This window comes from Kitasatospora sp. NPDC023385 (assembly GCF_055664045.1).
In genome coordinates this window covers 397573-628258 of the sequence record NZ_JBVOOL010000001.1, presented here as the reverse complement: position 1 = coordinate 628258, position 230686 = coordinate 397573, and the positions used below count along the sequence as shown (strand labels likewise).

Genomic DNA, 230686 nt, shown 5'->3' with positions numbered 1-230686 from the left:
GCCATCGGCCGCCGCGATGTCGCCGACATCAAGGGGCGGTCGGTGCTCGCGCTCGACCTGGCAGAGGTCCGGCTCAGGCAGGGCGACCTGCACGAGGCGTGCTCCATCGCGCGCGGCGCTCTCGACCTGGCGAGCGCCACCGTGGTGCAGCCCCTCGTCCTGAGGGCCGAGGGGCTGCAGAAGGCCCTCGCACCGTGGGCCCACGAGCGGCCCGTGCTGGAGCTGACCGCGCGCGTGAGAGAGTCGGAAGCGCAACTGGCGCGAGCGTGAGGAGGCCGGCCGTGGAGTGGGAGACGTTCGGACGTCGGCAGGTGTACGGCAGCCCCTGGGTGGAGATTTGGCTGGACGACGTCGAGGTGCCCGGGCTCGGCCGGATCGACCACCACGTGGTCCGCTACCCGAAGGCGTCGACCACCTCCGTCGTGACCAACCACCGTGGAGAGTTCCTCCTCCTCTACCGGCACCGGTTCATCACCGGCCGCTGGGGCTGGGAGGTCCCGGCGGGATGGACCGAGCCCGGCGAAGACCCGGCCGTTGCGATCGCCCGCGAGGTCGAGGAGGAGACCGGGTGGCGCCCCGGCCGCGTCGAGCTGCTGACCGAGTACGACGCCATGGCCGGCATCTCGGACGCGCATTTCCGCTGTTTCCACGTCACTGGGTGCACTCAGGTCGGTGCGCCGGAGGATGTCTCCGAGTCGACCCGCGTGGAGTGGCTGCCGGAGGCCGAGGTGGTCAAGCTCCTGGTGAGCGGGGAAGTTGCGGACGGCCCGTCGCACGCTGCCCTCAGCTTCTTCCTCGGCCCATACCGACTGGCTCAAAGCGATATGAAGTCCCGCGCTCCGAGGACGAGTTGAGCGATTTGACCCCGCTGCGGCGATTCACGGCATCCCGCTAAGCCGGCCACGGTCCGGCGGCGGTGGGATCCGTCGGACCGGGGCGACCGCAGCAGGAAGGGCGACCGTGCAGGCCACCGCAGCCAGTCTGGCCGGCACCGCCTGGTCCGGGATCCGCGCCGAGCACCGCGACCGGAGCTGCTGTCTGAAGTATCGGTCAGCCGCAGCGCGGGTGGCCCTGCCCCTGATCGGCGGTCGGTGGGGGTGATCAGGGGCAGGGCGCGGGCGGGGCCGGGGTACGCGGCGGGGAGTGGCCGTCAGGGCTTCCCGGGCTCGGACAGGTCGATGGCGTGGACCGGGATGTCCGGGGTGGCGGCGGCCGTGCGCAGTAGTCGCGTGAAGCGGGTGCAGAGGGCCTCGACGGTGGAGCGGTCGAACAGCTCGGTCCGGAATTCGACCACGCCGTCGAGGCCGTGGCAGGTGCCGTCGGCATCCCGCCGCTCGAACAGGCCGAAGGTCAGGTCGAACCCGGCGGAACCCGTGTCGACCAGGTCCACCGTCGCGGACGCGCCCGGTAGTTCCAGCCTCTCCGGGAGGGCGGGGGTGAGGACGAGCATCACCTGGAACAGGGCCCGGCCGAACACCGCCCGCCCGCTCGCCGCCCGCCGTGGCCCCTGCGCCTCCACGACCAGGTCGAAGGGCACGTCCTGGTGGGCGAAGGCCGCCAGGTCGGCCTGCGTGACCCGGCCGAGCAGCTCGCGGAACGTCGGCTCTCCGGACGTGTCGGTGCGCAGGACCAGCGTGTTCACGAAGAAGCCGACGAGGCCGTCGAGTTCCGCGTCCGCGCGGTCGGACACCGCGGTGCCGATCGGGAGGTCCGTACCGGCGCCGAGGCGGGTGAGCAGCGCGGCCAACCCGGCGTGCGTCACCAGGAAGAGGCTGGACTGCTCGTCCGCGGCCACCTTCAGGAGCTGCCGGTGGACGTCTGCGGGGACGGTGAAGGCCACCTTGTCGCCCGCGTTGTCGGTCGGGCGCCCGGGCCGCGGCTGCTCCGTGCGGTCGGCGGGTAGCGCGATGCGTTCCGGCAGGTCGGCCAGGGCCGCGTCCCAGTAGGCGAGTTGGCTGCTCCGCAGGGCGCTGGGCTGGTCCTCGGTGCCGAGCAGTCCGCGTTGCCACAGGGTGAAGTCGGCGTACTGGACGGGCAGCGGCGGCCAGTCCGGGGCGTCGCCGTCGAGGCGGGCCCGGTACGCGGTGCCGAGGTCGTCCAGCAGTCGCCGCAGCGAGGCGCGGTCGCAGGCGATGTGGTGGAGCAGCAGGAGCAGCGTCTGCCGGCGCGAGTTCTCGGCGGTCTCGGTGGTCGCGGTGGTGAAGAGGACCGCGCGCAGGGGGAGTTCGCTCTCCAGGTGGAAGGGGCGGCCGGCCGCGGCGCTCAGGGCGTCCGGTAGCCGGTCCGGGGTGACGGGTTCGACCGTGAGTGCCGGGCGCACGGCCGGGGCGGGCAGGATGTGCTGGACCGCCTGGCCGTCCACCTGCCGGACGAGGGTGCGCAGGGTTTCGTGCCGGGCCGTGAGGTCGGCCAGGGCGGCGCGGAGCGAATCCTGGTCCAGCTCGCCGTCCCAGTGCAGCACCAGGGGAACGTTGTAGGAGCTGTCGGGGCCGGCGAGCCGGTGCAGGAACCAGAAGCGCCGTTGGCCGAAGGAGAGCGGGACCGGTTCGGCGCCCCGGTCCGCGGCCAGGGGAAGCCGGGGGACGGGCCGGGGCCCCGATGCCGTCCCCGAGGGCGTGGAGGTGCCGCCCGGACGGTCCGGGTCGCCCAGGTGAGCTGCGAGCCCGGCGACGGTCGGGTGGTCGAAGACGTCCCGGACATCCAGCTCGGCCCGGGCGCCGAGGCCGGCCCGGCGCACCATGGCGACCAGCCGGGTCGCCCGCAGGCTGTCGCCCCCGAGCTCGAAGAAGTCGTCGTCGGCGCCGACGTGCTGCACGGCGAGCAGGGCGGCGTACAGCCCGGCCAGTTCGGCTTCCAGCGGAGTGCCCGGGGCGCGTGACGGCAGGTGCGCGTGGGCGTGGGGGGAAGGGAGCGCCGCCCGGTCCAGTTTCCCGTTGGGGGTGAGCGGCAGCCTTTCGATCGGGACGAACAGGGACGGGACCAGGTGGGCCGGAAGCCGCGCGCGCAGCCATTCCCGCAGTCGGGCGAGCGCCGGCCCGGGATCGTCCGCCGGCTCGGGATCGTCCGCCGTCCCGCAGGTGGGGACGACGTAGGCCACCAACCGTGCGGCCCCGTCGGCTTCCTGGCCGCCGTCGCCGCCGTCCGCCCCGGTGCGGGCCGGATCGTGCGGAACGCCCGGGCTCGCCAGCACGGCGCCGCCTGCCACGCCGGGGGCGGCCAGCAGCGCGGCCTCGACCTCGGCCGGTTCGATCCGGAAGCCGCGGATCTTGACCTGGTCGTCCGCCCTGCCGAGGTACTCCAGTGAGCCGTCCCGGCGGGCGCGGACGAGGTCGCCCGAGCGGTACAGCCGGGATCCCGGGGGGCCGAAGGGGTCGGCCACGAAGCGTTGCGCGGTCAGCGCGGAGCGGTGCAGGTAGCCCCTCGCCACGCCGGCGCCCGCGACGTACAGCTCGCCGGCCACCCCGGGGGGTGCCGGCCGCAGCTGGTTGTCCAGGACGTACAGCCGGGTGCCGGTGAGGGCCTTGCCGATCGGGACGTTCTGCGCCCTGTCGCGGTCGCGGTCGCGGTCGGGGTCGGGGTCGTGGCCCGGGTCGTGGTCCAGGTCGAGCCGGGTCGAGAGGACCGCGGTCTCGGTGATGCCGTACGTGTTGACCAGGACGGGCCCGGATCCCCGGTGCCGTCCGTACCAGGACCGCACGACGGCCGGGGAGAGCGCCTCGCCGCAGAAGATGATCCAGCGCAGGGCCAGTTCCCGCCCTCGCTCCGGCTCCTCGGCGTCGGCCTGGTCCAGCGACCGGAAGGCGGAGGGCGTCTGGTTGAGCACCGTCACCCGCTCCCGCGCCAGCAGGTCGAGGAAGGCGCGGGGGGAGCGGCTCACCTCGCGGGGGACGACCACCAGTCGGCCACCGTGGGCGAGGGCGCCCCACATCTCCCACACGGAGAAGTCGAAGGCGCAGGAGTGGAACATCGTCCAGGTGTCGTCGGGGCCGAAACCGAACTCGGCGGCGCCCTCCTGCAACAGGGCCACCGGCCCGCGGTGCGGGACCACCACGCCCTTGGGGCGGCCGGTGGATCCGGAAGTGTAGATGACGTACGCGGCGTGGTCGGGCGTCAGCGGCCTCGTCCGGTCCGCGTCGGTCGGGTTGGCGGCGCCGTCCGTCGAGCCCGTGGCGTTCGGCGCCGCAGCTTCCGCCAGGTCCGTCTCGGCGAGAACGCAGACCGGCTGGGCGTCGGCGAGGATCCGCTCCGTGTGCTCCGGCGGCCAACCGGTGTCGAGCGGGAGGTAGGCGGCGCCGGTCTTCGACACCGCCAGGATCGCGGTGACCACGTCCTCGGAGCGGGGGAGCAGGACGGCGACGGTGCTTTCGGGCCCTGCGCCGCGCCGGATCAGCGTCCTGGCCAGCCGATTGGCGCGCGCGTTGAGCTCCGCGTAGGTGAGCTGCCGGTCCCCGTGGGCGACCGCCGGGGCGTGCGGAGTACGGGCGGCCCAGTGTTCGAACAGCTCGGGGAGCGTACGGGTCGAGCGGGGTGCGGGGGTGCCGGCGCGCGGTACGAGCAGCCTGCGCTCCTCCGGTGCGAGCAGGTCCAACTCCCTGACGGGGCGGCCTGGTTCGTCGATCAGCTGGTCGAGCAGGCGGAGGCAGCGGTCGGCCTCGGCGGCGACCTCCTCGGGCTCGTACCGCCCGGCCTCGGCATGCACCTCCACCATCAGGCCGGCCCGGCCGCGTTCCGGCCGGATCACGACGGAGAGGTCCTCCACCGCGCCGGTGTTGAGCTGCCGGAGGGTCATCGGCCGCCCGGCGAAGGTGCGGCCGAAGCTGAACGGGACGATGTTCGCGGTCAGTTGGTACGGCGCGTGCGCGGATCCGGTGAAGCCGAGGTCACGGCGGATGTCCTCGTACCGGTAGCGCTGGTGGGCGAGGGCGAGGGTGGTCGCCTCGCCGACGGCGCGGATCAGTTCCGCGGCCGGCCGGCCCAGGTCGACCGGTACCCGCAGCGGGAGCACGTTCGACGCCGCACCGGTCACGGCGCCCGCCGTCTTGGGGGTGCGGCCGGAGACCGGGAAACCCACGACGACCTCGTCGCCTCCGCCGGCGCGGGCGTGGTCCAGCAGGACGGCGGAGGCGGTCGCCAGCACGGTCCACGGGACGTCGAGTGCGCGTGCGCGTGCGCGGAGGGCGGTCACCCGGTCGTCGGGCATCCGGGACGCGCCGCGCACCGGCGCCCCGGTCGTCCGGCCGGGTGCGTCCCGGCCGGGTGCGGCGGGCCGGGCCATGCCCGGCCGGACGGACCCCGGCCAGCCGGACATGTTCGCCGTCCAGAACGTGCGGTCGGCCTCGAAGTCGGGCGTGGCGCGGTAGGCCTGCTCGGCGTCGAACAGGGTCTCCAACGGCATGCTCCGGCCGGGATCAGGGGATTCGCCCCGCTCCAGCGCCGCGTAGACCTCGCCGAGCCGTCGGGCGAACAGCGCCAGGCCGAAGCCGTCCACCACCAGGTGGTGGACGAGCAGGTACCAGCAGACCCGGTCCTCGGCAAGGCGCAGGAACGCGGTCCGGAACGCCGGGCCGTTCGCCAGGTCGAGGGGGCGGGCGATGTCCGCCCGCATCCAGTCCAGTGCGGCGGTCATCGGCGCGGGTTCCCACTGGAGGTCGACGACCGGTACCTGCCAGGAGGGGAGGGAGCCGACCCACTGCCTCGGCTCCCCGGCGGCGGTGACGGCGAACCGGGTCCGGAACGGCTCGGTCTCCGCCACGGCGGCCCGGAAGGCCGTCTCGTACAGCTTCGGATCGAGGTCTCCGGCGATCTCGAACGCACTCGCCAATTGGTACCGGACCGGGGACGCCAGCTGCTGCTCCAACCAGATCCCGTGCTGCATCGTGGTGAGTGGCATCGACGGGTGATCCGACGACTGCCCGTGCTCCGGCGCATTGCTCACGGCGTGTTCACCGACCCTTCTGTGGCGTCTTGGCGGCCCACCGGTCGACGAGGACGCGGGCGACGTCGCCGAGCACGGCAGGGCTTCCCATCTCCTTGTGCGCGCAGTCGACCGGCAGGACGTCCAGCGAGCCCCTGATCAGCGGGCGCCACTGGTCGAGCGCGGTCTCGGGCGCGTGGTCGTGCGCGGTGAACATCACGGTGTTCCCGTCGAACGGGCGAGGCTCGTGCAGGACGGCGATCCGCACGTTGTTGGTGATGACCCGGGCCATCGCGGCGATCCGCCGGTCGTCGAACGAGGCGAGCATCCCGTCCTGCGCCCGGGCGATCTCCAGGAACCGCGGATACGTCAGCGACTCGCCCGCCCACCGGGAGGGGTCGTAGCCGAAGAACTCCAGGAGCAACGGGAGGACGTGCCGGTCGGCGATCGAACCCGGCGCAGCCCCGGCCCCGGCCCCGGCTCCGCCTCCGGCCCCGGCCCCGGCCTTGGCCCAGGCTTCGGCGTCGGCCGGGAGGTCGGCGAGGCCCGCGCCCGAGGGGTGGGCATCGAGGATCGCCAGCGTCTCCACCGACTCGCCGCTCCGCTCCAGCTGCACCGCCATCTCGTGGGCGACCACCCCGCCGAAGGACCAGCCGAGAAGGTGGTAGGGGCCCGTGGGCTGGACGGACCTGACCTGGTCCAGGTAGTCCGCCGCCATCTCCCGGACGGACGTCGGCATGACGCCGCCGCCGTCCAGGCCCCGGGCCTGCAGGCCGTACACCGGCCGATCGGTGCCGAGCGGCGAGGTGAGTGCCGCGTAGCCCCAGGAGAAGCCCGCCGCCGCGTGCACGCAGAACAGCGGCGCCTTGCCGCCCGACTCCCGCAGCGGCAGCAGGACTTCGTTGCCGGTTCCGCCGGACGTCTCCTGGCTGCTCCGCCGCCTGTTGCCCGCGCCGCCGTCGCCTGCCTCGGGCGCCACGGCGGCGGGGTACTTCGTACCGTTCGTCTCGCGCGCGACCCGGGCCAGCGCTGCGACCGTCTTGTGTTCGAGGACGTCCTGCGGCGTGAGGACCAGGCCCACCCGACGCAGTCGGCTCAGCAGCTGGATCGACATGATGCTGTCGCCGCCGAGATCGAAGAAGCCGGCGTCCGTCGCGACGTCGGGGAGCCGGAGCACCTCGCGGAACGCCCGCGCCACGTGCGCCTCCCGCGCTCCGTCGACGGTCGGGGTGTTGGCGGTCGGTGCGTCGGCGGTCGGTGCGTCGGCCTCCAGCGGCCGTAAGCCCGTCGGCCGCTTCGCGCGGTCGAGCTTGCCACTGCCCGTACGCGGCAGCGCGGAGGCGGTCCTCAGGTCGGCCGGGACCAGATGGGCCGGCAGCCGCTCGGCCGCCCAGTCCCGCAGCGCGTGGCGGCCGGGGACGCGGGCCCCCTCCGCGGGCACCAGGTAGGCCACGAGCCAGGGCTCGCCACCCGCCCCCTCCTGCACACCGGCCATGACTTCGGTGACGGCGGGGTGCCGGGCCAACACGGCCTCCACCTCGCCGAGTTCGATGCGGAAGCCGTTGACCTTGACCTGGTCGTCCGTGCGGCCGAGGAAGTCGAGCTGCCCGTCGGGGCGCCGACGGGCCAGGTCACCGGTCCGGTACATCCGCTCGCCGGGCGGCCCGAAGGGATCGGCGACGAAGCGCTCCGCGGTCAGCCCGGGCCGGCGCAGGTACCCCCGGGCGAGGCCGTCGCCCGCCAGGTACAACTCGCCCTGGCGGTCGGTCGCCACCGGGCGGAGGGAGCTGTCAAGCACGTAGGCGCGTACGTGGCGCAGCGGCCCTCCGATGGGCGGTGCGCCCTCCGGCGAAGCACCTTCGCCTGTCGGGGCAGTGGCATCGACGGTGGCCGCGGTGGCGAAGACGGTGGCTTCGGTGGGACCGTACGCGTTGAGCACCCGGGTGCCGGGCATGGTCTCCCGGATCCGCGCGGCGAGGGTCGCGGGGAGCGCCTCACCGGTCATCGAGAGCGTCGTGGCCGACACCTTGAGGCCGCCGGTCTCCATCAGCTTGGAGAACACCGAAGGGATGGCACACATGAGACCGCCCGACCAGCTGGGCGGGTCGCCGTCGAGCAGCGACAGGAGGCTGTCGACCAGCTCGACGCTGCCACCGCCCGCCAGCGCCGGGAAGATCTCGGCCACCGACACGTCGAAGCTGAAGGAGCACGCCGCGAGCACGTGCGCCAACGACTCGGCGCCGAACTCCGCGGCCGCCCAGTCGACCAGCGCGACCACGGCGCGGTGCGGCACCACGACACCTTTGGGCGTGCCGGTGGAGCCCGAGGTGTAGATGACGTACGCGGGATGCGAGGGCCGCAGCGGCTCGGGGCGGTCGGCGTCGGAGAGCGCCGTGGGTGACAGGTGCTCCAACTCCCCGGCGATCGCGGGGTCGTCGATCCGGATGGTGGTGGCCGACCGGCTCGCGAGGCCGGCGGCGTACGGGTCGGTGGCAGCGTCGGTCAGCACGCAGAGGGGTTCCGCGTCCTCGACCATGAAGCGCAGGCGCTCGGCCGGGTAAGCAGGGTCGAGCGGCAGGTACGCGGCGCCGGTCTTGAGCACGGCGAGCATCGCCACGAGTGCTCCGGCGGACCGGGGGAGCAGCAGTCCGATGACCGACTCCGGCCCGGCGCCCCGGTCGAGCAGGAGCCGGGCCAGCCGGTTGGCACGCGCGTGAAGTTCGGCGTACGTGAGCTTGTCGTCGGCGCTGACGGCGGCGACCGCGTCGGGGTGGCTGCGGGCGGCGCTCTCCAGCAGGTCGGTGAGCGTCCGGTGGGGTGCCCCGGAGGCCGTGCGGCTCGTCCGGGAGCGAACGGCCGTCGACTCGGCTGCCGACTCGCCCGCCGACACGTGCGCCGACCCGTCCGCCGCCGACGGGTCGAGGGTGCCCAGCGGGCGCCCCGGGTCGGCCACGGCCAGGGACAGCAGACGCCCGAAACGCCGGGCGTGTGCGTCGAGTTCGGTGGCGCGGTGGCGATCCGCCGCGCCGCTGAAGACGATCCGCAGCCGCTGGTCCGCGGGGTGGTCGTCGATGACGACGCGGATGTCGTGGACCGGTGCGTGGACCGGTTCGGGGACCAGGTCGTGGACCAGCACGGACAGTTCGCCGAACCGTACGTCGGCCCCGGGGGTGCGGATGTCGGCGATCGGCCCGAGCGGCCGGGGCGGGCCGTCCGGCGCCCCGGCCGCGCGGCCCGACTCGCGGTGGGCCGGCCGCTGGTGCCTGGTCGCCTCGCGCGACTCCCGGGCGACGGCCTGGCATAACTCGGCGAAGGTGACGGCGGACCGTACCGTCAGGGGGAGCGGCACGATGGCGTCGCTCGCGTCCGGGACGCGCCTGCTCACCCGGTCCGGCCGGCCGTCCACCGGCATGCCGATCACCACGTCCGTGGCGCCGCTCAGCCGGTGGGTGTAGGCCGCGACGGCGGCGCACAGCACCGCCCGGGCCGGCACGCCCCCGTCGCGGGCGGCGGCCCGGACGCGTTCGGTGTCGGTGGTGCCGAGCGTCACCGGTCGGGAGACCAGCGGTGCCCGCGACCCGTCGGCGCCCCGGGCGGCAGCGCCGGCGTGCCGGGCCGCCGCCGTGGCCGGCCGGGCCCGGGTGGCCAAGGCGCCGTCCGCGGCCGGGCGGCCCTCGGTGAGCGCCGTGTACACCTCGGAGACCCGACGGGTGATCAGCGCACAGCCGAAGCGGTCGACCAGGGCCCGGGGGTGCTGGTGGAACCAGTGGTGGCGGTCCGGGCCGAGCCGCAGCAACGCCTGGGCGGACCAGGGGTGCCCGGCGTCCTCGCCGCCCGGTGCGGGTTCCGCCCCGCGCGCGAGGGCGGCGCGGGTCCACGCGTCGGCCGCGCTCCGCGGGTCCGCCTCCGCGCTCAGGTCCACCACGGGCATCGGCGGGCCGTCCGAGGGCTGCGGGGCGGTGGGGGCGCCCGACTCCTCTCCGGTGCCGCGCACCCGAGGTGCGGTGCTCTCGGCCACGACCTGGGCGACCGCCTCGGCCAGCGCGGCGAGGTCCAGGTCGCCGTGGAGTTCCACGAGCTGGGCGGTGTGGCCGCCGCTGGGCGCGCCGGGTCCGGCGGCGGAGACGTCGGCGGCCGCGCCCTGGCGGTCAGCCATGGTCGGCGCCTCCCCGCGTGACGAGGTGCTGCTGCGGCGCGTACGCGTAGAAGCCGCGGCCCGACTTGCGTCCCACATGGCCTTCGGCGACGAGCCGGGCCAGCAGGGCGCAGGGCCGGAACCGGTCCTCGCCGGTGTGCCGGCGCAGCACCTCCAGCGAGTCGGCGATGGTGTCGAGACCGATGAGGTCGGCGGTGCGCAACGGCCCCATCGGGTGGCCGAAGCAGTCCTGGAATATCCGGTCCACGGTCTCGGCGTCGGCGGTTCCCTCGCCCAGCACGGCGGCCGCCTCGTTGAGCGTCAGCATCAGCACGCGGTTGGTGACGAAGCCGGGGGCGTCGCGCACCACGATGGCGTGCTTTCCCACCCGGGCGAGGAACGCCTCGGTGCGTTCCACGGTGAGACCGCTGGTCAGCGGCGCACAGATCACCTCCACCGCGTCCTTGAGCGGTGCCGGATTCATGAAGTGGGTGCCGATGACCCGGTCGGGCCGGGCAGTGAAGGACCCGAGGCGGCTGACCGGGATGCACGACGTGTTGGACGCGAGGATCGCCTCGGGGCCACAGATCCGGTCCAGCTCGCGCAGGATGCCCTCCTTGGTGTCCTCGTCCTCCCGGGCGCACTCCACCACCAGGAGGGCGGGGGCCAGGTCGGCGAGGTCGGCGGAGAAGGCCACCAGGGACTCGGTGCGGGCTGCGGGTGCGCCCGCCCGCGCCGGCCGGGGCCCCCGGCGCAGCAGCGTGGCCGTCCTGATCCCGGCGCGGAGCCGGGCCGGCCCCGACGCCAGCGCCCCGGGGTCGTTGTCGACGACGACCACGGGGTGGCCGGCCTCGGCGAAGCACTGCGCCACACCGATCCCCATCGTGCCCGCGCCGACGATGCCCACCACCGACCCGGCCGGAACGGTCTGCGCGGTCTGTTGAACGTCTGTCTGTTCGCCCACTGTGGCGGGTCTCCTTCGTCGGCCGGGACGGGTCAGTCGATGGTGGCGAGCCGTGCCGTGGCCGGCTCCGCGGGTGTGCTGGGGCTGGTCGTCGCGTGGAGGGGCCACAGCCTGGACAGCGGTGCGTCGGGGGCGCGGGTGGCCGCGCGCAGCATCGCGAGCAGTCCGTCGACCAGAGCCTGTGCGCTCGGCTGGTCGAAGAGCTCGGTGCGGTAGTCCAGCGAGACGGACAGTTCGTCCGGCCCCGGTCCTGCGACGACGGACCAGGAGAGGTCCAGCTCGCTGCGGTCGGGCGGCAGCGTGAGCCGCCTCGCGTCCGTGCCGGGCCACCGTACGGGCGCCGCCTCCACCCCGCCTTCCACGCCGCCTTCGACTCCGGCCACTACCCCGGCCTCCACCCCGGCCGCCGCGCCGAGTGTCGGCGGCAGCGCCTGGTAGGAGTACGCCACGTCGAACAGCGGCGCCCTGCCGGGTTCGTCGGGGAGTCCGGCCGCGCGCGCGATGTCGGCGAGCGGCACGTCCTGGTGCTGTTCCGCCCCGGTGGCGGCGCGCCGCACCCGGTCGGTGAGCTCCTCGAAGGACGGGTCGTCGGCAAGGTCCAGGCGCAGCGGCAGGCTCCGCGTGAAGGAGCCCAGCCGCCTGCGGGCCGCCGGGAGGGGAAGCGACGCGCCGGTCAGTCCGATGAGTGCCTCGTCCGCCTCCGTCCGCAGGGCGAGCAGGGCGGCGAGGGCCGCCAGCACGCCCTCCCTGGCCCCGGAACGGTTCACCGCGTGGGCGAGGTCGGCGGGAATCAGGGATCCGAGGGTGGCGGTGGCGCGGGTGCCGTGGGCGGGCCGGGCCCGGTCCAGTGGCGGCGCGCCGTCGGGCATGCCCCCCAACATCCTTTGCCAGTAGGAGAGTTGGTCCTCCCGTCGGGGGCGCGTCCAGGGCTCGGCGGGCTCGCCGGACAGCGCGGGCAGCTCAGGCAGCTCGGCCCGGTGTCCGTGCAGGCGGCCGCCGTACAGGGCGAGCAGGTCCCGGAAGAACACCTCCGGCTGGCCACCGTCGTAGGCCTGCCGGTGGGTGGTCACCAGCAGGACGTGCCGTGCGGGGCCCGTCGTCGCGAGGAGCGCGTGGAGCCGGCGGCCGGACGCCGGATCGAGGCTGAATGCGGCCTCGGCCTGCGCGATCTTCGTGGCCGCGAGGAGGGGATCGCTCGCGCCGGAGACGTCCACGGTGGTGAAGAAGCCGTCGCCGAGCAGCGAGCCGTGCCCCGCGGCTTCGGCGGTGCCGGCCCGCAACGCCTCGTGCCGCTCCGCCAGTTCCTCCAGCGCCGCGCGCAGCGCGGGGAGCCGCACCTCGCCGCGCAGCTCGATGCAGCTGACGACAGGGTCGGCGTCAGGGTCGGTGTCAGGGTCAGCGCCCGGCCGGTCCTCGGCCGGTCCGGCTGCCGCAGGCGGACCGCCGGGGAGGTCGCTGAAGCGACGGTCCGCGTCGTCCGCGACGGCGTGCAGCAGCTGCGTGAACGCCTCGGACATGGCAGCGATCGTGTCGGCGTCGAAGAGCTGCGTCGCGTACTCCATCATGACCACGATCTCGTCCTGGTCCACCAGCTCGCCGACGACCATCGAGAGGTCGAACTTGGCGGTGCCGGGAGGCAGTCCGGGGAAGTGCGGGATGAGCTCCGGGTCGTGCGCCGGTCCGGTGTCGACCTCGCCGAAGGAGGCGGCCGGCGGCAGCGTCTGGTGCACGTACATCACGTCGAAGAGCGGGTTGCGGCTCGGGTCGCGGTCGGCCGCGACCTCGCGCACGACCTGGTCGAACGGGATCTCCTGGTGGTCGAGGGCGTCGAGCAGCACCCCGCGCACCCGGTGCAGCAGTTCGCGGAAGCTCGGGTCGCCCGACAGGTCCGAGCGCAGCGCGATGGTGTTGTTGAAGAAGCCGAGCAGGCCCCACAGTTCGGGCCGGCTGCGGCCGACGGTCGAGGTGCCGACGACGATGTCCCGCTGGCCCGACCAGCGGGCGAGCAGCACGTTGAGCGCGGTGAGCAGCACCATGAAGAGCGTGGCCGTCTCCTGGGCGCCCACCTCGCGCAGCCGCCGCACCAGTGGGCCGGGGATGGTGAACCCGTGGGTGGCCCCCGCGAAGTCCATCCGGCCGGGGCGCGGCCGGTCGGTGGGCAGTGCCAGCGCGGGCGCGCCGCTCAGCTGCTCGCGCCAGTAGTCCAGTTCGCCGTCCAGGAGGGAGCCGGCCACCAGCTCGCGCTGCCAGCGCGCGTAGTCCGCGTACTGCACCGGCAGCGGTTCGACGGCGGGGGCACGGTTCTCCAGCCGGGCCGTGTAGAACTCCAGCAGCTCCTGCAGGTGGATCTGCGGGGCCCAGCCGTCGTTCACCGCATGGTGCATGCACCAGCAGACGATGTGGTCGCCGTCGCCGACCCGCACGACGGTCACCCGGACGAGCGGTTCGGCGGCGACGTCGAAGACCCAGCGCATGGCGGAGGTGACGACCGCACCCGCCGCGGTCTTCGGGTCGTCCTCGCCGGAGACGTCCAGGTACGTGAAGAAGTCGCCCAGTTCGGGCCGGATCACCAGCCCGGGCCTGCCGTCGACCTCGACGAGGTTGGACCGCAGCACCTCGTGGTGGCGTGCCAGGTCCTCCCAGGCGAGCCTGAAGGCCTCGACGTCGAGGGGGCCGCGGTACCGGGAGGCACCGGGGAGGTTGTAGAGCGTGGTCGTCGGGTCGAGCTGGTGGTGGAACCACATCCGCTCCTGCCCGTACGACAGCACCGGCTCCCCGCCCGGGACGACCGGCGGCAGTCCGGGGCCGGCCTCCGCGGGGACGACCGGGGCCGTCGGCGCGGCGCCGGTGCCGGTGCGGGTGCCGGTGCCCGGCGAACGCGGCGTGGGCGCGTGCTGCGCCCGGTCGTGAATGGCCTGGGCGAGCGAGCTGACGACGGGGTGGTCGTAGATGTCCGCCATCTTGAGCGGCACCCCGTGCCGCTCCCGGATCCGGTCCAGGAGCTGGAGGGCGATGACGGAGTGGCCGCCGATGGCGAAGTAGTCCGCGTCGGCCGGGACCTCGTCCGCGTGCAGCAGCTCGACGAGGGTGTCCCGCAGCCAGTCCAGTACGGCCGGGGGCTCCTCGGCGGCGGGTGTGGGCGCTGGTGTGGATGCGGGCACCGGAGCCGGAACGGCAGCCTGAGCCGTGGGCGGACGGAGAGCTTCGCTGACGGACGGCACCTCGTCCAACGGCGTGGCCCAGCAGGCGACGCCGGTGAACGGATGGCCCGGCAGCGGAATCCGACCGGCCGAGGGGTGGGCCCGCAGCAGCGGCCAGTCCAGGCTGACGCCCTCCTCGTACAACCGGCCCAGTAGCTCCAGGACGGCGGCGTCGGAGTCGGCGTCGGTGGCACCGGGCCGCAGCCGGAGCACGCGGGCGTCCGCGCGGTCGCGGAGGTGGACCGTCAGCCGGTCGCTGATCTCGCCACGGGACGCCAGCTCCACGAACACCACGGGACCGTCGGCGAGCTGCTCGTCCGCCGCCGCCTGGAGCTGCTCCGTCCGCAGCGGGTTGCCCGCCACCGCCGAATCCTGCCCGCTGGGTGCCTGCCGCAGGGCGGCGGTGTCCTCGGCGCTGAGGTCGCCCCGCAGGTAGCGGGCGGTGTAGCGGGAGATCCCCGAACTCATCAGCCCGTCCGGCGAGACGCCGGCCCCGACCAGCCGCTGGTACGTCGCGAGCTGTCCGCCGACCATCGCGGCGCGGTCGGCCGGTACGGGCAGCTCGTCGGGAAGCCCGTCCGGCAGCTGATCGCGCGGCTCGTCGGGCAGCTGGCCGGGTGTGGCATCCGCGGAGAGCAGGAAGACGACCCGGGGTGCGGCCGTCGGGCGAACAGCAGCGGTGTCCGCCGCCTCGTGCGCCCCGGGCGCGTCGAGCCGACGCCAGGTGACCTCGGCGGCCAGGCGTGCCGCGAGCTCGGAGGTGTCCCGGGCGACCACGGCCACCCGGTGGGCGTCGTGGTCCCGGCCCTCGTTCAGCGTGCGGGCGACGTCGGCCAGCGGGTGGGCGGTGTGGCGCAGTTCGAGTGACAGCCGCTCGCACTGGGAGAGCAGGTCCGCCCGGCTGCGGGCGGACACCGCGACCAGCTGCGGCGGGTTGGCGGCGGGGCGGACCGGGGCGGTCGCGGGGGGCTGTTCCACGACGCAGTGCGCGTTGACGCCGCCGAGGCTGAAGGAGCTCACGCCCGCCCGGCGGGTCTCGTCGTCCCACGGCTCGAGGGAGGTGACGACTTCGAGGCGGGCGCCTTCGAGGTCGACCTCGTCGGCGGGCTCCTCGAAGTGCAGCGAGGGGTACAGCTCGCCGTGGTGCACGCTGAGTACGGCCTTGACGAGTCCGGCGATCCCCGCGGCGTGGTCGAGGTGCCCGATGTTGGTCTTGACCGAGCCCACCTTCACCGTGCGGTCGCCGTCGGGACGGGCGAGGGCCAGGCCCTCGGCCTCGACGGCGTCGCCGAGCCGGGTGCCGGAACCGTGCGTCTCGATGTATCCGGCGTCCGCCGGGTCGAGCGAGGCACTGCGCCACGCCTTGGTGATGACCTCGGCCTGTGAGCGGGCGCTCGGCGTGCTGATGGTCGCGGCGTGCCGGCCGTTGTGCACGACGGCGCTGCCGCGGATCACGGCGTGGATGAACGCGCCTTCCGCCAGCGCCCGTTCGAGCGTGGTGAGGACCACGACCCCGCCGCCCTCGCCGGCGCCCGCGCCGTCCGCGGCCCGGTCGAACGCGCGGGAGCGGGCGGTGGGCGAGGCGATGCCGGGGAAGTCGGCCACCGCGGTCGCCGGCGGTACGACGTGCCGCAGGCTCACTCCGCCGACGACGGCGTAGTCCGCTTCGCCGTCGCCGAGTTCACGGCAGGCCTGGTGGACGGCGACGAGTGAGCCGTTGCAGCCGGTGTCGACGCCGTAGCAGGGGCCGGTGAATCCGAAGAGGTGGGAGATCCGGGCCGGCAGGGCGCAGGGGATGTTCCCGTTCATGGCGAGCGTGCCGTGCTCGCGCACCAGGGGCGCGTAGCCGTTGTTCGGCGAGCTGAAGATCACCGCTGTCCGGCTGTCCCGGACCCCGGCCGGGGCGTACCCGGCGTTCTCCCAGGCCTCGTGGGTGAGCTGGAGGGCCAGCCGGTGCTGCGGGTCGGTCACCTCCGCCTCGCGCCGGGACATCCCGAAGCGCTGGTGGTCGAAGAGGTCGATCCGTTCGAGGTAGCCCTGTTCCGGGTAGTCGTGCCGGGGATCGAGCCCGGTGCTCCGGATCCGCTCCGGCGGGATCGGGCGTACCGAGTCCCGTCCGGCCCGCAGGTTCGCCCGGAAGGCGGCGAGGGAGTCCGCCTGCGGGAATCTCGTGGCGATGCCGATCACCGCGATGGCCGGCCTGCCGCGTGTCACGCCCGTACCGCTCATGTCACCTTCTCCGTTCGCCTGTCAGAGCTCGTATGTGGCCGGTGGGGCGTGGCCCTCGCCTTCCGCGCTCTCGCCCAGGTGGTCGGCGATGCGCCGCGCCTGGTCGGCGATGGTGACGCAGTCGAACAGCTCGCCCACCCGCAGCGCCCCGGGCCATCGCTTGTCCAGCCCGTCGTGCAGGTCGATGACCTTGATCGAACTCCCGCCCACGGCGAAGAAGTTGTCGTCCGGGCCCGCGTCGGAGTGCCCGAGGACCTCCGACCAGATGCGGCCGACGGCGAGCCGGTGCCCGCGCCAGTCCCCGCCCGCGCCGCCGCCGGGTGCCGGCTGCCGTTCCGGGATCAGCGTGCGGAGTGCGGCCCGGTCCGCCTTGGTGCTGTGGTCGAGCGGGATGCGGTCGACCGGTACGAACAGGGTCGGTGTGGCCTGCTCCATCAGCCGGCCCCGACAGTGGTCGCGCAGCGTCGCGGCGTCCGGCGGCCCGCTGCCGGGTGCGGGCAGGACGAAGGCGATCAGCCGCGGCTCCTCCCGCCCGGCGGGTTCGCAGAGCACCACGGCCTGCTCCACGTCCGGGTGGCGTTCCAGCGCGCTCTCGATCTCGCCGAGTTCGATCCGGGTGCCGCGGACCTTGATCTGGTCGTCGGTCCTGCCGTGGTAGTGCAGCGCGCCCCGCTCGTCGACGCTGGCGATGTCCCCGGTGCGGTAGAGGCGCCCGCCCGGCGGCCCGTACGGGTCCGCGACGAACCGCTCGGCCGTCCGGGCCGGCTGGTTGGCGTAGCCGAGTGCCACGAGGGAGCCGCCGACGTAGAGCTCGCCCCGCTCCCCGGCCGGTACTTCGCGCAGCCGTTCGTCCAGGACCAGGGTGTGCGTTCCCGGCCAGGGCCGCCCGATGGCGACCCGGTCCCGGGTCGGGTCCGGATCGACCTCCACCGTGCAGGCGATGGTCGTCTCGGTGGGCCCGTACTCGTTGACGAGCCGGGCCCGCGGCAGCCGCTCGTGGTGCGTGCGGACCAGCTGGGGGGTGCAGGCCTCGCCCCCCATGACCACCATTCGCAGGGTGTCGGGCAGGCCGCCGGAGTCCTGGAGCACCGCCCGGTAGAAGGAAGGGATGTTGAACAGGTGCGTCACCCGGTGGTCCCTGGCCAGCCGGGTGAACTCCGCCACCCGCACGAGCTGTCGGGCGTCGGGGAGCACCAGCGTGTGGCCGCCGGTGAGCGACCAGAACATGCCGCCGAGGATCCCGTCGAAAGACAGCCGCAACGCGATCAGGAGGACGGAGCGTCCGGTGCCGTACACCGGCCCGCGGCAGCCGATGGACGCCGCGAACTGGCCCCGGCTGACCAGCACGCCTTTGGGCACACCGGTGGAGCCCGAGGTGTAGGCGACGTAGGCGGGGCTCTGCTCGGACACCGGCGGGTACGGGTCGGTGAGCGGTTCCCGGCCCGCCTCGACCAGCCGCGCCAGCGGGAGGTCCGCCACGTCCACGACCGCCGGCGGGGCGGGCATCGCCGAGAGCACGGCGGCCGGTACGGCGTCGTCGCCCTCGCTCAGCACCACCGCGCAGTCGACGTCCCGGCACAGCGCCTCGAACCTCCCGACCGGCAGGTCGGGTTCCAGGACCGCCCAGGTGGCACCGGTGCGCAGTGCGGCGAGCATGGCGATCACGGACAGGGCGCTCTGGTGCGCCCGGACGCAGACGACCCGCCCCGGCCGCAGCCCGTGCTGCCACAGCAGCCGGGCGAGACCGGCCGAGGCGTCGTCGAGCTCGCGGTACGTCAGCGCGGCCCCGCCGATGACGAGCGCGGTCGTCTCGGGCGCCTCGGCCACCCGGCTCCGGAAGGCGGCCCACACGGGCTGCGCCTGCGCCGGGGCGGTTTCGTCGGTACCACCGGGACGTCGGGTCATCGCGGTCTCGCTTCCGCCGGTCATGCCGCACCGGCGATCACGCGGGTGTGGCCGGGGGCCTTGGGCAGCGGGCGCGCCGGGTCCACGGCGAGCACCAGGCGGTCCTCGTCGGTGACCGTCGCCTCGTAACCGGCGAACCGCAGGGTGACCAGCATGTTCCGGTTGACCTCGGTCGGGACGAAGTGCGCGACGGGGCGCCGGCCGGCCGCCAGGGCCCGCTGGATCAGATGGTGCAGCAGCACGCTCCCCGCGCCGCGCGAGGCGACCCGGCAGGACATCAGCATCAGCCGCAGGACGGAGTCCCGCCCGACGAGTTCGGTGACGGCCAGGCCGATGATCCCGTAGTCGCCGAAGCGGTCGCGGAGCGTGGCCAGCAGCACCTGGTGGTCCGGTGCGGAGCTCAACCGGCGCAGTTCGTCGATCCCGTAGGTCAGGCCCGTGCTGTTGAGCTGATGCGTGCGGACGGTGAGCTCGCTGGCCCGGGCGAGGTCCTCCTCGGTGGCCGGGCGCAGCTCCATGACCAGGTCGAGCGAGTCGAGGAACGCCTGGCGTCCTTCGGTGAACTCCTCCTCGGCCTCCTGGCGTTGCCATTCGGCCTGGTAGAGCCGGCGTCGCCCGGCGGCCTCCGCGGTGATGTGCTCGGGCCGGAAGTCCCGCAGCAGTGGAAGCCGCCCGACCTCCGCCGCCGGGTAGCAGCGGACCATGGGGAGTTCGCTCTCGACCTCCGCCCGCTCCACCGGGTCGTTGTCGACGAACGCGATGGTGTCCAGGCCGATGTTGAGGGACTTCGCGATCCGGCGCACCGCGTCGGACTTGGAACCCCAGCCCACCCGCACCGCGCAGAACCAGTCGGCGAGCCGGCGCTGCGTCAGGTGCCGCCGGGTGACGCTGTGTTCGCCGCGGCTGGCGGCGGCGTGCAGGATGCCGCGACGGTCCAGTTCGGCCAGGGTCTCCAGCGCCGCGGGGAAGGGTGCGGGGTCGTCGCCCTCCAGCACCACGCCGTCCCACAGCGTGTCGTCCAGGTCCCAGACGAGGCACTTGACGGTGGGGGCGCCCGCCGCCGCCGTCACGACGCGCCGCCGGGGCGGCCGGGCGCGACGGGGCGGTCCGTGCCGCGCGCCGCAGCACCGTAGCGCCGTAACAACCGCTCGGCTATGTGAAGTTCCGACACCTGCTGCGCTCCTTCGATGATCTCCATGACCTTGGCGTCCCGGAAGTGACGGCCCGCCCTGCTGTCGGGCGCGCAGCCGGCCGAGCCGAGCACCTGGACGGCGTCGCGGCTCGCCGACGCCGCCGCGGCGGCCGCCGCGTACTTGGCCATGAGCGTCTCGGGCACCCCGTGCCCCGGGCCCGGGGCACGGGCCTCGGCGGCCCTGCGGGCGAGTGCGCGGGCCCCGGCGGCGTCCACCGCCGCCCGGGCCAGCAGCGAACGGACCAACTGGTGGTCGCCGAGGGGGAGGTCGCCCTGCCGGCGGACCGCCGCGTGGGTGGCGGCGTCCTCGACGCACGCCTCCGCCATGCCCACGCATCCCCAGGCGACCGTGAACCGGCCGTGGTCGAGCGCGGTCCCGACGACGTGGGAGAGCCCCAGACCGGCCGGGGCGACCAGCCGGCGCCGGGGCACCCGCACCCGGTCGAACGTCACATGGGCGATGCGGGCGGCCCGCATGCCGAGCTGGCCGTTCACCGGCTCCCGCTCGACACCGGTACGGTCCGCGTCCACGAGCACGGTGGCCGGCCGTCCCTCGTACGTGCCGAGCACCAGGAACACGTCGGCGACCGCACCGAAGGTGACCCACCTCTTGCGGCCGCTCACCACCAGTTCCCGGCTCTCCGGCCCGCCGGACGCCTCGATGAGGGTCTCCACCGAGCCCAGCGCGCTGCCGGCGGCCTGCTCCGTCGCCGCGAAGCCGGCGGTCAGCTCGCCGCCGGCCAGCCGGGGCAGCCAGTCGTCCCGCTGCTCCGCCGTCCCCCAGCGCAGCAGCGCCGCCGCGACCATGCCCTGGACGGTCAGCAGGCCGCGCAGGGCGCTGCACTCGGCGCCGATCCGGGCCGTGATCTCGCCGAGCGCGAGTGGGTCGAGGCCGGCGCCCCCGTACCGCCCGGGCAGGTCGGCGGCGAGCAGTCCCGACCGGGCGAACTCGGCCCGCACCGTGTCGGGCAGCCGGCCGTCCTGGTCCCAACGGGAGGCGTGGGCCCGGGCGTCGGCCGCCAGGTCGTCCGCCACCCGGAACAGATCCGGGGCCGTCGGCGGATCCGTCGTCACGGCGGCGGGGCCGCCGTCAGGAACGCTGTGCATGCGCCTCCCCCCGCTCGGGGGCGTCGATCTTGCGCCGGACGAGCTCGGTGATGCGGTTGGCCGTCCGGAAGCTGTCCAGATCCAGGTCCTCGACCTCGACGGTGAGGGCGAAGCGGTTCTCGACGAAGGTCACCAGCTCCAGCGCGAACAGGGAGTCGGCGAGGCCCTGGTCGAAGTAGTCGTCGTCCGGCTCGACCGGCCGGCGAAGCGCCGCGCTCAGGAAGTCGGTGATCTGCTCGGTGATGCCGTTCGTGCTGATGCCGTTCGTGCTGATGTCGTTCATGCCTCGCCCTTCCGCGGACCTGTCTCCACCAGCAGCAGACTCCACGCTGCCACCGGGCTGACGTTGATCATGACCGCGAGGTCGCCGGGGGCCAGCTCCCCACGGTCGAGTGCCGTGCTGAGATTGAGGAAGACGTCATTGGGGCCGAGGTGTCCGTACCTCCGCAGGTTCTGCCGGCACACCGGCAGCAGTTCGATGCCCAGCGAGTCCTCGAGGAAGGCGAAACCCCCGGCGGACAGGTTCTGGCTGACGAAGCCGGCGACGTCCCCGCGGCCGAGCCCGTTGCGCCGCAGCACGTCGTCCAGCATCGAGGAGAGGCGGTTGCGCGTCTCCATGGCCAGGCGGAAGGAGTAGGTGCGGGGGTCCGTGCACTCCTCGCGCCACTGGGCGGTGGGGCGGTCCCGGTAGTCGACGTGGAAGAGGTCCCAGTACCGCCCGTTGGTCAGCTGCGCGATGTCCCGCACCCGGATCCGCCCGCTGCGGGAGACCACCAGCGCCTGCCCGCCGTCGCCGTTCACCGTGACCGGGTGGCGGTAGCGCAGGGCGGCGGCCGGCTTGCTGCCGTGCACGACCAGGACGTCCTCCAGGGCGGGGTCCGCGGCCAGCAGCCCGCGGGCCGTCAGCAGGGCCGGGGTGATCGAGACGCAGCCGAGCCCGCCCACCGAGAAGGTGAGGGCGTGGTCGGCACCGAGCCGCTGCTGGAGCTGGGTCACCTCGGAGCTGAGGAAGGTCTCCTGGACCCGCGACTCCACCATCACCAGGGCGCCCAGCTCCCGGGCGTCGAGTCCCGCCTGTTCGAGGGCCCGGCGTGCGGCGCGTTCCGCGAGGGTGACGGCGTCCAGCCGGTCGTCCGCCCGGACGGTGTCGATGCCCAGGCCGTCGCGGGTGGCGCGCTCGGCCTCGTCGAGCGTCCGTACGTCGGTGATCGGCAGGATGTGCTCGGGCAGGTACCAGGCGGCGCTGCGGACGGCGACGGGTGCCGCGCCCTGCGGGAGGGCCTGCTGGGACACGGTCGTTCCCTCTCGTCTGAGGCAGGAGGCCGGGCCTGGCGCTGCGCAGCCGTCAGGTGGGCCGGAGTGTCGAATCACGAAGTCCGCGTACGACTCGTCGGAAACGTGAGTGCCGCGTTCCACTGCTCGGCGATCTCCTCCGGTTCGCTCAGGAACGAGTGGAATGGCCTCAGCCTGCCTTCGAGGCCGTAGGGCCGCCATGTCTTTAAGCGGGCGGCAAATAGGGCAGGTGGGCGGGGTGGTGTTCGGGGGGCGACCGGTCGCGCCGCCGCGGTGTCAGGAGATCTCCGCGAGGCGCAAGAGCAGGTTTCACCGGCGGTGCATTCCCTCCCGGGGGCCGGGCCGGGACCGGACGACAGGCGCTCGGACCGGTCAGCGGATACCTCCGTGAAGGAATGGCGAAAACCTCCCCGTGAGGGGGCCGGAACAAGGGTGCTCATCGGGGCTGCGCATGAATGCCGGCACCGGTAACGCGAGGCTGTCCGGACATTGGTGACGGTATGTCAGCGGCGTGTCAGTGCGGTTCGCCAGCATGGGGCGAAGGCATTTCCGAACAACACATTCTTCCGTCCATTCCTCCGTAGGTTGGCGATCACGTGTCGAAGACTTTGGACCGTTCGGTCGCGGCCGGGACGACGGACGAGCGCGCTTCGGAGGGCGTCGAGGCGACACCCGTACACGTTCCGCGGTGGACCGCGGGCGGGGCGGGCGCGCGGGCCGGGGTGGCCGCCGAACTCGCCCTGCCCCCCGGATCGGCCGCCGGGCTGCGCACGCTGGCCGCCGACAGCGCGGCCCCGCTGGACGCCGTGCTGCTGGCCGCGCACCTGAGGGTGGTCGCGGCGCTCACCTCCGAGCCGGACCCGGTCACCGGGTACGTGCCCGTCGACGGTGATCCGGGCGCGCCGCGCCCGCTGGGTGTGCGGGGCGTGCTGCGCCACACGTGGCGCGAACTGGTCGGGCAGGCCGCGCAGGGGTGCCGGCGCGCGCCGGCGCCGGATACGGCCTCCGGGCCGGACCGCGAGGCCGTCCTGGACCTGTCCGCGGCGGAGCCCGACCCGGACCCGGCGAACACGCCGCCGCTGTGGGTGCGCATCGCCGTGCACGGCGACCGCGTCACGGTGCACGCCCGGTCCCGTTCGGACGTCATGTCCGAGGAGCACCTGACCCGGATCGTCGGCTACCACGGACGGGCCCTGGAGCTGCTGGCCGCCTGCCCGGACGCACCGGCGGGCGAGCGGAGCCTGCTCGCCGAGGACGAGCGGCACACCCAGATCCACGGGCTGGCGGGCGCGGCGGAGCCCTTCGACGGGAGGCTGTTCGTCGAGCGGTTCGAGGAGCAGGCCCGGTCGGCCCCCGACGCGGTCGCGGTCTCGCACGGCAGCCGGTCCTGGACCTACGGCCGCCTCAACGCGAACGCGAACCGGATCGCTCACGCCCTGCTGGCGGACGGGCTCCGCGACGAGGACGTGGTGGCCGTCGTCATGGAGCGCGGCCTGGAAGCGGCGGCGGCCACGATCGGCGTGCTCAAGGCGGGCGGCTGCTACCTGCCGGTGCAGCCGGACCTCCCGGCCGCCCGGACCGCCGCGCAGCTCGACGACGCGGGGTGCCGGTTCGTCCTCGGCGCCGGCGCGGCCGCGCGGGCCGCCGTGCGGGACGGGGACACCCGCCGCCTGGTGGACGCCGCCGCCCTGTGCGCCGCGACCGGGAGCCCGGGGGCAGGAGACACCGGGGCGGCGGACACCAGGAACCCCGGCCGGGCGTGCGCGCCCGGCGGACTCGCCTACATCTACTTCACCTCCGGCTCCACCGGCACGCCGAAGGGCGTGATGTGCGAGCACGCCGGGCTGCTGAACCACCTGCTGATGAAGGTGGCGGACCTCGGACTCGGCCCCGGTGACGTGGTGGCGCAGACCGCGGCGCAGTCCCTGGACATCTCGCTGTGGCAGCTGATCGCCCCCCTGCTGACCGGCGGCAGCGCCCGCATCGTGGACACCGACGAGCTCCTCGACGTGGACCGCTTCATCGCGGGGCTGACCGCCTCGCGGGTCTCCGTCGCCCAGTTCGTCCCGTCCTACTTCGACGCGCTGATCACGGCCCTCGAGCGGCACCCCCGCGCTCTCGGCGTGCTGCGCACCGTCCTGGTGACGGGGGACGAGCTGAAACCGGCGCTGCTGCACCGGTGGTTCGCGGTCCGGCCGGGCATCCCGGTGGTCAACGCGTACGGCGCGACCGAGGTCTCCGACGACACGATGCACGAGTTCCTCGACCGGGCGCCGGAGCACGGGCCGGTCACGCTCGGCCGGATGCGACGCAACGTCCACGGCTACCTGGTGGACGAGCGGGGCGAGCTGGTGCCACTCGGCTCGACCGGGGAGATCGCCTTCTCGGGTGTCGCGGTCGGCCGCGGCTACGTCAACGATCCCGAGCGGACCCGGGCCGCGTTCGTGCCCGATCCGTTCCGGCCGGGACAGCGGATGTACCGGACCGGCGACTTCGGGCGCTGGCTGCCCGGCGGCCGGCTGCAGTTCCTCGGCCGCCGCGACCAGCAGGTCAGGATCCGCGGATTCCGGGTCGAGACCGGCGAGGTCGAGAACCGGCTGATGGCCCTGGACGAGGTGAAGGGCGCGGTGGTCGTCGCCTCGTCCGCGAGCGACCGGCACCGGGTCCTGGCGGCGTTCCTGGTGGGCACCGTCCGCCTGGAGGACGACCGGGTCCGGGCCGCGCTGGCCCGCCACCTCCCGGAGTACATGATCCCCGCGTACTGCCACTGGCTCGACGTCCTGCCGGTCAGCGCGAACGGCAAGGTGGACCGCAAGGCGCTCACCGAGCTGGCCGGCACGCTCGGGCACGCCGAGTCGCCCAGCACGGCGCCCAGCACGCCCACCGAGCAGCGCCTCGCGATGGCCTGGGCGGAGGCGCTCAACCTCCCCCTGCAGGGCATCGGGCGGGCCGACCACTTCTTCGCGCTCGGCGGGACGTCGCTCGCCGCGACCTGGCTCGTCGTGAAGCTGGACCGGCTGGTCTCGCTGACCCAGATCGTCGCCCATCCCGTGCTGTCCGACCTCGCCGCCGCCGTCGACGCGGGCCGGGACGCGGGCGAGGGCAAGGACGCGGGCGCGGGCGCGGCGCCGGACCGGCCGGGGCCCGGCCTGCTGCACGCGCTGACCGGCGCCCTCCCGGGCCGGACGGTGCCCGAGGGCCGCCTGGTCTGCTTCCCCGGCGCGGGCGGGAACGCCGTCAACTTCCTCGCCCTGGCCCGGGAACTCGCCCCCTGCGGCGTCGAGGTGTACGGCGTCGAACTGCCCGGACACGACTTCGTCCCCGGCGCGCAGGACCTGGCGGAGGTGGCGGAGGTGGCGCGCCGGGTCGCCGGCGAGCTGGCAGGGCTGGCCGCCGTCCCCCTGGTGCTGTGGGGCCAGCGGGAGGGCGCGGCGCCCGCGCTCGCCCTGGCCCGGCTGCTGGAGGACGGCCCTTCGGCGCCTCGCCGGGTCCTCGTCGGAGGGGTCGCCCCGGACTGGCCGGCGACGGTGCGGGCGGGCATGGACCGGACCAGGGCCCTGAGCGACCGGGAGGTCGCCGCCACCCTGCTGCGCCAGGGCGCGTACGTGGAGTTCGACGAGCTCAAGCCCGAGCGGGCCCGGCTGCTCGGGCCCGCCTACCGGCACGACGTGCAGTCGGCCGGGTCGTTCCTGCTGGCCGCCCGGCAGAGCCCGGCGGCCCACCGCGTCAAGGCGGGCATCGAACTCGTCGTCGCCGAGGACGGCCGGGACGGCCGGGACGGCCCGGTCGGGACGGCCGGAGACCGGGGCCCCGGTCACTGGGACTGGCGGCTGCTCTCCGACGAGGTGACGCAGCGCCGGCTGCTCGGCCCGGGGGAGTGCTCGCCGCGGACCCGGGCGGCCGACGCGAGAGACGCGGTGCTGGCCGCGCTGAACCGAACCGCCCCTTCGTCCCCGTGAGGAAACGCATGCCCAACGACCCTGCGACGACGGCCGGTTCCAGCGGAGCCGGCGCGTTGACCGGACGGATCGCGGCCGGCCCCGACGCGCTGCTGCGCGCCGAGGTGCTGGAGCCGCAGCTCCGCTTCGAGATCGACGCCCTGCTGCCCTGGTACGTCCAACTGGAGAAGGTCCTGCTGCTGGAGTACCGCCGGCTCGGCCTGCTGGACGGAGCCCAGGTCGGCGCCATCGCGGACGTGCTCGACAAGGTCACCCCCGAGGCCATCGCCCGGGAGGCCGAGGAGAGCATGAGCGACATCGCCTTCACCCTGGAGCGCCATGTGGTGCGCCGGCTGGCCGCGGTGCCGCCCGCGTGGCACGTCGACCGCAGCCGCAACGACCTGCAGGCCACCGCCCAGCTGATGTACGGGCGGGTGCGGCTGCTGGACTGCGCCGAGCAGCTGATCGCGTTCGGCCGCGCCGCACACCGGCTGGCCGGGCGCGGCGCCGCACTCGTCATGCCCGGTTACACCCACCTGCAGCCGGCTCAGGTGATCAGCCCGGGCTTCTACTTCGCGGCGCTCGGCGAACAGGTGCTGCACACCCTGGAGCGACTGGAGTCGGTGTACCGGACGGCTGCCGCCTCGCCGATGGGCGCGGGGGCGATGGCCGGGCAGGAACTGCTCTGGGACCGCGCCCGGATGGCCGCCCTGCTGGGCTTCCCCGACGTCCGCACGCACGCGCTGCGGGCGGTGGCGCAGCGCGACTGGGCGTTGGAGGCGTGCGCGGAGTTCTCCCTGCTGGGCGTCGCGTTGAGCCGCTTCGTCACCGACCTGATGACCTGGGGCAGTGCCGGATACGGCTTCATCGACCTGCCGGACCACTGGTCGGGCATCTCCTCCGCGATGCCGCAGAAGAAGAACTACCCGGTGCTGGAGCGGATCCGGGCCCGTACGGCGCATCTCGGCGCGGCCTACACGGCCATCTCCACCGGGCAGCGGTCCACCCCGTACAGCAACTCCGTCGAGATCTCCAAGGAGGCGGGGGCCGGGGTGCCCGCCGCCTTCGACGTCCTCGGGTCGGTCCTGCGGCTGTTCGGCGCGGTGCTGGAGAACCTGCGGTTCCGGGAGGACCGGATGCGCGAGGCCTGCGAGGCCGAGTACCTGGGCGGGTTCACCCTCGCCAACCTGCTGACCCTGCGCGCCGGGGTGCCCTGGCGTAGCGCCCAGGTCGTGGCCGGGCGCTACATCGTGCTGGCCGTCGAGCGCGGGCTGCCTCCCGCCGAGCCGGACGGCGCACTGCTCGACGAGGTCCTGGCCGCGCAGGGGTACACCGCCGAGAACGCCGCGGACCTGCTCACCGAGGCGATGGGCGTGTCGGGCGGACTCCTGGCGAAGCGCTCGGACGGCTCGACCCACCCGGACGCCGTACGGTCCCTGCTCGCCGAGCAGGAGACCGCGTTCGACGCACTGGAGAAGCGGTGGCAAGGGCGGCGGGCGGACGTCGACGCGGCGGCGGCCGAGGTCGACCGGCTGCTCGCCGGACCGGAGGGAAGGCAGGAGTGGTGAAGGCCCCCGGCACCGTCCTGCGGCAGGGCGCCGCGGGGAGCCACCCGGCGCCGAGCGCCGCGGTGACGGGCATGAGTACCGCGTCCGGCACGTTCGGCGAGCTGCTCCAGGGGGTGCTGCCCGAGGAGGACAGCGACTTCCTGGTCACCCTGCCGATCGCCCGCTGGGCCCGGGTGACGTTCCACGGCCTGCCCGGCACCGACGTGCTGGAGGTCCGGCCCGCGCACAAGCGGAAGGCGCTCCGGCTGGCCGGAATGATCATGGAGTCCGCGGCGACGCCGATGGGCGGGGTGCTGACCATCGAGAGCATGCTGACCGAGGGCAAGGGGCTGGCCAGCTCCTCCGCCGACCTGGTGGCGACGGCGCGCGCGGTCGCCAACGCGCTGGGCGAGCCGATGCCGCCCCGGCGGATCGAGTCGCTGCTGGCGCGGATCGAACCCACCGACGGCGTGCTGTACCCCGGCATCGTGGCGTTCTACCACCGCCGGGTGGAACTCCACACCGAGCTGGGCTCCCTGCCGTCGATGACCGTGGTCGGCGTGGACGAGGGCGGCGAGATCGACACGATCGCCTTCAACCGCATCCCGAAGCCGTTCTCCGCCGCGGACCGGGCGGAGTACGCGCGGCTGCTGGAGCGGATGGCCACGGCGGTGGCCGGCGCGGACCTCGCCGAGGTGGGCGCGGTGGCCACCCGCAGCGCCCTGATGAACCAGGTGCTGCGCCCCAAGAAGACGCTCGACGCCATGATCGGCATCAGCCGGCAGGTCGGCGGACTCGGCGTGGTGGTCGGCCACAGCGGGACGTGCCTGGGCGTGCTCCTCGACACGGCCGACCCCTCGTACCCGCAGCGGCTGGTGGACGCCGCGAGCGCCTGCTCCGAGCTCGTCGGCAACGTCACCGTGTACCGGACCTTGAGCTTCGACCGATGAACTCCGGTGCTGCGCAGGCCCGGTGCGAGATGGGAAGAGAGGGCACATGCTGAGCCAGAACGTGATCGACGCCATCGGCCGGACACCGCTGGTGCGTCTGCGGCTGGGGGCCGACCGGGACGTCCGGGTCTACGCGAAACTCGAGATGAACAACCTGTTCGCGATGAAGGACAGGGTGGCCAAGCAGATCATCACCGAGGCGCGCGCCACCGGTGTGCTGGCCGAGGGCGCCCCGATCGTGGAGAGTTCCTCGGGCACGATGGCCCTCGGGGTCGCCCTGGTGGGCACGGCCCTCGGCCACCCGGTGCACATCGTCACCGACCCGCGGATCGACCGCGTGACGCTGGCCAAGCTGGAGGCGCTGGGCTGCGAGGTGCACGTGGTGCCCGCGATGGACGCCCACGGCTGGCAGGGCGCCCGGCTGACCAGGCTGCGGGAGATCATGGACCGGAACCCGGGGGCGTTCTGGCCGAAGCAGTACGAGAACCCGCAGAATCCGGCCGCCTACCGGCACCTGGCCCAGGAGCTGCTCGCCGACCTCGACACGGTGGACGTCCTGGTCGGTGCGGTGGGCAGCGGCGGCTCGCTGTGCGGCACCTCGCGCGCGCTGCGCGAGCACCTGCCGGAGCTGTACGCGGTCGGGGTGGACTGCGTCGGCAGCGTGCTGTTCGGCCAGCCCGACCGGCCCGAACGGCTGCAGAGCGGGCTGGGCAACAGCCTGCACCCGAGGAACCTCGACCACGCCGTGATCGACGAGGTGCACTGGCTGAACGACCACGAGGCCTTCGGCGCGACCCGGGAACTGGCCCGCGAGGAGAAGCTGTTCGCGGGCAACACCTCCGGCTCGGTGTACCGGGTGCTGGGGGAGATGGCCCGGCGGGCCGTGCCGGGCACCACCGTGGTCGGGATCTTCCCGGACCGCGGGGACCGCTACGCCGACACCGTGCACAGTGACGCGCACTGGGCCGAGCAGGACCTCCGGCGCCTGCCCGTCGCCACGGTGGCGCGCCAGGTCCTGGACGGCACGGAGGTGGACAGCTGGTCGTTCCGCCGCAACCGCGCGGACGCGCCGCGGCCGGCGTTCGTCTTCGTGGAGTCCAACACCACCGGCACCGGCATGCTGGCGCTGCGGATCGCGGCGGAGGCCGGCTACCAGCCGGTGCTCGCGACCGGCGACTCCACCAGGTACGGCGGCCTCGCCGAGACCGGCGCCACGGTCGTGGACTGCGACACCAACGACACCGACGCGCTGGTCCGGGCGGTGACCAAGGCGTTCGAGCCCGGCTCGATCGCCGGAGTGTCCACGACCAGCGAGTTCTACCTGGTGGCGGCGTCCGCGCTGGCCACCGCGGTGGGGCTGCCCGCGGAGCGTCCCGAGGCGATCGCCGGCTGCCGGGACAAGGGGCGGTTGCGCGAGACCCTGCTGCGGGCCGGGATCGGGCAGCCGCGGTTCGAGGTGGTCGAGGACGGGCCGGCCGCGGCCGCCGCCGCGGACCGGATCGGCACCCCGTGCGTGGTGAAGCCGGTCGACGACTCCGGTTCGACGCGCGTGCGCCGGTGCGACTCCGCGCAGGAGGCCGCCGAGCTGGCCGAGGAGATCACGGGCCGGACCACCAACGGCCGCGGGCAGCCCATGGCGGGCCGGGCCCTGGTCGAGCAGTACCTGGACGCGCCCGAGTACAGCGTGGAGATGTTCGGCGTCGACGGCGAGCACCGGCTGATCGGCATCACCGAGAAGACCGTGGCCGGCGCACCCCACTTCGTGGAGTCCCGGCACCTGGTGCCCGCCGACCTGCCCGCCGAGGCGGCGCGGGAGATCGCCGGGACGGTGTCGGCCGCGCTGGCCGCGACCGGGCTCGGCCGCGGCCCGAGCCACACCGAGGTGAAGCGCACCGCGACCGGCGCCGCCGTCGTCGAGATCAACCCGAGGCTCGCGGGCGGCCTCATCCCCGAGCTCTACCGCCTCGCCACCGGGATCGACCTGCTCGCCGCCCAGGTGGCCTACGCCGGCGGCGGCGTACCCCTGCTGCCGGACGGGTTCGCGCGCCACGCGGGCATCCAGTTCATCCTGCCCGTCGAGGAAGGGGTCCTGGACCGCGTGGCCGGGCTGGACGAGGCCAGGGCGGTGCCGGGTGTGGAGCGCGTGACGGTCACCGCCGCGGCGGGCACCCGGGTCGCCCCGCCGACCGACGCCTACGGGCGGATCGGCCACATCGTCGCCGTCGGCGAGAGCCGCGCGGCGGTCGTCGAGGCGCTCGACCGGGCTTCGGCGCTGGTCGACGTCCACCTCATAGGAAAGTAGAGGAAACCGTGACAGTCAGTCGACGAAACGTTCTGCGCTCTGCCGCGGCCCTCGTGCCGGCGATGGTGATCGGCGGCACGCTGCCCGGTGTGGCCTCCGCCGCCGCCGCGGCCCCGTCGTGGCAGGTCTTCCCGGTCGATCCGGGGGTGAGCGCGTGGTACCGCTTCAGCCGGATCAGCGTGGCCGCGAACGGCGCCGTCAAGGCCCTCGGCACCACCAACTACTACCCGGACGGCCCCTTCGGGCCGATCCAGTCGGACCCGCTGGCCTGGGCCTTCGACGGCACGAAGTGGAGCGCGACCGGGTTCGCCGCGGACACCCGGCCGTTGGCCGGCATCACGGTCACCGGTGCCGCCGACGCCTGGGCGGTGGGCGAGAAGTGGGACCGGACCCAGATGCGGGACGTGCCCCGGCTGCTGCACTGGAACGGTTCCGCCTGGGCCGCCGACCTGACGGGAGCGGAGTCGTTCGCCCGGCCCGCCCAGGCCTCCGGCAGCGGGAGCGACGTCTGGGTCGTCGGCACGGCGAAGCAGTCGGTCGACGTGCCGGCCGTGGTGCGCCGCAACGGTGCGAGCTGGGCGCCGGTGAGCCTGCCGAGCACCCTCGGCACCGCCGGTCTGCTGACCGTGCGGGTCGTGGCGGCGGACGACGTCTGGGTCGCCGGCTTCGTCGGCGTCGGCGCGTCGCGCGTGTCCCTGGTGATGCGCTGGAACGGGTCCTCGTGGACCGTGCTGCCGGCCCCGTTCGGTACGGCGGTGGGCCAGGTGACCTCGCTGCTGGTCAAGGACGGCCAGTGCTGGGTCGGCGGGTCCGCCGCCAACCGGGGCGCCGTGGCGGTCTGGAACGGCAGCGCGTGGTCCGACCGGAGCCCGGTCTCCGGCAGCGTGTCCGAGGTCTCGCAGCTGGCGGCGTACGGCTCCACCGAGGTGTGGACCGCGGGGGCCGGGGTGACGTTGCAGCGCTGGAACGGCTCCGCCTGGTCCCAGGCGCAGGGCCCGCTGGCGGGTCCGCTGACGGTGGGGGCGCTGGCCACCGGGCCGGACGGCGCCCTGTGGATGGCGGGTTCCAGTGAGACCTCGTCGTCCACCAGTGCCTTTTTCGCCAAGCTCCCGGCAGTCGTCTGACCGGGTCCTCTCCGATGTCGACAAGGGCCTCGCCCCCCGGTTTCCGGGGGCGAGGCCCTTGTCGGTCGGCCGTCGACCGGCCGTCGGTCGGCTTGATCCCGCCCAACTTCCCTCCGGCGGGGCACAGATGACGCGGAAGGAGAGTTGACGCGCACACTGATACATGTAAGCTCGGTCTTACATGTAAAAGAAAGCATCGACGCGGGTAAGGGGCTGGAGACAGTGGAGAAACGCTCGGTCATCGTCAGGGTGGCGAGTTGGAGCGCGGCCCACCCCTGGCGCGCCATCGTCGGCTGGTTCGTCTTCGTCGCGCTGTGCCTCGGGGCCTCGGCCGCGGTCGGCACCAACAGTGCGACCACCGCGGACTACCGGGTCGGCAAGGCCGGGAAGGCGGAGGCGATCGCGACCGAGGGCGGCCTGCAGCGCCGGCCGGTCGAGCAGATCGTCATCGACTCCCCGTCCGGCACGCTGGACGTGTCCGCAGCCCGGACCGCCGCCGCGGACCTCACCACCCGGATGGGCAAGCTCCCGGAGGTCGACAAGGTCGAGCAGCCGGTCCTCTCCCGCGACGGCAAGGTCCTGATGGTCCAGGTCGTCATGACGGGCGAGGAGCTCGCCGCCCGCAAGAAGGTCGACCCGCTGGTCGAGCAGACCGCCGCCGTGCAGCAGGCCCACCCCGACGTACGGGTGCAGGAGACCGGCGGGCCCTCGATGAGCAAGGGCCTCGACAAGCAGCGCGGCGACGACCTCGCCTTCTCCGAGATGCTCACCCTGCCGGTCACCGTCATCACCCTGATGATCGCCTTCGGCTCGGTGGTCGCGGCGGGCGTGCCGGTGCTGCTGGCCCTCACCTCCATCGCCGCCGCCATGGGGCTGTCCGCGCTCGCCTCGCACGCGCTGCCCGACGCCGGCGTCGGCAACAACATCATCCTGCTGATCGGCCTGGCCGTCGGCGTCGACTACTCGCTCTTCTACCTGAAGCGGGACCGCGAGGAGCGGGCCAGGGCCGGCGGCCGGCTCGGCTCGCAGGCCGTCGTGGAGATCGCGGCCGCCACCGCCGGCCGGGCCATCGTGGTCTCCGGGTTCGCGGTGATCGTCTCGACCGCGACGCTGTACCTCGCGACGGACGTCATCTTCTCCTCGCTCGCCACCGGCGCCGTGATCGTCGTCGCGGTCGCCATGGCCAGCTCGCTGACGGTGCTGCCCGCGCTGCTCGCCAAGCTCGGCGCCCGCGCCGAGAAGCGTGCGGCCCGCCGCGCCACCCAGGGCAAGGCCACCCGGGCGCACGGCGGGACGAGCCGGGCGTGGAGCGCGCTGCTGCGGCCGGCCACCCAGCGCCCCGGGGTCACCCTGCTGGTCTCGGTGCTCGTCATGCTGGGGCTGGCCGCGCCCGCCCTCGGCCTGAAACTGAGCGTGCTGGGCAAGGACACCTTCTCCCGCGACATCCCCTCCGTGCAGACATACGACCGGCTGACCGCCGCCTTCCCGGAGATGCTCGTCCAGCACCAGGTGGTGGTGCGCGCCGCCGCGGACCGCGCGCCGCAGGTGCAGCAGGCGATGGAGGACCTGCGCCGGCAGGCCCAGGCGGACCCGTTGTTCGACAAGGACGTCGAGTTCAAGCTCAGCTCCTCCGCCGACCAGCGGATCACCAGCCTGATGCTCTCCGTGCCGGTCAAGCCCAGCTCGCCCCAGGCGACCGAGTCGCTCGACCACCTCCGTGACGACTACCTGCCCGCCACCGTCGGCAAGGTGTCCGGCGCCGAGGCCTACGTCACCGGCGACATCGCCCGCGACGTCGACTACCTGGACCACCAGAACTCCAAGCTGCCGCTCATCGTCGGCATCCTGCTGCTGGTGACGTTCGGCATGACGGTGCTGGCCTTCCGGTCCGTGGTGATCGGCGTGATCGGCACCCTGCTCAACCTGCTCTCCGCGGCGTCCGCCTTCGGCCTGCTGGTCGTGGTCTTCCAGGGCCACTGGGCGGAGGGCCTGCTCGACTTCCACTCCACCGGAGCGATCGGGTCGCGGGTGCCGCTGTTCCTGTTCGTCATCCTCTTCGGGCTGTCGATGGACTACCAGGTCTTCGTGGTCAGCCGGATCAGGGAGGCGGCCCAGCGCGGCCTGGACACCCGCGCGGCCGTACTGGAGGGGATCGGCAGCTCCGCGGGCGTGGTGACCAGCGCGGCGGTCGTGATGGTCACCGTGTTCGCCAGCTTCGCCTTCCTCACCCTGGTGGAGATGAAGCAGATGGGCTTCGTCCTCGCCGCGGCGGTCCTGCTCGATGCCTTCATCGTGCGGATCATGATCCTGCCGTCGGTCCTGACCCTGCTGGGCAAGGTGATCTGGTGGCCGTCCCGGACGATGCGGATGGTGCGGCCGCAGCAGCCCGGAGCGGTCGGTTCCGAGACGGTCACCCCGCTCCGGACGCGCGAGTCCGGGCGCCTCTGAACCGGGGCCGCCCTCGCCGGCGGCCCCCCTGAACGGCCTTCCAATCCCCCGGGAAGGCTCGGTGCCGGACCGCCCGCAAGGGCGGTCCGGCGTCATTTTTGGCTCAGGGGCCAGGCTGGAATGGCCGGTTCCGCAGGCATATCCGGCAGGTATGGCCAAGCCGGAAGTTTGATATTTCTCAGCGGCGGTGCGGCCGACGAGGATGTGGATCAAACGAACACGGGGGTGTCGAATCGTGCAGATCCACATACTCGGCTCACTTCTACTCACCCAGGGCACGCGGAGCTGGGGCGTCACGTCGAAGCGGGTGAGCTCGGTGCTCGCCCTGCTGGCCCTGGCCCCGGGCCGGGCCGTTCCGTTCGACCAGCTCGTGGACGAGCTGTGGGGCGACGAACGCATCGCCAACGCCAAGAACGCCTTGCAGGCCAATGTGACCAGGCTGCGCAAGCTCCTGGCGTCCGTGGCCGGTCGGGACGGCCGGGACCTGGTGCGCACCGTCGGCACCGGCTACCTGCTGGACGTCCGGCCCGAATCCGTCGACGCGCACCGCTTCGTGTCCCTCGCGGACGAGGGCGCGGCCATGATCGGCCGGGATCCCGCGGCGGCGGCGCTCGTGCTGTCGGAGGCGCTGGGCATGTGGCGGGGCGTGGCCCTGCTGGACGCCATCGAGGGGTTCCGCTGCCGGACGGCGTCGGTGCGCCTGGAGGAGCGGCGGCTCGCCGCGTACGAGGACTGGGTGACGGCGAGACTGGCGGTCGGCGGGGAGCGCGTGCCGGTCCCGGAGCTGCGTCAGCTGGCCACCGAACACCCCGGCCGTGAACGGCTCAGCGAGCTGCTGATGCTGGCCCTGTACCGCGACGGCCGGCAGACCGAGGCGCTCGACGTGTTCCACCAGGCCCGCAGGAGGCTGGCCGAGGACCTGGGCGTGGAGCCGGGGCGTTCCCTGCACTCGGTGTACCGGGCGATCCTCCACCAGGACGACGTCCTCGGATGTCCCCACGGCCCCCTGATGCCCACCGGCTGACCCCCCGTCATGCCGGGCGCGGGAGACCCGCCGTCGCCACCGGAGCCGAGGTGATTTCATCGCGGTGGTGTTACGGTGATTACTGCGTGTGCCCTCGTACCGGGGCGGATCGCGTGGTCACAGGTGTCTGGGCGAGCGGGGGCTGCGTCTGCAATGCACGTCGAATTACGACACGCCCGGCTCGTGGCCGCCATCGCCAGTGCCGGGAGCATATCCTCGGCCGCGATCCGGCTCAACCTTCCGCAGCCCTCCCTCTCCTCCCAACTGCGGCGCCTGGAGCGCGAGTTCGGCGGTGAGCTGTTCGTCCGGTCCTACAACGGCGTGGTGCCCACCCCGCTCGGCGAGCGGGTGATCCCGATGCTCGTCGACCTGGCGCGGCGCGGTGACGCCGTCATCGCCGAGGTGGCCGCGCAGAGCGTCACGACGCTGCGCGTCGGCAACGTGGAGTGGACGCCGCCGACCCTCAGGGACGCGATCGCCGCGTGCCTGCCCGCCGCCGAGGTGCAGACCGAGACGGTGGACCCGGCCGACGCGATGCACGCGGTCACCGAGGGGCGGCTCGCCCTGGCGCTGGTGCCCAGCCCGCCCGACCGCCAGCCCGCCGACGCCGGGGTACTGCCGCTCAGCACGGCCGTCGTGGTCCGCCAACCGGTCTGGCTGGCACTGCCGTTGGGCCACCCGCTGGCCGGGCGCGGGCCGGTCGGCCCGGCCCAGGTGCGGTCCCTGCAGTGGGTGCGCTACGCGCGCAGCCACTGGTTCCACGACCACGAGGACGCGGCCTTCGCCGACCTCGTCGAAGGCCGGCCGGTGCCGATCCACCGGGTCCGCGGGCACCACGAGGCGATGAGCTGGGTCCGCGAGGCCGGAGCGGCCGCGCTGACCGTACCGACCGGGGCGACCAAGGACATCGGTCTCGTCCCGATCGCCGACGCCCGCATCTGCGAGCTGCTGCTGGTGTGGCGCGCGGGATCGCTCCACCGGACGGCCGTGGCGGCCCTGGTGGAGAACGTGCGCCGCTACTACTGCGAGTACGCCCGCACCATCCCGAGCTTCTGGTCCTGGATGGTCGCCCACCCCGAGGACTTCCGCGAGATCCAGCACCTCCTGACGGAGCGTCCGCAGGACCCGCCGCCCGGCGCGGACTGAGCAGCCCCCGAACCCCCGGCCCAGCCATGTCAGTTGGCAGTCAGCGGGCTGTCAGTCGCGTGCTCCAGCATCGTCTGCATGACTACCGCAGCCACTGACGCCGAACGGCGTGCCCAGATCAAGGACATCATCTGCGACATCCTCGAGATCGAGCCGTCCGACATGACCGGCACCAGCCGGTTCAAGGAGGACCACGAGGCCGACTCGATGGGCGCGATCGAGATCCTCTCCACCCTCGAGCGGACCTACGGCATCGACCTCGACCAGAGCGTGCTCCCCCGGATGGTCAACCTGGACGCCGTGGTCGCCATCGTCGACCAGGCCGTGGCCGCCAAGTAGCCGGCGCCGCCCGGCCGGGGTCGCCCGGGCCGGGCACGAGGGACTGGAGCACAGGGTGTACGACAACGATCAGCGGCCGCGCCAGGTGGTGATCACCGGACTCGGCCTGGTCACCAGCATCGGCCTCGGGGTCCAGGAGTTCCTGGCCGGCCTGCGGGCCGGCCGCAGCGGGGCCAAGCCCATCACGGCCTTCGACACCACCGGGTTCGCCCACTCGTACGGGTGCGAGGTCGCCGACTTCGACCCCGCCCAATGGATCCGCGGCTTCGACCCGGAGGAACTGGGCCGGGCGACCCAGTTCTCGGTGGCGGCGGCCAACATGGCCGTCGCCGACGCCGGCATCGCCCTGGAGGAACTGCGCGCCCGCCGGACCATGGTGTCGGTGGGCACCACCGACGCGGAGTCCCGCGACCTGGACCTGCTGGTCGGCGAACAGCTCGACAAGGGCCCGGAACACCTCACCCCCGGGATCGTCCGGCGGGCCCACGCCGCCAGGCTGTCCTCCAGCATCGTCCGCGAACTCGGACTGACCGACGTCGAGGCCCTGACCATCCCCACCGCCTGCGCGGCCGGCAACTACGCGATCGGCAGCGGCTACGACGCCATCCAGGCCGGCGACGTCGACGTGGCGCTGTGCGGCGGAGCCGACGCCGTCTGCCGCAAGACCTTCGCCGGCTTCTACCGGCTGGGGACCATCGCCCCCGAGATGTGCCAGCCCTTCGACCGGAACCGCAAGGGCATCCTCACCGGCGAGGGCGCGGGCATCCTCATGATGGAGAGCCTGGAGTCCGCCCGGGCCCGCGGCGCCCGGATCTACGCCGAGATCCTCGGCTACGGGCTCACCTGCGACGCCCACCACCCGGTCGCGCCGGACCAGGACGGCCTGGCCCGCTGCATGGCACGGGCCCACCGCAACGCGGGGATCAGCGCGGCGGACGTCGACTTCATCTCGGCCCACGGCACCGGCACCAAGGCCAACGACGTGACCGAGGCGGGCGCCATCCGCCAGGTCTTCGACGTGCCGCCGCCCACCGTCTCCATCAAGTCGATGGTCGGGCACAGCATGGGCGCGGCCAGCGCCCTCGGCTCGGCCGCCTGCGCCCTGGCCATCGCGGAGGGTTTCATCCCGCCGACCATCAACCACCGGGAGACCGACCCGGACTGCGGGCTGGACTGCGTGCCCAACGAGGCGCGGCCCGCCGAACTGTCCGTGGTGCAGAACAACGCGCTCGCGTTCGCGGGCAACAACGCCGTGCTCATCCTGGGCCGGCACCGGGAGGCCGCCTGATGTCCGCACTGGTCTTCTCCACCTGGTCCGCGGTGTCCCCGTACGGTGTCGGCAGCGAGGCGTTCCGGGCCGGCGTCCGGGCCGGCCGCGGCGCGATCGGACCGCTCGACGCGGCGGCCTGGCCGGGGCCGTTCACCGAGGGCGCGCTGGTGCCGGACTTCGACGTCACCGAGCACATCGGCCGGAAGGGCACCCGCACCATGGACCGGGTCACCGCCATCGCGGTGACCGCGGTGGGCCTGCTGCTCGCCGACGGCGGACCGGAACTGGCCTCCCGGACCGAGGAGACCGGGCTGGTGCTGGGCACCGGCTCGGGCAGCGTGCAGAGCATCATGAACTTCACCCGCGACTCGCTCGAGGGCGAACGCCCCTACCACGTCGACCCGGCCCGCTTCCCGAACACGGTGATGAACCGGGCCGCCGGGCAGAGCGCCATCTGGCACGGCATCAAGGGGCCGAACACCACCATCGCCGGAGGCCGCCTGACCGGTCTGACGGCACTCAGCTACGCCATCCGGCTGCACCGGGGCGGGCACTGCGCCCGGGTGCTGTGCGGGGCGGCCGAGGAGTACTCCGAGCAGCGGGCCTGGCTGGAATGGCACGGCCGGGACGGCGACGACCGGACGTCCCCGCTGGGCGAGGGCGGCGCGGTGTTCCTGCTGGAGACCGCGCAGGACGCCCGGGCCGCCGGGCGGCGCGCGCGGGCCCACCTGCTGGCCACCCGGTTCCGCGCCTTCGCCGCGCCGTCCGACGCCCGCGCCGCCCTGGCGCAGTGCGTGCGCGAGGTCCTGGAGCGGGCCGGCGCGCGCGCCGAGGACGTCCACCTGGCGGCCCCCGCCGAAACCGGCGGGATCCTGGCCGGTGTCGAGGAGGCCGCGATCGGCGACGCCCTCGGCGCGACCGGGCCCCGGCTGCTCACCAACCGCGCACTGCTCGGTGACGCCTCGGCGGCGACCGCGAGCCTGAAGCTCGCGGCGGTGCTGTCGGTGCTCGACGACGACGAAACCCCGCCCGGCGCACTCGCCCTCGTGACGGCGGTCGACCGGGACGGCACGGCCGGCTGCGCGCTGCTCGCCGCAGCGACGAACGAGGAGAGCTGAGTGGAGACGAACGCCCGCAGGGTCGCGCTGGTGACCGGGGGCTCCCGGGGCATCGGGCGGCACGTGGTCACCGGGCTGGCCCGGGACGGCTTCGACGTCGCGTTCTGCTACCGGTCCGACGAGGAGGCGGCGCAGTCGGTCACCGAGGAGGCCGAGAAGGAGGGCGCGGGCGTGTTCGCCGCCCGCGTCGACGTCGCGGACGCCCGCGCGGTACGGGACTTCGTCAAGGCCGCGGAGAACGCGCTCGGCCCGCTGCACGCGGCGGTCTCCTGCGCCGGCATCGTCCGCGACAACCCGCTGGTGATGATGCCCGAGGAGGACTGGGACGCCGTTCTGCGCACCAACCTGGACGGCACCTACCACCTGTGCAAGGCCGCCGCCTTCGCCATGATGAAGCGCCGGGCGGGCAGCATCGTCACGATGTCCTCCGTGGCCGGCGTGTACGGCAACGCGACGCAGACGAACTACTCGGCGTCCAAGGCCGGGATCATCGGCTTCAGCAAGGCGCTGGCCAAGGAGTCCGGGCGCTACGGCGTGCGCGTCAACGCCGTGGCGCCGGGCTTCATCGACACCGACATGCTCTCCGGACTGGCGCCGGAGCACACGCGGACGATGACCGAGCGCATTCCGCTCGGCCGCCTCGGCCACCCCCGGGAGGTGGCCGACCTGGTGTCGTTCCTGGTGTCCGACCGCGCCGCCTACATCACCGCTCAGGTCTTCGGCGTCGACGGCGGCCTCGTCGTCTGACCCGGTAAGGAGCAGCATGCCCAAGAACAAGACCCCGCGCTTCTACTTCTCGCTGCGCAGCCCGTACTCCTGGCTCGCGTACCGCGAACTGACGGAGCACCACGGCGACCTGGTGGAACGGCTGGAGTGGCTGCCGTTCTTCGAGCCGGACGCGACCAGCGCCCGGATGCTGGAGGAGCGCGGCGGACGGTTCCCGTACTCGGAGATGTCGCGGGAGAAGAACCGGTACGTCCTCCAGGACGTCGGCCGGATCACGAAGGAGCGCGGCATCACCGTGCACTGGCCCGTGGACGTCGAGCCGGTCTGGGAGGTCCCGCACCTGGGCTACCTGGTGGCGGCCCGGGAGGGCCGGGGCTACGACTACATCGCCGCGGTCTACCGGGCCCGGTTCGGCGAGGGGCGCAACGTCTGCGACCCGGCGGTCATCGCGGACATCGGCCGCGACCTGGGGATCGACGCCGAGGCGCTGTCCCGCGCCGCGGCGGACCCCGGACTGCGCGAGCAGGGCGTGGACATCCTGATGGAGGTCTGCAAGGACGGCGTCTTCGGAGTGCCGTTCTTCGTGCGGGGGTTCACCCGCTTCTGGGGGCTCGACCGGCTCGACGCCTTCGTGGCGCACCTGCGCACCGGCGCGCCCTCCGCGACCGGCCTGGCCCCCGCCACCACCGGCGCGGTGGGCGTCGGCCGCTCGGCAGACGACGGACACGCGGGCGGCTGCGGCTGAGCCGCCGGCCACGGCTGCGACGTGGAGCCCCCGCCCGCGCGCGGGGGCTCCGCCGGGCGGCGGTGGACCGTCAGTTCCCGGTCAGTGCGCTGTCAGCGCGCTCGACCACCATCGAGGACGAAGTCGCGCTGCCGCTGTGGACGATCGGCACGAAGCGGCGCCTCACGCACGGCCCCGAACCCTTCAGCGGCGAGCGCCTGTCGCGCTGCGCCGCCGGGACGGCCGAAGCGACCTGGTGACCTTTCCGAGGGGATTGCAATGACTCGTGTGCCGACGGCCGGCCTGTCGCTCACCGCTGGCCAGAAGGACATCTGGTTCGACGAAAAGCTCACCGGCGGCGGTGCCACGTACAACACCGCGATCTACTGGGACATCAGGGGCCCGCTGGACCGCGAGCGGTTCACGGCGGCGCTGGCCCGGCTCGCCGAGGAGTCGCAGTGCCTGCGGGCCCGCTTCTTCGAGGTCGACGGCGAGCCGCGCCAGGTCGTCGAGGAGCTCGCCGAGCTGCCGCTGACCACTGTCGACGTCAGCGGCGCCGCCGACCCCGAGGCCGCCGCGAACGAGGCGATCCGGGCCGACCTGCGGGTGCCCTTCACGGTGGGTGGCGACGCGCCCCTGTTCCGGTTCAGCGTGTTCACGCTCGCCGCTGACCGCACGATCTTCTGCCTGCTCAACCACCACCTGGTGTCCGACGGATTCAGCTACGTCATCTACTGGCAGCGGCTGTCCGCCATCTACGAGGCGATGACCGCGGGCACCTCCCTCGACGAGGGGCGCTTCGCCCCGCTGGGCACGCTGATCGAGGCGGAGGCCGCCTACGTCGGCTCCCCCCGCCAGGAACGCGACCGCGCCTACTGGGAGAGCCACTTCGCCGACGCCCCCGAGCCGTTGACCCTGGCCCGCCGGGACGCCGAGCCGGCCCAGACGTTCCTGCGCGAGGGCACCGTCCTCGCCGACGACCTCGCCGACCGGCTGCGGGCCGTGGCCTGGGACGCCCGGGTGACCTGGCAGACCGTGCTGGTCGCCGCGCTGGGCGCCTACACCCAGCGGCTGACCGGGACGGACGACGTCATGCTGTCGCTGCCGGTCACCGCCCGGGTCGGCGGCACCCTGCAGGGCATCCCCGGCATGGTCGTCAACTACCTGCCGCTGCGGCTGCGGATCGAACCGCGCACCACCCGCGGCGAACTGCTCGCCGCCGCGCACAAGGAGATCACCGGGGCCCTCAAGCACCAGCGCTACCGGGTCAGCAAGGTGCGCCGCGGTATGGGGCTGGCCAGCGACGACCGGCGCCCGTTCGGCCCGTTCCTCAACATGATGCCGCAGATCGAGAAGCTGACCATCGGGCCCTGCGAGGCCGTCCTGCAGAGCCCGTCCACCGGCCTGGTCGACGACCTGGAGTTCACCGTCGCCGACAAGGGCGCGGCCGGCGTCGGCGTCGACCTGAGCGCGAACGAGAGCCGCTACGACCGCGACGAGGCCCGGGCCCACCTGGAGCGGTTCATCACCTGGCTCGACCGATTCGTCACCGCCGGCGCCGACGACCGGCTCGGCACGCTCGAACTGCTCACCCCCGACGAGCAGGCGCGGCTCACCGGGGTGCTCACCGGCCCCGACCGGCCCGAGCCGTACCTCGGCGTCGTCGAGCGGGTCCGCGCCCGGGCCGCCGAGCACCCGGACGCCGTGGCCGTGACCGACGACACGGGCGACCTGACGTACGCCCGGCTGGCCGGCCGGGCCGGCGCGCTCTCCCGCCGGCTCACCGGCGCCGGCCTGGTGGCCCTGCTGGTCGAGCCCGGACGGGACTTCGTGGTCGCCGAGCTCGGCGTGCTGGGCTCCGGCCGCGCCTTCCTGCCGCTCGACGCGGGCCTGCCGCACGCCCGGCTGACCGCGCTGCTCGCCGACAGCTCGGCGACCTGCCTGGTGGCCGACGAGACCAACCGGGACCTGGCGGCCCGGCTGGCGGGCGAGGCCGGGACGGCGCTCGCCCTGCTGGTCCTGGACGGTGCCGAGGACGCGCCGGACGGCCTGCCGCCGGTCGTCGGAGGCCCCGCCGACCTGGCCTACGTCATCTTCACCTCCGGCTCCACGGGCAAGCCCAAGGGCGCGATGGTGCAGCGCGGCGGCATGGTCAACCACCTGCTGGCCAAGGTCGAGGAACTCTCCCTGACCCGGGCGGACAGCCTGGTGCACAACGCGCCGGTGACCTTCGACATCACGGTGTGGCAGACGCTGACCACCCTGCTGGCCGGCGGGCGGGTCCGCGTGGTGAGCCGGGAGACCGCGGCCGACCCGGACGCGCTGTTCGGCGTCGTCGGCGACGAGGGCCTGACCGTCCTGGAGGTGGTCCCCTCCCTGCTGCGCGCCACCCTCGACGCCTGGGACACCGCCGACAACGCCCCGCCGCTGCCCGGCCTGCGCTGGATGATCTCCAACGGCGAGGCGCTCGCCCCCGAGCTGTGCGACCGCTGGTTCGCCCGCTACCCCGCGATCCCGCTGGTCAACATGTACGGCCCGACCGAGTGCTCGGACGACGTGACGCACGCCTACGTCCGCCCCGGCGACGTCCTGGACGGGGCGTACGTCCCGATCGGCCGGCCGCTGCGCAACACCCTGCTGTACGTCCTGGGCGACGAGCTGCGCCCGGTGCCGCAGGGCGTTCCGGGCGACCTCTACATCGGCGGCGCCGGCGTGGGCCGTGGCTACCTCGCCGACCCGCGTCGGACGGCCACCACGTTCGTGCCCGACCCGTTCGCGGGCGGGGGCGCGCGGATGTACCGCACCGGCGACCGGGTGGTGCTCCGCGCCGACGGACAGCTGGACTTCCTCGAGCGCCGCGACCACCAGGTCAAGATCCGCGGCCACCGGATCGAGCTGGGCGAGATCGAAGCGGCGCTGCGCGCCCTGCCCGGCGTCTCCGACGCGGTGGTGGCCGCGAGCGCCGACCAGGCCGGCCAGAAGCGGCTGACCGGCTACTACGTGCCCGAGCGGACCGCGGAGCACGCCGCGGAGCAGGACGGCGCGCAGCCGTCCCCGGACACCGAGGCGGTCCGCGACGGACTCGCCCGCGTCCTGCCCGGCTACATGGTGCCCGCCGCCCTCGTCGCCCTGGACCGGCTGCCGCTGACGGCGCACGGCAAGGTGGACCGCAAGGCCCTGCCGGCCCCCGACTTCGCCACGCCGGCCCCCGCCGGCACCCCGCCGACCGCCGCCGCCACGCCCGAGGGCGCCGGCAGCCCCCCGGAGCGGATCATCCGCCAGGTGCTGGCCGAGGTGCTCGGCCTGTCCTCGGTCGGCTCCGACGACAGCTTCTTCGCCCTCGGCGGCGACAGCATCAGCTCGATCCAGGTGGTCAGCCGGGCCCGTAAGGCCGGACTGGTCATCACGGCCCGCGACGTCTTCCTGCACCGCACGCCGGCGGCCATCGCGGCGGCCGCGCAGCCCGTCGACGACCGGGCCGCGCAGGCGGCCCAGGACGGCGTCGGCGAGATCGAGCCCACCCCGATCGTCGACCAGCTCCGCGAGGAACTCGCCGGACTCCCGTCCCCCACCCGGGAGTTCAGCCAGTTCGTGACGGTCGCCGTACCGGCCCGAACCGGCACCGAGGCGCTCACCACCGCGCTGCAGGCGCTGCTGGACACGCACGACACCCTGCGGATGCGGCTGTCCGTCCCGGCGCCCGGACTCTGGTCCCTGGAGACCCTGCCCGTCGGAGCCGTGTCCGCCGCGGACACCCTCACCCGGGTCGACGTCTCCGGTGCCGACGAGGACCCGCTGCCCGCCCAGCTGGCCGCCGCCCGCGGGCGGCTGCGCCCCGAGGACGGCCTGATGGTGCAGGCCGTGCTCCTCGACGCCGGCCCGGACCGGCCGGGACGCCTGCTGATCGTGATCCACCACCTCGCCGTGGACGGCGTCTCCTGGCGCATCCTGCTGCCCGACCTGGAGGCGGCGTGGAACCAGGCGGCGCAGGGCCGGCCGGTCCGGCTCGACCCGGTCGCCACCTCCTTCCGCGGCTGGGCCCAGGCCCTGTCGAAGGAGGCCCGCACCGCCCGGCGGGCCGGTGAACTGGCCTGGTGGACAGCGCAGTCGGCCGCCGACGAGCCGCCGCTCGGCACCCGGGCGCTCGACCCGGCCCTGGACACCCACGCGACCGCCGGCGCCGTCACGGTCGAGCTGTCCGCCGAGCAGACCGCCGAACTCCTCACCACCGTCCCGGCGGCCTTCCACGCCGAGACCGACGAGGTCCTGCTGACCGGCCTGGCCCTGGCCCTGGCCGACTGGCGCCGCCGGCGCGGCGCCCCCGCCGGCCGGACCGTCGTCGAGCTGGAAGGACACGGCCGCGAACCGATCCCCGGCGAGCCGGACCTCTCCCGTACCGTCGGCTGGTTCACCAGTGTGCACCCGGTCGTCCTGGACCTCGGCGACCTCGGCCCGGCCCAGGCCGCCGAAGGCGGCGCGGGCCACGGCAGGGCGCTCAAGCGCGTCAAGGAACAGCTGCGCGCCGTGCCGGACCACGGCCTCGGCCACGGTCTGCTGCGGCACGTCAACCCGCAGACCGCCCGCGTGCTCTCCCGGCAGCCCGTCCCGCAGATCGGCTTCAACTACCTGGGCCGGTTCACCGCCGGCACCGGGGCGGCCTGGCACCTGGAGTCCGGCGCCTCCGGGCAGAGCGCCCACCCGGACACCCCCCTGCGCCACCCCGTCGAGGTCGTCTCGGTCACCGAGGACCGCCCCGGGGGACCGGTGCTCTCGGCGACCTGGACGTACGCCGGCGGGCTGATCGCCGAGCCGGACGTCCGGGAGCTCGCGGAGGGCTGGTTCCGCGCCCTGCGCCTGCTGGCCGAACACGCCCGGCAGCCGGGCGCCGGCGGCCGCACGCCCTCCGAGTTCCCGCTGGTCGCCGTCGACCAGGACGAGATCGAGGCCTACGAGCGCGAGGTCGGGGAGCTGACGGACATCCTGCCGCTGTCCCCGCTGCAGCGCGGTCTGCTGTTCCAGGCCGAGTTCGACCGGCACGGGATGGACGCCTACACCCTGCAGGTCCTCATGGACATCGAGGGGCCGCTGGACAAGGCCGCGCTGCGCCGCGCGGTGGCGGCCCTGCTGGAGCGCAACGCCGCCCTCCGGGCCGGCTTCCGCGACCGGGACACCGGCGACCCCGTGCAGGTGGTCCCCGGCTCCGTCGAGGTGCCCTGGCACGAGGTCGACCTGACCGGCGTGGCGCAGGACGGCCGCGAGGCCGAGACGGTCCGGCTGACCGACGAGGAGTGGCTGCGCCGCTTCGACGTGTCCGAGCCCCCGCTGACCCGGTTCACCGTCTACACCCTCGGGCCGCAGCGCCACCGCGTGGTGTGGACCGCCCACCACATCCTGGTCGACGGCTGGTCCCTGTCCGCGGTCCTCGCCCACGAGCTGGTCACGCTCTGGTCCAACGGCGCGGACACCTCCGCGCTGCCGCCGGTCGCCTCGGTGCGGGGCTACCTGGAGTGGGCCGGGGCACAGGACAAGGAAGCCGCGCGGGCGGCCTGGCGGCAGGAGCTGGCCGGGGTGGCCGAGCCCACCCGGCTCGGCCCCGCCGACCGCGACCGGGTCGATGCGCTGCCCGAGACCTTCGTCGCGGAGCTGCCCGAGGACCTGACCCGCGCCCTGACCTCCTGGGCCCACGCGCGCGGCCTGACGATGAACACCGTCGCGCAGGGCGCCTGGGCGGTGGCCCTCGGCCGGCTGACCGGCCGCCGGGACGTCACCTTCGGCGCGGTCGTCTCCGGCCGCCCCGCCGAACTGCCGGGCGTCGAGCAGGTGGTGGGCTCCTTCATGCACACCCTGCCGGTGCGGGTGGCCCTGGACCCGCGGACCACGCTGGAGGACCTGCTGGTCGACCTGCAGTCCCGCCAGCTCGCCCTCCAAACGCACCAGCACCTGGGCCTGGCCGAGGTGCAGCAACTCGCCGGGGTGGGCGAACTCTTCGACACCGTGGTGAGCTTCCACAACTACCCCAGCGGCGTGCTCGACCGGATCGGCGAGAAGATCCCCGGGCTGTCGATGCTCGACTGGAAGGCCCGGGTGATCGCCGAGTACCCGCTGGCGCTCGGCGTGTTCCCCGGCGACGGCCTGCGACTGGAGGCCCAGTACCGCTCCGACGTCTTCGACGCCCGGGACGTCGAAGGGATCGTGAGCCGCTTCGTGCACGTCCTGGAGACGCTGGCCGCCACCCCCCGCGACCAGCTGAGCACCGTCGACGCACTCGGCGACGGCGAGCGGGGCCTCCTGCTCGGCGCCTGGGCCGGCCACGCCTCGCCGGCCGGGTCGCGCCCGGCGACCGCGCTCTTCGAGGAGCACGCCGCCCGCACGCCGCACGCCGTCGCGGTCGTCGACGGCGACCGGGAACTCACCTACGCCGAACTCAACGCCCGCGCCAACCGGCTGGCCCGGCTGCTGATCGGGCGCGGCGTCGGCCCCGAGGACCTGGTCGCGGTGGCGCTGCCGCGCTCGGCCGCGATGGTGGTGTCCGCGCTGGCGGTCCTCAAGTCGGGCGCGGGCTACCTGCCCGTCGACGCCGGCTACCCCGCGGACCGCATCGCGTACATGCTGGACGACGCCCGCCCGGTCGCCGTCCTGACCACGCGGGAGACCGCTGCCGTCCTCCCCGACACGCAGGTGCCCGTCGTCACGGTCACCGCCGACGGCACGCCCGACGACGGCACGCCCGACGACGGAGCCGCGCGGTACGGCGACCACGACGTCGCCGACGCCGAGCGCCGCGCCCCGCTGGACACCCGTCACCTCGCCTACGTCATCTACACCTCCGGCTCCACCGGGCGGCCCAAGGGCGTCGCCGTGGCGCACCGGGGCCTGCTGGCGATGGTCGCGAGCCTGGTCGAGCGCTTCTGGCTCGACAGCGACACCCGGGTGCTGCAGTTCGCCTCGTTCAGCTTCGACGCGTCGGTCTGGGAGATCATGCTGGCGCTGCTCAACGGCGGCACGCTGGTGATCGCCGACGAGGAGTGCCGCGCACCCGGCCAGGCGCTCGTCGACCTGATCAACAAGGCCCGGATCAACCTGGCGGGACTGCCGCCGGTCGTGGTGGGCGGACTGCCCGAGGGCAGCACCCTGCCCGCCGACCTGCGCCTCGCCGTCGCCGGTGAGGCCGTGCCCGCCGAGGTCGTCGACCGCTGGGCGTCCAGCGTGCGGCTGTACAACGGGTACGGACCGACCGAGGCCGTGGTCAGCTCGACGGTCGCCGGGCCGCTGTCCGGTGCGGGCCGGCCGCCCATCGGCCGCCCGACCTCCGCGCACCGCGCCTACGTCCTGCACGCCGACCTGGCGCCGGCCGCGGTCGGCGTGACCGGCGAGCTCTACGTGTCCGGCGGCCTCGCCCGCGGCTACCTGGGCCGCCCGGACCTCACCGCCCAGCGGTTCGTGGCCGACCCGTACGGCGCTCCCGGCGAGCGGATGTACCGCACCGGCGACCTGGTGCGCCGGCTGGACGACGGCGAACTGGACTACGTCGGCCGGGCCGACGACCAGGTCCAGCTGCGCGGCTTCCGGATCGAGCTCGGCGAGGTCTCGTCCGCGCTGCTCGCCCAGGACGGCGTGGCCCAGGCCGCGGTCGTCGTGCGCGAGGACGAGAGCGGCGACCGGCGGCTGGTGGCGTACGTCGTCCTCGCCGACCCGGACGCCGTCGCCGACGGGCTGCGCGAGCGGCTGGCCGGCGAACTGCCCGACTACATGGTCCCCTCGGCGGTCGTCACCCTGCCCGAGCTGCCGCTGACCCCCCAGGGCAAGCTCGACCGCAAGGCGCTGCCCGCGCCGGACGCGCAGTCGGGGACGCAGGGCCGCGAGCCCCGCAACCCCATGGAGGCCATCCTCTGCAGCCTGTTCGCCGACGTGCTCGGCCTGGACCGGGTCACCATCGACGACGACTTCTTCGCCGTCGGCGGCCACTCGCTCCTCGCGACCCGGCTGGTCAGCCGGGCGCGGACGGCGCTGGGCGTGGAACTGCCCATCCGGGCGCTGTTCGAGGCGCGCACGGTGGCCGCCCTGGCCGGCCGGATGGACACCGCCGACGCGGCCCGCCCGGCCCTCGCGCCGGCCCCCGCGGACGCCGGCCGGCCGCTGTCCTTCGCCCAGCAGCGGCTCTGGTTCATCAATCGCCGCGACGGCCGCGCCACCGGCACCTACAACTCGCCGATGACCTTCCGGCTCACCGGGCGGCTGAACGCCGACGCCCTCCGGGCCGCCCTGCGCGACGTCGCCGAGCGGCACGAGGTCCTGCGCACCGTGATCCCGGAGGACCACGGCGTGCCGTCGCTGCGGATGCTGGACGCCGACGAGGGCGCCCCGGAGGTGAAGGTGCGGGCCCTGTCCGAGGACGACCTGGCCGCCGCCCTCGCCGCCGAGTACGACCTCGGCTTCGACCTGACCCGCGAAACGCCGCTGCGCGTCCGGCTGTTCAGCCTCGCCAAGGACGAACACGTCCTGCTGCTGGTCTTCCACCACATCGCCTTCGACGGCTGGTCGATGGCACCGCTGCTGGGCGACCTGTCCGCCGCCTACCGGGCGCGGTGCGCCGGCCGCGCCCCCGACCGGGCGCCGCTCCCGGTGCAGTACGCGGACTACGCGGTCTGGGAGCGGCAGCTGCTCGGCTCCGCGGACGACCCGGACAGCCACGTGTCCCGCCAACTGGACTTCTGGAAGCGGACACTGGCCGGGCTGCCCGACGAACTGGCCCTGCCCGCCGACTTCGACCGGCCGGCCGTGAGCGGCCACTCCGGCGGCGAGGTGATGTTCGAACTCGACGCCGGGCTCTACGCCGCGCTGGTCGCCATCGCCCGCCAGGCCGGCGTCACCGAGTTCATGGTGCTGCAGGCCGCGTTCGCCACCCTGCTCGGCAAGCTCGGCTGCGGCACCGACATCCCGGTGGGCACCTCGGTGGCCGGCCGCACCGACGACGCGATGGCCGACCTGGTCGGCTTCTTCGTCAACTCCCTGGTGCTGCGCACCGACACCGCGGGCGACCCGGCCTTCACCGACCTGCTGACCCGGGTCCGGGAGGCCGACCTGGCCGCCTACTCCCACCAGGACGTGCCCTTCGAGCAGATCGTGGAGGCGCTCAACCCGTCGCGCTCGCTGGCCAGGCACCCGCTGTTCCAGGTCATGCTGACGCTGCAGAACAACGAGGACGCACCGCTGGTGCTGCCCGGCCTGACGGTGCGCCCCACGTTCGTCGAGTCCGGCCGGATCAAGGTCGACCTCGCCCTGCAACTGCTGGAGTGGCCCGAGGACGGCTCCATGCGGGGCCTGCTCGGCTACAGCTCCGACCTGTTCACCCGGGCCACCGCCGAGCGAGTCGTCGCGGGCTTCGTCCGGCTGCTGCACGCGGTGGTCGCGGACCCGGACGTCCGGCTCAGCCGGCTCGACGTGCTCAGCGGGGACGAGCGCGCCCAGGCGCTCGCCACGGGGAACGACACCGCCCGGGAGGTGCCCGACACCACCCTGCCCGAGCTGTTCGCCGCACAGGCGGCGCGCACCCCGGACGCCACCGCGGTCGAGGCCGAGTCCGGCTCCCTCACCTACGCGGAGCTCGACGCCCGGTCCAACCAGTTGGCCCGGCACCTGGTCGGGCTCGGCGCCGGCCCGGAGAAGGTCGTCGCGTTCGCCCTGCCCCGGTCGCCGGAGGCGGTCGTCGCGGTGCTCGGCGTCCTGAAGTCGGGCGCGGCCTACCTTCCCGTCGAGGCCGACGAACCCGTCGAACGGATCAAGCGGATGTTCGCCGGGACCACCCCCCTCCGGGTGGTCACCACCGGCGCCCTCTCCCGGCGGATGCTGGCCACCGGGGTCACCCCGGTGGTGCTGGACGGGCCCGCGGTGAAGGCCGCACCGGCCACGCCGCTCACCGACACCGAGCGCGGGGGCCCGCTGCGCCCCGCGCACCCGGCCTACGTCATCCACACCGCCGTCGCCGGCGGGCGCCCCAAGGGCGTCGTCGTCGAGCACCGGGCGGTGGTCAACTACCTGGCCTGGGCCCGGGACACCTACCGCGGCGTCGGCCGGGACACCCTGCTGGCCACCTCGCTGGCGTTCGACGTCTCGGTCACCGGACTCCTCCTGCCGCTGGTCACCGGCGGCACGGTGCGCCTGGCCGAACTCGCCGAGGACGACGCCGTGGCACGCGGCGGAGCCGCGTTCCTCAAGGGCACCCCGAGCCACCTCGCCCTGCTGGGCGCGCTGCCCGACAGCTGCTCGCCGACCGGCGAACTGGTCCTCGCCGACGAGCCGGTACGGGCCGAGCGGCTGGCCGAGTGGCGCGCGGCCCACCCCGGCGTCCGGGTCGTGACCGAGTTCGGCCCGACCGAGGCCACCGTCGGCGCCCTCTCCCGCACCGTCGAACCCGGCGAGGAGACCGGCACCGGCGTCCTGCCACTGGGCCTGCCGATCGCCAACATGCGGGCGTACGTCCTGGACCCCTGGCTGGGACCGGTCGGCCCCGGAGTGCCCGGCGAGCTGTACCTGGCCGGCGACGGCCTGGCCCGCGGCTACGCCGGGGACCGGGCGGCGACCGCCGAACGCTTCGTGGCCTGCCCCTACGGCCCGCCCGGAACCCGGATGCTGCGCACCGGCGACCTGGTGAAGCGGGACGCGGACGGGGCCCTGCGGCACGTGGGCCGCTCGGACGGCCAGGTGCGGGTGCGCGGCTTCCGGGTCGGCCTGCGCGAGATCGAGTCGGTGCTGGCGGCCGCGGCCGCGGTCGACCGGGCCGCCGTGGTGGCCCGCGAGGACCGCCCGGGCGACGTCCGGCTGGTCGCGTACGTGGTGCCCGCCGCAGGGGCCGTGGTGGACACCGCGGCGCTGGCCAGGACCGCGGGTGCCGAACTGGCCGCCCACATGGTGCCCGCCGCGTTCGTGGTGCTCGACACCCTCCCGCTCACCGCGGACGGCCGGGTGGACCACGCCGCGCTGCCCGCTCCGGAAGCGGCACGCGACACCGCCGGGACCGCGCCGCGCGACGACACCGAGTCCGTGCTGCACGACATCGTCACCGAGGTGCTGGGACTGTCCCGGATCGGGGTCGAGCAGAGCGTCTTCGAGGCCGGCATGGACAGCATGCGGTCGCTGCTGCTGGTCAGCGCGGCCCGCAAGGCCGGACTGGACGTCACCGTCGCCGACGTCTTCGTGCACCAGAGCGTGGCGGAACTCGCCGAGGTCTGCCGTGGCGGCCCGATCGCGGCCGACAGCGGGCCGGAGCACCGCAGCGGCGCGGAGCTGATGGTGGAGGCACTCGCCGCCCCGGCACAGCCCGACACGGCCGATCCGTTCAGCGCGATGCTGGCCATCAGGCCGACCGGCAGCCTGCCGCCGGTGTTCTGCGTGCACAGCGGCGTCGGCTTCAGCCTGCCGTACCTGCCCCTCGCCCGGCACATCGGCGCCGAGCACCCGATCTACGGCATCCAGGCCCCCTGCGTGGTGGACTTCGCGCCGCTGCCCGGGTCGATCGAGGAGATCGCCACCGACTACCTCCGGATGATCAAGGAGATCCGGCCCGAAGGCCCGTACCACCTGCTCGGCTGGTCGTTCGGCGGCACCATCGCCTACGAGATGGCCGTCCAACTGCAGGCCGCCGGCGAGGAGGTCGGCATCCTCTCGATCCTCGACGCCTACCCGCGCACCGGGGTGCCGGACGACCGCGACGAGGACTCGCTCTACGCCTGGCTGCTGGAGGGCATCGGACACCACCGCTCCGAGTTCGGCGACCGGGCCCTCACCCTCCAGGACATCTTCGAGACCCTGCGCCGCGACAACAGCCCGCTGGCACGGATGGGGGAGCGGCGGATGGCCGCCATGGTCGACCTGATGAGCCACCACCAGACGCTGAAGTCCCAGTACGCGCCCGGCCGTTACGACGGCAGGATGCAGCTCTTCGTCTCCGAGTCCCCGCTCTCCGACGGTGAGCACGCGGACAAGCCCGCGCTGTGGAAGCCGGTCTTCGACGGCCCGATGGACGTCCACCACCTCGCCTGCACGCACGACGAGATGATGAGCACCGGACCCCTGCGGGAGATCGGCCCGGCCGTCACCGCCGAACTGGCCCGGCACGCCGACCACCAGGGGGGTCGGGCATGACGACCCTCGCCACCCGCCCCGCCCCCGCGCTGGCGCTGCTCACCGAGGTCACCGCCGTGACCGGCCGCCGCCTGCGGCACCTGCGGCGGGCACCCGCCCGGGTGCTGGGAGTGGCCCTCAGCCCGCTGGTGAGCATGGTGATGCTCGGATACCTGTTCCGGGACTCCATCTCGCTGCCGGCCGGCGGCACCTACGGGGAGTACGTCTTCGCCGGCGGCGCCGTCCAGGTGGCCCTCTCCTGCCTGGGGCCCACCGCGATCTCGATGGCGATGGACCTGCGCGGCGGCATGACCGACCGGTTCCGATCGCTGCCCATCAGCCGCTCGGCGGTGCTGTTCGGCCACACCCTCGCCGACCTCCTCGTGGGCCTGCTGGGGCTGACCGTGGTCACCGGCGCCGGGCTGCTGCTCGGCTGGCGACCGCACAGCGACCCGGTGTCCGTACTCGCCGGCTTCGCCCTGATCGCCGTGTTCGTCTACGCGATGCTGTGGCTGGGCGTGCTGTTCGCCCTGACCCTGCGCAGCGTGGAGACGATCAGCGTGATCACGCCCTTCGTGGTGATCGTGCTGCCCTTCCTGTCCAACGCGTTCCTGGCCCCGCAGAACATCCCGTCCCTGATCCGGCCGGTCGCGGAGTGGAACCCGGTCAGCGCCGTGATCGCCTGCTGCCGCCGGCTGTGGGGCAATCCGGCGAGCACCGGCGGCGCCTTCCCCACCGACCACCCCGGGCTGGTGGCCGGGGTGTCCCTCGGGCTGCTCCTCGTCCTCTGCTCACTGGTGAGCCTCCGTCGCTACCGCGCCGCGGGCGCCTGACCCCTGGAGAGACCGCACATGACCACCACACCCCCGCGGACGGTGGACGACCTGGCCACGGTGGACCTCACCGATCCGCAGACCTTCCTCGACGTCGACGTCCCGGCCATGTGGCGCCGGTTCCGCAAGGAGCAGCCCGTCTTCCGGCACCGGGCCACCGAACGCGGCCCCGCGTTCTGGGTGGTCTCCACCTACGACGACGTCGTCACGCTCTACCGCGACAACAAGCGCTTCACCTCCGAGCAGGGCAACGTCCTGGCGACCCTGCTCCAGGGCGCGGACTCCGCCTCGCGCAAGATGCTCGCCGTCACCGACGGCGCACGGCACCGCGAGATCCGCAACCTGATGCTCAGGTCCTTCTCGCCCCGGGCGCTGGAGCCCGTGGTGGCGGGCGTGCACCGGCGCACCCGGGCCCTGGTCGACGAAGCCCTGGCCCACGGCCGGCTGGACTTCGTCACCGACGTGGCCGACCACATCCCGATCAACACCATCGGCGACCTGATGGACGTCCCGCAGGAGGACCGCGAGCAACTCGTCGCCTGGAACACCCAGACGCTCTCCCGGCACAGCGCCGACGACAGCGAGGCGGAGGAGTGGCTCGCACGCAACGAGATCCTGCTGTACTTCTCCGACCTGGCCGCCCGGCGACGGCGCCACCCCGGCGACGACGTGATCAGCGCCCTCGCCACCGCCACCGTGGACGGCGAGCCGCTGACCGAGGACGAGATCGTCTTCAACTGCTACAGCCTGATCCTGGGCGGCGACGAGTCCAGCCGGATGTCCTCGGTCGGCGGCCTGATCGCGCTGGCCGAACACCCCGAGCAGTGGCGGGCCCTGAAGTCCGGCCAGGTGACCACGGACAGCGCCACCGAGGAGGTGCTGCGCTGGACCACCCCCGCCATGCACTTCGGCCGCACCGCCCTGGTGGACGTTCCGCTGCGCGGGCACACCGTCCAAGCCGGCGAAGCGGTCAGCCTGTGGAACAGCTCGGCGAACTTCGACGAGACCGCCTTCACCGATCCGGACGTCTTCGACCTGGCCCGCACCCCCAACAAGCACGTCGCCTTCGGCCACGGCCCGCACTTCTGCCTCGGCGCCTTCCTCGGCCGCGTCCACGTGAACGCGATGCTCGACGCGCTGCGCACCCAGGTGGCCGACATCCGCCTGGAGGGCCCGCCCCAGCGGCTCTTCTCCAACTTCGTCAAGGGCTACAGCAGCCTGCCGGTCGCCCTGACCGCCGAGCGGGCCGCCGAAGGGAGCGCCGCATGACCGGCAGCACGGACATCGGCATCGGCGCCATCCACTGCCTGCTGCCCGACACCAGGGTCGCGGTCGAGGACCTCCCCGAGTTCGCGTTGCTGGACTCCGTCTCGGCGGACTTCGCCCGGAGCAGCGGCGTGCGGACCGTCGGCGTCTTCGACGGGACCGAACAGGCGCCGCTCGCCGCGCAGGCCTGCCGGGAACTCTTCGAGGCCCACCCGGGGGAGCCGGACACCCTGCTCGTGGTGGCACCGCGGGCCCCGGACGTGCTGCTCGGCTCGGACGCCTTCCGGGTGCAGACCGAGGCGAAGCTGCACTCCGCCTACCCCTTCACCGTCGAGGGGCTCGGCTGCACCGGATCCAGCACCGCATGGGCCCTCGCCAGGGACCTGCTGCTCGCGGACCCCGGCCGGGAACAGGTCGTCATCACCCACGCCAGCCGGCCCACCGGAGTCGACCGGATCCGCTTCCCGGTCACCGTCGTCGGCGACGGCGCGTTCGCCATGACCATGGTCCGCGGCGGCCGGCCCGTCCTGCGGGCCCACCGGCAGCAGGCCGACGGCGCCTTCCACGACCTGTTCCGCGTCGAGTACAAGGAGACCCCCTGGTACGAGTGGCGCGAGGTGTGCCAGGACCCGTCGCGCTACCGCTTCCAGCTCGCCACCGTCAGCGCCTCCCGGCTCGGCGCGATGGTGGAACAGGTGCTCGCGGACGCCGGGGTGGGCCGGGACCGGATCAAGACGACGCTGATGCAGAACGTCACCGCCGCCGCCTACGACTTCTACACCTCCCTGCTCGGCCTGCCCATCCACCCCGTCTGCGGCCGGCACCTCGCCGAGTACGGCCACCTGGGCGCCGCCGACGTGGTGCTGAACCTCGACGCCCTGCTCCGCAGCGGCGAACTGGACCCGGGCGACCTGGTGGTCGTGCTCAACAACAGCCCGGTGGCCGCCTGGGCGGTGACCCTGTGGGAGGTGTGAGCCCCCCACCGCTTCGGACCACGCCCTCGCTCCCCGACCACGGAGAACACTGATGGATTTCGCACCCACGCCACAGCAGCAGGCGCTGCGCGAGAAGGTGGTCCGGTTCGCCCGCGACCACCTCGGCGCCCAGGCGGCCGAGCACGACCGCAACGCCACCTTCGACGAGGCCGGCTGGAAGGCCTGCGCCGACTTCGGCGCCCTCGGCTGGCCGATCAAGGCGGAGTACGGCGGCGGCGGGCTGGACCCGCTGACCGCGATCATGGCCTACGAGGCGCTCGGCGAAGGCTGCGCCGACAACGGGCTGGTCTTCGCGATCAACAACCACCTCTTCGCCTGCGCCGTCTACATCGCCGACCACGGCACCGAGGAGCAGCGCCGCCGCTGGCTGCCCGCGCTCTGCGACGGCTCACTGGTCGGCGCGCACGCCCTGTCCGAGCCGGAAGCCGGCTCCGACATGCTCTCCCTCACCACCACCGCCGTCCGCCACGGCGACGGCTACGTGCTGAACGGGACGAAGAAGTTCATCAGCAACGGGCCGCGAGCGGACCTGTTCATCGTGTTCGCCCGCACCGGCGGGGACGACACCGCCCCGCAGCGCGCCCTGTCCGCCTTCGTCGTCCCGGCCGACACCGCGGGACTGACCGCCCGCGACATTCCCAAGGCGGGGCTGCGCGGCACCCTGATGGGTGAGATCACCTTCGACGGCTGCGTGGTGGGGGAGGACCAGCGGCTGGGCGCGGAGGGAGCCGGGTACCGGCTGTTCACCGCCACCATGGAGTGGGAGCGCGGCTTCATGTTCGCCAGTCAGGTCGGCGTGATGAGCCGGCTGACGGACCGCTGTGTCGCCTACGCCGCCGGCCGCCGCCAGTTCGGCCGCCCCATCGGTTCCTTCCAGTCCGTCTCGCACAAGATCGCCGACATGCGGGTCCGCCTGGAGCTGGCCCGGCTGATGCTCTACAAGGTGGGTTGGCTCCGCGGCCAGGGCCGCCTCGCGATGCAGGAGGCGTCCATGCTGAAGCTCTACGTGAGCGAGGGCCTCAAGGCCACCGCGCTCGACGCCATGCAGATCCACGGCGCCCGCGGCTACACCGAGGAGTTCGGCATCGAACGCGAGGTGCGGGACGTGCTCGCGGGCACGATCTACGGCGGCACCTCGGACATCCAACGGTCCATCATCGCCGGGCTCATGGGCCTGCCGACGGCGGCATAGGGACGGGCGGCCGACATGCACTCCTACCGACTCGACCTCGACGAACCGGTCTCGGGGGCCCACCTCGACGAGCTGAACCGGCGCGTCTACTACATCTCCGAGGCCATCACCGGCTTCCGGCTCGTCCCCGGCGACGGCGACACGGTCGACGCCGTGGAGGTGACCACCGGGCACCCGGTCGACGCGGAGGCCCTGGGCAAGAAGCTCCGGCACGTCGTCGACACCGAGGTGCGCCCCCAACTCCGCACCCCGCCCAAGGTGCTGTGGCGCTCCGCCACGGACCGCACCCCGCGGCCGGACACCTTCGCCGGGCTGCTCGCGGACGGCGTCGTGCACGAGATCGGGCCCGGACAGGTGGCGCTCGGCGCACCCGCCCTGGCCGCGTTCGACGCGCTCGACGGACTGCTGCGGGACATCATCCGCGAGGAGTTCGGGGCCCGCGAGTACCGCTACCCGACCCTGCTGCCGGTCACCGCGCTGCACCGCAGCGGATACCTCTCCTCCTTCCCGCAGCACCTGATGTTCGCCGCCCGCCTCGACGGCGACGTCGACACCTACCGGGCGTTCGCCGAGGAGGTCGGGGCGCGGGACACCATCGGGGACCGGGTGCTGCACCGCTGCGCGCCGGTGGACCGGTGCCTGCCGCCCACGATGTGCTACCACACCTTCGACCAGTTCGCCGGGACCACCCTCCCCGACGAGAACACCGTGGTCACCGCCAGGGGCGGCTCCTTCAGGCACGAGTCCCGCTACCACGCGACGCTGGAACGGCTGTCCGACTTCACCATCCGCGAGACCGTCTTCCTGGGGACGGCCGAGTTCGTCCGCGAGGCCCGCGACCGGTTCCGCCGGCGGGCCGTCGAGCTGGTCCGGGAACTCGACCTGGCCGGCCGGTGCGAAGTGGCGAGCGACCCGTTCTTCGCCGGGGCGGCGACCGCGGCCCAGGTCTCCTCGCAGCGCCTGCTGGAACTCAAACACGAACTCCACCTGGACGTCGCCGCCGGGGACAGCATCTCCGTCGGCTCGTTCAACCTGCACGAGAAGCACTTCGGCGACGCCTTCGGCATCAAGGGACCGGACGGCGACACGGTGTACTCCGCCTGCGTCGGCTTCGGCCTGGAGCGGTTCACCTACGCCGTGCTCTGCCAGTACGGATGGGACGTCGCCGACTGGCCGGCACCGCTCGCCGAGCGGTGCCGCACCACACCACAACCGGGGGGAAAGTGATGACTGAAACCGACCGGATCCGGCGCGTGGCCGTCCTGGGCGCCGGCACCATGGGCGTCGGCGGCGCCCACGCCTTCGCCGCAGCGGGCCTGTCGGTGGTGCTCGTGGACACCACGGACGCCGCCCTGTCCCGGGCCCGTGACCTGATCGGGCAGAACGCCCGGCTGTACGGCATGCTCGACCGCGAGCTGGCCAGGACCACCCCCGAGGAGGTGCTGTCCCGGATCGAGTTCCGCACCGGTCTCGACGGTCTCGCCGACGTCGAGTTCGTCGTGGAGAACGTCACCGAGAACTGGGACATCAAGGAGAAGCTGTACCGGGAGATGGACGCGGTGGCGCCGGAGCACTGCGTGTTCGGCGTGAACACCTCGGCCATCCCGATCACCAGGATGGCCTCGGTCACCAACCGTCCGGACCGGGTGGTCGGCACCCACCTGATGAACCCCGTGCCGCTGAAGAAGCTCGTCGAGGTGATCCGGGGCTACCACACCTCGCCCGAGACGATCGAGATCACCCGGGGGCTGTTCCGCACCGCCGGGCAGGACATCGTCGTGGTCGAGGACTCCTCGGGGTTCGTCACGAACCGCGTCGCGATGCTCAGCGTCAACGAGGCGATCCTGCTGCTGCAGGACAACGTGGCGCAGGCCGGCGACATCGACCGGCTCTTCCGGCAGTGCCTCGGCCACCAGATGGGCCCGCTGGAGACCGCGGACCTGATCGGCCTGGACACCGTCATGTACTCGCTGGAGGTCCTCCTGGACAACTTCAACGACTCCAAGTTCGCCCCCGCGCCGCTCCTGCGCAAACTGGTCGCCGCGGGCTGCCTCGGCCGCAAGAGCGGGCGGGGTTTCTACTCCTACGAGCCGGTCCACACCGGAAAGATGGCAGGGGCCTGATGACAGACGACATCGCCAAGACCGTCCGCACCTTCATCGGCGAGCACGTCCGCGACGCCGAACTCGGTGACGACCACGACATCTTCGCGACGGGCAGTGCCAGTTCACTGTTCGCCGTGCAACTCGTGATGTGGGTCGAGCGGACCTTCGCCGTCACGGTGAACCCCGCCGACCTCGACATCGAGAACTTCCGCACGGTGAACCACGTCGTGCGCTTCGTGGAGTCCCGCCGGGCGGCCGCCCCCGCCTGACGAACGGTTTCAGGCAGCGGTCAGCGCCGTGTCAGCAGGCCTCGACATGATCTCCGTATCGAGGCCTGCCACGGCCCCCTCCCCAGACTCCCCAGACCTCTCAGATTCCCCAGATCTCTCAGATCCCTCAGACTTGGAGAGCCCGACGTGACGAACCCCTTCGACGACCAGGACGGCACGTTCCTCGTACTCGTCAACGACGAGGGCCAGTACAGCGTGTGGCCCGCCTTCGCCCCGGTGCCCGAGGGGTGGACGGTGTCACTGGGCGAGAGCACCCGGGACGCCGCCCTGGCCCACGTGGAGGAGCACTGGACCGACATGCGGCCCAGCAGCCTCCGCGAGCCGGCCGCGATCCCCGGCGCCTGACGCGCCGCGGACACCGCCGCCACTCGTGGAGACCGCGATCAGGGCCGAAGGCCTGCGCAAGCACTTCAAGGGGCACCAGGCCCTCGACGGAGTGGACCTCACCGTCGTGCAAGGCACCGTCCTCGGGCTGCTCGGCCCGAACGGAGCCGGCAAGACCACCACCGTACGGGTGCTCAGCACCCTGCTGGAACCGGACGGCGGCCATGCCGAAGTGGCCGGGTTCGACGTCGTCCGCCGGCCCGAGGAGGTCCGCCGCAGGATCGGCCTGGCCGGCCAGTACGCGGCCGTGGACGGGCTGCTCACCGGGCGCGAGAACCTCGCCCTCATCGGTGTGCTGCTGCACCTCGGCCGGCGCGGCGCGCGCCGCCGGGCCGAAGAGCTGCTGGACCAGTTCGACCTCACCGGGGCCGCCGACCGGCCCGTCCGCACCTACTCCGGAGGCATGCGGCGGCGGCTCGACCTCGCGGCCTGCCTCGTCGCGTCGCCCTCGGTGCTCTTCCTCGACGAACCGACCACCGGGCTCGATCCGGTGAGCCGGATGGCACTCTGGAACGCCGTGCGCGACCTGGTCGCGGACGGGGTGACCGTCCTGCTGACCACCCAGTACCTGGAGGAGGCGGACTTCCTCGCCGACCGCATCGCCGTCGTCGACGCCGGACGGGTCGTCGCCGAGGGCACCCCGGACGAGCTGAAGCGGTCCGTCGGACCGGACCGGCTGGAGATCCGGGTGGCCGACCCGGGCGCGGTCGCCGAGGCCCTCGAGGCCCTGCGGACCAACGCGCCCGACGACCTGGCCGTGAGCGCGGCGGACGGCGCCATCGTCCTGCCGCTGGGCGCCGGAATGGGCAGCATCGCCGCGGCCGCGACGGCCCTGGAGAAGGCAGGGGTGACCGTCGTCGACTTCGCCGTGCGCCGGCCCACCCTCGACGACGCCTTCGCCCGGATCACCGGACAGCAGAGCTGATCCGGCCGCATCCGGCCGCACGAAGACCTTCCCCCCGTCGTCCGACTGGTGGGGACGGACGCATGACTGAAAGTCGTGCATGACACGGGGGTGATTCATGCAGAGGATCCATTTCACGACAGCTGACCTCGCGCGGACCCGGCTCCAGGCCACGGCCGGACCGGAGATCGAGGCCAGACTCGCCCAGGAACTGTTCACCCGCGGCGTCGGCTCCGTCTACGCGAAGTGGAAGCGCCAGGTCTACGCCAGGCTGCGCGCGAAACCCGGCGCGCAGCCGGCCGCCGCACTGACCCCGGCCGACTACTGGCGGGCCGCGGTGGCCCCGTACTGGAGCCGGCTGCTGGCCCACTGCGAGGCCGAGTACGACGCCCGCGGCCGGATGGTGATGGCCGGCGGAGTCGAGCAGCTGCTCGCCGGACTGGGACGGCGCGCCGTCTGGAACGGCCAGGTGCTGGAGCTGCACGACGGCCCCGACGGAGACGTCCACCTCGACGGACAGGGCCTGGTGGTCAGCCCGTCCGTGTTCCTCGCCCACCGCCCCGCCCGGCTCTTCCGCGCGGACGAGCGGCGCAAGCCGGCCGTGCTGGTCTTCTCCGCGCCGCCGACCGCGGAACAGTCGGCCATCCTGTGGGACGACACCACCCTTCCGGTGCCGGCCCTGGGCGCCCTGGTCGGCCAGACCAGGGCGGCGGCCCTGCGCGAGCTGCGGGCGTCGCGCACCACCAGCCAGCTCGCCGACCGGCTCGGCGTCTCGGTCCCCTGCGCCAGCCAGCACGCCGCCGTACTGCGGGGATCCGGGCTGATCACCACCCGGCGAGTGCGCAACACCGTGCTGCACTCGGTGACCCCGCTCGGCGTGGCGCTCCTGGACGGCCGGACGGCCGCCCTGAGCCCGGCCCTCGACCCGAAGCCGGTGCGGTACTCGGCCTGAGCCGCAGGTCCCCATCCCACCCGACCCCATCCGATTCCATCCGATCCGGGCAGTCGCCGCCAGGCGGCGGCCCGGATCCGTCGTTCCCGACGGCACGACGGCACGAAACGGCTCCGGCCCCACCGCACGGGCGGTGGAGCCGGAGCCCGGCGTCCTCATCTCACAGGCTTCGGCCGCGGTCGGGCCCCATCGGCCACACCCGGTACTCCCGCCTGCCGTACACCAGCGGCTGGCGGTTCGGGAACGGGGTGACCCGCACGACGCCGCCGAAGAGCACGAGGTGGTCCCCGACGCGGTGTTCGTCACTGACCCGGCAGTCCGCGATGGCGTGCGCGTCGCGGAAGAGGTGGGGGCCGGCCGCGTACGGGTCGCTCCGGTCGTGCTCCCAGCACACCCGGTCGAAGCGGTTGGGGGCGCCCGACGCGAAGAGTTCGGCGACCGGCTGGGCGTCACCGTGCAGCAGGTTCACCGTGAACCCGCCGGTGTCCAGGACCGCGCGCAGGGTCGGGCTGCCGATCCGCAGGCAGACCAGCAGCACGGGCGGGTCCAGTGAGACGCTGCAGACGGAGGAGACGGTCATCCCATGGGGCGTGCCGTCGTGGTCGGCGGTGGTGAGGACGGCCACCCCGGTGGGGAAGCCGCTCATCATGGCGCGCTGGCCCTCGGCGACGGACGCCGGGTGCGGGGCCGTCGACCGCGTGGATCTTTCGAATCGGGCGAGTTCGGTCACGGGGTGCTGCTCCCTGGGGCGGCGGACGTGGGCCCCGCCGCGGCCGTGGCGGCCGAAGCGGGGCCTGCGGGCTCAGCGGGGCCTCTGGGCTCAGCGGCGCATGTGCGTGAAGTACTCGTGCTGCGTGGGGAGTTGGTTGATCAGAGCGGCGGCCTGGTCGTGCACCGCCTGGAACTCCTTGCGCGCCGCGCTGTCGTCGGTGAGCGCGAGCGCCGGGGACGGCTTGAGCTCGATGCCGCCCATCCCGAGCAGGATGCACATGTAGGAGTACGGCGGCAGCCCGTGGTAGTAGGGGAAGACCGACTCGCTGTCCGGCACCTGGTACTTCCAGTGCTCGATCCGCTCGGCCAGCCCGTCGGGCAGCTTGCGGGTCTTGGCGTCCTTCCAGTACTGCGTGTCGTTGCGCGCGGCGGCCGCGTAGTGCAGGGCCAGGAACTCGCGGATGCCGTCCTGCACATGGGCGACGGCGCTGTTGTAGCTGTTGCGGTGCACCGGGTTCCAGTCCGGCCCGGGGAAGTTCTTGACCAGCTGCTCGGCCGCGTGGTGGATGAAGAAGATGCCGGTGGACTCCAGCGGCTCGACGAAGCCGCTGGTCAGACCGATGCCCACACAGTTGTTGACCCAGGAGCGGTTGCTGCGGCCGATGCGCATCTTGATGTGGTTGGCCTCGACGTCGGCCGCGCTCGGGCCCACGAACTCGCGCAGGGTGCGCTCGGCCTGCTCGGCGGACAGGTAGTCGCTGGCGTACACGTAGCCGGTGCCGATGCGGCCGTAGAGCGGGATGGTCCAGATCCAGCCGGCGTCCTGCGCGGTGGCGGTGGTGCAGGGACGGATGCCCCGCGCCTCCATGTCCTGCGGCACCTGGAGGGCGACCGCGCTGTCGTTGGGCAGGGTGTCCTGGAAGGAGATGAAGGGCTCCTGCAGGGCCTTGTTGAGCAGCACGCCGCGGAAGCCCGTGCAGTCGATGAACAGGTCGCCCGTGAGCTCGCCGTGCTCGGCGGTCACCACACTGCTGATCCAGCCGCGCTCGTCGAGCCTGACGTCCTTGACGTCGTCGACGATGTGCTTCGCGCCGCGCTCCACCGTGTAGGCGGTGAGGAACTTCGCCAGCAGCGCGGCCTCGAAGTGGTAGGCGTACGGGAACTGGGTCTTGCCCTGGTGCTCCGACATCGTGAGCCCCTGGGGCTCCTGGTCGCTCTCGTCGTACGGCTGCGACAGCATGGCACCGTCGAGGTGGCGGGGGCTGCGCTCGGCGTCGCAGATGTTGGCCATCACGAAGCAGTCCGAGTCGAACCGGTCGGTGCGGCCGTTCTTGAGCCACCAGTCGGTCAGCGGGAAGCCGTCGACCGACCGCATCTGCTCGAACGGGTGGTAGAAGTGGTGACCGGGCCTGCGCCAGTTCTCGAAGCGGACCGCGAGCTTGTACGTGGCGTTGCACGCCGGCATCCAGTCCGATTCCTTGAGTCCGAGGAACTCGAAGAAGTGCCGGATGTCGCTGAACGTGGCTTCACCGACGCCGATGGTGCTGACCTTGCCGGACTCGACGAGGGTGATGTCGATCCGGTCGCCGAAGGCTGCCTTGAGGTACGACGCGGTCATCCAACCGGCTGTTCCGCCCCCCACGATCACGACTCTGTTCAGCATCGAAAAACTCCAATTCTGCGATGAGATGGTTTCCGATGGGCTGCAACGCCATAAGAGCGAGCCTAGGTTGGCATGGCTTCGTCCACCACGTTGTTAAGTGGTGGACGAAATGCCCAGGCGAACAGGGGCGATGTGGAGGGCGGTTCAGCTCAGTCGCGGCTGCCGATGGCCGCGGAGGGCCGGGCCCGGAGTGCCACCCGGGCGGTCAGCAGCGTCGTACCGACCGTCAGGACGAGCGCGGCCGCGAGGACGGCGAGCAGGATCGCCGGCGGACCGGCGGGCAGCGCCCGGCCCAGCACGGACTTGCTCAGCGGCACCAGGGTCGCGGCCGCGACCAGCATGCCGAGCGCGAGACCGGCCAGCGCCGTCAGCAGCGCCTCCACCGTCATCATCCGCAGCACCTGGCCCTTGGTCGCGCCGATGAGGCGCTGCAGGGAGAACTCCCGCCGCCGCTCGCCGGTCGCCATCACCAGGGAGTTCACCAGGGCGATGACCGCGTACCCGACGACCATGGCGACCAGGAGGTACGCCACCCAGGTCTGGGTGTCGTTCTGCTCGGCCGCGGCGGTGACCAGGACCGAACGGTCGGCCGCGCGCAGCCCCGGCTGCGGTGCTCCGGGGCCGGTGAGTTCGGCGGCGAGTCGCGCCGTGCCGGTGCCGGGGTCCGCCGCGACCAGGACCTGCGGCACCATGCCGTTGGTGGTGTGCGCGGCCACGACGGACGCGGGCATCAGCGCCGCACCGTACCCGCGCTGGTCCCCGACCGTCGCCACCAGGCGGGGCTGGACCTTCGTGCCGTCGCCCATGCGCATCGGGATCTGCTCACCGATCCGGTGCCCCGAGGCGGCGGACTCCGGCAGGGCCACGGTGTCCTCGCCCAGATCGGCGAGGCTGCCGCTCAGCACGCGGATCGCCGTCGTGCGCTCGATGCCCTTCGGCGTCACCCCGGTGATGTGCACCGGCGTGCCCTTCGGCTTCTGGCCCTTGCCGGTGTAGGCGTCCAGCTCGGCCTTGGACGGCTCCAGGAAGCCGGAGCTCGGCACGTAGGCGGAGGCGGCCGCCACCCCGGGCTGCCGGGCGATGCTGTCCGCCACGGACGCGGGCACCCCGCCGGTCGCCGAGGTGAGCACCAGGTCGGCCCGCAGGTTGTCCTCGAACGCCTGCTGGGCGCCCCGGTTCTGCGTGGTCTGCAGGTAGATCAGGGCGGTGGCCATGCCGGTGGCGAGCATGACCGGCATGACCGCTCCGGCCAGCCGGGTCGCCCGGGCCTTGGCGTTGAGCAGGGCCAGCTGCCCGGAGAAGCCGGTGAACGCGCGCAGCGGCCAGTGCAGCAGGGCCGTCATCAGCCTGGTCAGGGTGGGGCCCAGCAGACCGAAGCCGGCGGCCCACAGCATCGCGCCCGGCGTGGCCGTGCCGCCCGCCTTCGCGCCGTCGATGTTCATCGTGACGAACGAGAGGGTGGCGGCTCCCGCCAGGCAGAGGACGGCGAAGAGCACCCGGATCCAGTTGAGCCGGCGACGCTGCAGGGTCGCCTCGGCCAGCGCCTCGGTCGGTCGGGTGCGGGCGGCGGCGCGGGCCGCGATCCAGGCCGCCCCGAGCGCCGTCAGCATGGCCGCCCCGGCGCCCGCGAACAGCGGGACCGGACCGGACCGGTGGATCAGTTCGCCGGGCACCACGCCGGCGTCGACGAACCGGCCCAGCAGCCACGTCCCCAGGCGCGGGCCGGGCACGCAGGCCAGGGCGGTGGCGAAGACGGCGACGACGAACGTCTCGGCCAGCACCATGCGCCGGACCTGCCCGGGAGTCGAGCCGATCGCGCGGAGCAGCGCCATCTGCCGCTGCCGCTGCTGCAGCGACAGGCCGAGCGTACTGGCCACCACGAACACCGTGACCATCGCGGCCAGACCGCCGAACACGGCGGACATGGACACCAGGTTCTTGCTGTCGGTCACGACGCGGGGGAACTCGGCCCGGCCCCGTTCGTCGCCGGTCAGCAGCGAGACCGGGGCGCCGGCGAAGGCGCTTTCGAGCGCGGCCTGTACCCGGCCGGTGTCGGCGCCGGGATCCACCAGGACGCCGACGGAGTCGATCTTGCCCCGCTGGGGGGCGTGCAGCGCGGCGTCGGCGTCCGACAGGAACAGCGTCTCGGCCGCGCCGGGCCCGTTCACCAGCCCGGTCACCTGGTACGCGGCCATGGTGCCGTGCAGGCCGAGCGTGACCTGGTCACCGGGCTTCGCGCCGGCCCGCTCGGCGAGCCGGGTGTCGAGCGCGACCTGGTTGGTGCCGCTCGGGGCGCTGCCCTGGACCAGCCGGTACGGTCCGAGCCGGGTGGAGTCCCAGCCGTGGCCGGTGGCGGTGACCCCGCCCTTGCCGCCGGCCGGGACGACGACGGTGGGAACGGAGACGTCCGGCACGGCCGCCTGGACGCCCGGCACGGCCGCGGCCTTGGACACCGCGGAGTCGTCGAGCCGGACCCGCTCCCGGAACACCTTGTTCGCCCCGGGGTAGCTCTGGTCCCCGGTGACGACGATCGTGGCGGCCTGGAGCCGTTGCGGCTCGGCCAGCCCGCGCACCCCGGTCTCCAACAGCCCGCCGCAGGCGATCACGATGGCGGAGCCGAGGAACAGTGCGATGAACGAGGCGATGAAGCCGCCCTTGTGGAACTTCAGCGAGCGCAGTGCGAGACCGATCACTGGGCTGCTCCGTACTGCCCGTCGTGCACCGGTTCCTCGGCCCAGGCACCGAGATGGGTCATCCGCTCGGCGACCAGGTCGGCGGTCGGGCGTTCCAGGGAGTCGACGATCCGGCCGTCGGCCAGGAAGAGGGTGCGGTCCGCGTGGGCGGCGGCCACCGGATCGTGCGTGACCATCACGATGGTCTGCCCGGCCCACTGGACGGCCTCGCGCAGCAGGCCGAGGACCTCGCGGGCGGTGCGGGTGTCCAGGGCCCCGGTCGGCTCGTCGCCGAAGACCACGGCGGGCCGGGTGACGAGCGCGCGGGCGATGGCCACGCGCTGCTGCTGGCCGCCGGACAGTTCGCCGGGGCGGTGCTTCTGACGTGACGTCAGGCCGACGCGTTCGATGACCTCGTCGACCTCACTGGCGTTGGGGCGGCGTCCGGCCAGGCGTAATGGCAGGGTGATGTTGTCCCGCACGCTCAGCGCGGGCATCAGGTTGAAGGCCTGGAAGACGAAGCCGACGCGCTCGCGGCGCAGTTTGGCCAGCTCCTTCTCCTTGAGCCTGGACAGCTCCACGCCGTCGAGCTGCACGGAGCCGGACGTCGGCCGGTCCAGCCCCGCGGCGCAGTGCAGGAAGGTGCTCTTGCCCGATCCGGACGGGCCCATCACCGCGGTGAAGGTCCCCCTCCGCAGGCTGATGGTGACGTCGTCGAGGGCGGTCACCTTGTTCTTGCCGCCACCGTAGACCTTGTGCACAGCGTCCAGGTGGATGACCGCGTCAGTCGGCCCGGCCGGTGTTCGGGGCATGGGTTTCCTTGATCTCTGTCGGTTCTGCGGATGGGCTGGAGCGACGGACGCCCGGCAGGTCGGCGAGCGGACCCGGGCGGTGGAGTACGGCCTTGGCCTCGGCGAGCGGGTCCGGCGGCGGGCACAGCACCGCCTGGGCCACGGACAGGTGCAGCCGGGCGGCGGCCAGGAGGAGCCGGGCGGCGAAGGGGAGCAGGAGCAGGCCGGCGAGCGCGAGAGCCAGCGCCCCGGGCAGCGAGTGGATCCACCCGAGCAGGCCGTCCCCGTCGGCGACACCGCCGGAGACGTCCATGGCCGGGTACCAGAGGGGCAGCGTGAGACAGCCGAGGCACAGCAGCCAGACGACCAGTGCGGAGAGGTCAAGGACCAGCAGCGGGGGGAACAGCAGGATGAGGTAGGCGCAGTCGCGGGCGATCGCGGGATCGGCGCAGCGGATCCTGATGTGGGCCGGCAGACCGGGCTCGGTGACCTCCTGGTACCGGTACGGGATCGGCCGGTCGACGAGTGCGGCGCGGCCCCGCTCCACCTGCGCGCAGCCTCTGATGACCCACGCCGAGCCGATGATCAGCGGTACGGTCACCGTGAGTTGACTCAGGACCACGCCGCCCAGGAAGGCGGCCGTCGCGACGGCGAACAGGGCGCCCCCGACCAGGGGGTAGCTGGCGAGGTAGCCGGCGGCGAGCCAGGGGGCGCCGGATAACGGAAGTCTGATCAGGGAGGCCGGTGGGCGCAGGCGCCCGGGGGTCGGCCGGCTCACTCGATCCTCCGCAACATGTCGTCGATCGAGCTCACCTTGGCCTTCAGCTCGGCCAGTTCGGCCTGCAGGGCCTCCTGCCGGGCGACGGCTTCCTCGGCGAGCTTGCGGTACGAGGCCATGGCCACGGCGTCGGCGCGGTGGCGCTGCAGTCTGAAGTTCGAGACCACCGCCGCCGTGATACCTCCGACGATGATCAAGACGATGGCGATGGCGACAACGGCACCGGTCATTTTCGAGGCCCCCTCATGACGTTCTAACCTTCATCATCGGCAGGCCCGTCGGCCGCACCTGCCTGCTGCTCGTCGGCGTGCAGGGCGTCCAGGATCGTCTGCACGTTGAGGTGCAGATCGAACGGGACCAACTCGAAGTACTTCAGGGCCTTGCCGTCATCGGAGAGCTCCAGACGGCCGACGACCAGGCCGGCCTTCTCCAGGCGCTCCAGATGCATGTAGAGCAGGGGGCGGGACATGCCCAGCTGCCGGGCGAGTTCACTGACGTACATACGCCCGTTGGCGAGGCCTGCGATGGCCCGGAGGCGCTGGGTGTGGCCGACGGCTGAGAGGAGGGCCAGAAGTTCCTCGCTGGTCAACGTCTCCACCTCCCCCGCGTGCCGAACCGTATGTGTCAGTCAAATCTTACACGTGCCAGAAGGGCAGTCAAACAGGGCCGGCTGTGCCGACGGCACGCCCCGGCACGGTGTGGGCGGTAGCGGACGACGCCGCCGGGCCACCGCGGCGTTTCGCAGTGGCCCGACGGCGTCGTCGGTGTGCGGCACGGCCCGGCCAGGGACCGCCGTTGCGCAGAAGTAACTACCGGGACAGCGAGGAACGCTCCGGCTCCTCCCGCGCGGACACACCGCCGCGCTCGGGCACCGGCGGTGGGGGCGCGGGCGCGGGCTCGACGGCCGCCGGCCCGAGCAGCCGCAGCAGCGGCCGCGTCGCGACCGTCGTGACCAGCGCGACGACGGTGAGGATGCTGAGCAGCCGCTGGTCGATGATGCCCGCCTGGTAGCCGATCTGCAGGATGACCAGCTCGGTCAGGCCACGGGCGTTGAGCAGCACGCCGACCATGAGGGCCGGCCGCGGGCGCATGCCGGTGAGGACGGCGCTCAGCGCGGGCCCGAACACCTTGGTGGCGACGGCCAGGAAGATCAGGGCGGCGAGGGCCAGCGTGGAGGAACGGTCGAAACGCAACGACCCGAGATCGATGTTGAGCCCGAACCCGAAGAAGAAGAACGGCAGCAGCACGGTCATCGACGTGGCCGACAGCCGGTTCGCCACTCGGGCCGCGCGGGCGTTGCCCGTCGGCCAGGCCAGCCCGGCCAGCAGGGCTCCGATCAGCTGGTGGACGCCGACCAGCGAGGTGAGAGTGGCCGTCGCGGCCACCCCGACCGCCAGCAGGACCAGGACCGTCGCGTCGCTCCCGGTGCCCTCGTCGGACCCGGGCCTGGACCGCGCCCACGCGGCCAGTGCCCTGCGCAGCGGACCGAGGAAGACCACCGCGAGCGCGGCGGCGAACAGGCCGTTCCACAGCACGTTCGCCGGGCTGCTCCCGTGGACGACCGCCAGGATCGCGGTGAGCACCAGCCACACCACGCCGTCCCCGAGCGCGGAGGCGATCAGGCTCAACTGCCCCTGACGGGTGTGCGTGAGCCGCAGGTCGGCGAGGATGCGGGCCAGCACGGGAAGCGCGGTGACGCTCAGCGTGCACCCCACGAACAGCACGAACGCCGTCGGGGTGCCCGCCGTCCCCGCGAAGTGGTCGACGAGGGGCAGCGCTGCCACGGAGCCGGCCGCGAACGGAATGAGCAGTGAGGCCTGGCTCACCAGCAGCACCTGCGATCCGATCCGCCGCAGGGGCATCCCGGTCAGCTCCCGGCCCACCCCGAACATGAAGAACACCAGCCCGACTTGGGCCAGCCCGTCCAGCATCGGCAGCGTGTTCGCCGGGAACAGCCAGTCCTTCACCCCCGGCGCGAACCGCCCCAGCACCGTCGGCCCCATGGCGAGCCCCGCGCAGATCTCGCCGACCACCTTCGGCTGCCCCAGCCGGTCGGCGAGCGATCCGCCGAGGAAGGCGGCGAGCAGGATGGCCGACACCGCGAGGAAGAAGTGGCCGCCACCGTCGAGCCGCGCCGCTTCGTGCACCGCCGCCAGACCCGGCGACCTATCGGTGGCGACCGCCACCGCGGCCCACGCGATCACCGCCAGTGGCAGCACCACCATCGCGACCGTGACAACGCTCCGCCGACTCCTGACCCGCACGTACGTCCCCCAGTGATCGAACGTCTAAGGAACGGGGCCGGCCGGAACACCGGCGCCCGTCATCGGAGTGCCGTGCGCCTACCGGCTTCCCGGCCCACCCGGATCGGTGCACACCTCGCGCACCAGCTCGTACGGCGGCGAGTCCGCCAGGTAGAAGTGCCCGCCGGGCACCATCCGCTGCCGGAACGCCCCCTCGGTCACCTCCGCCCACTGCGCCGCCTGCTCCGCCGTCACCCGGGGGTCGCTCGTCCCCGCCACCGCCGTGACGGGACAGCCGAGGAGCGCGCCCGCACGGTGCTCGTAGTCGCCCAGCATCCGGAAGTCGGCCTGGATGTACGGCAGGATCAGCTCGCGGAACATCGGGTGGTCCAGCAGCTCGGTGTCCGTACGGCCCAGCTCCATGAGCGTCGCGATGACGCTCTCCTCGTCCATCCCGGCCGCCCGGGCGTCCCGCCGCACCAGCTGGCCCGCGCGGGCCCCCGACACGAACAGGTGCGACAGCCGGGCCCCTTCGGCCTCCAGCGCCCTGGCCGTCTCGTACGCCACCACCGCGCCCATGCTGTGTCCGAACAGCACGGTCGGCCGGTCCGTCAGCGGCTTGACGGCTGCCGCGATGTCACCCGCCATCGCCACCAGGTCGGTGGCCGTCGGCTCCCCGAACCGGTCCGCCCGGCCCGGGTAGCAGACCAGGTGCACCTCGAACTCCGGCAGCCCCTTGTGCCAGTCACGGAAGAAGTGCGACGACCCGCCGGCATGCGGAAAGCAGACCAGTCGCATCGCGGCGAACGGCCGCGGCTCGCGGCATTCCGTCCAGGACATCTCCGAGGCCTCCTGCTCGCCGCCCGCCGACCACGTCCGGATGCTCCGGCGGATCCGGCCCCATTGCATCAGGCGGTCACTGACAACCGGCTGACAGCGGGCTCCGCCGACCGGGAATCCCGGCCATCGCCGCAGGCTCGCGGTGGATCGTCTCGTCGTAGCCGGGGGTGACGGCGAGTTGCTGGTCGGGAGCTGGGTGTTCGGGCCGGGTTGTGGGCGGTGAGTTCGCGTTCGGGGGCGCGGATGGGGGAAAGACTCGGGGTGGCGGGAGGTTCCGAGTGCTGTGCCGGAGGACCGATGCGCTGGGACGGATGGGTCGAGAACTCGCTGCTCGCGCTGCCTCGCCGTTCGGCGCCGCCTGGGCGGTCAGGCGGGGGAGCCGGCCGAGGAGAGGACGTGGTGCGCGGTGATCTCGCGGCTGACGAGTTTCTCCGCGAGGAGGCTGAGGCTGCCGTCGCCGTTGTTCCGGGCGTGGCTGCGCAGCAGCAGGTCGGCCTGGTCCATGGTCAGGTCGCCGCTCTCGGCGAGGATGCCCTTGGCCCGTTCGATCAGGGAGCGGCTCATCAGAGTGTGGGCGACTGCTTCCCTGGCCCGCGACGGCGCGTTCTTGGTGCCGTGCTGGACGAGGGCGATGACGGCGAGGTCGGCGAGGGTCTGCGCCCGGAGCAGGTCGGCCTCCGGGGCCTCGCCGACCTCGGAGTCGAACAGGTTGAGCGCACCCACCACGGTGCTGCCGACGTGCAGCGGAAGTGCCCGGACGGAGGCGTAGCCCGCCTGCCGGGCGGCCGGGGCGAAGCGCGGCCACCGGTCGGCCGCGGCGTCGAGGCCGACACCGGCGATGGGCCGCCCGGTGCGGACGCAGTCCACGCAGGGGCCCTCGCCCAGGCTCGTCTGGAAGGACTCCAGCCGGCGGACGGCATCGCCGGAGTAGGCGACGTCGCGCAGCGAGCCGTCCGCGTCCACGACCACGATGCCCGCCCCGGCGGCCGAGCACAGGGTGACGCAGTACTCCGTCACCCTGGTCAGGACCTCGGCGAGGTCGAAGTCGGTGACCAGTGATTCGGTGAGGCCGGCGAACGCCTCGTTCTGCCGCCTCTCGGGTTCCATGGCCACCTCCGCTTTCCCTGCCAACGCTACGCCCCTTCTACGGCTGTCGGTCATTGTCCGTCCGGTCGTCGGTGAAGCGCAGACGGCGGGCGACGACCTCGCGCGCGAGGTCCCCGACGGACACGCCCTCCGCGAAGGCCTTCGCCCGCAGCCGGGCGAGGGCGGTGTCGGCCGAGGCGGCGAGCTGCACCATGACCATGCCGACGGCCTGGTCCACCTCCACGCCGTCCACCCCCGGCCGGTCGAGCCACGAGGGGAGCCCGGGAGCGTCCTCGAAGGCGGCGATCAGGGCGAGGGTGCTGGTGTCGACCGCGACCCGGACGGCGTCCAGGTCCTCCCGGCGGAACGGTGCGCCGTGGCGGCGGTGGAGACTGAGCACGCCGAACGGGCTGCCGTGGAGCCGCAGCGGGGAGGCGAGGATCGTGGCGATGCGCGGCGGGGTGCTCGACAGGGTGGAGGCGAGGACGGGCCAGCGGTCGCCGCCCGGCCCCGCGAGGTCGTAGGCCAGGACCGGCCGACCGGTGCGGAGCGCTTCGACGGACGGGCCCTCGCCCAGGGTGAACTGGAGCTCCTCCGCGGAGGCGGCCGCGCTGTCGCTGGCGAACAGGGCGTGCGGCGGGGTGTCGCGGTCGCCGGTCAGGGCGATGACGGCCCCGGCCACGGGCAGTGCCCGGACGCAGGCGGTGCACAGGCGCTCCGGAAGGGGCGTGCCGTTCTCGCGGGCGACGGCGTCCGCCAGGATCCGGCCCGCACGGGCCTGCTCACTCATGCCACCGCCCTGATCGCGTCTTCCGGCCCGGCCCCGGAACGACCCGGTCGCTGCCGTCCGGTACCGATGGTACGAGGATTCCCCGCCGTCGGCGCGCGGCGTCCGACCGGTCGCGCCGCCCCACCGGGCCCTCCCGGCAGGGCGCCCCGGAACGAGGGGCCGGCGGCCCGCCGGTCAGGAGTGCCCCGCACCGTCGACGGCCATGTGCAGGCGGACGGTGGTGCCGTCCTGCGGCGTGGAGACGATCTGGACGGTGTCGCACAGCTGCTGGATCAGCCAGAGCCCCCGGCCGCCCGGTCGGCCGTGCGACGGTCTGACCCGCCCTGCCAGCGGGTCGCGCAGGTAACCGGCGTCGTGGAAGTCGCAGACCAGGACGCCGTCCTCGGCCCAGGTCCGCACGGTGCCGCAGCCGCCGCCGTGCTGGAGGCTGTTGGCCGCGACCTCGCCGGCCGCGAGCGCCAGGTCCTCGATCCGGGCGGCGTCGAGGCCGTGCCGCCGCGCGCGGTCGGCGACCAGGGACCGCACCGTGTGCAGGCCGCCGACGCCGAATCGCAGGAGGTCGTGGGCGACCGGGGGGTTCGGCAGCGGGCTGGCCTCGTCGGGATCCTCGACGAAGGCGGCGTTGACGCCGTGGGTGCGGGCGGTGACCAGCAGGGGGTGACAGCGCCTGGCGGACGCCAGCGACTCCGGGTCGACCATGCTCGTGTCGTAGGGGCAGAGCAGCCACCAGGCGGGTGACGCGTGGGCGAAGGCGAGGTTCAGGAGACGTTCGTGGCGGCGCAGTTCGGTGCTCTGGGCGGCGGTGCGCCCGGTCCACCGGGACTCCCCGACGGCCCGGACCGGCTGCCCGCCGGACGCGGCGGCGGCGACCCGGTCCCGCCAGGTGGGGATGAGCCGGGCCGGGTTCCCGTCGAGTGCGGTGAGGTCGACGAACGACACGCTCCCGGCCGCGCAGGCTCCCGTCAGCTCGGCCCGCAGCAGCCCGCTCTTGCGCGCGTCCACCGCGACGATGACGGCCTGCCGATCGCTGAGCGCGTCCTCGACGAAGGACATCGTCCCTTCCATGAACTCGGCGTCCCCCGCGTACGGGTGCAGGCTGTGCCGGAACGCCCACGGGGGTGCCGCGGTGCCGGGGCCGGCCTCGCTGTCCGTCATGTCACCGACCCCGTTTCGCCGTGCCGGCCAGCGGTTCGGAGCCCGTGACGGCGGTGAGCCCGCCGACGATGTGCCGAGCCACCTGCGCCTCGCTCCGCCCGGTGCGCCGCGCCCGGTCCGACAGCATCGCCCCGGCCACGTCCGGGCCGACGCCCGAGGCCTCGGCGAGCATGCCCTTCGCCCGCTCGACCACGGTGCGCGCGGCCAGCCGCCGGATGACGGCCGTGCCGCTCTCCCCGAGGGGAACGGGCACCGCCGTGTCGGCGACGGCCTCGGCCGGCCGGCCGAGGCCGTCGCCGACACGTGCGCGGTGGGACCGCAGGAGCTGCGCGTGGCTGCTCGCCCGGGCCCGTCCGCGCCGGGGCCGAGCCGCCCGGACGGAGCGGGTGGGCCGGGCCGGGAGCAGGACGTCGAGGGTGGCGGTCAGGTCGAACAGGCGGAGCACCACCGGGCTGCAGCCGCTCAGGACCAGGCTGCGGCCGCTGGCGCCGGCCCGGCGGCGGAGTTCGAGCAGGACGTTGAGGCAAGCGCAGTCGCAGAAGGACACCCCGGACAGGTCGACGGCGAGGGAGCGCCGGGTCGCGCGCAGCCCCGACAGCAGCGCCCGGTACAGCTCCGGTGCGTTGTCGCAGTCGACGACGCCGTGGACCGCGACTCCGGTGGCGTCGGGGCCGAAGTACCGCTCGACGACGAGCTGCTGGGTGCCGGCGCCGAAGCGGGAGGACTCGCCGTCCCGAGCGTATGGCCTCATGGCTGCCCCCTTCAGCAGCTTTCAGCAGCGGGTACCCCTTCCAGCATGGTTCACCCGGTATGGCCGGTCAACGCCCGTTTCCCCGCGCAGCCCTGACGCGACCGGCCGCTCAGCCGGCCGGGCCGGTGCCGGTCGTCCCGGCGGTGGTCGCGGCGCCGGTGCCGGCGTTCTTGCCCAGACCGGGAGATACCGCGCCGGGGCCGCCGAGGCCCAGGGAGGCCTTCGCCGCCTTCATGTCCTCGTCTCCTTCCTTCGCCTACCCTTCGCCGTCCCCTCGCCGCGATCGGCGGGCGGGCTCCGGCGGCCGGTGACGCATCCCGGTGCCATGACAGGCGTGCACCCGGTGCCCGTCCTGCGGGTCGCGGGGCCGTGCTGCGCCTGCCCGACGCCCCGACCGGCGAAACGCCGGCCTCGGGCCGCAGGCCGTGGTCGGGCGTGGACCGCAGCGGCTGATCCCCGCCTCCGCATGCTCGCCCGGCCGTCGACGGAGCCCGTGGCGCACGGTTGCCACCGCGCTGTCCGGGTAGGCGCGGGCCGTGCTGACGATTGGTGTGGAGGAGGAGTACCTGCTGGTCGACCCCGCGGCCGGCGACCCGGTCGCCCGTGCGGCCGCCGTCCGGGAGGCGGCCGGCCTGCACCCGGTGCTCGACGAAGGTGAGGTCCAACAGGAGCTGCTCCAGGCGCAGTTGGAGGTCGCGACACCGGTCTGCCGGGAACTCGACGAGGTCGGCGGCCACCTGCTGCGGCTGCGGCTCGCCCTCGCCGAAGCGGCCGAGCAGTGCGGGTGCCTGCTGGCGGCGACCGGGACGGCGCCCTTCACCGACCGGCTGCCGGTGCCCGTCACCCCGTCGCCCCGCTACCGGCAGATGCGGCAGGACGCCCCGACCCTCACCGACGAACAACTGATCAACGGCATGCACGTCCACGTCGGCGTACCCGACCGGGAGGCCGGCGTCGTCGTGCTGAACCGGCTCCGGCCCTGGCTCCCGGTCCTGACCGCGCTCGCCGCGAACTCACCGCTGTGGCGGGGCGCCGACACCGGGTTCGCGAGCTGGCGGACGATCGTGTTCGGGCGGTGGCCGGTCACCGGGTGCCCGCCGCTCTTCACCGACGCCGAGGACTACGACCGCCGCATCCGCGCCCTCGTCGACTGCGGCCTCATCCGCGACACGGGCCAGCTCTACTGGCAGGCCCGGCTGTCCGAGCGGTACCCCACCGTCGAGGTACGGACGATGGACGTCCAGCTCAGGCCGGACGACGCGGTGGTCCTGGCCGGACTCGTCCGCTGCCTGGCCGCCCACGCCCTGCACCCCGGCACGGGCGGCGGGCTCGCCGACCGGCCGCCCGAGCTGCTGCAGAGCGCGCTCTGGCACGCCGCGCGGTACGGCAGCACCGCGGAGCTCTTCGACCCCCTCGCCGGACGGCTGCGCCCGGCCGAGGACGCCGTCGACGCGCTGCTCGGCCACGTGGACGCGCACGTCGACTCGTCCGGCGACCGCCGCCTGATCACCGCAGGCATCGAGCGCCTCTTCCGGTACGGCAACGGGGCGGTGCGCCAGCGCGGCGAACTGCGCCACGGCGGCCGCGCCGGGCTCATGCGGATGATCACCGAGGAGACCGCCGGCAGGTGACGCGCCCGGATCGGCGGGGCGCGGCGCCCGCCGGGGCCCCGCACACCCGCCGCCCGGTCACGGCCGCGACGAAGGGACTCCGACCATGCGGCTCAGAACCAGCGACCCCCACGGGCCGGGGTACCGGCCGATGTATCCAGCGTGATATCTTTGATGCAATGCCTGATATCAAGGGGTGGTCGGCGTGACGCGAACCGTGATCGACGTGGACGATGTCCTCCTCGCGGATGTGGCCCAGGCCCTGGGGACGGCCACGAAGAAGGAGACGGTCAACACGGCGCTGCGCGAGGTGCTGGAGACCCGCCGTCGGGCGCTCGCGCTCACCCGTCTGCGGGCCGCAGCGGCAGAGGGGGCGTTCGACCTCGAGGTACTTGAGGACAAGGCGAACTACCGCCGATGAACGCGGCCAGGTTCCTGATCGACACCAGCGCACTGGCACGTCTGATGCGCGCCGACGCCGAGGCATTCGGTTGGGATCAGGCCGCCGCAGCCGGACTGGTCGCGGTGTGCCCCATCACCGAGCTCGAGTACTTCTACAGCGCCCGCTCCGTCGCCGACCGGAAGCGCGGCGTGGAGGACATGCGCGCGCTGTTCGGGTGGGTTCCGGTCGATGACCGGGCCTACGATCGGGCCTGGCAGGTCCAGGGGCTGCTCACCGCACGCGGCACCCACCGCAGCGCCGGCCCGGTCGACCTCGTCATTGCGGCGACCGCCGAGCTCCAAGGGCTCACCCTGCTCCACCGCGACCGGGACTTCGACTGCGTCGCCGCCGTCACCGGCCAGGCCATGCAGTGGTACGGGCCGGAGGCCGGGAAGTAGCCCGGCGGCCGTCCTGCTTGCGGCCGGCCGGGCATCGTGTTGCCGTTCAGGTCGATCCGGCCGCCCGGCCGCACAGGATGGTGGTCCTCCCCGAACCCGGTGCCGGTCAACACGGCCCGTACACGTCGGCTGCACCCGGCACGCCATGGCCGTCCGGTGCGGGCCGATTGTCGGAGGACTCACTCCTTCCGGTAGCGGAGACCGCCCCACCGTCACGCCTGTCTCCCGGCACGGTTACGTAGGGGAACTCATCGAGCCAGGCCCGGGATCGACGGGCCGCAGCAGACAGGTGCCGCACATGCGAACCGAGGCCGCCAAGCGGATCGAACTGGTCTTCACCCTCTTCGACGCCAATGGCAACGGAGTCATCGACTCCGACGACTTCGACCTCATGACCGACCGGGTCCTGAAGGCGGCCGTCGCATCGGACGACGGTGCCAAGGCCGCCATGCGGGCCGCGTTCCGCCGCTACTGGACGACGCTGGCCGCCGAACTGGACGCCGACCGCGACGGGGTGATCACCGTCGAGGAGTTCCGTCCGTTCGTGCTCGACCCCGAGCGCTTCGGCCCCACCATCGCCCAGTTCGCCGAGGCGCTCTCCGCGCTCGGCGACACCGACGGGGACGGCCTGATCGAGCGCCCGCTCTTCATGTCGCTGATGACGGCGATCGGCTTCAAGCCGGCCAACATCGACGCGCTCTTCGACGCCTTCGGGCCGGACGCCGAGGACCGCATCACCGTGGCCACCTGGGCCGCCGGCATCGAGGACTACTACGCGCCGGAGATGGCCGGGATCCCGGGCGACCAGCTGGTGGCTGCCGGGGTGGCGTGACACGGCCCGTCAGGACCGTCCCTGCTCCTGGCACGGGAGCCAGGAGCAGGGGCGGGCGTCAGGGCCGGGGCTTGTGCGCGAACACCCACCGGTTGCCCTCCAGCGCGTCGTTGGGCTCGGGGAGGGGGCCGCGTCGGTGCCGGCGGGTGAACTCGAAGGGTGTGTGCACCGAGGTGGACCAGCCCTTGGCCGTCAGGTCGCCCGCGGAGTCGGGTCGTGGTCCCTTGTCGAAGAGGTGGAGCAGGTCGATGCCGATCTGCTCCCGCGTCGCCGTGTAGATCGGGCTGTCGCGGTACGCCAGCAGGTCGGTCTCCAGCTTGGCCTCGAAGGCGAGGGCGCTGCCTCCCGCGGTGAGCCGGTGCACCGTGTCGATGAGGCGGGTCTCGGCGGGGTTGGACAGGTAGAAGAGGAGTCCTTCGGCCAGCCAGACGCTCGGCGCGGCCGGGTCGAAGCCGGCGGCGGTCAGCGGGGTGACCCAGTCCGCGCGCAGGTCGACCGGTACGGGGACGCGCTTCACCTTCGGGGCGGCCGACAGGCCGGTGAGCACCCGCTGTTTGAAGTCCAGCACGCCCGCCCGGTCGATCTCGAAGACCACCAGGTCGGACGGCCAGTCCAGCCGGAAGGCGCGGGTGTCGAGACCCGCGCCCAGCAGGACGACTTGGCGGGCGTTCGTACCGGCCGCCCGGAGGAGGAAGTCGTCGAGGACCCTGGTCCGCAGGCCGAAGTAGCGGGCGAAGCGCCCCCACAGCGGGTTGTCGTCCCCGTCCGGGACCTGCTCGATGCGGACCGGCCACCTCGTGCAGGCCGGGGCGGCGCGGACGAAGTGTTCCGCGTAGGCGTCCTGGGCCAGGCTGTCGGGGCGGCGGGTCTCGATCGCCCGCGCCGCGGCGACCAGGAGGGCGGTCAGGCCGACCCCTCCGTCCACGCCTTCCACGTCTGTCTGCTGCTGCGCCGGGCCGGCCATGTCTCCTCCGTTGGCGGGGATGGGGGCGGGAGTGGGTGCGGGGAGTGCGGGGTGGGTGGGTGTCGGGTGGGACGGGTCGGCGGTGCCGCGTGCGTCGCTCATCGGCTTCCTCGCTCCGGGAGCAGGACGGGTTTCACCACGCGGCCCGCGTCGCAGTCGCGTTCGGCCTCGTTGACGTCGGCCAGCGGGTAGGTGCGGATCAGCTGGTCGAAGGGGAAGCGGCCGGCCTGCCACAGCGCGGTCAGCCGGGGTATCAGCAGCGCGGGTACGGCGTCGCCCTCGCAGATGTGGCGGATGCTGCGGCCGCGGTCGAGCGTGCCCGGTTCGAGCGGCAGCGCGGTGTGCAGACGTGCCACCAGGCCGAGGCTGCCGGTGGGGCGCAGGGCTTGGAGCGCGCTGTTGATGAGCGGGGCCGAGGCCGTGGTGTCCAGGGCGTACTGCGCGCCGCCGTCGGTCAGCCGTCGGATCCGTTCGGGCAGTGCGGCCGTTCCGGCGGGCAGGGGGATCGCGCCGAACCGTTCGGCCAGGGCGAGCCGCCCGGGATGCCGGTCGACGGCCACGGTCACTGCGCCGGCGGCGGTGGCCGCCAGCACCGCGGCCAGGCCCACGGCTCCGGCGCCGAGGACCGTCAGGGTGTCGCCGGGGCCCGCGCGGAAGGTGTTCAGCACGGCTCCGGCGCCGGTGAGGAAGCCGCAGCCGAGGGGCCCGAGCAGGTCGAGCGGCAGCGCGGGGTCGACCCGGACGGCGTTGCGGGCCGGGACGAGCGCGTACTCGGCGAACGAGGACTGGCCGAACCAGCGGGGTGCCAGGGCCTTCCCGGTCGTGTCGGTGAGCCGCGGTGGTTCCTCCCCGCGTCCTCCGAAGAGGTTGAGGGAGGCGAAGGAGTCGCAGTAGGCGGGCGCCGCGCCGAGGCAGTTCCGGCAGTGTCCGCAGGAGTCGAAGCTCAGCACGACGTGGTCGCCCACGGTGATCGCGCTGTCAGGGCCGCCTCCCGTCCGCACCACGACGCCGGCGCCCTCGTGGCCGAGGACGGCCGGCAGCGGGCTGCGGCCGGCGGATCGCCGGACCGCGAGATCGGTCCGGCACATCCCGGTGCCCGCGATCTCGACCAGGATCTCCCCGGCGGCGGGTTCCGTCCGCAGGGCCACCTCCTCGACCGTGAACGGGCCTTCGTACGAGCGCAGTACGGCCGCCTGGAACCTCATCGTCACGACTCCTGCGGGCGGTGGACGACGAACGGCCGGAGGTTGCCGTAGAGCCCCCACGGTCCGCCCGCGACGCCGACTCCGCTGTCCTTGACGCCCACGAAGGGCTGGGCGAGGGACAGTTCGGCGTGGTGGTTGATCCAGGCGGTGCCGCATTCGAGCCGGTCGGCCACCGCCTCGGCCCGGTCGAGGTCCGTGCCCCAGACGGAGCCGCCCAGCCCGAAGCCGGTGCCGTTGGCCGCGTCGACGGCCTCGTCCAGGCTCCGGTACGGCAGCACCGGCAGGACCGGCCCGAACTGCTCGCCGGTCACCACCGCGCTGTCGGGCGGGACGTCGGTGAGGATCGTGGGCGCGTAGAAGTACCCGGGCCCGTCCAGCCGGTGGCCGCCGGACGCCGCCCGGGCGCCGTCCGCCAGGGCCTGCTCGGTGACCTGTTCGACCCGGGCCAGCTGCGGGGCGTTGTTGACCGGCCCCAGCCAGGTGCCGGGGTCGAGGCCGGGACCGACGGCGACGGCCTTCGCGCGCTGGGCGAGGGCTTCGACGACGTCGGCGTGCAGCCGGGCCGGGACGTACACGCGTTTGACCGCCATGCAGACCTGCCCGCAGTTGCGGAACGCCGCCCAGAACAGCCGGTCCGCGATCCGGTCCACGTCGACGTCGTCCAGCAGGACGGCGGCGTCGTTGCCGCCCAGCTCCAGGGTGACCCGGGCGAGCGAGGCGGCCGCCGCCGCGGCGACGGCCCGCCCGGTGGGCACCGAACCGGTGAAGGTGACGTGGCGGATGCCCGGGTGGGACGCGAGGCGGCTCCCGAGCGGTTCACGGCCGGTGACCACGGTCAGGACGTCCTCGGGCAGGGCGGTCGCGAGGACGGAGCCGAGCAGCCGGGTGGCGAGCGGGGTGAACGGCGACGGTTTGAGGACCACGGTGTTGCCCGCCGCGAGCGCGGGCGCGAACTTCGCCGCCGCGAGCTGGAGGGGGAAGTTCCACGGCACGATCGCGGCGACCGGGCCGAGGGGGCGCCAGCGGATCTCGCTCCGCACGGGCCGGCCGTCGTCGATCCGGCGGGTCCGGGGGGCCAGGTCGGCGAAGTACCGCAGGCGGGCCGCCGTACGGGCGACCTCCGCGGCCGACTCGGCCAGGGGCTTGCCCTGCTCCCGGGTGAGCAGCCGGGCGAGGTCGCCGCCGGCCGTCTCCACGGCGTCGGCCGCGCCGCTCAACGCGGCCGCGCGGGCGGCGGGGTCGGCGCGCCAGCCGCGCCAGGTCCGCTCGGCGCGGGCGACCACGGCGTCCAACTCGTCCGGCTGCTGGTCGGGGGCCTCGTCGAAGGTCTCCCCGGTGGCCGGGTCGACGACGGGGAAACGTCCGGCCCGGCGTCCGCGGACGCGGCCGGCCTCAGGCGTCGGCATGCCGGCGGTCAGTTCACGGCGGGGACGCCGACGGCGTGCTCCCTGGCCTGCCGGTCCATCTCCGCCCGGAAGGCGGCCACCAGGTGCGGCCGGATCCGCCCGGCATTGCGGTCGCCGCCCTCGCAGACCGCTCCCCGCACGCCCACGATGTCCGTGCCCATGCGGGTCAGCGGGCCGAGGTCGGCCTGCCGGACACTGCCCGCGAGGGCAGCGAGCAGGCCGGAGGCGTGCGCCAGCCGGACGAACTCGGCACAGACCTCCGGCGGGACGTGGTCGAACAGCCGTGTGCCGTCCTTGATGGCGGTGTCGAGCATGGCCGCGTCGGCACCGGAGCGGGCGGCGATGTCGGGCAGGGCGAGCGGGTTGACACAGCCGATGCGGTGGGCGTCGGCGTAGCCGGAGGCGACGACGAGCGCGTCCGGACGGTGGTCCTTCACCGCCCGGACGACCGCGCGCATCACCTCGATGCCCTGGTCGGGCGTCGTACAGCCGTAGAGGCCGACCTTGATGTACGTGGCGCCGGAGACGACCGCGCCGAGCGCGGCCTGCGCCACCGTGCCGGGCTTGTACGGGACGTCGCCCACGGTGGCGGACACCGGCTTGTCCGCCGGTACCGTGTCGCGGATCTCCCGGATGACCCAGGGGAAGTTGGCGCCGAGCGAGCCCTCGTCGGGTTTCTTCACGTCGACGATGTCGAGGTGCTCCGCCGCCTTCGCACAGTCGAGGGCTTCCTCGACGCTGTCCGGGGAGATGAGAAGCAACACCATGAGCTCCTTCCGCCGCGTGTCCGCCTGGCCGAGGGACAGGGGTGCGGATCGCCTGGTTCATGTGCGGTGCGCTCATCATTTCCGCCGCCCGCGGACACCGGTAGGGCGCACAGAGTTCCCCCTGGGGCGCTCACGGCCACCTGAAGTGCGCCGTGCACAGCGGGGCGAACCTGCCCCCACGACGGGCGTTTCACGAGCGGGGTCCTCCCCGCCGCACTCCTGAACCTGGCGCCGCGAGACGGCCCTGCTGCCCTACGCCTCGACCGCTCGACAGGAGCGGTGGACCACCGGCGTCCTCAAGGCGGGCCCCCGACGGGCGGTCCGAGCAGGAGCCGCACCGCGCCGAGGAGGTCGGCCGCCTGCTCGCGGGCGGCGGCGACCTCCTCGGCGCGGGTGACCGGGGTCGGGACGAGCACGGCGCGGGCTCCGGCGGCCCGGGCGGCCTCCACGTCGGAGCCGATGTCCCCGACCACGGCGGCCCGGGACGCCGGGACGCCGAGCGCCTCGCAGGCCGCGACCACCAGCCCCGGGGCGGGCTTGCGGCAGCCGCAACCGTCCTGCGGCCCGTGCGGACAGACCGCCCAGACGTCGAACGGCCCCAGCAACTCCTCCACCCGGGCCCGCACGGCGTCGTGGCGGGCCCGGTCGAGCAGGCCGCGGGCGACACCGGACTGGTTGCTGACCACCCCGACCGCCACGCCGTTCGCCCGCAGCAGCTCCAGCGCGGCCCGCGCGGTGCGAACGGGCCGGACCAGGGCCGGATCGCCGTTGTACGGCACGTCCTCGACCAGCGTCCCGTCCCGGTCGAAGAGCACCGCGGCGGGCGTCCTCGACGGAAGCGGGGGGCGGCGGTGCGCGCCCGGGGCGACGTACAGCCAGAGCCCGGACGGCGGGGTGGCGAGGAGCGTCGCGTCGGACGCCCCACTCGGCCCGGTCGCCGGACCGGTCGCGGGAACTGAGGACGTAATGACGGGCGCCCTGCGGCGCTCGGCGCCGCGGCCAGAGCTCATGGCGTGTCCATCCTCCCGGGTGTGGCAGCACGAACAGCATCGGCGACCGCTCCGAAGGCCGCGACCGCAGTCGGCGGGTTTCCGCCACTCGGGTGACCCCGCCCTGAGCGGCCGGCCCTTCGGCCTCAGGCCGCGATGGCGACCGACTCGGGCTTCGGGCCCACCGGAGCCGCCGCGGTGACCGGAGTGGCCGGCGTGACCGGTGTGGCCGACGCGGCCGGTGTGCCCGCCGACCGGCGCCGGACCGAGGCGGCCGCACCGCTGACCGTCCCGCCGACCAACAGGCCCCCGGTCACCAGCGCGCCCCGGGCGCCCAGCAGTTGGATCGAGGCGCCCAGCAGCGGCGGCCCCGCCAGACCCCAGACGGTACTGACGCTGCGCCACGCCCCCAGCACCCGCCCGCGCAGGTGGGCCGGCGGGTCGGTCTGCAGGATGGTGGTGGTGGCGGTGTCACTCAGGGATTCCAGCACGGCCATCGGGATCACCAGGAGGGCCAGGAACAGCAGGGTCGGCGACAGCCCCGCCACCGCCTGGAGGGCGCCGCCGGCGGCGGTCAGCCCGGCCACCAGGCCCACCGAGGGGTTGCGCAGCCGGCCGGCGAGGACGGCCCCCGCCGTACCGCCGACCGCCAGGACGGTGGCGATGAGCCCGTACTCCCTGGCTCCGCCGTGCAGACCGCCGCTGACCAGGGCGGCCAGGGTGAGCCCGTAGTTGCGGCCCAGGACGGACCCGAGCCCGGTCAGGCAGGCCAGCGCGACCAGCTGTCGCCGGCTGCGGAAGAAGGCGAGGCCGTCCCGGACGCTCTGCCGGGCCGGCGGCGCGGCCTCGGTTACCGGGGCCACGCCCGGGGCGGGCCGCAGGAACGGGATGACCAGTGCCACCAGCAGGAAGGAGACGCCGTTGGCCAGGTAGGCGCTCGCCATCCCGAACAGTCCCACGGCGACCCCGGCCAGCGCGGTGCCCGCCAGCCGGCCGACGCTGTGGACGACCGAGCCGACCGAGATCGCCGACGGCACGTCCTCCGACGGCACCAGATCGTTGCCCAGCAGGGCGCAGGCCGGGCCCTCGACGGTGGCGATCAGACCGGTGACCACGGCGAGGCCCATCAGGACGGGCACGCTGAGCGAGTCCAGCGCGACCAGCGCCGCCGTGGTGAAGGCGATCACGCCCAGGGCTCCCTGGCTGACGGCAGCCGTGAGCTTGCGGGGCCAGCGGTCGACCGCCGCGCCGCCGACCATGCCGAGGAGCAGGCCGGGTGCCACCTGCAGGGAGAGGGACAGGCCGGTGACGGTGGCCGAGCCGGTCAGCTGGAGGATCAGGAGGTTCTGCACGGTCAGCTGCATCCAGGCGCCGGCGTTCGACACCAGGTTCGCCAGCGACCACCACCGCATGCTGCGGTGGCGCAGCGAGCGCCACGGCGCGCGCGAGCCCGACCGGTCCCGCTCGGGGCCGGCCGGTGCGGGGGCTCGTCGCCCTCCGTCGGGTCGGGAAGGACTGGTAGGGCCGCTCCGCTGGAAGGGCAGGAGGGCACGCCGGGCGGTCGGCACCGTCTTGGCGGTGGGCAGCACGTCTCACACCTGGATCGGGTCGGGAAAAGGGGGGAGGGTTCGATCCGGGCGGACGATGTGCCGTGGGGGACCGGGAAGCTCGCCGCCGGACAGCGCCGGGGCAGCGCCGTCCATCCTCATCGACCGTCGCCCGATCGCAAACGGTCAGCCATGTCACATCCCGGCCGGCACGCCGCGGAACCCTCGGTGACCTGGCACTTTCCGGCCTCGTGGCGTCCCTCACACCGAGCCGGCGGCCCCGCCCGACGCCCGGCAGCGGGGTGCCGTGGGCACCGATCGTGACGGTTCGTCCCGCACCGAGACCGGCGGAAACCCCGCCGGCCGCCCGCCGCCGGGCGTACTCCGAACGGTGGGGCCACACTGATCGGGGAAGGAAGCGCACCCGCCAGGTCGCGGCGGACCGCACCGGCGTCCGAAGACGTCCGTCCGCTCGCGACGGTGACGCCGGGGCCACCGCACGGCGGCCCGTGGCGCAGATCCGGGACTCGAAGGGCTTCCAGCGCGGACGTCGCACCCCTCCGGGGGCCTCCGACCGCGCTGCGCCCGGGAAAGGACGGCTGCCGATGGAAGGGACTGTGCGGACCCACCGGCCCCCGCAACGGCTTCGGGGCACGCCGGAACCGGCGAGGGCACTCGAGGGAGTGCGGGGAGCCGTCGTGCTCGCCGCCCCGCTGCGCGACGCCGTCGTCGGATTCGGCGGCTGCATGTCGATGCTGGCCTCCTCCCGGGCGCGGCTGCGGATCGTCGTGACCGGCGGTGCGCTGGTGCCCGGCACGGCCTCGCCCGACGCCCCGCTGACCTGGCTCGCCTGGCTGGGCGCCCTGCGGGCGGAGGTCGTCCGGCTCGACGGATCGCGGCCCGAGGAAGTCATGCGCCGGCTCCCGTCCCTCGTCCGGGGGTTCGACCTGTGTGCCGCTCCCTGGTGCGGAGACCGGGGGAGCGACCCGGGGGCCGCGCGGTGGGCCGCGCTGCTGGCGTGCTCGCTGCGGCTCCGCCCGCCGCTGGTCGAGTACTGGGTGCCTGGCCACCGCTGCGCGCCGGCGGCCTGCGACGAGCCCTGGCAGCGCGCCGCGCGGGTCGCGCTGCCGCCCGGAGCCGCGTCCTCGAAGCGACGGGCGCTGGACGCCGACCGCGCCCCGGTGCCGGCAGCGCCGCCGGAGCAGTGCCTCGGGGCCCGCGAGATCCTCTTCCTCTGATTCCTCTGATTCTGATGCCGTGACCCGTCGGCTCCGGAACCTCGTGACGTCCGTCGCGCCCGGCTTGGCCGGGCGGCCGTCGCGGCCTCCGCTCAGCCGACGTAGCGGCGGGCGGTCGAGGCCCGCTGGGGCCGTTCCAGCAGGCGCAGCCCGTACTCGACGCGGCTCGGCAGCCTCCGCCGCTCCCGCAGGACCCAGGGCAGGCCGGCGGCGGCCTCGGCGAAGGCCCGCACGGAGACGGCGTCCCGCGGGACGGTGCGGGCCAGGTGCGCGGTGCGGCGCAGGACGGTGGCGGGCGGGCGGCGGAGCCAGGTCGTCCACAGGGTGTTCCGGATCCCGTGGCGGCGCCTGAGCGTCGGATCGCGCAGGGGCGACGGCCGGTGGTGGACGGTGAGGTGGGGGCCGTAGACGAGCCACCAGCCGGCCGAGGCGAGGTCGTGGGCGAGCAGTTCCTCCTCGCCGCCCAGCCAGAGCCGGGGGGAGAAGCCGCCGGCCGCCCGGAAGGCGGACAGCCGGACGACGGTGGCACCGGCGAGGAAGGAGCCGAGGGCGGGGCCGGGCAGGCCGGCCGGGGCCGGCAGGGGGGAGTCGCGCAGCTCGGCCACGATCGGGTCCTCCGTGGGCGGTCGGCCGGGCTCGGCCGGATCGTCGACGAGGATCCGGGCGGTGACGGTGGCCACGTCCGGGTGGGCGTCCAGCAGATCGGCGGCGGCGCGCAGCGAGCCGGGCTCCCACCAGGTGTCGTCGTCGCTGAACGCCAGGTAGCGGCAGTCGAATTCGCGCGCGGCGAGGTTGCGGCCGCAGGCGCCGAGGTTGCGGCCCGGGGTGAGCAGGCGGACCTCGGGGTGGTGGTGGCGGACGGCGTCGGCGGTGCGGTCGGCGGAGGCGTTGTCGACGACCACGACGGGCGGTTTCTCGGGCAGGCGGGCGAGCCGGTCGAGGGTGTGCAGGAGTTCGTCGCGGCGGTTGTGGGTGATCACGGCGACGCCGGTTCGCGGGTCGGTCACATCGGCTCCTGGGCGGGTGGCGCGGCCCGTTCGAGGCGGGCCACGGATTCCTCGACCGCCGCAGGCAGCGGCCGGCGCTCGGCGAGGGCGGCGGGCAGCCGGGGGAGTGCGGCGGCGAGCGCGCGGGCGGCCTGCGGATCCCGGGTCGCGTCGCGGACGAGGTCGGTGAGCTGCCGGGCGACGCGGGGCCAGGGCCGGCGCAGCCAGCAGGTCAGCAGTTCGTTGCGGCGCATCCGGACGACCCGGCCGGGCCGGGGGCCGGGGTCCGGGTGGTGGTGGGCGACGACGCCCGGGCAGTGGGTGACGCCCCAGCCCGCGGCGGCCAGGTCGAGCGCCAGCAGGGTCTCCTCCCCGCCGAACTGGAGTACCGGGTGGAAGCCCCCCACCTGGAGGAACGCCGTGCGGCGGACGACGCTGGCGCAGGCGAGGAAGCCGAGCACGGACGGCCCGGGCAGGTCGGGGGCCGTGCCGAGCGGGGAGGCGGCGAGGAAGTGGTCGAGGGGGTCGGGCCGGCTGTCGGGCCCGACCCGGGTGGTGGCGGAGATCAGCCCCAGCCGGGGGTGCCGGTCGAAGAGGTCGGCGGCCAGGGAGAGGGCGCCGGGCTGCCACCAGGAGTCGTCGTCGCTGAAGGCCACGTAGGGGGTGCCGAGTTGTTCGACGCCCAGGTTCCTCGCCACGGCGCCCCGATTGCGGCGCAGTTCGCGCACCAGCACGGCGGGGTGGTGCTGGCGGACGGCGGCCGGTGTGCCGTCCTCGGAGGCGTTGTCCACGACGAGCACCGGCGGCGTCTCGGGCAGTTTCTGGAGCTGGTCGAGGGTGTGCAGCAGGCGTTGCCGGCGGTTGCGGGTGATGATCACGACGCCGACCCGGGGGCCGGCTAGCGGGGGAGGGTGGCGCATGGGTCGCCGTCACCTCCCGGCCGGCCGTGTGCGGGACCGACGGTATGGCCGGCGCTGCCTGTCCCGCCGGGGCGGAGCAGGGCGTCCAGCTCGAAGAGCACGTCGTCGGGGCCGATCCGCAGCAGCCGGGGGTCGGGGGACGCGCCGTGGGCGTCGCCGGGCCGGAGGCCGTCGGTGGCGTCCGGGCGCCAGAGGACCCGGTGCCGGGCGCACGCCGGAGGGCCCCAGAGCTCGGGCGAGACGGGGCCGAAGAGGGTGACGGAGGGCGTGCCGAAGGCGGTGGCCAGGTGGGCCGGGCCGGTGTCCCCGGCGACCACGGCGGCGGCGTGCGCGACGAGGGCGGCGAGGCGGTCGAACGGCACGTCCGAGGTGCCGCCGACCACCGCCGCCGGAGGCAGGCCGGCCATCGCGGCCACCTCGCGGGCGAGCCCGCCTTCCCCCGCGCCGGCGGTGACGACCACCGGTCGCCCGCAGCGGCGCAGTTCGCGCGCCACCGCCGCGAAGCGCGCGGCCGGCCAGCGGCGCGCCGGCGCGTCGGCGCCGGGGTGCAGGACCACGGCCCCGGGGGCTTCCGAGGGCCCGGTCGGGTGGGGGATCCGCAGGTCGCCGGGGTCGGCGGGGATGCCGTGGCAGCGGAGCAGCCGGCACCAGCGGTCCCGTTCGTGCTCGTTCTCGCGCCAGGCGGCCCCGGCGGGGCGGTCGCCGGCCGGCGGGTCGAAGCCGATCAGGCGGGCCGGGCGCAGTGCCCGCAGGGGGCGGCGGCTGTCCTCGCCGTTGCCGTGCAGGTCGACGGCCAGGGCGGGCGGCGGGGCGTCCCAGGCGAGTCGGCGGGGCACCTCGCGGCCGGGGGCGGAGGTGGCCAGCAGCCGGTCCGCGCAGCCGGTGGCCGCCACCGCCGGGGCGAGCCGGGCGGGGGCGGCCAGGACCAGCTCGTGGCCGGGGTGGTGGCGGCGGAGGGCGCGCAGCGCCGGCACCCCGGTGAGCAGGTCGCCGAGGCCCAGGGCGCGCAGGACGAGGATCCGCGGTGGCTGGTCCGCCTGGCTCATGCGCTTTCCCGGGCGGGCTGCGCGGCAGCGGCGCGGTCGGCGAGGGCGGTGGTGGACCGGCCGCTCAGGTACGGCAGCACGAGCGCGTGGCCGCCCCACCCGGCGAGGACGTCGGCCTCCGGCAGGGAGTCGACGGTGTAGTCGCCGCCCTTCACCCAGACGTGCGGGCGCAGCGTCCGGAGGACGTCGTCGGGGGTGTCCTCGTCGAAGACGGCGACGGCGTCGACGCAGCCGAGGCCCGCGAGCACCCTGGCCCGGTCGCCGACGGGGTTGAGCGGCCGGGTCGGGCCCTTCAGCCGTCGGACGGAGGCGTCGGAGTTGAGGCAGACGATGAGGCAGTCCCCCAGGCGGGCCGCCGACTCCAGCAGGCCGACGTGGCCGGCGTGCAGCAGGTCGAAGCAGCCGCCGGTGGCGACCACGGTGCCGCCGCGGGCGCGGACGGCCGCCGCCAGGGCCGCGGGGTCCGCGGGCCGGCCGTCGTGGGGGTGGCCCGCCGGCTGGCCGTCGTGGGGGTGGCCCGCGGCAGGCGGGAGCGCGGTCGCGCCGGCGCCGCCCCGGGCGACGAACTCGGTCGCGGCGACCACCCCGCTGTGGACCGCCTCCTCGACGATCGCGCCCCGCGCCAGGGCCGCGGTCGCGAAGGCGGCGAAGCAGTCGCCGGCGCCGCACGGATCCCCGTCCGCCGCGTAGGGCGCGGGAAGCAGGATCGGGCTGTCGGTCCCGCGGCTGAGCAGGGCGCCCCGCGGGCCCAGGGTGACGGCCACCGCCGCGGCCCGCCAGTGCCGGGCGAGGAGGGCGGCGTGCCGGGTGTGGTCGGCGAGCCGGTGCCCGTCGGCCCGGCCCGGGTCGAGCGGGGCCGCCATCGACCGGGCCTCGGCGGCGTTGGGCGTGACCAGCCGCGCACCGAGGACGGGGGTGCTGCCGCGCGGGTGGGGATCCCAGACCAGGGGGCGCCGGCGGGCGGCCGCGGCCAGCAGCGGCCCGAGCGCTCCGGCCACGCCCCTGCCGTAGTCCGCCACCAGGACCGCGCCGGCCGAGTCGAGCAGCCGCCGGGCGTCGTCGCCCGGCGGGCCGGGGCTGCCGCCGCCCCGGTCGATCCGCAGGAGGGGCCTGCCGTCCACCCGGATCCGGGTCTTGACGGGGATGTCGCCCTCCAGCGGGATCTCGGCGAGCCGGACCCGCCCGGCGAGCCGGTGCCGTAGCGCCACCGAGGCCTCTCCCCGTCCCAGCGCGGTGAGCAGGACCACCTCCTGTCCGGTGCGGGCCGCCAGCACGGCGGCGAGGGCGGCGCCGCCGGGCCGGCTGTGCTCCGTGTCGGCGTCGACCACCGGGACGGGCGCGTCGGGGGCCAGCCGGGTGGCCGTGCCGTCGATGTCGACGTCGAGCAGGCTGTCGCCCACCACGACGATGGGCCCGCTCATGCGACCTCCCCGGCCGGCCGGACGCGCGCAGCGCTGTCGGCGGCGCTGTCGGCGGCGCCGCGGTGCTCGCTTCGGTGATCGCCGCGGTGCTCGCCGTCGCGGCGGGCCAGTGCCGCGTCGAAGGCCTCGCACAGCAGGTGCAGCGCCGTCAGGTGCACCTCCTGGACGGTGGCGGCCGTCTCGCCGGCCACCGCGAGGGTCTCGTCCGCCCGCCCGGCCAGCGGGTTGGGCGCCGGGCCGGTCATCGCCCAGACCCCGAGCCCGCCGGCCCGGGCGACGTCGGCGGCCCTGAGCAGGTTGGGGCTGCGGCCGGAGGTCGACATCAGGACCAGGACGTCACCGGGCCTGCCGTGCGCGGACACCTGCCGGGCGTACACCTCCTGGAAGCCGTAGTCGTTGCCGATCGCGGTCAGCGAGGACGTCTCGGCATGGAGCGAGATCGCCGAGAAGGCGGGGCGTTCGCCGCGGTAGCGCCCGACCAGTTCGGCGGTCAGGTGCTGGGCCTGGGCGGCGCTGCCGCCGTTGCCCGCGGCCAGCAGCCGCCCCCCGGCCGACAGCAGGCCGGCCAGGGCCTGGCCCCACCCGGTGAGCAGCGGCAGCTGGTCGCCGCGCAGCGTCCGTACCGCGCGCTCCAGTGCCGCGCAGTGCCGCGCCGCCTGTTCGAGGTCGTGCGCCGAGTCGTGGGAGTGCGCGCTCATCACAGTCCTCCTGACGGTGTGCGGACGGGTGCCCCGGTGCGGACCCGCAGCGGCAGGGCCGGGCCGGTCGGTCGCACCATCTCCTGATAGACCTTCTCGGTGCCCGCGGCGACGCGGTCCCAGCCGTAGAAGGCGAGGACGCGCCGCCGTCCGGCGGCGCCGTAGGTGCGCCGGAGCAGGGGGTCGCGGAGCAGTTCGGTGGCGGCGGCGGCGAGCGCCGCACCGGATCCGGCGGGCACGAGCAGACCCGTCCGGCCGTCGGCCACCGTGTCGAGGTGCCCGCCGACCGCCGTGGCGACCACCGGCACCCCGCAGGCCATCGCCTCCAACGGGACGATGCCGAACGGCTCGTACCAGGCCGGGCAGACCACCAGGTCCGCGCTGCGCAGCAGGGCCGGCATCCGGGTGCTGGGCACACCGCCCAGCAGCACCAGGCGGTCCGTCAGGCCCAGGTCGGCGGCCAGTGACCGCAGGCGCCGGCCCTCCGGGTCGGTGCCGAGCCGGTCGGCCGGCGGGCCCCCGGCGATCACGAGTTCGGTGCGGGGCAGGTGGGCGAGCGCCTCCAGGGCGGTCGCGCCGCCCTTGCGCGGCACGAGCCGCCCCACGGCGAGCAGCCGGTGCGGAGCGGTCCGCGGCGCCGTCTCCCCCTGCGGACTGAAACGCCGGTGGTCGACGCCGCACGGCACGACCCTGATGCGGTCCGCGGGCACGTCCATGGCGAGGAGTTCGGTCACCTCGTCGCTGCAGGTGGCGATCACCCGCGCGGCCGTGCGGCCGAGGTGCGCCTCCAGGGCGATGCGCTGCGCGGGGCTGGTGTCCTCGGCGCCCTGGTGCCGGCGCTTGACCGTGCCCAGCGCGTGGTAGGTGTGGGCGACGGGTATCCCCAGGCGGCGCGCCCCGCGCAGGGCGGCCAGACCCGACATCCAGAAGTGCGAGTGCACGACGTCCGGTCTGCGGCGGGCCCAGTAGGCCGCCAGTACGTCGCCGAACTCCGCCATGTACGGCAGGAGTTGGTCCTTGGGGACGGGGCGGGGCGGGCCGGCGGCCACATGGTGGACGGTGACGCCCGGTCGCATCACGACCTCGTCGGCCAGGTCGGGGGAGTCGCGCCGGGTGTGCACGACGACCTGGTGGCCGAGGTCGGCGAGGGCGCCGGCGAGCGCGGCGACGTGGACGTTCTGGCCGCCCGCGTCCACGCCGCCGAGCACCGCCAGCGGACTGGCGTGTTCGGAGACCAGGGAGACCTTCAGCTGTCCGGTCACTGTGTCACCTCATCTATCAGACGCTCCCAGTCGCCCAGGAACCGCTTCAGCCCGTAGCGCCCGAGCGCGGCCTGGCGCGCCCGTCGGCCGTCGTCGGCGGCGGCGGCCGGGTCCGCGAGGTAGCGGCGGACGGCCCCGGCCAGGACGTCGGGGTCGGTGGAGACCACTCCCGAGCCGGGCGGTACGGCCTGGGTCACCTCGGTGGTGGCCAGGGCGACCACCGGCATGCCCAGGTGCATGGCCTCCAGCAGCGAGAGCCCGAGCGAGGTCCAGCGCACCGGGTGCAGGTAGAGCCGCCGGCGTGCCATCTCGGCGTGCAGCCGGGACTGCGGCAGTTCGGCCACCCGGCAGCGGTCCGTCGGCAGGCCGAGGTGGGCGGCGAGCCCGGCCGTGCCCATGCCGAACACGTCCAACGGGCCCTCCCGCGCGAAGCGGGGCAGCAGGTCCGTGCCGGTCGTGCGGCCGCGGCGGACGGGATCGTTCACCACCACGGCCGCACTCCCGACCACACCGGTGTACTGGTGGCCGGGGTCGACGATGCCGTGCTCGATCACTTCGGTGCGGGTGCGCCCGCAGTCCCAGAACAGCCGGTTGAAGTGGGTCACGTGGACGACGACCACGTCGTCCCGGTCCGCCATCGGGTGGCGGGTGTCGGGGACGGCGCCGTGCGGGCTGTTGTGCTCCAGGTAGACCGCCGGGACGTCCCGACCGGGCGTGCGGCCCAGCCAGCGGGCGGCGAGCGGCGCCTCGTGCGGGCGCTGGAGGACCACCAGGTCGACGTCGGTGGAGCGGAGCTCCTGCGGGGTCAGCTCGACCACGTTCGCGGGCCAGTCGAAGGTCCGGGCGCGGCCGAGGCCGTCCGGGCCCCGGTCGGGCAGGACCGGCACCAGGTAGGTGTGCGGACCCTGGACGAACGCGGTGGTCCAGGAGCCGTGCACGTGCCACAGCAGGATTCTCATGACGTCACCTTCCCGACCGACCCGATCTTCCCGACCGTCCCGATCTTCCCGACGTTCCCGATGTTCCCGGCCGTCCCGGTGTTCCCGGCCGTCCCGGTGTTCCCGACGTTCCCGGCCGACCCGGCCGCGGGCCGTGGCGGCACCGGCACGGGATCCGCGCACCGGCCCGCGACAGCGGCCGGAGCAGGGGCCGGAGCGGTCAACCGGGAGACCGCCTCGGCGATCTGCGAGCCGGTGAGCGTGTCCAGACAGGGGTGGCCCTCGACCGGACAGACCCGGGCGCGACTTCCGGCGCACGGCGCGTCCTGCCGTCCGAGGAGCAGGTGCGGCACGCCGAACGGCCGCCACCGGTCCGCCGGTACGACCGGCGCGAACAGGCTGACCACCGGGGTGCCGACGGCGGCGGCCAGGTGCGCGGGGCCGGTGTTGCCCACCACGACGGCGTCCGCCGCGGCCAGGACGCCGCCGAGGGCCTCCAGGTCGGTACGGCCGCCGAGATCCAGGGCGTGGTGCCCCGCGACCTCGGCGGTGAGCGCCTTCTCCGCCGGACCGCCGGTGACGACGACCCGGCGTCCCGCCGCGGCCAGCGCCCGTACGGCGGCGGCGGCCACCGCGGGCCCGGCGGCCCGGGCGGGCACCGCCGCGCCGGGGTGGACGACGACGTACGGCCCCGGGCCGGTGAGCCCGCGGGCGTCGGGCGGGGGCAGGACGCGCAGCCGGCCGTCGTCGTGCGGGGCGAGCGCGAACCCCGCGGCCACGGCCAGGTCGAGACCGGCCTCCGCCTCGTGGCGCCCGGGGGCGAGGCGGTGGCGCAGATCGAGCAGGGCACCCGGGTAGTCCTCGCTGGCGGCGGCGATCCGGCCGATACCGGCGAGCCGCAGCAGCAGGGCCGTGGGCAGCGGGCTCTGGTGGAAGGAGGTGAGGACGAGCGCCTGGTCGAAACGCTGTTCGGCGAGCAGTCGCACGAGCCCGTGGACGTCCTCGGGGACGACGGGAGGCGGATCGAAGCCCACCCACGGGGCCTCCCAGACGATGGTCCGGTCGACGCCGGGCAGCAGCCGGGCCGCCGGGGCGCCCTCGGGCCCGCACAGCACGGCGACGTGCCGGGAGCCTTCCGCGACGGCCCGCACGGCCGGGCCGGCCAGCAGGACGTCACCGGCACTGTCCAGGCGTACGACGAGGACCCTCATCGGTCGGCCCGCCCGTCGGCAGCCTGCGCCTCGGCAGCCCGCGCGTGGGTCGGTTCTTCGGCGTGAGTCGGTTCTTCGGTGTGGGTGGGGGGCGGCTCGCCGGCACCGGGCGCCGGGGCGGGCGGCCACGGCGCGACCCGCCGGTGGCGCAGTCGGCCCCGGGCCCAGTGGTAGCTGGCGGCGGGCGGGATGAGCGCGCTGGTCAGCAGCATCGTCCTGACCTCATCGGCGAGGCGCGGCCCGGGGGCGATCCTGGCCAGGGCGAACTCCCCGGTCCCGGCCAGCCAGAGCCCCGCCAGCGCCGCGGCCGTCCGAGGGCGCCGGGCCAGCCCCGCGGCGGCCGCGCCGACGAGGCAGGCGGTGATCGCCAGGTGTCGCGGCAGCCGGCCGCGGGGGGCCTCGGCCCGGCCCCACCAGCTCCGGCCGTGCAGCCGGTTCATCAGGACGTCGTCCGCGTTGCCCGCCTGCTGGCGCACGGACACCCAGCGGTCCGCCGGCCGGACGGGGTGGCGGGTCGTACGGCCTCCGCGGGTGAGCTGCCAGCCCGCGTCGAGCACGCGCAGTGCCAGGTCCGCGTCCTCCCGGAAGGCCCGCCCGAAGCGCTCGTCGAAGCCGCCGACCTGCTCCAGGACGCAGCGGCGGTAGGCCATGTCCGCGGTGATCCACGACGAGTCGGCGAGACCGGCGGTGGACCGCTGCCAGTCGGTGGGCCGCGCACCGGGCTCCAGCGGCACCACGATCCGGCCCTGGCTGCCTCCGGTGCGGGGCCCGCACCCGGCGAGGTCCACGGCCAGGTCGGCCGCCCACGTCGGGCCGGGGACGGTGTCGTCGTCCAGGAAGGCGATCCACTCCTGCGGGACGCTCCGCCAACCGGCGTTGCGGGCCGCCGCCGGGCCGCGGCCGCAGGAAGCCACGACGCTGACCCGGTCGCGCAGCGACGGGGGGATCTCGACGTCGAGCGGCCCGCAGTCGCTCAGCGGCCGGTCGTCCGCCAGCACGATCCGCTCCGGCGCCGGACCCTGCGCCTCGGCGAGGGCGGCCAGCGTGACGGCGAGGCTCGGCCGGCCGAGGGTGGGGATGACCACGGCGTAGGAGGCACCGCGAGCGCCGTTCACGACCGCACCCCCGGCGAGGCGGAGCCGGCGAACATCGCGCCGCGCCGCACGACGAACGGGCCGAGCGCGAGCAGGTCGATCGGCGCGGAGCCGAAGCACTCCAGCGCGTCGCGGACGTCGTCGACCATCGGCCGGCCCGCCGTGTTGAGGCTGGTGTTGACGACCACCGGCAGGCCGGTCAGCAGCTCGAACCGCTCCAGCATCCGCGCCGTCAACGGGTCGGCCGCCGGGTCGACGCTCTGGATCCTGGCGGTGCCGTCCACGTGGACCACCGCCGGGATCCGCTCGCGCCACTCGGGAGCGACCTCGTGGACGAACAGCATGTACGGGCTCGGGTGCTGCCCGGTGAAGATCTTCGGGGCGCGGTCGGCGAGGACCATCGGCGCGACCGGGCGGAACTGCTCCCGGCCCTTGACGTCGTTCAGCCGCTCGAGGTTGGCCACCAGGCCCGGGTGGGCGAGCAGGGACCGGTGGCCGAGCGCCCGCGGACCGAACTCGGAACGGCCCTGGAACCACGCCACGATGCCGTCCGCGGCGAGCTCCTGCGCCACCTCCGCCGCGACGTCGTCGGGCCGCTCGTACGGGACGGCCGCCGAGCGCAGCCACGCCTCCAGCTCCCGATCGGACCAGCCCCGGCCCAGATCCGCGCCGGCCATGGGCTCCGTCTCCTCGCCCGCCGAGGCCGCCAGATGGAGCGCCGCGCCGAGTGCGGTACCCGCGTCCCCCGAGGCCGGCTGCACCCACACCCGGTCGAACGGGCCCTCGGCGGCGATGCGCGCGTTGGCGACGCAGTTCAGCGCCACTCCGCCCGCCAGCGTCAGCAGGCGGTCGTGGGTGCGCCCGTGCAGCCAGCGCACCAGGTCCAGCAGCACCTCTTCGAGCACCCGCTGCGCCGAACACGCGAGGTCGGCGTGGAGCGGTGTCCACTCCTGCCCGGGCCGCAGCGCGGGTGCGAACTCGCTCCAGGGCACCGCGACGGCGTGGAAGCCGCCGTCGCCCGTCGGGTAGACGTGCCGGCGCAGCGCCTCCGCCATGGACGGCGACCCGTAGGAGGCCATGGCCATCACCTTGTACTCGTCCGACGAGCGGAGGAACCCCAGGTGCTGGGTCAGCTCCTCGTACATCAGGCCGAGCGAGTGCGGCAGCGACTGGGCCGCCAGCCCTTCCAGCCCCCGGCCGACCCGCCGGGCGGCCAGATGGGACGTCGCCTCGCCCCGCCCGTCGAGCACCAGGACGGAGGAGGGGTCGGACCGGCCGTCGGCCGCGTAGGCGGCGGACGCGGCGTGCGCGACGTGGTGCGGCACGAACCGCACCTTGGCGGCGTCCAGCCCGGGCAGTGCCTCCGCGAGGAAGTTCGGGGCCTCACGGGCGTAGGTCAGCCGCAGGTGGTCCCAGGGGTCGTCCAGCCCCAGCTGGTCGGCCGGCCGGGCGAGCGCCGGATCGAAGGAGTACCCCACCAGGTCGAGCTGCTCGGGGCGGATGCCGGCGTGGTCGAGACACCAGCGAGCCGCCTGTTCGGGCAGCTCCCAGGCGGAGAACGGCAGAGGTCGTTTGCCGTGTTTGCGGCGGCTGAACCGCTCCTCCTCGGCTGCGGCGACGGTCCGGCCGTCGATCACGAGAGCTGCGGCCGGGTCGTGGAAGAGGGCGTTGATACCAAGGATGCGCATGGGAGTGTGATGGCCTTCCGGTTCGGCGACGGATCCCCGTGGCCGTGGGGGAGCGGCGGCGGGTCGGGCTCGGGAACGCGGGGTCTCACGCCCGGGGGTGCCCGCGGAACCAGTCGATGGTCTGGGCCAGGCCCTCCCGGGCCTGGACGGTCGGCTCCCAGCGGAGCTTCCCGCGGGCCAGGGTGATGTCCGGGCACCTGACGGCGGGGTCGTCGGTGGGGCGGGCGATGAACTCGATCGTCGACGACGAGCCGGTGAGTTCGATGACCAGCCGGGCCAGCTCCACCATGGTGAACTCGGTGTCGTTGCCGATGTTCACCGGCCCGGTGAGGTCGGAGTGGGCCATCGCCAGAATGCCCCGGACGGTGTCGGAGACGTAGGTGAGCGAACGCGTCTGGCTGCCGTCACCGGTGACCGTCAGCGGCTCACCCGCCAGGGCCTGGCGGATGAACGTCGGCACCGCCCGTCCGTCGTGCGAGCGCATCCGGGGCCCGTAGGTGTTGAACAGCCGCACGATCGCGGTGTCCACGCCGTCGGCGCTCGCCTCGGCGGTTGTCAAGGCCTCGGCGAACCGCTTCGCCTCGTCGTACACGCTCCTCGGGCCGACCGGGTTGACGTTTCCCCAGTAGCCCTCGCTCTGCGGGTGCTGCAGCGGATCGCCGTAGACCTCCGAGGTCGAGGTGAGCAGGAACCGCGCGCCGTTGCGCCTGGCCAGCGCCAGGGCGTTGCGGGTTCCCAGGCTCCCCGCCTCCAGGGTGTGGACCGGAAGCCGCAGGTAGTCGGCGGGCGAGGCGGGCGACGCGAGGTGGAAGACGAAGTCGACGGGCCGGTCGATGTCCAGGGCCTCGCCCACGTCCGACTCGCGGAGGTCGAAACCGGCCCGGCCCGTCAGGTGCTCGACGTTCGCCCGGGAACCGGTGCAGAAATCGTCCACGCACGTCACGTCGTAGCCGAGCCCCAGGAGCTCCGTACACAGGTGGGAGCCGACGAAGCCGGCTCCTCCGGTCACCACAGCATGTGTGCGGGGTGTTGACAGGCTTCCCATGGAGGGTCCTCTCGCTCGTCGGGCGCGGCATTCGCCGCGTCCTTCGCTCCGGTCCAGGTTCGGCGGGCGTTCACCGTCCCGCCACTCGGTCGGCCGTGCCCGGGGCCGCTTCGCCGCCGCCCCGCCGGGCGGCGGCACCGGCCCGGCCACCGCCGCCGGCGCGGGGGCGGCAGGGCGGCTGACCTGCCGCTGCGGACGGCGCGTGGGCCCGGGCGGCGCCCGGGGGCGGCGGGGGTGGTACGCCTGCTCCGTTCGAACGAACACGCGCATTGTCGTGGCCGTCGGGGCGTCCGTCGCGGCGGCTCGGGCCGGCGAACCGGGCCGGCGGCGGGGCCGGCGGCGGGCACCCGCAGGGGCGCGTGCAGCCGCTCGCGGAGCAGGCGGGGCGCCCCGGCGTGGGGGTCGGCATTTCGCGGGTGGACGGGCGCCCACGGGCCTGATCAGCGGGTCTGATCGGCGCGTCGGCTCGGCACGCGGCGGCACCCGGCGGCGAGGGAGCGGCTCGCCGGGGGCCGTGCCCCGGGGCCCGTGCTTCGGGTCTCAGAGCGGTGGTACGTCGCCCTCGGCGTCCTCACCACCCTCGGCGCCCTCGGGACCGTCCGGCGCCGCGTTCGCGGGGGTTTCCACCCCCGGTCGGTCGATGGCGTCCTCCCCGGCGCCCGGCTCCTGCCGTCCCGTGCCGGCCGGGTCCGTGGCCGGGTCCGTGTCCCAGCGGATGCGGACCGACTCCTCCTCGGCGGAGAGGCCGGCGGTGTCGCCCGTCGCCGACGCGCGAAGGTCGCTGTGCCGGTCGGTCGGGTCGAGCCGTCCGGCGGCCTCCTCGGCCGGACCGGAGACCACCGTCCGGGGGTCCGGCTCCGGCTCCTCCTGGGCGAGCCGGTCGTCCAGCGACTCGCCCTGGGCCTGCTCGGCGCCGGTCGTGCCGAAGGATTCGGCGGCCACCGGGGCGTCCCCCGGCACGCTCTGGACCTGCGGATCCTCGGACCACTCCTGGGCGGGCGAGCCGTCCTGGAGGTCGGGGATGCCCTCGTCCTCCGGCGAGGCTCCCGGGTCGTGGCTGCCGGGCTCGGGCTCCGACTGCTGCTCCAGCGGTTCGCCGGTGCCGGTGCCGGCGGTGCCGGCCGCGTCCCGGGGGAGGGCCGTACCGGTCGGCGGGTCGATCCCGGTCGGCGGCCGGCTGCTGCTGCGGGCCGTGTCCTCGCCGGGCTGGACGCCGGGGACCGGCCCTTCGGCTATTTCCGGCTGCTGTTCGGCGCTGCCCGCGACGTTCGGGGTGTCGCCCTTTCCGATGGGCGACGGTCGACGCTCAGGGCCTTCGGCGCCCTGCTCGTCTCGGGAGCCGGCCGTCTCGGCCGGTCCGATCGCGCCTCCCATGTCATGCAGCGGGCGTTCCCGCGACGGCTGGTCCATGGTCGACCTCCCTGGGGCCACGGAGCGGCCACGGTGACCGCCCGACGCCGCGTCTACCCGCTCGGCGCGGACCATACCGGGGCGCCGGCCGTCGACCTGCTGTCGACGACCACCGGTTGCTGCCACAGGGCGGCCCCGGCGGTCCCGGCGAGCCCGGCCGCGGCCTTGCGCAGGGTGGAACGCCCGGGCCGCTGCCCCCGGGCCCGGTGCCAGGGGCACGGGCGGGCGGGGCAGCGGCTGCGGGGCATTGCTGTCCTGGGCGTTTCGGTCTCGACCGGCCGACCGGCCGACCGGACCGTGGGGCGCGCGGTCGTGCCCCGGTGGATCAGCCCCAGGGCTGGACGACCAGCCAACTGGTGTCGTCGGCCCAACTGGTGGTGTTGTCCCAGCTGTTGGAGCCGCCGTTGCCGGCGATGTAGGCGGTGTAGGCGTAGTGGCGGAGGTACTTCGTGGGGTAGTTGGCCGACCGGAAGGAGTTCCCCTGCCCACTGTTGCCCGGGGTGGGGCAGAAGGTGGCGTCCTGCGCGAAGGTGCCGCCGCCGTTGTCGGCGTCCAGGTAGATCTCGAAGGCAGAGTGGCGCAGGAACTGGCCGGGTTTGTTCGCGGACTCGAACGTCAGGCAGCTGCTGTCGGCGAGGCCGGTGCGGACGATCCAGGTGGCGTCGGCCTTGTCCGTGGCCGAGCTGGAGGAGGTGACGGGGGAGATGACGGCCTTGGTGTCGGTGTCGTCGTGGCGGAGGTAGTCGGAGGTGCAGCAGGCGGTGGTGGCTTTCAGGGAGATCCGGGAGCCGGGTGTCAGGGAGCCGGTGCCGGTGGAGCCGCTGTTGTACCCGGCGGCGGTGATGTTGGCCTGGACGGCGCCCTCGGTGGCGTCGGAGGGGTAGCCCGAGGTCATGACGCCTTCGTAGAAGGTGCCGGCGCTGGCGTTGCTGTTGTCGCCGCCGATGCCGAGGATGATCGCGCCCTGCTTCTTCATCGGGTTGTAGCCGGGGGCGTTGGGTCGTACGCCGCTGTAGTAGGTGGACAGGCCACCCGACTGCGCGTCGCCGCCGCGGATGGCCCACTGGTTCGGGCCGCCCTTGAGCATGGCGGTCAGGAACCGGTTGTCGACGCTGGGGTCGCCCGCGTTGTAGCGCGGGTCGGCCCCGGAGAACAGGCCGTTCTCCAGGTCGGCCATCACCCAGGGGCCGTTGCCGCTGCCCCAGCCCCAGCCCTTGCTGTCGCCGAAGTACAGGGCCTCCATGGTGCCGTTGCCGTCGTCGTTGCCGCTCGTCTCGGCGTTGCCGTAGTCGAAGCAGCAGCCGCCGTTGAAGTGCGTCCCGTCGAAGATGGCGTACATGCCCTCGGGCTGGTCGCCGGTCGCGACGCCGTTGGTGTGGTTGTTCCGGTAGCCGGTGCCGGGGGCCACGTAGACGCCGTACGCCTTGTGGCCGGCGACCGTGACCGGCGCCTCGAAGGCGTTGGCCAGGTTGTCGCTCCCACCTGCGGCCGGCCCGGGCCAATGGCCCCCGAGCGCCTGGGTGAGGTGGTTGCCCTTGCCGGACTGGTCGTAGAGGGCGGTGATGACGCAGCCGGTGCCGGCGCAGAACGCGTCCTGCGCGGCGGCGTCGGCGTAGCCGCCGGTGCTCAGCACGCCGATGTCCTTGGTCGCGCCGTCCGATGTGCGCCGCAGCTGGTACAGCGGGCCGTGGTAGGAGCCGTACAGCGCCCGGGTGGTGCTGTGCGCGGCGACGCACGGGGTGCCGCCGGCGGCGTAGATGTCGCAGGGCCCCTGGGTGGCGGCCTGGGAGGGGGTGGCGGTGCCGGTGAGTACGCCGACGGCGAGCACAGCGGCCGTCCCCGCGGCCGCCAGCGCCCGCCGGGCACGGCGAAGCCACGATCGTGCGGTCATGGACGAACTCCTTTGGGAGGTGGGGGAATGAAGGTGTGAGGGGCGCGGACAATCTGTTTTGTTAGCGCTAACAATTTCGGCCGGGGAGCGGCGATGCACAGGTTCGGTGGAGGGGTGCCTGGGGCGCCGCGACGGCCATCACTGTGGCCACCCGTCGGGGAGTCCGTCAAGACGTCGCGCATCGAATCCTGCCGGTGTGCACATTTTTCGCACCTCGGACCGTACGGCGACTCCGTTGTCGTGCCGACGGGCCAGGCGGGTGCCGCCCGCCGGCGCCGGGGGCGGCCCGCACCGGACCCTGGACACGCCCGGCGCGCCGGGGCTATAAACGTCACACCCCTGTTAACGCCAGATGTCGTGATGACGGCGAACCCCCGCCCCAAGCCCGCGAGTTGCCCTGCCCCGGGAATTTTTGTTAGCGCTAACAACGCCCGCGCACGGTGGCCCCCTCCCGAAAGGACCAGGTCAGCCATGCTGCCCCCTCCCCTGAGCCGCCGCAGTCTGCTCAAGGCGACCGGCGCCCTGGCCGTCGCGCCGGCCGTCGGTCTCGGCCTCGCCGCCCCGGATGCGCAGGCCGCCGCCGTCGGCACCACGACGCTGCCGTTCGACCTCGGCCAAGTCCGGCTCACCGGCGGCCGATGGCTCGACAATCAGAACCGGACCGTGGCCTACCTGCGCTTCGTCGACGTCGACCGCCTGCTGTACAACTTCCGCGCGAACCACCGGATGTCCACCAACGCGGCCGTCGCGCCGGGCGGTTGGGACGCCCCGGGCTTCCCCTTCCGGACCCACGTGCAGGGCCACTTCCTCAGCGCCTGGGCCCAGGCCTACGCCGGACTCGGCGACACCGTCTGCCGCGACAAGGCCGACCACATGGTGGCCGAACTGGCCAAGTGCCAGGCCAACAACGCCGCCGCGGGATTCACCCCCGGCTACCTCTCGGGCTTCCCCGAGGCGGATTTCACCCAGCTGGAGTCCGGCACGCTCCAGAACGGCAACGTCCCCTACTACTGCGTCCACAAGACCATGGCCGGTCTGCTCGACGTCTGGCGCCTCACGGGCAGCACCCAGGCCCGGGACGTGCTCCTGGCGCTGGCCGGCTGGGTCGACCAGCGCACCGGCAAGCTCGGGTACAGCCAGATGCAGTCACTGATGGGCGTCGAGTTCGGCGGGATGAACGAGGTCCTGGCCGACCTCCACCTGCAGACCGGGGACGCGCGCTGGCTCACGGTCGCCCAACGCTTCGACCACGCCGCCGTGTTCGACCCGCTCGCCGCGGGCCAGGACCAGCTGAACGGCCTGCACGCCAACACCCAGGTGCCCAAGTGGATCGGCGCCGCCCGCGAGTACCGGGCCACCGGAACCGCGCGCTACCACGACATCGCCTCCCACGCCTGGACGACCTGCACCACCTCGCACAGCTACGCCATCGGCGGGAACAGCCAGGCCGAGCACTTCCGCGCCCCCGACGCCATCGCCGGCTACCTGACCAACGACACCTGCGAGCTCTGCAACTCGTACAACATGCTCAAACTCACCCGCGAACTGTGGCAGTTGGAACCCCAGCAGGCCACGTACTTCGACTTCTACGAGCGCACCCTGCTCAACCACGTCGTCGGCGCCCAGAACCCCGCCGACCCCCACGGGCACGTCACCTACTTCACCCCGCTCAAACCCGGCGGCCGCCGCGGCGTGGGCCCCGCCTGGGGCGGCGGCACCTGGAGCACCGACTACGACACCTTCTGGTGCTGCCAGGGCACCGGGATGGAGTCCAACACCAAGCTGGCGGACTCCGTCTACTTCCACGACGGCACCACCCTGATCGTGAACCTGTTCCTGCCCACCGTCCTCAACTGGACCGAACGCGGCATCACGATCACCCAGTCCACCGCGTACCCCGCCGAGGACACCACGACGCTCCGGGTCACCGGAAGCGCCGACGGCACCTGGTCGATGCGCATCCGCATCCCCGCCTGGGCCGCCGGCGCCACCGTGAGCGTCAACGGCACGACACAGAACACCGCCACCACGCCCGGCACCTACGCCACCGTCACCCGCTCCTGGACCTCCGGCGACACCGTGACCGTCAAACTCCCCATGCACACCGCACTCCGGGCCGCCAACGACAACCCGGACATCGCCGCGATCACCTACGGCCCCGTCGTCCTGTGCGGCAACTACGGCAGCACCGCCCTCACCGACCTGCCGGCCCTCGACCCGGCGTCCATCGCCCGGACCGGCACGACCGGGCTCGCCTTCACCGCGACCGCCAACGGCTCGCCCGTCGCCCTGACCCCGTTCCACGAGGCGCAGGGCTTCAACTACACCGTCTACTGGAACACCAGGAGCACCGGAGGTACCGGGAGCACCGGCAGCGCCGGATTCCGCCTGCTCAACGCGGCCAGCGGACTGGTGCTCGGCATCCGGGACATGTCCACGGCGGACGGCGCGTCCGCCCTCCAGTGGCCCGACTCCGGCACCACCGACCACGACTGGGTGCCCGTGGCCGACGGCACCGCGCTGCGCCTGCGCAACGCCAACAGCGGCAAGGTCCTCGGCGTGCAGAACATGTCCACCGCCGACAACGCCCCGGTGCTCCAGTGGTCGGACACCGGCACCGCCGACCACCGGTGGTCCGTCGTCGAGGCGGCCGACGGCGCGTACGAACTGCGCAACGCCAACAGCGGCAAGCCACTCGGCATCGCCGGCGGCTCCCTCACCCAAGGAGCCCTCGCCGTCCAGGCCGCGGCCGACGGCACGGCGACCAGCCGGTGGTGGTTCGTACCGAGCGGCACCCGCCGCATCCAGAACGTCGCCAGCGGACTCCTGCTCGGCATCCTCAACATGTCCACCGCCGACGGCGCACCGGCGATCCAGTGGGACGACAACGGCACCGCCGACCACCTGTGGACCGCGGCCATCGACACCGGAGGCTACCTGCGGCTGCGAAACTCCAGCAGCGGCAAGGTACTTGCCGTGGAAGGCGCCGGCACCGCCAACGGCACCCGGATCGTCCAGCAGACCGACGACGGCACCGCCGGCCACCGGTGGCGCCTACGACACGGCGGCGGCGACACCTTCCGCATCCAGTCCGCCACGAGCGGCCGCGTCCTCGGCGTCACCGGCGCCTCCACCACCCCGGGCGCCCAGATCCTCCTGTGGGACGACAACGGCACGACCGACCACCTCTGGCGCTTCCTCTGATCCCTGAGGGCGCGCACAACGCCGGGGGCCCACGACGCTGTTGCGTCGTGGGCCCCCGGCGTTGGAAGGCCCGGTCTCCCCGCCGCCCCGCCTTCCCGCCTTCCCGCCTTCCCGCCTTACGACAACGGCATTGACGTGTGGGGGCGCCGCCGGTTTCATGGCTCGCACCCCGCACGCGCCTTCCCTCCGGCGCGTGCGTTCCCCCACGCGTGCACCCCCCACGACCAAGGCGGTGATCCGTTGGCATCGACGGTGAAGGACACGGGCAGCGGCCCGAGAGCGAACGCGGGCGGATCCCCCGCCGGCATGCAGAAGTCCATCGGCCTGCTGGACGGTGCGGCGATCGCCGCCTCCAGTACGGCTGCCACCAGCAGCATCGGGATCGGCCTGGGCCTGATGGCCGGGGTGGTCGGCCTGCACCTTCCGGCGATCATGCTGCTGGCCTTCCTGCCCGTGCTCGCCATCGCTGGCGGGTACGGGCGGCTGAACGCGGTGGAGCCGGACGCCGGCAGCAGCTACCGGTGGGTGGGGCGGATCCTCAACCCCTGGCTGGGGTTCCTCACCGGGTGGGTGAACACCGTCGGGACCGTGGTCTTCATGGCGTACACCACGACCGTCACCGGCTCGTCGGTCGTGCAGCTGCTCGACCAGGCCCACCTGCGCAGCGTCGCGGGCCTGCGGCTGGACGCGGACTCGACCGTCCAGTGCACCCTGCTCGGGCTGGTGGTCCTGGTCGGTGCCGCGCTGGTCGCGGTGCGCGGGCTGGACCTGGCGGCCCGGCTGCAGAAGGCGCTGCTGGTGTTCGAGTACGTCGTGCTGCTGGGCTTCTGCGGGTACGGGCTGTTCGCGGGCGACCAGCCGTTCTCGCCGCAGTGGTTCAACCCCTTCGACATCCCCTCCTTCGACGCCGTCGCGCAGGGCATGGTGCTGGCGGTGTTCTGCTACTGGGGCTTCGAGTCGGTGTTCAGCGTCGGCGAGGAGGTGCGCGACCCGCGCGACGCCTCCCGGGGCGGCATGATCGCCCTGGTGGTGATGATGCTGTTGTTCCTGCTCGCCGGCACGGCCTTCCAACGGGTCCTTCCGCCCGGCGAGTTGGCCGACAACGGCGCGCACGGGCTGGCCTACTTCGGGGCCAGGCTCGCCCACCAGCCGCTCGCCGCGCTCCCGTTGATCGCCCTGATGTTCTCCGCGGTGGCCTCGCTGCAGTCCTCGGTGATCCCGACCGCCCGCGGCATGTACGCGATGGGGCGCGACGGGGTGCTCGGCCCGGTCTGGACCCGGCTGCACCCCCGGCACGCCACCCCCGCCGTCGGCACCCTGCTGATCACCGGCATCGCCGCCGCGCTGGCCCTGGCCTCGGTCGCCATCCCGACCGTCAACGACCTGATCTCGGCCGCCGTCAACGCGATAGGCATCATCGTCGCCCTCTACTACGCGCTCACCGCCATCGCGGCCGCCGTACGGTTCCGCGGACTGCTGCGGACGAACCCCGTGGAGGGGCTGCGCGCCGTGGTCGGCCCGCTGTTGGGCGCGGCGGCACTGCTCGCCGTCGGCGGCTACCTCGCCTGGAGCTTCTACGACTCCGCCGACCACTTCGAACTGTCCGCCGGCAACGGGTGGTTCGAGCTGACCGTGGTGACGCTGATGATCGTCAGCGGGCTGCCGGCAGCGGCCTGGGCCCGCTGGCGGCGGCGCTCACCGTACTTCCGGTGAGGAGGAAGCCGTCGCCGCCCCCCACGCCGGCAGGGCAGTGGCAGAGCAAGAACACAGCGCCAACAGAGCAGCAACAGGCACGAGAAACAGGAACGGAGCGCCACCCATGACCGAGGCCGACCTGGTCTTCACCAACGGGCCCGTGCACACCGGCGACGCCGCCCGCACCCGGGCGAGCGGCCTGGCGGTGATCGGCGAGCGGATCGCCGCCGTCGGGCACGACGAGGTCCGCGAACTGATCGGGCCGAGGACCGAAGTCGTGGACCTCACCGGCAAGCTACTGCTGCCCGGCTTCCAGGACGCGCACATCCACGCGGTCTTCGGCGGGGCCGAGTTGGCCGCCTGCGACCTCACCGGGACGGTCGGCGTCGACGACTACCTGGAGCGGATCCGGGCGTACGCCGACGCCAACCCCCGGCAGGAGTGGATCACCGGCAGCGGGTGGTCGATGGAGAGCTTCGACGGCGGCCTGCCGACCCGCGGCCTGCTCGACGCCGTCGTCCCCGACCGGCCGGTGTACCTGACCAACCGGGACCACCACGGCGCCTGGGCCAACACCCGGGCGCTGGAACTCGCCGGCCTCACCCGGGACACCCCCGACCCCGCCGACGGGCGGATCGAGCGCGAGGCCGACGGCACCCCGAGCGGCATGCTCCAGGAGGGCGCCACCGCCCTGGTCGCCCGGCTGGTGCCGCCCTCCACCGCCGCCGACCGGCTGGACGGGCTGCTGCGCGCGCAGCGGCTGCTGCACTCGCTCGGCATCACCGGCTGGCAGGACGCGCTGCTCGGCGAGTTCAACGGCCAGCCGGACCCGTCCGACGCCTACCTCGCCGCGGCGCGCTCCGGCCGGCTGACCGCCCGGGTGACCGGCGCGCTCTGGTGGCAGCGCGACCAGGGTTCCGAACAGATCCCCGAACTCGTCCGGCGGCGCGAGGAGTTGAGCCACGGGCGGTTCCGGGCCGGCTCAGTGAAGATCATGCAGGACGGCATCGCGGAGAACTTCACCGCCGCGATGACCAGCCCCTACCTGGACGGCTGCGGCTGCGCCACCGCCAACTCCGGCCTCAGCTTCGTGGATCCGGCCGCACTGCGCGGATACGTCACCGAGCTGGACGCGCTCGGCTTCCAGGTCCACTTCCACGCCCTCGGCGACCGGGCTGTCCGGGAGGCACTGGACGCCGTCGAGGCCGCCCGGACCGCCAATGGGCGGAGCGGAGCCCGGCACCACCTCGCCCACCTCCAGGTGGTCCACCCGGACGACCTGACCCGCTTCGCGCGACTCGGGGCGATCGCCAACATCCAACCGCTGTGGGCCGCCCACGAACCGCAGATGGACGAGCTGACCATCCCCTTCCTCGGCCCGGAACGCGCCGCCTGGCAGTACCCCTTCGGCGACCTGCAGCGCGCCGGCGCCACCCTGGCGGCCGGCAGCGACTGGCCGGTCAGCAGCCCGGACCCGCTGGCGGGCCTGCACGTGGCGGTCAACCGGAGCGAGCCGGGGGCCACCGACGGGCGGGTCTTCCTCCCCGAGCAGCGGCTCGACCTCGGCACGGCGATCGCCGCGTACACGGCCGGGTCCGCGTACGTGAACGGGCACGACGACGCCGGCGTACTGGAGGCCGGGCGGCTCGCGGACCTGGTCGTCCTCGACCGGGACATCCTCACCGGCCCGGCTCACGAGATCGCCCAGGCCCGGGTGCTGCGTACCTACGTGGGCGGAGAGCCGGTGTACGCGGCGGACTGAGCCGGGCCGCGGTGCCCGCCGGCCGCGGTGCCCGCCGGTGGTGGCCGCCGGTGGTGGACCGCATGGGCTCGCGCACGGCGTCAGCGCTCCGGCCGACGATCACGATTCGACGTGGTGCTGCGCCATGTCGAAGTCGTCGCGGAGGCGATGCCATCGCCCTCGACAAGGAGTATTTCTGGTCCCTCCCGCCCGATGAGCTGTATGAGGTCGTCAAGAGCTACGAGTCGCTGCTTCGCCGCGAACCGAGTTGGCGTCAGAGCGAGGCTGCGAGCCGGGCCCCGGCGGCGTCGAGGAGGAGGTCCAGGGCGTACGGGTAGCCGCTGCGGCGCATGTCCGTGGTGAGGAGGTGGGCGGTGGCGGCGATGTGCGGGTGGGTGGCGGCGTCGAGCTGGGCGTAGGAGGCCTGCCAGACCTCGAGGTCGGCGGTCGCGGCGGCGGCGGGGAGGGCCAGGGCGGCCGCGTCCAGGGCGGCGAAGCCGAGGCTCTGGTCGACGAAGGCGTGGTAGATCCGGACGGCTTCCGGGTCCGGGAAGCCGGCGGTGCGCAGGATGCCGAGGATGGTTTCGACGGCGGCGATCTCGTGGGTGCGGCCGGTGGTGCGGTGGGCGGCGAGCAGGGCGGCCTGCGGGTGGGCCTGGTAGCTGGCGTGGATGCGCAGGCCGATGGCGCGCAGGTCGGCCTGCCAGTCGCCGGTCGGCTGCCAGCCCTGCTGGGCGCGGCCGATGAGTTCGTCGGCGATGGCGATCAGCAGGTCGTCGGTGCTGTGGAAGTAGCGGTAGACCGCGCTCGGGTCGGCGCCGAGCGCGGCGCCGAGCCGCCGGACGGTGAGCGCTTCGGCGCCGTGCTGTCCGACCAGCCGGATCGCGGTGTCGACGATGAGTCCGGCGGAGAGGACGGTGCCCTGCTTGGTGGGGCGCCGCCGTTTCCGGCGGGGTTCCGGGACTACGCGGTCGCTCATGCCCGCAGGCTACGTCAACGAGGTTGACGTAGAGAAGGGCTGAGGCGAAAGCGGAGGAAGTCCGGGAGCCCCGGGGAAGGTGGACGGTTCATCAGGTCCACCACGGTCACCAGGTCCACCACGTTCACCACGTTCACCACGTTCACCACGTTCACCACGTTCACCACGTTCACCACGTTCACCACGTTCACCACGTTCACCACGTTCACCAGGTTCACCAGGTTCACCAGGTTCACCAGGTTCACCAGGTTCACCAGGTTCACCAAGGAATCCTCTTGATCCTGTGATCGTTCCGCGCAGATCGGGCGGGTTGTGCGACCAGCCTTTCAAGCCGGTGTCCAGGCCTCCGGGTGGCGGCAGAACTGCCGCTATGCTGACCGCCGGTCTGCGCGGGGCGGGCCGGGGATCGGGGGACGGCTGATGAGTGGCGACGGTGCCGGGGCGGGCTTCAGCGCCCACCCGGACAAGCTCGGGGACGCGGGTGACCAGTTGATCGCGGCCAGTACGGACGTGGGCTCGGTCAAGGACGCGCTGGGCAAGCTGGGCATGTCCGGCGACGGGACCTTCGGCGAGTACGGCGCGGGCGACGCGGCCAAGGCGTTCTGGACGGCCTGGCAGGACGAGCTGGGCGTCAACGTCGACGCGCTGAACGACCTCGGCGGCAAGGTGCACACCACGGCGGCCAACTACAGCACCACCGACCACGGCGTCGGCCAGCAGTACCAGCAGCAGGGGGCGTGACGTGCCCGACCACAGCATCGACCCGCTCCGCCCGTTCGGGAACCTGGGCAACCAGCGCGAGCAGGCGGAGCGGCTCAAGAAGACCATCGACGACTCGCACGGCATGTGGGGCGCCGGGGACCTCAAGTACGCCGTCCACGACGCCCTGCAGCTGCCCGCCCCCAAGGGCGACCCGGGCAAGCTCGGCCAGCTCGCCACGTCCTACACCACGGCGTGCAGTCAGCTGGACGAGATCCAGGTGAAGGTGGCCCGGGTCGGCGCCGAGCACCTGCCGGACGCGTGGACGGGGCAGGTCGGGGAGAAGGCGGCCGAGGTGGTCAAGGCCTCCGCCGACGACCTGACGCGCTGCCGCGACATGCTCGGCAAGGGCCGGGACCAGCTGAACACGCTGGCGTCCGCGCTCAGTGAGGCGCAGGCGCTGCACGGGCAGGGCCACGAGCCGTTGAGCGAGGCGCTGAAACTGCTGCACGACATCACCGTCGCGGGCGCGCCGGACCCGATCAACTGGGACGACGACAAGATGCACACCGCCCACGGCAAGGCGAAGGACGGCATCAAGTCGATCTTCGATGCCGCGGTGAAGGCCGAGGACGCCGGCCGTGCCGCCGCCCGCGAGCTGAACGCTCTGGCGGACAAGGCACTGGCCGCCCGCTTCAAGAACAAGGGCCTGAGCGCGGCCGACAAGCTGGTCATCGCGGACGCGGAGGTCGCCGGCAGCGACCAGTTCGGCAACATCCTCACCGCCAACGACGTGACCCGGGCCGGCCAGTTCATGGACAAGATGAGCGACGCCGACCGCGCCCGCTTCGACCAGCTGCTGGCCGGCAGCAAGTCCCCCGAGGAACGCGCCTACCTGATGAAGGCGCTGGCCGCCGGGCACAGCTACGACGAGGTCAAGGCCTTCGACGACCAGATCCACGACCACGCCGGCGACCCGTCCTGGCTGGCCCAGCGCCTGTCCCCGGTGCAGATCGACTCCACCTCCGGGAACAAGTCGGACACCTCCTACCTGGGCGTGGCGTGGAACCAGGGCGACAAGCCGACCTGCGTGGCCGGCTCGACCGTCACCGCCCGGGCCATCGTCGACCCGCTCTTCTCCCTCCAGCTCACCACCGGCGGCCACCCCGGCGACCCGAAGTACGACAACGGCCAGGCCGCCTACGACCGCTGGCTCAAGGAGACCGACCGCGTCTACGACACCAAGAACTGGTGGAACGAGTGGCAGGACGGCATGAGCAACGGGGAGTCCAAGGACGCCGCCAACGACGAGATCGGCAAGCACACCGGGGCCGGCTACCACACCGTCGACCTGGAGGGCCCGGAGCAGCGCAAGGACGTGCTGGCCCAGGTCGAATCGGCGGTCGACCAGGGCAAGCCGGTGCCGATCGGCGTCAAGGAGGACACCTGGTTCCGCCCGGACGGCCACCAGATGATGATCATCGGGCACCGAGGCGACCAGCTGGAGATCTACAACCCCTGGGGCTACACCACCTGGGTGAGCGAGAGCGACTTCGTCAACAACCACATGGAGGGCGCGGCGAAGGGCGGCAACATGCCGATCGCCGACCACGTCCAGATGCCCAAGTGAGGCCCCAGTGAGCACCACCCCCCAACCGTCCCCCCAACCGGCTCGGCAGCCGGCTCCGCAGCCGATGAGCGACGCCCGGCTGGCCGAACTGGACGTCGAGGTCCTGCTGCGCTTCGGCCTCCCGAACCCGGGCCCGCACCGCTCCACGCTGTTCGGCGACGGCGCGGTGGCCGCCGCGATCACCGTCGACCGGCTCGGCGTCCTGCCGCGCGCCCTGGTCTTCCTCGGCGAGGTGGTCCGCTCCGGCGGCACCCGCTACGCGGCCGCCCTGCCCGAGCCGCTGCCCGCACCGGCGGCCGCGGTGGCGCGCGGCTGGCTGGAAGCGGCCGCGATGGTCGTCGGGGACACGACCGGGGACCTGCTGGTCGCCCGGTGGCTGGAGGCCGTCGCCGCCGTCCTGGCGCTGCGGGTCACCCACCGGGAGGCGAACCCGTGACCTGGCGCCGGATCCTGATCGCGGCCGTCGCCCTGCTGGCCGTCGCGGGCGTGGCGGGCGCGGTGGTGGTCCACAAGATGACCACGGGCAAGCTCGACCACGGCACGGTGTTCACCGCGACCTCCGGCGACCTGGCGGTCAAGCCCGGCGAACTGTTCTCCGTCGAGGTCAGCGCCCACCGGGTCACCGGCCAGATCTGGACGGTCGCCGACCCGGCGCCCGACCCGGCCGCCGTGGGGACCGTGGGCGACGAGTACGTGAAGAACTTCGGCCTCAAGGACCTCGTCGGCGCGACCGGCTCCGCCGGTTCCGGCGGCCGCTACTACTTCGTCTTCCGCGCCGGCCCGAACCCGGGCCGCACCACCATCACCCTGCACAACCCCAACCACGCCGGCGCCGGCGACCAGGTCGAACGGCACTTCACCGTCGACGTCCGCTGACCCGCGTCGAGGGCGGGGGGCGTACGGCGGCGCGGGCTGACGGGTAGAGGTGGGTACCGGCCCGCCCGGGCGGTCGGGCACGCCGCCGCGCTGTCCAGGCAGCCCCGCCCGCACCCTCGCCAGCCCCCGGCAGCCACCCGGGTGACGCGGGTTTGGCCCTCCGGCCGCTACGGAACGACTACCCGCCGTACCCACAGCGGCACCGGTTGTGCCCGAACCCGAGGGGTGGCATGGCGACCACAGGCTCCCAGGAGGCTCCCCGCCAAGCGAGGGCGCTGGCGCTCGCGCGGAACCCGAAGCTGTGGCTCTTCCCGGGAATCCTGTGCGGCCTGCTGGCCGTCGTCCTCTCGCTGCTCTACATGGGCGGCATCGTCAACCCGACCGGGCACCTGCACCGGCTGCCGATCGCCCTGGTGAACGCCGACCAGGGCGCACCGCCACCCGGCCAGCCGGAGAACCTCGGCACCCGGCTGACCAGGGCGATCGTGGCCGGCACCCCCGCCGGCACCGTCGCGTGGCGGCAGGTCGACGAGGCCGGGGTGCGCGACGAGCTCGCCTCCGGCAAGGTCTACGGCGCGCTGCTCGTCCCCAAGGACTTCACCGCCGCCGCCACCGCGCTGGTCACCGGCGGAGCCACGGAGCGGCCGACCGTCACTGTGCTGACCAACCCCGGCCTGGGCAGCCTCGGCTCCTCGCTCGCCGCACAGATCGCCCAGAACGCCGCCCACCTGGCCTCCCAGGCCGCCGGCCGGGAACTGCTGGCCGCCCTGCCGGCCACACCCGCCCCGGGACCGGACACCGGAGCCACCGCCCGGCTGCTGCTCGCCGACCCGATCGCCGTCACCACCCAGGTCGGCCACCCGATCGGCAGCCACAGCGGACTCGGCCTGAGCGCGTTCTACTTCACGCTGCTGGCCGTCCTGACCGGCTTCATCGGCGGCAACATCATCCACAACGGCGTCGACGGCGCGCTCGGCTACAGCGACAGCGAGATCGGCCCCTGGCACACCCGCCGCCCCACCGTCCCGATCAACCGGACCCAGACCCTGCTGCTCAAGATGGTCATGACCGCCGGCATCATGCTGATCACCACCTCCCTGGTGCTGCTGTGCACGGTCGGCATCCTCGGCATGGACGCCCCGCACCAGGCGATGCTCTGGCTCTTCGCCTTCTGCGCGAGCCTCGCCGTCGGCCTCGGAGTGCAGGCGATCAACGCCGCGTTCGGCGGGATCGGGCAGCTGGTGTCGATGTTCGTCTTCATCGCGCTCGCCCTGCCGTCCTCCGGCGCGACCGTCCCCCTGCAGGCGGTGCCCGGCTTCTACCGATTCCTGAGCGTCTTCGAGCCGATGCGCCAGCTCAGCGACGGCATCCGGGCGATCCTGTTCTTCGACGCCCGGGGGGACGCCGGGCTGGCCCGCGGCTGGGTCATGATCGCCATCGGCGTGGTGCTGGCCCTGGCGTTCGGCTTCGGCATGACCCACTACTACGACCGCAAGGGCCTGCACCGCTGGACGCCCCAGCCCACGGACTGACGACGCCGAGGGCCGCCGGCCTCGTCCTCTACTCGGCCGCGTCTGCGATCAGGGCCTCGTTCTTCCCGTTCGCGTTCTCCTGGGCTTTCGCGTTCGCGTTCTCGTTCTTGCTCGCGTCGGGGAGTCGGATGCGGTCGGTGCGGGTGTACACGTTCATCGAGTCGCCGCGCAGGAAGCCGATCAGGGTCAGGCCGCTCTCCTCGGCGAGGTCCACAGCCAGCGAGGAGGGCGCGGAGACCGCCGCGAGTACCGGGATCCCCGCCATCACGGCCTTCTGCACCAGCTCGAAGGAGGCCCGGCCGCTGACCATCAGCACCGAGCCGCGGGCCGGCAGCAGGCCCTCCCGCAGGGCGTGACCGACCACCTTGTCCACGGCGTTGTGCCGGCCGACGTCCTCGCGCAGGCAGAGCAGCCGCCCGTTGGCGTCGAACAGTCCGGCCGCGTGCAGGCCGCCGGTGCTGTCGAAGACCTTCTGGGCGGCGCGCAGCCGGTCCGGCAGGGCCGCGAGCAGTTCGGGGGTCACGCGCAGCCCGTCCTCGGCGACGCTCCAGGGCGCGGTCGTGCGCACCGCGTCCAGGCTGGCCTTGCCGCACAGGCCGCAGGAGGAAGTGGTGTAGAAGTTGCGCTCCAGCGAGGCGTCGGGGGCGGGCACACCGAGGGCGAGCACGACGTCGACGATGTTGTACGTGTTGCCGCCGTCGGCCGTGGCGCCCGCGCAGTAGCGGATGCCGGTCACCTGGTCGGCGGCGTGCACCACGCCCTCGCTGACCAGGAAGCCGGCCGCCAGGTCGAAGTCGCTGCCGGGAGTGCGCATGGTCACGGTCAGCGGCCGCCCGTCCACCCGGATCTCCATCGGCTCCTCGGCGGCCAGGGTGTCGGGGCGGTACGAGGGCGTGCCCTGGCGCAGGCGTAGCACCCTGCGCGGTACGGTCACTCGGCCCATGGTCGTCGGCTCCTAGCGGGTGGTCGGTACGAACAGCGCGTCGCGGCGGTCGCCGTCGTGGTGGTCGCCGTCGTGGCGATCCCCGTCGTGGTGGTCCCCATCGTGGCGGACTCCATCGTGACGGACTCCACGGATGAATCCTCGCGCGTTTCGCGTCCACAGTCGGCCACCGAGTAATGCCGGCGCCCTGGCCGGCCTGGTTTCCTGACCGGAACCCACGACCGCACGATCGGGACTCCCGATTCGACGTGCGGCCACTGACCTCCCAGGCCAAGCCACAGGGCTAAGCCTGGTCGCCGACCGCCAGGACGACGGCACTCGCCGCGCCGCCCGGCGTCTCGTACCTCACCGTCTCCCCGACGTGCCGCCCGAGCAGCGCCTTCCCGAGCGGGCTGTCGGCCGTCACCAGCGTCAACTCCCGTTCCTCGGCGAGCTCCGCGATCTCGACGGTCTCCTCCGCCCCGTCCGCGAACCGCACGGTGACGGTGGATCCCATCCCCACCACCTCCGTGGACGGCGGCCCGGCCACCGACGCCTCCCGCAGCCGCTCCTCCAACTCGGCGATCCGCCGGTCCAGCCGCGTCACCTCCGACGCCCGCTGCAACTCGTCCGCCGCATCCGCCCGGTCCCCCACCGGCTCCACGCCCCGTAGCGTCGCGGCCACCTCCCCCCGATCCGCCCGCAGCTGCGCCAACTCCTCCTGCACCGCACGCAGGCCCTCAGCACTGATGGGTTCGGGACCACCGGTCATTCCTGCTCCCGGGTCTCTCGCGCAACGCTCAAACACCGGCCGCCTCCCATTACCCCACCCCACCCCACCCCGGGCAACTCCGCCCGGGCACCGGGCCTGACGGGGTGGCGGTGATCACCTTGCGGCGTGGGGCGCCGAGGGAAAGCGCAGGTCGGGGGCCGGGGGGTCGGGGCGCAGGGTGGGACCGGCCGCTGGGGCGCGAGCGGGCGAAGCTACCATGTGGGCAACACCCTCAGCTCGAAAGATGGACTTGTGACTGTCAACGACGACGTGTTCACGGACTGGAAGAACCGCGAGGAGATCGCGGAGTCGATGATCCCGATCATCGGGCGACTGCACCGGGAGCGGGACGTCACCGTGCTGCTCCACAGCCGGTCCCTGGTGAACAAGTCGGTGGTCAGCATCCTCAAGACGCACCGTTTCGCCCGGCAGATAGCGGGCGAAGAGCTCTCGGTCACCGAGACGATGCCGTTCCTGAGCGCACTGACCACCCTGGACCTCGGCCCCTCGCAGATCGACATCGGCATGCTCGCCGCGACGTACCGGGCGGACGACCACGGCCTGTCGGTCGAGGAGTTCACCGCCCGGGCCGTTGCCGGCGCCACCGGTGAGAACAAGCTGGAGCGCCGGTCCGCCCAGGACGTCGTGCTGTACGGGTTCGGCCGCATCGGCCGACTGGTCGCGCGGCTGCTGATCGAGAAGGCCTCCGGCAACGGCCTGCGGCTGAAGGCCATCGTCGTGCGCAACGGTGGTGGCGACGACCTCGTCAAGCGGGCCTCGCTGCTGCGCCGTGACTCCATCCACGGGCAGTTCCAGGGCACGATCACCGTTGACGAGGCGAACAACAAGATCATCGCCAACGGCAACGAGATCGCGGTGATCTACTCCGACGACCCGACCAAGGTCGACTACACGGAGTACGGGATCAAGGACGCGATCCTGATCGACAACACCGGCAGGTGGCGTGACCGCGAGGGCCTGTCGAAGCACCTGCAGCCCGGCATCGCCAAGGTCGTGCTGACCGCCCCGGGCAAGGGCGACGTCCCGAACATCGTGCACGGCGTCAACCACGACATGATCAAGCCGGACGAGCGGATCCTGTCCTGCGCCTCCTGCACCACCAACGCCATCGTCCCCCCGCTGAAGGCGATGGAGGACGAGTACGGCGTGGTGCGCGGCCACGTGGAGACCGTCCACTCGTTCACCAACGACCAGAACCTGCTGGACAACTACCACAAGGCCGACCGCCGCGGCCGCTCGGCGCCGCTGAACATGGTGATCACCGAGACCGGTGCCGCCTCGGCCGTCGCCAAGGCCCTGCCGGACCTCAAGGCGAAGATCACCGGCAGCTCGATCCGCGTGCCGGTGCCGGACGTCTCCATCGCGATCCTCAACCTCCAGCTGAAGCGGGAGACCAACCGCGAGGACGTCCTCGAGTACCTGCGCAACGTGTCGCTGACCTCGCCGCTGAAGCGCCAGATCGACTTCATCGACTCGCCCGACGCGGTCTCCAGCGACTTCATCGGCTCGCGCCACGCCTCGATCGTCGACGCCGGCGCGACCAAGGTCGAGGGCGACAACGCGATCCTGTACCTGTGGTACGACAACGAGTTCGGCTACTCGTGCCAGGTCGCCCGGGTCGTTCAGTACATCTCGGGCGTCGAGTACCCGACCTACCCGGCTCCGGCGGTCTGATCGGGCTGAGTGGGTCGCGCGGAGTCTGCGCGGATTGCGCGGATCGCGCGGATTACGCGGACTGTCGGCGGGGCGGTGACCGGTTGGTCGCCGCCCCGTCGGCGTTCCGGGGGGCTGGGGGCGGTACCGTGCCGGGCGGGCTTCGGGCTTCGGGCTTCGGGCTTCGGGCGTTGGGAGGGGTGGGGATGGTGGACGGGTGGCCGACGGTCGAGCTGGATCCCGTGCGGCGGTTGAGGGTGCTGGCAGCGGCCGGGGCCGGGCGCCCGCTGTTCGCCGAACGGCGGCTCGCGGCCGGGTTCGACGCGGTGTGGTCGGTCGCGAGTGACCTGTCCGGTGAACTGCCCGGGCTCATCAGTGGATTGCGCTCCTTCGAGGTCGGGCCACCGGGGGATGCCGGGCCGTCGCGGGGCGAGGCGGTCGGCGGGGACCGGCTGGAGGGGATCGCGGTCAGCACGATCGGGCACCGGGAGCGGTTCGAGATCGTGCTGCGCAGCGGATGGTGCCTGATGCAGAGCCGGGTGCTGCTCGGTGGGATGGCCGCCGTGCCGGAGGGCGACGGGACGCGCTTCGCCCTGCTCGCGACGCTGCGGTTGCCCGGCGCGGGCCCGGTGCAGCGTTTCTTCGGCGGGCTCGCCGACCGGCGGGGCGAGGCGCTGCTGGACCGGCTGGAGGGGAGGGTCGGGTCAGGGGGCGACTCGGCGGTGGAATAGCCGGCGGGCGGCGGCGGCGACCTCTTCCGGCCGCTCGTGCGGCAGGAAGTGCCCGCAGCCGGGCAGGATTTCGGCCCGCAGATCGTCCGCCCGCGCGCCGACGGGGGAGAGCAGGGCGGGGCGGATCACCGGGTCCTGTTCCCCGCCGAGCAGGAGGGTGGGGACGGTCAGCCGGCGGTGCCGGTAGCGGCCCAGGGCGAGGCGGGGGATGTCCCGGGCGACGAACCCCCAGTGCAGCCGTTCGGCGGCGTAGGCGGCGTCGGGGGTGCTGCCCGCCGCCGTGTACTCGGCCAACACATCGTCGGTCCAAGGGCTTTCGTCGGTGACGGCCCGCCGGAGGAGGTGCGTCAGGAGGCCCGGGTAACGGCGGACCACCCGACGGCCGACGCCCGGGTACTCCAGCAGCGCCGTGTACCAGAACCGCCAGGCCGTACCGAGCAGGACGCGCTGTCGCGGCCAGGGGTGGGTCATGTTGAGCGCGAGCAGGCCGGTGAACCGCTCCGGTGCGCGCAGCGCCAGCTCGAAGCCCGTCCAGGCGCCCCAGTCGTGACCCACCAGGCCGACACGTTCCAGGCCGAGCCGGTCGAGCGCGGAGAGCACGAGACGGGCCCGGTCGTCGGTGGTGTATCCGGTTCGGCGCGGGGCCTGCGACCAGCCGAAGCCGGGAAGGTCGAGGCAGAGCAGGCGGAACTCCCCGTCGAGCAGCGGAAGTACGTGCCGCCAGGCGTACCAGTGCTGGGGGAAGCCGTGGAGAAGCAGCAGTGGGGTGCCGGTGGCGGAACCGGTCTCGGCGACGTGCAGTCGGGTGCCGTCGGCGTCGACGTCGTGGTGCCGCACGCCCGGGAGTTGGGGGAGGGGGCGGCGGTTGGCGGGGTCGGTCATCGGGGCCTCTCTTCCGGCTGCCGGGTGGTGTTCCCGGAGGCGACGGGGGTGCGCTCGCGGAAGACGGATCGTCTTCCGGGATAAGAGAGGGCGGGGGAGGGGCGGACAATCCCTCGGACCGGCGGGAATTTTGGAAGGTCAGCTCTCCTCGCTGATCCACGCGGTGCGGAAGCCCCGGCGGGCGCGGAAGAGTCGTGAACGTACGGTGCCGAGGGGAAGGTCGAGGATCTCGGCCACCGATCGCTCGTCCAGACCCTCGACGTGGCGGAGCGTCAGGACTGCCCGGTGGTCCGGTGGCAGGCGTTCCAGGACGTCGCGGATGTCGGCGGCCAATTCGCCGTCGCGCAGGTCAGGCCGGTCGGTGCTGTCCGGGGTGGCGGCACGGACGAGGGAGACAGCACCTCGGCTCGCGAACCGGACGGCCTCGCGCGCGGCGATGGCCCGGGCCCAGCCGAACAGCGCGCCGGGGGAGTCGAGGTGGTGCAGATTCCGGACGATCGCGATCATCGCCTCCTGGGCGGCATCGGGTGCGTCCTGCAGGGCGATCGGCGCGCAGACCCGGCCGACGTACGGCATCAGGAGACCCACCAGCTCGTCCAGGGCGAGGGCGTCGCCCTGCTGGGCCGCCCGGACCAGCGGGGCCGGGTCCGGGCGTCGATTGCCCGTGCCTGTCGTGCCTGTCGTGTCAGCCGTATCTGTTGTACCTGTCGTGCCTGTCGCGTCCGTCATGTCGCCCCCGTCGGCGGTCGTCGCACCCAGGGGGACGGTACTGGACGGGGGTGGGGTGAGCGGTGGGGTGGGGTGTCGGGTGGGTGGGGCCGGCGGGTGGTGCGTTGGTGGTGCGGCCGTGGTGCGGCGGTGGGGCGCGGTTCGGGGTCCGGGGCCCGACGGCGGGTGGGGGCGGAGCTGCGGCTATGTTGAGCGGGCACTGACAGTCGGAGGGAGCGGGCGATGGGGATGGGTGGTCGGCGAATAGCCGCCGGGGTGGCGACCTGGGTACTGGTGGCAGTACTGGCCGGGTGCTCCTCCGGGGGGTCGAAGGACGTCAAGGGAGCAGCCTCGGGGACGCCGGGTGCGGCGGTCGCGACCACCGCGGCGGCCGCCGGCACGGCAGCGGCGACCGCGCCCGCCGCCGACGCGCCCTCGTCGGCGCCGGTCGGGGCCGGTGCCGCGTCCGGGGCGGCCTCGGCTCCTGCGGGCGCGCCGACGCCGGCCGCCGCGGAGACGCCCGGGGCGGACCTGGAAGGCGCGCTGCTGGACGACAAGGTGGTCGGCCAGGTGCTGCCGGACACGAAGACGATGGCCGGATGGCAGGAGGAGAAGCGCAAGATCGACACCGCCGACCACGCCGTCACCTGCACCACCGCCACGCCCTGCACCGGCAAGCCGCTCAGCGGGTCGGTCCGCTTCGCCTCGGGCGACGTCGTCACCCGCTTCATCGTGGAGACCCTGCCCAGCCGGGATGCGGCCAAGAACCGGCTGAAGGAGACGTACACCTCCTACGCCGCCGGGCCGTTCAAGAAGATCGACACCCCGGCGCTGGGCAGCGAGAGTCAGGCGTTCCAGGGACCGCTGGCCGAGGGCGAGGGCGTCGGCATCGTGGTGCGCTCCGGCACGGTGGTGGCGAGCGTGACCACCGAGGGCGGCCCGGTGGACGTGGCCGCGACGCGGCGGTTCGCGGTGATGCTGGTGAAACGGATCGAGCAGGCGCAGGCGGGCAAGGTGCCGGACGCCGGGCTGGGCCTGGCCTGACGGCGGCCTGGTGCGCCGTGGTCGGGGCGGCCGGACTGCCTGGACTGCCTGGACTGCCCCGGCGGCGTTGATGGTCCGCGCCCACGCCCCCATCACGACCTGATCGAGGGGCTGCCCGAGCCCGCCGCCGACGCGTCCGCGCGCTTCGAGGCGGCGGTCGGCGCCTACTGCCGGGTCGCTGTCGAGCTCGGCTCAGCCCGTCGGTCCGCCACGCCCGCCAGTACACCGCCGACACTGCCGACGCCGCAGCCGGTCGGCGATGGATCCGGTTTCCTCCCGCAGGTACCGGGACGAACCGGATGAGGGCGCCGCCCGCCAGACGGGCGGCGCCCTGCTGTCCTGCCAGTGGGGTTCCTGCCGTTGCACCACCGAGTGTCGGTCCGGGCGTTGATCCCGACGATCCGGCAGGCTTCCCTACTGCTCAGGCCCTGGTTCCTTGCACCCCGGGGCCGTCATGCGCGGGTTGGTGTGGGCCGGTGCGCGGGTTCGTGCGTGGTCCCGTCAGCAGGGGCCGTCGTCGGCCCAGACGCCCCACTGGCCGCTGGCGCTCGGTACCTCGTTGAGCGTCCACCACTTGGCGTGGTAGTTGTGCCCGTTGTACGAGACCTTGGCGCCACCGTTGTACGTGGTGCTCGCGCTCCACGCCGGGGCCGTGCAGGTGCCCGGGGTGCCCGGTGTGGTCGGCGGTGTGGTCGGGGGAGTCGTCGGCGGCGTGGTGGGCGGGGTGGTGGGCGGGGTCGCGCCGGCGAACTTCACCGTGTACTTGGTGAAGTCCCAGTCGTTCTGCGTCACGCTGGAACAGGAGCCGGACAGCCCCGGATCCACCGGTCCCGGGCACTGCCGGTCCCGGTTGACGGACCAGTAGGTGTACCGGGCCAGGCCGTGCGCCGTGGCGAAGTCCAGCACGGTCTGGAAGTCGGCCTGACGGAAGTACTCGGCGGCGTCGGTGCGGCCGTTCATCATCGACACGCCCTCGTGGGCGTACGCGGTGGCCTCGTTCCAGCCGAAGGTCGTCTGCAGGAGCTGGTTGAACTTCACCAGCGCGTCGGTCTGCGCCGCCGCGCCGTTGAAGCCGCCGTCGAACGGCATGATCGAGTAGTTGTTCGGCGTGAAGCCCTGCGACTTGGCCTCGTTGAGCATCTGGGTGCCGAACCAGCCGGTGCCCGCGTTGGTGCCGGCGGTGGTGATCGAGATGTACAGGCCGGGGTTGTTCTGCTGGAGGATCTTCGCGGCGCCGATCTCGTTGTGGATGGCCGCGGTGTTCTCGTACTCCGGCTCCTCCAGGTCGAAGTCGATCGCCTTGAGCTGGTACTTGGTGATCACCTTCTGGTACCCGGCGGCGGTCGCCTCGGGCGTGCCGCAGACCTGACCCAGCTTGGTGCCGCCGTACCCGCCGACCGACACCGAGACGTCGCCGCCCTTGCCGCGGATGGTCTGGATGACGTTCGGCATGGTGGTGTCGGTGTCGATCGAGGAGGTTCCGCCCCAGGCGGGGGAGCAACTGTTGCCCTGGGCCAGGATGAACGCCAGTTGGAAGGCCTTCTGGCCGGTGGCGTCCATGACGGCGGCGGCGTCCGGCGGGCTGTTGTCCTCGGGCATCAGGTACGGCGCGGAGGCGTACCAGTTGCTGCCCAGGCCGGTGGCGACGGCGGTGGTGGCGGTGGTGGTGTCCGCGGAGGCGGAACCGGTGCCGGCCAGGGCGGCGACGCCTCCGGCGACCAGGCCGAGCACGGCGACCACGGAGAGGGCGGCCCGGCGGGAGCGACGCCGGTGTTTCGGCGCGCCGTGCGGACTGGCGGGGTGTTCCGGCTGGTCCGGGTTGGCAGGGTGTGGGGGGAAAGCGCGTTCCATCGGAGACCTTCCAGGAAACGGCGGTGGGGGAAGCGCCCGTACGCGCCGGAGGTGGGGGTGGCGCGGCGGCAGGCCGAACGGCCCGGGGGCGTTGGGTGGTTGCCGCAGGCTCCCACTGGTATAGACCTGTCACGCAGGGCGGGTCAAGACCCGGCGGAGGGGAACGGTGAACCCAGCGGAACGGATCCCCCCGTTCCGATTTCCCTTGTGTTGACGGCTTTCGAACGTGGTCTGGGCAAGCCCTCGAACGGTCAGTCGGCTCTTCGGCCCGCGAGATCTCGTGAGTAACTGCACGGCCTCTCCAATCCGCCTTCCCTAGCGGAAGAACGCAAGGGTTCAGGCGATTCTCAACCTGGTCGACCGTGTGGTTTCCGGCGGGCGCGACGCGAATGTCGCGGAGGCGTTTAGGTCACGGAGTGCTGCTCCTGGACCTGTGCCGCCGCGCCGTCCTGCGTCACCCACGCGACCGCTGGCGGATCCAATCTGCTGTTTACGCTCGAGCTCGCAAGGAAAGTCAATTCGCATGGCTCCTGGCATGGTTCGCCAACATCCTTCGGAAATATTCGGACGGGAGTTTCGGTACCCGACAACGGCTTCCGGACGGCGCCCCGACGCCGGAATTCCGGGCGGCCACCGCATTGGACGGCGAGGTCGCCCGGGCGGACCCGGCTGGGGCCTCGGCGGTGGTCGGCTCCTTCTCCGGGCCCTGCGGGCCGCGCCTGGAACAGGTGCCCGACGTCGTCAAGGCGGTCACCGGCTACCCGGGCGGGCGCGAGCGGGTCCTCGCGGTCATCAAGGGGGTCGTGGTCTCGGGGTCGAACATGCGCCCGACGGCGGCCTGGCGGGGCGCAAGCCCGACCGACTGCTGGTGAAGCGGCTGTCGGCGCTGCCGGGGGATCAGATCCCCCGGCCGGTCCGCCCGGTGGTGGAGGGCGCTACGGTGCCGCGCGGGCACGTGGTGCTGCTGGGCCAAGCCGGAGTTCAGCGCGGGCTCCCGGCTGCGAGGTTGAGCCTCCTCTTCCGCGGGCTGGTCCATGCGGTCCCGCCGGCTCGCCCTGGACGGCCCGTCGCCGAGCCGCCCGCGGCAGATCAGCCGTCGCGGGCCGGATCGACGGGGGAGTTCCACCGGTCCTCCCGCCGGTGCCCAATGAGTCCGCTCAACCCGGCGACACCGCCAACGCCGCGGCCTTGGCCCTGCTCTTCGCCATTACCCCCACCCCCGCCAGCAGCCCACTGACCGCCGGGGACCACGGCCGACTGGCGGGCCCCGTCAGCGTCAGCGTCCGGTGGACGGCGGGCCGGATCGGGACCAGCACGCAGTCGGCCGGGAGCATGGTCAGCGCCAGCGCCGGCATCACGGAGACCCCGACGCCCGCGTGCACCATGCCGATCAGGGTGTTGAGGTCGCGGATCCGGTGCCGGGGCGCGAACCGGGTGCCGGCCCGCCGGTACACCTCGCGGATGTGGCGCTCGCAGCCGCCCTCGGAGAGTAGGAAGTCATCGTCCTCCAGCTCGGTGACGTGGATGCTCTCCTGACCGGCGAGCGGGTGGTCGCGGTGCAGTAGCGCGTGCATCGAGTCCGCGCCGAGGGAGACCGCCCCGGGCTGCAGAGGTCCCGCGTCCACCAGGACGGCGGCGTCCACCGTGCCGGCCTCCAGCCAGGTGCCCAGCTCGGCGTCGTCGCCCTCGAAGACGCGGACGGTGACCTCCGGGTAGGCGGCCTTCCAGTCCCGCAGCAGTCCGGGCAGCAGCGCCTGGCAGACGGTGGTCGGCGCGGCCAGCCGGATGGTGCCGGTCAGTCCGCCGGTGTGTTGGGTGGCGATGGTGCGCACGGCGGCGGCGGAGGCGACGGCCGTACGGGCGTGCGGCAGGACCTGTTCGCCCAGCGGGGTGGGCCGACACGGGGTGCCGCGCATCAGGACGGGTGCGCCGAGGGCCTTCTCCAGTGCGCCGACGGCGTGCGAGACCGCGGACTGGCTGATGCCCAGATCATCGGCGGCCGCGCCGAAGCCGCCGGCGTCGGCGACCGCGACCAGTGCCCTGAGCTGCGCCAGGTTGACCTCCGTGGTCATCGGACGTCCTGGGCCGTGCGACCTCGGGTCATGAGACTTCCTCATCCAGCTGGGAGTGCCACTTGTTGGACTCATGGTCGGACGTCGGGTCACGCTCTGTCCAGACGGAGGAAACAGCGGAGGAATGCGGGGGCGGTTGCGGTGCGGATCTGGTTGCCGGGTTTTGTGGCACTGTCGGCGATCTGGGGTGCGAGCTTCGCCCTGATCAAGGTGGCGGTCGACGCGGGGGTGCCTCCGGTCTGGGTGGCGCTGTGGCGGTGCCTGCTGGGTGCGGCCACGCTGGGCGCGGTCCTGGTGGTGCGCGGTGAGCGGATTCCGCGCGACCGGGCCCTGTGGGGACACTCGGCGGTGGTCGCGGTGCTGCTCAACACGGTGCCGTTCATCCTGCTGCCGTTCGGCGAGACCAGGGTCAGCTCGGTACTCGCCGGGGTGATGAACGCGACCACGCCGCTGTTCACCCTGCTGTTCGCGGTGCTCACCGTCCCCGACGAGCGCCGCCCTGGTGCCCGCCGGCTCACCGGCCTCGCCCTGGGCTTCGTCGGCGTGCTCACGGTGCTGGGTATCTGGCGCGGCATCGGCTCCGGCGAGGCCGCCGGGGGGCTCCTCTTCCTGGCCGCCGCCTGCTGCTACGGGGCGGGCTTCGCCTACCTGCGGCGCTTCCTGGCCGGCCGGCCGGAGTCCGTCACCGTCCTCTCCGTGCTGCAGATCGGCTGCGCCGCCGCCGAGCTGGCCGTCATCGCGCCGCTCGCCGCGGGCGCCCCGCACTGGCCCGGAGCCGGCCCGGCCGCCGCCCTGCTGGTGTTCGGTGCCGTCGGTACCGGTCTGGCGTACCTGCTCAACCTCGACCTGGTCCGGACCGCCGGCACCACGGTGGCCTCCGCCGTCACCTACGTGATGCCGCTCTGGTCCACCGGGATCGGGGCGCTGTTCCTCGCGGAGCCGGTCGGCTGGAACGCCCTGGCCGGCGGCGCGATGGTGATCGCGGCCGTGGCGCTGACCCGGCCCCGCCCCCGGTCCGCGCCCAGCGCGGCGGACCAGGCCCCGAAGGCGCGTCAACCTGTCGGCCACGGCGCGCGCCGCCCCGACGACGGCACGTACGAAGATGCCACGCATAGGGATCTCCCTCCCCGAACGGATCCTCCCGGGACAAGCCGGTGGGAACCGGTCTGATCGGACAGGCGAATTCGTACCCGACCTGACGTTCGGTGTCCACTGAATTACGGATTGTCCGTGGGCGCCGCTATGGTGGCCGTGTGGTGAGGTCGTGGGATGCGGCGGTGGAACGGGCGCAGGACCGGCTGGCGGTGGGGCCGAGGCTGCGGGTGGCGGACGAGGGGGGCGGCGGTGACGAACGGCGTTTCGTCCTCTGGGACTTGGCCTCCATCGTGGAGGGTGAGCTGGGCGAACTGGTGGACCCGGACGGGTTGGCGCCCGAGGCCGAGCGCGCCTGGCGCGAGCGGCTGGGGGAGAGCGGCCGGGAGTGGCCGGGCGGGGAACTGTACCGCCGCCGCTACTGGATCCGGGACCACGACGGGGCGGTCGCGGGCACCGTCGCGGTGGACAACTGGACCAAGGGCCCGAGCCAACTCGCCGTCTCCTCGCTCTACGTGAGCCCGGCCGCGCGCGGGCGCGGGCTGGCCGCCGCCGCGCTGGACGCGGTCTACCAGGCGGCCACGGCCGAGGGCCTGCCCGGCTTCCGGCTGGAAGCGCACTGGGCCTGGCGGCCGGCCGTCCGCTACTACCTGCGCCGCGGGCTGTGGGTGGTCGGCTGGAAGCGTTCGCTCTCGTTTGCGCGGATGCCCCAACTCCCCTCCTATCAGGTGCGTGAGGAGGACGGCCGACTCCTCCTGCTGGTCGCCGACCGGCTGCGCGGCTGGGTGCCGATACTGGCGGCCGGCCGCGAGGGCCATCGACTGCGGCTGGACGAGACGGCCGACTACCGGGGCGCCGACGGCTGGGTGCACGAGTACGCGCGCTCCACGCTGGCCCTGCACCTGGCGCTGGCGGGCTTCCCGCTGGTGCGTGGCCCGCAGTGGTGGGCGGAGGCGTGGCGCTGGGCGGACGCGGGGGAGCCGGAGGGACTGGCCTATCGGATCGAGGAGTTCGAGCGGACGGCCCGGACCGCCCGGACCGCCCGGACGGCGGAGCGCGGCACGGCCGCCGCGCACCCCCCGGTGCCGCCGCCCGGGTCGCCGCCTTCGCTGCAGAACCCCCGGCCGGCCATCGGGCAGGCCCCCGCGCCGGCCCAGGCGCGAGGGCAGGGGGCGAGGACCTCGGTGCCGTCCCCGCAGCTGGCAGACTCGGAGAATGGCTGAGATCGAGATCGACGGCGCCCCGGCCGACGCGGCGCGGCTGGCCGCGCTGGGGCTGCTCAACTACGGGCACTTCACCACCTTCCGCGCCGAGGCGGGCCGGGTCCGCGGCCTGACGCTGCACCTGGACCGGCTGGTCCGGGACTGCCGGATGCTGTTCGCCGCCGAGCTGGACCGGACGGAGGTGCGGGAGCGGATCCGCGCGGTGCTGCCCGCCGACGGTGCGCCGGTGATCGTCCGCGTCACCGTCTACGCCCCGGCGCTCGGCCTGGAACGCCCCGCAGCCCCGGCCGCGCCCGTCCTGCTGGTCACCACCCGCCCGGCCCCGGCCGTCGAGCCCGCCCCGCTGCGGGTCCGCACCGTGGCGTACCGGCGGGAGCTGCCGGAGGTGAAGCACGTCGGCCTGTTCGGACTGGTCCACCACCGCCGACAAGCCCAACTCGCGGGCTGGGACGACGTGCTGCTGGTGGACACCGAGGGTCGGGTGACCGAGGGCGCGACCTGGAACGTCGGCTTCCTGGACGGCGACCAGTTGGTCTGGCCGGAGGGCCCGCGTCTGCCCGGCGTCACCGAGGCCCTGCTGTCCGGGGCGTACCAGGGCCCGCAGTCCCGCGAACCACTGCCCGCCGCCGGGCTCGACCGCTTCACCGCCGCCTTCGCCGTCAACGCGGGCGTCGGCGTCCGGCCGGTCGCGGCCGTCGACGGCACCGCCCTCGACCCCGCCCACCCGGTACTCGCCGAGCTGCGCGCCAGCTACCTGGGGATCGCCGCAGAAGCGGTGTAGGGACAACCCGTCCCAGGCCTGCCGGTGACCTCGATCGGGAGGTGGGCGGTGGGCGGTGAGAGGAACTCACGGGGCGGTCTCATGAGTTGGGCTCATCCGTGGGTCCATGAGCGGGGCTCATGGCCCCTCTCATGAGGTGCTCTCATGCATGAGCGCACCTCATGACAAGAACCGGGACAGAACCTCCCGAGAATCCCCGGTGAGAAGCCCATGAGCCGCACGGGAGAGAAGCTCATGAGGGACGCCCTTGAAGACCGCTCAAGGGTATCCCTCGTCCGGGTGACAGAGTCGGGCCCAGCAGGCGCAATGGGGTAACGAGCCGACCCAAAGGACTTGATTGCAACCGGTCGTGATGTCGGATCAGCTACGCTCTCGCCCGCCCGACCGACCGCCGAAGCAGAGAGTAGCCCGACATGAGCAGTCCCCCTGCCGCCCCTGCGCCCCGATGGCCGCTGATCCTGCTGCGTGCCACCGCCACCGCGCTCGCCCTGCTGGCCCTGCTCCAGGTCATGCTGGCCGGTAGTTTCCTCAACGGCACCTACGACTCCCTGAAGGACCACGAGGGCAACGCGATGACGCTGGCCACCGTGGTGGTGGTCCAGCTCGCGGTGGCCGTCGCGGTCCGGCGCCCCGGCCGGGGCCCGCTCTGGCCGCTGTGGACCACCGTCCTGCTCACCGTCGCGGTCATCGGCCAGATCACCGCCGGCTACGCCCGGTCGCTAGGCGTCCACGTCACCCTCGGCGTGCTGCTGGTCAGCGGCATCCTGTTCGGCCTGGTCGGCGCCTGGCGGCTGCCGCTGCCCGCCCGCTCGGCGAAGTACGAGGCGGGTCCGGAAGGCAGCGGTCGGCTTCCGCGCCCCGGCGGGCCGGTGGAGGTGTCCAAGTGAACCGACGCCGGTTCCTGGGCATCGGGGCCTCCGTCCTCGGTGCGGGCGCGCTGGTCGCCGCCGCCGTCCCCTCGGCCGCCCGACTGTTCGCCCAGGGTCGCCCCGGCCGCCTGCTGGCCAGCGAACTCGACCTGCCCGAGGCCTTCCGGGTGCCGCTGCCGGTGCCACCCGTGCTGCAGCCCGTGCGCACCGACGGGGCCACCGACTACTACGAGATCACCCAGCAGGTCGCCAAGCTGGAGATCCTGCCAGGGGTGAAGACCGAAGCCTGGACGTACGGCGGCAGCTTCCCGGGGCCGACCGTGGTCACCCGCGCCGGGCGGACGGCCGTGGTCAAGCACCGCAACGAGCTGCCGGTGCCCTCCGTGACCCACCTGCACGGCGGGCACACCCCGGCGGACAGCGACGGCTACCCCGTGGACCTGCTGCTGCCGGTGGGGTCGTCGGCGGACGCCGCCCAAAGCACGGCCGGGATGCAGGGAATGCCCGGGATGCGTCACGCGGCCGGCCGCGACGTCGTCGGCGAGCGCAGCTACACCTATCCGGGCAAGCAGCGCGCCGCCACCCTCTGGTACCACGACCACCGGATGGGCTTCACCGGCCCCGGTGTCTGGCGCGGACTGGCCGGCTTCCACCTCGTCCACGACGACGAGGAGGACGCCCTGCCGCTGCCGCGCGGCGAGCGCGACCTGCCGCTGATGATCGCCGACCGTTCCTTCGCCGCCGACGGCTCCTTCCGCTACCCCGCCGCCGACCCTTCGCTCGCCCGGCCCGGCGTCACCGACGACTACACCAACGGCGTGCTCGGCGACGTCATCCTGGTCAACGGCGCCCCCTGGCCCCGGCTGGACGTCGACCGCGCCCGCTACCGGCTGCGCCTGCTCAACGCCTCCAACGCCCGCCTCTACCGGCTCGAACTCGACCCGCAGCCCCCCGGTGGCGATGCCCTGGTGCAGATCGGCTCCGACGGCGGACTGCTCACCGCCCCGGTCACCCACGACGGGATCGAGATCGCCCCCGCGGAACGGTTCGACATCGTGGTCGACTTCTCCCGCTACGAGCCCGGCACCCAGGTGCGCCTGGTCGACCGCTTCGGCAGCGGCCGGACGTCGGAGGTGATGCGCTTCGACGTCTCCTCCAAGCAGGTGCAGGACGACACGTCGGTGCCCGACAAGCTGGCCACCGTCGAGGGGCTGGACCCGTCCGCCGCGGTCGCCACCCGCGACTTCACGTTCCGCCGCAGCCGCGGCGACGGCTGGACCATCAACGGCGACCCGTACCAGCCCGGCCAGAGCATCGCCACGCCCGCCCTCGGGGCCGTCGAGCGCTGGCGCTTCTCGACCGACCTGCACCACCCCGTACACGTCCACCTGGACCACTTCCAGGTGATCAGCCGCAACGGCGCGACGCCGGGCCCGTACGACGCGGGCTGGAAGGACACCGTGGACCTGCGCCCGTCCGAGGCGGTGGAAGTGCTGGTGCGCTTCACCGACTACACGGGGACGTTCATGCTGCACTGCCACAACCTGGAGCACGAGGACATGGCGATGATGGCGGACTTCACGGTGCAGTGACGCCGGTGGTCGCGGGTGGTCGTCGGTGTTCCCGGTGATTCCCGGTGGCTTACCGGTGCCTCCTGTTCCCGGTGTTCCCGGTGGTTCCGGGGGTTCATCCGAAAGGCCGAGTGCCGGGGGGTGCGCGCTGCGCCCTCCGGCACTCGTGTCCTAGCGTCGCGGGGAGGGGTACCCGTCGCCTCCTGGCGTCGTGGGGAGGGGTACCCGGCCGAGGGACGGAGCCGCCGCATGACCACCCCCGCCGAACGCCGCCGACGCGGCCGCGCCGCTCGGGACCGCGTCTCCCGCTCCGACCACGGCCGGTGGATCCCCGCCGCCGACCGGCCCGACCCGCTCGGCGTGCTGGAGCGGCAGGGCGAGGAGCGGGTCGCCCGACTGCTGCCGATCCGCTACGGACGGATGGCCGACAGCCCGTTCGCCTACCTGCGCGGCGCCGCCGCCGTGATGGCCGCCGACCTCGGCGCCGCCCCCGACACCGGCCTCACCGTCCAACTCTGCGGTGACGCCCACCTATTGAACTTCGGCGTGTACGCCTCGCCGGAACGCGCGCTGCTCTTCGACGTCAACGACTTCGACGAGACCTACCCGGGCCCGTTCGAGTGGGACGTCAAGCGCCTCGCCGCCAGCGTCGCCGTCGCCGCCCGCGGCAACGGCCAGGACGAGCAGCACGTGCGCCGCGCCGCCCGGGCATCCGTCCGGGGATACGCCGCCGCGATGCGCCGACTGGCGGGAATGGGCGAACTCGACGTCTGGTACACCCGGGTGGACACTGCGGACCTGCTGCCGCTGCTGCGCACGCCCCGGCGGCGCGAGCGCGCCGAGGCCGAGCTCTCGCGGGCCCGGCGCCGCACCAGCCTGCAGGCCTTCGGCAAGCTCACCGAGGAACGGGACGGGCGGCGGCGGATCATCAGCGCGCCGCCGCTGATCGAGCCGGTCAAGCCGTCCGAACTGCGAGGCCTCGGCAAGGTGTTCAGCGACTACCGGGCCACGCTGGCCGAGGACCGCCGGGTGCTGCTCGATCGCTACCGCTTCGTCGACGCCTCGACCAAGGTGGTCGGGGTCGGCAGCGTCGGCACCCGCTGCTACATCGTCCTGCTGGAGGGCCGGGGCCCCGGCGATCCGCTCTTCCTGCAGCTCAAGGAGGCCGGACGGTCGGTACTGGAGGACCACCTGCCGCCCGTCCGGGTGGACGCCGAGGTCGCCGCCCACCACGGCGGCCGCCGGGTGGTCACCGGCCAGCACCTCATGCAGGCCGCCGGCGACATCTTCCTCGGCTGGACCACCGGCCCCGCCGGGCGCCACTTCTACGGCCGCCAGTTGCGCGACATGAAGGGCTCGGCGGAGGTCGGCGCCATGAAGCCCGCCGGCCTGCGCGCCTACGCCGACCTCTGCGGCCGCACCCTCGCCCGCGCCCACGCCCGCACCGGTGACCGCCTCGCCATCACCGGCTACCTCGGCAGCGCGGACACCTTCGCCGAGGCGGTCGCGGAGTTCGCGGTCCGGTACGCGGATCGGACGGCGGCGGATCACGCGGAGCTGGTGGCGGCGGTCGCGGACGGGCGGGTGGTGGCGACCCGGGGCGTGTGAGGGCTCGCCGGACCGCGCCGGGCCGGGCCGCGACGCGCGGTGGAGGGCCGGGCGGGCAGGCCGCCTGGCAGCAGTTGCCGACGGGACGGTCACACCGTACTCGGGCGCATGAGGGCCGCGAGGCGTTCCAACTGCTCCATCTGGCCGGTCAGTTCCAGTGCGCCCAGGCGGGCGACGAGATGGCGGGCGCCGGCGGCGGTGTAGCGGGCGAGCTTGGCGGAGACCTCCTCCGGCGTGCCGAGGGCGAAGGCCTGGATCTGCTCCGTCTCGGCCAGCGGGAGCCCGTAGTTGGAGCGGGTGTAGGCGTCCATGGCGCGGCGGGCGGCCTCGGCGTCGCGATCGATCCTGACGTTGACGAAGAGGGCCGGGGTGATGGTCTCCGGTGCGCGTCCCGCCTGCCGTGCCGCCGTCCGGACGGCGCCGAGCCCGGTGCCGTAGTCGGCAGGGTCGGGCGGGTAGGGCAGCCAGCCGTCGTAGTGGCGGCCGGTGCGGGCGAGGGCCGTCGGGGTCGCGCCGCCGAGCCAGACCGGTGGGCCTCCGATACGGAACGGCGCGGTGGCGATCGGAAGTTCGGCGAAGGAGTGGAACTCGCCGCGGAACTCCGTCGCCCCGGCCCAGAGCGCCCGCCACAGGGCGACCGTCTCGTCCAGCCGGGCGAAGCGGCGCTCCCACGGCACCTGGGAGAGTTCGTGCAGCGGACGGCCGAAGCGTCCCGGGAAGCCGGCACCGACCGCGACCGTCAGCCGGCCGCCCGAGAGTTGGTCGACCGAGGCCAGCGTCTGCGCGGTCTGCACCGGGCGGCGCAGCACCGGCAGCAGGGCGCCGGTGCCGAGCCGGATGCGCTCGGTCACCGGGGCGACGGCTGCCAGCATGGTGAGAGGCTCGATCCGGGGGCTCAGCAGGGAGTCGTTGACGAAGAGCGAGGAGAAGCCCGACTGCTCCGCTTGGCGGGCGAATCCGATCAGGTCGCGGGGGCCGCCGGCCGCCCACTGGTCCTGGCCGGTGGGGAGGAAAACACCGATGTCCATGGCGTCGATGCTGGTCGCTGCGGTGCATGGGCTCAATTCCCCCGGGGGAATGGCGGACCGCGGGCCGTCCGCGGTTGGCTGGTCGCGTGGACTTCCCTCAAGCGCTGCGTGAGCGCCGTACCAGCCGCCGACTCAGCCAGCTCGACCTCGCCCTCCTGGCGGGCACGACCCAACGGCACGTGAGCTTCATCGAGTCAGGCCGATCCGCGCCGGGCCGGGGCATGGTCGTCCGGCTCGCCGAGTCGCTGGACCTGCCGCTACGGGAACGCAACGCGCTGCTCCTGGCGGCCGGTTACGCGCCCGTCTACCCGGAGACGCCGCTGGACGGCCCGTCGCTGGCGCCGGTGCGGGAGGCGATCGACCACATCCTGGCGGGCCACCTCCCGTACCCGGCACTGGTGGTGGACCGCCGGGGCGACGTCGTGGCCGCCAATGCGGCACTGGGCGTGGTCACCGAGGGCGCCGACCCGAGGCTCGTCGGCCCCGGCACCAACGCCTACCGGCTCGCACTGCACCCCGACGGCCTCGCCCCGCGCATCGTCAACTTCGCCGCCTGGGCACGCCACATTGTCGAGCGCACCCGCCACCTCGGCGAGCTCCACCAGGAGTTGAGCTCCTACGTACCCGAAACCGAGGTCGCCGAGCAGCACTTGGGCTTCGCCGTCCCGCTGGAGCTGCGCACCTCACTCGGCGAACTGCGCCTGATGACGACGGTCACCACCTTCGCCACCGCCGTGGACGTCACGCTCGCCGAGCTGAAACTGGAGGCCTTCCTGCCGGCGGACGCGGCGCCCGCGCAGGCGCTGCAACGAGGCGCCGCTCAGAGCCCGGGGAACTGGTAGTCGACGGCGATCCGGCCGCCGGCGTCCAGGACGACGAACTCCGCTCCGCCGCCGACCGGTTCGCCACCGTCAGTGGGCACCATCTCCCAGGTGAAGCGGACGACGTCGCGCAGCCGCAGCGCGTCCGGCCGGGCCCGGAAGGTGAACTCCCCGGGTGCCACGAACTCCTCGTAGGCGCGGGTGACGCGGAACTCCAACTCCTCGTACCCGCGCGCCTCGAGGACGGGCTCCGCAAAGCCGACCCGGGCGGCCGCCTCGCGGACCTCGACGGGTGGATGGAGCAGGTGCAGGCCGCCCTCGGCCCACAGTGCCTCGATCGCCCTCCGGCGTGCGACCGGGTCGGACTCGGTCCACAACGCGGCGTAGCGGGCGGCGAGTTGCTGGGCGTTGGTGGCGGGTTTGGCGTTCGTGTCGGTAGTCGGTTCGGTGGTCACAACGGCAGTCGGGTCGGTGGTCGTGTCGGTGGTCATGGCGGGCTCCTCTGCGGGTCCAGTCGGTGGCGGTGCGACCCATCCTGGGAGCAGTGCCGTGAGCGGACAATTCCCGTCGGGGAATGGCCCGATGGGGATCGGCGGCGCACAACGCGTGTGCGCCGGCTCAGGGGCGGGGGCAGAGGCCGCCCGTTACCAGCCGGAAGAGGTGGTTGCGGCGCTCGGCGAGGGTGGGGTCCCTGCCGGCAATCCAACTCAGCACGTTGGCGGGGGCGAAGACGTCGAGTGGGGTGACGTCCGGGCGGATCAGGCCTTTCCGCTGGACGGCGTCGATCAGTCGTCCGCCGGCCTGGCGCATTCCCTGGCAGCCGGCGTGCAGGGTGGACTCCGGGTCCTCGATGGTGGCCATCAGAGTGGCGGGCAGGCCCTGGTAGACGCCGGCGTCGAGGGTGAACTCGTAGAGCCAGTCGGTCAGCGCGCGTTCGGCCGGTTCGGTGACGGCGAGGTGCTCGAAGCGGCGGCCGAGCAGTGCCTCCAGCAGGTCCTCCCGGCTGGGGAAGGGCCGGTAGAGCGTACCGAGGCCGACGCCGGCCCGCCGGGCCGAGCAGGGGGCACATCCAGGGCAAGATCGTGCTCAGCGTGGTCGAGTAATCGAGTAGACGCCGCGGAGGCGAGTGCCGCCAGTGCCGGGGGCGGGGACGCACCGGCGGACGCTGCCGGGGCCGTCCACGTTCTCTGGCCCACACACAATCGGATCGGGCCCGGCCGTCAGCTCGCCCCGGGCCGGGTCGTGGGCGGGCCCGCGGGTCGGCCCGGGAACGAGGACGCGGATGGGCTCGCAGGTGGGTCCGTGAGTCGGTTTGTGGGTCGGTTCGTGGGTCGGCTCCTGCGTCGGATCGCGGCGATCGGCAGGGCGAGCGCGACGAGGAGTCCACCGGTGTGGAACGGGCCGAGGCCGCCGGCTGCCGTGTCGAGCCTGGTCGCGGCGAACAGCGGCCCTGCGGCGGCACCGACGTTGAGGGCGGTGGTCGAGTAGGCGCCCGCCATGGTGGGCGCTCCGGCGGCCTCGCGCAGCACCCGGGTGATCAGGGTGCTGCCGACGGCGAACGACAGCACGCCCAGCAGGAACACCAGGGTGAGCAGGGCGCCCGGTTCGTCCGCGAGGACCGCCAGCACCGGCCAGCCGGCCGCCAGCAGTGGGCCGCCGACGGCGAGGACCATGCCGGGGTGCCGGTCCGCCAGCCGCCCGGCGGCGGTGACGCCGACGAAGGACCCGGCCCCGAACAGCACCAGGACGACGGGCACCCACAGTACGCCGAGCCCGGCGGCGCCGGTCACCACGGGCGCGAGGAAGGTGAGTCCGCCGAAGGTCGCCGCGTTCACCAGCGCGGCCGCCAGCATCACCCGCAGCAGCGACGGGCGGCGCAGCTGCCGCAGTTCGGCGCGCAGGGCCGGGCCGTGCGGCTCGTCCGCCGCCGTCGCGGGGGCGGCGGCCAGACCCCGGGCGAGGCCGACGGCGGCGGGCAGGCAGAGTGCGGCGACGGCCCAGAACGCGGCACGCCAGCCGAACAGCGCGCCGAGGACCGCGCCGCCCGGCACCCCGGCGACCGTGGCCACCGTCGTCCCCGACAACAGCACCGCGAGCGCCCGCCCCATCCGGTCCGCCGGGACCAGCGCGGCGGCCGTGGTCAGCGCCACCGCTAGGAACCCGGCGTTGGCGAGCGCGGCGACCACCCGGGTCGCCAGCAGCAGCGGGAAGCTCGCGGTCACGGCGCCCACGGCGTGCGCCGCCGCGAACACCAGGAGGAACCCGAGCAGAGTGCTGCGCCCCGGCCGGCGGCGGGCCGACGCGGCCGTCAACGGGGCGCCGACCGCCATCCCGATCGCGAAGGCCGAGGTGAGGGCGCCCGCCGTACCGACGGTGACGCCGAGGCCGGCGGCGAGGTCCGGTAGGAGGCCGGCGAGCATGAACTCCGAGGTACCCATGGCGAACACGGCCAGGGCGAGCAGGTAGAGCGGAAGGGGCATCGAAAGCTCCGGGAGCGAGGAGAAGCAACGAGGAACGGCGTCTCGTCACCGCAATCAGCCCCCGAGGGCGCACTCACGCGCAGCGGCGCTCGCGCGGCTGTGGGCGCGAGCGCGGACGCGAGCGGAGCTCAACGCCTCAACGGGTGCGGGGGTGCAGGGGGCTGACGGCGTGACCGAAAGCCCCCACCCTGGATGCCTCAGGGCTCGACATGTTCCGCACGCTACCCGATGGGCGGCCGCTCCGGCACCGGGATTTTCCACTTGCCCGCGTGGACCGGGTGACGTTGGCTTGGCGGCATGAGCGAACTGCGCACCGCACGCCTGCTGATCCGCCGCTGGCGGGAGTCCGACCTCGCCCCCTGGGCCGCGATGAACGCGGACCCGGAGGTCCGCGAGCACCTCGGCGGCCCGCTCACCCGCGAGGGGAGCGACGCCTCGGTGGCCCGCTTCGAGGCGGCGATCGAGCGGCGCGGGTACGGCTGGCTGGCCGTCGAGGTGCGGGATAGCGGTGAGTTCGTCGGCTTCGTCGGCCTGGACGACATCGAGGAGACGGACCCGGTCGACGGAGTCGAGATCGGCTGGCGCCTGGCCCGCTCCGCCTGGGGCCGCGGCTACGCCACCGAGGCGGCCCGCGCCGTCCTCGCGTACGGCTTCGACACGCTCGCCCTCCCCGAGGTCCTGGCCATCACCACGGCCGCCAACCTGCGCTCCCAGTCGGTGATGCGCCGCCTCGGCATGACCCACGACCCCGCCGAGGACTTCGACGACCCCGCCGCTCCGCCGGGCCCGCTCCGCCACAACGTGGTCTTCCGGTTGCGCCGGGAGGACCGTCGGCCGTAGGCGTGCCACCGCGTGACGGGGGCGGCGGCGTCCCGAGGGAGGGCCGACCGGGAGACGGTCGGCGGCGCCTCGGTCGACAGCGCCCTGCGGCGGTCGCAGGCCGCATCCGGCACGACCACCGGCACCGCCCGCGAGCCGACGGTTCGACCGCACAGCATTCGACCGCACAGCAGTGGAAGCGTCAGTCGGTGGCCGGGTCGGATCCTGGGCAGGTGCCGACTCCGGTCTCGATGTCAGTGCCGTGTGCAAGGGTGCCTCCATGCTGGCGATCACGGTGCAGACGAACGACGGGGTGCGGCGCTCCCGGCCGCGCGCGGACGAGTTGGCGGGGCTGGTCCGGCGCATCGGCGCGGACGACGACCGCTTCCTCGTCGTGGAACGGATACCGGACCTGCCGGACGTGTACATCCAGGTGTGGCACGCGGACGGCGGGGACTACACGCTGGAGCACCGCGACGGATCCGCCGAGCGGCACTTCGAGGTGCGGCTGGACGGGCCCGGGCCGGTGGCCGAGACGATGACGGCGTGGGCACGCGGCGCGTCGGGCTGGGGCGACGGCCTGGACTGGAAGCTCCTCGACATGGGCCCGGCGCCGGAGCCCGTGCCGCCGCCGGAGCTGGACGCGGACGAGCGGCCGGAGTTGGAGGACCGGCTGCGGCTGACGCTGGCCTGCGGCTACACCGGCCGGGCCGAACTCGCGGAGCAGGCCGAGGAGTACCTGGTGTCGGGCGACCGCCGTCCGGTCTCGCACGCCCAGGCCGAGCGACTCGCCGACCGGCTCTGGCTGGAGCGCGTCGGTGAGCAGACCGGCTGGATCGGCGAGACGGACCCGGAACGCCTCGCCCGAGCCTTCGCCGCCCTGGAGGCGAGCGGCATCACGGCCCGCGAGGACTTCACCTGCTGCCGCTCCTGCGGCGAGTCCGAGATCGGCGCCGCCGGAGCCCCGGACGCCCGCGGCTTCGTCTACTTCCACTCCCAGTGCACGGAATCCGCGGCCGCCGGCCAAGGCCTCTCCCTCCTCTACGGCGGCTTCGACGGCTCCCCGTCGACCACGACCGCCATCGGCCAGGAGGTGGTCACCGCCCTCGCGGCCGCTGGTCTGCCGACGGTATGGAACGGCGATCCGTCGCACGCGATCGAGATGCGCCCCCTGCTCTGGCGCCGTCGCCTCAGCGGGTGAGCGGCGCCCAACGGCCGTACCTTGCGGGCGGATGAAGGCTCACACGGCGAACGTCGAACGTTGGACGCCGAGCGTCGGCCGGCGGAATGGGGGAGCAGCGTGCTGCAGGTCGGGCAAGTGCCGCGGAGCAACGCGCGGGAGCTGTGGGGGCGTTGCCGAGGAGCCTGCGGCGGCAGCTGATCGCGGCAGCCCGGCGGGGCCGGGGCTGGGAGGAACGCCGGGTGGCGGCGGTGGCGGTCGGCTGGGCCTGGCAGGTGCTGGGCACCCCGGAAGGCCGCCGACGACCGGACCTCGGCGAGCGGCTGCGCTACGCGCTCACCGCGGTCCTGAGCGCCGGCCCGGGCGCGACGGCGGGTGTCGACGTCCTCGACGGATCCCCGGCCCACGACGCCAACCCGCTGGTCCGCCACTGGGCCCGGCAGGTCGAGGTGACCAACCCGGTACGGCGGTGAGGTAATCCCCGTGGTCCTGGTGGATCCGTCGCGCAGCCGGAGTGGGCAGCCGGAGTGGGCAGCCGGAGTGGGCGGCTGGGACAGCCATCCGGTGTCGGTCGGCGAGTGCGTCGCCGGGCTCGGTGGATGAGCGGGACTCATCGGGGGGCGACGGCGATGAGCCTGGTGAATGCCCGGGATGAAGCGCCGACCCAGGCGACGGTCGGCGGCGCGCCAGGCCTGATGAGCCTTGCCTGGCTTCGTGGAGGATCGAGCCCCTGGAGCGCTACCGGACAACGCCTGCTCGCGCATCTGCACGGAACGGGATTCACCGGCGCGCCGCGCCCGTACGGGCACAGCGATGACGGCGCCGAGGAATTCGTCGAGTACCTGCCGGGAAAAGTGGGGCACGATGGCCGGGGCGCCGAGGCGTGATGAGGGCCTGGTGGTCGGTGCCGCGGTTCGGTCGGCGGCACCGCGGCACCGGTGTCTCACGGCACCAGGAGGTGGAGGGCGTGCTTCTCGACGGCGACTTCCACCGGCAGCGGGGTGATGAACTCCCCGTCGGCGTACGCGGTGATGCCCGGGGACTCGATGCGCAGGGACTCGGTGCGCAGGGTGGTGACTTCCGGGCGGGTGGTGTGGGTGCCCTTGAAGAGGGTGGGGAAGAAGCGGGCGATGCGCAGCCGGGGCATGGCGTCGACGAGGGTGACGTCGAGCAGGCCGTCGTCCGGGAGGGCGTCGGGGCACATGAGCATGCCGCCGCCGTAGCTGCGGGTGTTGCCGATGGCGGCGAGGGTGAGGTCGCGCTCGATGACGGTGCCGTCGGCGAGGGTGATCCGGAACGGCAGCGGGCGCAGGTTGGCGAACTCGATGAGGATGGCGAGGTTGTAGCGCATCCGGCCGCGTGGCCAGCGTAGGCGGTTGGTGCGGTCGCTGACCAGGGAGTCGAAGCCGGTGGCGAGGATGGAGCCGTACCGGCGGACGGCGCCGTCCGGGCCGGTGACGCGCCCGACGTCGACGGTCCGGACCCGGCCGGCGGCGATGACGTCGGCGGCGGCCTCGGGGTCGCCGAGGGGAAGGCCGTACGCGCGGGCGTGGTCGTTGCCGGTGCCGGCCGGTACCACGCCGAGCGGGACGGGGGTGCCGGCGAGGGCCTGCAGGGCGAGGTTGACCATGCCGTCGCCGCCGACCACGGCCACCGCGTCCACGCCGTCCGCCGCCGCCTCGCGGGCGAGGCGGACGGCGTCCTCGGCGGAGCGTCCGGCGTGCGGTTCGGCCTCGATGCCGAGGGAGCGCAGGCGGGCGACGGCCCGTTCCGCGGCGGGGCCGGCGTGGCCGGCGCCCGCTGCCGGGTTGGTGAGAACGGCGACCCGGCGCACGCTTCTCGGGCCGGCCGGCCCATGAGCGCGGCTCATGGGATCAGCTTGCCGGGGTTGAGGATCCCCGCCGGGTCGAGCTCGGCCTTGACGGCGCGCAGGATCCGTACGCCCAGGTCGCCGACCTCGTCGGTCATCCACGGGCGGTGGTCGGCGCCGACGGCGTGGTGGTGGGTGATGGTGCCGCCCGCGCCGACGATGGCGTTCCCGGCCGCGTGCTTGGCGGCGCCCCAGCGGGTGAGCGGGTCCTCGCCGAGGGCGGCGACGACGGTGAAGTAGAGCGAGGCGCCGGTCGGGTAGACGTGCGAGATGTGGCAGAGCACGAGCGCGCCGGGAAGGGCGTTGGTCAGCGCCTCGGTGACGGCGGTGCGCAGGGTCGGCAGGCGGCTCCAACTCGCCGCCGTCTCCAGGGTCTCGCACAGCGCGCCGGCGCGGAGCAGCGAGTCGCGCAGGTAGGGGGCGTTGAACCGGCCGTGCTCCCAGGCCCGGGCGGGGGTTTCGCCGAGCGAGGTGGCGCCGGCGGCGAGCAGGGCCGCCCGGGTCGCGTGGTGCCGGGCGGCGACCTGCTCGGCGTCGCCCTCGAAAACGGTGACGGCCAGGCAGCCGGTGACCGTCGGGGCGCCGCCGATCTGTTCGGTCATGGCCAGGTTGACCATGGTCTCGGCCTCGTCGGAAAGCCGGATCACGGTCGGGCCGGTGCCCTGCTGCTCGACGGCCCGCAGCGCCGCCGTCCCGGTGGCGAAGTCGGGGAAGCTCCATGCCTCGTACGCCTTGGCGGCGGGCAGCGGGTGGACGCGCAGCCGGACGGCGGTGATCACCCCGAGGGTGCCCTCGGAGCCGAGGAAGAGCTGGCGCAGGTCGGGCCCGGCAGCGGAGGCGGGGGCGCGGCCGAGGTCGAGCGTCCCGGCGGGGGTGACCACCCGCAGGCCGCGCACCATCTCGTCGAAGCGCCCGTATCCGGCCGAGTCCTGGCCGGAGGAGCGGGTGGCCGCGAAGCCGCCGATGGTGGCGTAGCGGAAGCTCTGCGGGTAGTGGCCGAGTTCCCAGCCGCGTTCGGCGAGCAGCGCTTCGGCGGCGGGGCCGGTGAGGCCGGCACCGAGGACGGCCTCGCCGGAGGTCTCGTCCAGGTCGAGCAGTCCGTCGAGGCGGCGCAGGTCGAGTGAGACGACGGCGTCGAAGGCGCCGCGCTCGGGGTCGAGGCCGCCGACGACGCTGGTGCCGCCGCCGAACGGGACGACGGCGATGCGGCGTTCGACGCACACCGCGAGGACGGCGGCGACGTCGTGCTCGTTGCCGGGCAGGACGACGGCGTCGGGCGCGTCCTGCGGTTCGCGGCTGCGGCGGCGCAGCAGGTCGGGGGTGGACTTGCCGCCGGCGCGCGGCAGGCGGTCGGCGTCGGCGGCGCTGACGTGGTCCTCACCGACGGCGTCGGCGAGCGCCTTGACGTCCTCGGGGGAGAGCCGGGAGGGACGCAGGACGACTTCGTCGGCGCCGGGCCCGGGGGCGGCGTCGCCGGTGACGCCGAGGGCGGCGGCGAGCAGCCCCTTGATGTCGGCGGACAGCTCCTTGGCCAGGGCCGGGTCGCCCCAGGCGTCCCACTTCATCGGGGGGAGCGGAAGCGCGGCGCCGGCCGGTCCCGCTTGCGTCTCAGATGCCATGCGTTACAGTTTCACACATCATGTCAAGTAGTAACGCCGAGCCGGCGGCAGCAACCGGGCAGCCCCGCAGCACCGACGACGCGATCCTCGACGCCGCCGCCGACCTGATCGTCCATCTCGGCGTGCGCCGCACGCAGTTGGCCGAGATCGCGCGCCGCGCCGGGGTCAGCCGGCCGACCGTCTACCGGCGCTGGCCGGACGTCCGGGCGGTGATCGGCGCGCTGCTCACCCGGGAGATCCTGGCCACGCTGGAGGGCGCCTCCCTGGAGGGTGCATCCCTGGAGGCCGCTTCGCGGGAGGCTGCTTCGTGGGAGGGCGACTCCCTGGGGGGCGCCTCCCCGCAGGATTCCGCCTCTGGCGTCCAGGACCGGGAGACCTTCGTGGAACGGGTCGTCGAGGTCGCCGTCCGGCTGCGCGACCACCCGGTGCTCGGCGCGCTGCTGCGCTCCGACGACTCCGACCTGCTGCTGGAGTACGTGGTCGAGCGGCTCGGCGCCAGCCAGCGCGGCCTGCTGGAGGCGCTGCGCACCGGCATCGAGCAGGGGCAGGCCCACGGCTCGATCCGGGCCGGCGAGCCGATCGAACTGGCCGCCATGGTCCTGCTGATCGCCCAGTCCACCGTCCAGTCGCACCGCATGGTGGCCTCCCTGCTGCCCGAGGCGGCCTGGCGGCGCGAACTGGCCAGAGCACTGAACGGATACCTCGCACCATGACGCCGCCCGCCGTCGGTCCCTTCGCCGGAACGAGCCGACTCAACGCCGTCCGCCGCACGCTGGAGCTAGAAGCGCTCGGCGATGACCCGCACGTCGACCTGCTGGTCATCGGCGGCGGCGTCACCGGCACCGGAGTGGCCCTGGACGCCGCCTCGCGCGGCCTGCGCACCGTACTGGTCGAGTCCCGCGACCTGGCGTTCGGCAGCAGCCGTTGGAGCTCCAAGCTGGTGCACGGCGGTCTGCGCTACCTCGCCTCCGGCCGGATCAAGGTGGCCCGGGAGAGCGCGGTCGAACGCGGCGTGCTGATGACCCGAACCGCTCCGCACCTGATCCGTGCACTGCCCCAACTGGTGCCGCTGCTCCCGGACTTGCTGCGCCCCGGGCAGGCTGCGCTGGTCCGCGCAGGCTTCCACGCCGGGGACGCGCTGCGGGCCGCCGCCGGTACGCCGGGCGCGCTGCTGCCCCGGATGCGCCGGATCGACGCAGCCCGCACCCGGCAGCTGGTGCCGGGCGTGCGGACCGTCGGCCTGCGCGGCGCGCTGGTCGCGCACGACGGCCAACTCGTCGACGACGCCCGCCTGGTGGTCGCCCTGGCCCGCACCGCCGCGCAGTACGGCGCGAGCGTGCTGACCAGGGTCCGGGCCGAGGCCGTGACCGGCACCTCCGCCCGGCTGGTCGACACCCTGACCGGGCAGGAGATGACCGTACGGGCGGGCGCGGTGGTCAACGCCACCGGCGTCTGGGCGGGCGACGTGGACACCTCGATCACGCTGCGGCCCAGCCGGGGCACCCATCTCCTGGTGGACGCCGAGTCCCTGGGGAACCCGACGGCCGCCCTCACCGTGCCGGTGCCCGGCTCGACCAGCCGCTTCGTCTTCGCCCTGCCGCAGCAGCTCGGCCGGGTCGCGATCGGGCTGACCGACGAGGACGCCCCGGGCCCGATCCCGGATGAGCCTCAGCCCACCGAGTCCGAGCTGTCCTTCCTGCTGGACACCGTCAACGCCGCCCTCGCCACCGCGCTGACCAGGTCGGACGTTCGCGGCGCCTACGCCGGGCTGCGCCCGCTGATCGACACCGGCGGCGGCAGCACCGCGGACATCTCGCGCGAGCACGCGGTGCTGGAGTCCCCGTCCGGGATGGTCACCGTGGTCGGCGGCAAGCTCACCACCTACCGCCGGATGGCCGAGGACGCGGTGGACGCCGCCGTCCGGCTGCGCGGCCTGCCCGCCCGGTCCTGCTGGACCGCCCGGCTGCCCCTGGTCGGCGCCCCCGCACACCGGGACAGCCGACCCCTGCCCGGCGCCGGGGCGCCCGCCTCGCTGCTCGCCCGGCACGGCGGCGCCGCCCACGAGGTGCTGGCGGCCGGGGAGGCGGCGCCGGTGGCCGAGGGCCTGGACGTGACACGCGCCGAGATCGCGTACGCGGTCACCCACGAGGGCGCGTTGGACGCCGCCGACGTGCTCGACCGGCGCACCCGGATCGGGCTGGTCGCGCAGGACGCGGAACGGGCGCGGGCGGCGATCGAGGAGATCGTGGCGGAATGCTGACGGCTCGTCGGGTTGGTTGATCTCCTCCTCGAAGCCCGGTGCGGGCCGTGGCGTCGGCCGGGAGGTGGGAGGCGGTTTCAGCGGGCCGTGTTCTCCGGCATGGCATGCTCGGCACCGGCGAGTTCCAGGACGCAGGACAGCGGGTGCTCGGCCGTGCCGGTGCGATCCAGCGTGACCGCGAGTGGCAGGGGCGGCTCCTCGGCGATCTGGGCGGCGAGAAGCAGCGGGTAGCTGCCGTGCCCGTGGACGCGGTGGAAGGCCAGCTCCTTGCCGTCCACGAGCAGCTCGGTCTCGGTGATCCAGCCGGAGCGGACGTTGACGGTCACGGAGTGCCCGCCCTGGTCGATGTGGAAGCTGTACCGCTGGCGCATGGGAACCTCCCGCGAGGGCGCCGCGCCCGGGACCGGGAATAGGGGGAGCCACCGCCAGTCTAGGTCGGCCGCGCCGCCCCGGCGCCCCGGCCGGTACGGTGATCGGCATCAGCGCCGGCCGCACCGGCCGCACCGATGAGGGAGATCGAGCTGATCGGTTCCCGCCGGCGCCCCTGAAATCGCCCCGGAGAAATTCCCGGGGCGAAGCCCGCCTGCAGACGGATTCTCGTGATCTCTACAGTGTTGTAGATTCGTTTGCAGGGAGATCCGAGGAGGGCATTGTGGGAGTTTCGCTGGCCAAGGGCGGCAACGTCTCGCTGAGCAAGGAGGCGCCCGGTCTGAGCGCCGTGATCGTCGGTCTCGGCTGGGACGTGCGCACCACCACCGGGGCCGACTACGACCTGGACGCCAGTGCACTGCTGTGCAACGCGCTCGGCAAGGTGATCTCGGACCAGCACTTCGTCTTCTTCAACAACCTTCGCAGCCCGGACGGTTCGGTCGAGCACAGCGGCGACAACCTGACCGGTGGCGGCGACGGCGACGACGAGCAGATCAAGGTCGAGCTCGACCGGGTGCCGGCCGACGTGACCAAGGTGGTGTTCCCGGTGTCGATCTACGACGCCGACGCCCGGCTGCAGAACTTCGGCCAGGTCCGCAACGCGTTCATCCGGATCGTCAACCAGGCCAACGGCCAGGAGATCGCGCGCTACGACCTGACCGAGGACGCCTCGACCGAGACCGCGATGGTCTTCGGTGAGCTGTACCGCAACGGCGCCGAGTGGAAGTTCCGCGCCATCGGCCAGGGCTACGCCTCGGGTCTGCGCGGCATCGCGACCGACTACGGCGTCAACGTTTGATCGTCGGCGTCTGATCTGTGACGTCTGACGTCTGACGTTTGATCGCTGACGTCTGACGCTGTCCGATTAGTGCGGGGTTCCGGCGGTCACGAGGAAGGCTCGGTCCGGTCGAGCGCGTGGCCGCCGAAACCCCCGCTGCCGGTGAGCTGGTGCTGCCACCAGGCGGTCATCGCCGGCTCGTCCATGGCGGCCCAGTCCGGTGCGTCGGTGACCTGCGCTCGGCCGAGCGTCCGGCCCAGGCTCACCAACTCCCGCCCGACCGCGCTCCGTTCTCGGTCGTAAGCGGACAGCAGCGCGGACCAGGAGCCGCCCGTGCGCCCTGCCTGTTCGAAGGCGTGGACGTCCTGCAGGGCCTTCACGGCGCCGCTGGTGTTGTGCGGGCGCACGACCGTGGCCGCGTCGCCGCCGATGAGGAGCCGACCGGCCGTGCGGCGCGGGGTCGCCAGGTCGTAGACGGGCTGCAGGAAGGTCCGTTCGCGCGGGGTCAGCGTGACCAGCCCGGCCCAGTACGGCGGCAGGTGCCGTTCGGCGAGCTGCCGCAGCTCGTCCAGACGGCCGTCGGTGAGGGCGCCGGCCGGGATGCCGGCCGGGCCGTCCGGGCGCAGCCAGGTCGGGGTGGGCGCGTAGAAGACCCAGTTCACCTGGGTGCTGCCCGGGTCGAGACCGGGGATGCGGTAGATCACGACCTGGCCGCCCCGATAGCAGACGGTGATGCACTCCTCCTCCGGCCAGACCGCGGCCCCGCCGGGCAGTTCCGCCAGCAGTGCGGCGTCGTAGCTGCCGCGCCAGCACACGTATCCGGCGAACTCGGGTGCGGCCTGTGGGCAGACGGCGGTGCGCACCACCGAGCGGTAGCCGTCGGCGCCGATCACCAGGTCGTACGCGTGGCGGCCGCCGTCGGGTTCCTCGACCCAGGCGCCCTCGTCGTCGCCGCCGACCGCGGTGACGGTCGTGCCCAGCCGGAACTCGACCTGCTCGGGCGTCCGTTCGCGCAACGCCTGCCAGAGCCCGGCCCAGTGGTGGGAGTGGAACGGGAAGGGCTGGTGCCAGAGCAGCCGCCCGCGCCCGTCCGGGCCGTCGCCGCCGTCGGCCGGTCCGCGGGTGATCCAGCGGCGGACGGTGAGGCGGTGGCGGCGGGTGTCCTCGGCGAGGTGCCCGGCGCGGACCAGTTCGTCGAAGCGGTCGTTGTGGGTGCAGATCCCCACGCCGCGGTCCTCCAGCCGTCCAGGGCTGCGTTCCAGCACCACGACTCGTTCCGCGCCCAACCGGGCGGCGGCCCCGGCGAACGCGCTCCCGGCGATGCTGCCCCCGACCACGGCCACCGAGCCACCCCGCACAGCCGCCTCCTCTCCCGAGCCTGCGATTCCCGCGCCTGTGACGTGTGTCGGTTAGGTCCGAACGTGCGATGTCGAGCTGGTGACGTCCGAACCTGCGGTGTCCGAGCTTGCGATGTCCGGGACACGACGATACGCGGCTCGCCCTCCGCCCGTGCCCCGTTCGGGTAGCCCCCCGCTTTATGCAACTAGTTGCACAGCGTTCGGCCCGTCCCCTACCCTGCGGTAACCACGACATCAAGCCCGCGCCCCAGGAGACGTCGATGAGCGCCACCCCCGGCAGCAGCCGCTACCCGCACCTGCTCAGCCCACTCGACCTCGGCTTCACCACCCTGCCCAACCGCGTGATCATGGGCTCGATGCACGTCGGCCTGGAGGAGGCCCCCGGCGGGTACGAGCGGATGGCCGCGTTCTACGCCGAGCGTGCCCGCGGCGGCGTCGGCCTGATCGTCACCGGCGGCATCGCCCCCAACGAGGCCGGGCGCCCCTGGGAGGGCGGCGCGATGCTGACCACCGAGGAGGAGGCCGACAAGCACCGCGTGGTCACCGACGCGGTGCACGCCGCCGGCGGGAAGATCGCCCTGCAGATCCTGCACTTCGGCCGCTACGCCTACCACCGCGACCTGGTCGCCCCCAGCGCCCTGCAGGCCCCGATCAGCCCCTTCGTACCCAACGAGCTCACCGCCGAGCAGGTCGAGCAGACCATCGAGGACTTCGCCCGCTGCGCCGAACTCGCCCGCCGCGCCGGGTACGACGGCGTCGAGGTGATGGGCTCCGAGGGCTACCTGATCAACGAGTTCATCGTCGCCGCGACCAACCACCGCGAGGACGAGTGGGGCGGCCCGTACGAGCGGCGGATGCGCTTCCCGGTGGAGATCGTCCGGCGGGTCCGCGAACGGGTCGGCGAGGACTTCATCATCGTCTACCGCCTCTCCATGCTCGACCTGGTGCCCGGCGGCTCCACCCTGGACGAGGTGGTCCAGCTCGCCCAGGCCGTCGAGGCCGCTGGCGCCACCGTCATCAACAGCGGCATCGGCTGGCACGAGGCCCGCATCCCGACCATCGCCACCTCGGTGCCGCGCGGCGCCTTCGCCTGGGTGACCAAGAAGGTCATGGGCAAGGTCGGCATCCCGCTGGTCACCACCAACCGCATCAACACCCCCGAGATCGCCGAACGGCTGCTCGCCGAGGGCAGCGCGGACCTGGTCTCGATGGCCCGCCCGCTGCTCGCCGACGCCGACTTCGTCGCCAAGGCGCGCGACGACCGCGCCGATGCCATCAACACCTGCGTCGGCTGCAACCAGGCCTGCCTGGACCACACCTTCAGCCTGCAGATCACCTCCTGCCTGGTCAACCCGCGCGCCTGCCACGAGACCGAACTCGTCCTCGCGCCGACCAAGGTGCGCAAGCGCGTCGGCGTCGTCGGGGCCGGGCCGGCCGGCCTCGCCTTCGCGGTCTCCGCCGCCGAATGCGGCCACGAGGTCACGCTCTACGACGCCGCCGACGCGGTCGGCGGACAGCTCGACATCGCCCGGCGCATCCCCGGCAAGGAGGAGTTCGCCGAGACGCTGCGCTACTACCGCACCCGGCTCGCCGAGACGGGCGTCACGCTGCGGCTTGGGACCACCGCCACCGCCGGGCAACTGGCCGGGGAAGGCTACGACCACATCGTCCTCGCGACCGGCGTCAGCCCGCGAACCCCCGCCGACATCCCGGGAATCGACCACCCGAGCGTGCTCAGCTACCTCGACGTGCTGCGCGACGGCGCCCCCGTCGGCGAGCGGGTCGCCATCCTCGGCGCGGGTGGTATCGGCTTCGACGTGGCCGAGTTCCTCACCGACCAGGGAGACGAGGCGAGCCTCAACCCGCCGGTGTTCCAGGCGAAGTGGGGCATCGACCCGGAGTACCGCGAGCGCGGCGGCCTGCGAGCCCCCGAGCGTCCGAAGCCTCCGCGCAGCGTCCACCTGCTGCAGCGCAAGACCACCAAGGTCGGTGCCGGGCTCGGCAAGACCACCGGCTGGATCCACCGCACCGAACTCAAGCACCGCGGCGTGGTGATGGTCCCCGGCGTGACGTACGACCTGATCGACGACACCGGCCTGCACATCACCGTGGACGGCGAGCGGCAGCTGCTGCCCGTCGACACCGTGGTGCTCTGCACCGGACAGGAGCCGCGCCGCGACCTGTACGAGGCGCTGCGCGAGCGCGGCCTGGCCGTGCACCTGATCGGCGGGGCCGACCTGGCCGCCGAACTGGACGCCAAGCGGGCCATCAAGCAGGGTACCGAACTGGCCGCTTCCATCTGACCTGCTCATGGGGCGCGTGTATGCGACCTGCTCATGGGCGCACCCATCCGGCCCCGCTCAGGCGCCTCTAGGATCGTCGCCATGTCGCTGCCGCACGCCATTCTCACCGCCCTGCTGGAGAAGCCGTCCTCGGGGCTTGAGCTGACCAGGCGGTTCGACAAGTCGATCGGCTTCTTCTGGCCCGCCACCCACCAGCAGATCTACCGCGAGCTGGGCCGGCTGGAGGCCTCCGGGCACATCCGGGCCCTCCAACCGGACGGGCCGGTGCGCGGGCAGAAGAAGGAGTACGAAGTCCTGCCGGAAGGCCGCGTCGAACTGGCCCGCTGGACGGCCGAGGGCGCCGCGCCGCGCGCCGTCCGGGAGCCGCTGCTGCTGCGGCTGCGGTCGGCGGCGGTGGTCGGCGCGGACGGCCTGCCGGCCGAGCTGGAGCGCCACCTGGCGCTCCACCGTGCGCAGCTGGCCGACTACCTGGAGATCGAGCGGCGGGACTTCCCGGCGGAGAAGGCGGGCGGGGAGAACCGGCTCCAGCACGCGGTGCTACGAGCCGGGATCGGGCTGGAGACCTTCTGGGTGGAGTGGCTCGCCGAGACGCTCGACGCCCTGTCGTTCGATGAGGCCGGCTCATCGGGTTCGGCATGAGACCCGCTCATGTACGCGGCATGGGATGGGACCTGCTCATGGCCTTCGTCATGAGGCGCGCTCATCGCGCTCCGTCATGAGACCCGCTCATGGTGCGCCGGTATGAGACTTGCTCATGACCTTCGCCATGAAACCTGCTCATCGCGCGTTTGGCCGTGAGTCGTGCTCATCGCGCGCCGCCATGCGACCCGCTCATGGTGGGCCTCCCATGAGGCCTGCGCGTACCCACTGCATGAGCCCGCCCATACCAGCCGAAGCGGCCGTGACCTGCGGCGATTCGCGCCCGCGCGCCTCGACCGGCCCCCGGTGGGACACTGGTTGCCGTCCCTGCCCGACTCTCGACCGGGGGCTCGCATGTCTCTTTCGAGGCCTCTCCACGCCGTCACCGCCGCGGCCGTCGTCCTGGCGGTCGCCCTGGGCCCGGCTCACCTGGCGTCGGCAGCGCCCGCCCAGGACCTGCCCTCCGCCGACCAGCTGAAGTCGGCCCTTCTCACCGCGGCCGACCTCGGCCCGAACTTCACCGAGGCGCCCGCCACGGAGAGCCCGAGCCCGGGCGCCAACCCGACCCCGGTCACCGGCTGCGACGCGCTCAGCGCACTCGTCAACGTGCACGCCACCCAGACCGGTCCCGCGAACCCGCGCGCCGAGACCGAACTCGACGGCCCCGACGGCAATCCGATGGTGACCGAGGCCCTCGCCGCCGAGGCGCCCGACCAGCTCGCCGCCGATTTCAACACCGCGGCCGACGCCTTCCGGACCTGCCACACCATCACCTTCAACGCCGGCACCGAGGACACGGTGACCTTCACCGTCACCCCCGTCATCCTCGGCGACCGCCAGGACGCCCCCGCCGTCCGCCTCGACGGCACCCTGGCCGGCGTCCAGCTCAACGCCTTCATCGGCATCGAGCGCTTCGGCACGGTCGCGATGGCCTTCGGCTACTTCCAGCGCGAGGGTGCCTCGTCCCAGACCGCGTCGATGCAGTACCGCACCGCCGTTGCCAAGGTCGAGCACACCCTCGGCACCACCGCAGGCAGTACCACCCCGCCCACCGCCGTCGCCACCCAGGGCATTCGGGCCTGAGCCGGCTGAGCCAGGCACCGAGCCCTCGCAGGCCCCGGCCGGCGGGACTCGGTGCTCGGTGAGGGGCGGCCGCACCCCCGTGGCGGCCGCCCGTCCACCGATCCCACTGCGCACGCGTACGGGCCGAAGCGCAAGAACGAAGCGCGCCGACGCGCACAACCGAGGCGCACGGCCTACGGGTGGAAGACGACCTCCGGGAAGGCCTGCGACGGTCCGTCGAGCAGGTGGTGGCCGCGGTGGCGCAGGTGCAGGTCGAAGAAGGCGACCGGGTAGGCCTGTTGGATACGGATGCCGCGGTCGGGGTCGAGGGTGCCGACCTGGGACTGGATCTGCTGCTCGGTCATGCCGAGCAGCTTTCCCGCCTGCGGGATCAGCGTCATGTTGTCGCCGTACGAGGAGTGGATGGCGCCCGTGGCCTGGATGTCGAGGCGCCAGCCGCGCAGGTGGTTCCAGAACGTCTCGGCGGCGGGGTTGACCGCCCGGGCCCAGACGGCGGTCATCATCATGAACGGCCGGTCTAGGTCGGTGCTGGGGGCGGGGTTGGAGATCATCGGTCCGTCGATGGCGAGTCCGGCGCGGATGCGCCGGTCGGCGGCCATGGCGAGGGCGGTGGCGGTGCCGCCCTTGGACCAGCCGAACGCGCCGACGGTGTCCGGGTCGAGGCCGCCGAGCAGTCCGGCCGGGAGGGCGCGCCGGTCGACGTCGGGGTTGCGGCCGGCCGCGAGGTCGTCGACGCAGTCGAGCAGGAAGCGGAGGTCGGCGGCATAGTCCTTCGGTGCCATCGGGACGTTGTCGGCCGGGGCGGAGACGGTGCCGTCGGGGAACTCGGTGAAGCAGTCGTGGGTGTGGTCGACGGTGACGACGGCGTAGCCGTGGCTGGCGAGCTCCTGGCAGATGACCGTGTGGTCGCCGCGGTGGCTGCCCGAGCCGTGCGAGAAGACGACGACGGGCAGCCGGTGGCCGCTTCGGTGGACGGGCGCGCCCTGGTGGCCGGAGGTGAGCGGGCCGGCGGCGGGGTCGAGCGGGAAGCCGACGTCGGTGAGGAAGGCACGCAGGGCGCCGTCGGCCATCCACGGGGCGAGCGGATAGGCGGTGGCGTCGGCGCTCCGGGCCGGGTACCAGACGGTGGCCATCAGCTCGCGGTACCGGCCGGGTCCGGCGATCGGGTCGGGGCGCGAGTCGTCGCGCAGGTGGAGCGGCACCATGCCCACGGGGCAGGGCCCGGTGGGCGCGGGGAGGGTGAGCCGGGTGGGGCCAGCGGCGGAGCCGGTGGGCGTGGCCGGGCTGCCGGAAGGGCCAGGGGCGCCCCAGGCGGTGTCGGCGACGCCGAGCGGCACGGCGGCACCCATGGCCAGGGCGGCGCCCATCATGCGGCGGCGCGTCAGTCCGGTACGGCTTGCGAACGGCGTGGTGTCCATGTGCGGAACGCTGTCACGCGGGGCCGGTGGGCGACATCAACCCGTCGACTGATCATCCGTCACCGCACATTGGCCCACGGGTTTACATCCCTGGGCTGATGTACTCGGCGGGGGCGGCCCGCTCACCCGAGGCGCGGCGGGCGCGGGTCGATCGCGCTGAGAGGCAGCGCCTGCGATGCGTTGCCCGCGATGCTTCGCCCACCAGGCAGGGCAGTTCCCTCAGGCAATTGCTGTGAGCATCGGGGGAGTGGGAAGTCGGCGGGTCCGACATCCCACTCCCCGGGCGCCTAGACGAAGTTCTTGTCGATCAGCATCTGCAGCACGTTGACGTGGAAGTCCGGGAAGTCCATCGGCACGATGCCGAACCGGGCGCGCTGCTGGGTGCGGGCGTTCAGGTACGGGTAGATGGCGTGGTCCATGAGGTCCTGGGAGCTGCGCTTCGGCCAGTAACCGCCGGCGTAGCTGAGGAAGTTGACGAACATCTTCGAGTAGTTCGGGTTGAGGAAGGCCTTGTCGAACTGGGCGACGATGAGCTGCCCCTTCCTGCCCAGCGGGTCGCTGCCGCTGATCTCCCAGGCGTCCTGGGTGTCGAAGTACTCGTTCTGGCCGCTGGACCAGTTGATCAGGCCCCACGGGTTGGCGAAGTCGGCGATCAGGACGACCTTTCCCCGGGCGGTGCCGAGCGTCGGCCACCCGTAGAAGTGGAACAGGCTCCGGAAGCCGAGCTCGTTGAAGTAGTAGTTGACCCGCCGCATGAACTCGTCGTCGCCGAGGGACTGCCCGCCGGCCCGCTCGTTCCTGAGGCGCATCAGGACGGTCTCGGTCGGGTGCGCCTGCAGGAAGGACCTGCACTGGTTGAGCACGTCCTGGAGCCGGATGTACTGGTAGTTGTCGGAGTGGTAGATCCCGAGCTCGTTGGGCGCGCCCTGCAGGCCGTTGCAGCGGATGTCGAGGAAGCGGACGCCCTCCTGCAACTGCTGCGGTATGCCCCAGTTCTGGGTGTGCGACCACTCGGTGCCGTAGTTGGGGTTCTCGCAGCACGAGTCGTGGGTGCCCGGGATGGTGAGGTTGAGCAGGGGAACGCTGCTGTTCAGCCGGCCCATCCAGCCGTCGGTCGGCAGTCCGCGCGGGGTGGTGCGCGCGGCGGCCCAGGCGGTGGACGGCAGGGCGATGCCTCCGAGGGCGGCTGCGCCGCCGACTCCCGCGCCCCACTTGAGAAGATCACGACGTGCGATGCCCATGGCGTGGCTCCTTTGGCCTTCCGATCGGCTGGACTTGCGCTGTCTCTGGTCCGAACGCGGCCTCGGCGCCCGGGGGTTCACGGCCGGCTCTGTCGGAGCGCCGGTTTCGGCCGCCGCCGTCGAGCCGATCCACCGGGGGCCGGGGCTGACGTTCACCACCATCGCAGGTGACCGTCCGCCCGCGTAAGGAGGCGAGCGACGCAGGGTGGGCCGACGTCCCGCTCCACCGCGCTCGTTCGGGTGAAGCTGGCGGAACATCAGTTTCGTTCGTGCCCTGATGGCCAAGACCCGCTTCGGTATCCGTTCGCGAGAAGGTGGTTCCGCATGACCGACCAGACCCCGTCGATTTCCGACGCGACACTCACCGACATTGCCACCAATGGAATGTGGGGCGACGGCCTCGCCGTCAATCCGGCGGCCGTCGACGTCGCGCAGGCGCTGCTGGCGGCCCTCCGGGGCGAGGCGGCCGTCGAGCTTCCCGCGGAGCTGAGGGAGTTGGTGGACGGCGTCCGGCGGGCGGCCACGATCGAGCTGCCCCGGATCACCGCACCGGACGGCATCAGCCTGTCGGCGCTCAGCATCAAGCTGAACGGCGACGGTCCGCACCCGGTCGTGATCATGCCGGCCGGCTGGAACCCGTTCGGCTGGCTGCCGTTCCTCTACGCCTACCTCACGCTCGCGCGGCGCGGCTACCACGTGCTGGCCTACACGCCGCGCGGTATCGGCATCGCGGGGTGGCTGTCCACGTCCGAGGGCTTCATCGACGTCGCCGGGCCCGACGACTGGGCCGACGGCTCGGCGGTCATCGACTTCGCGCAGGAGTACTTCAGCCCGTCCCGCATCGGCTTCCTGGGCGAGTCGTACGGATCCGGGATCAGCCAGCTGGTCGCGGCGCACGACCCGGGTGACCGGGTCTCCGCCGTCGTCGCGCTGAGCACCTGGGGCAACCTGGCCACCAGCCTGCTCCACAACGACACCCGGCACCTGGCGGCCGTCCAGGCGCTGATCGGCTTCACCGGCGGCCCGCTGGAGGACAAGTTCGACGAGGGCACGCAGCAACTCCTCAAGGACTTCCTCAGCGGGGAGAGGCTGCACGCGGTGGTCGAATGGGGCACCGAGCGCTCCCCGCAGTCGTACACCGACGCCACCAACGAGCGCGGCATCCCGACGTTCATCTCGAACACCTGGCACGAGACGCTGTTCCCGGTCGGCTCGGTGGTCGACACGTTCCAGCAGCTCACCGTGCCGAAGCGGCTGAACATGTGGATCGGCGACCACGGCGCCCCCGAGGGCCCGGGCCTGGCCGGTCTGCTCGGTGGTGTGCCGTTCCCGGGGCTGGCGGTGCCGATCCGGGAGGCCTACGACTGGCTGGACCACTACCTGCTCGGCGTGGACAACGACGTGCCGACCTGGCCGGAGGTGAACAACCAGTCGATGTTCACCTACCGGACCCTCGCCATCCCCGGCGGTACCCGGCTGATCACCGTACCGGCGCGCCGCGAACCGCGCCCGACCTGGGACGATGTCACCACCGGCAGTGAGACCTGGCACCTCACCGGCACCGGCGGCACCGGTGACGGGGCGCTGGTCGAGAAGCCGACCACGGGGTGGTCCCGGGACTTCACCGCCGGCAACCCGACCGAGGCCGTCGCGGTGGACGCCCTCATGGCGACCGGGCAGCAGGAGTGGTTCGGCAACCCGAAGGCCTACGACGTGGCGAAGTTCGACCGCGCGCAGCTGCTGGTCTGGTCGACCGACCCGCTGACCGGGCCGGACGGCGAGGTGGCCCGCCGGATCCGTGGCGCCGCGACCGTCCGGCTCACGGTGCGCAGCACCGCCGACGCCACGACGCTGGTGGCCTACCTGTTCGACGTCGCCCCGGACGGCACCGCGCGGATCGTCACCCACGAGCCGTACACCGCGACCGAGCTGACGCCGAACGTCAACTGCGCCGTCGGCTGGGAGCTGCAGGCCGTCGCCTACGACCTGCCGGCCGGGCACCGCCTCGCCCTGGTGGTGAACAGCCGGGATCCGCTGTACTCCTTCGCGAGCGTGGACGGCAGCACCACCACGATCGGTTCGCAGAACGGCAGCGAGGCGTGCCTGGAGCTGCCGCTGGGCTGACCCTGGGCCTGTTGTCCGACGTTGTGCGAACGGCCCGTCGCCATGCGGCGGGCCGTTGGCGTACTCAGGGTCGCGGCTCGATGACCTGGGGTGATCCCTGCAACGCGGCTCACACAAGGTGTTAACACACCTGTTCGCTTCCACGTGGTCTACGCCACAGTAACCTCGCTCCGAACAGAGGTACGATCACGCTCGCACCTCCGATCGGAGGGGTACCTACATGCAGGAGCCCAAAGGGGGAAGCTCAGTCATGTCCGCAATCCTGGACGGTACTCTCACTTACTCGAACACCGTCCCGCGCGCCACCGTCCACCGGGCCGCCGTCTGTGAGGTCTTCCTCACCGACTCGGCCCGTGTCGCCGAGGACGAGTACCTCATCGCCGCGCAGCTGCCGCGGGTGCACAGCTACTACAGCGACAACGTCACCGCGCCCGCCGCCTACGACCCGCTGCTGCTGGTCGAGGTCTTCCGGCAGGCCTCCATCTACGCCGCGCACACGTTCCTCGACGCCCCGCTGGACAACAAGTTCATCTTCGTCGGCGGAGAGCTCGTCATCACCGACCCGGAGGCGCTGCGGATCGGCCCGCGCCCCGGCCACGCCGAGATCCGGGCCCACCAGGCCGACCTCAAGCACCGGAACGGCGCCGTCACCGGCAGCACCCTCGACCTGGTCCTCGCGGTGGACGGCAACGAGGCCGCCACCATGCGCACCGTCTGCCAGTGGATGCCGGGCGCGGCCTGGGACCGGATGCGTGACAAGGGCCGTGCCGCCCTCGCGCTCACCCCGGCCCGTCCGCACCACACCGGCCGCCGGGTGCCGTCGATCTCCGTCGGCCGCGCCTCGGGGCAGAACGTCGTGCTGGCCGGCGTCGAGGTGAGGGACCACGAGCTGCGGGCCCAGGTCGTCGTGGACCAGGGCAACCCGGCACTGTTCGACCACCCGCTGGACCACCTCCCGGGTGCGCTGATCTTCGAGGGGTTCCGGCAGTCCGCGATGTACGCGGCGCAGGAGCTGTTCGGGCTCTCCCCGCGCAGCCTCCTCCTCGCCCGGGTGGAGACGGACTTCACCCGCTTCGGCGAGTTCGAGCTGCCGACGGACTGCGTCGTGAGGGTCGTGGAGTCGCCGGCGGCGGACACCGTCGCGTTCGAGATCGCCATGGTGCAGGAGGACGAGCAGATCGCGCGGGCCCGGGTGCACCTCGCCCGTACCAGCCCGATCACCGGGGCTCTGGAGAATCGTTTCTCCTATGCCGCGGCCAGCGTCTGATCCCGCCACGGCTGAGCACACCGCTGAGCGCTCCGACTAACGCGTCAGGGAACACGACTGTGAGCGCGTCAGTGAGCGTGCCGCCGGGCGCCACCACCGAGCACCGCAAGGAGACGCTGCAATGACCAAACCCATGATCTGGTTCGACTTCGGCGGTGTGCTCTCGCCGCCGCTGGACGACCTCTTCGACTCGTACCACGCCCGCACCGGCATCACCCCGCGCCAGCTGAAGACCGCCCTGGGCGCGGTCGCCGGCGAACTCGGCGTCGAACCGCTCGCGCCCATCGAACTCGCCATGCTCACCGAAGCCGAGTGGGGCGAGTCCATGGTCCGCGTCCTGCGGGACGCGAACCCGGGCATCGACCTGACCCGCGCCCGCTTCGAGCGCTTCGGCGAGCAGTGGTTCGAAGGCGTCAACGCCAACCCGGTGATGACCGCGACCGTGCGGCACGCCAAGGAGCACGGCTTCCGGGTCGGCATCCTCAGCAACAACGTCCTGGAGTGGGAGCCGTACTGGCAGGCCATCGTGGCCCCGGCCGGCGAGATCGACTGCATCGTCGACTCCTGCAAGGTCGGGTACCGCAAGCCCGATCCCGAGATCTTCCGGCTCGCCGAGAAGGAGGCGGGGGTGGCGGCGGAGGAGTGCGTGCTGATCGACGACCTCCCCGAGAACTGCGTCGCCGCCCGACGCTGCGGCTGGCGCGCGGTGCACTTCCGCAACAGCGCCCAGGCCGTCCGGGAGCTGACCGGTCTGATCGGGCTGCCTGCGCTCACCTGACCGCTCCTGACCGAACCTGGCCGGCGCCTGCGCGCACCCGACCGCTCCCGGGCTGCCTTGCTGCCCTTGGCCGCGTCCGGCCTTGCGCGGCCGCGCGCCCATGCCCCCACGTCCAACCGGAGAACGCATGACTACCGTTGTCCCGTCCACGACCGTAGCCGTCACGGACATCCCGCACCTGGACCCCGTCCCGGCCTTCCTCCCGCTGACCGAACCGGGCCCGAACGGCGTGCCGCTGATCGAGCTGCCCAGCGGCCACCCCGCCGTCCACCTCACCCGCTACGCCGACGTCCACAAGCTGCTCACCGATCCGTCCTCCGGCCGCACCGAGACCAACGTCGAGGGCGGACCGAGCTTCCTGCCCACGGTGATGCCGAAGGAACTGCTGCTCAACCTGGACGCCCCGCACCACGCCAGAGTGCGCGGCTTCGTCTCCGCCGACTACAGCGCGACGGGCGTGGAGCGGCTGCGCCCGGTGCTCGACCGGGTGATCGAGGAGGGCATCGCGCGGCTGCGCGCGGCCCAGTCCCCGGACCTGTTCAGCGACCTGATCGACCGGGTGCCGATCACCGTCAACTGCCACTTCCTCGGGGTGCCGCTCGACGACGTCGACTACTTCCGGCCGTCCTCCCGAGTCGTGCAGATCGCCTCCCACGAGGACGTGCCCGACCTCGTCCAGCACTTCTACCAGGTCTACGGCTATGTGCAGGACCTGGTCACCGGCGCCCGGCCGGTGCTGCCCGGCGGCCTGATCGAGCAGTTCCGGGCCGACCGCGACCGCGCCGAACCGGCCATGGACGACGCCGAGTTGACCGGCATCTTCTTCGGGTCGCTGCTCGGCGCCGACCAGAACATCGTGTCCGTGCTCACCAAGTCGCTCTACACGCTGCTCGCCGCCCCGGCGCTGTGGCGCCGGCTCGCGGAGGAACCGGAGATCGCGCCGCGGCTGGCCGAGGAGCTGATCCGGCTGATCCCGCTCGGCACCATCTCCGCCTTCCCGCGGATCGCGGGCCGGGACCTGGAGACGAGCGTCGGCCTGGTGCCCGAGGGCAGCGTCGTCTACCCGGACGCCTTCGCCGCCAACCGCGACCCGGAGGTCTTCCCGGACCCGCTGGTCATCGACCCCGACCGGCAGTCCGCCAAGCGACACCTGCAGTTCGGGTACGGGATGCACCACTGCATGGGCGCGGCACTGGCCCGGATGGAGATCATCGCCGTCCTGACCCGCCTGGCGCAGGAGTTCCCCACGCTGGCGCTGGCCGTCGAGCCCGCGGAGGTGCCGTGGGACAACGGGACAGTACTGCGGCGGCCCACCTCGCTGCCGGTGCGGTGGTAGCGGTCGCCTAGGGAGAGATCCGGGAGAGATCCGGAAGAGAGCCGGAAGAGAGCCGTGAAGGGCGGGTACGGGGAGCCGTACCCGCCCTTCGGGCTTCCTTCTGTGCGGGCCTTCGCGCTGTGCGGGCCTTCGTGCGAGCGTCTACGGGCGGCCCGGGGTGCGGTCCGGGCCTACGGTTCGCCGAACCACTCGCGCAGCGTGCCGGCCAGCGGGCCGCCGTCGGAGGCCCAGGCGACGTAGCCGTCCGGGCGGATCAGGACGGCCTCCCAGGGGAGCTTGCGCCGGCCGTCGGCCCGGACGATGCGCAGCAGGTGCGACCAGCCCTCGGCCTGCTTGCGGTGCGCCTCCTCGTCGGCGCCCAGCAGGAGCAGCACCGGACGGCCGTCCAGCAGCAGGCGGATGACGTCGGTGGGGCCGTCCTCGGTGGTGAGGGGGAGGTTGGGCAGGAAGTGGCCCTCCCAGGGGGAACCGTCCGAGGTGCGCGCGGCGTAGACGGTGTCCTGGGCGCTGATCATGTTGCCGAGGTGGGTGTTGGCGCCCTCGACGCCGAGCAGCTCGGAGACCAGGTCGCGCAGGGGGTCCAGGCCCGGGTCGGGCCGCATCAGGGCGAGTTGGGCGCGGGTGTTGTCGACCACCCGGCGGGCGACCGGGCGGCGCTCCGTGCCGTAGGTGTCCAGCAGGTCCTTGCCCGCCGTCCCGGCCAGGGTGTGGGCGAGCTTCCAGCTGAGGTTGAGTGCGTCCTGCAGACCGAGGTTGAGGCCCTGGCCGCCGACCGGGAAGTGGACGTGCGCGGCGTCGCCGGCCAGGAAGACCCGGCCCTTGCGGTAGTCGCACACCACGCGCGAGAAGTCGTTGAACTTGGAGAAGAACACCGGGTCGGTCATCGGCACCGGGTGACCGAGGATGCGCTCGGCCTCGGAGCGGAGCTCGGCGAGCGTGAGCGGGGCGTGGCGGGACGGGTGCGGGCCGCGGAAGTCGATGGTGAAGAACCGGCTGTGCCCGTACGGGTTGACGCCCGCGATGGTCCAGCCGCGCGGGGTGCGGTTCCAGCCGGAGGGCACCCGGTAGGGGTCGGACAGCCGGACCAGGCCGAGCAGGGCGGAAACGGTCGCGGGGTGGGTCTCGGAGGCGAAGCCCAGCAGGTCGCGCACGCCGCTTCGGGCACCGTCCGCACCGACGACGTACTCGGCGGTGAACTGCCGGACGCCGTCCGGGCCCTCGGCCGTGACCTCGACGGCGTCGGGGCCCTGGACGACGTCGGTGACGGTGTGGCCGCGCAGGACGGTGACGCCACGGGCGCGGGCCCGGATCTCGAAGTCCCGTTCCAGGTCGGCCTGGGAGCGGCCGTAGATGGGGGCGGGCTCGGTGCCGGGGGCGGTGATGACCAGACCGGGCATGCCGGCGAAGTGGAAGACGTCGGCGTTCTGGCGGGCGAGGCTGTCGTCGGCGGCCTGGTGGGCGCGCAGGTGGCCGCGTCGGGCCAGGCTCTGGACGGTACGGGCGTGCAGGGTGCCGGCCTTGGGCTGGTCGACGGTCTCCGGGTTGGTCTCCAGGACGACGGTCGACACGCCGTGGTGGCCCAGCTCGGCGGCGACGAGCATGCCCACGGGGCCGCCCCCGACGACGACGACTTGGGCGCGGGTGGCGGTGGCGGGATCCATGGGGTCAGAGGTCCTTTCGGGGTGGGATGCCGGGGGCATGAGCGGAGCTCATGAGCTGGCCTCGTGCGGGGCGTTCAGGCGGAGCGGTCAGGCGGGGCGGTCAGGCGGGGCGGCCACGGGAGGCCTGCATGAGCTCCGTTCATGGACGGTCGTGATGAGCCGCGCTCATGCGCTGGCGACATGAGCGGCGCTCATAGGCGGTCGGCATGAGCGGCCCTCATGGGCCTGACCCATGAGCGTTGCTCACAGCCCCGCGCTCACGAGCCGCGCTCACGAGCCGCGCCCATGAGCCGTACACATGAGCCGTACACATGAGCCGCGCCATGAGCCGCGCTCATGTGCGGCGCCCATGACTCGGGCGCATGGCCTGTCGGCGCATGGGTGAGGGCCCGGCGCCGCTCGGGGGTTGCGGCGCCGGGCCCGGTCTCGGGGTGGTGCGGGAGGGCGGCCCGGGGGTGGCCGCCCTCCCGCGTTTCGGAACGGCGCTGCGGCCGTTGGTTCTTACGGGACGTTCGGGCGGTGGATCAGGCCTGGGCCTTCTGGCCGCCGCCGCGCAGCATGGCCGCGATCACGACGATCAGCACCACGCCGACGGCCGCGAGGCCCCACAGGACGGAGTGGAAGGCGGAGTCGTAGGCGTTGGCGAGGAAGTCCACGAAGCCCTTGTGGTCGGTGGCGCCGGACAGGTCGGCCGCTCCGGCGAGGTCGCCCCCGGCCGCCTGGTCGGCGACCTTGTCGGCCTGCGACGCGCCGTCGTGGGCGCTGATCCCGTCGGTGATCCGGGTGCTGAGCACGGTGGCCAGCGCGGAGCCGTACACCGCGACGGCGATGGCCTCGCTGCCCAGGCGCAGCGTGTTGAGGAAGCCGGCCGCCATGCCGGCCTTGGCCGGGTCGACGAGTTCCAGCGCCTGGCCGTCGACCAGGCCGGCCGAGAGGCCCATGCCGGCGCCGGTGATCAGCATCGGCGCGGCGAGCACCAGGACGGTGACGGACGGCGAGAGCAGGGTGAGGGCGATGTCGCCGACGACCAGGCAGGCCAGGCTGATGTAGATCAGGGTGAGCGCCGGGACGCCGCGGGTGACCAGCTTGGCGGCGAGCATCGGGAAGACCAGCACCGGGGCGGTGAGCAGCAGCATCAGCAGGCCGGCGGCGCCGGTGTCGCGTCCGGTGACGGAGGTCAGGTAGCTCGGCAGGTAGGTGAGCATGGTGACGAAGCCGAAGGAGGCGGCGACGGGCACCAGGCAGAGGCCGACGAAGCGGCGGTTGCGCAGCACGCTGAGGTCCAGCATGGGGTGCGCGCTGCGGTTCTCGACGGCGGCGAAGACGGCCAGGACGACGATGGCGCCGACGAACAGGCCGATCACGCCCACGCTGCCCCAACCCCACTGGGAGCCCTGCACGATGGCGGTGGTGAGCAGCACCATGGCGACGACGAACAGTGCGCTGCCGGGGACGTCGATCCGTCCGCCGCTGCCGGCGTCGGAGGGCATCGCGCGGGAGATCGCGGGCACCGCGAGCAGGACGGCGGCGAGGGCGACGGCGTGCACCGCGAACACCCAGCGCCAGCCGAGGCCCTGGACCAGCACGCCGGCCAGGGACGGGCCGATGGCGACGCCGATGCCGGCGATGGTGCCGAACATGGCGAAGGCCTTGGCGCGGGCCGGGCCGTCGAACACGGTGGAGACGATGGCCGCGCCGCAGGAGAAGATCGCGGCTCCGCCGATGCCGGTGAGGGCGCGGGCGGCGTCCAGCCACAGCACGTCGGTCGCGACGGAGCTGGCGAGCGAGGCGACGGCGTAGACGGCGACGCCGGCCGCGAAGGCCTTGACCCGGCCGATGACGTCGGCGATCGAGCCCCACACCAGGGTGAAGCAGGCGAAGGCCACGTTGAAGGCGTTCACCACCCACTGGAGCGGGGCCAGGTCGGCGTGGGTGCTGGTGCCGATGTCGGGGAGGGCGACCGCCGTGCCGGAGATGGACATGGGCACGACGAACACCGCGAGGAGAACCGCGGCCAGGGTGAGCGTACGGCCGGGCTGCTGCCCGTCCGTCACCACCGGCGTGGCAGACGGCGTGGTCTGCGTACTCATGGGGCACAACTCCAGGCTCGGCCCGGCCGCGGAACGGCCAGGTAAGGAATTTTTCGAACCTTACGGTGCCATGCGGGCGAGGTACGATGCAACCCATACCTGAGGATGCTTTCGGATGGAGGATCCGATGCCCGACCCGGAAGGCCACCCCTCGACCGAGGAAATGGACCTGCGGATGGTCCTGAACGCACTCGCCGACCCGCTGCGCTACGGAGTGATCTCCGCCCTGCTGCGCGAGGCCGAAGGGGCGGCGCGCACCTGCGCCTCCTTCAACCTGCCGGTGTCCAAGTCCACGATCACGCACCACTTCCGGGTCCTGCGCGAGGCCGGTCTGGTCCGTCAGGTGGACCGCGGCAACAGCCGCGCGGCCACCCTCCGCCGCGACGACCTCGACCGGCGCTTCCCGGGTCTGCTCGACCTCATCCGCGCCAACCCCTGAGCGCTCCGCCGCCAAGGAGCGGTCAAGGAACCTTGACCGCCCCTTGGCCCTTCGATGTGGTGACGGCATGTCAAACTGTGCGCCCCCACGCCCCCCACAGGCCGACGAGGAGACTCCGGTGGACCACGCCCGCCCGCTGATCGAGGACTTCCCCGCACATCCCGACGGCGACCCGGCCGACAACCTGGCCCGCGCCGTTAGTGCCCGCCGCACCGCCCTCGGCCTCACCATCGCCGACCTCGCCGCCCGCTCGGGCCTTCCCGAAGCCCACCTGCGCACCGTCGAGGCCGGCCACGCGGCGCCGACGCTCGCGCTGCTGACGGTGCTGTCGCGCGCCCTGCGCGCGGACCGGTAGGCGTAGGCGACAGCGCCGGCCTCAGGCCGGTTCGTACGTCGTGTTGCGGACCAGGGCGCGGGCGTGCGGGGAGTCCATGGGGTGGGCGAAGAGGTAGCCCTGGCCGAGGGGGCAGCCCATGGCGGCGAGGAGGTCGCGCTGTTCGGGGTTCTCGATGCCCTCGGCGATGACCTGGACGCCGAGGGTGTCGGCGATGCGGGCGATGCCTTCGACGAGGGCGTACTGCTGGGGCGAGTGGCCCAGGCCGTCGATGAAGGACTTGTCGATCTTGAGGAGGGAGATCGGGAACTCCCGCAGGTAGGAGAGCGAGGAGTAGCCGGTGCCGAAGTCGTCGATGGCGATGCCGACGCCGAGGGCGGAGAGGGTGGCCATGTCGGCGTGGATGCGGTCGTCGCGGCGCATCAGGACGGACTCGGTGAGTTCGAGGACGAGGGTGTGCGGGTCGATGCCCGAGGTGGCGAGGGCGTGGCGGACGATGTCCACGAAGCCGGCGTCGCGGAACTGGCGGGCGGAGACGTTGACGTTGACCCGCAGCGGGGGCCGGCCGGCGGCGGTGCGGACGGTCGAGCTGGCGGCGTGCCAGGCGGCGGCCTCCTGGGCGGCGCGTTCCAGGACCCAGGCGCCGAGCGGGACGATCTGGCCGCTCTCCTCGGCGAGGGCGATGAACTCGTCGGGCAGGACCATGCCGCGCCGGTCGTGCGGCCAGCGGACCAGGGCCTCGAAGGCGACCAGGTCGCCGGTGCGCAGGTCGACGATCGGCTGGTAGTACAGCTGGAACGCCGATTCTGCGATCGCCGAGTCGAGGTGCTCGTTCAGCTCGTGCCGTTCCACCAGCCCGGCCTGCAGCGCCGGCCGGTAGTGGCACCACTGGCGGCGGCCGGCGGCCTTGGCGGAATAGAGCGCGAGGTCGGCGTGGGTGAGCAGTTCGGTGGCGTCCACACTGTCCTCGGTGGTCGCGACCCCGATGCTGGCGCTCACCCGGACCGCGCCCGCCCTGAGCTTGAACGGCTCGGTGAACACCCCCAGCACGCCCGCCGCGATGGTGTCCACGTCGGCGGGCCGCGCCGCGTCCTCGACCAGCACCGCGAACTCGTCGCCACCGAGCCGGGCGGCGGTGTCGGAGGCGCGCAGCGCGGTGGAGATCCGCAGCGAGACGGCGACCAGCAGCTCGTCGCCGACCGCGTGGCCCTGGGTGTCGTTGACCACCTTGAAGTCGTCCAGGTCGATGAAGAGCACCCCGGTGACGGAACCGCTGCGCTGGCCGCGGGAGAGCGCGTGCCCGACCCGGTCCTGGAAGAGCACCCGGTTGGCCAGGCCGGTCAGCGAGTCGTGGAAGGCCCGGTGGGTCAGCTCGCGCTCCATCTGACGCTGCTCGGTGACGTCGCGCAGGGTGAGCACCAGGGCGCCGACGGTCGGGTCGGCGCGCAGGTCGTTGAAGCGGACCTCGGCCTCGATCGGGGTGCGGTCCTGGCGCAGCAGCCGCCAGTGCTCACGCGGCTGCTCGCGGGACTGTTCGCGGCTCCCGTCCGGGGCCTGCCCGGGGGGCTGCGCCTCCCGGGGCTGTTCCGAGACCTGCTCCCGGGAGGGCCGGCCGCGCGGCGGGTCGGCCGGGCCGGCCGACCCGCGCATCCGGGCCAGTGCCCTGCCGACCTCCCGGCTGTCCTCGGGTGGGACGAGGTCGGTGAGCAGCGTGCCCTCCAGGTGCGGGTGGCCGAGCACCGACTCGGCGGAGGGGGAGGCGTAGCGGACGGTGTCGTCGGCGTCGAGGATCAGGATGACGTCGCTGGCGTTCTGCACGAGCGTGCGGAAGTACAGCTCGCTGTTGCGGCGGGTGACCTCCCGGCTCAGCACGACCCGTTCGACGGCGAGGGCCGCCTGTCCGGCGAGGATCTCCAGCGAGCTCCAGAGGCTGGTCAGTTCCTGTTCGGTGCCGGTGACGATGAGCGCGCCGATCAGCGGGTCGCCGGAGGGCCGTTCGGCGAGGGTGAGCGGGCAGATCAGGGCGTGGGGCATGCCGTCGCGGTGCCCGGACGGTTCGTGGCCGGGCAGGTCGACGGCTTCGGCGGGCAGCAGCCTGGTCTCGCGGTAGGCGGCGAGGGCCAGCACCTGGTCGGAGTCCGAGGCGGTCCCCAGCCGGTGCTGCCGCGGGGCGCCGCGTTCGGCGTGCCGGACGTGCAGGACGCCCGCTTCGGCGACGGCGAGCAGGGCGACGTGCCCGGGCTCGGCGGGCATCAGGGTGGAGGCGGTGGACTGGACGGCGTCCGCGACCTCCTCCACGGTGACGGCCGCGGTCAGCCGGGCGCCCGCCTCGCGCAGCGCCCGTTCTCGGGCGACGGCCTCCCTGCGGGCGGAGACGACCACCGCCAGCCGGGCGAGGACGAGCAGGTAGAGCAGCGCGGAGAAGGCGCCGATCACGCCCGCGTTGCCGGTGTTCCCGGCCAGTGACTCGATGATCAGGATCGCCGGGGCGATCAGCGAGGCGAGGGTGAGCAGGACGAGCCGGGCGGTGCTGAGGTCCGGCTGCTGGGTGGGCACGGGTCTGGTCAGCTCGACCATCGACGGGTGCAGCGCGGCCGCGCCCCACGCGGCGTAGAAGGCGGCCCAGCCGAGTTCGACGGGCGTGCCGATGCGCCAGGTGCCGTGCAGCTGGATCAGCCCGTACAGCACGTCGGAGACGAGGAGGCCGAGGGTGCCGACGGCGAGCAGCTGCAGTGCGCGGGAGTTGCCGCCGCGCGGGGTCAGCAGGCGCAGCAGCAGGGCGAGGACGACCACGTCGCCGAGCGGGTAGGCGATCGAGACGGCCTTCTGGAACCAGGTGAGGTCGGGGCTGCGGGTGTACGGGAGGATCAGGTAGATCCAGGCGAGCAGGGCCAGGCCGATGGTGGGGATGAGGGCGTCGAGCAGGCCGGCGCGGTCCTGACGGGCCGTGCGCCAGCGGATGAATCCGAGCACCCCGGCCGCGTACAGCACGTACTCGGCGAGGTAGAAGCCGTCCGCGACGGAGGGGAACGGGTTGGCCAGGTGCAGGATGTCCAGTTGGACGGCCTGCACGACCTCGCCCGCGGTGAAGCTCAGGTTGGCGAGCGCCAGGAGGTACCAGAAGCGCGCGTGCGCGGGGCGGTTGAGGCGGACGCCGAGCACGATGGCGGCGACGCCGCCGAGGCCGATGCCCGTCCACCAGATGATCCGCTGGCCCGGGTTGGCGTAGTAGATGCCGGTGAACAGCACCATCCAGATGAGGTAACAGGCCGTCAGGCGTTGTCGCCGGCGTGTCAACGAGGCTACCTCCTCCGCGACATCACCCCGCCGGGCGGCGGGGGAGTTCGGGCGAGGGCGGGGGCCGGGGCGCTCGGGTGCACCGGGCGGCTCCGGCGGGGGACGGGGCGCGTGGTCGCGCCCGGGGCCCGACGCGGGTCCGCTCCCGGTCGCCGGGCACGTCTTCGCGCGGGTGTGCGGCGTCCGGCCGGGGAGCGACCGGACGTTCTCGATGTGTCGTGAGTGCGTATAGTCGGAAATGTCGCACTCCCAAGCATTCTGCCGCCACAGCACGAGGTCAAGCCGGTGGACGACGCAGCAGACAGCGCACAGGGCGTACGAACGGATGTGAGGTCCGGGCGTCACGCCGTGGTCCGCAACGACAACGGTCAGTACGCGATCTGGCCCGACGACTTGACCGTCCCCCACGGGTGGCACCGGGTCTACGGCCCGGCGGAGCGGGACGACTGCCGGGCCTGGGTGGAACGGGAGTGGCGGCCGACGGGACTGGGCTTCGCCGGCTCGGACCGCCCCGGGCGGGCGGCGGCCGGGTTCGCGGACACGGTGCACGGACTGTTCCGCACGCGGGCGGCGCGCGACCCCGGCGCGGTCGCCGTCGTCGCCGAGGACGCCACCCTGAGCTACCGCGAACTCGACCTGCGCAGCGACCGGTTGGCCACTGCCCTACGGGCGCGCGGGACGGGGCCGGAACGGGTGGTGCCGGTCTGCCTGGAACGCGGGGCCGACCTGGTGACCGCCTGGCTGGGCGTACTCAAGGCGGGCGGCGCCTTCCTGCCGCTGGACCCGGCGCACCCGCGGCGGCGGCTGGCCCGACTGGTCGAGGACTGCGGGGCGCGGATGGTGGTCACCGACAGGCACGAGTTCCCGGGCGTGGCGGCGCTGCGGCTGGCCGGCGGACCGCGGGAGGCCCCGCCCGGCGCCTATGACTATGGCCATGCCGACGCCGACGCCCGCGCCCAGGCCTCTGGCCCGGACGACCTCGCGTACCTGATCTACACCTCCGGCACGACCGGCCGTCCCAAGGGCGTCCCGGTCACCCACCGTGCGCTGGTGTTCACCCTCGACCGGATCGTCCACGCGTACCGCCTCGCGCCCGGCGAGCGCGTCCTGCAACTGGCCGCGCTGGGCTCCGACACCGCACTGGAGCAGGTCTTCGGCGCCCTGCTCGCGGGCGCGACGGTCGTCCTGGGCGGCGGCGGGAGCGGGGGCGGCACCTGGGCGCCCACCGAGCTGGTGCGCCGGCTGCCCGGGCTCGGCCTCGCCGTCGCCGACGTCACCCCCGCCTACGGGCACCACGTCCTCGACCTGCTCCCGCCCGGCGGCCCCGGCCCGACGGGACTGCGGCTGGTGGTGGTCGGCGGGGACGTCGTGCACGCCGACGACTGCCGCGCCTGCCTGGACCGGCTGCCCGGCGCGCGGCTGCTCAACGCGTACGGGGTCACCGAGGCGGCCGTCACCTCCACGCTCTGCGAGGTCACGGCGGAGCTGCTGGCGGGCGGCGGCGCGGCCGCCCCGGTGCCGATCGGGCGGCCGCTGCCCGGCGTGCGGGTCCACGTGCTGGACGCCCGGCTGCGGCCCGTCCGGCCCGGGGAGAAGGGGCAGATCCACCTCGGCGGCCCCGGCCTCGCCCGGGGCTACTGGCGCAGCCCCGGCCTGACCGCCGAATCCTTCCTGCCCGACCCGTACGCGCCGCTGCCCGGTGAGCGGATGTACCGCACCGGCGACGCCGGACGCTGGCGGGAGGACGGGCAGCTGGAGATCCTCGGCCGCTTCGACGACCAGGTGAAGGTCCGCGGCCACCGGGTCGACCCGGCGGAGGTCGAGGCGGTGCTGGCCGCGCACCCGGACGTGCGGCAGGCGCGGGTCGCGGCGGACGGCGAAGCGGCAGACGGCAGCCGGGCGCTCACCGCCTACTACACCCCGGCCGCCGGGGCGGCCGGCGGCGCCGAGGGGATCCGGGCGTTCCTGGCCGAGCGGCTGCCGGAGTACCTGGTGCCAGCCGCGTTCGTGCCGCTGGAGGCGATGCCGCTCACGGCGGCGGGCAAGATCGACCGGCGGCGGCTGCCGCACGCCCCCGTGCGGGCGGCGGCCCGGGCGCCGGGGGAGGGCACGGCCGGCGTCGGAGCCGGCGTGGGAGCCGGCGTCGTGCCCGGGGAAGCCGCGGTCGGAGGGGCCGCGGGCGGGGGAGCTGCGGTCGAGGAAGCCGTCGGGCAGCTGTGGGCGGAGCTGCTCGGGGCCGAGACCGTCGGCCCGGACGACGACTTCTTCGCACTCGGCGGCACGTCTCTGCTGGCCATGGAGATGCTGGCGCGGGCCAGGATCATGTTCGGCATCGACGTCGGCCGGGTGCGGGCGCTCACCCGGGCGCTGCTGCGCGAACCCGCGCTACGGGCCTTCGCCGGGGCGCTGCAGGGGGCCCGTACGGGTGGCGCGGCGGGTGCCGAACCCGGTTCCGGCTCCGGCTCCGGTGTCGCGGTCGAGGCCGAGGTGGCTGCAGACGTAGGCGCGGGCATCGGTGCGGGCAGCGGGGAGACGGCCGTCGACTGGTTCGCGGAGGCCCGGCTTTCCGAACCCGTCGGACAGTCCTGGAGCCCCGCGCCCTCCCGGGCCGAACCCGCCGAGATCCTGCTCACCGGTGCGACCGGCTTCTGCGGCGCGCACCTGCTGCACACGCTGCTCGCCACCACCCGGGCCCGGATCCACTGCCTGGTGCGGGCGCCCGACGAGGAGCACGCGCTGGAACGGCTGCGCGCCACCCAGCAGCGCTTCCTGCGGCACGACCTCGCCGACCGCCGGGTGGTGCCGCTGACGGGCGACCTCACCCGGGCCCGGATCGGCCTGACGGAGCGCCAGTTCGACTGGCTCGCAGGGAATCTGGACGCGGTGTTCCACCTCGGTGGGCAGGTCAACTTCCTCTACCCGTACCTCCAGCTGCGCGACGCCAACGTCGGCGGCACCCGGGAGATCGTCCGGCTCGCCGGGCACAGCCGGGGCGTCCCCGTGCACTACCTGTCCACCCTCGCCGTCCTGGCGGGGTTCGGGGCGGCCGGCGTCGACAAGGTCACCGAGCGGACCCCGCTCGCGCACCCCGAACGGATCGGCGTCGGCTACGTCGAGAGCAAGTGGGTGGCCGAGCAACTGCTGCACAACGCGGCCGCCGCCGGACTGCCGGTCACGGTGCTGCGCACCAACGACGTCACCGGGGACCTGGCGAACGGCGTCATGAACACCGGTACTGAACTGTGCGCACTGATCAAGTACCTGGCGGACAGCGGTACCTGCCCTGACGTCCGGCTGCTGCTGGACTTCGTCCCGGCCGACCGCTTCGCCCGCGCCATCGCGCACATCGCCGCCCACGCGCCCGCCGACGGTGAGGTCTACCACCTCACCTCCCCGCAGCCCGGCGTCCTCGCGGACCTGGCGGACCGGCTCCGGGCGCGCGGCCACCGGATCGACCTGATGCCGTACGGGCCGTGGGTGCAGGGCCTGGTCCGGTTCGCCGCCCGGCACCCGACGCACCCGATCGCGCCGTTCGTCCCGCTGTTCGTGGACCGTGCGCCAGGGTCGGAGCTGTCGATCAGCGAGATGTACTTCCGACCGGCGTTCCCGCTGTTCGACCGGGCCAACGCGGACGCGGCACTGGCCGGGAGCGGGGTCGAGCTGCCACCGGTGGACGCGGGGCTGATCGACCTCTACCTGGCGGGGCTGGAGGGGGAAGGGTTCCTGGGGGTGGCGCGATGAGCGAAGCTCATGGGTCGGTGCGATGAACGGATCTCATGGGGGCGGCGGATGAGCAAGTCTCATGAGGAGCGTGCGATGAGGAAGTCTCATCAGGGCGGCGGGATGAGAAGAGCTCATGAGGACAGCGCGATGAGCGTGGCTCATGGGGTGGCGGCATGAGCGGCCCTCATGGTGCGTTTGGCGCGTTCGACGCCTTCGACACCTTCGACACATTGGACGTCCGACGTGCCCCTGGAGCCGGGCCGGTGGCGTTCGGCGGTGAACTCGGTGCGCGGGAGCTGCTGGCGGCGTACCGGCGCGGGCTGTTCCCGCTGCCGGCAGCGGACGTCTACGCAGGCGCGTACAACGAGGCGGTGTACGGGGATGCCGTCGAGGCGGGGGAAGTCGCGCTGCTGCCGGGCGGGGAGGACCCGTACGCGCTGGCGTGGTGGTCGCCCGACCCCCGGCCGGTGATCGCGCCCGACGGGGTGCGGCTCGGGGCCCGGCTGGCACGGCGGCTGCGCAACCGGTCGACGTGGTGGACGAGTGCGAACCGGGCCTTCGACCGGGTGCTCGCGGAGTGCGCCGAAGGGCGTCAACCCGTCTGGCTCACCGATGGGTTGCGCGCCGCATTGACGCAGCTGCACGTGCTCGGGGCGGCGCACAGCGTGGAGGTGTGGGAGGGGGAGGAGCTGATCGGCGGGGTGTTCGGGGTCGCGGTCGGCCAAGTGCTCAGCCTGGACTCGATGTTCCACCGCCGCCCGGACGCCGCCCGGGTCGCCGTCGCCGACCTCGGTGCGCGGTTCGTCGCGGCGGGCGGGCGGCTGCTCGACGCGCAGTGGGACGGTCCGCACGTGCGCAGCCTGGGTGCCGAGCCGATGGCGCGCTCCCGGTACCTCGCGGAGCTGTCCGCCGGGGGCGTCGCGGCCGGTCCGCCGATGGGTGGGCCACTGCCGGCCTCCCGGCTGGGGTGACCTGCGGTCAATCCTGCGGTGAGGGTCCGATTGGTCTGTCCGTTTGGCCTGTCTTCGACAAACTTATTCCTCGTCAGTAACATGACGCTGCGTGTTCAAGCGTTCGATAGGCAGGGCCGTCGGCCCCGCCGTCCTCACCCTCGTCCTCGCCGGGGCCGCCGCGTGCGGCCCGACCAGCCCCGGCACCACCCAGACCGGCGCCGCTCCGGTCGCCGCCACCGTCGCCGACGCGACCGCGACCGCCGCCGGGGGCAGCCCGGCCGCTGCCGCACCCGCCGGGAGCAGCCCGCGCGCCAAGGCGGCCTCGCCCGCCCCCGGCCGTCCGGCCGCGGGCGCCGCACCCGCCACCTCCGCGCCCGTCACCGCCACGCCCGCCGGAGACCGGCAGGCCGCGATCGGCAGCCCCGGCAAGGACGGTGGCGCGGTCACGGCGGCGACGAAGAGCCTGCAGCTGACCGCGTACGACCCGGCGGGCGGCACGGCGGTCCTGACGGCGGCGGGCGGCCCGGCCGCCTCCCCGGCCGCCACCCCTAGCGTCGCGCCGAGCGCCGCTGCCATCCCGTCGGCTGCACCGTCGTCGGCCGCCGTCCCAGCGGCAGTTGCCGCGGTCCAGCCCGGCCAGTTGCTCGCCAGCCCGCCCACCGCCGCCGCGCCGCAGGGTGCGCTGGTCGCCGTCACCGGCGTCCACCCCGGCGCGGGCAGCACGGTCAACCTGACCACCCGCCCCGCGACCCTCGCCGAACTCCTCGGCGGCACCGAGGCGGACGGCAGCGTGCCCGTCGACCCGCACGGCATCACCGTGACGCCGCTGGTCAAGGACCTCAAGGCCACCGTGGGCGCGGACGGCAGCGGCGTCCAGGCCGACGCCTCCGGCACCCTGGAGGTGGACCTCAAGGCCCCCGTCCCGCTGCCGGAGGGCGCCAGCCTGGACGCCTCCGGCTCGCTCCGCCTGCACCCGGCCGTCCACTTCGCCTACCACGGCGCCGCCGCGGGCAGCCCCCGCACCGCCTCCATCGGCTTCGACCTGGGCGCCCACGCCCAGTGGAAGGTCACCGGCGACGCCGCCCGCAGCACCGGCGCGGCGCCCGTCCGGGTGCCCTTCGCCAAGCTGCAGGCCAGTCCGGTGCTGACCGTCGCGGGCCTGCCCGTGGTCGTCAACCTCGGCCTGACCTGCTACCTGGAGGTCAGCGCCGACGGCCAGGTCCACCTGGAAGCGGAACAGGACGCCACCGGCACCTGGGCGGTGCGCGCCGACTACACCGGCGGCAAGGGGTGGGCCCCGGTCACCGACGCCGAGACCAAGGTCACCCCGGTCCACGTGCGACTGGACGGCAAGGCCGCCGTGCGGGCCGCGCTGGGCGCCGAGATCAGCCTCGGCCTGTACGACACCGTCGGCGTGGAGGCCACCGTCGCCCCCTATCTGAAGGCCCGGGCGGAGGGCTCGCTGGTCGCCGACTCCTCCGGCAACCCGCCGCAGGTTCAGGGCAGTTGGTCGCTCGTCGGCGGCGTCGACCTGAACGGCTCACTGCTCGCCCACCTGAAGGTCTTCGGCACTCCGATCATCGAGGGCAAGCTGCCGCTGCCAGCGTTCCACCGCGAGTGGCCGCTGATCGCGGGCTCGGCGGCCCTGCCGTCGCCGCGCCCGAGCGCCACCTGACTACACGTCACTACAAGTGGCCCCTCGACCAGTTCTCCGGTCGAGGGGCCGTCGTCGTCGGCGCGATCGAATGCGAGTGGGAACTCCAGCGCGAACACGCCAGCGAAACCGCTCGCGAACACGCCCGCGAGCGCCACCGATCGTCCCTCGAACGGTCCGGATCAAGGCGGCTGCGCCGAAGTCGTGCCGCTGTCAGGCCGGTTGGCGTTCATGGCAGATTGCGTCCGGTCGGCCCTGACCTCGGGGTGCCAGGCTGGCGTGAGGTCTACCAGACGGGGCGGAGGTCCTGGCGGTCGGTCGAAAATCCGGTGGGCGTCGCAGTCTCGGCCAGCCACAGCAGGCCCGGATCGGGCGGGAACTCGTCTGTCGTCGGCGCCGGTCGGTGCAGCCGCCGGTGGCCGGGCAGCGATGCCTCGGCCAGCACGCCGTCCCGCATCATCCACAGCCCGAAGCAGTCGTCCTCCTCGTCATGGATCAGCACCTGCACGCTCGCCCGGGACGGCCACGCCAGCGATTCCAGGTGATAGACCGCGGCCATCGTCGCCGCCGGGCCTGCTGACGAGCGCCCGGCCGGGGCCGCAGCGGCGGGTGACCCGCCTGGGCCTCGGGAGCGCGAGGCCCTGCTGTCCTGGTTGGCCGCGTCGACGGAGGCGCTGCTGGACGCGCTGAGGGAGGCCGGCCCGGATCGCGGCTGCTGGACGTGGTGGGGGGATTCGCTGTCGCCGCAGACCTGCGGTGCCGTGGCCCGGCACCAGCTCCACGAGATCGCGGTGCACACCTACGACGCCCAGATCGCCGTGGGCGCTGCGCAGCCGCTGCCGGAGGAGGTGGCGCTGGACGGTGTCGACGAGTTCCTGTCCACCTGTTGCTCGACGACGTCCGCCTGGCGCGTCCTCGACCTGCTCGTGGCCTGGGATCCGAGCGCATAGGACGTGGCGAAAGGTCACCTCGTGGGGTGAGCACTCGCCCGTGAAACGTCGTCGCGTGAAACCTTGTCGCGTGAATCCTCGTCTCGTGAAGCGGAGTGGGAAGTCGGTGAGGCCGACTTCCCACTCCGCTCGTTCTACGGGGTGGCGGTTGGGGGGTGGTTGGGAGTTCGCCGGGGTGGGGTGTGGCCGGGCCCGTCGCCGCAGCCGACAGGCGGAACCTCCCCTACTCTTCCTCCATGCTCTCTGTGGTGGTGGCCCCCTGGGCGGGCGAGGCGGAGCCGGTGTTCGTCCGAAACCCGGACGTGCTGCACGACGCCGCGAGCACGATGAAGGTCGCGGTGCTCGCCGCGTTGAGCCGGGGCGGGGCGAACCTCGATGCCGAGGTTCCGGTGGTGAACCGCTTCGAGTCCGTCGTGGGCGGGGACTTCCACAACGACCCGGACTGGGACAGCGATCCGCTGCCCTGGGAGCTGCTCGGCACGCACGTGCCGCTGCGCCTGCTCGCCGAGCGGATGATCACACACTCCTCCAACCTCGCCACCAACCTCTGCCTGGCCCGCACCACCCGGCAGGCCGTCGCCGAGGTGTGGCGCCGTGCCGGGGCCACCCGCAGCGCCAGCCCGCGCGGGATCGAGGACTACGCGGCGCGCGACGCGGGCGTGCACAACCGGGTCAGCGCCCGCGACCTCGTACGGCTCCTGCGTTCGCTCGCCGAGGAGCCCGAACTCCTCACGCTCCTCGAGGACAACGACTTCCGGGTGGACCTCGCCGCCGGCCTCCCGCCGCGCACCCGGATCGCGTTCAAGAACGGCTGGATCCCGGGAGCCCGCCATTGCGTGGGCCTGATCCACCCGCCGGACTGCCCGCCGTACCTCCTCGCGGTCTGCTACACCGGCCCGCTCGCCTCCGGCGCCGACCGCACCGACCCCGCCGCCCGCCTGCTGGCCCGGATCTCGGCGGCGGTGTGGGCGCGCCGTCATGGGATTCGCGCGGGTTCATGAGCATGACGATCAGCCAACTGCGGTACAGACCGTAGGCATTGCACTCACGCTGTCGGGGGAGAGCCTGGGGGTGAGCCGAAGTGTCATCGCGCCTGCGGATTGTCGCCCGACTGGTCACCGCGCTCACGGTCACGGCCGCCTACATCGCCCTGCACCTGGTGGTCAGCCTGGGAGACGACCAGACGACCGCCGGTGAGCGGTCGGCCGACGCAACGGCGGCGCTGTGGTGCGGGCTGTTCGCCCTGGTGCTCCTCGGGCCCGCCCTGTGGCTGCGCCACCGCCGCCGGTCGGGCACCAGGGAGCTCGTGGGCCTCGTCAGCCGGTTCGTCCCGCCGCAGCCCCGGTGGCGGAGGGCGGTCCGGGCGGCGAACAGCCTCGGCCTGATGCTGTTCGGGGGCGGCGCCTACGCCGTCGACATGTCGGAGCGACAAGGCCGGACCATGACCCTGGAGCAGCAGTTCCTGCTGCTGTCCGGCGGCTTGGCGGCTTTGGTGGCGGGCCTGCTGATCCTGCGCCGCACCCGGCTGCACGCCGCCCGGCCGGCGGCCCGGGCCCTGCTGCTGGACGGTCGCCGACCCGTGCTGTACCTGCGCAGTTTCGAAGACGACGGGATCGCCGCCGAGATCGACGACGGGGCGGACTTCAACCTCCACTCGCGGGAGGAGCAGCTCGCGCGGGCGTTGGGCGCGATCGGCCCGGTGATCGCCGTCGGACGGCCGGGGGAGCCCCTGCCGCGCCTCGGCGCGGCCCGGTTCTACCTGCCGCTCGACGACTGGAAGTCCACCGTGCTGCGGCTGATGGACCTGTCCCAGCTGATCGTCCTGCGCCTGGGGCAGGGGGACGGGCTCTGGTGGGAGGTCGAGCAGGCGCGTGCCACCCAGCCGGCGGCGAAGCTGCTCCTGCTGGCGCCGGCCGGCCCGTCCGACGTGGTCGCCCGGCTGAACGGGTACCTGCCCGTCCCGGTGCCGCCGGACGGGCTCGGCACCGGCGAGCACTGGATCTCCGCCGTCATCGTCTTCGACGACCGCTGGACGCCCCGGGTCGCCCCGGTGGGGCTCAAGCGCAAGGGGTGGTGGCGGGGCCTGGGTTCGAACGCGGTCATCGGCGCGGTGGAGACGCCCACGGCGTACGTGGCCCGGGCGATGCGGACGGCGCTCGCGTCCGTGGGGCGGCGTCGGCGGACGATGATCTGGCGGGCCCGGTTCGCGACGCAGCTGGCCGAGGCGACGGGCATCGGACTGGCGGCCACGGTGGCCCTGGCGGGCTGGCTCGGCTACCGGGTGGTGCAGGTGACCGGACTGTGGTGAACACCGACGCTGGGGGAGACATGGAGCATCCGGAAGAGGGCAACCCGCCCGTAGGCGCGGAGCGTGGCGTTGACGGCGGCGCGGAGCGTGGCGTCGACGGTGGCGAGGATCGTTACGCGGACCGTGACGCGGATCGTGGAGTTGACCGTGGCGCGGCGGCGCGGCTGAGGGCCGTGAGCGGCGTCGGTGTCGCCGCGTCGGTCCTGATCCTGCTGGTGGTGGGGTACGACGTGTTGCACACGGTGTCCGACTGGCGGGTCTACCTGGCGGTCGAGGACATCCTCGCGGGGAACGCGACGGTCGCGGACGTCCAGTCGGTCGACGACTTCGCCGGCTACTTCGACGGGCTGCAGAGCCTGGCGTTCCTGATCCCGGCCGGGGTGGTGTTCCTGGTCTGGCTGTGGCGGGCGAGGCTCAACGCCGAGGCGCTGGGCGGTCCGGGCAGCCAGCACCGGGCGCGCGGCTGGGTGGTCGGCTCCTGGATCACCCCGGTGGCGAACCTGTGGATCCCGTACCGCGTCATGGCGGACGTCTGGACGGCGAGTGCGCCCCGGCGGACGGCTCCCGGTCCGCTGCTGGCCGTCTGGTGGGTGGCGTGGGTGATCGGCGGCATGGTGAACCGGGCCTACACGTACCAGGTCATGAAGGCCGCGGCCTCGGTGGAGGACCTGCGGCGCGCCGTGTACCTGGGCACCGTCGGCCTGGCGCTCGACGTGCTGGCCGGTGTGCTGATCGTCCACACCGTCCACCGGATCAGCGCCTGGCAGACCCGGCGGCGCGCCGGAGCGGGCCGCTGAGTCCGCCGACCGGCGCGGCCGTCAGTACGGCTGGACGAGGACGTGCGCCGCGCCCGGGATGCCGACCTTGAGGAGCTCGTCCTCCTCCGGGGTGGTCGGGGCGCCGGTCTCCTGCTTGAGGATCGCGCGGGACAGGCCCTGCACCCACATGGCGCGCGGGCGCCGGCGCTCCTCCCAGGCGGTGAGCGCGGCCGGGACGGTGTCGGCCGCGTCGAGGCTGCGGGCGAGCACGAGCGCGTCCTCGACGGCCATCGCGGCGCCCTGGGCCAGGTGCGGGGTGGAGGCGTGGGCGGCGTCGCCGGCGAGGACGATCCGGCCGACGTGCCAGGGCTCGTCGACGCTGACCTGGGAGATCCGCGAATGGACCACGGCGGCCGGGTCGGTGACCTGCGCCAGCGCCTCGGCGATCGGGCCGCCGAAGCCGGCCAGGCGCTCGCGGAGCTGCTCGTGGGCGTGCTCCGGATCCGGGCGGAAGTCCTCGGCCTCGGCGAACACCGCGCCCAGGTACATGAGGTCCGTGCTGATCGGGGTGAGCAGCGCCTTCGCCCGGAGGTTGCCGGCGGACATCACCACGCCCCGCACCTCGGGCGAACGCGGCACGATGACGCGCCAGTTGGCGAAGCCGGTGTACTCGGGCGCGTACTTCTCGCCGTACAGGCGCCTGCGCAGCGGCGAGCCGATGCCGTCGAAGCCGACGACGAGGTCGTAGCGGCCGGCGTGCCCGTCGGTGAGCGTGACGTCCACGCCGTCGGCGTCCTCGGCCAGTTCGGCGATGGTGGTGCCGAAGCGCACCGTGGCACCCGCCTTGACGGCCGCGTCGGCGAGGACGCGGGCGAGCGCGGGGCGCGGGATGCCGTTGTTGGCGGGGGCGTCGCCCATCCGGGGCTGCGGGATCCTGGCGAGGGTGGCGCCGGCCGGGTCGCAGACGGTCAGCACCTCCCACTCGAAGCCGGCGGCGAGGCAGTCGTCCAGGACGCCGATCTCGCGCATCACGTGCAGCGCGTTGGACGGCTGGATGATGCCGACGCCGAGCGCCTCCAACTGCTCGCGCAGCTCGGCGACGTCGACATGGTGGCCCCGCCCGGCGAGGGCGGTGGCGAGGGTGAGGCCGCCGATGCCGCCGCCGTGGACGAGGACGCGAAGGGGTGTGGTCATGGTGGTGCTCCCAGAGAAGTGCGGTTCAGCCGGGGACGGGTGCGGCTTGGGGAGGATGGGGGTGAACTCAGCCGACGGTCGCGACGGGCCCGGCGGGTGTGGCGGCGGCGAGCTCCATCAGGTGGTCGACCAGGGCCAGCAGCAGGTCCCGCCCGAAGGCGCGCTCGCGGACGTCGCCGAGCAGCATCGGCACCTGCGGGTCGAGGTCGAGCGCCGCCCGGATCTCGTCGGGGGTACGGGTGTTGGTGTTGTGGAAGCAGTTGATCGCGACCACGAACGGGATGCCCCGGCTCTCGAAGAAGTCGATCGAGGCGAAACTGGTGTCCAGTCGGCGGGTGTCGGCGATGACGATCCCGCCGAGGGCGCCGTTGACCAGGTCGTTCCACATGAACCAGAAGCGCTCCTGCCCGGGCGTGCCGAACAGGTAGACGACCAGCTCCGGACTGACGGTGATCCGGCCGAAGTCGAGGGCGACGGTGGTGGTGTCCTTCTGGTCGACGCCGGACAGGTCGTCGACGCCGACGCTGGCCCGGGTCAGGTACTCCTCGGTGCGCAGCGGGGTGACCTCGCTGACCGAGCCGACCAGGGTGGTCTTGCCGACGCCGAAACCGCCCGCGATCAGGATCTTGACGGCGGCCGGGGCCGGGGTGGGGCCGCCGATGGCGGAGTGGGGTGTTGCCATGTCAGAGTCTCCGGAGTCCTTCGCGTACGGCCGTGAGCAGGCCGAGGTCCACGCCCCCGGCGGCGCGCGCCACCGAGAGCGGCGCCCGGGCCTTCAGCAGGCCCTGGGAGACCAGGTCGCCCAGCAGGATCTTGGTGACCGAGACCGGGAGGTCCAGGCCGGCCGACACCTCGGCGACGGCGGCCGGGCGCCGGCAGCGGTCGAGGATCAGGCGGTGCTCGGGCTGCAGGCCGCGGGCACCGGCGCGGCTGCCCCGCGCCAGGGCCGCGTCGGCCTCCTCCTCGACCGTGGTGAGCACGGTGATGAGGGTGAGGTCGTCGCGCTCGGGCGCGGTCCGGCCGCGGGTGATCGTGTACGGGCGGACCAGGCTGCCCGGCTCGTCCTCCGCGTCCTCCTCCAGCTCGCTCCAGTGCGGCACCGCACCGCGCCGCGGGCCGTCGTCGCGGGCCTTGTCCTGGCTGGCGAACCAGCCGTCGTCCCGGCCGTGGTCGCTGCCGTGGTCCCGGCTGCGGTCCCCGCCGTGGTCCCCGCCGTCGTCCCGGCCGTGGCCGTGGTCGAGGCCGTCCCCCCAGGAGGCGTCGTTCCCGTACGGGCCCACTCGCATCAGCCCCGGTTCCGGGCGGCGAAGGCGTCGAACGAGGCGGGGCCACCGGGGGCACCGGGGGCACCGGGGTCGCTCTCGCCGCGGGTGGGAGTGGTGAGCTTCTGGCCGACCTGCTGCACCAGGGTGTGCATCGCGACGGACATCACCTCGGCGTCCACCTCCTGCGAGGCGACCACGGCCAGGTGGGTGCCCTGGGCGGCGGCGATCACGAACAGCCAGCACTCGGCGAGTTCGACGATCACCTGGTGCACCGGTCCGCCGTCGAACAGCGCCCCGACCCCGCGGGCCAGGCTCTGCTGGCCGGTGGCGACGGCGGCCAGGCGCTCGGCGTCGGCCCGCTCGATGGTGCGGGAGTGGCTGACCACGAGACCGTCGTCGGAGAGCAGGACGGCGTTCCTGGTCCCGGGCACCGAGTCGACGAGTCCGTCCAGCAGCCAGTCCAGGTCCTGGTGGGTGGCGATCGTGCGGTTCATGACTGGTCATCCGTTCGTGTGGTTCGGGAGTCCGCGGCGGGCAGGGCCCAGGGGGAGGGGCCGGGCGCGGGAGCAGGGGGACCGGCGGGGGCGGGGGGAGCCGGTGGGACGAGGGCTTCGGGCAGCCGGTGTTCGCCGCTGTCCTGGGCCCGGGCGGCACGGGACTGGCGCTGGAAGGCCCCGATCGCCGCGCCCGAGCGCCGGACCGGGCGGTCGGGACGCCGGAGCGGGCCCGCCGACGGCGCGGCACCCCCGGCGACACCACCGGCGGCGCCCTCGGAGACGCCCTCGGAGACGCCCCCGGCGACGGCGTCGGAGGGGCGCCGGGTCGGGCGCTCGGTCACCTGCGGCTGGGCCGGTGGCACCCGCAACTCCGCGGCCAGGCTGGCCTGCCGCACGCGCTGCGGCAGTGGCGGCTGCCCGCCCTCGGCGGGGCTGTACGGCACCGAGGTGGGGTACTCGCGGCTGCCGCGCCGCTCGGCCAGCCGGTAGTGGTCGGCCGGGCGGTACTGCTCGTCGGCGTACGGGGCCTCGGCCTCGGTGACCCGGGCGTAGGCGATGTCCGGGTAGACCGGGGTGTCCTGCGCGGGCGCCGGGTCGTCCGGGGAGCTGTGCTCGATCGGCTGCTCCGACTGCTCCGACTGCTCCGGCTGCTCCGGCTGGAACGGCTCCTGGACGGGGGCCGGCGGGGCCGGCTGGAAGGGGGCAGCCTGCACGGGAGCCCCAGGGACACTGGACTCCACCGACGCCTCCGGCTGCGGCAGCAGCAAGGGCTCCGGCAGGGGCTCCGGCAGCGGCAGGGGCAGGGGCTGCGGCAGGGGCACCGGTGCGGCCTGCGGCAGGAAGTCGCCCTGCGCGAACGACTCCACCGGTGCGACCGGCGGCCCGGCGGGCGCCTGGGCGGGCGCCTCGTCGGAGGCCGAGCGCATCGCCCGGCGCGAGCGGCGCACCAGCGGGATCGGTTCGGCGGCGGCGCCGGGCGTGCCGTCCGGCAGCCCGGTGTCGCCGGCGATGACCAGTTCGTCCGGGACGAGCACGACCACCCGGGTGCCGCCGAAGGCGGACGGGCGGAACTCGATCTTCAGGCTGTTCAGTGCGGCGAGGCGGGCGACGACGTGGAAGCCGAGGCGGACGTCGTCGGCCCGGGCCAGCACGTCGGTGCGCGGCGGACGGCTCATCAGCTCGTTGGCGGCGTCGTACTGCTCCGGGTCCATGCCGAGGCCGCGGTCCTCGATCTCGATCGCGAGTCCGCGGCCGACGATGGCGGCCCGGACCTCGACCGGCGTGGGCGGCTTGGAGAAGGTCGTGGCGTTCTCCATCAGCTCGGCGAGCACGTGCGCGACCGGGCCGACGGCGCGCTCGGACAGCCAGGGGTGGCCCTCGACGTCGAGCATGATCCGGCGGTAGTCCTGCACCTCGCCCTGGGCGGCGCGCAGGACGTCCAGCAACGGGACGGGCTTGCGCCAGCGCCGCTGCGGCTGGCCGCCGGCCATGATGACGAGGTTCTCCTCGTAGCGGCGCAGGCGGGCGGTGAGGTGGTCGAGGTCGAACAGGCCTTCCAGGACCTCCGGGTCCTCGTGCTTGCGCTCCAGCTCGTCCAGTTTGCGCAGCTGGCGGCCGATCAGCAGCTGGGTACGGCGGGCGATGCGCTGCAGCAGGCGCTCGAAGCCGCGGTGCTGCTCGGCCTGGCCGACGGCGGCCTCCAGGGCGGCGGAGCGGGCCAGGTCGAGTGCCTGGCCGAGGCGGGCCAGTTCGTCGGTGCCGTTGCCGTGCGGGCCGGTGGTGATGGCGCGGCTCTCGGCCTCGACGTCGACCTGTTCACCGCGCCCGAGGCGTTCGACGACCTGGGGCAGGGTGCGCTGCATCTCCTCGGCCTGGGTGTGCAGTTCGTGGATGCGGCGGCGCAGCGAGCGGCTGAGGCGCCAGGAGGCGGTGACCACCGCGATGACCGTGATCAGGCCGATGACGGTGGTCAGCACGACCCGGGTCAGCAGGTCCAGGATGGTGCCCTTGCCGACCTCGACGATGCCGCTGGTGCGGGTCTCGATCGCCTTGACCAGCTGGGGGTTGAGCTGGTCCAGGGCCTGGCGCCACTGGTCCTGGGCGGCCGGGAGCCTGACGGCGCCGCCCGCGTCGGGGGCGGTGGGCTTGGTGAGCTGCTGTTCGACGGCGGCCTTGGCCTGCCACGCGGGGCTGTTCATCAGGTCGTGCCAGGCGGGGGCCTCGTCGTCGGGGAGGTACGGGACGACCTGGACGGTGAGCAGGTGGTCCTGGGTGCCGATGGCCTGTTGGACGGCCTGGTAGTCGGCCGCGCCGAGTCGGCCGGCGGGCCAGCCGCGGGCCAGGATGGCGTCCTCGCGGGCCAGCATCTCCTTGGCCCAGAAGGCGTTGACCAGGGTCTTGGAGATCCAGGTGACCTCGCCGGTGTCCACGTGGCTGAGCGCGGTGAACAGTCGCAGGTCCACCGCGATCAGGTCGGTGTAGTAGGCGAAGACCGTCTGCTGGTCGACCGAGCCGCGGTCCACGGCGGCGCGCTGCTCGGCGAGTCTGCCCATGGCCTGGCGGGCCTCGGCGACGGCGGTGCGGACCTCGTCGGGCGCGTTGTCGGCGGTCTCGCCGGACAGGGTCTGGAACTGGCGCACCGCGTCGTCGGTCGACTGGCGCTGGCGGCGCAGCTGGTCGGTGTTGGTGGCGGGCCGGGCGAGCGCTTCGGCGCTGAGCCGGCGCTCCTCCTGGAGGTTGTAGTAGACGATGTTGGACGGCTGGCCGGCCTTCTGGGCCAGCAGGCCCTGGGCGGCTTGCCGCTGGAAGTCGAAGACGGTTTCGCCGCTGGTGACGGCCCAGAGGGCGATGAGGGCGAGGCTGGGGACGACGGCCAGGACGAGCAGCGCCGTCCGCAGGGACAGGCGTGGACGCCTGCGGGGGCCCTTCGGCGTCGGGGGCCGCCGATTCGCACGCGCGCGCAGAGCAGACTCCTTGGGGCTGGCGGCCGACCACTGCGGGGCGGGCCGTCCGGGCACGGGCTTTTTGACGAAGCGATACTAGTCATACCGTGTGATTGGAGTGAAAATTCGTTCGCTGCCTGGGCGGTACTTGCGCACGGATCCGACACAACGTCACCTGGCCGTCGATCGTCCGTATGCGGAGAAGGTGGTTCCGAACTCGCCTGACCCAGTGTCGATGCGGCGTGCGGCCGGCGGATGGCCGCGGTGTGAAAACTGTGTGACGCCGCATCGCGACCCTACGGCGACGGCCCCTCAGTCCGCCAGGAGGCGGGAGCGGGTGGCCTCCAGCTCCGCCGCCAGGACCTGGCCGGCGGCCTCCGGATCGCCGTCGCGTACGGCGTGGACGAGGGCGGCGTGGGCGGCGTAGCCCTGGTTCGGGTCCTCGGCGCGGATGCCGAACAGGCCCACCAAGACGACCAGTTGCTCCCTCAGGACGGGGGCGAACTGGGCGAAGAGGTCATTCAGGACGGGGTTGTGGGCGGCGGCCACCAGGGCGGTGTGCAGGGCGATGTCGGCGTCCACGAAGGCGGTGTCGTCGGCCCCGCCGGCCGCGTGGCGGCCCGCGAGGGCGGCGTCGAGGGCGGCGAGGTCCGCCTCCGTGCGGCGGGCGGCGGCGAGTCGGGCGGCCTGTACCTCGACCATCGTCCGCACCTCGTAGACGTGCGCCAGCTCGGCTCGGCGCAGCCGGGCGGCCCAGTCCTCGGCCGGGCGGTCGGCCGTGACGAACACCCCGGAGCCCTGGCGGCTGCGCACCATGCCGGCCGCGGCGAGCGTGCGCAGCGCCTCCCGGACGGTCGAGCGGCCGACGCCCAGCTCCTTGGCCAGCGCCACCTCGCCCGGCAGCTTCCCGCCCACCGGCCAGTGGCCGGCCCGGATCTGCTCCTCGATCAGCGCGGCGGCCTGTTCGGCGAGGGGGGAGGGGTGGAGCGGGGCCATCGAGCTCACCTGTCAGGTTGTCTGAGGACTTGGGTCGTGGTTACTCTACCCGGCATGCAGCCCTGGATCCTCCCCTCGGGGGGCCTTCTTCTTGGTGGCCGCAGCGGGGCGTGACCGGACCGGCACCCCGCTGCGGCGCGCCGTCCTGCCGGTCACCGGTACAGCCTATGAGGAAGTCTCATGCGATCCCCCGTGGCCTTTCCCACCCTGCACGCCCCCGCCGGGCCCGTCCCGGCCGACGCCCCCGCCTGGAACCCCCAGCGCGGCGGGGCCATGCCCTCCCACCGCTACCGCCCCGCCCACGAGCGGGTCCACGTCCCCGCCCTGATGCGGCGCTGGCCCGGCCGGCGGATCGAGCGGGCGCCGCTGTGGGTGCCCGTCGACCTGCGCGACGGCAACCAGGCGCTCGCCGAACCGATGGACCCGGCGCGCAAGCAGCGGATGTTCGACCTCTTCCTGGCCATGGGGTTCAAGGAGATCGAAGTCGGCTACCCCTCCGCCAGCCGGACCGACTTCGACTTCGTCCGCCAACTGGCCACCACCCCCGGCGCGGTGCCCGAGGACGTCACGGTCGTCGTCTTCACGGCGGCCCGGGCCGACCTGATCGAGCGCACCTTCGAGGCCGTCGCCGGCCTGCCGCGCGTGGTCGTCCACCTCTACACCGCCACCGCGCCGCTGTGGCGGGAGGTCGTCCTCGGCAAGGACCGGGCGCAGCTGCGGGCGCTGATCACCGACGCCGCGACGCACCTGGCCCGGCTGGGGGAGGGGCAGGACGGCCTGCGGTTCCAGTTCTCGCCCGAGGTGTTCAACCTGACCGAGCCCGACTACGTGCTGGAGGTCTGCAACGGGCTGACCCGGCTCTGGGACGCGAGCCCCGACCGGCCGGTCGTCCACAACCTGCCGGCGACCGTCGAGACCGCCACGCCGAACGTCTACGCCGACCAGATCGAGTACATGGACCGGCACCTGGAGCGGCGCGAGTCGGTGATCCTCTCCGTGCACCCGCACAACGACCGGGGTACCGGCGTCGCCTGCGCGGAACTGGCGGTGCTGGCCGGCGCGCAGCGGATCGAGGGCTGCCTGTTCGGCAACGGCGAGCGCACCGGGAATGTCGATCTGGTGACACTGGCCCTCAACCTGCACACCCAGGGCGTCGACCCGATGCTCGACCTCTCCGACATCGACGGGATCCGGCGCACCGTCGAGCACTGCAACCGGCTGCCCGTCCACGAGCGGCACCCCTACGCCGGGGACCTGGTGCACACCGCCTTCTCGGGCACCCACCAGGACGCCATCAGGAAGGGGTTCGCGCAGCACGCCCGCACGGCCGCCGCACTCGGCGTCCCCGAGCGGCAGGCGCCCTGGTCCGTGCCGTACCTGCCGATCGACCCGGCCGACCTGGGCCGGGACTACGAAGCGGTGATCCGGGTCAACAGCCAGTCCGGCAAGGGCGGCATCGCCTACCTGCTGCAGAGCGGCGAAGGGCTGGAACTGCCGCGGCGGCTGCAGATCGAGTTCGCGCGGGTCGTGCAGGAGGCGACGGACGGTAGCGGGAAGGAGGTGACGGGGGACGAGCTGTACGCGCTGTTCCGGGCGGAGTACCTCGATGAGACTTCCTCATGGGCCTGGCGGGTGGGCGACGACTGGGCCGAGGTCGACGGGAAGCGGGGCACGGGCGCCGGGCCACTGGACGCGGTGGCCGACGCCGTCGGGGTGGAGATCCTCGCCTTCAGCGAGCACGCGGTGAGCTCCGGGCCGGACGCCGTCGCGTACGTGGAGGCCCGCGTCGACGGCCGGGTCGTGTGGGGCGCCGGGAGGGACGCCTCGGTGCTCACGGCGGGCGTACGGGCGGTGCTCAGCGCCGCCGGGCGGGCGCGGAAGGCCACGACGGGCCGCTGAGGCCGGACGACCTGCCGGACGGGAAGGACGCGAGGGGCGGGAAGGACGGGAAGCGGGGAGGGCGGGACGGGCGGCGCGGCACCGGCAGGGCCCGCCGCCCGGGCGCGCCCGGTGATCTCGATCACAAGGCCGTGACTTCTGCGCCGCCCGCCCCTTGATCGCTTACATGACACCGACGACCGCCGAACTGTCCCGCCTCCTCTTCGGCCCCGACCGCCAACGCGTCCACGGCCCCTGGCGGGATTTCATCGCCGACCCCGCCACGCACCGCCGCACCGAAGCCCCCGTCGCCGACCAGATCGACGCCTCCTACCGGAGGTTGCGGCAGCTCAACGCCTACACCGACCCCGCCGCCCTGGCCCGCGACCCGCACCTGCTCGCCGCCCTGCACGAGTGGACCGGCGTCGCCGACGGCAGCCTCACCGTCCTCGCCGGCATCCACTACAACCTCTTCCTCGGCAGCCTCATCGACCACGACCCCTCGCCCAAGCGGCCGTTGGACGACTACCTCCGGATGGACCGGATCGGCACTTTCCTGTGCACCGAAGTCGGCCACGGCAATGACGCCGCGGCGCTGGAGACCGTCGCCGACTACGACCGCACCGACCGCGTCTTCACCCTGCACACACCCGGCCTCTCCGCCCGGAAGTTCATGCCGAACACCGGCCCGGCCGGCGGCGCCAAATCCGCCGTGGTAGCCGCGCGGCTCCGCGTCGACGGGCGCGACCACGGGATCTTCCTCTTCCTCGTCCCGCTCAGCGACGAGGACGGACGCCCGCTGCCCGGGATCGACGTCCAGCCGCTGCCGCAGCGCCCCGGCAGCCCGGTCGACCACTGCGTCACCTCCTTCGACCGGTTCCGGCTGCCGTACGAGGCCCTGCTCACCGGCGCCCATGGCCGGCTCGCCGACGACGGCACGCTCACCAGCCCCCTCGGCAGCAAGCGGAAACGATTCCTTTCTGCGATCGGCCGGGTCACCGTCGGCAAGCTGTGCATGAGCGCCGCCGCGATCGGCGTCGCCCGGGCCGCCCTCGTCACCGCCGTCCGGTACGCGCAGCACCGTGAGGTCACCGGCGCCCGCCCCGACCGGCGCATCCCCGTCTGGGCCCACCGCACCCACCACGGCCCGCTGCTCGACGGCCTCGCCACCGCGTACGCGATGACCGCCCTGCACCGCGCCACCACGGACCGCTGGACCCGGCACGACCCGGCTGACCCGGACGCGGCCGCCATCGCCGAACGGCAGGTCGCCATCGCCAAGGGCTGGACCACCTGGCAGGCCCGCGACCTCATCACCGAAGCCCGCGAACGCTGCGGCGCCCAGGGGCTGTTGCCGGTGAACGGCATCGTCGCGTACGCGGCGGACGTCGAAGGCGCCATCACCGCCGAGGGCGACAACCTCGCCCTCTGGGCCAAGGCCGCGGCCGAACTCCTGCTGACGGACGAACCGGTGGCGCCCCGCCCGACGGCGGGCGATCCCGCCGATCCGCAAGTCCGCCAAGCCTTACTGCAGGCCGCCGTACGACTGTGCCTGGCCCGCGCCCGGACCCGGCTGCGCGAGGCCCCCGCCGGGGACGGCCTGCGCCGCTGGAACGCCGCCGCGCCCGACGCCCTGGCCGCCGTCACCGCGCGCGCCGAACACGACGCGGCGGCCGCCCTCCTCGCCTGGGCCGACGCCGCGCAGGACGACACCGCCCGCGCCGTGCTGCACGACCTGCACCGGCTGTTCACCCTCCGCCGGATCGACGCCCACGGGACGCTGCTGCTCGGCGCCGACGAGTTGACGGCCAGCCAGGCCTCGCGGCTTCCCGGTCTGCGGGAACGATCCGTCGGACGGCTGGCCGAACACGGCCTCGCACTGGTGGACGCCTTCGACCTGCCCGACGCCGTCCACCGCGGCCGGCCCATCGCCGGCCCGGCCTACCAGCAGGCCTTCGCCCGGCCCGCCTGAGGCCGGTCGGCCCGGCAGCGGCGGAACCCAGCGGCGCAGGAACAGGCGGCGGCTGAGCGGGCATCGGCGGAACGGGCATCGGCGGAACCGGCAATGGCCGAACGGCCAGGACCGCAACCGGCAGCCGCTGGGGCCCGGTTCAGTCGCCGAGTGCGGCGACGGTCTCCCGGGTCAGCTCCTGCGCCCGGGCGACCGTCGCCACCAGTTCGTCCGCCGTCCCGCCCGGGGCGGCGAGCAGGCCGCGCACCCGCGGGCCGAAGCCGGCGGGTGCGCCCGGCAGTCGTTCGGCGACGGCCAGCGCGCCCTTCTCGTTGAGGCACCAGCGGCGGTCGTGGGCGTACAGCGCCTGCACCAGGACCCCGACGGCCCGGGACAGGCAGAGCGAGACGTACAGCGAGTCCGCCCGTTCGGCGCCCTTCGCGGCGACGTCGAGGAGGAACCCGGCCTCCCAGGCGGCCGCCGTCAGGGCCGCGCGCAGCGGCTCGGGGTAGCGCGCGGTCTGCTGCCGCAGTGCCGCCAACTCCCCGCCCGGATCGGCCAGTACCTGCCCGAGGGCCACCTCGCCCGGGTAGCAGGGCGACCAGAACCCGAGCGGATGGCCCGGCTGCACCCCCACCTCGTACCGGCCCGCCCGGCAGTCCTCCCACACCCGGCCGACCCGGTCCAGGTCCCGCAGGATCCAGTCCACTGCGACACCGTCGACCCGCAGCCACGCACCGCCGTTCACCCACGGCCCCCAGCCGCCCGGCCCGGCCACCTCGACCCCGGGGCCGGCCAACTCCCGCAGGGCGCCGAGGTCGAGGGCGCCCCGGTAGTACACGCCGAGGTCCCAGTCCGAGCCCGGCCGGTGCTCGCCGCGCGCCCGGCTGCCGCCGAGCATCACGCCCACCACGCCCGGCACCCTTGCCAGTTGCCCGGCCATCTCCTCGATGATCGCTCGCATGTGACAGGAGTCTGGCAGAACGAGGGGGCGGAAGCGCGGAGAGGATGCGCGGAGAAGGCGCTGAGCGGAGGAGGCGTCCTCACTCCCCGCCACTCTCAACTTGTAGCGCGCGGGGAGCCTTGCGGCAAGGCCCTGGTGGTGCGGCAGAATCGCCGACTCAAGGACATGATCATCGGGAACGGGGGAGCCACGACGTGCGAGTGGTGTTGTCGACGTACGGGTCGCGCGGGGACGTCGAGCCGCTGGCGGGGCTGGCGGTGCGGCTGCGGGAACTGGGCGTGCAGGTGCGGGTCTGCGCCCCGCCGGACGAGGAGTTCGCGACGCGGCTGGCCGAGGCCGGCGTGGAGACGGTGCCGGTGGGGCAGTCGCTGCGCGCGCTGGTGACCGCCCCGCCCAAGGGGCAGTCGGACTTCCCCCGGCGGGCGGCCAGACTGGTCGAGCAGTTCTACGAGGCGGTGCTCGCCGAGGCCGAGCCGAGCGGCGCGGTGGTGGCCACCGGCCTGTTCCCGGCCGTGGCCGGTGCGCAGGCGGCGGCCGAGAAGCGGGGTGCCCGCTTCGCGTACGTCGCCCTGCAGCCCACCATGCTGCCGTCCCCGCACCACCCGCCGTTCGAGTACCCGATGCGGCCGTACCCGGCGGACGTGACCGACCCCCGGGAGCTGTGGGAGCTCAACATCGAGACGATGAACGCGCTGTTCGGCGAGCCGGTCAACAGCCACCGGGCGGCGGTCGGGCTGCCAGTGGTCGACAACGTCCGCGACCACGTGTTCACCGACCGCCCCTGGCTGGCGACCGACCCGATGCTCGGCCCGTGGACGCTGCCCGCCGACCGCGAGGTGGTGCAGACCGGGGCGTGGATCCTGCCGGACGAACGCCCGCTGCCCGCCGACCTGGAGGCCTTCCTGGCAGCCGGCGGGGCGCCGGTCTACGTCGGCTTCGGCAGCATGCCGCTGGGGGACGCGGCGGGCGCCGCCCGGGTGGCCGTCGAGGCCGGCCGCGCCCTGGGCCGCCGGGTGCTGCTCGGGCGCGGCTGGGCCGAACTGACCGAGGTCGACGGCGCGGCCGACTGCTTCGCCGTCGGCGAGGTCAACCAGCAGGCGCTGTTCCCCCGGGTCGCCGCCGTCGTCCACCACGGCGGGGCGGGCACCACCACCACGGCCGCCCGGGCCGGCGTGCCCCAGGTGCTGGTCCCGCAGATCGTTGACCAGCCGTACTGGGCGTCCCGGGCCGCCGAGTTGGGCATCGGCGTCGCCCACGACGGCGCGACCCCGACGGTGGACTCCCTCACCTCCGCCCTCCGGCAGGCCCTCGCACCCGCCACCGTCGAACGGGCCGCCGCCACCGCGGCCGCGATCCGCACGGACGGCGCGGCGGTGGCCGCGAAGCTGCTGCTGGAGGCCACCGAGGCCACCGAGGCCACCGGGGCCACCGCCGCCGCGGGTTGACGGCGGGCCCGGCCCGGCACGGAATCAGGAGGAGGCAGGCTCGGTGAGGTACTTGGCACCGGCGTCCGGGAGCTTGTTGCCGTCCTTGTCGAAGAACTGCCAGGACGTCGCCCGCATGGACCCCGGGCGGGCGATCACCATCTGGCGGGTCGGGGAGTCGCCGACGGTGACGGCCCGGGGCTCGGTGGTCGTGCCGTCCGCCCAGGTCACCAGCACCCGGCCGACGTCTGGGCCGATGGACAGGTTCACCACGTCCAGCGGGGCCACGGTGTCGCCCTTGCCCCGGTGGCCCACCAGGCCGCCGCCGAAGATGGTGGCGTTCCGCGGGTCGAGCTTGCCCGGCGACTCGGTGGTGCCCTGCGCGTCGTGGCCGAGCCGCACCCCGTCCACCGTGAAGTAGGTGTTCGTGACGTCGGAGTCGGGGTTGTAGTAGTGCAGGACGAAGTCCTCCGTCGGCTTCGTGACCGCCGCATCGTACGGGGCGCGCTCCTGCCACACCGCGAGCGCCTGCTCGTACGCCCGGTCCTTCGGCGCCGCCGGCCAGAGCGCCTCCCAGAGCTCCCACGTCTTTCCCCCGACGACGCCCTGCCCGATCCGGACCCGGACCGGGGTGAACGGGTCACGCACGCCGGGGGTGGTGGGGGCGGCCGCACCGGCCGTCGGGACGCCCGCGGGGGCGACGACGGCGCCGGTCCCGGCCGGGGACAGCCGACCGGACCCCTGGCCCGGGTGCAGCTGCGCCATCGCCCCGCCCGCCAGGGCCACCACCGAGGCCAGCGCCAGCGCGCCGACCGCCGTACGGCGACGCTGCCGCAGCCGGCGGCCGCCCGCCAGGATGTCCGCCACCGGCGCCGCGCCCACCCGCGCGCCCGCCGCCGCCTCGGCCAGCCCGAGGCCGACCCACAGGTCCTTGCCGTCGTTCACGTCCACGCTCCTACCGTCCGGGTCCGGGTTCATGCCGCTCCTCCGATGTGTTCCGCGTCCTTCAACGCCACCAGCTCCGTGACCTGCCGCAACCGCGCGATGCCCTTCGACGCGTGGCTGCGCACCGCGCCCACCGAGCACCCCATGGCCGCCGCCGTCTGGCTGTCGCTCAGGTCCTCCCAGTGCCGCAGTACCACCGCCTCGCGCTGGCGCGGCGGCAACGTGGCCAGCGCGGCCAGCAGCGCCCCGCGCTGGTCGGACCGGGCGAACCCGTCCCCCGGCGCCACCGCGTCCGGCACCGCGTCCACCAGCAGCTCCGGCGGCCGGCGCCGCCAGCGGCGGGCGTGCTGGTTGACCAGGATCCGCCGCACGTAGGCGTACGGGTCGTCCGCCCGCCGCACCTTGGACCAGGACGCACAGGCCTTCTCCGCCGCCGACTGCACGAGGTCCTCCGCCGCGTACTGCTCGCCGGCCAGCAGGTACGCCGTCCGCACCAGGCGCGGCCAGACCCCGACGACGAACGCCTGGAACTCGTCGTCCCGCCCGCTCTTCGCTTCTCTCATGAACATGAGCACCTCCTCACCCACCCAGAGCCCGCCGGCGGCCGAAAGCGCTTACTCCCGTCCCGGACCCCGTCCATCCAGAGCTACGGGGAGAGGGGTCTCCGGGGATCGGCGGGGCGACAGCAGGAGGGGACGGGCGCGGGGACGGAAGCGGGGGTGGGAGTCGAAACGAGGGGAGTGAAAACGGGCGGAGCGAAAACCGGTGGGAGCCGGCGGCGGAAGCCCCTACGATCCGCCGGATGATCCTTTCTCATGACGAAGTGGGCAGCGGGCCCGCCGTGGTGCTGCTGCATTCCTCGGTGTGCGACCGGCGGATGTGGGACGTGCAGTGGCAGCGGCTCGTCGAAGCCGGCTACCGGGTGGTCCGGTGCGACTTCCGCGGGTTCGGCGACTCGCCGCTCGCCGACGGGCCGTACAGCGACGCCGGAGACGCCCTGGCGCTGCTCGACCACCTGGGCATCGGGTCCGCCGCGCTGGTCGGCTCCTCCTACGGCGGGCGGATCGCCCTGACGGTCGCCGCGCTGCGGCCGGCGGCCGTCACCGCGCTGGCCCTGCTGGCGCCGGCGGTGCCCGGGCACCAGCCCGGCGAGACGCTGCGCGCCTTCGGGGCGCGCGAGGACGCGCTGATCGAGGCGGGGGACGTCGACGCCGCGGTCGAGCTGAACGTCGACACCTGGCTCGGGCCGGAGGCCGGTCCGCAGGCCCGCGAGAGCCTCCGGCGGATGCAGCGGCACGCGTTCGACGTGCAGGCGGACGCGACGGTCGGCCCGGACCGCGAGGAGGTCGTCGACCTCTCCGCGATCACGGCCCCCACCCTGGTCGTCGGCGGCGCCCACGACGTGCCGGACTTCCGGGAGCTCGCCGCCGGGCTCCCCGCCCGGCTTCCGAACGCCCGTCACCTCGAACTGCCCTGGGCGGGCCACCTGCCGAGCCTGGAACGGCCGGAGGAGACGGCCGCGCTGGTGCTGGACTTCCTGCGGGAGACCGCGGCGGCACGCTAGTGGCCGGACGGTCCTCCGCGGCCGTGTGCGCCGGGAGGCACGACCGCCAGGCCCTGCGGTCGTGCCTCCCGGGCGCCGCACTGCGTGCACATTTCCGTCACATCGGTGCCCTGCTCCACCCTTTCACCATCGGCTCGGTGTCCGAATTGCCGGGCGGTGGCGAATTTGCGCGGAATTTGCAGAATTTCCCGGCGCGGACGGATTCCCGGCATCGTCATCGATCAGTAAAACTTCGCAAAGAATTTCTACCTTCAACCAATGTGTGACCGCCACGTTCAACAGAATGTTGCAGCTCAGCGGCCCGATGGTCACCGTTCGTCCATTTGACGTAACCCGCCGTATCCACCCACGCCCGCAATCCGCAGGAGTACGGTTCCGGAGGAATCGCCGGGAGCTGCTTCCAAGCACCCCGGCCGTACCGGGAATTGGTGCGAAGCATGGGTCAGCAAGAAGGCGGGGGGAACGGCTCCGAGGCCGATCGTCCGCAATCCGTCAGGTTGGTCGCCGAGGTCCTGCGCGGCATCGCCCAAGTCGATTTCATGCCGTCCGTCGGGTGCGGACTCCTGTTCGTGGCCGCACTGTTCGCCGCGGGCCGGCAGTACGGCCTCTACGGCCTCCTCGGCAGCGCCGTCTCCACCGCCGTTGCGTACGGGCTGGGGCTCGACCGGGGCACCATCGGGGCCGGGCTGTACGGGTACAACGGGTGCCTGGTGGCGCTCGGCTGCGCCGTGTTCCTCGAAGCCGGGCACCCGGCGACGGCCGCGGTGGCGGTCCTCGGGTGCGCCGTCGCCGTGGTGGTCACGGCCGGGCTCGGAGCGCTCCTGGAGAAGTGGCGACTCCCGGCGCTGACCGCGCCGTTCTGCCTGGTCGCGACGGCCGTCACGGTCGCCGCACCCGGCTTCCGGCGGCTGTGGCACGGAGCGGCGCCACCCGCCGCCCTGCCCGTACCGGCCACCGGGGCGACCGGGCTGAGCTGGGAACAGCTCTGGCACGGCTTCTTCGCGAACATCGGTCAGATCTTCTTCATGCCGCAGTGGTACGTCGGCCTGCTGTTCCTGACCGGCCTGTTCGCGGCGAGCCGACGCGCGGGCCTGACGGCCTGCGCGGGCAGCGCCACCGGACTGCTCACCGCCTGGGCGTTCGGCGCGCCCGGCGAGGCCGTCGGACAGGGGCTGCTCGGCTACAGCGGCGTGCTGGTGTCGCTGGCGCTGTGCGGGGTGTTCGTCGCCCCGAGCGGCTGGAGCGCGGCCTACGCCCTGCTCGGCGCGGCCGCCGCCACCGTCCTGACCCCGGCGTTCGCGGCGATCTCGGCGGCCTTCGGCGGCCACGCCTTCACCTGGCCGTTCGTGCTGACCACGATGCTGTTCCTGGCCGCGGTACCGACCGTTCCGCGCCTGCGCCGGGTCTGATTGTCCGTCCAACTCCCTTGCATTTCATCGGATCCTCGGAAAGGAAGAGTGATTCCCGTGAATCTCTCGCCGCGTGAGATGGACAAGCTGTACATCTACGTCGTGGCCGACCTGGCCCGCAAACGCCGCGACCGCGGCGTCAAGCTGAACTACAGCGAGGCCTGCGCACTGATCAGCGAGGCCATCATGGAAGGAGCCCGGGACGGCCGCACCGTCGCCGAGTGCATGGAGATCGGCAAGCAGGCCGTCGGCAACACCGACGTCATGCCGGGCGTGCGCGAGATGCTCCCGCTGCTCCAGGTCGAGGCCGCCTTCGTGGACGGGACCAAGCTGGTCTCCTGCCACGACCCGGTCGGGGCCTGAACGATGGCACGGCCTCAGGCCACCGCCGCCGTGACCGCGACCGGGCCGGGCGCCGCCACCGTGGTGCTGGCCGGCGGACACGAGAGCTACGGCGGACAGGACCTGGCCGCGCTGGTGGCCGGCGGCCCGGCCGCCGTCGACGCCCTCGCCGTGCACGCCGCCGCTCCGGCGGGCCGGCCGCTCACCGAAGCCGTCCGGTCCGCGCTGGCCGCGGGCGACGGGCCGGTGTGCGTCGTCCCCATGACGCTCGGCCGCGACCCCGCACTGGTGGCCGACACCGCCCGGGCGCTGCGCTGGCTGGCCACCGGGGAGGGCCGGGGACGGCTCGCCCTGACCGCTCCCTTCGGCGCCGCCGAACACCTCATCGGCTGGCTGCGCGCCGTCGCCACCACGGCCCCGGGCGGCGCGGTACTGGTCACCGCCCCGGCGGCCGGGCCGTTCGAGGACGCCGAACTGTTCCGGATCGCCCGGCTGGTCCGCCAGCACGGGCGGCACCGGTGGGTGGAGGTGGCCTTCGAAGGCGGCGACCCCGACCCGGCCGAGGGCGCCGAACGCTGCCGCCTGCTCGGCGCCCCCGAGGTGACGGCCGTCCCGGCTTCCTTCGGCCCGGCCCTGCTCAACCCGGTACCCGGCGTACGCGACGGCGGACCACTGCTGCGGCCGTCCGCGATCGCCGGGGTGGTCGCGGCCCGGACGGCGGCGGCCCTGCACCTGCTCGGGCACGGCGAGGACGGCATCCTGGCCGGCCTCGACGCCGAGCACGGGCACGGCTACGCGCACAGCCACGGCCCCGGTGAAGCGCACCACCACCACGGCCAGCGCCAGAGCCACTCGCACTAGCAACAGCACCAGCACTCGCACTCGCACTCACCTCGCCCGGACACCCCCACGTCCGGACCGTCGAACACCCACACCCGCGCACACCCCCGCACATCCCCGCACCCCCGCACCCCCCCACGGAACCGGCAGAGAGGAAGGCCAGCCATGTCTGGTGGCGCCGCATACCTGTACGGCGACGACCCGGTGGAGATCAACGCCGGTCGCGCCAAGGCCACCGTCACGGTCAGCAACACCGGCGACCGGGCGATCCAGGTCGGTTCGCACTACCACTTCTTCGAGGCCAACCGCGCCCTCGACTTCGACCGCAACGCCGCCTACGGCAAGCACCTGGACATCCCGGCCGGCACCGCCGTCCGCTTCGAGCCCGGGGACACCAAGGACGTCACGCTCGCCGAGTTCGGCGGCCACCGCCGCCTGGTCGGCTTCAGCAACCTGGTGGACGGCGGCACCACCGCACCCGACACCCGCGCCCGCGCCATCGACCGGGCGATCGCCCGCGGCTTCAAGGGCACCAACCTGGACCACAAGGAGGACCGGCCCCGGGACTTCCACACGGAGACCCACCCGGAAGGCGACCGCTGATGGCCATCCTGTCCCGCAAGCAGTACACCGACCTGTTCGGTCCGACCGTCGGCGACCGCTTCCACCTCGCCGACACCAACCTGGTGGTCGAGGTCGAGCAGGACTTCAACCAGGGCCACTACGGCGACGAGGCCGTCTACGGCGGTGGCAAGGGCATTCGCGACGGCATGGCGCAGGACCCGGCCGCCACCTCCGTCCAGGGCGCGCTCGACCTGGTCATCACCAACGTCGTCGTGCTGGACGCGGTGCTCGGCGTCGTCAAGGGCGACATCGGCGTCAAGGACGGCTTCATCACCGCCGTCGGCAAGGCCGGCAACCCGCACACCCAGAGCGGCGTGCACCCGAAGCTGGTCATCGGCCCCGGCACCGAGGTGATCTCCGGCGAACACCTGATCGCCACCGCCGGCGGCATCGACACCCACATCCACTTCATCGCCCCGCAGCAGGTCCAGGAGGCGCTGAGCAACGGCATCACCACCCTGATCGGCGGCGGCACCGGCCCGTCCGACGGCACCAACGGCACCACCTGCACCCCCGGCCCGTGGAACATCCACCGGATGTACCAGGCGGTCGAGGACCTGCCGGTCAACGTCGGCCTGCTCGGCAAGGGCAACGGCTCGCTGCCCGGCGCGCTGCGCGAGCAGGTCGAGGCGGGCGCGTGCGGACTCAAGGTGCACGAGGACTGGGGCAGCACCCCGGCCGCGATCGACAGCGCGCTGAGCGTCGCCGACGAGTACGACGTCCAGGTGGCCATCCACACGGACACCCTCAACGAGTCCGGCTACTTCGAGGACACCCTCTCCGCGATCGACGGCCGCACCATCCACACCTTCCACACCGAGGGCGCGGGCGGCGGCCACGCCCCCGACATCATGCGGATCGCCGGCGAGCCCAACGTCCTGCCGTCCTCCACCAACCCGACCCTGCCCTACACCGTCAACTCGGTGGACGAACTGCTGGACATGGTGATGGTCTGCCACCACCTCAGCCACGACATCCCCGAGGACGTCTCCTTCGCCGACTCCCGGGTCCGCGCCGAGACCATCGCCGCCGAGACCGTCCTGCACGACGAGGGCGTCATCTCGATCTTCTCCTCCGACTCGCAGGCGATGGGCCGGATCGGCGAGACCTTCACCCGCGCGTTCCAGACCGCCCACCACTGCAAGGACCAGCGCGGCAAACTGGCCGGCGACAGCGAACGCCACGACAACGTCCGGGTGCTGCGCTACCTCGCCAAGCTCACCATCAACCCCGCCGTCGCCTCCGGCACCGCCGACCACATCGGCTCCCTGGAGCCCGGCAAGCTCGCCGACATCGTGCTCTGGCCGATCAACTCCTTCGCCGCCAAGCCCAAGCTGGTGATCAAGGGCGGGGTGATCAACTGGGCCCTGATGGGCGACCCGAACGCCTCGCTGCCCACCCCCCAACCGGCCGGCTCGGCCTGGAGAGCCGGGTGCTGCCGGTGCGGCGGTGCCGCTCGGTCGGCAAGCAGCACATGGTGCGCAACGACGCGCTGCCGAAGATCGCCGTCGACCCGGAGACGTACAAGGTCACCCTGGACGGCGAGCCCGCCACCATCGAGCCGGCCCGTGAACTGCCGCTCAACCACCTGTTCTACCTCGCATGAGCACCGTTCCCGAGCCTGCCGGGGCCGGACTCGACGCGCTGCTGGTGTGTCTCCAGCTGACCGACTCCGCCTTCCCCAGCGGCTTCTACACCCTCTCGCACAGCCTGGAGGGCTACGCCCAGGCCAAGGCCGTCACCGCCGACACCGTGCCCGACCTGCTCGCCGACCTGCTGCGGCACGGCGTCGGACCGTCCGACGCCACCGCGCTCGCCGTCGCCCACCGGGCCGCCTCGGCGGCCGACTGGGACCGGCTGGCCGAGACCGACCAGCGGCTGCACGCCACCAAGCTCAACCGCGAGCTGCGGCTTGCCGCCACCCGCACCGGACGCCAACTCCTCGACATCGCACGCGAGTCGGTGGGGGGCGAGCCACTGGAGCAGTACGCGGCGCTGGTCGCGGGCAAACGCGCCCCCGGCTGCCAGGCGGTGGCCGCCGGGGTGGCCTACGCCGCGGCCGGCGTCCCCGTCGAACAGGCCGTCACCGGCGACCTGTTCGCGTTCTGCACCAGCTTCGTCGGCGCCGCCCTGCGGCTGCGCCTCACCGACCACCGGCGGGCACAGGTGGTGCTGCGGGCTGCCTCGCCGGTAATCCGCGAGGTCGTCGCGGCCGCGCTGGAAAGGGAGTTGGCGGACCTCGGCGGCTGCGTACCGGTCGCCGACGCGATGTCCGGACGGCACGAGCGGGCCGAGGCCCGGCTGTTCGCCAGCTGAACCCCTGCCCCGCACGCCATTCCACACCAGGTCGCACACCAGATTTCACGCCAGTTGCACCCCAGATTTCGTACCAGAGGAGGAGAGTTGACCGAGAACGTGCTCCGCGTGGGCATCGGCGGGCCCGTGGGCTCCGGAAAGACGGCGCTGATCGAGGCGCTCGTCCCGGTGCTGATCGCGCGCGGCCACCGGCCGGCGGTCATCACCAACGACATCTACACCCAGGAGGACGCGCAGCACGTGCGCCGCACCCTGGCCGGGCTGCTGGACCCGGAACGGGTGGTCGGCGTGGAGACCGGCGCCTGTCCGCACACCGCCGTACGGGACGACCCGACGATGAACCTCGCCGCGGGCGCCGAGATCCTGGAACGCTTCCCGGACGTCGACACCCTGATCTACGAGTCCGGCGGCGACAACCTCACCCTGACCTTCAGCCCGGTGCTGGTCGACCTCTTCCTCTTCGTCCTCGACACCGCCGAGGGCGAGAAGATGCCCCGCAAGCGCGGCCCGGGCATCACCGAGTCGGACCTGCTGGTCATCAACAAGATCGACATCGCCCAGTACGTCCGCACCGACCTCGGCGTCATGGAGTCCGACGCCCACCGGGTGCGCGAGGGCGGCCCGGTGGTGCTCACCAACTCGCTGACCGGGGAAGGACTGGAGGAGATCGCCGCCTTCCTGGAGACCTTCCGGAAGGTCCCGGCGTGACGGCCTCCCCCGTCGCGGCATCCTCCGCCGCGGCCGCCCCCCGGCCGGTACCCCGGCTGGACCCCCGGCACTACGAGCCGGCCCGCGTCCCGTACGAGGTCCGCCGGCACGCCGGGACGCCCGACACCCTCGCGGTCGGGCGGCCCGGCAAGGTCGGACTGCTGGAACTGGCCTTCGAGAACGTCGGCGGACGCACCGAACTCACCGGCCACTACCAGAAGTCGCCGCTGCAGATCATGCGCCCGCTGCACTTCGACCCGGCCCGCCCCGACCTCGCCGTCACCTTCCTCATGTCCACCGGCGGCGGCATCCTGCAGGCCGACCGGCTGCGCACCGACGTGCGCTGTGGCGCCGACACGGCGGTCCACCTCACCACCCAGGCGGCCACCAAGGTCTACCGGATGGAATTCGACTACGCGACCCAGCTCCTCCACCTGGAAGCCGGCCCCGGCGCCTACGTCGAATACCTGCCCGAGCCGGTGATCCCCTTCGTCAACTCCCGCCTCTACCAGCGCACCGTCCTGACCGCCGACCCGGGCGCTACCGTCCTCGCCGGGGAGACCGTCCTGGCCGGCCGCCTCGCCCGCGGCGAGCGCAACGCCTACCAGGCGTTCGCCTCCGACCTCGAAATCCGGCGTCCCGACGGCCAGTTGGTGGCGCTGGACACCGTACGGCTGGAACCCTCGGGCCCCGGCGCGGGCGTCGCGGGGCCGGCCGTCCTGGCCGGCCACGACGTCATGTCCAGCCTGTACGTCCTCAGCCCGCTCGCCCCGGCCGGGCAGATCGCGGACACCCTGCACGAGGCACTGGCCGACCGCGGCCTGCTCCACGGCGTCAGCGTGCTCCCCCAGGACAGCGGCGCCTGGCTGCGCCTGCTCGGCTCCGACACCCGCGCCTGCGCCGCCGCCCTGCGCGCGGCCTGGGACGCGGTCCGGCGGCTACTGATCGGCGTCCCGGCGCCGGACCTGCGCAAGACCTAGTGCGGAACCGGTTCCTGGCGACGGCAGCGGGACCGGCTCGCTGCCGTCGTCGGCGGTCCAGAGCGCGCGCCGGGGTGCGTCGGCCGCCCGCTCCATGTGACGGGTACGTCGACCGCCGTCGGGGCGTACGGTGACGGGATGGCCCCGAGGACACCGCGCAGCATCCACGTCGACGGCCACGACTACCGCTGGGCCGTCCGCTTCCGCGACAGCGAGCACGTGCTCATCCGCGCCTGGCGCGACACACCCGGGCGTCGAGTCCGCCCACTGCAGGTCACCCGCCGCTTCGACGACCCGTGGATCCACTACGGCATCCTGCTCACAGCCCCCGCCGACCGCATCTCCGAGGTCTTCCAACTCGACCCCGTCCGACCCGCCTTGACAGCCGCTCTCATCCGGGCAGGCCTCGCCGCGGGCTGGCAACCGGACGATCCGGGCACGCCCGCGCGCTTCCTGATGACCGGCGGCCAGGCCGAGTTCACGCTCGCCCGGGAGGGCTGAGCGCGGGCGAAGGCGGCCCGCCGGATCCGGGATCACCGCATCGAACTCCGCGCGGGCTCGTCGTCGGGTACCGGGACCGGGGTCGGCCGGGGGCTCAGGACGCCACGTGCAGCCCCACCGAGCCGGCCGGCATTCCCGCCCGGTGGGCCAGGGCCGCCGCCTCGCCCCGTGAGGCGACGCCCAGCTTGGCCAGGATGTTGGCGACGTGGAACTTCACCGTCGACTCGCTGATGTGCAGCGCCGCCGCGATGTCACGGTTGCGGCGGCCCTGGGCGAGCTGGTCGAGGACTTCCGACTCCCGTGGCTGCAAGCCGTCCAGGGGGTCGGTGGCGAGGGTGGGCTCGGGCAGGGTGAGCGGCAGGTCGACGGTCACCGTGGTGCCCCAGCCGGGGACGGCCTCGACGGTGGACCGGCCGTTGAGGGCCGCGATCCGGTCCGTGGTGCGGTGGACGCCGAGGGCGTCGGCGGCCAGCACGCCCAGGCCGTCGCCGCGGACCACCGCCCGCAGGGCGTCGCCCGGGGTGAACTGCCAACTGACGTGCAGCCGGGTCGGCTTCTCGTGCTCCAGCATCAGCAGGACGGCCGCCCGGACGGCGTTCCGGGCGGTGTGCGCGGCGTCGGCCGGGACGGAGCGGGCCGCGTCGGCGGGCGGCGCGGCGTCCAGCCGGACCCTGGTGTGCCGCAGCAGCGGACGCAGCTCCCGGGTGAGCCGGGCGAAGGCGGCGCCGGCGGGCTCCTCGCTGAGCGTACGGTCCAGGTCGGCACCCTGGCGCAGGTCGAGCAGGGCGGTGACCGCCAGCTCGGTGGCGCTGCGGCGCGCGGTCGCGTCGTCCAGGTCGCCGGAGCGCAGCGGCGCCAGGATGGCGCTCAGCGCGGCGCTGTGGGTGCCGGTGAACTCGGCGATCGCCCGGGCGCGGGCGTTGGCGGAGGCGCGGGAGGCCGCGGCGTACTTCGGTCCGGCGTCGGTGGCGCGGTGGTCGGAGTGGGCGATGACCAGCTCCCACAGCTGCTGCAGGACGGCGAGTGCCCCCGGCGCCACGAGGGTGGCGTCCGCCCGGACGAGGACGAGGACGGCTCCGCCGCCGGGGCCGTCCGGCGTGGCGTCGCCGCCGGGCGCGGCCGCGACGACCACCACCGGCCGGATGCGGCCGGCGAGTTCGACGTCGCCCTGCCAGGGCCGACGGGCCGCGTCGGCCGCGTCGGCGCCGGGGGCTCCGGTGGTGCGCTCGGCCAGCCGGGCCAGTTCCAGGCTGCTGATGCCCTCGACCAGTTCGGGCAGGCCGTGGGCGTGCGTGGGGGAGTAGGTGCAGACACCGCTGAGCTGGGCGACCGCCACGTGCGGTACGAGGGTGCCGAGGGTCCGGGAGAGGCGGAGCATGAGCTCCGGCCGCGGCGTGCGCAGCACCTCGACGGCGCGCGCGAGCGCGTCCTCGGGCCGACCCCAGAACTCCTGCCACCGCTCGTCCACGCGGCCCGCGCCGCCCGCGCCGTTCGTCCCGCCCGCGCCGTTCGTCCCGCCCGCGCCGTCCGCACCGTTCATGCGGTCGAGCCTAGTCCGGCCGCGACCGGATCCGCCTGGCCGTTCGGACAGGTCGAACTGTCCGAACGGCAGGGTTCTCGACGGCGGGCCCCGGACCAGGATGGGAGCTGTCGGAAAGTTCCAACCCACCGAAACCCCAAGGAGTTTCCATGACCAAGGCGATCGCCTTCAGCGAGTTCGGCGGCGCGGACGTGCTGCACCCGATCGACATCGAGCTGCCCGCTCCCGGCCCCGGCCAGGTGCGGGTCGCGGTCCGCACGGTGGGCGTCAACCCGCTGGACCACAAGGTGCGCAGCGGTGTGATGGCAGCGGTCTTCCCGGTCACCTTCCCGGCGGTGCCCGGCTACGAACTGGCCGGCGTGGTGGAGGCCGTCGGCGAGGGAGTGAGCGGCTTCGCGCCCGGGGACGAGGTGTTCGGGGCCGTGATGGGCGGCGCCTACGCCGAGCAGGTCCTGGTGCCCGCCGACCACCTGGGCCACAAGCCGGCCTCGCTCGGCTGGGAGGAGGCCGCGGCGATACCGGTCGCGGCCGAGACCTCCGAACGGGCCCTCGACGTCCTCGGCGTGCGTGCGGGCGAGACCCTGCTGGTGCACGGTGCGGCGGGCGGGGTCGGCACCGTGCTGCTGCAGTTCGCCCGGGCCCGTGGGATCACCGTCGTCGGTACTGCGAGCGAGGCCAACCACGACTACCTGCGCGAGCTCGGGGCGATCCCGGTGGCGTACGGCGAGGGACTGGCCGAGCGGGTCCGGGCGGTCGCCCCGGACGGGGTGGACCGTGTGCTGGACGCGGTCGGGCTGGGCGGGGTGCTGCCGCTGTCGGTCGAGCTGACGGGCAGCGCGGACCGGGTCCTGACCATCGCCGACCTGGTGGGCGCGGAGCAGTACGGCATCCGCTTCACTGGCGGCGCCGAGGGTGCCTCGCACCACGAGCGCGGCTACGCCGCCGCGCTCGCCCTGCACAAGGCAGGCGCCCTGCGGCTGCCGCTGCACCGGGTGCTCCCGTTGGCGGAGGCGGCAGAGGCGCAGCGGATCAGCGAGCGCGGGCACCTGCGCGGCAAGATCGTCCTCACGGTCTGACGCCGCATCCGGGCGGTTCCCCGCCGTTCCGACCGTTCCACCCTGCTGTCGGCCCCGCCGAACCTGCTGGGCCTCCAGGCGGGAGAGGCCCAGCAGGCCGCCCGGCAAGCTCGGCAGCAGCGGCCGGGGCGACCGTCCCCACGTGCGCCTCAACGCCGGCGGCGGAAGCCCGGCCTCCGCCCGTGGCAGTCGGTAGAGTCGCGCCCATGGTGACTGTGAACGCGGCGGAAGCCCTGGTGGCCGGGCGGCTGGTCGGCCGCTCGTGCGTGGTGACGGGTGCGGCCAGCGGTATCGGACGAGCCGTCGCGGAGCGCTTCGTCCGCGAGGGCGCGTCGGTCGTGGCCACGGACGTCGACGAGGCGGGGCTGCGCCGGCTGGCCGACCGGTTCCCGGGGGCGGTCAGCACGGTGGTGGGCGACGTGGCGAGCGACGGGGACGCCCGCCGGATGGTCGACGCCGCCGTCGAACGGCTCGGGCGGCTGGACGTCCTGGTGGCCAACGCCGGGGTGCTCCCGCTGATGGAGATCACCGAGGCCACCGCCGAGGACTGGGACCACGTGATGGCCGTGGACGGCCGCGGCATGTTCCTCACCTGCAAGTACGCGATCCAGGCGATGACCGCCCAGGAGCGGCCCGGCGGCTCGATCGTCTGCCTGTCCTCGATCTCCGGCGAGGCCGGCCAGCGCGGCCAGGCCGTCTACGGGCCCGCCAAGTTCGTGGCCTCCGGCCTCACCAAGCACCTCGCCGTCGAGTGGGCCGACCGCGGCATCCGGGTCAACGCCGTCGCCCCCGGCACCATCACCACCGAGCGCGTCGCCCGCCTGCGTGATGAACCCGGCGGCCCCGAGTACCTGACGGCGATCGAGAAGCTCCACCCGATGGGCCGCCTCGGCGATCCCGCCGAGGTCGCGGCAGCCGTCCTGTTCCTCGCCTCGGACGACGCCTCGTTCATCACCGGCGCCGTCCTGCCCGTCGACGGCGGGTACTTGGCGCAGTAGCGGGCGTCCCGCGCCGAAATCCGGATGCGCCGAAATCCGGATGCGCCGAAATCCGGGTGCGCCGGGGGCCGGGACGCCCCTACCCTCACTCCCCATGGGCGCCGATGAACACCTGCTGAACGTGGTCGATGTCGAAGCGACCTGCTGGGAGGACCAGCCACCGCCCGGCCAGGTGAGCGAGATCATCGAGATCGGGCTCACGGTGGTCGACCTGCGGGCGGGTGAGCGCCTCGCCAGGCACCGCCTGCTGGTCCGCCCGGCCCGGTCGGAGGTGAGCCCCTTCTGTGCGGAGCTGACGGGGCTGACGCAGGCGGAGGTGGACGGCGGCCTCCCCTTCGCCGAGGCCTGCCGGGAGTTGGCGGCCCGGCACCGGACGGGCTCGGTCCCGTGGGCCAGTTGGGGCGACTACGACCGCCACCAGTTCACCCGCCAGTGCGGCTCGACGGGGACGGAGTACCCGTTCTGCGACCGCCACACCAACGCCAAACTCGTCTTCACCGCCTCCTACGGCCTGCGACGACGCCCCGGCATGGCCCAGGCCCTGGCGGTGGCGGGCCTCCCCCTGGAGGGCCGCCACCACCGGGGTGACGACGACGCGTGGAACATCGCCGCCCTGGTACTGGACCTGGCGGCGCGCGGGGACTGGCCCTGAGGGGAGCCGGACTGGCCCTGAGGGGAGTCGCCGGCGCCGATCACGCGGCGGGCACCGTGATCGCCGGATCAGGCCTCGGGGAAGAGCACCCGGCCGACCATCCGGGTGTCCAGGTACTCCCGGACGCTGGTGATCCGGCCGTCGGCCACGGTGAAGATGCCGGCGCACCGGTTGTCGTAGTGCCCGCCGCCCACCGCGGTGCCCTGGGCAAGCCACTCGGCGAGCACCTGCTCGCCGTCGGCCAGCACGTTGGTCAGCGTCACCTTCGGCGCGCCGCCGGGGGCGAAGAAGCGGCCGGCGCCGACCAGGAAGTCGTCCACGATCGCGTCCCGCCCGGTCCATGTCCGGCTCAGTGGCAGGTCGCCCGGGTACTCCCAGGTGGCGTCCTCGGCGAAGCTGTCCCGGATCACCGCGAGGTCGCCCTCTATGACGGCGTTGACGTACCGGACGACCACGGCCTTCGGGTCGAGCGTGTTCATCGTTCTTCTCCCTCTTCCTCTTGTTCCGCTCATCATCGGACGTGCGGATGAATCAATGGCATGTCAGTTGACGGTCAGTACGGCGTTGCCCCGGATCCGGCGGCCGCGCAGGTCGGCCAGCACCTCGGGGGTCTCCCGCCAGTCCCGCACCGCGCCCAGCTCCGGGTGCAGCCGCCCCTCGGCGGCCAGGCCCACCAGGACCGCCAGGTCGGCGCCGTCCGGCTCGTCCACGTCCGCGTAGCTGAACTGCCGGATGGTGGCGCTGGTCGGGCCGGTCAGCAGCGCGAAGAAGTCCAGGGTCACCGGCTGCCGGCTGGCCTGCCCGAACCAGAGCAGCAGCCCCCGAGGCGCCAGCAGGTCCAGCGCCACCGGCAGGTCGGCGCCGCCGGTGGACTCCAGCACCAGGTCGAACGGCCCCTCGGCGTCCGCCACCCGGTGCACCACCTCGGCCGCGCCCAGCTCGACGAGCCGCTGCCCGCGCTCCGTCGAGGCGGTCACCGCGGTCACCCGGGCGCCGGACGCGCCGGCCAGCTCGGTCAGGAAGTGGCCGACCCCGCCGGAGGCCCCGGTCAGCAGGATCCGCCGCCCGGCCAGGTGGCCGGTGTGCCGGGCGGCGGTGCGCAGCAGGCGCAGCGCGGTCAGCCCGGCCAGCGGCAGGGCCGCGGCCTCCACGGACGTCAGGCCCTCCGGCAGCACCGCGAGCTGCCCGGTCGGCACGGCCGCGTACTCGGCCCAGCCGAGCGCCGGCGGATGCCCGACCACCCGGCTGCCCACCGGCGGCCCGGAGCCGTCCGGCGCGGCCTGCACCACCAGCCCGGCCACGTCCTTGCCGGGCCGCCAACCGTCGCCCGGCGGGCGCTCCAGCTGGAAGGTCTCGCCCCGGTTGACCGAGTACGCCTCGACCTTGACCAGCGCCTGGTCGACGCCCGGCTGCGGCTCCGGCACCTCGGCGAACCGGACGGTAGCGGCCGCGTCGCGGGTGGCGGTGAACGCCTTCATGGTGTGCTCCTCTCCGTTGCCCCCACCTTCCTCCGGGCGCCGGTGCGAGATCCAACAACCGGTCAGCAGCCTTGACAACCGATGGTTGTCGGCCGTCACCATGGGCCCGTGGACCTCGATCCGGCCCAGCTGCGGGCCTTCCTCGCCGTCGCCGAACACCGGCACTTCGGCCGCGCCGCCACGCGGCTGGCCATCACCCAGCAGGCGCTCTCCAAGCGCATCGCCCGACTGGAGGAAGCACTGGGGGAGCGGCTGCTGGACCGGGACGGCGGCCGCGGCGCGGCGCCGACCGCGGCGGGAGAGCGGCTGCTGGAGCCGGCCCGTGCCGTGCTGGCCGCCGGCGAAGCCGCGGTGGTGGCGGTGCGCGGCGAGACCCGGCCACTGCGACTGGACGTATGGGGCCACCTGTTCGCCCCGCTGCGCACCGTCGGCGCGCTGGAGGTCGATTCCCTGCCGCTGGAGATCGGCCACGGCCGTGACCTCCCCTCGGTGCTCGGCGCGCTGCTGCGCGGCGAGATCGACGCGGGCTTCGGCCGCTACCACGCGCTGCCGGACGGGAGGGAACACGAACTCGCCCACCGCCTCGTCCGCCTGGAGCCGGTGGACGCGGTGCTCGGCGCCGGCCACCCGCTGGCCGGCGCCGACGCGCTGCGCCCCGGCGACCTCCGCACCAGCCGCCTCCTGCTCCCCGCCGCGCTGGCCCGCCTGGAGTTCCTGCAACGCTTCGCCGAGCGCTTCCAGCTGACCACCCTGCCCCCGCAGTCCACCCTCGGTGTCGAGCACTTCCTGACCCGGCTCGCCACCACGCCGGACGCCGTCACCCTGCTCCCCGCCGACGCCCCGCTCCCGGACCTACCCGGCCTGCGCACCGTCCCCCTGATCGACCCGACCCCCCTCTACGCCTGGTCCCTGGTCTGGCCGAAGCACTCCCCGCACCCCGGCCTCCCGCCCCTGCTGCGCGCCTTCGCCGACACCGGCCGCCGCAATCGGTGGCTGGAGTACCGGCCGGACCGCGACTGGCTGCCCGAGTCCGAGAGCGCCGCGGGGGTGTTCGATACCTGTTCCGGCTGACGCGAGGTTTCCGGGCGGAGGCCCGGTCGGGTCCGGTCCTCCGGTCCGGTCATGTCTGGTCCCGTCCGGGCCGGGGTCAGCCGGGCGGGTCTCGAACGCCCGCTAGGCGGCCAGAAGTTCGACCAGGGAGGACACCCCGTCCGGGCCGTGTCCGGACGTGACCGCCCGTCGGGTGAGGGCGAGTGCGGCGTCGAGGACGGACGTGTCCAGGCCGCGGGCCCGGGCGGTGTGCGTGACGTGGGCGAGCCCGGCTGCGGCGGAGGCCACGGTGCTCCGGTCGCCCGGGTGGTGGCGGTCGTCCGCGCGCTGCGCGAAGCTCTCGATCACCGGCGGCAGGATTTGCGGCAACCCCTGGGCGTACGGCGCGAGTTCGGCTCCGCTGATGCCCTCGGCGCGGGCGAGCGCCAGGGCGTGGACCCAGCCGTGCACGGTGGTCCAGAACAGGTCCAACAGGGCCGCGTCGAAGGCGGCCGCCCGCCCCGGGTCCGCGCCCACGTGGCGTACGGTGCCCAGGGCCCGGAGCGTCTCCTCGTGTGCGGCGAAGATCTCGGGGTCGCCGCTGAGCAGGATGGTGCCCTCGGGGCGGCCGATGGTGGGGGTGGGGGTGAGGATCGCGGCGTCGAGGAGGCGGACGCCCCGGGCCTCGGCGGCTGCGGCGTTCGCCCGCGCGTCGTCCGGCGCGATCGAGGTGGCGTTGACGACGGTGCGGCCGGGCAGGACCGGCCAGGCGGTGTCCAGCACGGCCCGGGCGGCGTGCTGGTCGCGTACGCAGAGCAGGACGAGCGGGGCGTCCACCACCGCCTCGGCGGCGCTCTCGGCCGACCGCGCACCGCGGGCGAGCAGTTCGCCGTCCCGGCCCGGCGTGCGGTTCCACACGGTGACCGGATGGCCGGCCGTCAGCAGCGCTCCCGCCAGCGCCTGGCCCATCGGGCCCAGGCCCAGCACGGCAACGGCGGCACGGGGGAGGGTGGTTGAGGAAGATCGTCGGTTCGTCATGGCGGTTACGCTAGACCTTCACGCCGACGGCAGAGTCAAGGCGCAGATCCCACCCGAAAGGTGCCCGATGCGGATCGGAGAGCTGGCCCGGCGGACCGGGGCCACCCCGCGCGCCCTGCGCTACTACGAGGAGCAGGGCCTGCTCGTCCCGGAGCGCCGCCCCAGCGGCTACCGCGAGTACGGGGAACGGGACGTCGACGCCGTCCGCGGCATCCGCACCCTCCTCGCGGCCGGCCTCAACAGCGCCGCGATCGCCCGGATCCTCCCCGGCCTGCCGCTCCCCGGGCACCGCCGCCCCGGCCCGACCTGCCCGGAACTGCTCGCGGGCCTGGCCCGGGAACGCGTCCGGATCACCCGGCAGATGGACGAACTCGCCGCGGCCCGCGACCTGTTGGACGCCATCGTGGGCTCGGAGGCGCCGAGCGAGACGATCCGCGCGGGTCGGCCGTCGGCGCGAACGTCGGCGCGGCCGTCGGTGCGAGCGCCGGAGCGATCGTCGGGGCGAACGTCGGAGCGAACGGCCGACCGGTTGAGGGAGACCGGGCGGAAACTCGATGGCGCCCGTTCCCGCACCGTGCTGAAGTGATCGGATGGATCATGACGAGGTGCTGGCCCTGTTCGACGACCGGATCCGGCGCAACGCGCAGGCAGACGACCCCGGTGTCCGCATCGAGCGCGACGGCGCGGTGGATGCGGTGGGCGGGGCAGGCAGGGTGGGCGGGGTGGTGCGGCAGGTGGGTGCGGCGACCGACTGGAACGGCGTGCTGTGGTCCGACCTGGACGAGGCCGGGGCGGACGCGGCGATCGCGGCGCAGGTGCGCCACTTCACCGGACTGGGCCTGGAGTTCGAGTGGAAGGCCTACTCCCACGACCGCCCCGCCGACCTCGGCGAGCGGCTGCTGGCGGCCGGCTTCACGCCCGAGCCGGACGAGGCGCTGATGATCGCCCGGATCGAGGACCTGCCCCTCGACGCCGCCCTGCCGGAAGGCGTCCGGCTGCAGCCGGTGACCGACCCGGCCGGGGTCGACCTCATGACGGAAGCCCACGAACGGGCCTTCGGCACCGCCCTGCCGAACCTGCGCGAGCGGATGCTCGACCACCTCCGGCACGGCACCGACACGCTCCACATGGTCGTCGCGATGGCCGGCGACCGCCCGGTGTCCGCAGCCCGGATGGAGCTCAACCCGGGCACCGGATTCGCCGGCCTCTGGGGCGGCGGCACCGTACCCGACTGGCGGGGCCGGGGCATCTACCGCGCCCTCGTCGCCCACCGCGCCCGCCTCGCCGCCGACCTCGGCTACCAGTACCTGCAGGTCGACGCCAGCGACCAGAGCCGCCCCATCCTCCAACGCCTCGGCTTCGCATGGCTGAGCACCACGACGCCGTACGTGTACCGGCCGTCGGCCTGAGGACGGCTGCGGGGCGTCAGGCCTTCCCGGCGCGGTCGTCGGCCTGGTGGTCGCCGTTCTCGGTTTCGCCGTCTGGGTCCCCAGCCTCGGATTCGGCCTCGGATTCGGCCCCGGACACGGTCGGTGGCGTGCCGGGCGGCCAGTGATGGCCGGCTTCGTGCAGCCCGTGCAAAGCCGTGAGGGTGGTCTTCTTCACCTCGGGCTACCGCCCGGACTTCGCAAGCTGGGTGCACTTCCCCGAGGCCTTCGACACGATGGGCTTTCCACTCCAGACGGACACCAGCAGCACGGTCGTGCCCGACCTGCATTTCATGGGCGTGCACTGGCAGCGGAACCGGCAGTCCGCGACCCTCCTCGGCGTCGCCGAGGAGGCGGCGGTGCTGGCGGAGCAGCTCGTCACAGGGTGAGCCCGGTCAGCGGCGTTATCCACCAGGCAACCGCCCGCATCCCAGCACGGCTGAGTCAGCGCCCGGCACCCGGCACCCGGCACCCGCGTCGGGGTAATACGACGGCGGTCAGCGGCAGAGCCCGAATTCGTGATCGTCCGGGCGGGGTGTCGTCCTCGCGGAGGGGGAGGTGTATCGGCCCCGCTCGCCAGCCACCGCTCGCCGGTCGTCCTGCTCGGCGGCCTCGGGCGCGAGGGCGACGTCGTCGCGGCCCAAGCCGGCCGGGTCGGCGGGTTGGTCGGCGGGTTGGTCGGGGGGTGGGTCGGGGGGTGGGTCGGGGGGTGGGTCGGTCGGGTTGATCTGGGGCGTTCGTCACCGGGTGGTCGTCAACCACCCCGGAATCGGCTCCCCGGGCTCACCCGAGAAGACCACCTCGCCCCGGTGAAGTACGTGCACCACTGCCGCCCCGGCGAGACTGCGCGGCAGCGACTGCGCCGCGAGCACGACCGTACGGCCTTCGGCGGTGGCGCCGGTGGCACCGGTGCCGTCGCCGGCCAGCAGGTGGGCGTGAATCCGGGCGGCGACGGCGGGGGCCAATCCACGCTCGGGCTCGTCGAGCAGGAGGAGGGCGGGTTTCGCCGCCAAGGCCCTTCCGACGGCGACGAGTTGCTGCTGACCGCCGGAAAGGGTGCCCGCCCGGCGATCGAGCAGGGCGGTCAACTCCGGGAAGAGCTCCAGCACCTCGGGCCGCCCCGGCCCGCCCAGGGCCAGGTTCTCGGCGACGGTCAGCGATCCGAACACCCCGCGCTCGGCCGGCACCAGGGCCAGCCCCCGCCGCACCCGCTGGTGCACCGACAACCCGCTGACGTCCCGCCCCCGCCAGATCGCCCGCCCGCCCGACAACGGCACGACCCCGGCGAGGGCGTGCAGGGCGCTCGTCCGCCCGGCGCCGTTGCGGCCGAGCAGGACGGTGACGGCGGCGGACGGGAAGGCGAGGTCGACCCCGTGCAGAGCCTCCAGCGGTCCGTACCGGACCCGGGCGTCGCGGAGGGCGGCTTCCACGGGCATCAGGCCACCGCCCCCCAAGCCCGGGTGACCCGCGGATCGGAGAGGACGGCTGCGGTCGGACCGCCGACGACCACGCGCCCCTCGGCCATCGCGTAGACGGTGTCGACGAGTTCGGCGACCAGCTCGGCATCGTGCTCGACCAGCAGCAACGCCATGCCGCGTCCGGCGAGGCCCCGCAGCACCGACACCAGGCGGGCCGTCTGCGCGCCGTCGAGCCCCGCCGCCGGCTCGTCCAGCAGCAGCACCCGGGGGCCGCCCGCCAGCGCCCGCGCCAGTTCCACCAGCCGCAGGACGCCGGTGGGCTGCGTCCTGGCCGACTCGGCAGCCACGTCCTGCAGCCCGAACAGCCGCAACGCCCGGACCGTCCGCTCGGCCGCGTCCCGCCTGTCCTGCTGCTCGGCACCCACCCGGACGTTGTCGGCCACCGAGAGCGTCGGGAACACGGCGATCTGCTGGAAGGTCCGAGCCAATCCGAGCCGCACCCGCCGGTGCGCGGACAGTCGGGTCACCTCCCGACCGCCGAGCAACACCCGCCCGGCATCGGGCCGGACGGTGCCAGCCAGGCAGTCGAACAGCGTGCTCTTGCCCGCCCCGTTGGGCCCGACCAGCGCTGTGATCCGCCCCGGCAACGCCACCAGATCCACCCCGCCCACGGCCTCGATCCCCCCGTAGCGTCGAACGATGCCCCGGGCGGTGAGACGGGCGGCGGGATGAGTGTTGCTCATGTCTCCTCATTCTGCGTCGCGGCCTCCGGGATGAGTGCGATGGTTTGCCCGAGCAGGCAGATGAGCGTTGCTCATGGGCATTCCGTGGCGGTGGGCGGCTGTCCGCGTCTGCGGCCGGGCGGTTGCTGCGCGGCCCACCTGTACGGGTGATGAGCGTTGCTCATGGGCGCCCCTCGCCGCCCACTCGCCTGTCCGCATACGTCACCGTCCGCCTGCCGCGACGATGCCACCCGAATGGGTCATGAGCGGGGCTCATGGCCGTCGCCCCCGCACCGCGATGGCTTCCCGTACGCGGCGGCCCGCCGGGGTGAGGCGGGAAGGCGGCAGGGCCGCGGCATGGCGGTGGCGGTGGTGGGGGAGGGCGGCGAGGCCTCCGGGGAGGCGGCCGATGGCTGCGGCCAGGGCGCCGACGGCGACGGCGGAGACACCGGCGACGGTGCCCGCGTCGAGGCCGATGAGGAGGGCGGCGGCCAGGACCGCGCCGAGGGCGCTGTCGGCGCCGGCCACGACGACGGCCGCGAACCACAGCAGGCCGCCTACCGGATCGAAGGCGGCGGGGTCGAAGGCGCGTCCGGCGAGGCCCATCAGGCCGCCGCCGAGTGCGGCCAGGGCCGCGCCCGCGACGAAGGCGAGGAGCTTCAGGCCCGGGACGTCCACGCCCGCCGCGACCGCGCCCGGTTCGTGGTCGCGCATGGCGCTCAGCGCCCGCCCGAGTCGGCCCCGGTGCAGGCCCCGGACGGCGAGCAGGCCGACGCCGAGGAGGAGGAGTTCGGCGAGGTAGAAGGCGCGGTCGCCGGCCAGGATGGACGGACGGTCGAGCACGAGCCCGGTGGTGGCGTACGGCTGTTGGAAGACGAAGCGGCTCATCGCCGTCCCGACTGCGAAGGTGACCAGGGCGAGTGCGAGCCCGCGTCGGCGGATCGCGGGCCAACCCGTGAGCAGTCCGAGCGGGGCGGTGGCCAGGACGGCGATCAGCAGAGCGGGCACGGCGGGCAGCGGCGGGATGCCGGGGATGCGGCCGGACATCAGCAGCGCGGTGCCGAGCGCGCCGAGGCCCGCGTACCCGGCTTGTCCGAGGGAGATCTGCCCGCCGTACCCGGTGACCACGACGATGGACAGCAGTACGAGCGCCAGCGCCGGGACGAGCAGCGCGCTGCGCAGGTCGTTGCCCCGGAAGCCGAGCGGCAGCAGGAGCAGCACCAGGCAGACCGTTCCCGCGAGCCGTCCGCCACCACTGTGCCCGCTCTCCGTGCGGCGGACGGCCAGTGGCGCGGCCTCGCTCCGTTCCCCGGTGATGCGCGGCCCGGCGAGCAACGCGGTGGCGAGCAGCGCGACCACGAACAGGTTCGACTGCACGGCCTCGACCAGCGGCAGCAGCTGCCCCGACGGGCGCAGTCGGGTGAGTTCCGACTGGGCGATGCCCAGGCCGAGCCCGGTGGCGACGGCGACCGGGATGCTGCGCAGCCGGGCGGCGACCGCGACGGCCATGGTCTCCATGACCAGCAGCGGCAGCCCGTACGGGTCGAGCAGCAGGTACGGCGCGAGGGCGATGCCGACGAGCCCGGCGGTGAAGGTACCGAATGCCCAGCCGGCGGCGGAGAGCCGGTCGGCGTCGACTCCGGCGAGGGCGGCGAGGCGGCGGTCGTCGACGACGGCGCGCAGCCGGAGGCCGAAGCGGGCCCACCGGGTGGTGGCGAAAACGGTGAGGCCGAGCACGAGGATCGCGGCGAGCTGGGCGACGGTGTCGGGCCGCAGGGTGTGCCCGCCGGGCAGGCGGATCGGGGGGCCGCCGATCGGCGAGGGCGTGCCGGCCAGCGGTGCCGCTCCCCACAGCAGGACGGCCACGCCGATGAGCAGCACGAATACACCGAGGCCGGCGACCATGGTCTCGGCCGGTCCGGCGCCGCGCCGCTGCAGGGGGCGGTAGACGAGGACGTCGAGCAGTACGCCGAGTGCGGGGCGACGGCCAGCAGGCAGAAGGCGACGGCGGGCCAGACCGGCCAGTGCCGGACGACGACGAGGTCGCGCAGCAGGTAGGCGACGGCCATGGCCTGGGCGCCCTGGGCGATGTTGAGCACCCCGGTGGCCCGGTGGCAGACGACCAGGCCGATGCCGCTGAGCGCGGCGGCGCTGCCGACGGTGAGCCCGGCGAGGGCGAGGTCGACGGTGAGGCCGAGCGAGCCGGGGGCGGCCGCGCTGAGGAGGGCGTTCACGGGTGGTCAGTCGCCGGGCGGGGCGGGTTCGCCCGGACGGGTGGCGGGGCCGGGGCCCGGGGCGGGTGGTGAGCAGAGCGGGCAGGGCGTCAGGCCCCGGGCGCGGCGGGCGTCCGCGTCCACCGGCTGGGCCCGCGCCTTGCCGGCGACCAGCGGGCAGTCCGGCCGGTGGTAGCGGGTGCCTTCGGGGACGGCCAGCCACCGGTCGTCGCCCCGGTCGGCCGGATCCGGCGCCTCGGGCCCGACGTCCGACCCGAGGCCATGTCCGGTGCCCCGTCCGGTGCCGCCTTCGTCGCCACGTCCGACGCTACGTCCGACGTGGGGTTCGGTGTCCGGCTCGACCAGCAGCCCGTACAGCCGTTCCACCCGTCGGCCCGTCAGCTCGTCGCTCCCCGTTGGGGACGGCAGCCGCAGGGCGACCAGGACGGCTCCGGACACGATCAGCGCCGCGCCCGGGATGGTGGACGAGGCCAGGTAGGGGATCTGCTGCTCGACGAACCGCTCGCCGGAGACCCCGTACCAGCCGAGCACGCACAGAACGGCCCCGACCGCGACGAGGAGCCAGCCCGCCCACTCCCGCGCACCCCGGAACGCCCCGCCCCGGAACGCCCCGCCCCGGAACGCCCTGCCCGGGAACGTGCCGCCCCGGAAGGGGGAACCCGTTGGGGCATTACGAGTGATTTCTCCTCCGGATTGCGATTCGTCCATGGATCCGCCTTCATGGTGTCACTTGAGACGTTTCCAGGATCGGCCTGGAACAGCATCCGGGGCGCCGGGAGACCGGCCCCGGGCGGCGCAGTCGAGAGGGAACACCATGCACGTGACGCAAAGCGGCACCCCCACGGGCGGCGGCCGGCGCCTGCGGACGGCGAGTGCGCTGCTCGCCCTGGTGCTGGCGGGAACGGCGGCCGCGTGCAGCAGCAGCAAGTCCGGTTCCACGGCTTCCTCCCCGGCGGGCGTGAGCGCGAGCGCTACGGCCTCCGCCAGCGCCTCCGCGAGTGCCACGGCTTCCGCGAGTGCCACCGCCTCAGCGAGCGCCACCGGCACCGCACCCGCCGACCCGGCCACCGCCAAGGCGGAGATCACCACCAACTGGGAGCGGTTCTTCGACCCCAGTACTCCGATCCCCGACAAGGCCAAGCTGCTCCAGGGCGGCGACATGCTGCTCCCGGTGCTCCAGGGCTTCTCGCAGGACCCCCGGGTCGGCCAGGTGCAGGCGAAGGTGAATGACGTGGCGTTCAGCGACGCCTCCGATGCGACCGTCACCTATTCGCTCTCGCTCCAGGGCGCCGTGGTCGAGCCGAGCGCGTCCGGCCAGGCCGTCCTGGACAACGGCACGTGGAAGGTGGCCCGCTCGACCCTGTGCGCCCTGCTGACCCAGGCCGGTGGCGCCAGTGGCTCCAGCGCCACCCCGATCCCCGGCTGCAGCTGACCGGGTGCGGCCGACCGCCCCGCCGCGGCGCCGGGCCGCCGACGCGTTCGCGCGCCGGCGGCCCGGCCGTGTCCCGGCGGCTGCTCCCGCCCCGGCCCGCGCCCCCGCTCCCACCCTCGTCCTGATCCTGATCCTGGTCCTGAGCCTCGTCCTCGTGGGCTGCGGCACCCGGCTTCCCGCCGACGCCTTCACTGCCCGCGCGACCCCCACCGCCGGGGCGGCCGGAAGCGCCAACCCCGCCTCCGACACCGGTGTCACCGCCACCGAGATCCGGATCGGCATCGTCACCTCCCTCACCAGCCCGGTCGGCAGCGAGGTGTTCAGCGGTCCTCGGTACGGAGCGCAGGCCTTCTTCCAGGCCCTCAACGACCACGGCGGCCTGCACGGGCGCACGGTCCGCCTGGTGACCTGCGACGACGGCGGCAGCGGCGTCGGCAACCAGGACTGCGTCCACCGGCTGATCGACCAGGCGCACGTCTTCGCCTTCGTCAGCGGCAGCGTCCTGGACTACGCGGGCGCGCCGTACGTGAGCGGCAAGGGCGTGCCGGACGTCGGCGGCCAGCCGATCGGCACGGCGTACGACCGCTGGCCGCACCTGTACGGGATCTACGGCAGCAGTGCCCCACGGGACGGGCGGGCGGTCGGTTGGAACGGGACGCTCTACCAGAGCACCGAGGTGTTCCGTTTCTTCAAGCAGCGCCTGGGCGCGAGCAGCGCCGCCGTGGTCGCGTACAACCAGGCCGACTCGGCCCGCTACGCCGGACAACTGAAGGCCGGGCTGGAGGCCGAGGGGTACCGGGTGCTGCTGCAGACGGTGGACTTCGCGCTGCCGAACTTCCAGGCGGTGGCAGCCGCCGTGCACGCGGACGGTTCGCAGCTGCTGTTCGACGCCATGGACAGCCGGGGCAACGCGGCGTTGTGCCGCGCGCTGGACGAAGCCGGGGTGACGGTGGCGGCGAAGGTCACCAACGTGCAGAACTGGTCGGAGTCGGTGCGCGCCGACTACGCCGCCTCGCCGAACTGCCGCAACGCGCTCTGGGCGACCTCGTCGAGCCTGAACTACGAGGACGAGCGGTACCCGACGGTGCGTGCGTTCCGGACGGAGATGGCCCGCTACTACCCGGACCGGGCCGGGGAGCTGTCGGCCTGGGAGCTGGAGGGCTGGGCGGGCGCGCAGTGGCTGATCGACGCGCTGGACTCCTGCGGCGCCGCGCCCACCCGCTCCTGCGTCGAGGCCTTCATGAACCGCGCCGAGCCGTACGACGCGCACGGCCTGATCCTGTCCGCCTCCTTCGTGCCGCAGCCGCCGCCCACCGGTCCGACCCGTGCCTGTCTCAACGCCGCCCGCTGGCAGGACGCGGCGCAGGTCGGCCAAGGCGGGCAGGCTGGGCAGGCCGGGCAGGGCGGTTGGGTCACCCAGGTGCCGTCGATGGCCACCGACTGCTTCGACGTGCCGCAGCTGCCGTACAAGCCGTAGACCGCGGACGATTCCCGGGCAACGCGGGGGCGCCGCTTCGACGTTCAAAAACGGTGTCAGGGTGCGGTGTCAGGGTGCGTGCCGAGGGCAGCGCCAGGGTGCGGTGCCTGGTCATCCACGGCCGGGGAAACCGCAGCAGGCAGCCGGGAGCCGCTCGACCACCACCATGGCCGCGTCGTCGTCCAACCGGCCGCCGACGTGGGCGAGCAGGTCGCGGCGGAGGCGGTTGAGCAGGGCGGTGGGGCGTTCGGCGCGCCAGGCGGTGACGCGTTCGGTGAGCGGGTAGAAGCGCCGCTGGCCGTCCCGGGCCTCGATCACGCCGTCGGTGTAGATGAGCAGCCGGTCGCCGGGGCGGAACGGGAATGTCTCCACCTCGTACGCCACCGGGGCGAGCTCGCCGAGGCCCAGCGGCGGGGAGGGCCGGCGGGCGGCCAGGGTGGTGATGCCCTCGGGGCGCAGCAGCAGTGGGGGCGGGTGGCCGCAGTCGATCAGGCGGACCGGTGAGCCGTCGTCGGGGATGTCCAGCAGGACGGCGGTGATGAAGGACTCGCCGGCCTCGTCGGCCTCCTCCGGGGCGCCCTCGGAGGACGGGCGGGGCAGGGCGAGCCGGGCCTGCCGGTCCCGTCGGGACTGTTCGGCGAGCTGGGCGAGGTCCCAGCTGACGCTGCCGTCCAGGTAGGCGGCCAGGTCGGGCAGCTCGGCGTGCAGGTGGGCGGCGGCGCGGAAGGCGCCGAGCAGCAGCGCCGCATCGCCGAGCGAGGACAGGCCCTTGCCGCGCACGTCGCCGACCAGCAGCCGGGTGCCAGTGGCGGTGCGGGCGGCCGCGTAAAGGTCGCCGCCGACCTGCGCCTCGGCCTCCGCGGCGAGGTAGACGGAGGCCAGGTGCAGCGGCCCGATCCGCTCCGGCAGCGGGCGCAGCAGCACCCGCTGGGCGGCCTCGGACACCGACCGGACCCGGGCCAGTGCGCGTTCGTGCCGCTCGCGCAGCACCCGCAGGCCGACGATCAGCGCGGAGACGACGACCTGCGCGCTCAGCTGGGTCTCGATGTTGGCGCTGGTCAGGCCGTCGCGGACGGAGCCGATCACGGTCAGTGCGGCGAGCGCGAGCAGCGCGACCCCGGCGGTGGCCCGCGGGCCGGCGAAGGAGGCGGTGAGTGCCGGGGCGACGATCAGCAGCGGGCCGAGGTGGATGTCCGGCGGGGAGAGGATGTCGACGACGGTGATCAGCACGATCAGCGCGAGCGTCAGCGCCGTCAGCACTCGGCGGTCGGGCCGCCAGGCGCGGCGGCGGTCGGGGGAGCGCGGCGCGTGCGGCGGGCGTGGCGGGCGCGGCGGGCGCGGCGGGCGCGGCGCATCGGGATGCTGCCGGAGGGGCACCTCTCCTCTGTACACCGTGGGGGTGGCGGGGCGCACCTCGAGGACTCACCCGAGGAGTTCACGCGGAGGGTTCACACGGAGAGTTCGCGCGGAAAGTTCGCGCGGAGACTTCACACGCTGAGGGCTCATTTTGGCCCGCCACCGCGCAGGTCCTCCGCTGTCAGCCCTCTTCGCCGTAGCGGGCCAGGTAGGCGGCGAAGCGGGCGACGTCCTCGTCGGACCAGTCGGTGAAGCGCGTGGTGAAGGCCAGGCGGCGCTGCTCGTTGGCGTCCCGCAGCAGGGTCAGCCCGGCCTCGGTGGCGCGCAGGATCTGGCCGCGCTGGTCGTCCGGGTCGGCCTCGCGGGCCAGCAGCCCGAGCTTCTCCAGAGCGGTGACCTGGCGGCTGACGGTGGACTTGTCGAGCATGAAGTACGCGGCCACGTCGGCGGCCCGGCAGCCGCCGCGCTCGGTGATCAGGTCGAGGATGCTGTAGGTGACCAGGGACAGGTCGGGGTGCAGCTGGGAGGCCTTGTGCCGGGCGCGGCGGGCGAAGGCGGTCAGCTCGCGCTGGATGGTGTCGATGGACGACTGGCGGCCGGGCACGGCGTTCCTACCTCCCTGAGGTTTGTTGCACTATACAACGGATTTGCCGGGGTTCGCGCGGTGCTGCGGCGCCGACCGGCCGTGCGGGTTCTGTGTGCTCTGCGTTTCCTGCGTGTCCTGCGGCGTGCCCTGCGTCCCCTGTGCGACCCGTGCCGCCTGCGCGGACTCGGCGACCCGCGCGGCCTGCCAGGCGCGGGCGGCGGCGATCCGACGGGTCGCACTCGGGTGAGTGGCGAACAGTAGCTCAAGCACCCTGGGTGGGTCGACATCGGAGACGTTCGCCAGTGCCAGTCTGCGCTGCATCGCCACGAACTGCTCGGCGTCACAGGTCAGTTCGAGTGCATGCCGGTCCGCCCGGGCCTCGATCCGGCGGCTCACCGCGCACTGCGCCGGCCCCGACAGCGCGCCCAGCAGCGCCGCGAGCGCCGCCAGCAGCGGCAGCGCCCGCGGGTCCGCCGCATCCGTCGACCCGGCGGCGTCCAGCAACGGCTGCCAGGAGGCCAGCAGACCGAGGACAACCACCGCGACCGCCGCCCCGACCGCGCCCAGCGCGGTGCCCACCGGCACGTCCCGATGCTTGACGTGGCCGAGCTCGTGCGCGACCACCAGCTCCACCTCGCGCGGCTCGGCGGTGTTCAGCAGCGTGTCGTACGCGACGATCCGCCGCGTCGCGCCCAGGCCGGAGACGTACGCGTTGAGCGCGGTGGTCCGGCGGGAAGCGTCCGCCACCAGGACGTCCCGCACCCGGACGCCGTCCCGCGCGGCCAGTGCCAGCAACGCGGTGCGCAGCTCGCCGGGCGGCATCGGGGTGAACCGGTTGAACACCGGCTCGACCAGCAGCGGGTGGAGGAAGGAGAGGGCCCCGGTCAGCAGCGCCGCCGCGCCCGCCGCCGGCAGCCACCAGCGCTGCGGCGACCAGGCGGTCAGCGCGAACAGCCCGAGGACGAGCGGCAGGACCAGGACGAGGGTGAGCGCGAGACCGCGCAGGGCGTCCAGCGCCCAGCCGGCCCAGCCCTGCGTCACCAGCCCGTACCGGGCCCGGACGGACCTCGCCCCGGCGCCGAACGGCAGCTGCAGCGCCTGCCCGACGACCACCAGAGCCGCCGCACCGGCCAGGACGGTGGCGGTGCGGGAGCCGCCGAACCAGCGGCCGACGGCGGTCACCAGGGCGGCACCGGCAGGGGTGAGACCGAGCAGCAGGGACAGCGTCAGGCCCGCCAGCCGGGCACCCAGCGCCCACGGCAGCTGGGCGCGGCGCAGCGCGCGGCCCCGGGCGCGCTCGGCTGGCGTGAAATCGGGTGCGACGTCGGCCCGGGGGGCATCCAGGCCGGATCCGGGGCCGGGGCCGGGGCCGGGGTCAGGGGCGGGCTGCGGGTCGGGGGTGGTGTCCATGGGCGGGTGCGGCTCTTCCGGTCTACCGGGCGTCCGGTCGTCGGTCGGGGTGTCGCGGTTCAGCATGACGTACCCGGCCGGTCTGGGCTCACTCTTCCGTGCCCCTCCTCCTCGGGCCTCCACGGGCCGCTCGGGCCTCTTCGGGCCGCTCGGGCCTCCTCGGGGCTCACTCCTCCGCGGGCCCGGTGGCGCGGTGGACGGCGGCACGCAGCAGTTGACGGCCGAGGTCGACCAGTGCGCGGCCGACCGCGAACTCGTCGCCGACCTGCGGAGCCGGGGCGTCGAGGGGGTTGCGGTGGGAGAGGGCGTCGCTGTGCAGGAGGTTGCCGTCGGCGTCCAGGACTGCGTGCACCCGGGTGGTGTCCCGGCCCTCGACCACGTGCAGGGTGAGCTGCCAGTCCTTGGTGCGGACCGCCCGCTCGTCCGCGTCGGGCACATCCCCCGTGTCGGTCGCCGGCTCCGTCGCCGCAGTCTCCCTCCCTGCGGAGCGGACGATCACGACCGGGCAGCTGCCGTGCACCGCGCACCGGGTGCTGACCGAGCCCAGCGGCGTCCGGGCGAAGGTGCCGCGGCCGCGGCTGCCCACGACCAGCAGGTCGGCCTGCTCGGCCGCCTCCAGCAGCACGTCGGCCGCGTGGCCGAGCACCAGACTCTCCCGGACCTCCACCGGGCGCTCCGGGCCGAGGATCTCGTCGATCTCGGCGCTCAGCGTGCGGCGGGCGGTCCGCTCGAAGCCGTCGTCCACCATCGGTGCGAACCAGCCGTACGGCGACGGGTACTCCCAGGCCGCCACCGCGTGCACCGCCGCCCCGGTCAGGACGGCCTGCCCGACCGCCCAGCGCAGAGCCGCCTTCGACGGCTCGGAGCCGTCGATGCCGACCACGATCCAGTGCTTCCGGGCGGGGAAGGACTGGCTGCCGCCCGGCACGTCGGCCGGGTCGTGGGCCGGGTCGTCGGCCGGGTCGTGGGCCGGGGCGCTGCCCACGTTGCTGCTCATCACGTCACACCTCCGGACCCCGGCGCGGGACGGGGTTCCCCGTATCACCACGCTGCGCGCCCTTCCCGCCGCCGCGCCAGGGACGGGGTGGCCGGATCGGGAGGACCGGTTGGGCCGGTTGGGACAACGGCGGGCCAACGGCGGCGCGGCCGTTGGGGAGCGGAGGAGCGGCCGCCGGTGTCCTCCTGTGTCCGGAATGTTGCGGCTCCGGGCCCAATTGGTGGTGATCCGGTGGCGTAGGCTGACCGTTCTTGCACCGTCCTCCGGGGGGAACCACTCATGCGCCGTGCCGCGGCCGCCGTCGTGCTGTTCGTCGGACTGACCGCCGTCACCGCCTGCGGACCGGACGACCCCGCCCCCGCGCCGCCCGGTGCCGCGCCCGCGCCGACTCCCGCCGCCACGACCCCTGGGGCCCCGACCCCCGGCGCGGCCCCGGGCAAGAGCACCGCGCCCCGGCCCGACGCCACCATCACCGTCGCCTTCGCCGGAGACGTCCACTTCGAGGGCCGCACCGAGGCCCGGCTGGCCGTCAAGGCGCCCGAGCCGGCGCTCGGCCCGATCGCCGCCACCCTCGCCGACGCCGACCTGTCCGTCCTCAACCTGGAGACCGCGATCACCGGACGCGGCGCCCCGGAACCGAAGACGTACACCTTCCGCACCTCGCCCAACGCGCTGTCGGTGCTCAAGGACTCGGGCGTCGACGTCGTCTCCATGGCCAACAACCACGCGGTGGACTTCGGCGCCGACGGCCTCACCGACACCCTCGCCGCCAAGGACTCCTCACCGATCCCGGTCGTCGGCGTCGGGCACAATGCCAAGGAGGCGTACGCCCCGTACGTCACCACCGTGCGCGGGGTGAAGGCCGCCGTGGTCGCCGCCAGCCAGGTCGAGGACCTCACCAACCAGAAGTGGCGGGCCGGCGCGAACAAGCCGGGCATCGCCTCGGCCCTGGACGTCCCGGCACTGGTCAAGGCGGTGGAGACGGCGAAGCAGCAGGCGCCGGTCGTCCTCGTCTACCTGCACTGGGGCGACGAGGGCAAGGCCTGCCCGACCGCCGCGCAGACCACCATCGCCAAGAAGCTCGCCGGCGCCGGCGCCACCGCCGTGGTCGGCACCCACGCCCACACCATGGTCGGCTCGGGCATGCTCGGCGACACCTACATCGGGTACGGCTTCGGCAACTTCCTCTGGTACGGCACCTCCGACTACCCGAACTCCAACGAGACCGGTGTCACCACCCTCACCCTCACCGCCGACGGCAAAGTGACCGGCGAGGCCTTCACCCCGGCCACCATCGACGACAAGGGCATCCCGGAACCGGTCGCCGGCGCCACCGCCGAGGCCGCCCTCAAGCGCCGCGACGGCCTGCGAGGCTGCACCGGCCTCTCCCCGGCGCCGAAGGCCCCCGCAACGGCGCAGTGAGGCAGTCCCACCATCGTCTGATGGTGGGACACGATGAACTGACGGCCGATCGGCTGTCGCTGCTGCGCCCGTCCGAGGACGACATCGACGCGATCCTCGCCGTCCACAGCGACCCCGCCGCCTGCCACCACTACCCCTCGGACGCGCTCGCCACTGAGGCCCAGGCCGCCGAACACCACGGCCGCTAGCACACGCTGTGGGAGCGGCGCGGCCAGCCTGCGGGGATGAGCCTCGCCCCTGCCGGGGCCGGCCTCATCCCTCCGGGCAGAGGATCAGGTCGCGCAGTGCGCGGCGGGTCGGGGTCGGGCCGGATTCGGCGAGTGCGGCGCGGATCCGGCGCAGGTGGCCGACGGTGAGCTGGAGGGGCGGTTCGTTGGGCTGGTAGGTGGTGCGGACGGGGTAGTCCACGCCGGGGTGGCGGGTCATCTCGATGTGGCAGCCGAGGACGTACGTCACCGGACGGCGCCGGGCGAGGTCGAGCAGCCGGTCGATGGTGCGCCCGAAGGCCACCCAGTCGTCGATGTAGAGCCGCCCGGGGTACACGGTGTCGCCGGTGAGCAGGAAGCCCGTCCACGGGTCGTAGTACGTCACCGCCGAGGCGTGGTGCCCGGGCGTGGCCAGGCACTCCACGGTCCGGCCGCCGCCGAGGTCGATCGTGGCCACCGCCTCCGGGTTCCGGTCGAAGCCGAAGTACGGCCAGGCCGACGACTGTTCGGCACCCACGAGGGTGGTCGCGGACCGGTCGGCGAACTGCCGGTCGCCGGCGACGTGGTCGTCGTGGTCGTGGGTGTGCAGCACCAGCAGTTCGTAGCGGTCCCGGGGGTTGCGGGCGAGCCACCGGTCGATCAGCCCGTCGACCACCGTGCGCAGCGGGAAGAACTCGGGCTCGGCAGTGGCCCCGGTGTCGATCAGCAGGGCGCGTTCCGTCCCGAACAGCAGGTACAGGAACGGGGCTTCGTAGTGGACCGCCTTGTTCTGCCGCATGATGACGGAGTGTTCGTCGTACTCGTGGACGTGGATCTCCGGATCCGTGTTGTGCTTCGGCGACGGTGACCCGTGGATCCACCGCACCTCCAGCGGGCGGGCGAACCGCAAGCCGTCGATCACGAGACCTCCCGGTGCTCCCCGCTCCGGACGGCGGGTTCGTCCCGACGCTAGGCGCTCGACGGTCGGCTGGGCGGGTGGGTTCGCCCTACGTCGTCTTTTCGGGTGACCCGGCGGCGGCAGCGGCGGCCGCCCGCGTATCTCAAGACGAGATGCAGGGCGTGCCGGTGCTCGCCAACCTGCCGCAGCCCGTGATGGACGAGGTGGTCGCCTGCGGCCCGCCGGCGTCGGTTCCTACCCGATCGAGTGGTTTGGACTTCTCTCGTCCCAAGCGCCTCCACCTCGCCCGTCGCGTTGTCAGTGCCCCTCGCTACGTTCCTCGCATCGCTGGTCAGCAGGCCATCGACGGGTGTTTCCGGTGGGAGGAGTGCGGCCTTGGCATGGGTGGAGACGGGCGTGGGAGGGTACCGCGTCGCGCTCGATGGGGAGGGCAGGGTGGTGTGCCGCAACGCGGCGGGCCGCGAGCTCAAGTCCGTTCCGTCGAAGCTCGGTGACGACCCGGTGGTCACCCAGCTCAAGCAGCTCGCCGAGTGGCTGGCCGGGCACGAGCGGCGCTGCCAGGACGACGTCGAGCGGTGGATGGTGCGCTCGCTGCCGGTGCCCGCCGCGGTGCTCAGCGCCGTGTGGCCGGACGAGGCCTGGCAGGCCGTGCTGCGTGACCTGGTGGTCACCGGTGCGGACGGCTCGGTGGCCGGCTTCCTGCGCGGTGCGGACGCCGAGCGCGGCCTCGGCCTGGTCGACCTGGACGGCGACACCGTCCGCCTCACCGACGGCGAGGTCCTGATACCCCACCCCGTCCTGCTCCAGGACCTCGACGAGCTGCGCGAGTTCGCCGTCGAGCTCGGCGTCTCCCAGCGCGTCCAGCAGCTCTACCGCGAGGTCTGGCACCGACCGGAGGAGCTGCCGGGCGGCACCGAGGTCACCGCGTACGCCGGCGGCCGCTACCGCGAGCTGCGCGAGCTGGTCGGACGGTGCAGCCGGCTCGGCTGCCGGGTCCGCGGCGGCTCCGCGGTCCAGCCGATCACCGAGGGCGGGCGCACCGTCGAGGCCAGGGTCTGGGTCGGCGACTACTACGAGTACGACGCGTGCGAGACCGGCGCGCTCAGCTGGGCGGGCCCCGACGGTCGGGCCCTGCCGCTCGCCGAGATCGGACCGGTCGCCTGGTCCGAGGGCATGAGGATGGCCGCCGCCCTGTACGCCGGCCGCACGATCGCAGGGGAGGACGCCGCATGACCGCCACCGGCCCGAACACCATCACCGCCGGCTCGGACGCCACCGCCGCCGGTCAGTACCTGGTCGCCACGTCCGAGGCCCTGCTCGACGCCGGCGCCGTACTGCCGCCCGGCACCCTGGCCGACGCCGGCCGCCCCGACAGCGCCGCCGACGTGCTCACCGCGCGCGGCTACACCCACCCCGCGCTGGACGGCCGCCGGATCGTCCGGCTGGTCCCCGGCGCGCTCGGCCAGGCCGAGGACCTGGCCCTCGACTTCCTCGGCCTGGCGCCGCACGGCGGGCCCGCGGAGGTCGGCCAGGTCCGCCAGGAGGCGTTGGGCTTTCCGGCCTGGGCGCTGGTCCACGACCCGGCCAACGGCCACCACGCGCTCGCCCTGGTCAAGGAGATGGAGCGGCTGGGCCGCCAGGTCGCCGCCAAGCCCGGCGCCGCCAAGGACGGCTTCGACGAGCTCGCCGGCCGACTCGGCCGCGCCGTCCCGCACTTCCTGCCCACCTTCTGCGAGGAGGTCGGCCGGATCTTCCACGGCCACGGCAACCAGACCTACGCCGCCGCCTGGTTCGGCAAGGCGCGCGAAGCCGAGCGCACCCACGGCCTGACGGTCGACGAGGAGCGGCTGCGCGCCGTCTTCCTGGAGTTCGCCCTGGCCGGCGCGCTCACCGTCAAGTCCCTGCGCCAGTACGTCAAGGAGCTCGCCCGGCGGCTCGACCCGCTGACCGCCTGGCAGCGCTTCCGCCAGCTGTGCACCGAGCGCTCCGCGGCCGGCATGGCCCCGTACGCCGGGGTCGCCGAGGACGCCCGTGCGCTGATCCGGGCCGCCGGGCTGGATCGCACGGAGCACGAACAGGCGCTGCTCGCCGAACTGTTGGCCTCCCCGGCGGTCAACCGGGCGCCCGCCGCCTTCTGGAAGTCCTGGCACGGCCCGCTGGTCGAACTGGGCAAGCGCGACGCCGAGGTCCGGGCCCGACTGCTGGAGCTGCTGCCCGACCCGGCCACCTCCGGCTCCGACCCCGGCCCGCAGGACATCGCCTGGCTGGACGTCCTCGCCGCGACCGGCGCCGAGGAACTGCTCACCGGCCCGCGCGCCGAGGGCGCCGAGCCCGCCGCCGCCTGGCTGCAGCGCTGGTGCCACCACCTCGGCCGCGGCTGGCGCACCCGGCCCAGCTGCCGGGCCACCCTCGCCCTGGCCGGCCGGATGGTCGGGCGGCTGCGGGCCGACGCCGTCCCGGTCGACCTGTTCACCGGCATCCGCGCCAGCAACACCCGACTCGACCTGCTGGACCTCCTGCTGGCCGAGGGCGTACCGGTGGCCGACCCGCCGGCCGGCCTCGGCTTCGACCTGCGCGACTGGGTCGGGCACTGCGGCCCCGACAGCCCCGCGCTGGCGGCCGTCGCCGCCGACGCCCGCTACCGGCCGCTGCTGCGCCGCGCCACCCCGTCCGCCTGGGAGACGGCCGCCAGTCGCCAGGCGCACGTCCTGCCGCTGCTGAGCGAGCTGTTCGCGGAGTGGGCCGAGGCCCGTGCCGACGAGCTGACCGCCGCCCGCGGCCTGGCCGGCGCCGCCGACCTGACCCGTTCGCTGAGCCAGCACCGCACCGCCATCCGGACGGTCGCCCCGGCCGCCGCCGAGAAGATCGCCGCGCTCGACGTCACCAGCCTGCTCGCCCGGGCCCTCGGCAGCGGCATCCTCGACGAACTCGGCTGGCCCGCCCTGGAGGAGGCGCTCGCCAAGCTGGCCGATCCGCCCGCCGCCCCGCCGGCCACCGACCCCGGCCTGGCCGCCGCCCCGTCCGCCGCTGCGCCGCCGGTCACCGCCCCGCCCGCCACCGCACCCGGCCTGAGCGCCCAGGGCCTGAGCGGCCTGATCGTCGAGGACGCCTGGCCGTGCCTGATCCTCGCCCGCCTCGACCGGGCCATCGTGGTCGGCCCGGACGGCATCCTGCTGGAGCACACCCTTCGCGTGCCCGAGCCGCAGCAGAACCGGAACCGGCCACGGCTGCGCCTCGTCGACGGTGAACTCCTGGTCGTCTGGTCCGAAGGCGGCGGGCAGAAGGCGTACTGGTCCAGCCGACCGGAGGAGACCTTCGAGCTGGAGGGCCGGACCATCGCCGGCTACCACTACGGCGAGCGGCACCCGGAGGCGCCGTCCCTCCCGCTGCCCGGCGGCGGCCGCACCACCGGCGAGCGCCCGCTGCACCCCGGCGACACCCGGATGCCGCACGAGCACCCCGTCCTCGGCGACGGCACCGGCTACTGGACGCTCCGGCACGGACCGGACGGGCCCGTCCTGCGCGAACTCGACCCGCTCACCGGCACCCTGGGCCGCGCCGCCGAGCCGCCGGTGATCGCCGCCACCGCCGCGGCCGGCCGGCTCCTCGACGGCAGCGTCCAGCTGCTGCCGCTGCAGCCCGGCCTGGAGCGCACGCCGCTGGGCACCGACGGCACCGTCCTCGGCAGTTGGGTCCGCAGCGAGCCCGGCCGGGCCCTCACCACCTTCACGGCCGACGGGCAGCGCATCGTCCTGCCGATGCCGGGCCGCCAGCCGGACACCGTCCCGGTCGGCCGGCTCGCCCTGCCCGGTGCGGCGGCCCCGCTGGTCAGCCGCTCGACCGGCGACCACCTCTCCCTCAACCTGCCCGACCTCACCGACCGCTCGGACCGCACGGCCGACCTGCGCTCCTGCCGGCCGGGTGAGCTCTCCGCCGCCGGTACTGCGCTGGTCCCGCCGTACGACCACTGGCACGCCCTGCGGCCCCGCGACGAGGCCGGTTCGCGGGTGCTGCGCGCCGTCACCGCCGAGCAGGCCGCCCGGCTGATCGACCTCGCCTGGCCCGTCGACGCCGAGCCCGTCCCGGAGGACGAACAGCGCTGGCTCACCGTCCAGGGCGCGCGGCGCCCGCTCGCCCAGCGCGGCGCGGCCCGCAACAGCCTTCCCGTCGAGGCGGTCGGCGCCGCGCTGCCCGGGATCGCCCACCCGCTGCTCCTCGCCGGCGTCGCCGGGCTCGCCCGTGCCGCCGCCGACCTGCTGGACCGGATCGCCCGCTTCCTCCCGCAGCCGGAGGCCGAGCGCCCCGGCACGGCGGCGGCCGCCGAGTGGCGGCCCGAGCACGGCCGCGACGACGAGCTGCGCGACGCCGTCCGCGCCGTCCTGCCCGAGACCGGCGGCTTCGGCAACAACTGGGGCACCTCCGACCGCTGCTGGGTGCTCAACAACCTGCGCACCGTCAGCACGGCGCTCGCCGCCCCGCCCGCAGCGAACGGCGAGGGCTGGAGCACCCCGGCGACGGTCACCCTGCACGGCGGCGACGCCAGCCACGGCTGGCTGCACCTGCTCGGCCGGACCGACGTCCTGGCCCACGCCGTGGCCTCCCCGCTGACCCAGGCGGCCCACCGCTCCTCGCTGGCCCTGCTGCTCGACGAGCTCACCGGGGGCCCGTTCGCCGACCGGGGCGCCACCCTGCGCGAGATCGTCCTCGGCGAGACGGCGGAGAGCGCCAGGACCGTCCATCCGGTCACCCACCGCCAGGGCGAGGTGCTGCGCCACGGCGACCGCACCGTCGTCATCCTCGGCCACCAGCGCCAGTTCACCGACGGCACGGTGCACTGGCTCGCCGTCGACCACGATCCGAGCGGCGAGTTCGGCCCCGTCGCGCACTTCACCACCGTCGAGGAGCGCGGCACCGAGGAGCGGGTCGACGCCGCCTGGGTCGCCGAGTTCCGTCGGGCCGCCGCCCTGCACGGCAGCGTCCCGTGGGACGGCGCCCGCGCCGCCGCCTTCTCCGAACTCACCGGCATCGGCACCGCCCGTGCCACCCTGCTGCTCTGCCCGCCCACCGGCCTCCTGCACTGGGGCCCCGTCGACGTGCCCGCCGAGTACGGCCTCAAGCCCGCCGCGTGCAAGGCAGCCCAGAACTGGCTGCGCGGACACGACCACGCCGGCATCGCCGCCGTCTGGAGCGCCCTGCTGCCCGCCGACCCGAAGACGCTGTGGACCGAGGGCCCCGACGTCGTCGCCGGCGCGGAGGCCTGGATCCGCCGCTTCGGACGACTCGTCACCGTCCCCGACGAGGTCCACGCCACCGTCCAGGGCGTGTCCATCACCACCATCGAGGAGGTGCTCAACCCCGCCCACACCCCGTGGCTGACCCGTACCACCGCTTTCCGGCTCAGCAGCGAAGGGCCGGCCGGCCCCCGGCTCGTGCCCGAAGACCTCACCGCGGTGCCCGACTCCGGCGCTCTGACCAGGGCCGTCGACGCCCTGCGCTGGCTTGCCTACCACCTGCCCGCCGACAGTCCGCTGCGCCCGACGCTGCCCCGGGCCGCCGCCGCACTGCGTGAACGCCTGGCCGACCCGGAGCTGCTGCTCGACCTCGACCTCGTCCGCACCGCCAAGGGCACGCCGCTGTCCGCCGTGCTGCGCACCCACTTCGGCCTGCCCGCCGCGGGCGGGGCCGACCCGGACGGCCTGGTCCGCTGCGGCCCGGCGCTCGTCCTCATGCCGTACCACGAGGAGTACGAGCGGGTCTGGCTGCGTCCGGCCGCTCTCACCGGCCCCGACGACCCGCTGCTCGACCTGCTCGACGGGCTTTCCGGCAGCTACTGGTTCGCCGTGGAGCGCGGCGCCATCGAATCCGTCCTGCGCGGCGAGCCGGAGCGACTGGCCGACCCCGCTGGCTCCGCTATGGCCTCCGCCTCCGCCGCTGCCGCCGACGGCCCGGCCTGGCTGCAGAACCCGCAGCTGTCCGTCCCCGAGCTGGTCGCCGAGGTCTCCCGCACCCACGACCTCGGCGAGGACGCGGCCGCGCTCTACCTCCAACTGCTCGCCCTGCCCGACCCGACCGACCGCAACACCGCCCGCTGGACGGGCTGGAAGCCCGCGCGGCTGAAGCGGGCCCGCGCCGAACTCGCCGCCACCGCCCTGGTCCTGGAGGCCAAGCGGTCCCGGGCCGGTCGCGGCCTCTTCCTGCCCGGCGGCTGGCAGGAGGCCAAGTCACCCGGCCTGCCGTCCGAGACCTGGAAGGCCGCCCTGTACGAGTTGCGCGCCCACGCGCCCGTGCTGGTGCCCCTGCCCGTCCCCGACCTGTTCGCCCGGGCCTGGCAGCGCACCGTCGACGGCGACGCCCCCGGATACGAAGAGCTCCAGACCAGCAAGCGCAGGAAGGCCCGGCGATGAGCACCACCACCCCGACCACGACCACGACCCCGACCACGACCCCGGTTACGACCACCACCCCGACGGTCACCGCCGAGACGATCACCGCCCCCGCCGTCCCCGCAGCCCCTGACCGGCAGATCGTGCCGCCCGAGGAGAAGTACGCCGCCGAACTGGAGTTCCTGGCCGCGTACGACGGCGGCCCACGTCCGCCCGGCTGGCGCCTCACCCCGCGCGCCGTCGTCACCTTCGCGATGGGCAGCGGCGGCGAGAAGCTCAAGGCCGGGCG

Annotated in this window: 185 protein-coding genes and 5 pseudogenes (2 of these 190 running past the window's edge); 102 read left to right on the top strand and 88 right to left on the bottom strand. The window is 73.8% G+C overall.

What is annotated here, in order from left to right:
- Together AC0B61_RS02685 and AC0B61_RS02680 are read left to right on the top strand one after the other, a co-directional pair.
- Positions 1 to 270, top strand: the 3' portion of a protein-coding gene (locus AC0B61_RS02685; protein ID WP_471738768.1) for a helix-turn-helix domain-containing protein. Its footprint begins 987 nt before the window's first position; the window shows 270 of its 1257 coding nt (coding positions 988-1257); its start codon lies beyond the left edge, outside the window; its stop codon occupies positions 268 to 270.
- 11 nt (positions 271 to 281) lie between these two features.
- Positions 282 to 854 (top strand): NUDIX hydrolase, encoded by a 573-nt coding sequence (locus AC0B61_RS02680; protein WP_471738767.1) that lies wholly within the window; start codon positions 282 to 284, stop codon positions 852 to 854.
- A gap of 296 nt (positions 855 to 1150) precedes the next feature.
- Here the strand turns inward: AC0B61_RS02680 and AC0B61_RS02675 are convergent, their stop codons facing one another.
- Genes AC0B61_RS02675 through AC0B61_RS02635 form a run of 9 tightly spaced genes read right to left on the bottom strand, consistent with a single transcriptional unit; the run spans position 1151 to position 21864 of the window.
- A complete protein-coding gene (locus AC0B61_RS02675) occupies positions 1151 to 5890 on the bottom strand; it encodes an amino acid adenylation domain-containing protein (protein ID WP_471738766.1) in 4740 nt (1579 codons plus the stop codon).
- 52 nt (positions 5891 to 5942) lie between these two features.
- Entirely contained in the window at positions 5943 to 10070 is a 4128-nt protein-coding gene (locus AC0B61_RS02670) for an amino acid adenylation domain-containing protein (RefSeq protein WP_471738765.1), read from the bottom strand.
- Positions 10063 to 11013 carry a 3-hydroxyacyl-CoA dehydrogenase family protein gene (locus AC0B61_RS02665; protein WP_471738764.1) on the bottom strand — a complete coding sequence of 317 codons (951 nt, stop codon included), beginning with the start codon at positions 11011 to 11013 and terminating at the stop codon, positions 10063 to 10065. The genes AC0B61_RS02670 and AC0B61_RS02665 overlap by 8 nt, the downstream gene beginning before the upstream one ends.
- A gap of 32 nt (positions 11014 to 11045) precedes the next feature.
- Entirely contained in the window at positions 11046 to 16442 is a 5397-nt protein-coding gene (locus AC0B61_RS02660; RefSeq protein WP_471738763.1) for a condensation domain-containing protein, read from the bottom strand.
- Between the two features lie 21 nt (positions 16443 to 16463).
- Complete coding sequence (locus AC0B61_RS02655; RefSeq protein ID WP_471738762.1) at positions 16464 to 18347, bottom strand: non-ribosomal peptide synthetase; 1884 nt, start codon at positions 18345 to 18347, stop codon at positions 16464 to 16466.
- A gap of 20 nt (positions 18348 to 18367) precedes the next feature.
- Positions 18368 to 19417 carry an HAD-IIIC family phosphatase gene (locus tag AC0B61_RS02650; protein ID WP_471738761.1) on the bottom strand — a complete coding sequence of 350 codons (1050 nt, stop codon included), beginning with the start codon at positions 19415 to 19417 and terminating at the stop codon, positions 18368 to 18370.
- Positions 19414 to 20646, bottom strand: a complete 1233-nt coding sequence (locus tag AC0B61_RS02645; protein ID WP_471738760.1) for an acyl-CoA dehydrogenase family protein — start codon at positions 20644 to 20646, stop codon at positions 19414 to 19416. The genes AC0B61_RS02650 and AC0B61_RS02645 overlap by 4 nt, the downstream gene beginning before the upstream one ends.
- A complete protein-coding gene (locus AC0B61_RS02640) occupies positions 20630 to 20929 on the bottom strand; it encodes an acyl carrier protein (RefSeq protein ID WP_471738759.1) in 300 nt (99 codons plus the stop codon). Before AC0B61_RS02640 ends, AC0B61_RS02645 begins: the two co-directional genes overlap by 17 nt.
- Positions 20926 to 21864: a ketoacyl-ACP synthase III family protein gene (locus AC0B61_RS02635; RefSeq protein ID WP_471738845.1), complete on the bottom strand. Its 939-nt coding sequence runs from the start codon at positions 21862 to 21864 to the stop codon at positions 20926 to 20928. The genes AC0B61_RS02640 and AC0B61_RS02635 overlap by 4 nt, the downstream gene beginning before the upstream one ends.
- 671 nt (positions 21865 to 22535) lie before the next feature.
- On the opposite strand from AC0B61_RS02635, the gene AC0B61_RS02630 reads away from it, so the two are divergent.
- From AC0B61_RS02630 to AC0B61_RS02510, 25 genes are all read left to right on the top strand, one after another.
- Entirely contained in the window at positions 22536 to 25898 is a 3363-nt protein-coding gene (locus AC0B61_RS02630; protein ID WP_471738758.1) for a non-ribosomal peptide synthetase, read from the top strand.
- 8 nt (positions 25899 to 25906) lie between these two features.
- The gene (locus tag AC0B61_RS02625) at positions 25907 to 27445 is read left to right on the top strand and encodes a lyase family protein (RefSeq protein WP_471738757.1); all 1539 of its coding nucleotides are present in this window, start codon (positions 25907 to 25909) and stop codon (positions 27443 to 27445) included.
- Entirely contained in the window at positions 27439 to 28374 is a 936-nt protein-coding gene (locus AC0B61_RS02620) for a GHMP family kinase ATP-binding protein (protein ID WP_471738756.1), read from the top strand. The genes AC0B61_RS02625 and AC0B61_RS02620 overlap by 7 nt, the downstream gene beginning before the upstream one ends.
- A gap of 46 nt (positions 28375 to 28420) precedes the next feature.
- On the top strand, positions 28421 to 30676 hold the full coding sequence (locus AC0B61_RS02615; RefSeq protein ID WP_471738755.1) for a pyridoxal-phosphate dependent enzyme: 2256 nt from the start codon (positions 28421 to 28423) through the stop codon (positions 30674 to 30676).
- A gap of 8 nt (positions 30677 to 30684) precedes the next feature.
- On the top strand, positions 30685 to 31800 hold the full coding sequence (locus AC0B61_RS02610; protein WP_471738754.1) for a hypothetical protein: 1116 nt from the start codon (positions 30685 to 30687) through the stop codon (positions 31798 to 31800).
- A gap of 222 nt (positions 31801 to 32022) precedes the next feature.
- Positions 32023 to 34248: an MMPL family transporter gene (locus AC0B61_RS02605; protein ID WP_471738753.1), complete on the top strand. Its 2226-nt coding sequence runs from the start codon at positions 32023 to 32025 to the stop codon at positions 34246 to 34248.
- A gap of 235 nt (positions 34249 to 34483) precedes the next feature.
- Positions 34484 to 35272 carry an AfsR/SARP family transcriptional regulator gene (locus AC0B61_RS02600; RefSeq protein WP_471738752.1) on the top strand — a complete coding sequence of 263 codons (789 nt, stop codon included), beginning with the start codon at positions 34484 to 34486 and terminating at the stop codon, positions 35270 to 35272.
- A gap of 153 nt (positions 35273 to 35425) precedes the next feature.
- Positions 35426 to 36418: a LysR family transcriptional regulator gene (locus AC0B61_RS02595; RefSeq protein ID WP_471738751.1), complete on the top strand. Its 993-nt coding sequence runs from the start codon at positions 35426 to 35428 to the stop codon at positions 36416 to 36418.
- Positions 36419 to 36496: 78 nt separating this feature from the next.
- Positions 36497 to 36757, top strand: a complete 261-nt coding sequence (locus tag AC0B61_RS02590) for an acyl carrier protein (protein ID WP_471738750.1) — start codon at positions 36497 to 36499, stop codon at positions 36755 to 36757.
- A 55-nt stretch (positions 36758 to 36812) separates the two neighbouring features.
- On the top strand, positions 36813 to 38045 hold the full coding sequence (locus AC0B61_RS02585) for a beta-ketoacyl-[acyl-carrier-protein] synthase family protein (protein WP_471738749.1): 1233 nt from the start codon (positions 36813 to 36815) through the stop codon (positions 38043 to 38045).
- Entirely contained in the window at positions 38045 to 39145 is a 1101-nt protein-coding gene (locus AC0B61_RS02580; RefSeq protein ID WP_471738748.1) for a beta-ketoacyl synthase N-terminal-like domain-containing protein, read from the top strand. The genes AC0B61_RS02585 and AC0B61_RS02580 overlap by 1 nt, the downstream gene beginning before the upstream one ends.
- Positions 39146 to 39892 carry a 3-oxoacyl-ACP reductase FabG gene (gene fabG, locus AC0B61_RS02575; protein WP_471738747.1) on the top strand — a complete coding sequence of 249 codons (747 nt, stop codon included), beginning with the start codon at positions 39146 to 39148 and terminating at the stop codon, positions 39890 to 39892.
- Positions 39893 to 39908: 16 nt separating this feature from the next.
- Complete coding sequence (locus AC0B61_RS02570; RefSeq protein WP_471738746.1) at positions 39909 to 40616, top strand: DsbA family protein; 708 nt, start codon at positions 39909 to 39911, stop codon at positions 40614 to 40616.
- Positions 40617 to 40678: 62 nt separating this feature from the next.
- Positions 40679 to 40855: a hypothetical protein gene (locus AC0B61_RS02565; RefSeq protein ID WP_471738745.1), complete on the top strand. Its 177-nt coding sequence runs from the start codon at positions 40679 to 40681 to the stop codon at positions 40853 to 40855.
- A gap of 19 nt (positions 40856 to 40874) precedes the next feature.
- Positions 40875 to 52736 carry an amino acid adenylation domain-containing protein gene (locus tag AC0B61_RS02560; RefSeq protein ID WP_471738744.1) on the top strand — a complete coding sequence of 3954 codons (11862 nt, stop codon included), beginning with the start codon at positions 40875 to 40877 and terminating at the stop codon, positions 52734 to 52736.
- Positions 52733 to 53548 carry an ABC transporter permease gene (locus tag AC0B61_RS02555; RefSeq protein WP_471738743.1) on the top strand — a complete coding sequence of 272 codons (816 nt, stop codon included), beginning with the start codon at positions 52733 to 52735 and terminating at the stop codon, positions 53546 to 53548. Before AC0B61_RS02560 ends, AC0B61_RS02555 begins: the two co-directional genes overlap by 4 nt.
- A gap of 18 nt (positions 53549 to 53566) precedes the next feature.
- Positions 53567 to 54817 carry a cytochrome P450 gene (locus tag AC0B61_RS02550; RefSeq protein ID WP_471738742.1) on the top strand — a complete coding sequence of 417 codons (1251 nt, stop codon included), beginning with the start codon at positions 53567 to 53569 and terminating at the stop codon, positions 54815 to 54817.
- Entirely contained in the window at positions 54814 to 55788 is a 975-nt protein-coding gene (locus AC0B61_RS02545; protein ID WP_471738741.1) for a 3-oxoacyl-[acyl-carrier-protein] synthase III C-terminal domain-containing protein, read from the top strand. Before AC0B61_RS02550 ends, AC0B61_RS02545 begins: the two co-directional genes overlap by 4 nt.
- A 52-nt stretch (positions 55789 to 55840) precedes the next feature.
- Complete coding sequence (locus AC0B61_RS02540; protein WP_471738740.1) at positions 55841 to 57001, top strand: acyl-CoA dehydrogenase family protein; 1161 nt, start codon at positions 55841 to 55843, stop codon at positions 56999 to 57001.
- 15 nt (positions 57002 to 57016) lie between these two features.
- The gene (locus AC0B61_RS02535) at positions 57017 to 58228 is read left to right on the top strand and encodes a class-II aminoacyl-tRNA synthetase family protein (RefSeq protein ID WP_471738739.1); all 1212 of its coding nucleotides are present in this window, start codon (positions 57017 to 57019) and stop codon (positions 58226 to 58228) included.
- On the top strand, positions 58228 to 59124 hold the full coding sequence (locus tag AC0B61_RS02530; protein WP_471738738.1) for a 3-hydroxyacyl-CoA dehydrogenase family protein: 897 nt from the start codon (positions 58228 to 58230) through the stop codon (positions 59122 to 59124). The genes AC0B61_RS02535 and AC0B61_RS02530 overlap by 1 nt, the downstream gene beginning before the upstream one ends.
- Positions 59124 to 59375 (top strand): acyl carrier protein, encoded by a 252-nt coding sequence (locus AC0B61_RS02525; RefSeq protein ID WP_471738737.1) that lies wholly within the window; start codon positions 59124 to 59126, stop codon positions 59373 to 59375. Before AC0B61_RS02530 ends, AC0B61_RS02525 begins: the two co-directional genes overlap by 1 nt.
- A 147-nt stretch (positions 59376 to 59522) precedes the next feature.
- Positions 59523 to 59741, top strand: a complete 219-nt coding sequence (locus tag AC0B61_RS02520; RefSeq protein WP_471738736.1) for an MbtH family protein — start codon at positions 59523 to 59525, stop codon at positions 59739 to 59741.
- Between the two features lie 25 nt (positions 59742 to 59766).
- Positions 59767 to 60705 carry an ATP-binding cassette domain-containing protein gene (locus tag AC0B61_RS02515; protein ID WP_471738735.1) on the top strand — a complete coding sequence of 313 codons (939 nt, stop codon included), beginning with the start codon at positions 59767 to 59769 and terminating at the stop codon, positions 60703 to 60705.
- 97 nt (positions 60706 to 60802) lie between these two features.
- Complete coding sequence (locus AC0B61_RS02510; RefSeq protein ID WP_471738734.1) at positions 60803 to 61636, top strand: ArsR/SmtB family transcription factor; 834 nt, start codon at positions 60803 to 60805, stop codon at positions 61634 to 61636.
- A 160-nt stretch (positions 61637 to 61796) separates the two neighbouring features.
- On the opposite strand, the gene AC0B61_RS02505 is transcribed toward AC0B61_RS02510, so the two are convergent.
- The 14 genes from AC0B61_RS02505 to AC0B61_RS02440 form a co-directional block, all read right to left on the bottom strand.
- The gene (locus AC0B61_RS02505) at positions 61797 to 62366 is read right to left on the bottom strand and encodes a flavin reductase family protein (protein WP_471738733.1); all 570 of its coding nucleotides are present in this window, start codon (positions 62364 to 62366) and stop codon (positions 61797 to 61799) included.
- A gap of 90 nt (positions 62367 to 62456) precedes the next feature.
- On the bottom strand, positions 62457 to 63965 hold the full coding sequence (locus AC0B61_RS02500) for a tryptophan halogenase family protein (protein WP_471738732.1): 1509 nt from the start codon (positions 63963 to 63965) through the stop codon (positions 62457 to 62459).
- 194 nt (positions 63966 to 64159) lie between these two features.
- The gene (locus AC0B61_RS02495) at positions 64160 to 66703 is read right to left on the bottom strand and encodes an FtsX-like permease family protein (RefSeq protein ID WP_471738731.1); all 2544 of its coding nucleotides are present in this window, start codon (positions 66701 to 66703) and stop codon (positions 64160 to 64162) included.
- Positions 66700 to 67494 carry an ABC transporter ATP-binding protein gene (locus AC0B61_RS02490; protein ID WP_471738730.1) on the bottom strand — a complete coding sequence of 265 codons (795 nt, stop codon included), beginning with the start codon at positions 67492 to 67494 and terminating at the stop codon, positions 66700 to 66702. The genes AC0B61_RS02495 and AC0B61_RS02490 overlap by 4 nt, the downstream gene beginning before the upstream one ends.
- A complete protein-coding gene (locus AC0B61_RS02485; RefSeq protein WP_471738729.1) occupies positions 67466 to 68251 on the bottom strand; it encodes a sensor domain-containing protein in 786 nt (261 codons plus the stop codon). Before AC0B61_RS02485 ends, AC0B61_RS02490 begins: the two co-directional genes overlap by 29 nt.
- Entirely contained in the window at positions 68248 to 68481 is a 234-nt protein-coding gene (locus AC0B61_RS02480) for a hypothetical protein (protein WP_471738728.1), read from the bottom strand. The genes AC0B61_RS02485 and AC0B61_RS02480 overlap by 4 nt, the downstream gene beginning before the upstream one ends.
- 23 nt (positions 68482 to 68504) lie before the next feature.
- Complete coding sequence (locus AC0B61_RS02475; RefSeq protein WP_471738727.1) at positions 68505 to 68849, bottom strand: ArsR/SmtB family transcription factor; 345 nt, start codon at positions 68847 to 68849, stop codon at positions 68505 to 68507.
- Positions 68850 to 69060: 211 nt separating this feature from the next.
- On the bottom strand, positions 69061 to 70473 hold the full coding sequence (locus tag AC0B61_RS02470) for a cation:proton antiporter (protein WP_471738726.1): 1413 nt from the start codon (positions 70471 to 70473) through the stop codon (positions 69061 to 69063).
- 120 nt (positions 70474 to 70593) lie between these two features.
- On the bottom strand, positions 70594 to 71334 hold the full coding sequence (locus AC0B61_RS02465; RefSeq protein WP_471738725.1) for a thioesterase II family protein: 741 nt from the start codon (positions 71332 to 71334) through the stop codon (positions 70594 to 70596).
- A 366-nt stretch (positions 71335 to 71700) separates the two neighbouring features.
- Positions 71701 to 72441, bottom strand: coding sequence for a GAF and ANTAR domain-containing protein (locus tag AC0B61_RS02460; RefSeq protein ID WP_471738724.1), 741 nt, complete (start codon positions 72439 to 72441; stop codon positions 71701 to 71703).
- A 37-nt stretch (positions 72442 to 72478) separates the two neighbouring features.
- A complete protein-coding gene (locus tag AC0B61_RS02455; protein ID WP_471738723.1) occupies positions 72479 to 73210 on the bottom strand; it encodes a GAF and ANTAR domain-containing protein in 732 nt (243 codons plus the stop codon).
- Between the two features lie 174 nt (positions 73211 to 73384).
- A complete protein-coding gene (locus AC0B61_RS02450; RefSeq protein ID WP_471738722.1) occupies positions 73385 to 74365 on the bottom strand; it encodes an anti-sigma factor RsbA family regulatory protein in 981 nt (326 codons plus the stop codon).
- Position 74366: 1 nt separating this feature from the next.
- A complete protein-coding gene (locus AC0B61_RS02445) occupies positions 74367 to 75116 on the bottom strand; it encodes an STAS domain-containing protein (protein ID WP_471738721.1) in 750 nt (249 codons plus the stop codon).
- Between the two features lie 109 nt (positions 75117 to 75225).
- The gene (locus tag AC0B61_RS02440; RefSeq protein WP_471738720.1) at positions 75226 to 75351 is read right to left on the bottom strand and encodes a hypothetical protein; all 126 of its coding nucleotides are present in this window, start codon (positions 75349 to 75351) and stop codon (positions 75226 to 75228) included.
- A 301-nt stretch (positions 75352 to 75652) separates the two neighbouring features.
- On the opposite strand from AC0B61_RS02440, the gene AC0B61_RS02435 reads away from it, so the two are divergent.
- The 4 genes from AC0B61_RS02435 to AC0B61_RS02420 all read left to right on the top strand — a co-directional run bounded on the left by AC0B61_RS02435 (position 75653) and on the right by AC0B61_RS02420 (position 78398).
- Positions 75653 to 76747 carry a carboxylate-amine ligase gene (locus AC0B61_RS02435; protein WP_471738719.1) on the top strand — a complete coding sequence of 365 codons (1095 nt, stop codon included), beginning with the start codon at positions 75653 to 75655 and terminating at the stop codon, positions 76745 to 76747.
- Positions 76748 to 76931: 184 nt separating this feature from the next.
- A complete protein-coding gene (locus AC0B61_RS02430; protein ID WP_471738718.1) occupies positions 76932 to 77147 on the top strand; it encodes a type II toxin-antitoxin system VapB family antitoxin in 216 nt (71 codons plus the stop codon).
- Entirely contained in the window at positions 77144 to 77566 is a 423-nt protein-coding gene (locus AC0B61_RS02425) for a PIN domain-containing protein (RefSeq protein WP_471738717.1), read from the top strand. Before AC0B61_RS02430 ends, AC0B61_RS02425 begins: the two co-directional genes overlap by 4 nt.
- A gap of 298 nt (positions 77567 to 77864) precedes the next feature.
- Positions 77865 to 78398: an EF-hand domain-containing protein gene (locus AC0B61_RS02420; protein ID WP_471738716.1), complete on the top strand. Its 534-nt coding sequence runs from the start codon at positions 77865 to 77867 to the stop codon at positions 78396 to 78398.
- Between the two features lie 58 nt (positions 78399 to 78456).
- Here the strand turns inward: AC0B61_RS02420 and AC0B61_RS02415 are convergent, their stop codons facing one another.
- From AC0B61_RS02415 to AC0B61_RS02390, 6 genes are all read right to left on the bottom strand, one after another.
- Positions 78457 to 79362, bottom strand: a complete 906-nt coding sequence (locus AC0B61_RS02415) for a class I SAM-dependent methyltransferase (RefSeq protein WP_471738844.1) — start codon at positions 79360 to 79362, stop codon at positions 78457 to 78459.
- 98 nt (positions 79363 to 79460) lie between these two features.
- Positions 79461 to 80567 carry an alcohol dehydrogenase catalytic domain-containing protein gene (locus tag AC0B61_RS02410; RefSeq protein ID WP_471738715.1) on the bottom strand — a complete coding sequence of 369 codons (1107 nt, stop codon included), beginning with the start codon at positions 80565 to 80567 and terminating at the stop codon, positions 79461 to 79463.
- Between the two features lie 2 nt (positions 80568 to 80569).
- Complete coding sequence (locus AC0B61_RS02405; RefSeq protein WP_471738714.1) at positions 80570 to 81973, bottom strand: aldehyde dehydrogenase family protein; 1404 nt, start codon at positions 81971 to 81973, stop codon at positions 80570 to 80572.
- An 8-nt stretch (positions 81974 to 81981) separates the two neighbouring features.
- Complete coding sequence (locus tag AC0B61_RS02400) at positions 81982 to 82737, bottom strand: (5-formylfuran-3-yl)methyl phosphate synthase (RefSeq protein ID WP_471738843.1); 756 nt, start codon at positions 82735 to 82737, stop codon at positions 81982 to 81984.
- Between the two features lie 299 nt (positions 82738 to 83036).
- Positions 83037 to 83750: a D-glycero-alpha-D-manno-heptose-1,7-bisphosphate 7-phosphatase gene (locus tag AC0B61_RS02395; protein ID WP_471738713.1), complete on the bottom strand. Its 714-nt coding sequence runs from the start codon at positions 83748 to 83750 to the stop codon at positions 83037 to 83039.
- Positions 83751 to 83875: 125 nt separating this feature from the next.
- Positions 83876 to 85141 carry an MFS transporter gene (locus tag AC0B61_RS02390; protein ID WP_471738842.1) on the bottom strand — a complete coding sequence of 422 codons (1266 nt, stop codon included), beginning with the start codon at positions 85139 to 85141 and terminating at the stop codon, positions 83876 to 83878.
- Between the two features lie 833 nt (positions 85142 to 85974).
- Here AC0B61_RS02390 and AC0B61_RS02385 point away from each other — a divergent pair.
- On the top strand, positions 85975 to 86514 hold the full coding sequence (locus tag AC0B61_RS02385; RefSeq protein WP_471738712.1) for a hypothetical protein: 540 nt from the start codon (positions 85975 to 85977) through the stop codon (positions 86512 to 86514).
- Between the two features lie 92 nt (positions 86515 to 86606).
- On the opposite strand, the gene AC0B61_RS02380 is transcribed toward AC0B61_RS02385, so the two are convergent.
- The 13 genes and pseudogenes from AC0B61_RS02380 to AC0B61_RS02320 form a co-directional block, all read right to left on the bottom strand.
- Positions 86607 to 87521 carry a glycosyltransferase family 2 protein gene (locus tag AC0B61_RS02380; protein ID WP_471738711.1) on the bottom strand — a complete coding sequence of 305 codons (915 nt, stop codon included), beginning with the start codon at positions 87519 to 87521 and terminating at the stop codon, positions 86607 to 86609.
- The gene (locus tag AC0B61_RS02375) at positions 87518 to 88420 is read right to left on the bottom strand and encodes a glycosyltransferase family 2 protein (protein ID WP_471738710.1); all 903 of its coding nucleotides are present in this window, start codon (positions 88418 to 88420) and stop codon (positions 87518 to 87520) included. The genes AC0B61_RS02380 and AC0B61_RS02375 overlap by 4 nt, the downstream gene beginning before the upstream one ends.
- Positions 88399 to 89466 (bottom strand): glycosyltransferase family 9 protein, encoded by a 1068-nt coding sequence (locus tag AC0B61_RS02370; protein WP_471738709.1) that lies wholly within the window; start codon positions 89464 to 89466, stop codon positions 88399 to 88401. Before AC0B61_RS02370 ends, AC0B61_RS02375 begins: the two co-directional genes overlap by 22 nt.
- Positions 89463 to 90887 carry a D-glycero-beta-D-manno-heptose 1-phosphate adenylyltransferase gene (rfaE2, locus tag AC0B61_RS02365; RefSeq protein WP_471738708.1) on the bottom strand — a complete coding sequence of 475 codons (1425 nt, stop codon included), beginning with the start codon at positions 90885 to 90887 and terminating at the stop codon, positions 89463 to 89465. The genes AC0B61_RS02370 and rfaE2 overlap by 4 nt, the downstream gene beginning before the upstream one ends.
- Entirely contained in the window at positions 90884 to 91585 is a 702-nt protein-coding gene (locus tag AC0B61_RS02360; protein WP_471738707.1) for a D-sedoheptulose-7-phosphate isomerase, read from the bottom strand. Before AC0B61_RS02360 ends, rfaE2 begins: the two co-directional genes overlap by 4 nt.
- Positions 91585 to 92847, bottom strand: a complete 1263-nt coding sequence (locus tag AC0B61_RS02355) for a glycosyltransferase (protein WP_471738706.1) — start codon at positions 92845 to 92847, stop codon at positions 91585 to 91587. The genes AC0B61_RS02360 and AC0B61_RS02355 overlap by 1 nt, the downstream gene beginning before the upstream one ends.
- On the bottom strand, positions 92844 to 93806 hold the full coding sequence (locus tag AC0B61_RS02350) for a glycosyltransferase (RefSeq protein WP_471738705.1): 963 nt from the start codon (positions 93804 to 93806) through the stop codon (positions 92844 to 92846). Before AC0B61_RS02350 ends, AC0B61_RS02355 begins: the two co-directional genes overlap by 4 nt.
- Positions 93807 to 94000: 194 nt before the next feature.
- Positions 94001 to 94996 (bottom strand): annotated as a pseudogene (locus AC0B61_RS02345) (glycosyltransferase family 9 protein); the annotation flags it as partial.
- Positions 94993 to 96111 (bottom strand): glycosyltransferase family 2 protein, encoded by a 1119-nt coding sequence (locus AC0B61_RS02340; RefSeq protein ID WP_471738704.1) that lies wholly within the window; start codon positions 96109 to 96111, stop codon positions 94993 to 94995. The gene AC0B61_RS02340 and the pseudogene AC0B61_RS02345, both read right to left, overlap by 4 nt.
- A complete protein-coding gene (locus AC0B61_RS02335) occupies positions 96108 to 97778 on the bottom strand; it encodes a carbamoyltransferase family protein (protein WP_471738703.1) in 1671 nt (556 codons plus the stop codon). Before AC0B61_RS02335 ends, AC0B61_RS02340 begins: the two co-directional genes overlap by 4 nt.
- An 85-nt stretch (positions 97779 to 97863) precedes the next feature.
- The gene (locus tag AC0B61_RS02330) at positions 97864 to 98823 is read right to left on the bottom strand and encodes a UDP-glucuronic acid decarboxylase family protein (RefSeq protein WP_471738702.1); all 960 of its coding nucleotides are present in this window, start codon (positions 98821 to 98823) and stop codon (positions 97864 to 97866) included.
- 540 nt (positions 98824 to 99363) lie between these two features.
- Positions 99364 to 100233, bottom strand: a complete 870-nt coding sequence (locus AC0B61_RS02325; protein ID WP_471738701.1) for a hypothetical protein — start codon at positions 100231 to 100233, stop codon at positions 99364 to 99366.
- A 325-nt stretch (positions 100234 to 100558) separates the two neighbouring features.
- Entirely contained in the window at positions 100559 to 102124 is a 1566-nt protein-coding gene (locus AC0B61_RS02320; protein ID WP_471738700.1) for an alpha-L-arabinofuranosidase B, read from the bottom strand.
- Between the two features lie 474 nt (positions 102125 to 102598).
- Here AC0B61_RS02320 and AC0B61_RS02315 point away from each other — a divergent pair, with 474 nt between their 5' ends.
- The 3 genes from AC0B61_RS02315 to AC0B61_RS02305 all read left to right on the top strand — a co-directional run bounded on the left by AC0B61_RS02315 (position 102599) and on the right by AC0B61_RS02305 (position 108785).
- On the top strand, positions 102599 to 105328 hold the full coding sequence (locus AC0B61_RS02315) for a beta-L-arabinofuranosidase domain-containing protein (protein WP_471738841.1): 2730 nt from the start codon (positions 102599 to 102601) through the stop codon (positions 105326 to 105328).
- Between the two features lie 306 nt (positions 105329 to 105634).
- On the top strand, positions 105635 to 107041 hold the full coding sequence (locus AC0B61_RS02310; protein ID WP_471738699.1) for an APC family permease: 1407 nt from the start codon (positions 105635 to 105637) through the stop codon (positions 107039 to 107041).
- A 106-nt stretch (positions 107042 to 107147) separates the two neighbouring features.
- On the top strand, positions 107148 to 108785 hold the full coding sequence (locus AC0B61_RS02305; protein ID WP_471738698.1) for an amidohydrolase: 1638 nt from the start codon (positions 107148 to 107150) through the stop codon (positions 108783 to 108785).
- A 253-nt stretch (positions 108786 to 109038) separates the two neighbouring features.
- Here AC0B61_RS02305 and AC0B61_RS02300 read toward each other — a convergent pair whose 3' ends face one another.
- Both AC0B61_RS02300 and AC0B61_RS02295 read right to left on the bottom strand, forming a co-directional pair.
- Positions 109039 to 109743 carry a TetR/AcrR family transcriptional regulator gene (locus AC0B61_RS02300; RefSeq protein ID WP_471738697.1) on the bottom strand — a complete coding sequence of 235 codons (705 nt, stop codon included), beginning with the start codon at positions 109741 to 109743 and terminating at the stop codon, positions 109039 to 109041.
- Between the two features lie 14 nt (positions 109744 to 109757).
- Positions 109758 to 110006 carry a hypothetical protein gene (locus AC0B61_RS02295; RefSeq protein ID WP_471738696.1) on the bottom strand — a complete coding sequence of 83 codons (249 nt, stop codon included), beginning with the start codon at positions 110004 to 110006 and terminating at the stop codon, positions 109758 to 109760.
- Positions 110007 to 110163: 157 nt separating this feature from the next.
- Between AC0B61_RS02295 and AC0B61_RS02290 the strand changes: the two genes are divergently transcribed.
- The 5 genes from AC0B61_RS02290 to AC0B61_RS02270 all read left to right on the top strand — a co-directional run bounded on the left by AC0B61_RS02290 (position 110164) and on the right by AC0B61_RS02270 (position 114480).
- The gene (locus tag AC0B61_RS02290) at positions 110164 to 110484 is read left to right on the top strand and encodes a hypothetical protein (RefSeq protein WP_471738695.1); all 321 of its coding nucleotides are present in this window, start codon (positions 110164 to 110166) and stop codon (positions 110482 to 110484) included.
- A 1-nt stretch (position 110485) separates the two neighbouring features.
- The gene (locus tag AC0B61_RS02285; protein ID WP_471738694.1) at positions 110486 to 112072 is read left to right on the top strand and encodes a peptidoglycan-binding protein; all 1587 of its coding nucleotides are present in this window, start codon (positions 110486 to 110488) and stop codon (positions 112070 to 112072) included.
- 7 nt (positions 112073 to 112079) lie between these two features.
- Entirely contained in the window at positions 112080 to 112508 is a 429-nt protein-coding gene (locus tag AC0B61_RS02280; protein ID WP_471738693.1) for a hypothetical protein, read from the top strand.
- Positions 112505 to 112948: a protease inhibitor I42 family protein gene (locus AC0B61_RS02275; protein ID WP_471738692.1), complete on the top strand. Its 444-nt coding sequence runs from the start codon at positions 112505 to 112507 to the stop codon at positions 112946 to 112948. The genes AC0B61_RS02280 and AC0B61_RS02275 overlap by 4 nt, the downstream gene beginning before the upstream one ends.
- A gap of 230 nt (positions 112949 to 113178) precedes the next feature.
- Positions 113179 to 114480, top strand: coding sequence for a YhgE/Pip domain-containing protein (locus tag AC0B61_RS02270; RefSeq protein ID WP_471738691.1), 1302 nt, complete (start codon positions 113179 to 113181; stop codon positions 114478 to 114480).
- 28 nt (positions 114481 to 114508) lie between these two features.
- On the opposite strand, the gene fdhD is transcribed toward AC0B61_RS02270, so the two are convergent.
- Both fdhD and AC0B61_RS02260 read right to left on the bottom strand, forming a co-directional pair.
- A complete protein-coding gene (gene fdhD, locus AC0B61_RS02265) occupies positions 114509 to 115423 on the bottom strand; it encodes a formate dehydrogenase accessory sulfurtransferase FdhD (protein ID WP_471738690.1) in 915 nt (304 codons plus the stop codon).
- Positions 115424 to 115706: 283 nt separating this feature from the next.
- Complete coding sequence (locus AC0B61_RS02260) at positions 115707 to 116174, bottom strand: GreA/GreB family elongation factor (RefSeq protein WP_471738689.1); 468 nt, start codon at positions 116172 to 116174, stop codon at positions 115707 to 115709.
- A 252-nt stretch (positions 116175 to 116426) separates the two neighbouring features.
- Here AC0B61_RS02260 and AC0B61_RS02255 point away from each other — a divergent pair, with 252 nt between their 5' ends.
- Together AC0B61_RS02255 and AC0B61_RS02250 are read left to right on the top strand one after the other, a co-directional pair.
- On the top strand, positions 116427 to 117869 hold the full coding sequence (locus AC0B61_RS02255) for a glyceraldehyde-3-phosphate dehydrogenase (RefSeq protein ID WP_471738688.1): 1443 nt from the start codon (positions 116427 to 116429) through the stop codon (positions 117867 to 117869).
- Positions 117870 to 118054: 185 nt separating this feature from the next.
- Positions 118055 to 118579 (top strand): SRPBCC family protein, encoded by a 525-nt coding sequence (locus AC0B61_RS02250; RefSeq protein ID WP_471738687.1) that lies wholly within the window; start codon positions 118055 to 118057, stop codon positions 118577 to 118579.
- Here AC0B61_RS02250 and AC0B61_RS02245 read toward each other — a convergent pair.
- The gene (locus AC0B61_RS02245) at positions 118553 to 119461 is read right to left on the bottom strand and encodes an alpha/beta fold hydrolase (protein ID WP_471738686.1); all 909 of its coding nucleotides are present in this window, start codon (positions 119459 to 119461) and stop codon (positions 118553 to 118555) included. The two genes, AC0B61_RS02250 and AC0B61_RS02245, sit on opposite strands and share 27 nt — an antisense overlap.
- 138 nt (positions 119462 to 119599) lie before the next feature.
- Entirely contained in the window at positions 119600 to 120190 is a 591-nt protein-coding gene (locus tag AC0B61_RS02240) for an RNA polymerase sigma factor (RefSeq protein ID WP_471738685.1), read from the bottom strand.
- 255 nt (positions 120191 to 120445) lie between these two features.
- On the opposite strand from AC0B61_RS02240, the gene AC0B61_RS02235 reads away from it, so the two are divergent.
- The gene (locus tag AC0B61_RS02235; RefSeq protein WP_471738684.1) at positions 120446 to 121213 is read left to right on the top strand and encodes a hypothetical protein; all 768 of its coding nucleotides are present in this window, start codon (positions 120446 to 120448) and stop codon (positions 121211 to 121213) included.
- A gap of 501 nt (positions 121214 to 121714) precedes the next feature.
- Here AC0B61_RS02235 and AC0B61_RS02230 read toward each other — a convergent pair.
- Positions 121715 to 123064: a chitinase gene (locus tag AC0B61_RS02230; protein WP_471738683.1), complete on the bottom strand. Its 1350-nt coding sequence runs from the start codon at positions 123062 to 123064 to the stop codon at positions 121715 to 121717.
- Between the two features lie 638 nt (positions 123065 to 123702).
- Here AC0B61_RS02230 and AC0B61_RS02225 point away from each other — a divergent pair.
- Positions 123703 to 123936 carry a hypothetical protein gene (locus AC0B61_RS02225; protein WP_471738682.1) on the top strand — a complete coding sequence of 78 codons (234 nt, stop codon included), beginning with the start codon at positions 123703 to 123705 and terminating at the stop codon, positions 123934 to 123936.
- Positions 123937 to 124221: 285 nt separating this feature from the next.
- Here AC0B61_RS02225 and AC0B61_RS02220 read toward each other — a convergent pair whose 3' ends face one another.
- Entirely contained in the window at positions 124222 to 125136 is a 915-nt protein-coding gene (locus AC0B61_RS02220) for a LysR family transcriptional regulator substrate-binding protein (RefSeq protein WP_471738681.1), read from the bottom strand.
- 153 nt (positions 125137 to 125289) lie between these two features.
- On the opposite strand from AC0B61_RS02220, the gene AC0B61_RS02215 reads away from it, so the two are divergent.
- The 6 genes from AC0B61_RS02215 to AC0B61_RS02190 all read left to right on the top strand — a co-directional run bounded on the left by AC0B61_RS02215 (position 125290) and on the right by AC0B61_RS02190 (position 132280).
- On the top strand, positions 125290 to 126306 hold the full coding sequence (locus AC0B61_RS02215; RefSeq protein WP_471738680.1) for a DMT family transporter: 1017 nt from the start codon (positions 125290 to 125292) through the stop codon (positions 126304 to 126306).
- A gap of 83 nt (positions 126307 to 126389) precedes the next feature.
- Positions 126390 to 127451, top strand: coding sequence for a GNAT family N-acetyltransferase (locus AC0B61_RS02210; RefSeq protein ID WP_471738679.1), 1062 nt, complete (start codon positions 126390 to 126392; stop codon positions 127449 to 127451).
- A complete protein-coding gene (locus AC0B61_RS02205) occupies positions 127444 to 128232 on the top strand; it encodes an aminotransferase class IV (RefSeq protein ID WP_471738678.1) in 789 nt (262 codons plus the stop codon). The genes AC0B61_RS02210 and AC0B61_RS02205 overlap by 8 nt, the downstream gene beginning before the upstream one ends.
- A gap of 413 nt (positions 128233 to 128645) precedes the next feature.
- Positions 128646 to 129119, top strand: a complete 474-nt coding sequence (locus tag AC0B61_RS02200) for a hypothetical protein (RefSeq protein WP_471738677.1) — start codon at positions 128646 to 128648, stop codon at positions 129117 to 129119.
- On the top strand, positions 129116 to 130693 hold the full coding sequence (locus AC0B61_RS02195) for a multicopper oxidase family protein (RefSeq protein WP_471738676.1): 1578 nt from the start codon (positions 129116 to 129118) through the stop codon (positions 130691 to 130693). The genes AC0B61_RS02200 and AC0B61_RS02195 overlap by 4 nt, the downstream gene beginning before the upstream one ends.
- Before the next feature lie 228 nt (positions 130694 to 130921).
- Entirely contained in the window at positions 130922 to 132280 is a 1359-nt protein-coding gene (locus AC0B61_RS02190; RefSeq protein WP_471738675.1) for a DUF2252 domain-containing protein, read from the top strand.
- An 89-nt stretch (positions 132281 to 132369) separates the two neighbouring features.
- Here the strand turns inward: AC0B61_RS02190 and AC0B61_RS02185 are convergent, their stop codons facing one another.
- On the bottom strand, positions 132370 to 133308 hold the full coding sequence (locus tag AC0B61_RS02185) for an LLM class flavin-dependent oxidoreductase (RefSeq protein WP_471738674.1): 939 nt from the start codon (positions 133306 to 133308) through the stop codon (positions 132370 to 132372).
- An 86-nt stretch (positions 133309 to 133394) separates the two neighbouring features.
- On the opposite strand from AC0B61_RS02185, the gene AC0B61_RS02180 reads away from it, so the two are divergent.
- On the top strand, positions 133395 to 134150 hold the full coding sequence (locus AC0B61_RS02180; RefSeq protein ID WP_471738673.1) for a helix-turn-helix domain-containing protein: 756 nt from the start codon (positions 133395 to 133397) through the stop codon (positions 134148 to 134150).
- On the opposite strand, the gene AC0B61_RS02175 is transcribed toward AC0B61_RS02180, so the two are convergent.
- The 4 genes and pseudogenes from AC0B61_RS02175 to AC0B61_RS02160 all read right to left on the bottom strand — a co-directional run bounded on the left by AC0B61_RS02175 (position 134129) and on the right by AC0B61_RS02160 (position 136609).
- On the bottom strand, positions 134129 to 134620 hold the full coding sequence (locus tag AC0B61_RS02175; RefSeq protein ID WP_471738672.1) for a hypothetical protein: 492 nt from the start codon (positions 134618 to 134620) through the stop codon (positions 134129 to 134131). The two genes, AC0B61_RS02180 and AC0B61_RS02175, sit on opposite strands and share 22 nt — an antisense overlap.
- A 127-nt stretch (positions 134621 to 134747) precedes the next feature.
- Entirely contained in the window at positions 134748 to 135056 is a 309-nt protein-coding gene (locus tag AC0B61_RS02170; RefSeq protein WP_471738840.1) for an SbtR family transcriptional regulator, read from the bottom strand.
- Positions 135057 to 135116: 60 nt separating this feature from the next.
- Positions 135117 to 135173 (bottom strand): annotated as a pseudogene (locus AC0B61_RS02165) (hypothetical protein); the annotation flags it as partial.
- Positions 135174 to 135349: 176 nt separating this feature from the next.
- Positions 135350 to 136609 carry a Cmx/CmrA family chloramphenicol efflux MFS transporter gene (locus tag AC0B61_RS02160; protein ID WP_471738671.1) on the bottom strand — a complete coding sequence of 420 codons (1260 nt, stop codon included), beginning with the start codon at positions 136607 to 136609 and terminating at the stop codon, positions 135350 to 135352.
- 297 nt (positions 136610 to 136906) lie between these two features.
- Between AC0B61_RS02160 and AC0B61_RS02155 the strand changes: the two genes are divergently transcribed.
- From AC0B61_RS02155 to AC0B61_RS02140, 4 genes are all read left to right on the top strand, one after another.
- On the top strand, positions 136907 to 137449 hold the full coding sequence (locus AC0B61_RS02155; RefSeq protein ID WP_471738670.1) for a GNAT family N-acetyltransferase: 543 nt from the start codon (positions 136907 to 136909) through the stop codon (positions 137447 to 137449).
- A gap of 259 nt (positions 137450 to 137708) precedes the next feature.
- Positions 137709 to 138629: a DUF6891 domain-containing protein gene (locus AC0B61_RS02150; protein ID WP_471738669.1), complete on the top strand. Its 921-nt coding sequence runs from the start codon at positions 137709 to 137711 to the stop codon at positions 138627 to 138629.
- A gap of 152 nt (positions 138630 to 138781) precedes the next feature.
- On the top strand, positions 138782 to 139081 hold the full coding sequence (locus AC0B61_RS02145; protein ID WP_471738668.1) for a hypothetical protein: 300 nt from the start codon (positions 138782 to 138784) through the stop codon (positions 139079 to 139081).
- 156 nt (positions 139082 to 139237) lie between these two features.
- Positions 139238 to 139495, top strand: a complete 258-nt coding sequence (locus AC0B61_RS02140; protein ID WP_471738667.1) for a hypothetical protein — start codon at positions 139238 to 139240, stop codon at positions 139493 to 139495.
- Positions 139496 to 139551: 56 nt separating this feature from the next.
- Here the strand turns inward: AC0B61_RS02140 and AC0B61_RS02135 are convergent, their stop codons facing one another.
- Both AC0B61_RS02135 and AC0B61_RS02130 read right to left on the bottom strand, forming a co-directional pair.
- Positions 139552 to 140478 (bottom strand): diacylglycerol kinase, encoded by a 927-nt coding sequence (locus tag AC0B61_RS02135; protein WP_471738666.1) that lies wholly within the window; start codon positions 140476 to 140478, stop codon positions 139552 to 139554.
- A complete protein-coding gene (locus tag AC0B61_RS02130) occupies positions 140475 to 142097 on the bottom strand; it encodes an FAD-binding oxidoreductase (protein WP_471738665.1) in 1623 nt (540 codons plus the stop codon). Before AC0B61_RS02130 ends, AC0B61_RS02135 begins: the two co-directional genes overlap by 4 nt.
- Before the next feature lie 20 nt (positions 142098 to 142117).
- Between AC0B61_RS02130 and AC0B61_RS02125 the strand changes: the two genes are divergently transcribed.
- Positions 142118 to 142810, top strand: a complete 693-nt coding sequence (locus AC0B61_RS02125; protein ID WP_471738664.1) for a helix-turn-helix domain-containing protein — start codon at positions 142118 to 142120, stop codon at positions 142808 to 142810.
- Positions 142807 to 144357: a glycerol-3-phosphate dehydrogenase/oxidase gene (locus AC0B61_RS02120; protein WP_471738663.1), complete on the top strand. Its 1551-nt coding sequence runs from the start codon at positions 142807 to 142809 to the stop codon at positions 144355 to 144357. The genes AC0B61_RS02125 and AC0B61_RS02120 overlap by 4 nt, the downstream gene beginning before the upstream one ends.
- A gap of 77 nt (positions 144358 to 144434) precedes the next feature.
- Here AC0B61_RS02120 and AC0B61_RS02115 read toward each other — a convergent pair whose 3' ends face one another.
- A complete protein-coding gene (locus AC0B61_RS02115; RefSeq protein WP_471738662.1) occupies positions 144435 to 144728 on the bottom strand; it encodes a hypothetical protein in 294 nt (97 codons plus the stop codon).
- A 281-nt stretch (positions 144729 to 145009) separates the two neighbouring features.
- On the opposite strand from AC0B61_RS02115, the gene AC0B61_RS02110 reads away from it, so the two are divergent.
- Complete coding sequence (locus AC0B61_RS02110) at positions 145010 to 145585, top strand: TerD family protein (protein ID WP_471738661.1); 576 nt, start codon at positions 145010 to 145012, stop codon at positions 145583 to 145585.
- Between the two features lie 86 nt (positions 145586 to 145671).
- Here AC0B61_RS02110 and AC0B61_RS02105 read toward each other — a convergent pair whose 3' ends face one another.
- Positions 145672 to 146922, bottom strand: a complete 1251-nt coding sequence (locus AC0B61_RS02105) for an FAD binding domain-containing protein (RefSeq protein ID WP_471738660.1) — start codon at positions 146920 to 146922, stop codon at positions 145672 to 145674.
- Between the two features lie 260 nt (positions 146923 to 147182).
- Here AC0B61_RS02105 and AC0B61_RS02100 point away from each other — a divergent pair, with 260 nt between their 5' ends.
- The 3 genes from AC0B61_RS02100 (at position 147183) to AC0B61_RS02090 (ending at position 150947) form a co-directional block, all read left to right on the top strand.
- Positions 147183 to 149225, top strand: coding sequence for an oxidoreductase (locus tag AC0B61_RS02100; RefSeq protein ID WP_471738659.1), 2043 nt, complete (start codon positions 147183 to 147185; stop codon positions 149223 to 149225).
- A gap of 81 nt (positions 149226 to 149306) precedes the next feature.
- Positions 149307 to 149864: a PadR family transcriptional regulator gene (locus AC0B61_RS02095; RefSeq protein WP_471738658.1), complete on the top strand. Its 558-nt coding sequence runs from the start codon at positions 149307 to 149309 to the stop codon at positions 149862 to 149864.
- A gap of 354 nt (positions 149865 to 150218) precedes the next feature.
- Positions 150219 to 150947 carry a hypothetical protein gene (locus tag AC0B61_RS02090; protein ID WP_471738657.1) on the top strand — a complete coding sequence of 243 codons (729 nt, stop codon included), beginning with the start codon at positions 150219 to 150221 and terminating at the stop codon, positions 150945 to 150947.
- Positions 150948 to 151120: 173 nt separating this feature from the next.
- Here AC0B61_RS02090 and AC0B61_RS02085 read toward each other — a convergent pair whose 3' ends face one another.
- Positions 151121 to 152365: an alpha/beta hydrolase family protein gene (locus AC0B61_RS02085; protein WP_471738656.1), complete on the bottom strand. Its 1245-nt coding sequence runs from the start codon at positions 152363 to 152365 to the stop codon at positions 151121 to 151123.
- 287 nt (positions 152366 to 152652) lie between these two features.
- On the bottom strand, positions 152653 to 153606 hold the full coding sequence (locus tag AC0B61_RS02080; protein ID WP_471738655.1) for a phosphatidylinositol-specific phospholipase C: 954 nt from the start codon (positions 153604 to 153606) through the stop codon (positions 152653 to 152655).
- A gap of 324 nt (positions 153607 to 153930) precedes the next feature.
- On the opposite strand from AC0B61_RS02080, the gene AC0B61_RS02075 reads away from it, so the two are divergent.
- The 4 genes from AC0B61_RS02075 to AC0B61_RS02060 all read left to right on the top strand — a co-directional run bounded on the left by AC0B61_RS02075 (position 153931) and on the right by AC0B61_RS02060 (position 159111).
- Positions 153931 to 155730 (top strand): alpha/beta fold hydrolase, encoded by a 1800-nt coding sequence (locus tag AC0B61_RS02075; protein ID WP_471738654.1) that lies wholly within the window; start codon positions 153931 to 153933, stop codon positions 155728 to 155730.
- A gap of 250 nt (positions 155731 to 155980) precedes the next feature.
- Positions 155981 to 156997: a ScbA/BarX family gamma-butyrolactone biosynthesis protein gene (locus tag AC0B61_RS02070; RefSeq protein WP_471738653.1), complete on the top strand. Its 1017-nt coding sequence runs from the start codon at positions 155981 to 155983 to the stop codon at positions 156995 to 156997.
- Between the two features lie 121 nt (positions 156998 to 157118).
- Positions 157119 to 157775 (top strand): HAD family hydrolase, encoded by a 657-nt coding sequence (locus AC0B61_RS02065; RefSeq protein WP_471738652.1) that lies wholly within the window; start codon positions 157119 to 157121, stop codon positions 157773 to 157775.
- Positions 157776 to 157902: 127 nt separating this feature from the next.
- Positions 157903 to 159111 (top strand): cytochrome P450, encoded by a 1209-nt coding sequence (locus tag AC0B61_RS02060; protein WP_471738651.1) that lies wholly within the window; start codon positions 157903 to 157905, stop codon positions 159109 to 159111.
- A gap of 170 nt (positions 159112 to 159281) precedes the next feature.
- On the opposite strand, the gene AC0B61_RS02055 is transcribed toward AC0B61_RS02060, so the two are convergent.
- Both AC0B61_RS02055 and AC0B61_RS02050 read right to left on the bottom strand, forming a co-directional pair.
- On the bottom strand, positions 159282 to 160772 hold the full coding sequence (locus AC0B61_RS02055) for an FAD-dependent monooxygenase (protein ID WP_471738650.1): 1491 nt from the start codon (positions 160770 to 160772) through the stop codon (positions 159282 to 159284).
- 524 nt (positions 160773 to 161296) lie between these two features.
- The gene (locus AC0B61_RS02050) at positions 161297 to 162862 is read right to left on the bottom strand and encodes an MFS transporter (protein WP_471738649.1); all 1566 of its coding nucleotides are present in this window, start codon (positions 162860 to 162862) and stop codon (positions 161297 to 161299) included.
- Between the two features lie 127 nt (positions 162863 to 162989).
- Between AC0B61_RS02050 and AC0B61_RS02045 the strand changes: the two genes are divergently transcribed.
- On the top strand, positions 162990 to 163301 hold the full coding sequence (locus AC0B61_RS02045) for an ArsR/SmtB family transcription factor (RefSeq protein ID WP_030238233.1): 312 nt from the start codon (positions 162990 to 162992) through the stop codon (positions 163299 to 163301).
- 118 nt (positions 163302 to 163419) lie between these two features.
- A complete protein-coding gene (locus AC0B61_RS02040; protein WP_471738648.1) occupies positions 163420 to 163656 on the top strand; it encodes a helix-turn-helix domain-containing protein in 237 nt (78 codons plus the stop codon).
- Positions 163657 to 163677: 21 nt separating this feature from the next.
- Here AC0B61_RS02040 and AC0B61_RS02035 read toward each other — a convergent pair whose 3' ends face one another.
- Positions 163678 to 166887 carry a putative bifunctional diguanylate cyclase/phosphodiesterase gene (locus AC0B61_RS02035; protein ID WP_471738647.1) on the bottom strand — a complete coding sequence of 1070 codons (3210 nt, stop codon included), beginning with the start codon at positions 166885 to 166887 and terminating at the stop codon, positions 163678 to 163680.
- A gap of 330 nt (positions 166888 to 167217) precedes the next feature.
- On the opposite strand from AC0B61_RS02035, the gene AC0B61_RS02030 reads away from it, so the two are divergent.
- The 3 genes from AC0B61_RS02030 to AC0B61_RS02020 all read left to right on the top strand — a co-directional run bounded on the left by AC0B61_RS02030 (position 167218) and on the right by AC0B61_RS02020 (position 173283).
- On the top strand, positions 167218 to 170673 hold the full coding sequence (locus tag AC0B61_RS02030; RefSeq protein ID WP_471738646.1) for an amino acid adenylation domain-containing protein: 3456 nt from the start codon (positions 167218 to 167220) through the stop codon (positions 170671 to 170673).
- Positions 170674 to 170828: 155 nt separating this feature from the next.
- Positions 170829 to 171626, top strand: a complete 798-nt coding sequence (locus AC0B61_RS02025) for a leucyl/phenylalanyl-tRNA--protein transferase (protein WP_471738645.1) — start codon at positions 170829 to 170831, stop codon at positions 171624 to 171626.
- Positions 171627 to 171717: 91 nt separating this feature from the next.
- Positions 171718 to 173283, top strand: coding sequence for a hypothetical protein (locus AC0B61_RS02020; protein WP_471738644.1), 1566 nt, complete (start codon positions 171718 to 171720; stop codon positions 173281 to 173283).
- 265 nt (positions 173284 to 173548) lie between these two features.
- Here AC0B61_RS02020 and AC0B61_RS02015 read toward each other — a convergent pair whose 3' ends face one another.
- Positions 173549 to 173821 (bottom strand): hypothetical protein, encoded by a 273-nt coding sequence (locus AC0B61_RS02015; protein ID WP_471738643.1) that lies wholly within the window; start codon positions 173819 to 173821, stop codon positions 173549 to 173551.
- On the opposite strand from AC0B61_RS02015, the pseudogene AC0B61_RS02010 reads away from it, so the two are divergent.
- The 4 genes and pseudogenes from AC0B61_RS02010 to AC0B61_RS01995 form a co-directional block, all read left to right on the top strand.
- Positions 173814 to 174170, top strand: a pseudogene (locus tag AC0B61_RS02010) (maleylpyruvate isomerase N-terminal domain-containing protein); the annotation flags it as partial. The gene AC0B61_RS02015 and the pseudogene AC0B61_RS02010 sit on opposite strands and share 8 nt — an antisense overlap.
- A gap of 278 nt (positions 174171 to 174448) precedes the next feature.
- Entirely contained in the window at positions 174449 to 175213 is a 765-nt protein-coding gene (locus AC0B61_RS02005; protein WP_471738642.1) for a serine hydrolase, read from the top strand.
- Positions 175214 to 175293: 80 nt separating this feature from the next.
- A complete protein-coding gene (locus AC0B61_RS02000) occupies positions 175294 to 176520 on the top strand; it encodes a transferase (RefSeq protein ID WP_471738641.1) in 1227 nt (408 codons plus the stop codon).
- Between the two features lie 173 nt (positions 176521 to 176693).
- Complete coding sequence (locus tag AC0B61_RS01995; RefSeq protein WP_471738640.1) at positions 176694 to 177317, top strand: DUF4328 domain-containing protein; 624 nt, start codon at positions 176694 to 176696, stop codon at positions 177315 to 177317.
- Positions 177318 to 177338: 21 nt separating this feature from the next.
- Here the strand turns inward: AC0B61_RS01995 and AC0B61_RS01990 are convergent, their stop codons facing one another.
- The 6 genes from AC0B61_RS01990 to AC0B61_RS01965 all read right to left on the bottom strand — a co-directional run bounded on the left by AC0B61_RS01990 (position 177339) and on the right by AC0B61_RS01965 (position 184172).
- A complete protein-coding gene (locus tag AC0B61_RS01990) occupies positions 177339 to 178472 on the bottom strand; it encodes an FAD-dependent monooxygenase (protein WP_471738639.1) in 1134 nt (377 codons plus the stop codon).
- Between the two features lie 67 nt (positions 178473 to 178539).
- Entirely contained in the window at positions 178540 to 179154 is a 615-nt protein-coding gene (locus AC0B61_RS01985) for a GTP-binding protein (RefSeq protein WP_471738638.1), read from the bottom strand.
- Position 179155: 1 nt separating this feature from the next.
- Positions 179156 to 179758, bottom strand: coding sequence for a DUF742 domain-containing protein (locus AC0B61_RS01980; RefSeq protein WP_471738637.1), 603 nt, complete (start codon positions 179756 to 179758; stop codon positions 179156 to 179158).
- Positions 179758 to 180231, bottom strand: coding sequence for a roadblock/LC7 domain-containing protein (locus tag AC0B61_RS01975; protein ID WP_471738636.1), 474 nt, complete (start codon positions 180229 to 180231; stop codon positions 179758 to 179760). The genes AC0B61_RS01980 and AC0B61_RS01975 overlap by 1 nt, the downstream gene beginning before the upstream one ends.
- Complete coding sequence (locus AC0B61_RS01970; protein WP_471738635.1) at positions 180228 to 183251, bottom strand: sensor histidine kinase; 3024 nt, start codon at positions 183249 to 183251, stop codon at positions 180228 to 180230. Before AC0B61_RS01970 ends, AC0B61_RS01975 begins: the two co-directional genes overlap by 4 nt.
- 237 nt (positions 183252 to 183488) lie before the next feature.
- On the bottom strand, positions 183489 to 184172 hold the full coding sequence (locus AC0B61_RS01965; RefSeq protein ID WP_471738634.1) for a FadR/GntR family transcriptional regulator: 684 nt from the start codon (positions 184170 to 184172) through the stop codon (positions 183489 to 183491).
- 180 nt (positions 184173 to 184352) lie between these two features.
- On the opposite strand from AC0B61_RS01965, the gene AC0B61_RS01960 reads away from it, so the two are divergent.
- Together AC0B61_RS01960 and AC0B61_RS01955 are read left to right on the top strand one after the other, a co-directional pair.
- Positions 184353 to 186071, top strand: a complete 1719-nt coding sequence (locus tag AC0B61_RS01960) for a 2-isopropylmalate synthase (protein ID WP_471738633.1) — start codon at positions 184353 to 184355, stop codon at positions 186069 to 186071.
- A gap of 166 nt (positions 186072 to 186237) precedes the next feature.
- On the top strand, positions 186238 to 188022 hold the full coding sequence (locus AC0B61_RS01955; protein ID WP_471738632.1) for an acyl-CoA dehydrogenase family protein: 1785 nt from the start codon (positions 186238 to 186240) through the stop codon (positions 188020 to 188022).
- A 139-nt stretch (positions 188023 to 188161) separates the two neighbouring features.
- Here the strand turns inward: AC0B61_RS01955 and AC0B61_RS01950 are convergent, their stop codons facing one another.
- The gene (locus AC0B61_RS01950) at positions 188162 to 188965 is read right to left on the bottom strand and encodes a nucleotidyltransferase domain-containing protein (RefSeq protein WP_471738631.1); all 804 of its coding nucleotides are present in this window, start codon (positions 188963 to 188965) and stop codon (positions 188162 to 188164) included.
- 194 nt (positions 188966 to 189159) lie between these two features.
- Between AC0B61_RS01950 and AC0B61_RS01945 the strand changes: the two genes are divergently transcribed.
- Positions 189160 to 190410 carry a glycosyltransferase gene (locus AC0B61_RS01945; RefSeq protein ID WP_471738630.1) on the top strand — a complete coding sequence of 417 codons (1251 nt, stop codon included), beginning with the start codon at positions 189160 to 189162 and terminating at the stop codon, positions 190408 to 190410.
- Positions 190411 to 190434: 24 nt separating this feature from the next.
- On the opposite strand, the gene AC0B61_RS01940 is transcribed toward AC0B61_RS01945, so the two are convergent.
- The gene (locus AC0B61_RS01940) at positions 190435 to 191367 is read right to left on the bottom strand and encodes a hypothetical protein (RefSeq protein WP_471738629.1); all 933 of its coding nucleotides are present in this window, start codon (positions 191365 to 191367) and stop codon (positions 190435 to 190437) included.
- Positions 191364 to 191897, bottom strand: coding sequence for a SigE family RNA polymerase sigma factor (locus AC0B61_RS01935; RefSeq protein WP_471738839.1), 534 nt, complete (start codon positions 191895 to 191897; stop codon positions 191364 to 191366). Before AC0B61_RS01935 ends, AC0B61_RS01940 begins: the two co-directional genes overlap by 4 nt.
- A gap of 239 nt (positions 191898 to 192136) precedes the next feature.
- On the opposite strand from AC0B61_RS01935, the gene AC0B61_RS01930 reads away from it, so the two are divergent.
- From AC0B61_RS01930 to AC0B61_RS01880, 11 genes and pseudogenes are all read left to right on the top strand, one after another.
- Positions 192137 to 192898: an alpha/beta fold hydrolase gene (locus AC0B61_RS01930; RefSeq protein WP_471738628.1), complete on the top strand. Its 762-nt coding sequence runs from the start codon at positions 192137 to 192139 to the stop codon at positions 192896 to 192898.
- Positions 192899 to 193335: 437 nt separating this feature from the next.
- Positions 193336 to 194307: an urea transporter gene (locus tag AC0B61_RS01925; RefSeq protein ID WP_471738627.1), complete on the top strand. Its 972-nt coding sequence runs from the start codon at positions 193336 to 193338 to the stop codon at positions 194305 to 194307.
- Between the two features lie 57 nt (positions 194308 to 194364).
- The gene (locus AC0B61_RS01920; protein ID WP_471738626.1) at positions 194365 to 194670 is read left to right on the top strand and encodes an urease subunit gamma; all 306 of its coding nucleotides are present in this window, start codon (positions 194365 to 194367) and stop codon (positions 194668 to 194670) included.
- Between the two features lie 3 nt (positions 194671 to 194673).
- Entirely contained in the window at positions 194674 to 195510 is an 837-nt protein-coding gene (locus tag AC0B61_RS01915; protein WP_471738625.1) for a sirohydrochlorin chelatase, read from the top strand.
- 144 nt (positions 195511 to 195654) lie between these two features.
- Positions 195655 to 196092, top strand: a complete 438-nt coding sequence (locus AC0B61_RS01910) for an urease subunit beta (RefSeq protein ID WP_471738624.1) — start codon at positions 195655 to 195657, stop codon at positions 196090 to 196092.
- Positions 196092 to 197543, top strand: a pseudogene (ureC, locus tag AC0B61_RS01905) (urease subunit alpha); the annotation flags it as partial. The gene AC0B61_RS01910 and the pseudogene ureC, both read left to right, overlap by 1 nt.
- Before the next feature lie 2 nt (positions 197544 to 197545).
- On the top strand, positions 197546 to 197719 hold the full coding sequence (locus tag AC0B61_RS01900) for a hypothetical protein (RefSeq protein ID WP_471738623.1): 174 nt from the start codon (positions 197546 to 197548) through the stop codon (positions 197717 to 197719).
- Positions 197716 to 198429: an urease accessory protein UreF gene (locus tag AC0B61_RS01895; RefSeq protein WP_471738622.1), complete on the top strand. Its 714-nt coding sequence runs from the start codon at positions 197716 to 197718 to the stop codon at positions 198427 to 198429. Before AC0B61_RS01900 ends, AC0B61_RS01895 begins: the two co-directional genes overlap by 4 nt.
- Before the next feature lie 87 nt (positions 198430 to 198516).
- Positions 198517 to 199137, top strand: coding sequence for an urease accessory protein UreG (ureG, locus tag AC0B61_RS01890; RefSeq protein WP_471738621.1), 621 nt, complete (start codon positions 198517 to 198519; stop codon positions 199135 to 199137).
- On the top strand, positions 199134 to 200117 hold the full coding sequence (locus AC0B61_RS01885) for an urease accessory protein UreD (protein WP_471738838.1): 984 nt from the start codon (positions 199134 to 199136) through the stop codon (positions 200115 to 200117). Before ureG ends, AC0B61_RS01885 begins: the two co-directional genes overlap by 4 nt.
- A gap of 138 nt (positions 200118 to 200255) precedes the next feature.
- A complete protein-coding gene (locus AC0B61_RS01880) occupies positions 200256 to 200618 on the top strand; it encodes a hypothetical protein (RefSeq protein WP_471738620.1) in 363 nt (120 codons plus the stop codon).
- Between the two features lie 94 nt (positions 200619 to 200712).
- Here the strand turns inward: AC0B61_RS01880 and AC0B61_RS01875 are convergent, their stop codons facing one another.
- Positions 200713 to 202158 (bottom strand): helix-turn-helix transcriptional regulator, encoded by a 1446-nt coding sequence (locus AC0B61_RS01875; RefSeq protein WP_471738619.1) that lies wholly within the window; start codon positions 202156 to 202158, stop codon positions 200713 to 200715.
- Between the two features lie 149 nt (positions 202159 to 202307).
- On the opposite strand from AC0B61_RS01875, the gene AC0B61_RS01870 reads away from it, so the two are divergent.
- From AC0B61_RS01870 to AC0B61_RS01860, 3 genes are all read left to right on the top strand, one after another.
- Positions 202308 to 203234, top strand: coding sequence for an NADP-dependent oxidoreductase (locus AC0B61_RS01870; protein WP_471738618.1), 927 nt, complete (start codon positions 202308 to 202310; stop codon positions 203232 to 203234).
- A gap of 206 nt (positions 203235 to 203440) precedes the next feature.
- Positions 203441 to 204232 (top strand): SDR family NAD(P)-dependent oxidoreductase, encoded by a 792-nt coding sequence (locus AC0B61_RS01865; RefSeq protein WP_471738617.1) that lies wholly within the window; start codon positions 203441 to 203443, stop codon positions 204230 to 204232.
- Positions 204233 to 204326: 94 nt separating this feature from the next.
- Positions 204327 to 204884, top strand: a complete 558-nt coding sequence (locus AC0B61_RS01860) for a 3'-5' exonuclease (RefSeq protein WP_471738616.1) — start codon at positions 204327 to 204329, stop codon at positions 204882 to 204884.
- Between the two features lie 68 nt (positions 204885 to 204952).
- On the opposite strand, the gene AC0B61_RS01855 is transcribed toward AC0B61_RS01860, so the two are convergent.
- Both AC0B61_RS01855 and AC0B61_RS01850 read right to left on the bottom strand, forming a co-directional pair.
- On the bottom strand, positions 204953 to 205363 hold the full coding sequence (locus AC0B61_RS01855) for a nuclear transport factor 2 family protein (protein ID WP_471738615.1): 411 nt from the start codon (positions 205361 to 205363) through the stop codon (positions 204953 to 204955).
- Positions 205364 to 205426: 63 nt separating this feature from the next.
- Positions 205427 to 206362: a zinc-binding dehydrogenase gene (locus AC0B61_RS01850; protein WP_471738614.1), complete on the bottom strand. Its 936-nt coding sequence runs from the start codon at positions 206360 to 206362 to the stop codon at positions 205427 to 205429.
- Positions 206363 to 206470: 108 nt separating this feature from the next.
- Between AC0B61_RS01850 and AC0B61_RS01845 the strand changes: the two genes are divergently transcribed.
- On the top strand, positions 206471 to 207433 hold the full coding sequence (locus tag AC0B61_RS01845; RefSeq protein WP_471738613.1) for a LysR family transcriptional regulator: 963 nt from the start codon (positions 206471 to 206473) through the stop codon (positions 207431 to 207433).
- A 102-nt stretch (positions 207434 to 207535) separates the two neighbouring features.
- Here the strand turns inward: AC0B61_RS01845 and AC0B61_RS01840 are convergent, their stop codons facing one another.
- Complete coding sequence (locus AC0B61_RS01840) at positions 207536 to 208429, bottom strand: NAD(P)-dependent oxidoreductase (protein ID WP_471738612.1); 894 nt, start codon at positions 208427 to 208429, stop codon at positions 207536 to 207538.
- A gap of 67 nt (positions 208430 to 208496) precedes the next feature.
- Here AC0B61_RS01840 and AC0B61_RS01835 point away from each other — a divergent pair.
- Both AC0B61_RS01835 and AC0B61_RS01830 read left to right on the top strand, forming a co-directional pair.
- Positions 208497 to 208871, top strand: a pseudogene (locus tag AC0B61_RS01835) (MerR family transcriptional regulator); the annotation flags it as partial.
- 148 nt (positions 208872 to 209019) lie between these two features.
- On the top strand, positions 209020 to 209838 hold the full coding sequence (locus AC0B61_RS01830; protein ID WP_471738611.1) for a GNAT family N-acetyltransferase: 819 nt from the start codon (positions 209020 to 209022) through the stop codon (positions 209836 to 209838).
- A gap of 16 nt (positions 209839 to 209854) precedes the next feature.
- Here the strand turns inward: AC0B61_RS01830 and AC0B61_RS01825 are convergent, their stop codons facing one another.
- Positions 209855 to 210034, bottom strand: coding sequence for a hypothetical protein (locus tag AC0B61_RS01825; RefSeq protein WP_471738610.1), 180 nt, complete (start codon positions 210032 to 210034; stop codon positions 209855 to 209857).
- Here AC0B61_RS01825 and AC0B61_RS01820 point away from each other — a divergent pair.
- Positions 210021 to 210245: a hypothetical protein gene (locus tag AC0B61_RS01820; RefSeq protein WP_471738609.1), complete on the top strand. Its 225-nt coding sequence runs from the start codon at positions 210021 to 210023 to the stop codon at positions 210243 to 210245. The genes AC0B61_RS01825 and AC0B61_RS01820 overlap by 14 nt on opposite strands.
- A gap of 351 nt (positions 210246 to 210596) precedes the next feature.
- Here AC0B61_RS01820 and AC0B61_RS01815 read toward each other — a convergent pair whose 3' ends face one another.
- The 4 genes from AC0B61_RS01815 to AC0B61_RS01800 all read right to left on the bottom strand — a co-directional run bounded on the left by AC0B61_RS01815 (position 210597) and on the right by AC0B61_RS01800 (position 214761).
- A complete protein-coding gene (locus AC0B61_RS01815) occupies positions 210597 to 211292 on the bottom strand; it encodes an ATP-binding cassette domain-containing protein (protein ID WP_471738608.1) in 696 nt (231 codons plus the stop codon).
- Positions 211292 to 212017 (bottom strand): ABC transporter ATP-binding protein, encoded by a 726-nt coding sequence (locus AC0B61_RS01810; protein ID WP_471738607.1) that lies wholly within the window; start codon positions 212015 to 212017, stop codon positions 211292 to 211294. The genes AC0B61_RS01815 and AC0B61_RS01810 overlap by 1 nt, the downstream gene beginning before the upstream one ends.
- A gap of 252 nt (positions 212018 to 212269) precedes the next feature.
- Positions 212270 to 213877, bottom strand: a complete 1608-nt coding sequence (locus AC0B61_RS01805) for an ABC transporter permease (RefSeq protein WP_471738606.1) — start codon at positions 213875 to 213877, stop codon at positions 212270 to 212272.
- 359 nt (positions 213878 to 214236) lie between these two features.
- The gene (locus AC0B61_RS01800; RefSeq protein WP_471738605.1) at positions 214237 to 214761 is read right to left on the bottom strand and encodes a hypothetical protein; all 525 of its coding nucleotides are present in this window, start codon (positions 214759 to 214761) and stop codon (positions 214237 to 214239) included.
- A gap of 283 nt (positions 214762 to 215044) precedes the next feature.
- Here AC0B61_RS01800 and AC0B61_RS01795 point away from each other — a divergent pair, with 283 nt between their 5' ends.
- A complete protein-coding gene (locus AC0B61_RS01795) occupies positions 215045 to 215662 on the top strand; it encodes an MTB12 C-terminal domain-containing protein (RefSeq protein WP_471738604.1) in 618 nt (205 codons plus the stop codon).
- Positions 215663 to 215783: 121 nt separating this feature from the next.
- Entirely contained in the window at positions 215784 to 217139 is a 1356-nt protein-coding gene (locus AC0B61_RS01790) for an ABC transporter substrate-binding protein (protein ID WP_471738837.1), read from the top strand.
- Between the two features lie 111 nt (positions 217140 to 217250).
- On the opposite strand, the gene AC0B61_RS01785 is transcribed toward AC0B61_RS01790, so the two are convergent.
- From AC0B61_RS01785 to AC0B61_RS01770, 4 genes are all read right to left on the bottom strand, one after another.
- Positions 217251 to 218399 carry a PP2C family protein-serine/threonine phosphatase gene (locus AC0B61_RS01785; RefSeq protein ID WP_471738836.1) on the bottom strand — a complete coding sequence of 383 codons (1149 nt, stop codon included), beginning with the start codon at positions 218397 to 218399 and terminating at the stop codon, positions 217251 to 217253.
- Positions 218400 to 218676: 277 nt separating this feature from the next.
- Positions 218677 to 219099 (bottom strand): MarR family winged helix-turn-helix transcriptional regulator, encoded by a 423-nt coding sequence (locus AC0B61_RS01780; RefSeq protein WP_471738603.1) that lies wholly within the window; start codon positions 219097 to 219099, stop codon positions 218677 to 218679.
- A gap of 30 nt (positions 219100 to 219129) precedes the next feature.
- Positions 219130 to 220491 (bottom strand): M48 family metalloprotease, encoded by a 1362-nt coding sequence (locus tag AC0B61_RS01775; protein ID WP_471738602.1) that lies wholly within the window; start codon positions 220489 to 220491, stop codon positions 219130 to 219132.
- 166 nt (positions 220492 to 220657) lie between these two features.
- Positions 220658 to 221488 (bottom strand): universal stress protein, encoded by an 831-nt coding sequence (locus tag AC0B61_RS01770; RefSeq protein WP_471738601.1) that lies wholly within the window; start codon positions 221486 to 221488, stop codon positions 220658 to 220660.
- Positions 221489 to 221767: 279 nt separating this feature from the next.
- On the opposite strand from AC0B61_RS01770, the gene AC0B61_RS01765 reads away from it, so the two are divergent.
- Positions 221768 to 222910 carry a CapA family protein gene (locus AC0B61_RS01765; protein ID WP_471738600.1) on the top strand — a complete coding sequence of 381 codons (1143 nt, stop codon included), beginning with the start codon at positions 221768 to 221770 and terminating at the stop codon, positions 222908 to 222910.
- A 20-nt stretch (positions 222911 to 222930) separates the two neighbouring features.
- Positions 222931 to 223098, top strand: a complete 168-nt coding sequence (locus AC0B61_RS01760; protein WP_471738599.1) for a hypothetical protein — start codon at positions 222931 to 222933, stop codon at positions 223096 to 223098.
- Positions 223099 to 223162: 64 nt separating this feature from the next.
- On the opposite strand, the gene AC0B61_RS01755 is transcribed toward AC0B61_RS01760, so the two are convergent.
- A complete protein-coding gene (locus tag AC0B61_RS01755; protein WP_471738598.1) occupies positions 223163 to 224017 on the bottom strand; it encodes an MBL fold metallo-hydrolase in 855 nt (284 codons plus the stop codon).
- A gap of 372 nt (positions 224018 to 224389) precedes the next feature.
- On the opposite strand from AC0B61_RS01755, the gene AC0B61_RS01750 reads away from it, so the two are divergent.
- The 3 genes in view from AC0B61_RS01750 to AC0B61_RS01740 are tightly spaced (each overlapping or abutting the next) and all read left to right on the top strand, a layout consistent with a single transcriptional unit that may run on beyond the window.
- Entirely contained in the window at positions 224390 to 225247 is an 858-nt protein-coding gene (locus AC0B61_RS01750) for a DUF4132 domain-containing protein (RefSeq protein WP_471738597.1), read from the top strand.
- Positions 225244 to 230418, top strand: a complete 5175-nt coding sequence (locus tag AC0B61_RS01745; RefSeq protein WP_471738596.1) for a hypothetical protein — start codon at positions 225244 to 225246, stop codon at positions 230416 to 230418. The genes AC0B61_RS01750 and AC0B61_RS01745 overlap by 4 nt, the downstream gene beginning before the upstream one ends.
- Positions 230415 to 230686: the beginning of an ATP-binding protein gene (locus tag AC0B61_RS01740; protein WP_471738595.1), read on the top strand. The gene runs 958 nt beyond the window's last position; the window shows 272 of its 1230 coding nt (coding positions 1-272); the start codon lies at positions 230415 to 230417; its stop codon lies beyond the right edge, outside the window. Before AC0B61_RS01745 ends, AC0B61_RS01740 begins: the two co-directional genes overlap by 4 nt.

Bases quoted from the DNA above. Each gene is read 5' to 3' on its own strand.
- AC0B61_RS02675 (WP_471738766.1), bottom strand. From the start codon at position 5,890: ATGCCACTCACCACGATGCAGCACGGGATCTGGTTGGAGCAGCAGCTG.
- AC0B61_RS02670 (WP_471738765.1), bottom strand. From the start codon at position 10,070: ATGGCTGACCGCCAGGGCGCGGCCGCCGACGTCTCCGCCGCCGGACCC.
- AC0B61_RS02660 (WP_471738763.1), bottom strand. From the start codon at position 16,442: ATGAGCGGTACGGGCGTGACACGCGGCAGGCCGGCCATCGCGGTGATC.
- AC0B61_RS02655 (WP_471738762.1), bottom strand. From the start codon at position 18,347: ATGACCCGACGTCCCGGTGGTACCGACGAAACCGCCCCGGCGCAGGCG.
- AC0B61_RS02645 (WP_471738760.1), bottom strand. From the start codon at position 20,646: ATGCACAGCGTTCCTGACGGCGGCCCCGCCGCCGTGACGACGGATCCG.
- AC0B61_RS02640 (WP_471738759.1), bottom strand. From the start codon at position 20,929: ATGAACGACATCAGCACGAACGGCATCAGCACGAACGGCATCACCGAG.
- AC0B61_RS02625 (WP_471738757.1), top strand. From the start codon at position 25,907: ATGCCCAACGACCCTGCGACGACGGCCGGTTCCAGCGGAGCCGGCGCG.
- AC0B61_RS02615 (WP_471738755.1), top strand. From the start codon at position 28,421: ATGCTGAGCCAGAACGTGATCGACGCCATCGGCCGGACACCGCTGGTG.
- AC0B61_RS02595 (WP_471738751.1), top strand. From the start codon at position 35,426: ATGCACGTCGAATTACGACACGCCCGGCTCGTGGCCGCCATCGCCAGT.
- AC0B61_RS02590 (WP_471738750.1), top strand. From the start codon at position 36,497: ATGACTACCGCAGCCACTGACGCCGAACGGCGTGCCCAGATCAAGGAC.
- AC0B61_RS02580 (WP_471738748.1), top strand. From the start codon at position 38,045: ATGTCCGCACTGGTCTTCTCCACCTGGTCCGCGGTGTCCCCGTACGGT.
- AC0B61_RS02570 (WP_471738746.1), top strand. From the start codon at position 39,909: ATGCCCAAGAACAAGACCCCGCGCTTCTACTTCTCGCTGCGCAGCCCG.
- AC0B61_RS02560 (WP_471738744.1), top strand. From the start codon at position 40,875: ATGACTCGTGTGCCGACGGCCGGCCTGTCGCTCACCGCTGGCCAGAAG.
- AC0B61_RS02555 (WP_471738743.1), top strand. From the start codon at position 52,733: ATGACGACCCTCGCCACCCGCCCCGCCCCCGCGCTGGCGCTGCTCACC.
- AC0B61_RS02550 (WP_471738742.1), top strand. From the start codon at position 53,567: ATGACCACCACACCCCCGCGGACGGTGGACGACCTGGCCACGGTGGAC.
- AC0B61_RS02545 (WP_471738741.1), top strand. From the start codon at position 54,814: ATGACCGGCAGCACGGACATCGGCATCGGCGCCATCCACTGCCTGCTG.
- AC0B61_RS02540 (WP_471738740.1), top strand. From the start codon at position 55,841: ATGGATTTCGCACCCACGCCACAGCAGCAGGCGCTGCGCGAGAAGGTG.
- AC0B61_RS02535 (WP_471738739.1), top strand. From the start codon at position 57,017: ATGCACTCCTACCGACTCGACCTCGACGAACCGGTCTCGGGGGCCCAC.
- AC0B61_RS02530 (WP_471738738.1), top strand. From the start codon at position 58,228: ATGACTGAAACCGACCGGATCCGGCGCGTGGCCGTCCTGGGCGCCGGC.
- AC0B61_RS02525 (WP_471738737.1), top strand. From the start codon at position 59,124: ATGACAGACGACATCGCCAAGACCGTCCGCACCTTCATCGGCGAGCAC.
- AC0B61_RS02510 (WP_471738734.1), top strand. From the start codon at position 60,803: ATGCAGAGGATCCATTTCACGACAGCTGACCTCGCGCGGACCCGGCTC.
- AC0B61_RS02500 (WP_471738732.1), bottom strand. From the start codon at position 63,965: ATGACCGCGTCGTACCTCAAGGCAGCCTTCGGCGACCGGATCGACATC.
- AC0B61_RS02490 (WP_471738730.1), bottom strand. From the start codon at position 67,494: ATGCCCCGAACACCGGCCGGGCCGACTGACGCGGTCATCCACCTGGAC.
- AC0B61_RS02480 (WP_471738728.1), bottom strand. From the start codon at position 68,481: ATGACCGGTGCCGTTGTCGCCATCGCCATCGTCTTGATCATCGTCGGA.
- AC0B61_RS02465 (WP_471738725.1), bottom strand. From the start codon at position 71,334: ATGTCCTGGACGGAATGCCGCGAGCCGCGGCCGTTCGCCGCGATGCGA.
- AC0B61_RS02460 (WP_471738724.1), bottom strand. From the start codon at position 72,441: ATGGAACCCGAGAGGCGGCAGAACGAGGCGTTCGCCGGCCTCACCGAA.
- AC0B61_RS02455 (WP_471738723.1), bottom strand. From the start codon at position 73,210: ATGAGTGAGCAGGCCCGTGCGGGCCGGATCCTGGCGGACGCCGTCGCC.
- AC0B61_RS02450 (WP_471738722.1), bottom strand. From the start codon at position 74,365: ATGACGGACAGCGAGGCCGGCCCCGGCACCGCGGCACCCCCGTGGGCG.
- AC0B61_RS02445 (WP_471738721.1), bottom strand. From the start codon at position 75,116: ATGAGGCCATACGCTCGGGACGGCGAGTCCTCCCGCTTCGGCGCCGGC.
- AC0B61_RS02440 (WP_471738720.1), bottom strand. From the start codon at position 75,351: ATGAAGGCGGCGAAGGCCTCCCTGGGCCTCGGCGGCCCCGGCGCGGTA.
- AC0B61_RS02425 (WP_471738717.1), top strand. From the start codon at position 77,144: ATGAACGCGGCCAGGTTCCTGATCGACACCAGCGCACTGGCACGTCTG.
- AC0B61_RS02420 (WP_471738716.1), top strand. From the start codon at position 77,865: ATGCGAACCGAGGCCGCCAAGCGGATCGAACTGGTCTTCACCCTCTTC.
- AC0B61_RS02415 (WP_471738844.1), bottom strand. From the start codon at position 79,362: ATGGCCGGCCCGGCGCAGCAGCAGACAGACGTGGAAGGCGTGGACGGA.
- AC0B61_RS02410 (WP_471738715.1), bottom strand. From the start codon at position 80,567: ATGAGGTTCCAGGCGGCCGTACTGCGCTCGTACGAAGGCCCGTTCACG.
- AC0B61_RS02405 (WP_471738714.1), bottom strand. From the start codon at position 81,973: ATGCCGACGCCTGAGGCCGGCCGCGTCCGCGGACGCCGGGCCGGACGT.
- AC0B61_RS02395 (WP_471738713.1), bottom strand. From the start codon at position 83,750: ATGAGCTCTGGCCGCGGCGCCGAGCGCCGCAGGGCGCCCGTCATTACG.
- AC0B61_RS02390 (WP_471738842.1), bottom strand. From the start codon at position 85,141: ATGCGGTGGTGGTCGCTGGCGAACCTGGTGTCGAACGCCGGCGCCTGG.
- AC0B61_RS02375 (WP_471738710.1), bottom strand. From the start codon at position 88,420: ATGCGCCACCCTCCCCCGCTAGCCGGCCCCCGGGTCGGCGTCGTGATC.
- AC0B61_RS02370 (WP_471738709.1), bottom strand. From the start codon at position 89,466: ATGAGCCAGGCGGACCAGCCACCGCGGATCCTCGTCCTGCGCGCCCTG.
- rfaE2 (WP_471738708.1), bottom strand. From the start codon at position 90,887: ATGAGCGGGCCCATCGTCGTGGTGGGCGACAGCCTGCTCGACGTCGAC.
- AC0B61_RS02360 (WP_471738707.1), bottom strand. From the start codon at position 91,585: ATGAGCGCGCACTCCCACGACTCGGCGCACGACCTCGAACAGGCGGCG.
- AC0B61_RS02350 (WP_471738705.1), bottom strand. From the start codon at position 93,806: ATGAGAATCCTGCTGTGGCACGTGCACGGCTCCTGGACCACCGCGTTC.
- AC0B61_RS02335 (WP_471738703.1), bottom strand. From the start codon at position 97,778: ATGCGCATCCTTGGTATCAACGCCCTCTTCCACGACCCGGCCGCAGCT.
- AC0B61_RS02330 (WP_471738702.1), bottom strand. From the start codon at position 98,823: ATGGGAAGCCTGTCAACACCCCGCACACATGCTGTGGTGACCGGAGGA.
- AC0B61_RS02325 (WP_471738701.1), bottom strand. From the start codon at position 100,233: ATGGACCAGCCGTCGCGGGAACGCCCGCTGCATGACATGGGAGGCGCG.
- AC0B61_RS02320 (WP_471738700.1), bottom strand. From the start codon at position 102,124: ATGACCGCACGATCGTGGCTTCGCCGTGCCCGGCGGGCGCTGGCGGCC.
- AC0B61_RS02310 (WP_471738699.1), top strand. From the start codon at position 105,635: ATGCAGAAGTCCATCGGCCTGCTGGACGGTGCGGCGATCGCCGCCTCC.
- AC0B61_RS02305 (WP_471738698.1), top strand. From the start codon at position 107,148: ATGACCGAGGCCGACCTGGTCTTCACCAACGGGCCCGTGCACACCGGC.
- AC0B61_RS02300 (WP_471738697.1), bottom strand. From the start codon at position 109,743: ATGAGCGACCGCGTAGTCCCGGAACCCCGCCGGAAACGGCGGCGCCCC.
- AC0B61_RS02290 (WP_471738695.1), top strand. From the start codon at position 110,164: ATGAGTGGCGACGGTGCCGGGGCGGGCTTCAGCGCCCACCCGGACAAG.
- AC0B61_RS02270 (WP_471738691.1), top strand. From the start codon at position 113,179: ATGGCGACCACAGGCTCCCAGGAGGCTCCCCGCCAAGCGAGGGCGCTG.
- fdhD (WP_471738690.1), bottom strand. From the start codon at position 115,423: ATGGGCCGAGTGACCGTACCGCGCAGGGTGCTACGCCTGCGCCAGGGC.
- AC0B61_RS02260 (WP_471738689.1), bottom strand. From the start codon at position 116,174: ATGACCGGTGGTCCCGAACCCATCAGTGCTGAGGGCCTGCGTGCGGTG.
- AC0B61_RS02250 (WP_471738687.1), top strand. From the start codon at position 118,055: ATGGTGGACGGGTGGCCGACGGTCGAGCTGGATCCCGTGCGGCGGTTG.
- AC0B61_RS02245 (WP_471738686.1), bottom strand. From the start codon at position 119,461: ATGACCGACCCCGCCAACCGCCGCCCCCTCCCCCAACTCCCGGGCGTG.
- AC0B61_RS02240 (WP_471738685.1), bottom strand. From the start codon at position 120,190: ATGACGGACGCGACAGGCACGACAGGTACAACAGATACGGCTGACACG.
- AC0B61_RS02230 (WP_471738683.1), bottom strand. From the start codon at position 123,064: ATGGAACGCGCTTTCCCCCCACACCCTGCCAACCCGGACCAGCCGGAA.
- AC0B61_RS02220 (WP_471738681.1), bottom strand. From the start codon at position 125,136: ATGACCACGGAGGTCAACCTGGCGCAGCTCAGGGCACTGGTCGCGGTC.
- AC0B61_RS02205 (WP_471738678.1), top strand. From the start codon at position 127,444: ATGGCTGAGATCGAGATCGACGGCGCCCCGGCCGACGCGGCGCGGCTG.
- AC0B61_RS02200 (WP_471738677.1), top strand. From the start codon at position 128,646: ATGAGCAGTCCCCCTGCCGCCCCTGCGCCCCGATGGCCGCTGATCCTG.
- AC0B61_RS02190 (WP_471738675.1), top strand. From the start codon at position 130,922: ATGACCACCCCCGCCGAACGCCGCCGACGCGGCCGCGCCGCTCGGGAC.
- AC0B61_RS02185 (WP_471738674.1), bottom strand. From the start codon at position 133,308: ATGGACATCGGTGTTTTCCTCCCCACCGGCCAGGACCAGTGGGCGGCC.
- AC0B61_RS02175 (WP_471738672.1), bottom strand. From the start codon at position 134,620: ATGACCACCGACACGACCACCGACCCGACTGCCGTTGTGACCACCGAA.
- AC0B61_RS02160 (WP_471738671.1), bottom strand. From the start codon at position 136,609: ATGCCCCTTCCGCTCTACCTGCTCGCCCTGGCCGTGTTCGCCATGGGT.
- AC0B61_RS02155 (WP_471738670.1), top strand. From the start codon at position 136,907: ATGAGCGAACTGCGCACCGCACGCCTGCTGATCCGCCGCTGGCGGGAG.
- AC0B61_RS02150 (WP_471738669.1), top strand. From the start codon at position 137,709: ATGCTGGCGATCACGGTGCAGACGAACGACGGGGTGCGGCGCTCCCGG.
- AC0B61_RS02140 (WP_471738667.1), top strand. From the start codon at position 139,238: ATGAGCCTGGTGAATGCCCGGGATGAAGCGCCGACCCAGGCGACGGTC.
- AC0B61_RS02135 (WP_471738666.1), bottom strand. From the start codon at position 140,478: ATGAGCCGCGCTCATGGGCCGGCCGGCCCGAGAAGCGTGCGCCGGGTC.
- AC0B61_RS02130 (WP_471738665.1), bottom strand. From the start codon at position 142,097: ATGGCATCTGAGACGCAAGCGGGACCGGCCGGCGCCGCGCTTCCGCTC.
- AC0B61_RS02125 (WP_471738664.1), top strand. From the start codon at position 142,118: ATGTCAAGTAGTAACGCCGAGCCGGCGGCAGCAACCGGGCAGCCCCGC.
- AC0B61_RS02120 (WP_471738663.1), top strand. From the start codon at position 142,807: ATGACGCCGCCCGCCGTCGGTCCCTTCGCCGGAACGAGCCGACTCAAC.
- AC0B61_RS02115 (WP_471738662.1), bottom strand. From the start codon at position 144,728: ATGCGCCAGCGGTACAGCTTCCACATCGACCAGGGCGGGCACTCCGTG.
- AC0B61_RS02100 (WP_471738659.1), top strand. From the start codon at position 147,183: ATGAGCGCCACCCCCGGCAGCAGCCGCTACCCGCACCTGCTCAGCCCA.
- AC0B61_RS02095 (WP_471738658.1), top strand. From the start codon at position 149,307: ATGTCGCTGCCGCACGCCATTCTCACCGCCCTGCTGGAGAAGCCGTCC.
- AC0B61_RS02090 (WP_471738657.1), top strand. From the start codon at position 150,219: ATGTCTCTTTCGAGGCCTCTCCACGCCGTCACCGCCGCGGCCGTCGTC.
- AC0B61_RS02085 (WP_471738656.1), bottom strand. From the start codon at position 152,365: ATGGACACCACGCCGTTCGCAAGCCGTACCGGACTGACGCGCCGCCGC.
- AC0B61_RS02080 (WP_471738655.1), bottom strand. From the start codon at position 153,606: ATGGGCATCGCACGTCGTGATCTTCTCAAGTGGGGCGCGGGAGTCGGC.
- AC0B61_RS02075 (WP_471738654.1), top strand. From the start codon at position 153,931: ATGACCGACCAGACCCCGTCGATTTCCGACGCGACACTCACCGACATT.
- AC0B61_RS02070 (WP_471738653.1), top strand. From the start codon at position 155,981: ATGTCCGCAATCCTGGACGGTACTCTCACTTACTCGAACACCGTCCCG.
- AC0B61_RS02065 (WP_471738652.1), top strand. From the start codon at position 157,119: ATGACCAAACCCATGATCTGGTTCGACTTCGGCGGTGTGCTCTCGCCG.
- AC0B61_RS02060 (WP_471738651.1), top strand. From the start codon at position 157,903: ATGACTACCGTTGTCCCGTCCACGACCGTAGCCGTCACGGACATCCCG.
- AC0B61_RS02055 (WP_471738650.1), bottom strand. From the start codon at position 160,772: ATGGATCCCGCCACCGCCACCCGCGCCCAAGTCGTCGTCGTCGGGGGC.
- AC0B61_RS02050 (WP_471738649.1), bottom strand. From the start codon at position 162,862: ATGAGTACGCAGACCACGCCGTCTGCCACGCCGGTGGTGACGGACGGG.
- AC0B61_RS02045 (WP_030238233.1), top strand. From the start codon at position 162,990: ATGCCCGACCCGGAAGGCCACCCCTCGACCGAGGAAATGGACCTGCGG.
- AC0B61_RS02035 (WP_471738647.1), bottom strand. From the start codon at position 166,887: ATGGTGCTGTTCACCGGCATCTACTACGCCAACCCGGGCCAGCGGATC.
- AC0B61_RS02025 (WP_471738645.1), top strand. From the start codon at position 170,829: ATGAGCGGCCCTCATGGTGCGTTTGGCGCGTTCGACGCCTTCGACACC.
- AC0B61_RS02015 (WP_471738643.1), bottom strand. From the start codon at position 173,821: ATGGCCGCGGTCTATCACCTGGAATCGCTGGCGTGGCCGTCCCGGGCG.
- AC0B61_RS02005 (WP_471738642.1), top strand. From the start codon at position 174,449: ATGCTCTCTGTGGTGGTGGCCCCCTGGGCGGGCGAGGCGGAGCCGGTG.
- AC0B61_RS01990 (WP_471738639.1), bottom strand. From the start codon at position 178,472: ATGACCACACCCCTTCGCGTCCTCGTCCACGGCGGCGGCATCGGCGGC.
- AC0B61_RS01985 (WP_471738638.1), bottom strand. From the start codon at position 179,154: ATGGCAACACCCCACTCCGCCATCGGCGGCCCCACCCCGGCCCCGGCC.
- AC0B61_RS01980 (WP_471738637.1), bottom strand. From the start codon at position 179,758: ATGCGAGTGGGCCCGTACGGGAACGACGCCTCCTGGGGGGACGGCCTC.
- AC0B61_RS01975 (WP_471738636.1), bottom strand. From the start codon at position 180,231: ATGAACCGCACGATCGCCACCCACCAGGACCTGGACTGGCTGCTGGAC.
- AC0B61_RS01965 (WP_471738634.1), bottom strand. From the start codon at position 184,172: ATGGCCCCGCTCCACCCCTCCCCCCTCGCCGAACAGGCCGCCGCGCTG.
- AC0B61_RS01960 (WP_471738633.1), top strand. From the start codon at position 184,353: ATGCGATCCCCCGTGGCCTTTCCCACCCTGCACGCCCCCGCCGGGCCC.
- AC0B61_RS01955 (WP_471738632.1), top strand. From the start codon at position 186,238: ATGACACCGACGACCGCCGAACTGTCCCGCCTCCTCTTCGGCCCCGAC.
- AC0B61_RS01950 (WP_471738631.1), bottom strand. From the start codon at position 188,965: ATGCGAGCGATCATCGAGGAGATGGCCGGGCAACTGGCAAGGGTGCCG.
- AC0B61_RS01940 (WP_471738629.1), bottom strand. From the start codon at position 191,367: ATGAACCCGGACCCGGACGGTAGGAGCGTGGACGTGAACGACGGCAAG.
- AC0B61_RS01935 (WP_471738839.1), bottom strand. From the start codon at position 191,897: ATGAGAGAAGCGAAGAGCGGGCGGGACGACGAGTTCCAGGCGTTCGTC.
- AC0B61_RS01930 (WP_471738628.1), top strand. From the start codon at position 192,137: ATGATCCTTTCTCATGACGAAGTGGGCAGCGGGCCCGCCGTGGTGCTG.
- AC0B61_RS01925 (WP_471738627.1), top strand. From the start codon at position 193,336: ATGGGTCAGCAAGAAGGCGGGGGGAACGGCTCCGAGGCCGATCGTCCG.
- AC0B61_RS01915 (WP_471738625.1), top strand. From the start codon at position 194,674: ATGGCACGGCCTCAGGCCACCGCCGCCGTGACCGCGACCGGGCCGGGC.
- AC0B61_RS01910 (WP_471738624.1), top strand. From the start codon at position 195,655: ATGTCTGGTGGCGCCGCATACCTGTACGGCGACGACCCGGTGGAGATC.
- AC0B61_RS01895 (WP_471738622.1), top strand. From the start codon at position 197,716: ATGAGCACCGTTCCCGAGCCTGCCGGGGCCGGACTCGACGCGCTGCTG.
- AC0B61_RS01880 (WP_471738620.1), top strand. From the start codon at position 200,256: ATGGCCCCGAGGACACCGCGCAGCATCCACGTCGACGGCCACGACTAC.
- AC0B61_RS01875 (WP_471738619.1), bottom strand. From the start codon at position 202,158: ATGAACGGTGCGGACGGCGCGGGCGGGACGAACGGCGCGGGCGGGACG.
- AC0B61_RS01870 (WP_471738618.1), top strand. From the start codon at position 202,308: ATGACCAAGGCGATCGCCTTCAGCGAGTTCGGCGGCGCGGACGTGCTG.
- AC0B61_RS01865 (WP_471738617.1), top strand. From the start codon at position 203,441: ATGGTGACTGTGAACGCGGCGGAAGCCCTGGTGGCCGGGCGGCTGGTC.
- AC0B61_RS01860 (WP_471738616.1), top strand. From the start codon at position 204,327: ATGGGCGCCGATGAACACCTGCTGAACGTGGTCGATGTCGAAGCGACC.
- AC0B61_RS01855 (WP_471738615.1), bottom strand. From the start codon at position 205,363: ATGAACACGCTCGACCCGAAGGCCGTGGTCGTCCGGTACGTCAACGCC.
- AC0B61_RS01850 (WP_471738614.1), bottom strand. From the start codon at position 206,362: ATGAAGGCGTTCACCGCCACCCGCGACGCGGCCGCTACCGTCCGGTTC.
- AC0B61_RS01840 (WP_471738612.1), bottom strand. From the start codon at position 208,429: ATGACGAACCGACGATCTTCCTCAACCACCCTCCCCCGTGCCGCCGTT.
- AC0B61_RS01830 (WP_471738611.1), top strand. From the start codon at position 209,020: ATGGATCATGACGAGGTGCTGGCCCTGTTCGACGACCGGATCCGGCGC.
- AC0B61_RS01815 (WP_471738608.1), bottom strand. From the start codon at position 211,292: ATGCCCGTGGAAGCCGCCCTCCGCGACGCCCGGGTCCGGTACGGACCG.
- AC0B61_RS01810 (WP_471738607.1), bottom strand. From the start codon at position 212,017: ATGAGCAACACTCATCCCGCCGCCCGTCTCACCGCCCGGGGCATCGTT.
- AC0B61_RS01795 (WP_471738604.1), top strand. From the start codon at position 215,045: ATGCACGTGACGCAAAGCGGCACCCCCACGGGCGGCGGCCGGCGCCTG.
- AC0B61_RS01775 (WP_471738602.1), bottom strand. From the start codon at position 220,491: ATGGACACCACCCCCGACCCGCAGCCCGCCCCTGACCCCGGCCCCGGC.
- AC0B61_RS01770 (WP_471738601.1), bottom strand. From the start codon at position 221,488: ATGAGCAGCAACGTGGGCAGCGCCCCGGCCCACGACCCGGCCGACGAC.
- AC0B61_RS01765 (WP_471738600.1), top strand. From the start codon at position 221,768: ATGCGCCGTGCCGCGGCCGCCGTCGTGCTGTTCGTCGGACTGACCGCC.
- AC0B61_RS01760 (WP_471738599.1), top strand. From the start codon at position 222,931: ATGGTGGGACACGATGAACTGACGGCCGATCGGCTGTCGCTGCTGCGC.
- AC0B61_RS01745 (WP_471738596.1), top strand. From the start codon at position 225,244: ATGACCGCCACCGGCCCGAACACCATCACCGCCGGCTCGGACGCCACC.